Raw genomic sequence first — 230,686 nt, forward strand, 5'->3', positions numbered from 1 at the left:
TGATGTGCACCAGCTTGGATTCTGGTGAGGTCATGTCCTCGCTCCTCTTCGGTCAGCCGGCCAGTGCGCGGACAGCGGAGTCGGTGGCGCGCTGCCAGGCATCCTCGACGAACCTCTGCGACGGCTTCACGTACGCCATCGTCGAGGCGATATGCCGGTGCCCGAGCAGTTGCTGGACCGCGATCAGATCCATCCCTCGCTCGTATTGGTGCGTCGCGCACGCCCGGCGTAGCGCGTGCGGGGTGAACCGGGTCTCCCCAATCGCCTGCTCGAGGTCAAGGAGCCGGGCCAGCCGGTCCCGGACCGTTCCTGCCTTCAGTGCCCGGCCCTCGTCGTCGCAGAACAGCGCCGGGCCGGCGGGGAACAGCGGCCGGACATCGGCCATGTACCAGGCGACAATCCGGTCCAGGCCCTCCAGCATGGGTGCCCACCGCGGCCGCGGTCCCGAGGTGTTCGCCGCCTTCCCGAACCGCACATGCAGCTTCCCCGACGGCCCGAGCCCCGGATACACATCGGCCTGGTCCAGGCTCACCAACTCACTGACCCTGACCGCCGACAGGTAGGGGGTGCGCAGCATGGCGTAATCCCGGTCCATGGCCCGGTAATCGCATCCGACAGCCACCTGGGAGCGGACGAAGGAGAAGAACGTATCCAGCCGCTCCCTGCTGGGAGGCAGCCCCACCGCGGCGTCGTCACCGGCATGCCGCACCCGGTTGAACCGGTCCAGCCCGCCCCTGGAGAGCGATACCCCGAATACGGCGCGGACCTGGACCGCGTACCGCTCCGCGACGAAAGCGTGCAAGGTGCGCAGCATCTGCAGGTACTGCCGGCGCGTCCCCGCCGCCAAGTCGGCCACCGCCAGAGCGTGGAGCATCTCGTCCACGTCATCGGTTTCCACGGCCCACACCGGGTAGTCGAAACGACCCACGACACGGGCGAGGAGGGAGGTGTAGCCGCGCACCGTCGTCGGAGAAAAACCGCGCACCACCCACGTCCTGGCGAACGCCCTGGCGCACTCGGCCTGGAACGCCCACGGATCCGCCCCGGCATCCGCGCCGGGCAACCCGCCTTGGACCAGACGCAGACCGCCCCGCTCCCCCACATCCACCCTGCAGCACCCCGAAGAATTCGTCCGTTAAGGCAGCACCTGAACCATCACGCCACCACCAAAGAACTCAACGACCCACCGGAGAAAAGGCAACCCCCCGCCAGCGAAACAACCCGCTCATCCACACAGCGGCGGCGTCAGGCGCTGTGCCTCGTCCAGCACCAGCACCCGCGGCTGCCGCAGCGCCTCCACCAGAAGCAGATCCGCCTCCCCCGTGCCGTGCGGGAGGCGTTTGTCCATGTCGAGTGCGTCGGCCAGCCCCCGCCGCAGCTCCGGCACCGTCGGGTTCACCCCTACGTGCACCCTGCGGACCCGCGCCGGGTGCGGCAGCTGAGACAGTGCGTACTGCAGCGCGACCGTCTTCCCGTGACCGGCATCCCCGTACAAGCACACCACCGCACCAACTGCTGCAGCATGCCCGACCGTTCGCAGTACCGACTGGACCGTCGGCGTCTGGACCACTTGAGCACCGGGCACCAGGACCGAGACCTGTGCCAGATGCTTCTGCTCCCGCAAGAACACCTGCCTGCCAGCACCCCGGCCGGCCACGACGTTCAGGCCCAGCTCGCTCAACGGATCCGGCCTGCGCTCCCCAGCGACCTCGATCTCCCGCTCGATCACCAGCGTCCGACCCGCCCTGCGGTCCCGGCGGACCACGCGGTGCAACGTCGACAACGACGGGACCTCACCCCCATCACCTCCGTCGGCCAGCCGGCGCCGCAGCTCGGCGACATTCCCGCCCACCCGGCCCAGCAGCGCCCACGCCATATCCGACACCGCGTAGCCCTGGCGGACCCCGGCCTCCGCCTGGCCCGTCGTCTTGGCCCGCTCCAGCCAGCGCCACACCGTACGCACCGACACACCCGACACGTCAGCGACCGCCCGCACATGCTGGGACGTCAATTCCCCGGCCTGATGTCGCTCCAGAAGACGCCGCACCACCAACGCTCTGGGCAGCCCGGCCGGGCGCCTCAGTCCGGTTCCTGTGTCCCGCTTCATCCCCCGATCAAACCCGGCACACCACCACCGACCGCATCAGAACTCTCGAACCTGAGACAGCATCACCTTCCATGAGATAAAGCCACGACAGCGATCCCCCACCTAGATCTCTCGCCCTATGACAGTGACAACCCCACCACCGACATCCCACTGACCAGCGCTGAAAGACCACAGGCCCACACCAGCACTACTGACTCTCACTACCACCAACACCAAACCGAGAGATCGCACCCAAAGACAACACACCACTGCCGACTGTCTCTCACCACCACTGCCCCAAAACCGAGAGATCGCAGCCCGGTGCCAAGGGGTCACGGCAAAGAGATTGCGGTCGACGGCGAGACGGAGCCGGTGATCGTGAAACTGGGCGTCTGGGTCTCGAACACAAAATCGAGGCGCGACAAGCTCAGCGCGGAGCAGCTTGCCTCGCTGCGAGAGCTGGGCGTCGACTGGGCGTAGAGCTAGTGCTCTGACCCGGATCAGGCCTGTCCTACGGGAACTGGGGCGGGGGAGCGCCCGGCCAGCGGGCGATCGCGGCAGGCGCTGGGGCCCACCCCAGGTTCGCCGGGTTGGCGGGTCACTTGTGCGCAGCCGAGGACGTCAACCCGGCGAACCTCTGCGGTCACAGCGTCAGAAGCTGTTGTCGTTCCGGTCTTGAGGGTTGTGCGTCGAACGGGAGTCTCGATCGGGTGGTTGCCGCTGGCTTCGGGTATGAAGGCAGGGCCTCTTGGTAGCTCGGGGTTGCGAAGCCAACCGAGATCCAGGAGACCCTGTTGTCGCAGTTTTACGTGCTCGCGTCGGTGGAGTTCAACTCGGCTGCACCGACGTGTGATTGTGTCGCTCACCGGTTCGGGAATGCGGCCGATCACCCGGAACGTGTTCGGCGGTATCCCTCGGACATGACGGACGGGGAGTGGGCCGTGGTCCGGCCGCTGCTACCGGTGCCTGGCTGGCTGCGCGGCCGGGGCGGGCAGCCGGAGGCGTATTGCCACCGGGTGATACTGGACGCGGTCCGCTACCTGGTCGACAACGGCATCAAGTGGCGGGCCATGCCAGCCGACTTCCCGCCGTGGGACCGGGTATACGCGTTCTTCCGCCGCTGGCGCGACCACGTACTGGTCAAGGAATTTCACGACCGGCTGCGATCGAGGATCCGCGAGAGGGAGGGGAGGGACTCGGAGCCGACGGCCGGCGTGATCGACTCGCAGTCCGTCAAGGCGGACGCCGTCGTCGGATCAGACAGCCGCGGCTTCGACGGAGGCAAGCTGATCAATGGGCGCAAGCGGCACGTCGTGGTCGATACCCTCGGTCTGCTGCTGGGGGTGATGGTCACCGCCGCGGACACCGGCGACCGCGCCGCCGCCCAGGTCCTGCTTGAGCAGGTGGCCGACGCGCACCACCGCCTCGCCCTGGTCTGGGCTGATGGCGGCTACACCGGCAGCCTCGTCGAGTACTGCCTGGCCACAATTGCCCTGGTCCTCGCGATCGTCAAGCGCAGCGACGACATGCGTGGCTTCGTGGTGCTGCCCAAGCGGTGGATCGTCGAGCGCCTCTTCGCCCACCTGATGCGAACCCGTCGTCTGGTGCGCGACTTCGAGCGCCGCACCGCCAGTGCCGAGGCGATGGTCTACTGGTCGATGATCCTGCTCATGACGCGCCGCCTGGCCCGGCCACACCCGGTGAGAGTGTGAACCGGCCCGGTGCCGGCTCGGCCAGCCAGCCGCGCGCGACCAGGCGTTTCGCTTTCGACCGCAGGGCTTCCACCCGCGCCGGCACTACCTCCATGCCGAACATGGCAGCCATCTCCTGGCAGGTCAGCGGACCTTGCCCGAGGCGGAGACGGTCCGCGAGGGTCTGCAGGATGCGCTGGTAGTCCACCGACAGCACCGACCAGGAGAGGCCCTCACGCCACACCGGCACCTGCAACTTCGGCTTCGGCTTCGCCGCATCCCCCGGACCCGGGGCGTCCTTCGTGTCGGCGGTGCCGCCACCATCCGGAGCCAGCACCGTATCGACCCGCCTGCGAGCGATCGCCCACTCCTGCCATTCCTGCTCGGCCACGGCCAGCTCGGCCTGGATGCGGTCGGCCTCCTCACGCAGCCCGTCGACCCGACGGCGAGCGGCGAGCTCGTACTGTTTCAGCAGTCCAACAACCGACGGCATCCGCGATCTCCCAGAGAGCGACAACACGACAGGCCACGACTCCCACGGAATCACCACCCCTATGCCTGACCAGCGAAAACGCCGTCCTCAAGTCCGGAAAGACAACAGCTTCTCAGGTCCTGTCGTGAGAAATGCTGGTCGCAGCCCTGCGGGGACTGCGACCAGCAGGTTGTGCCGTATCGCCACCGATCAGTGGCGATCAGCGGTCATTTCAGCCAAAGGGCTTCCATCGGAAGCCCACGGCCGGTGGTCCCCAGCTCGGTGATCCCGAACCCGCCGCCGTACCCACCGTCGATCCAGCCGATGTTGCTGACGTGGGCGGCGCCGTCCACCATCCCTGTCGTGTGGTCCAGGTAGACCCTGACCGCCTCGATCGGAGCGTCCGTGTTGACGTCGCCGACCTGGATGGTCCGGTTGCTGGGAGAGGTGCAGGAGTAATAGGCATCCCAGCCGTAGTTGGAACGGTGTGCTCTGGCACAGAACTCGATCGTGCTGGCGGGGAAGTGGAACCGGATTGAGTCGATGCTGATGGCCTGCCCGGTGCTACCGGCCCATTCCCCGTCGCATCTCCAGTCCTGCCAGCCGACCCTCTTGAGGTGAGCCTGGTAGCAGACGGTGCCGGTAGGGTTGTCCCTGGCGCTGGCGGAGCCCGCTCCCATGAACACAGCTGTGGCAGTGACCGCCGCCGCGGCGACTACACGGATCGTACGCTTCAACATGTGTGCTTCCCCGATTCCAGGGCCTCGGATGGCCCGGCGGGCAACGTTAGCGATCACGGTCCGCCGTGTCGTGAATCTGACATCGGCAGTTGCCAAATCGGAGAGTTCGGCACGGAATTGTGAATTCCGCCCGGTCCAGGAGCTGGGCCGGGGCCCAGTATTAGCCGTCTGCCGAGGTCGGCGGCTGTGAGATGGGGCTTGTGCAGCGCATCGCTGTAGAGCCGCATCTCACGAGCCGCCCCGTCCAGGTGCTGCCAGAAGGGAAGCGGCAGCTCGAGATCGTGCGAATGCGGGGGATGCGCTTCGACCGTCAGCGGACGACGCTGGAGTCATGAGGACCGTCTGGTCCGGCATGATCCAGTTCGGGATGGTCGCGCTGCCTGTCCGGCTGTTCGGGGCCACCGCCGAGCATGACGTGCGACTCCACGAGATCCACGTCGCCGACGGCAGCCGGATCGAGCACCGGCGCTTCTGCCCCGTAGAGGGCCGGGAGATCTCGTATGAGGAGGTCGGACGGGGATTCGCCTTGCCCGACGGCCGCATGGTGCCGCTGACCGAGGAGGACCTGGCGCGCCTGCCGCTGCCGACGAAGCGCACGTGCGAGGTGCTCGGCTTTGTCCCTGGGGCGGACGTCGACCCGATCAGCTACGCCAAGCCGTATTCCGCTGGCCCCGGCAATCCCGGAGCCGACCGGCCCTACGCCCTGCTCGTGGAGGCCCTCGCCCGCACCGGAATGGTCGGCGTGGCCAAGATCGCCATCAGGAACCGGGAGCGCCTGGCGGTGCTGCGGCCACGCCGAGGCGTGCTGGTCGTTCAGACCCTGCTGTGGGAGGACGAGCTGCGGGAACCCGGCGATCTGGCTCCGGCGGCACCGGTCACGGACCGGGAGCTGGAGCTCGCCGAGGTGCTGATCCGGGAGCTGACCGGCATCGAGGAACGCGAGATCCATGACGAGTACGGACACGCCCGGGAGCAGCTGATCACCGCAAAGGCCAGCGGCGCCGAGCTGCCCGAGCCGCCGGAGGCGGCACCGGTGGTGGACCTGATGTCCGCGCTGGAGGCAAGCGTACGGGCAGCCCAGGCCGAGCATGGCAACTGAGAAGCCGCATCGCGGGCACCCATTGACCGTCCGGCAAACACGAGCGTGTGTTATCCGGTGAACGCGGAAGGCCGGAAACGGACACGGGGCGCTGAAATGCCGAGGGCAACACGCCCGCTCGGAGGGCCGGCCCAAGGGGCACGGTGCGGGCCAGCCCTCCCGGGTCAGTTCCTGCCGACGGGACGGGCGTCTAGTTCGCGTCGACGGGCAGCTCCCCGTTCGACTGCCAGATCACCCCGTCCAGCTGGATGGGCAGGCTCGGGAATCCGAAGAGGAAGCCCAGGCAGCGCTCCCGCAGAACCGCCGCGCTCTGCTCGGGACTCAGCGGGACGCCTTCCTCTTCGCCCCCGGGACCGGGGAGCGCAGTCCTGCAGTCGGCATCCGGGAAGATGTCGATCTCCCCGAGAACCACGTGCGCCGTCGCGCTCTCCCGATCCGGGTAGCTCCATGCCGACTTCGGCAGGAGGACGATCAGGTCGTAGGCGTCGAGGGCGTCGGCCACCGCCGCCGCGAGCGGACTGCGGTCGGTGCGGGGCCCGCTGCGGTCGCTCTCCCGTGAGGGGTGGCGGACCTCCCACATGCAGGTGTGCTACACCAGGACGCCGGGGCCGTCCGGCGAGGCCCACAGCGTGCTGGTCGTCGGCTCCGGCGGGGCGGCCGGCTCGGTCTCCTTCTTGCGGCGGCCCCGGCTGCGACGGTCGAACACGCCGCTCAAAGTCCAGCGCCAGTAGTCCTCGGCTTCCTCCAGGAGCAGGACCCGCTGTCCGCTGTGTGCCCAGGCCGCCGCGATCCCGCCGGCCAGGTGGTAGAGGTTCCCCGAGCGCTCAGCCAGGAACCGCAGGACATGTGGTGCGTGCGGCGCATCGGCCGCTTGTCGGTCACCGGCGTCTCCGGTGGCTACCCATCGTTGGTGCCCTCCGGATGGCGCTCGCGGTAGAGACTGACGAAACGTCTCGTCAGTCGGCCGAGTTCACGCGTGTACTCGAAGGCAACGAACTGCGGAGTCTCAGCCGTCGGCCGGGCGTTCAGCTCCGTCAGGCGGTAAGCGTCCCTGTACATCTGCCGAACGACCGGGTCCTCGTCGAAGCCCAGCTCTTCCGTCACGAACAGGTTCAGCGCTCCACGCAACTGGGTGGCTGTCAGGTCAATTTCCTGCCGATCAGGCATGGACAGCGTGATGGCCAAAGCCTTCATCACGACATCGCTGATGGCTTCGACGTCGATCGGCAGTGCCTCCGGATCGGCAGCGTCGACGCTCGGGGATCGGTCCTTGTCTGTCACGGCGGTCATCACGCGCTCCTCTCGTGTCCGCTTTTGGTTGCGGCGTGTGAAGAGCTAACTGCGGGATGTGCCCATCCGGGTACCGTAGGAGGGAGGCGTGACCGTGAAAGCCGTGAAACCTACGGGAGTTGGCAATGGCCAAAGCACCCCAGGACGACCGCAATACGGGACTCGAAACCCTGCTTGAGCAGGCGCAATGGTCGCGTACCCAGCTCGCCAATGCGGTGAACCGCACCGGTGTCCAGGTCGGTATGACCCTGAAGTACGACCACTCCGCCGTTTCGCACTGGCTGAGCGGGACGCAGCCAAGGGAGCAGGTCAGGCCGATCATCATCGAGGTACTCGAACGCAAGATCGGCCGCCCCGTGACCTATGCGGAAGCGGGTCTGCAGCCTCCGAAGGGCGGAGAGGACTCCGGCAGCGGAGACACTGTCGAGTCCCTCTTGGATCTGGGCAGGGCTGATATGGACCCCTCACGACGCGGCGTGCTCGCCGCCGGCTTGTACTCGGCTGCTCTCGTCGTGCCCCTCTTCGCAGGCGAGGCGCACGCAGAGGAACGCGAACGCGCCACGAAACCCACAGGCCGTATCGGGCCGGGCGAAGTCGCGACCGTACGGACCATGACCGACCGCATCGCAGACATCCTCGACGAGCTGGGCGGCGGCCACGCCCGCCCAATGGCCGCGGCATTCCTCGTCAACACCGTCGCGCCCTACCTGCGAGCCCAAGCAACCGAGCCGGTCAGAAACGACATGCTCTCCGCCGCCTCCGACCTGACCTACCTGACCGGGTGGATGGCGATGTACGAACGAGAGCACGGCCTCGGACAGCAGTACTACGTAAAGGCGTTGAACCTCGCCAAGGCTGCTGCTGACCACGTCACCTACTGCCGCACTCTGCGCGGCATGAGCCTTCAGGCATCACATCTGCGCCATGGGCAGATGGCCTTGAAGCTCGCGGACTCAGCTGCCGAAGCTGCACCCAAGGCCGGCCTGCGGCTGGTGGCGTTCCTTCGAGGTCAGCAGGCACACTCGGCAGCCATGGTCGGCGACCGGAAGCAGGCATTCACTCGCCTGCGTGAAGCCGAAGCAGCGCTCTCGAAGGCCGACTCACGCCGAGATGCTGTCGGCGGATACGACCAAGCGGCCTACCAGTTCCACGTCGCCCACGTCCTCTACGAGACGAAAGACCTGGCGGGCTCGATCGCGGCTCTGAAGAGCTCGGTCCGGGCACAACCCAAACAGGAACGGCAGGGCCGACTCCACGCCAACGGCGTTATGGCCCAACGCCAGTACGAACTGGGACACATCGAGGAGGCGTGCAGCACCTGGAATACGTTCCTCGACGACTACGTGGGCTTGTCAACCGCTCGCGGCGACGAGCACTTCGAGACGATGCGGAAGCGGCTCGCTCCCCACCGGAAGGTCCGGGCCGTAAGAGAACTCGGCGAACGCGCTCGCCAGGTCGCGACGCTGAAGGGGTAGTGACCCTGGAGAGGGCGATGAGGCGGGCGCCGCACCGCCCTCCCCGTCTGGGCGGCGCGCGGGTCAGGCAAGCAGGATCTGGCCGGCAGGGCGGTCAGGCTTCCAGTTACGGACCCGTCTCGTTTCCGCCGGCGCCCTGCTCTTCCAGCACTTGATTAACCGCGACAGCGGCTTCGTGTGCGTCTGCTGATTCACCGGCGTTGAGTGCCGCGAGGTAGAGCTCGCCGTGCTTTTCAGAGCGGCCCCGACGACGACGCGCCCAGTCGGCCAGGGGGCCGCTCTCCTGCGGCCTCGTCGGGGGCGAACGGTTGTCCGCCGAGAGGCGAGACACTGACCAGACGACCCCAACCGACAGGCTGGATCTCCCCCTCACCGAAGGAGCGTCGAAGCCTCGACGGCTTCCTCGCCGCTCACCGCGTTCGCGGCCCGTCGCCGTTCGAGGCGGCTGACTCCCGAAGCAGTCTGGAGGCAGCGGGTGTCGGAGGTCTTGGTGGCGATCGATGACGTCAGCGCTTGGACCATGGGCGACTTCAGCTACTCCGACCACTGAATCCACTGCTGCGCGCTGAGACCCTCACTGTTGTTTTGGTGGCGGCTTGCGCCTGCGCGTCGGTCAGACGGCGGCAGGGGCGCCGAGCATCGCGGAAGCCTGTTGGAACGGGTTGAGGACGCGCGTGGGCGCGGCGGTGTGGGGAAGGCCGGGGCAGATGAAGCCGAGTTGGGTCATGGCCCGGAGGATTTCGCCGGCGCTGAAATCGCGGCGGTCCTGGCGTGTGATGACCTGCCCGACCTGCTTGACGGGGTAGGTGCGGCGGCCGATGATCACGGACTCGCCGATGACCTGTTCGGGCTTGATGCCCTTCATGGATTCCAGGACGCCGCTCTTGGTGAGGTCGAACGGGAAGCGGGCGATGACACAGCGCATGATGCCTCACAGGGAGAAGAATGAAGGGGAATGGTTTCGCCGCGGTGAGGCGGTTCAGTGGGCAAGGGCGAGGACGCCCGGAGCGCTGCCCTGCTTGTCGACGACCGGCAGGGCACCGGGCCGGCGGCCGCGCATCGCGTGCTGGGCTTCGGCGATCGTGGTAGCGGGTGAGGTGAACGGCCCGCGGTTGTCGAGAATGTCGCGTAGCTGGACCCGGTCCGTGTACGCGGGGCTGTCACGGACCGCGGCGAGCTGGGCCTGGGTGACCAGTTGGGTGCACAGGCCGTCGTTGTCGCAGACGAGCAGGTGCTCGGTGCGGGCACTGGTCATGACGGCCAGGGCGACTTCGATGGTCATGTCGTCGCAGACCTGCGGTCCGGCCGTGTCCATGGTGTCGGCCACTGTCCTGTGCGCGGGGGTGGCGCTCGCCGGGCGGGGTTGCATCTGAACCAGTGCCAAGATGTGCCTCCTGCAGAGATGGGCCAGTTTCCTGATCAAGGGTTCTAGGCCGCCGCGTCGAAGGAGGACTGCCGCACGATCGTGCGCCGGGCAGTCGAAGCGGGGCTGCGTCGACCGCGGGAGGCCGCGCTGCGGCTGCGCTGACGTCGCTCGGCCACCGGCGTGGTGATCGTCACGGGAATGCCGGAGGGGGTCTGGGCGCCGGTGATCCGGCTGAGTGCCTCCTCGCCCGAGCGGACCTGAGTGGTCTGCGGCACGATGCCGGCGGCTGCCATGAGGCGGCTCATGTCGCGGCGCTGGTTGGGGGTGACCAGAGTGACGACGCTGCCGGACTCGCCGGCCCGCGCGGTACGGCCGCCGCGGTGGAGGTAGTCCTTGTGGTCGGTCGGCGGGTCGACGTTGACAACGAGGTCGAGATTGTCGACGTGAATACCGCGCGCCGCGACGTTCGTCGCGACGAGCACAGTGACATGCCCGGTCTTGAACTGGGCCAGGGTCCGGGTGCGCTGCGGCTGCGACTTCCCGCCGTGCAGGGCGACGGCCCGCACCCCGCTGCTCAGCAGATTCTGCGTCAGCCGGTCGACAGCGTGCTTGGTGTCCAGGAACATGATCACCCGGCCCTCGCGCGCCGCGATCTCCGTCGTCATCCGGTGCTTGTCGGCGCCGTGGACATGCAGTACGTGGTGCTCCATCGTGGTGACCGCCCCTGCGGACGGGTCGACGGAGTGGACGACCGGGTCGGTGAGGTAGCGGCGGACCAGGAGGTCGACGTTGCGGTCGAGTGTGGCGGAGAACAGCATCCGCTGGCCCTCAAGGCGGACCTGGTCCAGGAGCGCGGTGACCTGTGGCATGAAGCCCATGTCGGCCATCTGGTCGGCCTCGTCCAGGACGGTGATCGCGACCTGGTTCAGCCGGCAGTCACCCCGGTCGATGAGGTCCTTGAGGCGGCCCGGCGTCGCGACGACGACTTCGGCACCACGGCGCAGCGCGCTGACCTGCCTGCCGATCGGCATTCCGCCGACGACAGTGGCCAGGCGCAGCCTCACCGAGCGTGCGTGGGGGGTAAGAGCATCGGTCACCTGCTGTGCCAGTTCACGCGTCGGCACGAGGATCAGGGCCAGCGGCTGGCCGGGCTCGGCGCGCTGCCCGGCGGTGCGGGCCAGCAGGGCCAGGCCGAAGGCGAGGGTCTTGCCGGAGCCGGTGCGCCCGCGACCGAGGACGTCGCGGCCCGCGAGGGTATTGGGCAGGGTCGCGCCCTGGATCGGGAACGGGACGCTCATGCCTTGCGCGGTGAGCGAGGCCAGCAACTGCTCGGGCATGTCGAGGTCGGCGAACGCCTCGACGGCAGGCAGCGCGGGAGTGATCGTCTTGGGCAGGGCGAACTCGCCCGAGGCCGCCGCGGGCCGCCGGCCGCGGCCGCCTGGGCGGCTCGGCCCTCCGGAACGGCTCGGGGCGGGCGTGCCGAAGCGGTTGCCCCGGTGCGAACCGGCGCCGGAGCCGAAGGCGGGACCGCCGGTACGGTTGCGGGAGGAGCGGTTGTTCGTACGTGAGGGGTTCATTCAGAACCTTCCTTGATACGGCACGTATCAAGGAATTCTCGCAGCAGAAGAACAGCGCGGGGAATCACAAGAACGAGCCGAACGAAATGCGAAAGCAGATCTGGCCCGCGGTGAATCCGGTGCAAGTGCAGGCGATGAAATGAGTGACGTCATGCGGACGTGAGATCCCGGACGTCTACAGGGGCATCTTCAAAGAGGTCCGCATTCCTGGAGAGGGATCTGCGGGCGTCGTTGCCCCACAGGGAAGCCCCGGGGAATTCCCGTAGCTGGGGCCCGCACCCCGAGGGATGCGGGCCCCAGCTACGAAGTGCGCGTCAGCGTCAGGCAGGAACGATGTTCTCAGCCGTCGGGCCCTTCTGGCCCTGCGCGATGTCGAAGGTGACCTTCTGACCTTCGAGCAGCTCACGGAAGCCCTGAGCGGCGATGTTCGAGAAGTGGGCGAACACGTCAGCGCCGCCACCGTCCTGCTCGATGAAGCCGAAACCCTTGGCCGCGTTGAACCACTTCACAGTGCCAGACGCCATGTCATATCTCCTTGTGGGGCAGTACGCCGGAACCCGCAATCCACGGATACCGGGTCGCCGCGATGATGCCCCGCCCGGAGATGACCGGAAATACAAAACGCTCCCCGCGGCTAAAAATGCCGACGAAAGGCGTTGAGGTTTTTGGGAACCACGACTGCAACTGAGATCGACAGTAGCATGCGGTAGCGGCCTGCGTACGGTCAATAATTCCGCTCTGCCCGTTGCAGTAAATACACTGTCCGCGCGGCACATTAAACTCTCGTCTCGCGGTCATAGATATTGATCCACCCGGAACACAGCGCTCCAGGAAGAGCGGTCGTCGTTTACGGCGGCCCATCAGCCCGTATACGGGTCCCGACGCAGATCAGCGCAGCGCTGCTGCGCGGCGCTCTCACGAGTGCCCCAGATCCCACCACCATGGACTGAGACTGAAGGCGGCCGACGCCCACCGTTCGTGCGAACCAGTCGGACAGCAGGACCTGCCCGGGGCAGCAGTACGCTCCGCGCGCGGGCTGATCGCCGTACGGTGGGCGAACACGTCCGAGCCGCCACTGTCCGGGCGGTGAAGCCGCAGCCGTTCTGCGCGTCAAACCACTTCACAGTTCCCGCGGCCCTTGCCTCACACCTTCCTGCCGATGAAGCGTCCTACGACATGCGGCAGACGGAGGCGGTCACCCTGGCTCCTCCGCCGCAGCAGAACGCCTACGACGAAGATGTGGGCGAAGGGAACATCCTGGTCAAGGCAGTTGACCCAGAAGCCACGCGTCAGCCCGCGGTCGTCGGGTTCTCTAATTCGGCGACGTGGCGGTATTCGGCGTTGATGCGCTGGGCTTCTTCGAGCTGGTCCTCGAGGATGATGATGCGGCAGGCGGCCTCGATGGGGGTTCCCTGGTCGACGAGTTCGCGGGCGCGTGCGGCGATGCGCAGCTGGTAGCGGGAGTAGCGCCGGTGGCCGCCCTCGGAACGCAGCGGGGTGATCAGGCGGGCTTCTCCGATGGCGCGGAGGAAACCTTGTGTGGTACCGAGCATCTCGGCGGCCCGACCCATCGTGTAGGCAGGGTAGTCGTCGTCGTTGAGACGGCCGAACGAGTCGTCTGCTGTCATTTGCACCTCTCTGTGGAACGCGTGGAGGGGCTCGGGTGCCGTATGGCACCCGAGCCCCGAAGGAACTGCTACACCATCTGCCGACCCTGATACTGCGCCGGCCTTCTATTTCCGCTGACCCGACCTGGAAGTTGTCGGGGGTGCGGGGATCGCGGTTGCTTGACCGGAGACCACCTCGCTATCGATGTCCTGCGGTACCCGGGCTCAAAACTTCCACCCGGGCGATCCTGATGGCGCCTGGCTCCTCCGTTCTTCCCTCTGGGATCATCACTTACCTACTGCTGGTACTGCTCTCCTGCGTACTGCTCTGTGGCCTGTGCCAGCGCCACTTTTCGACAGCCAGCCCCGTCGCCCGTCCTGCATCTGCTCTGGCTTAGAACCCCACTGCCGAACCTCCCGGTGCGCGCGTCCGCAGCCGACGCCTTCACCGAGGTGCTGCTCACTGACTTCACTGCTGCGTACTGCACTTGCGGGTACTGCTCACGGCGGCCCCTGATCACTGCGGGCCACCCGGTCCGGTCGCCAGTCCCGTCGCCGTCCTGCAACAACCCTGGCTTCGGAACTCCACCACCGCACCGTCCTGCGAACTGCAACTGCGGTTACTGCTGCCCGGCAGTTCGTCTCTGCCGGGCCCTGCTGTCTCTCTGGGCTACGAGAGAAACCATAACCACACCACCACCCAATGTCTACTCTGGCCAACATAGATTTCCGTTACCCGGGCGGAGAGATAGTCGGCCTCGGTCACGGAAGGGGTGTGCGGCGGCCCCGCTCCAGCCAGGCTCGCCCGCTCCGACCAGCGCCGTTACGCGCAGCCTCGACGCCGCGAACACCGCAGTCGCCACGTCTGGCCATGCGGATGATCGCTCAGGACACGCGGGGGCTCGTGCGGTTGACACACCGCAGGCCGGGCACAAGCGCCGCCAGATAGGACCTGCGTGACGATCCAGAGACCAGGGTGGCCTGATGAACACAATGAGCGTCAACGTGGCAACTGCCCTCTCCACGGGATGCATTGCCAGCGCGCGCCGGAGCGCCCGGGATTTCCTCGCAGGGCGGCGCCGTGCGCGTCGCCCGCGACCTCTACAAGGCCACCCACCGGCACTACGACGCGCTCCTGGTCGCCTGTCCGCACCGCCGGGGCGAAGGTCCGGCCGGACACGAGCCGCTGGCAGGCCGAGGTCGAAGAACACATCCGGGCCCGCCGGTTCGACGCGGTCGTCGAATCCGCCCTCGCCGATCCCGACGAAACCCGCGCGTCGTCGGGCCGCCCCGTGATGACGACCGGTATGGCCTTACCGCGGCTGATGTCCCTGTCGAGCGCCCAGCGACGCGGCGCCCACTGCGTGTTCTGTAGCGCTGCCCTGTCGGCGCGCACTGCGGTCGATCTCGGAGCACGGCCGGTCGATGCACGCGGCTCGTCCGCGCTGTGGTTTCCCCGCCGGTGCGCCACCTGCCCGAAGGACCGATCGTGATCACGTTGGCCAAGAACCCCGCCCCTGCCGCCGAATACCGCACGCTCCTCGGCCACACCCTGGCCTGCGCGGCCTGCCGGGCGAAGGCGCCGTGCTTCACCAGAGCCCGGCTCACCCGCGCCTGGCGGGCAGCCCGCGTACCTTGGAAGGCCAGCCGATGAAGACTGAATCGACGGACCTCATCACCTGCTACGGGGGTCCGTGTGAGTCGGTTCCCAAACTGCCGGTACAGCCACGGAACCTTGTAGGGACCCAAAGGGCTCCGGTAACGCGTCTAAGTAGTGACGGCCGGATTCAACTGGGGGACGAGTGAAGCGAGACGAAGATTTCTCCGAGTATGCGAGCGCGCGGTGGCCCGCTCTCGTTCGTTCCGCTGTTCTCCTTGGACGCACCGTGCAGGATGCCGAAGACCTGGCCCAGACGGCACTCATGCGCTGCTACGTGTCGTGGGCCAAGGTCACAAAGGCGGATGATCGGGATGCTTACGTGTATCGAATCCTGGTGAACGCCTATCACGACAGTCGTCGAAGAAGGTGGTGGGGGGAGAAGCCCGCCGCTGTCGTGCCCGAACAGGTCGAGGCAGATGCCACCACGAGCGTGGACGCAGCGGACGCGGTGGGTCGTGCGCTCGCGTGCCTGAGCCAAGCCAACCGTGAGGTTGTCGTCCTCCGGTACTACGCACATCTCAACGATCAGCAGATCGCCGAAGCGCTCAACATCGCCCCCGGCACCGTGAAGAGCCGGTTGTCCCGCGCCCTGACACAACTGTCCACCGACGCCAACCTTTCCGACCTACGCGGAGGAAGCCACACATGAATGACGAGGAAGCCGGCCAGGTGCTCGAACGGCTCGCAGACCGTGTACCCGTCGGTCCCGCGCCCTTAGACGATCTGGTCCGCGCGGGCAAGTCCGCACAGCGCAGGAAGCGCCACGTGAGCGTCCTCAGTGCTGCCGCAGCGATGACCCTGGTGCTTGGCGGGGGGATTGTTGCCCAAGCGTTCATAGGCGGAGGCGCTCCCTCTGTGAACGACTCTGCTCAAGGGGCCTCCATGACACCTCCATCGCCAGCACCCGCGACGGACCTGGACAACCCGACAAGCGAACTGTCCGGGCCACTGCCGGATGCTGATGCAGCAAGCTGTGCGAATGCCTACACTGCAGAGGCCATTGCCAATCGAGCGTTCGCGTTCGACGGTGTCGTGGTCGACATCGGCCCCGCTCGCTCCAGCCGTTCCGGCGAGGGCCTGGGCGGCGTGGGAGTCACATTTGCAGTTCGCGAGTGGTTCTCCGACGGTACGGGACCAAACATCACGGTAGACATGGGTTCGCCCACGGCCGGGACGCAAGACGTCACTGCAGATTTCTTCCATTCGTATGCAATTGGATCACGGTTGCTTGTCAGTGGTGAGCCTCGTTGGGGAGGATCCCCTCTCGATGCCCCCATCGCCTGGGGTTGCGGCTTCACCCGCTACTACGACCAACAAACGGCTGAGTCCTGGCGGCAGGCCGCTACGACGGAGAAGTCATCGGAACCTACGTCCAGGCCGACTCGTAGCAGCGCGTTGTCGCGCTGAAGGCCACTCCCGGCAACAGCGTCTAGTACTGCAACGACACTCCGTGATGTCCTCGGCGTCTGTAGTGACTGATACGGGCTCGGGCCTGGCTTTCTCTTCGCCATAGGGACCAGGCGATTACGTGTTGGACGCTGTGGAGGACAGGAGGAGGAGATGCGGTTAAATAACCGTCTGGCCTCATTCATGGTTACAGGTATGAGGGATCGATTGCCATCGGTTTCGGGATCCTCTTTTTTGCCTCCACTCGCAGGATGGCGAGGAAGGCGAGCGCGGCCATCGAGAGAGTTATGTGCCGGTACCAGGCTGTATAGCCGCGAACTTGATAGTGATCAAGTCCGGTTTCGTTCTTCGAGGTCTGGAAACACTCCTCGACCATCCACCGGGATCCCGCAACCTGCACGAGTTCCTCCAGCGAAGTTCCGGTCGGGCAGAAGCAGATGTAGTAGGCAATGTCCGCGGGGTCGGTGACGCTGCGCCGTGCCATCAGCCAGTGGGCCCAGCCCTCGCGTCGCCAGGGCCGGATCGCTGCTGCGGCCCAGTCGTATTCGCGTGGACCGTGAGCGCCGTTGCCGCAGCTCACACGTGTCCACGCATCGTCGGGGAGCTCGCCGATCAGCTCGTGTGCGCGGGCCTGGCCCTTGGCCGGCACGATCACAGGACGGGGTGGCTCCGCGATGCGGAGTACGTCCGCACGAGGCGGCAACAACGCGTCTGGCCCGGGCACCCCGGGGTCCGACATTCCAGACCCCATTCAACCAAGATCAGCCGTTAAATTGACACACCCGAAGTATGCCTGCGTCCGGGTCGGCGGCATACGTCCATGGTGGCGGGGGGGTCAGTCGGTGGACGGGTGGTTGCCGCTTGTGGCGGAGACGAGGCCTGTTTCATAGGCGATGACGACCAACTGGGCCCGGTCATGGGCATGGAGTTTGGCCAGCAGCCGCCTCACATGCGTCTTGACGGTCGCGATGCTCAGCCCGAGATGTTCGGCGATCACACGGTTGGGCAGGCCGCGGGCCACCAGGCGGAGCACTTCCCGCTCTCTTGGGGTCACACCCGACAATTCCTGGGCGAGTCGGGGGCGTGGCTCGTGGAGTCCGGCGAACTCGCGGATGAGACGGCGGGTGACTGTGGGCGCGAGCAGGGCGTCGCCGGAGGCGACCACCCGGAGTGCGGTCAGCAGATCGGCGGGGAGGATGTCCTTCAGGAGGAATCCACTGGCCCCGCCGCGGAGCGCCGCGTACACGTACTCGTCCAGATCGAACGTGGTCAGCACCAGCACGCGGGTGCCAGCGGCGTCCGGGTCCGCGCAGATGCGCCGGGTGGCCTCCAAGCCGTCCGTGCCCGGCATCCGGATGTCCATCAGCACGACGTCGGGCCGCAGTCGTAGCGTGAGGTCGACGGCCTGGTCACCATTGACGGCTTCGCCCGCCACGGTGAGGTCCGGCACGCTCTCGATGAGCAGCCGGAAGCCCGTCCGCAACAGCGCCTGATCATCCGCGAGAAGGACCCGGACCGGCCGGTTCACCGCGCTGGCTCCGCTCCGCAGGACAGCCGCGCGTGCACCCGGAAGCCGCCCGACCTCAGGGGGCCGGCGGAGAAGACCCCGCCGCACATGGCCGCCCGCTCCCGCATCCCGATGAGCCCGTGCCCGCCGCCGGTCCGGCGTCCGGGGGGCCGGGGCGGCGCGTCGTTGACGATCTCGATCTCGATGGCTTCGGGGCCCGACCGGGACAGGGTCACCCGGCAGTCCGCCGATCCCGCGTGCTTGACCACATTGGTGAGGGCTTCCTGAACGATCCGGTAGACCGTCAGTTCCACACCCGGGGGGAGCGGCGGATCAGGGTCGACGGACAGTTCCACTCGCGGGCCCGCGTCGCCCGCGAGCGCGGCCAGGTCCGCCAGACCGGGAGAGGTTCCCAACTCGGCGCCGTCCCAGGGGGTTCGCAGGACGCCGAGCATGCGTCGCATCTCGGTGAGCGCTGTCCGCCCCGCGGCCCCGACCAGTGCGAGGGTCCGTTCGGCCTCCTGCGGGCTGGCGGAGGTCACCGCGCGGGCTATCTCCGCCCGTACCGTGATGACGGTCAGATGGTGGGCCACCACGTCGTGGAGTTCCCGGGCGATCCGCAGGCGCTCGTCCGCCACGGCCTGCCGGGCGGAGAATTCCGCGTGCGACCGCTGCTCTCTCAGCGCGGTGCCGACCAGCCACGGCAGGGTCATCAGCAGCGACGCGAAGGCGACGCCGGACGCGACCTCGGGCGCCGGGACCGGTCGTGGCAACAGGATCATGGCCGCCGCGACGGCGCCCAGGGAGCAGCCGAGTGCTGTCGCGGACCGGCGCTGCGGTTCCTGCGCCGCCACCGTGTACAGGGCGACCCCGATGGGGATCCATGATTCCTCCCAGCCGGTGAACGCCATGGCACAGACCGCTCCGGCCAGGACCGTGTACAGCACCGGGACGGGCCACCGGCGCCGCACCGCGACCGGCAGCCAGACGACCGCTGCCACGGCCGCCGCGTCCCAGCCGCCCCGCGTCTCGCTCGCGCCGAACGCCAGGCCGAGAAGCACGGCCGCGACGGTGTCCACGCCGTGCCACTGCCCCTTCCGCAGACGTCCGACCACCAGCTGCCGTGACTCCCCATAGTCCATGACAGTCACGCTACCCATGCCGGGATCCGGAGCCGCTCAGCCGGCAGGACGTCATCTCAGGGGCTGAGTCATCCGCGCGGCTGATGCCCGTCGTACCCTCCTGGGCTGACACCGGGTTCCTGCCCGGGGACGAAGCCGCCGGGTCCATCGGCCGGAACAGTGGAGTGCATGAACCGGAGAACACTTCTGACCTCGTGCGCCGGGCTCGTCACCGCCGCCACGATCCCGGGCCCGCTCGCTTCGGCGGCCGTCGCGCGACCACAGCGGGAGGAACCCGTGCGGTTCCAACTGCCCGCCCCGAGCGGCCCCTACCCGCTGGGCACAGTCGCGTTCCACCTGGCCGACACCACACGGCCGGACCCCTGGGTGCCCTCCCGCCCCTGCCGCCAGTTGATGATCAGCATCTGGTACCCCGCCCGCAGCGGGTCGGCCCCCTACCCCACCGTTCCCTGGATGCCGCCGGCGGCGGCCGACCGGTATCTGAGCTTCCTCGGCCTTCCTCCCGGCCGGGTGCGGCTGGGGTGCGCCCATGCGCACGTGGGCGCTCCCGTCGGCGGTCCGCCGGGCCCTCTGCCCGTCGTGCTCTATTCTCCCGGCGCGAACGCGTCACGCTCCTTCGGCACCGGCATCGTGGAAGACCTCGCCAGCCACGGCTATCTGGTGGTCACCGTCGACCACACCTACGACGCGGCGGTGGTCGAGTTCCCCGGCGGCCGGGTCGAAATGAACCCGGCGGGCGGGATCAGCGACTACGCCAAGGCGATCCCGGTCCGCACCGCCGACATCCGGTTCGTCCTCGACCGGGTCGCCGTGCTCCGGTCGGGCGGACACCCCGGTGTCTGCCGCACCCCGCTGCCCACGGGCCTGCCCAAAGCGCTCGACCTGCGACGCGTCGGGATGCTCGGCCACTCTTTGGGCGGAGCCACCACCGCTGCCACGATGCTCGCCGACGGGCGGATCGCGGCGGGAGCAAGCCTGGACGGAGGCGCGGCGGGCCCCGTGGTGGACGCCGGGCTCGACCGCCCGTTCCTGGTCGTGGACACCCCGGGGAAGGGCGGCATGGAGAACAATCCCGCCCTGCGCGCGTTCTGGTCGCACCTGCGCGGCTGGCGGCTCTGTCTCACCGTGCAGGGAGCCGCGCACCAGACGTTCGGCGACGACGCCCTGATCCTCCCGCTGGTCGCCCCTCTCCTGGGCATGTCCCCGCACGACCTGGAAGGAGAAGTCGGGACAATTCCCCGGCACCGGGCGCAGGCATTCCAATGCGCCTACCCGCGGGCCTTCTTCGACCTCCACCTTCGCGACCGGGGGCGACTGCTCGACGGCCCCTCCCCCGACTTCCCGGAAGTCGGCTACACCCGGTGAAAGGCGGACGACCGCACCGGAGGCATACCGCGCCGGACCCGGCGCGGCTTGAGGACCAGGAACGGGTTGTCGGTTTGCCGGGCAACTGGCCCTGGCTGCGGTGACCGGGACGACGTACAGCCTCCTCGTTCAGATCGCCGAACTGGTCCACGACTCCGACGCGCAACCAGCAGTCCAACACGTCGGCTGAAAACCCGCCACGGAAGTGTCCCCGTTCGCACCGGTGCGGCGGGACGCGGGCGGTGCCCGCGTCGGCTTTGAGGGCGGTGCGTCGGCTGGACGCCCTGGCGGCCGGGGGCAGGTGGTGCGGCCGCCAGGGCGTGACGTGGGCTCTCGTCCGGGTAGTTGGCCGGGGCCCACAGCTTTGCCAAGCTACGTCTTGCCGTCCAGCAGCTCACTGGTATGGCCACCGCAGACCGCCAGCACACCGCCCAGCTCCTCGACAGCTACTACGACACCGTCGTCGGCCTCCTCGAGAACGCCAGCTACGACCAGACGACCGGCATCCGCCTGCACACGCTGGCATCCTCCCTCGCCATGACGATCGGCTGGCACCGCTTCGATCACGAACACCACACCCGCCGGCCACTACTGGAACGCCGCCCTCCACGCCGCCCATCAGGCCGGCGACACCGACCGCGGCGCCGGCATCCTCTCCGACCTCGCCTACCAGAGCATCTGGCTCGGCCGCGCCGCCCCCGCGATCGACATCCTCGACCATGCCCTGCACCGCACCCAGGACCCCACCGCCCGCTCCCTGCTCCACCTCCGCAAAGCCCGGGCCCTGGCCATGAACGGCGAAGCCCGCGCCTGCCGCCGAGCCCTCGACGCGGCCGAGCACGCCCTCGATTCCGCCACCGCCGCACCCCAGGCATGGTGCTCCTGGATGAGCCACGCCGTTATGCAACCTGTCAAGTTGTTTCACCCGGGAATGTCTCAGGAAGGTGGCGGCCGAACAGACGGAGCCAGTCTCAAGCATCCCGGCCGGGAGATCGAACTGGATCACGGGACTGGGCGAGGTCGACGACGCCTACCGGCCGCCTTTCAAAGGCAGTTGACGAAGTCGCAGCGCACCCGGACCCGAGCCCGTGCCATCTCAAGCGGATTGTCATGGCGGCTATCGCCTTGCGGGATTCTCCCCGGCCAGAGTCAGGATCAGCACGTCATGTAGTGCGCCACCTGCCCAGGGGGGTTCTCGCCGACCGTCTAGGCCGTGTGTCGAAAGTGGATCTTGGGCTGTGAAGGGAAATCCGCGCCGACATCCACCAGGCCTTCCTCACCCTCGGCTGCGCAATCATCTGCTGGCGCCGCCTCAAAAAGCAGTGCTGATCGGAGCCGTCAGCCCGAACCGGCGACCAGTGCCTCGCCCAGCGGGGTGCGCCGGTAGAGCACCGACCGTCCGGACCGGGCGCGAACGAGCAGCCCCGCGCCGCGCAGGATGGCGAGGTGGTCTCCTACCGCGCCGGGTGCCATGGCGAGGCTTCGGGCGAGCTGGCTGGTACTGGCCGGGGCGTCCAGCGCCAACAGCAGCCGGGCTCGGGACCAGCCGACCAGGGCGGTCAGGGCGTCCGGTTGCGGGACGGTCTCCTGTTCGCCCCACAGGGCGGCGGTGCCGCGGGCGCGATAGATCAAGGTCCTGGGCCAGGGGTCTTCCGTGTGAGCGGCGACATTCCTGACGAAGACTGAAGGGATCAGCAGGAGCCCGTCGCCGGCGAGGCGGACTGTCCCGACTCGGGGGAAGTGGCCGATCTCGATGCCGCCGGCTTGCCAGGCGATGCTCCGGTGCAGGCTCTCGATGGTCGTGGCCCATCCGTGTTCGCCGATCACCCCCACCCGGTGCACGACGTCGCGCTCACAGATCGCGCGCAGTTGCGGCCAGTCCGTGGCGAGCAGCTCGTGCCACGCCCGGTCCATCGCCTCGGCGATCCTGGAGACGGCGTCCGTCGAGTCCAGCACTGCGCGTACGCGGGGATCACGGGCGGACGGGCCGGTCGCGTTGGAGGCGAATTCGTGGCGGGCCGCTTCCAGCGGTGTGGCCCGGATCATGGCCAGGTCGTCCGCCCAGGTCTGATTGAGGCCGCGCGGGGGCGGAGCGACGAAGTTCGGTCCGCCTTGCGGGGTGTACAGGGCGAGGACGGCGTTCAGTTCGCTCTCGCGGCGAAGCCGTTCAAAGGCCGGCAGGAGCCGGGTGGCCCAGGCTCGCGGCAGCGGCCTGTCTCGGCCGGCGAGCGAGCCCAGCAGGAAGCACAGGTCCATCGCGGGCGACAGTGCGAAGCGGCTGCGCAGCAGGTCCTCGACGGAGACTACGAAGCGCAGCACCGTGCCATGCTACCGCCGGACGTCTGTTCCGATTCGTCCAGCGACGAATCATTGGTGAGTGGCGTGAGCGCACGTCGAGGCTGCGCGTCATGACCCCAAACGCCGGACCCGCGCAGGGCAACCACCGTGCCACCTACCGGGAGGTGCTGGCCGAGCCGCGATTCCGGCTGCTCTTCTCAACCCGCACCGTCGCGATCACTGCGGACGCACTGCGGATCACCACGTTCTCGGTGCTGGTCTTCTCGGCTACCGGCTCCGCGCTGCTGAGCGCACTGGCCTTCGGTATCGGCTTCATCCCGCAGCTGTTCGGCTCGCTGCTGCTGGGCTCACTGGCCGACCGACTGCCGCCCCGCGCGCTCATTACCGGCGGCTACGCCTTGACGTGCGCCGCCGCCCTGCTGCTCGCCCTGGTGCGGATGCCGGTCGCGGCAAGCCTCGGTGTCGTGGCACTGGTCTCTCTCGCCACACCGGTGTTCCACGGCGCGTCGAGCCGGCTGGTCGCTCAGTCGCTGGAGGGCGACGCCTATGTACTGGGCCGGTCACTGAACAACATCGCCGGCGCCGGCGCGCAACTGTTCGGCCTGGCGCTGGGAGGTGCGGCCGTCGCGGCACTCGGCCCACGCCGGGCGCTCGCGGTCAGCGCCGTCCTTTACCTCGGCTGCGCGCTTGCTATCCGCATCCGACTCCCCCTGCTGCAGCCGGGGGAGTTCGGCGGCACACCCGGCAGCGCTGGGGGCGATAGCGGGGCCGTCCGTGCAAGCCTGCACGGGGCAGGCCTGCTGCTGCGCGGACGCACGGTACGACGACTGATGCTGGCCCAGTGGCTACCCGTCGCGCTCGTAGCGGGCGCGGAAGGCCTCATCGTCGCCTACGCGGGAGAACGCCAATTCGCGCCCGGCTGGTACGCGGTGCTGATGGGCTGTCTTCCGGTCGGCATGCTGGTCGGTGACCTGCTGGTGGGCCGACTCCTACGACCACCCACCCGAGAGCGACTGGTAGTCCCGTTGGCTGCGCTGGCGGGGCTGCCTCTGATCGGCTTTGCTGCCGAGCCCGGAGTGGGCGTCTCGTCCTGTCTGCTGCTGCTCAGCGGCCTCGGATACGCCTACAACCTCGGCCTGCAACGCCCGTTCCTGGACGCCCTGCCGCAGGACAGCCAAGGTCAGGCCTTCGGCTTGCTCGGCTCCGGCAGCATGACGCTACAGGGCGTCGGACCGGTTTGCTTGGGCGCTGTGGCCGCAGTCATCGGAACAGGCGGCGCAATCGCCCTGGCAGGCGGCGCGGTGGCGCTTACCGCCAGCTGGATTCTCACCTGGCACCCGCCCACCTCCACGGTCCCTGCGCGGTGCCGAAAGCATCGCTGCTGTTCCGCTTGTTGAGCTGGCGCAGGCTTTGGTCGATCTGGCTGCCGACACGCTTTCCCCAGCTCCACCCGAGCGCTATTGGTACTTCGGAAATCCAGCCCACGTGCCGTCCGCCTCCCAGCGGGCGAAACGCTCGTAGACGGTCTGCCACGGCCCGTACCGCTCGGGCAGGTCGCGCCACGGGGCCCCGGTCCGCAGCCGCCACAACACACCGTTGACCACCTGCCGGTGATCACGCCACGGACGGCCACGCCCGTCCACCTGCGGCAACAGGGGATCTATTCGCTCCCACGCCGCGTCCGTCAACTCACCTCGACCTGCCACAAGATCAATTATCAGACAAGCCTTAGCTTGATCTTTAACCTGTGCGGCGTGGACGCGGGGTTGTTGACTTCTTCGTCCGTCGTTTTGCGGGGCCCGGTTTGCCGACTGTGTGCACGTCGTAGCGTGGTGTGGGCCAGGTGTTCTTGCGACCGGATGGCCGTCCTGGGCCGGGGCGGGAGGATTTCGGTGCTCTGGCAGGACAGGCCGCCTTCGGGCGGAGGTGCCGGAAACCGCGGCGGACTCGGGCGGGAGTGAGCTTGTCGGGCGGGCTCGGTTTCTCCCACGGCCGTCGCAGGTCGGCCGCCAGCGGGCGGGCCAGACGTAGTTGGGTGAACACGGCGAGGATCAGCCAGGTCCACCGGTCGGCTGCTTCGGGGGTGCGGATCTTCGGGCAGCTCCAGCCCAGGGTCTGCTTGAACAGCCGGAAGGTGTGCTCGATGTCGAAGCGCCGCAGGAACGCCTGCCACAGACGGTCGACGTCGGCTGTGGTGGCGTCGGTGCCCGACCACCACAGCCACACCGGCTTCGGTGTCGCGCCGCTGGGCAGGTGCTCGACCTGCAGGCGGATCACGGTGCCTTCGATCACCGGCAGGGAGCCCAGCTGGGCAGTCCAGGCGGAGCGGTGGGTCAGTCTCGGGTGGAGCCGGTCCCAGGCCCGTGCGGTGGCGGTGCCGTAGAGGCGGGTCTCGGTCACCGTCTGCGCGTCGGGTGTGTTCCAGGTGGTGGGGTCGCCGAAGACGAACTCGCCGCCGTGGCGGGGTGGGCGGCCCCGGGTGCCGGGCGCGCGGGGCGGGACCGTGCGGCGCAGGACGCGGTCCGAGCGCATCCGGCCCAGCACCTGCACCGGCAGATCCTTCAGCAGGAAGGCGAGGCGGGGCACGTCGTATCCGGCGTCCACCACGATCAGAACGTCCGGATCGCCGTCTTTCCACTGTCCGGCCGCCATCAGCCGCTCGACGAGTTCACGCATCTGCCCGGCCGTGACGGTGGCGGCATCATCTCCCGGGGCCAGACGCAGCGCGTCCAGCGGGGCGGTCCATGAACTGCGGCCCGTCTCCAGCGCGCAGATCACCGAGTACGGCCAGCCGGGAACAGGAATGTGCTGGTCCTTGCCCCGGCCGCAGGTGTGACACAGGATCCGCTGCGGTGAGGTGTGCGCGCTGGGCCGCAGCCAGCAGGTGATGTCGGCGGCCAGCACCAGCCGGCCGTCCGCCGCCCGCGGTAAAGACACCGCGGCCAGGGCCCGCCGCAGCCTGCCGACATCGACCTGGCCCGCGGCCAGGGCGTCGTAGAGCCCACCGTGCCCGCGACGATGCTCGCCCACCAGCGACAGCTCCACCAGCGACCGGACCGGACCATCCGCACACAACACGGCGTCCGCAAGCTCGAACAACGCATCCGCACGCCGGGTCAGACAGGAGTAGAACTCACCCCGGAAGCATGACAGTTCCGCAAACGGATCCTGCCCGACAGCATGATGCAACAGACTCATTCCCACGGCCTTCGCGCTGAGCTTGTGTGTTTCTTGGTCGGAGCACATGCTCAGCCGAAGGCCGCCTGCACGCACGGCAGTTACCAGTCCGAGTGATCAAGTACGACGAGTCGTTCGACCTCCGAGGTTAAAGATCAAGCTAGGGCGTGTCTGGCAAAGGTTGAGCCTTCTGGCTGGAACTCTGGTCCCGTGTCGCGTTTTCAGTTGCTCTCGGATGCCCAGTGGTCGTTGATCGAGGGGATGCTCCCGAAACCGACGGGACGCCCGGGCCGGAAGTTCTCGGATGCGCGGTCGATGGTCGAGGGATCATCTACCGGTATCGGTGCGGGATCGCGTGGCGTGATCTTCCTGAGGTGTTCGGACCGTGGCAGACGGTGTGGACGTGGCATCACCGGATGGCTGTCGAGGGGACCTGGGACAAGGTGCTGGCGACGCTCACCGCACAGGCGGACGCGGAGGGGCTGATCGATTGGTCGCTGTCGGTGGACTCGACGATCGCTCGCGCGCATCAGCATGCGACGAACACGATCCGCCCCACAGGGGGATGGGTCGAACTACACGAATCCAGCGGTCGAGCCGCCTGATCACGGGATCGGCCGCTCCAGGGGTGGGTTGTCGACGAAGATCCATCAGCTCGTCGATGGCAACGGGCTGCCTCTGGTCACGCTGATCACGTCCGGTCAGGCCGGGGACTCCCCGATGCTGCTGCCGCTCCTGCAGCAGCTGCGGGTAGGCCGTAACGTCGGGCGACCGCGCACGAGACCGGATGCGGTTCGCGGAGGCAGCGGCTGGCCGTCGTCCCCCAGCCATAGGGCGAGAGGCTCATGGACGTCACCGGCGGCGTTTACGCGGTAGAGCGCACGGCGGGCCTCCACGCCGATCTTCGAGTAGGGCAGAGCTCGTGAGCTGTGCGCCACGACCAGCGCGTGTCGGCTCGCTCGTTGCACGGGTACGTAGTCCTTCACCGTCGCGTAGCGCCCGCGAGCGCGGGCACGCTCCACCAGCGCGTCCCGCTCGATGGCCACGTAGTGGTGCCACGACCGCAGGGTTCGCAGGTTCGAGTAGACCGTCCTGGCCTTGTGCCGCTTGGTCACCGCGGCCGACAGGTGCACGTCGCCCCGAATGCGGGCACTGCCCGCCACCGGAGGCAATTCCGTCACCAGCAGGCTCGACCCCTCGCCCAGCCGCATGCCGGTGTAGACGAGCGAATCCGAGAACAGCGAGTTGCGCTCACCGTGTCGTCCCCGCCACCTCGGGTCTGGTCGCCCGTCGGGCAGCTCACCGCGCAGCCCGACGTTGCGCCACAGCAGGTAGTCGACGAACTGGACGACGCGCAGCGGCTCCGCATCGTCGTCGACCTCTTGCTCGGCGTTAACCCGCACCCGTCTGGGCCCCTGCGGGGTCATGACGGTCTTGTCGACGTAGCGGAACGGCTCCTTCGTGAGCAGTCCCTCGTAAAGACCCCACTCGACCCGCTTGTCGAGAGCCGCGATCGACCGCTTCCAGGTCGAGGCGGCGATCGAATCCTCGCTGTCCGGCCGCATCCGGACCGCCTTGTACGCGCGCAGGTCGTCATTGTTGGTCTCCCAGATCGACTTCCCGCCCCGGGACTCATGCAGGAAGCGGCTGTAAAGCGTGAGGTCCCGCATGTAGCCCTCATGGCCGTTGTCCGATCTGACTCCCCAGCTGCCGAGTTCACGACCGAGCCGGTTCAGCTGCACGTCGTAGGAGCCGTCAGGACCGAGAACGAAGAACTTCGAGTCCGAAGCGCCGGCACGATCGAGGACCGCCAGAGCAGCCCTAGCCTCAATACCGGTAACTTAGGGGCATTCCGGTCGTTGTTGTTGGTATGCCAAGAGCGGGACAGCTGAAGTCATCTGGTGAGCGTCTGTCGGACCGGGTCGCGGTCGGGGTGTTGACACAGGCTTTTCCTCCGGAGCTTGTGGACGAGGTGTTGGCGGATACGGGCCGGATACAGCAGCGGAACCGGCTGTTGCCAGCCCGGCTGGTGGTCTACTTCGTGCTGGCGATGTGCCTGTTCTCGGGGCAGAGCTATGAGGAGGTCGCCCGGCTGCTGACCACGGGTTTGCGGGGTGCGCGGTGTTGGCGTGCATCGTGGGCGGTGCCGAGCACGGCTGCGATCTGGAAAGCCAGGTCCCGGTTGGGTGTGGCGCCGCTGCAGCAGCTGTTCGCGCGGGTGTGCCGTCCGGTCGCCACACCGGACACTCAGGGTGCTTTCTACCGCGACTGGCGGCTGACCGCGATCGACGGCACCACATTCGACCTGCCTGACACGAAGACGAACGTGGAGGTGTTCGGCCGTCCGCCGCGCTCCGGTCGGGGTGAACAGAACGTCGGCTGCCCGCAGTTGCGCATGGTCGGTCTGGTGGAGTGCGGCACCCATGCCGTCTTCGACGCTGCGATCGGTGCTCTGCGCACCGGAGAGCAGACTCTGGCCCGTGCGGTCCTGCCGTCCCTGCGGCCGGGGATGATGCTGCTGGCCGACCGTGGCTTCTACGGCGTGGACCTGTGGCGTACAGCCGCCGCCACTGGGGCGGACCTGCTGTGGCGAGTCCGCAAAGACCTGGTGCTGCCCGTGGTCGAGCAACTTCCGGACGGCTCCTACCTCACGGAGATCTTCGACCGGAGCGACATCCACCACACCCGTCGCGGGGTGCCGGTACGCGCGGTGGAGTACACCATCGCCGGCCACGAGGGTGTCTATCGCCTCCTCACCACGATCCTCGACCCGGGCAAGGCCCCAGCCGCGGAACTGGCCGCCCTCTACGCCCAGCGATGGGAGTTCGAGTCCACCCTCGACGAAATCAAGACCCACCTCGGAGGGCCACGCCTGGTGCTGCGTTCACAGCACCCTGATGGAGCCGAGCAGGAACTCTTCGGCTTCCTGCTCGTCCACCACGCCATCCGACACCTGATGCACCAGGCCGCACGACAAGGCGATCACGATCCCGACCGGATCTCCTTCACCCGCTCACTGCGCGTCGTGCGCCGCCAGGTCACCGACCAGGCGGCGTTTTCCCCCCGGCAGACTTACCCGCGCAATCAAAGCCACCCACGCTGAACTCCTCGAACGCCTCCTGCCACCACGACGCCGCCGATCCAACCCCCGCGTCATGAAACGCAAAATCGCCAGCTGGCCCCTCAAACGCGCAGCCCACCACGTTGCAGACCACCCACGCGCCCCAGTCATCACCATCGTTAATGCCACCAAACCCAAACGGGTCAAGCGGACAACAACGCCCTAAGTTACCGGTATTGGCCCTAGCCTCGATCTTTCGTGATTGGTCGTCAGCTTCGGCTGGCGGCCAATGCGTCGTTGTGGAGCGTGTGCGGGCATACGGGTGGCCCGATCGTCGCATCGGGTGGGCGCCGGATTCCACGGTTCCGGTCGGTGGCTCTTCTGCTCGTCGGGACGGGTTGTTGCTGGTCAGCGTGGGTTCGGGAGGGTGTCGAGCCGTCTGATCGCGTCTGTGATCACGTCGGTCCATGGCCAGTGGTGGGCGAATCGCAGGTGCCGTTGGCGGGCGGTGGTGATGAGTTGGGCAGCGGCGGAGAACAGCCGCAACCGCAGGCGGCGGGGCTCCCAGAGGCGGGGTTTGCCGGTCAGAGCGAGCATCGGCATCCAGGCGAGCAGGTCGAGGGCGAGCTGGACGATCTCCAGCCAGATCCGGTTCTGTGCGGTCTCGTGCAGGGGCAGGTTCCGCAGGCCGGTGGCCCGTGCGTTCCGAATGCGGTCCTCTGCCCTCGCCCGTCGGCGGTGCCTCAGTTCCAGGTCCGTGATCTTCCCGCCCGTCGTGTTGGTGGCGAAGCAGGTGAGCCGCAGGCCGTCGGCGTCGGTGAAGCGCAACTGGGCGCCGGGGTGGGGCCGTTCCTTGCGGACGATCAGCCGCATTCCCTTCGGCCAGCCCTTGAGTGTGTCGCCGCCGAGTTCGGCGGTCCAGGCGCCGTCGCGGATCTCGCCGCCCGGCTCGACCGCTGGGGTCCAGGCGGAGGCCGGGACCTTCAACACGGCCTGATGAATCTGCTCAGTGATGGTCATCCCGACCGAGTACGACAGCCACCGGCCCCGTTTCGTGAGCCAGGCGAGGAACTCATGGGTGCCGCCCGCGGAGTCGGTACGGATCAGTGTGGACCGGCCGCGCCGGTGACGCTTGGGGAGCTGGGCCAAAGCGAGTTGAGTGGCGGTGATGTGGTCGGCGGCGGTGTTGGATCCCGCGTTCCCCGGCCGCAACAGTGCTGCCACCGGCTCCCCGGTGCCACCGCTTCCGTGGTCGACGAAGCCCATCAGGGGGTGATGTCCAAACGACTTCTTCCAGGTCGCGGCCGCGTCCTGCTTGTCGGAGTGGGCCAGGACCAGCACTCCGTCCAGGTCCACAATCACCTGGCCGCCCCTATCCGGCGCCGCATCTTTGGCCAACGTCCAGACGTACTCGCGCACTTCGGCGCGCGCCGAGCGGATCGCGGTCAGGGCCTTGTCCCCGGCCGCGGCGAGGGTGTCGATCAGCCGGGAGACCGTTGGGTCGGAGGCCACCGGCCCGAACACGGCCGGCTCGGCCCGCAGCAGTCCCGCATCGGCCAGGCAGTCCCCGCCCAGCGCGACCGCGAGAGCCACATCCAGCAGGATCTTGCCCGGATCGTGCACCGCCCGAGGCCGCCGCCACGGCGTCAGCGCCGCCGATATCTCGGTATCCAGGCCGGTCTTACGGGCAGTCTCGACCAGCAGTACTCCGCCAGCCTGCGAGACCACCCCGCTCCCGCCGCCCTCGATGCGGACACGCGGATAGGACCCGATACGCTTCTTCACCTGAGGAGTGCTTCTTTCATGCGCCGACCTGGACCCTAGACAAGTCCCATCGTTGCAGGTCAGGAGCACTCTTCGCGTTTCCGATCACGCATCGGACACCCAGCCACGTGAAAGCCCGAGGCTAGAGGACAGCCCCGCAACCTCCCCTACTTTGGTGCACCGCGTGCGATGAAGCTGAACAACGGCCTCCAGCTTCTCAATCGCCCCCTCCCCGTCACGATCGTCTTCTCGCACGTGGAACGTCCGCATGTGCCACCCCTTGAGACATCATTCAACCCTGCATAACCGCGAGGTGCTGAGACACCACGAAGTGGCAACATAACGGCCGACCTCGCCGTCGACTCCGGCCGCTGCCTCATCGACCTCGGCGAAACCGGCCTCGCCCTTCACCAGATCGCCCAGGGCGTAGCCCTGTTGCCCACCTCCCGGGACAAGACGCGAGCGGTCTTCCTCGCCTACGAGGCCGAGAGCCTTCTACGCCGAGGCGAGATCGATCACAGCGCCGTCACCGCACACCAAGCGCTGCTCCTCGCTCAGCGAATCGGCGCCTCCCGCTGCATCCGCCAGATCAACGACCTCACTCCCAGCTTCCAACCACACCAGGCCGTCCAGGACGTCAAGCAGTTCCTCAACACCGTGCGATCGACGACCTGACAAGTGAGCAGAGTGCCCCTGGACGGAGCGCGGCCGGTAGGCGGCAAGCCGGCAGACGAGTGTCGGGGCAGGACGGGCACGGCGCTGCTGGGGCGGCGGTCGAGCTGCGTGAACGGGTGCTTGCTGGGGGCCGAGGCCTGGTGTGAGCCAGGGGCGGAAGCACGGCGGCGGGTGTGCCAGGAAATTGCGCAAGGTTATGTGTGACCTGCAGTGATGAACGAGCGGGAAAGGTACGTCACTTCGCGGCGGCACGGCGGCGCGCTGGATTCGCCGGTGGCCGCGCTGCCACCATCAGGGCACCACGGCAGCGGGCCCGTACCGCGCTGCCGGGCCGGAGCCTCGCCAGCACCAGGGCCCGAGCCGAAGAACCCGCCGCGGCCAGCTGACAGATCTGCGGACCCGCCTCCGTGACGGCTCGCCGCCCGTACGGGCGGCGAGCCGTCACCAGAAGGACAGCCGACCCGACACACGGTCTCCAGTTCTGGGCGAAGAACTTCAGTGCTCCCGGATTCCGAGTTGGTTCGCGGCGGCTTCCACGGTCTGCGCGAGCAGGACGGCGATCGTCATCGGTCCGACGCCGCCGGGCACAGGAGTAATCAGACGGGCGCGGGTGCGGGCGGTGTCGAAGTCCACGTCGCCGACGTTGCCCGGGTTGTAACCGGCGTCGATCACCACCGCACCGGGCTTGATGTCCTCACCTCGGATCAGCCGGGGCCGTCCCACGGCCGCTACCACGACGTCTGCTTCCCGGACGATCGCTGACAGGTCCGCCGTGCGCGAGTGGCAGTACGTCACCGTTGCATCCTTCGCGAGAAGGAGCATCCCAACCGGTTTGCCGAGAATCGCACTGCGGCCCACTACGACGGCGTGCTTGCCGGCGAGTTATGCATCGTGACCCCGTCAACATCCTTCTCCGGGGCAATGGCCTCCCCGTCTTCTGTCGCGCGCGGCCACCTGCCGGGCGCCGGCCGCGCCCGGCCGCAGAGGGCATCCGGCCCCCCAGACCCGATGATCTCCTCCTCCACGGACATCACACAGAAGTTCAGGAGGAGAGAAGAGGGTTGTGACAACGCGGCGCGCGGCCGTTTCTGTGTGGTGACCTGCGGTTTTTCCGTCCTGCTCGGTGCCGGGCACCAAAGTGGGTTCCACAGTGGCGTCCCAAGTGCGTACCGCAGGAGGCCGGGTCGGCTTGCCCGGTGCTGGTCGGGCTCGTGGTCGGGACAAGCGCGCCGGGCGCCGGCTGGTGGTCGGTGTGCCGTCATCGTTGTGGCTCCTTCGCTCGGACCGCCCCAGGGTGGGGCAGTGATCGAGGGAGCAGCGTGCACAAGCACCCCTTGGCCGCGGTCTAACAGTGGCCGACCGCAAGGCTGGTCAAGGGGGAACGTGGGCGCGCCACGATCTAAGCCCCGGGTGGCTGCGTAGGTGAGAGCGGAGAGCGAATGTCGGTGGTTCCTGGCATCGGTTCGCTGTCAAGAGGCCCAGGAATGTCGATGAGAAGTAGCAGCACTTGAGAGCGGTGAGTCCAGTCGGGGATCGCGTCCCGCCAAGCGGTGTAGGCCGTGAAGATCTGTGCCGCGGGGCTGGCATTGGCGGGCAGCGTGAGGTCGCCGCGCGGATGATTCGTCTCGCGGGGTTCATGGCCGCCGGCACCCCGGCCGTCGGCCAGCGGTCCGGGCTCAGGTTCCGGCCCGCAACCGGGGTGTCTGCCGTTTGTGGATCACGGGCGCCGATGCGTGTTGTTGCCGGCGCGTGCCTCTGTCCGTGGCTGCGGGTGAAGGGTGCACGGGTGTGGTGTCGCGGTCGGCCTGCAGGTGTTGCCCGGCCTTGGTTCCGGGCGGAGAGGCCGGGTAGCAGAAGGCCTCAGACTGCGACGGAGAGCAGGTCCACCACGAAGACGAGTGTCGAGCCCGCCGGGATCAACGGCGAGGGTGACTGGTTGCCGTAGCCGAGGCGCGGAGGAACGATGATCTCGCGCCGGCCGCCGACCTTCATCCCTCTGACCCCGCGGTCCCAGCCCTTGATGACCTTGCCACCGCCCACGGCGAACTTGAACGTCCGGCCCCGGTCCCAGGAGGTGTCGAATTCCTTTCCGGACTCGAAGGTGACCCCGACGTAGTGAACCTGGACAACCCTGCCCGGCTTCGCCTCAAGCCCGTCCCCGACGACGAGGTCACGGACTGTCAGCTCGGTGGGAGCGTCACCCTCCGGAAGGTCGATCTCGGGCTTCGTCAGTTCACTCATTGCAGCCTCATTCGCTCGCCGCCGGAAGCCCTCATACAGACCAGCCAGGCACATGGTCACTCCATACAGTAGATCATCATGCTCCCGTGAACGCTGATCTCCTGGAGTGCATCAAGCCCAACGGAGCACGACGCTCAGCGTGACTGGGCGTGCTACGTCATCGGTACGCTGCGCCCGTACTCGATGACGGCGAGGCCCTGCTCCCCGCGTCCGCGGGTATGGCCCCTGGGCGTCGCCTGGTGGCGCGTGGCCCGCTGCACGGAAGGTCCTTCAGCCTGCGCTGATAACGGTCGTGGGCTCGGTCCGAGAAGCGCCCGCGGCCCGGACACGCCGCCCGGGCCGCGCGGCCTCTCGCCACCACCTCGACCGTGCCGAACGCAGCCGTAACCGCCTCGACGTCCACATCGTCGATCCCCTCGAACACCAGCGAGTCCCAGAACGGTGCACCGGTCTGCATGACCAGCGCCATCACCGTCCACAGCCGACCACGGCATCGACCCACAAGCACCTGAGGGAGCGTCAATTCCGGATGTGAGGCGACAAGGCGTACGCCGTCTCACACGAGCCAGCCCCTCGCAATCGAACATCGAGGTGACGCACCGCGACGGCTCCCCAAGATCTGTGCCAGAACCCAGTAGTGACGTCACTTCTCGATGAGTTTGGGAGGCGCGAGGGCTCTTGCCAGGACAGCATCGGGATGCTCCTGGTGAAAGGTGCTGGTCATGCCCCAGATATCGAAGGTCGAGCTGTACGCGCGATCCGTCGTGACCATCGCGGCGGCATGTCGATGCGGGAGCTTGAGCGCAAGCACGGAGTGACGTGGCGGCCGCCGTCGGCACCGATGTGGTCGACGATGACGGACGGGCTCATGCCTCCACGGTTCCCCCGGCCCCGTGGCGACGCCACCGCCCACGGCAGGATCTCGGCCGCCCTCACCCGCACGGGCGCGGGCACCAAGGACCGGTGCGGATGTCAGTGCTCTGCGATAGAAACTCCGGCAGTAGCGTGAACGCGAGTACGAAAGAGAGGGACCCACCATGGCAGACAACGTGGCGGATCCGACGCGCGGGCTGACCGGCCGCACCGGCGTCGTCGGCGGTATCGAGTCGCTGGTCCTCGACGGCCGCCGCCTGTGGTTCGGCTTCGATTTCACCTCCGACCAGGTGCTCTCCCCCCTGATCGACGACGCAGGGGCCATGGCGCGGTACGCCGCGCGACACATGCGCCAGCGCACAGGTGCCCGCGACGAGTCCTACTGGGCCCAGCTCGTCCAGGCCGCCGCGGAGAACTCATATCTGGTGCGGTACGACGAGCAGCGCACCTTCACCACGCAATCACTCGAAACAGGGGACGTCGGCCCCGCACACGGGCACCTGCTCTACCTCCTCGACGCCGCAACGGAGGACCCTGTTGACAGCGACCCCGTCCACACCGGGACCGGATCCCATGAGCCGGCCACACAATCCGGTCTCCGGCCTGACGAAGTGACCCTCGAAGGCGAGGACGGGCAGCCGGGGACGGCAGTGACCCTGAACACGGTCGGCAACTGGTCGCTTCTGTTCGCGCCCTACGCCCGCAGCGCACCAACCGCCTGACCGTTGGCTCGGACCCGCCGCTGCGTCATGGCTCGCGAGTCTCCGTACCCGGCTCGCCCAGCTCGTCCTTCGGTAACTCCTTCCACCCGATCAGCAGCGAACGGCAGGTCCGCGAGAAGCGGCCGGCTGGGGTCGAACACATCCAGGGCCTTGATCTCTCGTCTCTCCAGACGGTCGTACGGGGCGATCCACCAGTGAGGCCGAGGCGTCGTACGGGACTCGGGCATGCCCAGCAGGCGCGTGCTCATCACCACGCTGCCAGCGCTCGGACCCAGCCGCCGACGACACCGGCCCCAAAGGGGGCCGAAGAGGGGGAACACCAGGGCGAAACGCCGTGGCAGAGCCTGGTCGCCCGCCATTTATCGAGCAATAGTGAGGTCGCCTGTCGATGGGTTGGGGGGCGCCTCAATCCACAGAGGGGTGCTGTCGATGAGTTCGGGAGGCACTGGATCTCTTGCCAGCTCGGCATCGGGATGCTGTTGAGGAAGGCCGCTGATCATGCCGCCACCCAGCTTGTCAGTGGGCTCAAGATTCGAGCACGGCGGCGACGGCCTCGATCTCGACGAGTTGGTCCTTGTAGCCGAGCACGGTGACGCCCATCAAGGTGCTTGGGACGTCATGGTCAGCGAACGAGTCCCGGACTACATCCCAGGCAGCCACCAGGTCCTCTCGCCGGGCCGACGCGACAAGAACCCTTGTACTGATGACGTCCTGGAGCGACGCGCCTGAGGCGGCGAGGGCGGCCTTCATATTCTCGGTGGCCTTCATGGCCTGACCCGCGTAGTCACCGATCGCTGCCGTGGAGCCGTCATCGTTCAGTGGACACGCCCCGGCGAGGAAGATCAGGCGTGACTCGGCGGGCGCCGTGGCCGCGTAGGCATACTCGGCGACGTCGGACAGGGAGGCAGAGCGGATCAACGTGATGGCACGAGCCATAGCTGTCGGGTCCTTTCCCATCGGGTGTTGAGATTCGACATCCTGCCAACGCCCCGTCGGTTCCCGCCTTCCCATTTCTTCCCCGCCCCCACGCACAGCGCCGTCACTTCTGCTCGATAGTCACGAGCCGAGTGATCAGCAACTGACTCCGGAACCCGTCGATAAAAGCTGTTCCCCAGAGACCGACGAAGCCACCTCGGCGAGCATCTCGCTGAGTTCGGTCTTGGTTAGCTCACCAAGCCCCGCGAGGGCGTCCAGGCCATCGGCCTCGCGGGCCTGCTTCCGAAGCAGCCTGACCACACCGCACCAAACCTCCCGGGCAGCCGGGACACTTCGTCATACCCGCGGTCAGGTCATTTTCCGGTTAGCGGCCAGGACAGCCACGTCTGCACCGAAGCCGACCGCGAGCCGGTCGTCCGAAGTCAGCGCCGCCGCGTTCACAGCAGCGGGAAGTCTCCGCACAATGACGGGATCGATCTGCAGGCCGCCATCCAACGGCCAGGCGCACACCGTACCGTCGGTGCTGCCGGTGACGGCGACCGGCCGGCCCCGCACCACACCGGTGCTAATCGTCGTGATGCTGTCGGTGTGGCCGGACAACGGCAGCCCGACCAGGTCTCCGCTGACCGGATCTGCCAGTCGCAGCCACCGATCCACCGCCGCGAGAACCAGCGTCCGGCCGTCCATCTCCACCATCGCCACCGCGCCGATGCTGGCGGGCAAGCGCGACACCGTGATTTCGCGCAGGGTCCAGGGAAAGAGGAAGTTGTCGGGGTCCGGGCTGGTCTTCAGCACATCTGGGAAGCCCCACACGCGCAGCGTCCCGTCGGAGGCACCTGCGATCACCACCTGCTCGCCGTCCAGGGCCGCGGTGGCGAGGGCGCGCGTCAGCAGGGTCTCGCCGCGACGCTGCGACACGTGGGCGCAGGCGATCTCCACGCCGCCGCCGTCCCAGACCTCGACCCGGCCGTCTCCGGCGGTCACCACAAACGACCTCCAGCCAGCCCTGCTTCGTGGTCGCCACCGCGGAGGGGAACCCTGAGCCGTACTCGCCGAGGCGGCTCACGTGCCCGCTCTCAGGATCCCAGCACGTCACGACATAGCTGCTGTTGGCGCTGATCAGCATCGGGCCGTCGTCCGGGCTCGCCATGAGGCCGAGCGCCTCGACGCCTCCACCCCACTCGCCGGTGATGAGAGTGCTCGTGACGGGCTCTCCGGTAAAGAGGTCGCGCACCCACGCGGTGCCGTCGTAGCCAGCGCTGACGACGCAGGGCCGGCCATGCACCGTGGCCGGCACCACTCCGGCCACAAGAGCGGAATCAGCGCGGGAACTGGTGGCCCACTGCACGTCCCAGCGATCGACCATGGCTGGCACAGTACCCAACGATCGCGCCCGCCCGTTGGCCTCAGCAGGGGCGTTCAGCGAACGGTAGTAACAAAATACGTATTTCGACGCAGTGCGTTGTGCGGAGACCCGCTACCCGACCCGACCTGCGCGCCTGGCGCAAGCAGCGTTTCGTTACCCGAATTGCGTGCAATCGCGTCGTAGGGGTCAGCGCACGTGCACGCGGACAAATCCCGGGCCGGCGCCCGGGAGAACGCAAAGCGGGCCGGTGTCTCCGCGCCGTCACGTGGCGCCAACGGCGCAGCCGGACCGTGCGGCAGCTGCGGCCGATCGCTGACCAGTGGGTGCAGGCAGCGTGAGACACGGGTACGCGATGACTTCTACCTCTACTAGAGCGCAGGGACTTCCCACCACGGTAGTGATGCGGACCCTCTGTCTGCTGGACCCCTGACGGAGCCGTGAGCCGCTGTACGACGATCTGCAGGCCGAACGCGAACCGCCCCGGACCCGTGACCCAGGGCGGCTGACGTGCGCTCAGATCGGTGTACAGGCGGATAGAACGCCTCGGTTCGGTACCGCGTGCCGATCCGTCATGAACGGGCCTAGCTGTCGTCGGCGTGGTGGTTTCGCCAGATGATGTAGCGGCGGATCATGCTGCCCTGTTCTTTGTGACTGGCGTGGTCCGTGCCGTCGAGGGTGAAGTAGCGCAGGGCGGTGAACTGGGCCTCGATACGGTTAGTAAGCCAGGAGCTGTTGGTCGGCGTGTAGGCGATCTCGACGTTGTTCGCCGCCGCCCAGGTCCCGACCCGCTGACACTTCTTCGTGGTCAGATGCGGGGAGAAGTTGTCGCAGACGACCGCGATACGGACCTCGGGCGGGTAGAGGGTACGCAGGTAGCGGCAGAACTCCAGGAACTGGGTGCGCCGCTTGACCGGCTTGATGTGGCCGTAGAGCTTGTCCTTGGCCAGGTCCAGGGCGGCGAACAGGTGTCACACCCCGCCGTAACGATTGTAGGTCGCCCGGCGCCGACGGCGGGGCTCGCGGTCGGAATCCTTGTGCTTACCTCCGCGCTCGGCCCACTGCCGCCCGGGGTGCGGCATCAGGTTGAGCGGCCCGAACTCATCCATGCAAAAGACGACTTCGGGCTCGCTGGCCTCGGCTATGACCTCACCGTCGGCGATCGCGTAGAGGTGCTCGACGCGAGCCTTCTTGGCCGCGTAGTCCGGATCGTGGGAGGTTTTCCAGGTCTTCAGGCGTTGAAAGGAGACGCCTTCCTCGCGGAGCAGGATGCGCAGGCCCTCGTGGCTGATGTCGTCGACCACCCCCTCGGCGACCAGGAAGTCCGCCAGCTTGGTCAGACTCCAGGTCGAGAACGGCAGGTCGTGCTCGGTCGGCTTGGACTTGGCGATCTTCTTGATCTCGCGCCGCTCGGGTAGCGTGAATGTCCTGGGCCGGCCGCCGGAGTACTTCGGGTAGAGCGAGTCGAAGCCGTCGGCGTTGAAGTTGTGGATCACATCCCGGACCCGGTCATCGCTGGTGAACGACACTTCGGCGATCTTCGCCACCGGCATGCCCTGCGCGGACAGCAAGACCATCTGCGCCCGCCGCCAGGTCACCACCGACCCGGTCCCCCTGCGGATGATCCGAAGCAGCCGCCTGCCCTCGTCATCGTCGATCTCGCGTACCCGTACCCGTTCTGCCATCCGGACAGGGTGACGGCCACACCCCGCCCGGCACAGCACCGGGACGGCGCGTCACGTCACAACAGGGGGAAACGTTGCCTGATCCGGAGTGCTATACGCCGGTGGTGCCATCGATGCGTTCCCGGACAAGGTCAGCATGGCCGTTGTGGCGGGCGTACTCCTCGATCATGTGGACGTAGATCCAGCGGAGGCTGACGTCCTGCTCCATGAAGCGGCCCGTGTCGGTCAGAGCACGGTCGGCGCAGTGCTCGCGGGCGCGGGAGATCTCCGCATGCCAGGTGGCCACAGCGTCGCGCAGGGTGGCGCCCTCGGCCAGGTCAAAACCGCCGTCGGGGCCTGACGGGTCCGCCTGCTGGTCATAGATGGGCGGGGCCTGCTCTCCGGCGAGCACTCGGCGGAACCAGTTCCGCTCCACCTCCGCCATGTGCTGGACAAGGCCGGTCAGTGTGAAGGCGGACGGCTGCACGGATGCGACGGCGGCCTTCTCATCGTCCAGGCCCTCGCACTTCATGGCGAGGGTGGTGCGATGAAAGTCGAGCCAGCTCTCCAGCGTGGTGCGCTCGTCGGCGTTCAGAGGCGGCATAGGGCGTTCGATGGTGGCCATCGGTCGATTATCACCAGCGGCGAAATCCATCGACAGGCGGGACCCCACTCACATCGGGGCGAACGTTACTAGTCCCAGCAGCGCAGCAGCTGCCCATCGCCGTTCATCCGTCCAGCCGCCACCGACAATGCGGGCTTGCCCAGGGCCACCTTGGGCTTGCCCACGCCGCCGTTTCGGGGCTTGCCCGGGTCAGGTGCGGAAGCGGGAGAGCCAGGATCCGCCAGCCTTCTGCTCGGGCACGCCCTGGTCCTGCACCTGGTGCCCGTGCTCCGTGTGCTCGGCTTGGCGTTCGGCGGTGATAGCTCGCTGCTTGCAGTCCTCGCACAAGGTGCGGCTGCTGATCGGCCTCGGCCTGCCGGAGTACGCGTTGGCCCGCGCCGAGGACGCCGGAGCCGGATGGGAGCTGTCGGCGCTGGCTGCCGTCGCCCAGGCCATGGCCGGACGCCGCCCGGAGGCCGAATACCTCCTTGCCACGGCCGCTGAACGGGCTGCCCACGCACGGGAGTCGGTACTGGTGATCGCGGCCCGGGCCACCGTCGCCGCCGAGGTGGGCGACGCGGCCGAGGCCGCCGGCCACGTACGCGTAGCGGATCAGCCCGCACTCGACGGCGCCCATCGCGCCGGTCTGCTGGTGGTGGCCGAGGCCCGCCAGGGATCGTGCCGATGAAGCTGCCGCCCTGCTCGTCGAGGCCGACGCGGCGGCACCGCTGCGGCTGCGGCTGGACCCCCTTCGCCCGGAACCTGGTCGCCGCGCTCACCGACCGAACCACCGACACCGCCCGGGCCTCGGCGGTGCGGGAACTGCTGCCGCCGGGCTCGCCGTGTGGTGGGTGCAGGGGCGCCACGGCATCTGGCGCCGTTGTCGTAGGGGTTGGGTGAGACCGAGGCAGCGTGCTCAGCGGCCGCGGTCTCACCGCCTACGCGTCGAATGGCTGGCGCATATCCAGGTAGAAGCGCAGCCGTACGCCGGGCTGGCCCACATCCCGTGTTGTGCGGCTTGCTGGCGCCGCCTCCCACTCGTCCCCGCCGTCAGCGGTTGAGGAAGGAGTAGCTGCGGCCGAGCTCGGTAAAGCCGCGGCAGGAGTACCACTCGCGCGGCCAGTCGGTCACGTCCGCGACGAGGAAGAGCTGCGGGATCCCGGCAGCCGCGGCCAACGCCAGACCTGTGGCGAGCAAGGTGTCTCCGTAGCCCTGTTTACGGTGCGGCCCGGCGGTGACGAGGTCCTCCAGCTGAGCCAATCCGGCGGTTCGGTCGAGGTAGAGGTCGGCCCAGGCCGCGATCTCCCCATCTGGTGTCCGGGCGGCCAGGAAGAACATCTCCTCGGCGCCGCGCAGGCGGGCGGTGCGGCGCTCGGTGAGCTCTCGTGCGAGATCCTCGTCCAAGCCCCAGTCCAGCTGCTGGCGGAACACCGCCGCTCGCAGCTCATCCAGCTCGACCGGGTGCGCGGCAGGTTCGGGCAGCGCGCAGCCAGCCGTCTCCCGGGCCAGTATCAGCTCGGTGTCCCGGCCGTAGCCGGCCGCCGCCAGCACCGGGGTGGCCCGCTCCCCGAACGCCTCGTCCAGCACCGTGATCCGGTACTGCTGCCGCGGTCCGAGGCCCTGTGCAGCCAGTTCGGGCAGCGCCGCCGGGTCGGCGTCCGAGGCGTGGACGATCAGTCGGTTGTGCTCCTGGGATCGGGAGAAGTCCGGGTCGCGGACGACGAAGGCCCCGGACAGCTCGACGGTCTCAGAGGCCTGGCGGCGGGCGAAGGCGGCACGGAAGGCGGTCACGCGCTCAAGCAGATCCGACATCTGCGTCATGATCGTCCCGCCCACTACCGCGGGCAACAACTTTTCCCTACCGGCGGACGCTCTAAGCCTTGATCCACCGATCTGATGGCTGTGGATGACTCTTCGAGAAACAAGGAAGTGCCTTGTGACCTGCGATGATGGGAGTTCTTGAGGCTTCCAGCACGCACGATCGGCAAGGCACTTCCGAGATGCAAGTTTCCCATACTCCAGCGGCGGTCTCCGCTGCGTTCGATGACCCGAATCTGGTCGCGCATGCCGGGCTGGTTCCGGTGATGCGGCTGGCCGAACGGTGCGGGCTGTCGGGCCTGGTGGCGCAGAAGGTGAAGCTGAGCGGGACGAGGAACGGCGCGGGTGCGTCGGCGGACGTCAAGGTCAGCAGCATCGTGGCCGGCATGGCGGCGGGCGCGGACAGTATCGACGACCTCCATATCCTGCGGCACGGCGCGATGCCGGCCCTGTTCCGGGGGCCCGTGCGCCGTCCACGCTGGGCACCTTCCTCCGTTCGTTCACCCACGGTCACGCACTCCAACTCCACGCTGTCCACCGCAGGTTCCTCGGTCAACTGGCCGCGCACGCCCCGCTGCTGCCCGGTGCCGGCGACAAGGCGTTCATTGATATCGACTCCACCCACAAGCGGGTCTACGGCCGGGCCAAGCAGGGTGCCGAGTACGGCCGGTTCAAGGGCATCCGCACCCTGCACCCCCTGCTCGCCACGATCTGCACCCCGCACGCGCGGCCGGTGATCGCCACAGTACGGATGCGCCGCGGCAAGGCAGCCGATTCCCGTGGGGCCCCGAAGTTCGTCAGTGAGGCGCTGTCCACCGCCGTCGAGGCGGGCTGCACCGGCACCCGGATCCTGCGAGCGGACTCGCAGTTCTACAACGCCGGGGTGATCTCGGCCTGCCGCCGGGCCGGAGCCCACTTCTCGATTACCTGCGGGTTGAACCCCTCCATCAAACGGGCCGTCCTCGGCATTCCCGACCAGGCCTGGCAGCAGATCACATACCCGACCGCGGTGCCCGATCCTGCAACCGGTGAGCTCGTCTCGGACGCCGAAGTCGCCGAGATACCCGCCTACACCGCCTTCGCCAGCCGCACGAAAGCGGAGCGGGTCACCGCGCGGCTGATCGTGCGCCGGGTCCGTGACCTGGCCAAACCCGCCATTGTGGGTGAGCAGGGCGAGTTGTTTCCCGTCTGGCGCTACCACCCGTTCTTCACCGACCAGCCTGCACAAACCCTCCAGGCCGAACGCGAACACCGCCACCACGCGGTCATCGAGCAGGTCATCGCCGACAGCAAAGCCTCCGCCCTGGCCCACCTGCCCTCCGCACACTTCCACGCCAACGCAGCATGGCTCACCCTGTGGGCGATGACCTACAACCTGCTGCGGGCCACCGGCGCACAAGCCTCCGCCTTCCACGCCAGGGCCACCACCGCCACGATCCGCACCCACCTGGTCCATGTTCCGGCCCGGATCGCCCACTCCGCCCGCCGCATCACACTGCACCTACCGCACAACTGGCCCTGGCAGCACGCCTGGACACACCTGTTCTCCACGGCCCACGGACCGGCCGGCTGATACGAACAGCCCCTGCCCACCCCGCCCGCAAGGGCCCGACCGGAACCGAACCGTGGAAATGCTGGGCAGACCAGCGGAAACAACCTGCCCTCACCCGACCACCCGACCCCAAGCCGATCAAAAGACCACTCTCAAACCACCTCGGTGGATCAAGGCTAAGCGGCAGAGCGGTGGTGGTTTCGGCCTGTGCCAGGACGGCCTTCGTTCGCCGCGCCGGCCTCCCGGATACCGAGACGCTGTCCAGTCAGCTGCTCCCGGCCCATGCTGACCAGTGGGGCGTGAGCGGGACTCCGAAGTCCGTCAGTTTCTCCAGGACGTAGTCCCTGGTCTCGTCGGTCATGAAGGGGTAGGCCGCGTCGAGCACGTCCAGGTCGTCGAGCAGAAGCTCCAGCACCTGGAACCAGAACGCGTCGTTCAGTGTCGTGTCCGTGCTGCGCAGGCCGAGAGCGACGCATGCGAAGCAGCGGCGCAGGAGATCCTCGTGCGCGGACGGACGCCGCAGCGCGGGCATCACCAGCGGGTCGGCGAAACCGTCCCTCAGGAGCGGGAAGAGAAGCACTTCCCCGTCCGCTTCCTCCTCCGCCAGGAGCCGGATGGGCGCCGCCATCTCGGGCACCATGTCCAGGAGAATCTCCTGCACGTTCGAACGCGTCATGGCGGACGCCGGCATCCATTCACCTTCTCGATAGAACTGGCGGTGTGAGAGCACAACGCGCGGCTGGCGGGCTCCGACTCCTTGCACCGCAGGCAGATCGTCGGTCGCGTGCGGAAGGTTCCTGCTGGCGGCGGGGTGCCTCCTTCGGGTGAGGTGCATGTTCGTTGGCGAACCGGGTCGCACCGGGGGGCGTCGGTCAAAGCATGACGGAGCCCTACTCGGGCCCCTCGCTGCTTGGTTGACGCCGGACGGCGGGCGCGTTGGGTGCTCGGCCCGTGGCAGGATGAGAGACGCCAGGCACGGCGGGCCCCAGCGCGCGCCCGAGCCGACAAGATCCTGACGAGCTCGGGCGGGGTGCCGGTGGAGCATCGCGGTTTTCGTCGAGCCAGAGAGTGAGCAGCGGCCCGTCGAGGGACTCCGCGTCTATGACGGCGTGGGCGCGGCGGAAGACCGCCTCCATGACGGGTGCTAGCCCGGGGTGGGGGCCGCCCGTCGCATCAAGCCGTTTCTGCACTGCGGTCCACCACGGGTGCGGCCCAGGCGGCTTGGTCGACGGGGCCCCGGGTTCGAGTTGTTCCGCGCATTGTCCGTGTCGCCAGTGCGCGAAGCGGTTCATGCCGTCCGCGCCCCGCAACATGCCGATGGTCTCCGTACCCTGGGACAGGGCGGAAAGAGTGCCCGCCCTCATGCCCACGATGCCGTACTCCTCGTGGCAGAACGACCAGTTGCCACACGTTCCAGCACGCAACACGGACCCTGCCGAAGAGTGGGACGTGAGCAGGCTCGCTGCTTGCTGCCTTGGTGAGCAACCGGGCGCCTCGGATATCAGCTCCGTAGCGGGCAAGAACGTCCTCCGGGGCCACTCTCTCGGTGGCCCTGCGGCCCTTCGACTTGGCGAGCTGGGCTCGCGCTCTGGACCGACTTTCCACAGGTCAGGACATCTGCTGGAGGGACGACGACCACAGTCCCGAGATCAGGATCCAGCCCTACAACGAAGAGCATGAGACGGTCGCTGTCCGTGTGGAGGACCTGGGCAGTTCGTGCGTTTCCGTGTTCATCCCGTTGTGCCTCGAAGAGGGCTGGATCGACGAACAGCGGAGGCTGCTCGCGCAGGTACGACAGGAGTGGCCAAGCGAGGTCCTCGAATCCTCATGGGGTGTCTACGAGTGGCGGCGCTGAGCTTCCGACAGCCGGCGCCAGCAGATAAGTGCGCATCCGAGGGTCAGGAAGGCTTCGTGGATGTCGTCGCGGACCTCCCAGCGGATCCGAAGGCGGCGGAACCAGTGGAGATGAGCGAAGGCGCGCTCGACGACCCAGCGTTGAGTTCCCAGGCCAGAGCCGTGCGCAGCGCCCCGGCGGGCGATCATTATCTGCGCGCGTCCACCGAGGGGTTGGGGATGGCCGTGCCCGAGCCCACGCCGCGCCGGCTCCGTGCCGTCGCCACCTCCATGAGGGAGCGGCCCGTCTGGGACGCGGAGATCCCGCTGGAGGCGATCCGGGGCGCCGCCCCGCCGGTCCTGGTGATCTGCGGGACCTGGGAGAGCGCGCCGGCCGCGTACCGCGAACACGTGGGGCTGCCCCTCATGGCCGTGGCCGAGTCCCTCACGGACTCCCTCGGGGGCCGCCTCCTGCGGGTGCCCGGGTACTACCCGCACACCCAGGAGCCCGCCGCCGTCAACGCCGCCCTGCGGGAGTTCTGGGGCTGACCAGGGTTCCACACACCGGCATCGGCGGTGGGCCGGGGCTTGGCGGTCGAGTTCCCAAGTCCTTCGGGCGTTGACTTCGGAGCCGATTGGAGCGCGTCCGCGGTGAGGTGGCGAGGCAGAGGCGACAACTCGGTTTACGGGCCGCGACTTGACCTCAACCATGATTGATGTTCGATGCTGCTGGACACACGGCGACAACAGGAGGTTCGTGTGACAACACCTCAGCTCCCGGATCTGGCCCGGCCTGACGCCGGGACCACGCTGATCAGCGAGTGGCTCGTGGACGGGCCGGACCTGCAGGACCGGGCGGGCCGCGCGCTGCTCGGGGAGTGGGACGAGCTGTCGGCCAGGTTTCGCCCCGGGGCTTTCCTGCGACTCAGCTGCTTCGCAAGTGCGGACGGGCGTGTGCTGCTCAGCGTCGCGCAGTGGGCGAGCGACGAGGCCCACCTCGCCTTCGTCCGTGAGCACAGGTCCGAGATGGTCGGCCGCATCGACCGCGAGATCCCGGGGATCCGGCGCCCCGGGCTGGTCCGCTACCGGTTGGCGCACACCGTCGTGGCGGACGGCGCCGACAGCACGACCGACGTGATCGTGGTCGCGCACGCCGAGACCGAGCCGACGTCCCCTGCCACGCGATGGGCCGAGGCCACCGCCGGGGGCTACGGTCGGCTCCGCCCCCGGGCATGGGCACCGCGCATGTGTTCGTGAGCGAGGACGGTACGCGTGGCCTGCTCTACGCACCGGTGACACAGGCGAACGACGTTGCCGGTGCGCGGCCCTACCGGCTGCTCGGAGCCGTCGCAGGGCCGGGTGCCGGTGCGGACGGCACGGGACTTCTTCACCGAGCACCGGACCTGTGACCGCTGCTCGCCTCCTCCTCCCCCCCGGGGGGGAGTGGGCGCGTGCGATTCACTCCCGCGTGAGGTGACTCAGTTCACATGCAATTCACATGCAATGAGGTTCCTGGGACCGCGTGAGCGCGACCGGCAGAGGCCCACGAGCGGCATGATCAAAGCATGACAGAGCGGGAGTTCGATGTAGAAGCCTTCCTCGCCCAGCCGCTCACCGCGCGGGTGGCGACCGCTGGGCCGACCGTGCGGCCGACGTGGTTCCTCTGGGAGGAAGGGGCCTTCTGGATTCTGACCGGCCCCTGGGCAAGGCTGCTGAGCCGCGTCCGGACCGACCCCGCGATCGCCCTCGTCGTTGATGTGTGTGATCTCGGAACGGGTCTGGTCAGGCAGGTAATCGCCCGTGGGCAGGCCGAGATCCTGCCGTTCGACGTGCCTCGGGGCCGACGCAAGCTCAACCGGTATCTCGGGGCGGACGACGCGAAGTGGGACAACCGCTTCCGGCACTATCTGCTCGACGACCCGGCCGAACGAGGAACCGTCTGGCTGCGGTTGCGACCGGACTCCCTGGTCGCGAAGGACCTCAGCTACTCCGTCTGAGGAAGCCCACAACACCTCCCACCGCACGGTCCGCGCCCGAGTCGAGCACGTCTCGGCCCGCATGAAGACCTGGAAGATCCTCCGCGGCTGTCGCCCGAAGGGCGACGGCGTCCACCGCGCAGTCCGCGGCATCACCCGCCTCCACGACCTCGCCCCGACCGGGGAGGGGAGCCATGCCCACAACTGATGAGGAGCGCGGCTGAGATCAATTGCGGGACAGGCATGAAGAGTTGACGGATTCGCGTGTGGCTCAAGCGGTGGACATGTCACTCAGTGTGTTTTCATGTGCAGCATGAAAACGAGGCGTCGATGAGTACCACTCGATTCTCCGCGTTCGTCGGGGTCGTCTGCGCGGCCGTTCTCTGTGTCGGCTGCGGCTCGCAGGCGGAGGAGCAGCCGAAGGCCGCCGCGCCGACCGCCGACAGCCCGTCGCCGTCGGCACCCGCGGCGCCGACCGCCGACCCGCACGTGGTGCCGGGTTCGGTCCTGAAGACCTATCTGCCGACCAACCGCACCCTGCCCGAGGGGTGGAAGGTTTCCACCGTGTTCGAGGAGCACGACAGCGGCCCGAAGCCGGTGCCGCCGTCCGCCGATCCCAGCCCGACGGTGAACTTCGGCTGCAACCAGCTGGTCCGGAGCGGTACGGAGGCGGCCCTCGGCGGCTGGGGCGCGTACGCCAACCTGGGGGTCACCGACCCGTCCGCCCATGAGGTCGGGATCATGGTGCGCGCCTACTCCACCGGCCAGGCGTCGGAGGTGTTCGGCCGGCTGAGGTCGCTGGAAGGTGTCTGCGGAACGACCTACGAGCCCAATTCGGCGGGGCTGTTGAACAACCCGGTCACGATCACCGTCAGCGCCGTCGACGGTGTCGGGGACGAGGGCGTGCGCGTCACGATCGACCGGAAGGCGTACGTCGGCCTGGATCTCGTCGTCATGCGAGTCGGTGACCGGCTGCTGTCCGTGACCTCCGACAACGACGGCGGGAAGTTCGCCGACGTCATGGCACTGACGAAGGCCATCGCACCCCGGGTGAAGTGAACCGCGTTCCAGCGCGTCTTCCAGGGCGGGGACGACGATGCCGCGCAGCGCCCGCAGTCCCCGGGTGCGCCCGGCACGCAGCTTCCGGACCCGCGCCACCCACTGCACGCTCTGCACCAGTTGGGGGGCCACGCTGATCGCGACGGTGACGGCGACACCCAGCTCGTACAGTGCGCCGGGCAGCACGCGCAGGGCCCGCTTCGGGCGGGTCGTGGGGGTCGACGGTGTCATCGAGGGCGGCGTCGGCCGCGTCGAGGCGGTCTGCCTCGGCCCGTAGGCCGGGATGGGTCGCCAGGGTGATGAACACGCTGGCCTGAATTGCGGCGCCCAGCGGCCCGAAGATCCGTTCCGTGACCAGCAGGGCGTCCAGGTCGGAGGGGCGCAGTGCGCCAGAAGGCAGGTGGCTGAGCCGGTCCGTGACCAACGGGGAGAGCAAGCCCAGTGGGCTGCCCACGACCCGCAGGCGCTGGACTGCCGCGCGCTGACGCTTGATGTCGGCCTCCTGGGCGGCCAGGGTCTCCTCCAGCCGGCCCAGGACGTCCTCAACGTCCCGGGCTTCGTCGAAGGCGGCCCGCATGTCGTCCAGGCTGATGCCGGCCTCGGACATCTTGCGGATCCACAGCAGGCGGATCATGTCGTCGTAGCCGTAGCGGCGGCGTCCGTCTCCGCCTCGCTCGGGCTCCGGCAGCAGACCGATCTGGTGGTAGTGACGAATGGCGCGCGGGGTGGTTCCGGCGAAGGCGGCGGCATCGCCGATCTTGACCTCGCGGGGAGGCGTGGCGGAGGGGTACATCGCAGACAGGGCCTTTCGTGCTGTGGTGCCCTCGACGACACCACATGCCGCTACGGCATGTGCAAACTACACACCACCCGGACCCTGACGGGCTATCGGGCAGTCCCTCGCCATTGGTGTCCCGTCCCAGGACAGGCCCGGAATGGGTGGGGAGACCCGTCGAGCAGGTCTGATGGCACCCCGAGCAGGGGTTGGGGATTTTCAAGGAGCCCCATCATCCGGCCGGTACCGGGCGGCCGGCAGCGCGAACGGCACTTCGCAGCCGTCTGACCGATCCGGACATCCTTCGTGCACACCCTTCCAGGGTGCTCCCACACCGCCAGTGTCCCGTCTCAACGGATCTGGTTTACGACGAGTGGCTCGACCAGCGGCGACCAGATCGGTTGAGATAGGGCGGGAGCCGGATTCTCGGCGGATCTGGTCAGATGCGCGTTGCTCGTGCTGCTCATCTCAGTTGATGTGGTTCGGTTCAGGTGTTGCGACCAATCTGGTCGGTGCAGCTCAGTAGGGCCCTTGGGACCTGCCCCTTGACCCCCGTCCACGATCAGGCGCCGCCCCCACCACCCCCTCTGATGGCCGCAGCGGAGGCACTGAGACCGGGCGGGGGTCCTACTTCGACGGGCGCGTCCAGGCACGGACGGCCAGCTTGCCGGTGGTGCCGAGATCGAGGTGGGGCGTCACGGTCACCGGATCGGCGCGCTGCTCGGCCCGCACCCTGACGTACGGGACGTTGACGGCGGCGCCGGACTCGGTGGTGTTGCGCCACATGAGGCCCGAAAGGGCGCTCTCGCCCGGCTTCAGGACCAGCGGGCGGGCCGGCTCGTCAAATCCGGTACCGGTGCTGATGCCACCGCTTCCATGTACGATCCGGACGCCTTGGACGGGTGACAGATCCTTGTCCAGCAGTTCCAGAAGCGGGTAACCGTCAAGTGAGTAGTCGCGCTTCCCGCAGTTCTCCAGGTGCAAGCCCACCACGCGCAGCCCCATCGCGGCGTCGCCGTCATCGGTGGTGAGGCGGATGCCGGAGGGTGGACACTCGCCGGACGCGAGCGGCGCCTCGGCGGCGGGCACCTTGGTCACCCGGGAGACCTTGACGCGGGTCACCCGGGACGCTCCGGGGGCCAGCACCCCCACCCGGACCGTGCCGCGCTCGGTCGCGCCGGGGCCGACCGAGCGCACGGTCTCGTGGCTGTTGCCCATGACTTCGCCGGTGTCCGTGGTGAAGTCGAACAGGATCGTGTACGTCAGCGCCTCGGTTCCGTTGTTGGTGACTTCGTAGGCGGCCGAGATCCCGGAGTCACCGGTGGGAAGGGGGTCGGCGTGGACGGAGAACCCGTCAGATTTGGGGGTGGGCGTGGCGGAGGGGATGGTCACCGAAGTGATCCGGACGCCGTCCACGGGCGGGTCGGTGACGGCGGTCCCTGACGCGGGGGCGACTGCGCCGGGGGTGCCTGCCTGTTCGGATCCGCACGCCGTGAGCAGCAGGAGTGCGGCGAGGGCCGGAAGAAGGGAAGTGACTTTGCGCATCAGGTCACTCCATCAGGGGCGCGAGCGCCGAGCCATGGTGTAAGCCAAAATTCCGGTCACAGGCGTGTCACGGGCCGCCTGCCGAGTGGGCTACTGCGACCTGCGGATACGCGGCTCCGGGCAAGATCAGGGGCACGGTGTTTACTACGGTTGCCTGTTCCGGCCGTGTTTGGCCCCCTCTGAAGGCGCATCGCCGTTCCCGGCCCGGGACGGTAGAGGCTCGACTTCGGTGAGATCGGGATCGCTCCAGGAGCGCGGCGGCATAGGCCTCGTTTTGCTTGGTTGGAGGAACGTCAGCCCCGTCCGCGTCGATGTACTTGTCGTACAGATCCGTGAAGCACTGGGCCGCAGCAGCGTCGCCTGCAGGACGCTCGCCTTCCCAGACAGCAAGGCCATAACTCATGGGCGAAGCCCACCATCCCGCACCGACAGCGGCATCGACGGACCAGACCGCCTGAGACGGAGAGCGAATCGGACCAGATCAACTGAGATCGGAGCCAGATCGCAGAAGACGGGACAGCCAGGAGCGCGTCGGCGCCGGTCTCGGATGGGTGACCTGTCTCAGCGAAGTTTGGTGAGTCTCATCGAAGTTTGACCATCAGGGTGGAACGGTTTGTCCTGGCCGAGTACAGACGTCATGATCGCGGGATGGCTGAGGAGACGGTTGTCGAGAAGACCTGGCGGCTCATGCTGGAGGGGCATCCCACGGCGCGACGGGGAGAGCCCGCAGTCATAGAGGCCGCCTACGCCGAACCTCGGCTGCGGGCCTTGTTCCCGTTTCCGAGCCACGGGGCGCTCACCTTTCACCGCAACACGCAGTTCCCATGGAGCAACAACCTGCCGTTCATCGTCGGCGACGCGCAATCGTGCATCGTGTACGCGCCACGGGGTGCGTCGCCGCGTGTCCTGGGCGAGTCACTCACACCGAATGAGGCGGCCGCGTTGGTGGTGGCCCACCTGCCGCACGACTGCGGACCGGCCTTCGAGGGGCCGTGGCCCCCAGCGGAGAGCTCCAACGACTGAACCAGCCGCAGAGCAGCAGCCGCCGTTCCGGTCAAACTTCGCGGAGACTGGTCAAGCTTCGATGAGACGGGTCAATGGGGACGGAGCGTGATCACCAGCTGGGCCGCCAGGCAGGGGTGTCACGCTGTCACACTGTCACGCCGGATCGGGCCTGGAACGGGGGTTCGCGGCCCTCCCGACACTCGAAAACCGTTCAATACAGACATTCGGCGGGTGCTGTTGCGTGGTGACCCGGCGGGCGCGACAGTCGGCGTGGCAGGGAGCGTGACACCACTGATGTGACGCACTGTGAGCGTGACTGTCCTCTGACAACGGACCTGGGCTATTTGTCAGTGGACCGGTGACGAAGGCGGCACGGGCACCATAACTGTCATGGACCTTTCCGGTGTTGCCGCGGCGCTTGCTCTGCTCAGCATCCCCGCAAGCGTGCTGATCGCTCGTTGGCAGATGCGCACTGCGCTGGCGCAGTCGGAGGCGAACCATCGAGCGGCACTGCAGGTGGCGGAGGCCAACCACCAGGCCGCGTTAGAGGTCGTTGACGCCAACCACCAGAAGGCCAACGAGGCCGCAGAGGCGAACCACACGAGGGCTCTGGAGCTCGCGATTGAGAGCCATCGCAGTGCCATCGAGGTTGCTGGTCAGCAAGCAAACGCTGAGCACCGACGGTGGATGGTGGAGACGAGGAGCGCTGAGTACAGGAACTTTGAGAACACCTTGGCAGAGTTCCGCCGAGCCTTCCTGGCCCGTCAAGCTGGTAGCGAGCACCTCGTGGACGTTCTTGCAGAGCTTCATCGAAGTCGGTACTACATTGGTCATCTGGGATCTGACGAGGTCATCAGCATCGTTGAACGCATCGACCTGCTGTGCCAAACACTCGCGGTGCATGTCGAACCGGTTGAGCGTGCCGAGTGGTGGCGAACGAGGATCAGGCCGCTGAGGACGGAACTGAGCGAGGCGGTCAAGAGATCACTCCTTGGTTCTTGAGAGCCCACTGGCTGCTTCAGAACCCGTGCGCCGAGCCGTGGCGGGCGTCGCTTCAACCGGTCACAGACCGGCGACGTCCCGGGCCCTTTTCAGCACGGAGCCGAGCGCGTCCACTGCGGCGCCGTGCCGCCTCGCGCGCGCCGCCCGGTCCGCCGGTACCAGCCGCGCGGCAGCCTGCACGGCATAGGCGTCCGGGTCGCCGAAAGCAGTCCGCGGGTGCTCTCCCGCATCCGCGCAGTGTGTCGTGACTCCCTTGACCGCCTGGAGCACCACTGCCCGGTCCGCTCCCGGCTGCATGGCCAGCCGTACCTGGAAACGAGCCATCCACTTCTCGCGGTCCTTCTCCCTCGCCGCGTCCGTTGTCCGGTCCTTCTTCGCCACGTGCCCTCCCGGGTAATCGGCAGCCGTCCGTCAAGGGGCCGGACGCCTGGGTATCGAAACGGGTTGCACAAGCAAGAAGCTGATGAGCCCCAGGTGACTACGTGAGCCACACTGGCCCTACCGGCCCGGTCCACCGTCACGGAACGTCACAAGGCACGGGTTCTGGCACAGCTCCCAGCCCCGCCCTGCCCGGAAGTCCTGGCGACAGACCTCCTGCCTCAGTGACAACTATCGTGCTTCGGCTCACTTTCTTGAGCCGAAGCACGATAGTTGTCACCGGCAAAGCCGCCTGAACCGGCGGACAGGACCGGTCGAGGCAGCCTAGGTGCCACCAATGAGGCATTCGGCTTGTCACAAGTGCTCATTCGGAGGCCGTTCTGTCACCAGCACCGAGGCGGACCGGGGGCGTTCGCTGCGGTCCGCCGAGGTTGCCCTCGCCTGCGGCAATCCTGCTCCCAGCCACCCGCACCACCCACGCAACGACTCCGCGAACTTTCAGCTATCAGTGAGGAGTTGGATGTGTTCCGGTGTCTCGCTGGCATGATGAGGGAACAGGGGCAGTTGCCTAGTGTCCGTGTGATTCGGGGGGTGCCATGGGAGCGGATGAACTCGCCGCGGCCGCTGTCGGGGTCCTGGCGGCTGTGATCACGGGAACAGCGACCAGAATGGGCGAGCAGGCCGGGGCCGCCGTCGCGCAGGTCGTACGAGACCGGCTGGGAGCGTCGGATCGCGGCCGGGCCGCACTGGCAGATCTTGAGGAGACCGGGGCGTCCCCGGAGACGCGGGCCGGGGCATCGGCGGTTCTCGCCGAGGAGATCGAGACCGATCCCCAGTTGCAGCACGCACTGACGGTTCACCTGAGCGCACCGCATGCTGCCGGCGGTGTGGTCATCGACCGCAGCCGGATGCGCGGCGACAACCCGATCCTGGTCGGCAGCGGGACGATCAACTTCAGGAAGCCGACGTCAGCGGCCGGCATGGTGGCGCTCGTACTGGCCGTGCTGGTGGTCCTCGCCGTGATCGTCCTCGCTGTGTACGGCGGGAGCCGGATCCTTAGTTCTGATGACTCTCCGGACAGCGGCCGCGGTTCCACATCCGCGACGGCTGGCAAGAGCGCCGGATCGGCGTCGGGCAGCGGCAGCGGCAGCGGCAGCGGCAGCGGCAGCGAGGAGAGGACCACTACACCTCGTGCGCTGACTGTGGCCGAGACGGAAAACGTGGTGCCTGGACTGGAGGACATGCCGTCGGGCTGGGCAGTCTTCAGTGCGCCCAACGGATTCCCCTCTGAAGGGGACAAGGGGTGTAACGCGGGAACTGCGAACTATCAGAACCCGGAAAAGAACTCGGGCAACCTCAATGTGCTCTACCGCGTGACCGCGTGCCGAGACGTCCAAACGGTGATCGACGGGTACGCGGAGTTTTTGAAGGGTGTCGAAACCAGCGATCCCAAAGAGACACGTATCGCGATGCCGAAGTGTGGTGATGAGAGCTTCGCGACCAGCTACACCATCACTGACGGCCAAAGCGACTGGAAAGGCGACCACGTCGAGATGCGGGCCCGGGTGGGGGCGGTCCTCATCGACATGAACTACGGCCCGATCGGCGACGGCCCCTACAGGCTCGACTTCGTGCAGCGGGCCCAAGAACTCATGCAACTCGTCTGCGACCGGGCCGCCGCTTCGCAGAGCACTCCCTGACCGCCTCCGCCCCTGAACGGCGCGGGCGTCACAGCGCCTCGAGTACGGCGTTGCAGATGGTCACCGCGTCGGCATGAGTAAGCGAAGACCACCGACGGAGGTGCTCTGTGACAACAGACCTGCCGATGTGACACCTATCGCGCTTCGGCTCATCAAGAAAGGTTTATCGCAGTCGTGAATTCCGTGCGGCTAAAACTCAATGTTGAGCCACTCCACGTCCGTGAATTTCACCTTCAGGCCCGCACGACCGCCACCGCCTTGACGGAAATAGGCGTCCGCGATGGCCTCTGCGACCGCCTCGTGCAGGTCGGTGTCCGTCGCACCCTCCTCCTGTGCCGCCAGGATGAGGGCCGCGTGGGAGGGCGACACGGCGATGCTGAGGTCCCGTACCCGGGCGTCGTCCGAGGACCCGTTCGCGGTGAAGCCGAGGGAGGCCCGGAACTTGATGACGAGCCCGCCCGAGGTGGTCGCGCGCTGCCTCACCCGCGCCCTGACCTGCGGTTGCCACTCCGATTCGGTCTCCTGTACCAGTGCCTCCTGGAGGCGCTTGTTCGGCTCGGTGGAGGTACCTGAGAGGTAGCACTGCACCGTCTTGCGGGAGACGCCCAGGCGCTCCGCCAGGCTCTTGGTGGAGCCCTTCTCCCGCTTGCGAAGGAATTCCATCTGGGCTCGCGCGGATTTCGGCGCGGGACGGGTGAACAGGGCGCGCTCCGCGCGGGCGAGGCCCTCCATGATCTTGGCGCGCGTCCGGGCCGCCTGCTGTGCCTTCTCCTCGTCAGTCATGTGATCAGCACAGCGGTACCGGCCTGTGGACAGAGGCTGACGCTGGACGGTGTTCCGCCGCCCGTCGAAGGGGTTGACGGCGCAGGTCAGCGGGTCTTGGGTTGAGGGCCACGTCCAGAGCAAGGGGGCTGGCCATGGAACTGCTCAAGTTCTCCGACCGACTGCCGCAGTGTTCACGCTGCCGAGGCGACCTCATCATGAGCGGAGTGGCACCGCAGAACGACGAACATGGACGGCCGATCCACCTGGAGTTGTGCCCGGCCTGCGACACCGGCGACGCCGACCGCCCGGCGGCCGGCCTGTTCGTCCAGTGGTTCGCCGACGGCGGCGGCCATGACGAAGGCCGCGTCCAGGAGGGCGCGCACCTGCTGATGGAGTGGACGAAGGAGTGCATGGCTGTCCACGGCTGGTACTTGCAGGACGCCCCGCCCGATCAGCTCTGAACACCGTCTGACGCCCCAGTGGTGGCAAGGTGCTGGCCGATCCCACTCCTTCGGGTGAGGGCGCTCTGGCGGGGCTGGAGCAGGGTCAGTACGTTCCCCTGGACTTGATGATCGAGGGGGAGGGCTAAGGGATGAACGAGCGCGGCGCGTTACGGGGACTGCGGGTCTTGATGTGGGTGGTCATCGCCATCGAGGTGCCGGTGTACCCGGTGTGGCTGGTCCAGGTCGGCCACCAGGCCGGGGCAGCAGCTGCCCCGCGGTGACGTCGCGCGGTGGGCGCCGCCCGTCCTGCTGCCGTCGGCGGCCGTGCTGTTCTGCGTGATGGCGGGCTGGACGTGGTGGATGAGCGTGGTGGCGCAGACCCGCTCCCCGCTGCGGGAGCGGTGGATCGTCGCGTCGCTGCTGTTCGTCGCCGTCGCGTCGGTGTTCTGCGGGGTGGCCTCGGTCGACGACCCATCGGTATCGGTGGGCTTGCTGAGCGCCACCGTGACCGGGCTCGGCATGATCGGGCTGTTCTTCATCCCGGCCGCCTGCTCCCGCCAGCTGCCCGACGTCATCCGCTGGTGTTCCACCCAAGCGCCTGGCGAGCCGTCCTGATGCCTCCGACCCGGCCTACGACGTGAGTCCCTCACCCACTCGGCCTGCAGTCGCTCTACCTGCTCCAGCACGAAAGGACTGCGCGGGGGAGGCCGGCCCGCCCTCGCCGCCTGATCATGTAACCGGCGCCTCACCCATCAGCGCATTAGAAGGAGAGCACCATGCTCTCCTCGGCGGCGATCACCTCGCCCGAAAAGCTGCTGCAGGCATCGGCGGTCGAACGCGTGCGGTCGCTGCCGGGCCAGAAGTGAGTGAGAAGCAGGCGCTTGGCCCCGGCACGGGTGGCCCAGGCCCCAGCATCCACGGCGCTCATCAGGTGGTGATCGCCGCTGTCGGCGGATGCGCCCTGAAGCGTGGCTCCCGCAATGAACAGATCTGCCCCTGCCGCCAGCCGGGCAAGGGCAGGGTCCGGTCCGGCATCGCCGCTGTACGCAAGGGTCAGGCCCGGCGCGGTCAACCGCACGCCCGCATGCGGAACGTGATGCGGCAGCAGCATGGCATCGAGCCGGAACGGTCCCACCTGGTGGCTCGAAGGGAGCGAGTGCACGTCGAAGACGTCGAGCAGGTCCTCGGTCGGTTCCATCGCCTGGACTCGGCCAATCACTCCAAGAGGGCAGTACAACGGCAGGCGGGCGCCCCGCTCCTCCGCGAAGTGGAGCGAGCGACACAGGGCGCTGAGGTCGGCGCAGTGGTCGGGGTGTTCGTGGGTGACCACCACGGCGTCCACCTGCCCGTCGGCACAGCATTCCAGCAACCGCGGGAAAGTCGCGTAGCCCAGGTCCAGCACCAGCCGGAACCCGTCGTACTCCAGCAGGAAGCCGCTGGCGCTCCGGCCAGCCTCAGGCCAGGCCCCACATGTCCCCAGCACCGTCAGTCTGCGCACCAGCCGATGCTCTCATGGGTAGTTCTGCAGGCCGAACTTGCACGGCCCGGGCGCAACGGCGGTTTTCACGCGGTGAAGCGGCAGACCCGGCCTAAGCCAGATGATCAAGAAACCCGGCAAATGCTACGGGTCAGAGCACCAGCTACATGCTGGATGGCCAGGGTCCTCGCCGGATGCGGCGGTTAGGCACCGGGGTTGGCCGCAGGCGCCACCCCTAATTGGTTGTGTGCGTGGGGTAGACCTCAACGTCGGTGTAGGCGCCCTTGATCTCCCCCGCGCCCGCGGGCCATTTCAGGCTCACGGTGTGGGTCTCGTTCGGGGGCGTCACCAGGATGTTGGTCGGGGACGCGAGGCTGTTGCCGGTGTTGTCGATGTCGTAGGCGAGGTTGAAGACGGCGGCGTCGCCGGGCTTCAGGGTGGTGATACGCGGCTGGGCGTGGCCGCGCTCGATGGGGTTCGAGGTGTTGTCGGTGTCCTTGATGTCGACGCCTGCGAAGCCCGTCGCCGAGCAGGTGGTCGAACCCCGGTTGATCATGGTGATGTCGATCCTGCCGGAGTCCTTGTCGGGCGCAGCGTCCCTGGCGTCGATGGCCAGGTCCTCCGTCTTGCAGAACGTGACCTTGGCGCCGGTCGTCGTCGCGCCGTTCGCGGCTGCCTCTGCCTTGGTGTCCTCACCGGAGCCCGACTTCGCGTTGCCGGCCTCCGAGACGCCGGAGCCTGAGCCGCCCTCCGACTTCGAGCCACCGTCCGAGGACGAAGAAGACGAGGACGAGGAGCCCTTGGAGGACGAGTCCTTCCCGGAGCTGTCGCTGCCACAGGCGGTGAGCGAGAGGGTGGCGGCGACGCCGATGGCGGCGAGAGCAGTGATACGGGTGTACTTCACGGTGTTCCCCCGGGAATAGCGCGGTGCATGCGGTCGGAAGTATTTGTATCTCGCACCGAGTCACAGGCCGTCCTCCGCGACGTCTTCGTTCTGTCACAGGCGCATTGACCTCACGGTCCGCCAAGGCGCCACACTCGTTCTGTCGCAGATGGCGACGTACACATCGACGATGCACGTGATCACCCGCGTTCGTGGTCCCGGCCAGAACGAGCACTTCACTCCTCGTCGGAATCTCGATTGCGCTGGGGCTGTAGGCCGCCAGGCAGGCCCGAGAGCTGGCTGGCCGAGCATGTTGATGTGACGGCGTGCAAACGGCGAGAGGCGGGCCACGTCCTCGTCCCGGACCGCGAACCCGTCTGCGCGGAGCTGGGTGACGGTCGCACTCGCACCTGCCAACGATCTCCGGCTCGCCCAGCGGCAAGGTCCGCTGGACGACGAGTTGGGTGTTCTGGCGCTCAGTCCAGGGTGAGTTGCAGGTTGACCGTTTTGCCAACCGTCAGGGGCTGAGTATCGCCGCGCGCGCCCGGGGCTATCCGGGGATGGTGCCGAGGTCGACGCCGGTCAGGTCGCGGCCGATCGACTAGACGCCAGGCCCCTTTCAGAAGCTCATCGACAGCCGCCCGTTCCTCCGGCGAGAGATGCCGCATGCAGGCAGGGACCCCATCAAGGGTCCCGTTACGACAGGGGTACCTTCCGCTCCCTCGGCAGCGGCCCCGGTACTTGCGTTCGACGAGCCGTTGGGCGGCAAGGACGCGTTGGACCAGCACAGGCGTCATGGGCGCAGCCATTGAGACGCCTGCCGACCCCGAGCCAATCGGTAAGCGCTGGTCCCATTGGCCAAGGCGAGGTGAGCGTCATGCCCGCACCGTAGTGCCCTATCTGCACCCACCAGCAAGTCCTGGCCACTGCACGAACAGCCCCCATGTGCTGCCTGGGAGCTGGCCGCGGACCGCATGCACCGCGCGCGCCGAGCAGCAGGCGAACATCCGTTTGCTGCACAGCGCTGCTGCGTTGCAGCACGAGCCCCGCTGCACAAGCAGCACCCGTGTGCCGCCCGGGGCGCCGGCCTCGGAATGTCATCGCTCTCTGGCACCCGTGCAGCACCGCCCACCACGTCCCTGCCGCACCCACAGCAGGGGGGCAGCAGACACAGCTGCGCCCCCGGGCCAGCCAGTGGTCCGGGGGCGCTGCACGGGTGCTCGGGAGGCTCCTACAACTCAACGTACGCGACGATTGTGATCTGTCGAAGGGCCGTGACGTAGTAGATGACGCGGACCCCGTCGACGTCGTCGACGTAGTCGCGCAGCAGGGTATCGGGCACTGGGGTGCCCAGCTCCGGGTTGACGCTGATCGCGACGATCGCGCGGTCCAGGCGGTGTGTCTCGGTGGTCTCGAACCTCTCAGGCCCCTTTGGACTGTCGCAGAGTTCACCTCTGCTGAGGGGAGGCTTCGAAGATCCCCTTCAGCTTTAACCTCGCCGTTTCGGTTGGGCTGAGGCGGCGTCGCTGATCGCCAACCGAAACGGCGAGGCTAGCAGCCGCAACAGTCGTTGCACGATCGCTGGTTCGGGTGATGCACCGAGACGTGAGCACTCGCGGTGGTGGAGGTGATCCTCTTCGGTGCGCCGGCCACAGCTTGACCTTCGAGTCGGGTGGAAGGTTTAGCGTCGATGGTATGTGACCTACCGCATCTCGCAGCTCGCCGAGCTGAACCTGCCTCCCCGACATCGACGGCCCGCCTCCCTCACAGACGGCGGGTCGTCCGCAGCATCGCTTCCTTCAAGATGCCGATTCATCCGAGTGCTCCGGTGACGTGCGGCCACGGGCCCGTCGCAAGAGGTGCCTCGCGAGCAACAGCACCCAGACCACGAGAAAGAGCGCCGCGACAACCCTCAACCAGGGAGCAGTGCCGTTACTGGCTGCTGTCCACCCGTAGAACACGATGCTCAAGCACATCCCGCCCGGGCCAGCGAAGAACTCGGCTCTCGGATTTCGTGACATCCCCACCCTCCTCTTGCTCTCCCAGTCTGCGCCCGCGCCACTCCTGGCCCTGTTCAGGATCCGTCCCATATCCCCAGACGCTTGAGTCGGCGCTGCCGGAGGCGCTCTGAGACAGCCGTGAGGGCGAAGACAAAGCCCAGAGCCAGCCCGAAGACCACAGCGAACATGGGGTCGTCGGGCTCCTCCTCACGCGACAGCATCAAGAAGAAGAGCGCGAAGGGAACGGCCACGCAGAGACCGGTGCCGAGTGGGTGTCGGGCCACCCACTTCTGGATCCGAGTCGGACGCCGCTGCCCACCCAGGGCCCGATCCAGGGTCCAGAGAGCATCGCCCAGAGGTCGCCGCCAGTTTGCCATGGCAGAAGAATATGGCAGCCGATCACCAGCCCTCCCCGGACGAGGGCTGGTGATCAAGCCGCGGTCTGTCAGCCACCGCGACCAGGAACTGACGTCATTTCTCGGGCTCTGGCTCACTTTCCGTGGAGGGCTGACTGAGTGTGATGTCAGTGGCACGTGGTGAGATGGCCGGACTATGTCGTCTGTCGTGAACGACTCCGATCGAGTGCAGTGGCACTACACCCCCTTCGAGAGCGTGGGACCGCTCCGATTCGGCATGAGTCACGAGGAAGCCAGCGCCGCGATGGAGCTGCAGGGGTTCACTGGAACCGTCTCCCCCATGCAGCGACACGGCGACCTTGTGCTCCAGGCCGTCTTTCGCGAGATGACCGCCCCGGCGTACATAAGGGCTGTCACCGTCTACTACAGGGAATCCGGCGGGCTGGCCTGCGTAGTCGTCGACGCACTGTGTGGACCACTGGTCTCGATGGACGGGATGCAGTTGGTTGGGCGGGTGCCTTCCGAGCTGACGGAACAGTTCCACGATTACCAGGAGGGGCGCGGCATGAGCCCCATGATCTCTGTCGAGGGTGATGCGGCGTCGGACGAGCTCGGGATCATGGTGCGTGCGCAACGAGCTGGCGACATCTTGCTGTCACGACCGGTCTTCGCGCGATTCGACGGCTGGGCTTACACCGTGCATGACTGCGTCCCTAGGGACGAGTGGACTGTCCGCTGATAATGGCGCGACATCAAGTGGCGCACCGGCAGGGCGCCAGGTCAGTGACGCCCTATATGCCCTGACTGCATGCTTCACGAGTAGAGCAGGACGCGTTTGCGGAGGAGGGCGAAGCCGGCTCGGCCGAACATCTGGCGTTTGAGCATCTTGATTCGGTTGACGTGGCCTTCGACGACGCCGGAGCTCCAGGGCAGTGTGAGGCCGGCGATGACGGCATCGCGGTCACGGTCGATGCCTGCGGCGAGGGTGTGGAGGCCGGGGAGGTCGTCTCGCCGGACGGCGTCGAGCCACTGCGGCAGCCGTTCGCCCCGGCGCTCTGTGAGCATCTGTCCGAAGGAGCGGACGTGGCCGGTGAGGGCGTCGAGTTCGGGGCAGTGGACCAGCACGGCTTTGAGCCGAAGGTGCTCGGTCTCGGTGAGGCTCTCCGGCCGGCGGAGGATCCATCCAGCGACGACCCGGGGTGACGGTGGGCGAGCTGTGACGGGGCCCGGTGAGAGGCGCTTCTCCCGGAAGTAGGCGCGAACCCGCTGGTAGCTGCCCTGATAGCCGAGCGGCACGATCTCCTCCCATGCCGTCCATGCGTTGGTGCAGCCTTGGGTCCAGCGGTCATCCAGGTAGGGCTTGAAGGCGTCGAGTTTGGATGGCCGGCCTTGCCACTGCCCGTGGAACAGTTCTTCCGGGGTCGTTGCGTCGGCGAGGAGCTTGACGGTGCGGGAGGTCATATGGAGTTGGCGGCCGATGGCCCTCCGGCTGAGCCCGGCTGCCAGTAGTTCGTGGACGGTCGCGTGCTTGTCGCGGGTGCGGTCAGCGAAGCGGTGTCCCCTTGGCCAGGGCGAGTCGGAGGGGGATTCGAGCTTCTTCGGCTCGGGGGCCAGCTGGGCTGGATTCGGCGCCAGGACCTGCAGGCATCTGCGGTGGTACGCACCCCGCCCGTCCCACCTGGCCGGACATCCTGCGCATGGACCGTGCTCGCGTACTGCCTCACCAGCGGCTGGCCACGCTGGACGAGCGCCTGGCCGGTGCGGCGGCCCGGCCGGTCGTCCTGCCCGAGACGATCGTCGTCGACCGGGGCAAGGTCTTCGTCTCCCGGGCATTCACCGCCGCCTGCGAAACCCTCGGCATCAGCGTCCAGCCTGCCCCGCCCCACGCCCCCACCGCCAAGGGCATCGTGGAGCGTGCTTTCGGCACCATCAACGCGCTGTTCTGCCAGCACCTGCCCTGAAGTTCCCCCCTGGTCTTGGACAGCGGTTGCTTACGCTGCGGGGGTGAAGTCGTGCTGCAGCCTGGCTCGGGTTTCGAGTGGGGTGAGGTACCCGAACTCGGGGTGCTTGCGGAGCCTGGTGCGGTTGTACTCGACCTCGATGAAGCGGAAGATGTCAGCGCGGGCCGCCTCGCGGCTCTCCCAGACGGCGGTGCCGATCTCCGCTTTCAGCAGTCCGAAGAAGCTCTCGGCTGCGGCGTTATCGTAGCATATGCCGGTTCTTCCCATGCTCTGCCTCAGGTTCAACTCCTGTAGTTCGCGGCGGAATTCGCCACTCGTGTACTCGCTTCCGCGATCGGTGTGCATGATGCAGCCACCCTGAAGGTCACCGCGGCCGGCGGCCATCCGCAGCGCGTCGGTGACCAGCTCGGCACGATGGTGTTCGGCCATCGCGTAACCGATCACCTCGCGCGTCGCCAGGTCGATGACGGTCGCGAGATACCACCAGCCGTCGATCGTCGGCAGATAGGTGATGTCACCGACGAGCTTCATGCCGGGCCGGTTAGCGGTGAAGTCGCGGCCGACCAGGTCCGGAGCCGGTGCGGCCTTGGTGTCCTGTTGCGTCAGGTGGCGGCGTCTGCGGCGGGTGATGCCGCGGATGTCGCGCTCGCGCATGATCCGCTCGACCTTCTTCCGGTTGATCGCATGTCCCTTGCGCCGCAGCGCGGCGTGCACGCGCGGGGCGCCGTAGGCACCCCGCGAGGAGGCGTGGATCTCACGGATCTCCTCGCTCAACTCGTCCTCGGCGCACTGTCGTTCGGCCGCTGTCGGCCGGGCCGCCAGCCAGGAGTAGAAGGTGGAGCGGTTGATCCCCGTGACACGGCACAGCAAAGCCACGCTGTAGCCGCCAGGGTTGGCCTCGGCGGCCTTCTCCGCGTCGATGAAACGGCACAGCGTGCCTACTTCATCGTCTCCTTCGCGAAGAAGGCCGCTGCTTTTTTCAAGATCTCGATCGTCTGCTGCTGTTCCCGGTTCTCCCTGCGCAGCCGCTGGAGCTCATCCTTCTCCGCCGTGGTCAGCGCGCCGGGCGCCCCCTCGCCGCAGTCGACCTTCGCCTGCTTCACCCAGCCGCGAAGCCCCTCCGCACTCACACCGAGTTCCCGGGCGACCTCGGTGACGTTCCGCCCTGACGACCGGACCAGTGCCACCGCGTCCCGCTTGAACTCCGACGTGTACCGCTTGCTCATGTTGCTCTTGCCACTCAACCTGGACTGCTTCCTCCGGGACTGATCCGTCCCAGTATCAGGCTGTCCACTTCAGAGGGGGAACTTCAGCCCGGCTACACCGGATCCGACGTCATCCGCCGCGGGCCCGACGCCGAGAAAGAGGCCTGCTGCAGCGTCGCCCACCTGCAGGACCTCCTCGACGAATGGCTGGTGCACTACCACCACCGCCCCCACGAAGGCCTGCGCCCCCCCGATGATGCCCCGCAAAGCCCTCACCCCGAACCAGATGTGGGCCGCCCTCGTCGCCGTCGCCGGACACGTCCCCGTCCCGCTGACCGGCCACGACTACCTCGAACTGCTGCCCGTGCGCTGGCAGACCATCACCGCCTCCGGAATCCGCATCCACCACCGCACCTACGACGCGGACCTCCTCGCCCCCTACCGCGGCCAGCCCTCCCCCAACCCCGGCCGTAACGGGAAATGGGAGATCCACTACAACCCCCACGACGTCCGCCAGATCTGGGTCCGCCTGCCCGACAGCCAGCTGACCGAGATCCCCTGGATCCACCGCGACCACGTCCACCAGCCGTTCAACGACCACACCTGGCAACACATCAGAACCCTCACCCTGCACAGCAACAGCGGCGACGCCGAGCAATACGAAGCCGACCTCGCCGATGCCCTCGACCAGCTCATGCGGCGCGTCCACAGCGGCCACGCCACCAAAGCCGAACAGGCCCTCATGGCCCGCGCCGCCACAGTCCCGCTCCCCACAGCCCGACATCCCGAACACGACATCCCACAGTCCGCCGACACCCCGGCGCCGCCCGCACCGTGGGACGAGGACGACAGCATCGACGACCTCGACGATCTCCCCGACGACGACGCCAGTCCCGTCGCAGCCACCGGGTTCAGGCTCTACGACGCACACGAGGAAGCCGACAAGTGGTGAACACCCGCCCACGCCCCGCGGCGCAGAACTCGAGCAGCGCACTGGCCGGCACAGTGACCGGCGCCGGTCACGGCAGCACGGCCGAGCCGTCCTGGCCTTTGACCACCTGGCAGGGCTGGCACCAATTCGCCACCACCGACCCCCTCACCCCGCCCCAGCCGGACGGCCCGCCCCGCAGCCTTGAGGAACGCCTCGCCTACCACTCCGCGTTCGTCACCATTCGCACACCCGCCATCAGCACCCTCGCCACCCAGGTCCGCACACTGATGATCCTTGGCCGTCATCAGCAGGCCACCGCACGGCCCTCCCTGATCGTCACCGGACCCGCCGCAGCCGGGAAGACGACCGCCCTCCTGAACGTCGGCCGTACCTGCCACCTCGCCCACACCCGCAAAAACCCGCCCCCGACCGGATCAGCGCACGCTGCGGTACCCGTCGCGTACGTCCTCGTCCCGCACGGCGCCACCGCGAAAACCCTCATCACCGAATTCGCCCGCTACCTCGGCATCCCCGTAACCACCCGCATGACCCAGACCCAGATCACCGACGCCGTCTGCCACACCTACACCGCCGCCGGCGTCCAACTCGTCCTCATCGACGAGATCCACCGCCTCAACCCCCGCACCACCACCGGCGCCCAAACCGCCGACCTGATCAAAGACCTCACCGAACGCCTGCCCGCCACGTTCGTCTACGCCGGCATCAACGTCACCGACACACCCCTGTTCACCGGAACCCGCGGCGCCCAACTCGCAGGACGCGCCACCCTGGTCAACTGCGGGCCCCTCCCCGCCCGCCACGGCACCCGCCACCCCTTCACCGACGTCATCACCGACATCGAAAACAACCTCGACCTCCAGCAGCACAAACCCGGCACACTCCCCCGCCACGCCCCCTACCTCCACCAGCGCACCGCCGGCCGCATCGGATCCCTCACCCGACTCATCCGCCAAGCAGCCATCACCGCCATCAGCGACGGCACCGAACGCATCACCAAAACCTCGCTCGAAGCCATCCGCCTCGACCACCTCGCCGAAACCCACCACCGCCCCCGCACCCGCTGACCCCACTCATCGGGCAGGCAGAACAGCCCTGACCAGCACAAACACCAACCAGGCCTTTTGGCGCTACCGATACCTACAACGAGCCCAACCCCTCTCCACGCAGAACACATAACCCCAGCTCACACACCCCGACCACCCCGCTTGAACCGTGCACCCCGCCCCTCAACAAACCCGCAACACACCAGGCCAGCCAGCACCCCACACACCAACAAGCCCCCCTTCCAGCGTCACGTGTGGAGCTCGGCGGCAAGATTTCGCATGGCCTCACCGGCCGCGTGCACGGTGGTGGTCTCGAAGTGCCACTCCTCGGACGGAGGCCGGTCGTGGATGCCCCACGTCAGGTGAACGTAGCCGCCCGGGCGGTGTTCCGCCGAGATGGTCAGGTCGCGTTCCAAAGAGCGCCAGGCGCGCGCTCCTTCCCCCGCCCGGCTTCGACCGCGAGTTGTACAAGCGCAGGCACAAGGTCGAGAACCGGATCTGCTTGCTGAAACAGCCCCGCGGCGTCGCGACGCGCTACGACAAACTCGCCGTTCGCTACGAAGCCACCGTCCAGCTCACCCTCATACGGCAATCGCTGTGACCGCACCTCATGCAGAACCCCCATCACACCACGAGCCGTCCGGCACCAGGGTGCCGAGCACAGTCAGCAACTGCGGCGGCTCAACCGGGTCCGGCAGTGAGCCCAGATCCGACCATGCGATCCAGGCATGCGTGTCCAAATTGGCCTGCTCGTCGGGGAGCAGGCCGGTTCGCACCAGGGATGGTTGCTCGTCCGCAAATTGAGCGACGAAGAAATGCTCCGTCCCGATGTGCCGCTTGCCGTTCCACTGCACATCACGGTCGACGAGCACCGACCGGTCAAGGACAGCAGCCGGGTCAAGGCCGGTTTCCTCGACCAGCTCACGTCGTGCCGCCACCAGCGGTGTCTCGCCGGGCTCGATGCCGCCACCGGGCGGCTCCCAGAGCCATGTCCCGTCGAACGGATCCCGCCAGTGCAGAAGGAGCAGGCGGTGGGCAGCGTCCAGGCAGATGACCCGGGCGGCGGGCCGGTGTGTTGTTTCCATCGTCCTGACGCTATGCGGTACCCGGCCCAGGTGCAGCGACGCAGACGCGCCTCAGCCCACCGGCGAGCACCGGGTCAACTGACCAAAACGGCCCCGAAGTGGATCGATTACAGAACTACGGACCACGTTCGACTCGATGCCATATACGCTCGAAAATCATCCCCCTGAAACCCGGAACCGCACTGTGGAGAGGACAGGTCGCAACATGGTGACCGAGACGAGCCGCCCTTCCCCCGACGGCTACAGCACGGTCAACCGGGGGCACGCCCTTCGTCTGGCCGACGTGACCAAGGTGTACGGCAAGAACGGCCGCGGCGTCCGCGCCCTGGACGGGGTCTCCGTGGGGATCGAGCGCGGCTCCTTCACCGCGGTAATGGGCCCGTCGGGCTCCGGCAAGTCGACGTTCCTGCACTGCGCGGCCGGCCTCGACAAGCCGACCACCGGCCAGTCCTACATCGGGGACACCCAGCTCAACGAGATGAACGAGACCCAGCTGACGAAGCTGCGCCGCCAGCGCATCGGCTTCGTCTTCCAGGCGTTCAACCTCATCCCGTCCCTGTCGGTCCGTCAGAACGTCGAGCTGCCAATGCGCCTCGCGGGCGAGAGCCTCGACACGAACTGGCTCGACGAGATCCTCGGCCGCGTCGGCCTGAGCGGCCGGGCCGGCCACCGGCCCGCCGAACTCTCCGGCGGCCAGCAACAACGCGTCGCCATCGCCCGCGCCCTCATCACCCGGCCCGACGTCATCTTCGGCGACGAGCCGACCGGCGCCCTCGACACCGTGACCGCCAAGGAGATCCTCTCCCTGCTGCGCGCCTGCGTGAACGAGACCGGCCAGACCGTCGTCATGGTCACCCACGACCCGGTGGCCGCCTCGTACGCCGACACCGTCCTCTTCCTGGCCGACGGCAAGATCGCCGGACAGGTGGACGCCCCGACCGCCGAACTCGTCGCCGAGCGCATGACACACCTGGGAGCGTGGGCCTGATGCTGCGCTACGCACTGCAGACGCTCAAGGCCAGGAAGGGCGGCTTCATCGGCGCCTTCCTCGCCCTGTTCTGCGCCGCCGCCCTGGTCACCGCCTGCGGCATCCTCCTGGAGACCGGTCTGCGCGGCACCATCGCCACCGAGCGCTACGCCGCCGCCCCGGTCATCGTCGGCGCCGACCAGAACGTCCACCAGACCACCATCAAGAAGAAGAAAGGCAAGGACAAGGAGAAGCACAAGGCGAAGCCGCTGGCCGAGCGGGTCTGGCTGCCCGCGGGGACCACCGAGACCCTCGCCGGCCTGCCCGGTGTACGCAAGGCGGTGCCCGAGACGAACTTCCCGGCGTACGCGGTCGGCCCACAGGGCCAGATCGTGCCGGGCATCGACGGCAAGCCGTCCTACGGCCACGCCTGGTCCTCCGCCGCGCTGACCCCGTTCGAGCTGACCGACGGCAAGGCACCCGTGGGCGCCGACGAGGTCGTCCTCGACCGGGAACTCACGGCCCGCACCGGCCTCAAGACCGGCAGCAGCCTCGTCGTCCAGTCGACCGGCGCCCCGACGACGTACAAGGTCAGCGGCATCGCGGCGGCCAAGGGCGGCGACCTGCACCAGCAGACCTCGCTGTTCTTCTCCGACGAGACCGCCCGCAACCTCTCCGGACGGGCCGGCCAGGTCGCGACCGTCGGCCTGCTGCCCAAGCCCGGAGTCTTGGCGAGCGAACTCGCGGACCAGGCCAAGAAGGCCCTCGCCGGCGACGGCCGCAAGTACGCCGTCGCCACCGGTGGCGAGCGCGGCCCCATCGAGTTCCTCGACGCGGGCAAGGCCCGGGTCAAGCTCGTCTCCATGGGCGGCGCCATGGGCGGTACGTCACTGCTCGTCGCGATCCTCGTCGTCGTCGGCACGTTCGCGCTCTCCATCCAGCAGCGCTACCGCGAGCTCGCCCTGCTGCGCGCCATCGCCGCGACCCCCAAGCAGGTCCGTCAGCTGATCGGCCGCGAGGCCCTGATCATCGGCGGTCTCGCGGGCGGACTCGGCTCGCTCGTGGGTCTGCCCATCGCGTACTGGCTGCACAGCAAGTTCATCGACTTCAAGGCCATCCCCGACACCCTCGAACTCACCTTCAGCTTCGTGCCGTTCACCGCCGCCGTCGGCGCGTCCCTGCTCGGGGCGTGGGTCGCGGCCCGCATCTCCGCACGCCGCACCGCCCGCATCCGCCCGGCCGAGGCCCTGTCCGAGGCGTCCATGGAACAGCGACACTTCGCGTGGGGACGGCTCGGCGTGGGCATGCTCGTCCTGGCCCTCGGCATCGGTGTGGTCGTCCTGCTGGGCTTCCTGCGCACCGAACCGGCCTCGCAGCCCGTCACGTTCCTGTCCGTCGTGGTCCTCGCCGTCGCGGTCTCGCTGCTCGGCCCGGTCATCGCCCGCATCGCCGTCGCGATCCTCGGGATCCCGCTGAAGTTCTCGCGCGTCGGCGGTCACCTTGCGACCGCCAACGCCCGGGCCAACGCCAAGCGGATGGCCGCTGCGGTCACCCCACTGGTCCTGCTCATCGGCATGGCCTGCACCGTCCTGTTCGTGCAGACCACCATGGGCGACGCCGCCTCGGCCCAGGCCAAGGCGGGTAACAAGGCGGACTGGGTGGTCTCCTCGAACGGCCCCGGCGTCCCCGCCGAGGCGACGGACGCGCTGCGCGCCCTACCGGGCGTCACCCAGGTCACCGAGATCGTCCGGACCCAGGTCCGCGTCGGCCTCGACAAGTACCCGACGCAGGGCATCTCCGTGCAGGGCCTCACCACGAACTGGGATCCAGGCGTCTCCCGGGGCAGCCTCAAGGGCTTCGGGGACAAGAGCATCGCGATGAGCGACGTCTGTGCCGACCACCTCGGCAAGAAGCCCGGCGACACGCTCAAGGTGACGCTCGGCGACGCCACCGTGGCCGAGCTGAAGGTCGCCGCCGTCTACGAACGGGGTCTGGGATTCGGCGACCTGACCATGTCGCACGACCTGGTCGCCCGGCACGTCGACAACCCGCTCGCCTCCTCCGTCCTCGTCAAGACGGCCGGTGACGGCAAGGCAAGCCGCGAGCAGCTGACCGACGCCCTCAAGCGCTTCCCGGGCATCGGCGTCCTCGACCGCACCCAGGTCGACGACCGCCAGGCCGACGTGCAGCAGTCCAACGCCGAGGTCAACTACCTCGCGATGGGCCTGATCATCGCGTTCACCGCGATCGCCGTGGTCAACACCCTGGCCATGTCGGTCTCGGACCGCACCCGCGAGTTCGCCCTGCTGCGGCTCGTCGGCACGACCCGCCGCCAGGTGATGTCGATGCTCAGGATCGAGTCCGCCCTGATCGTCCTGGTCGCCGCGGTGCTCGGCACAGCCATCTCGCTCGCGGTGCTCACCGCCTTCAGCGTCGGGATGACAGGCGCCGCCCAGCCGTCAGTCGACCTGCCGATGTTCCTCGGGGTCCTCGGCTTCGCCGCGGTGCTCACCGCGGCGGCGACGCTGATCCCCGGCCGCGTCGCACTCGGCGGACGCCCGGCGGACGTCATCAACGCCCGCCAGTAGGCCGACGCTCCACAAGTCGTAGGTGAAGTCGGTCGTGGAGTCGAGGTACGCCGCGCGGTTGTCGGCGTTCATCTTCTTCGCGACGTCCTGCGCCTTGTTGCCGTTGGCGTCGTAGGCGTAGGTGTGGGAGGCGACCAGCGTGGTGCCGTCCGCCTTCTTCTCCGAGTTCCTTCCCGGTGAGGCCGGCTCCTTACGCAGGTGCTGCAACCGCACAGCGAGCGCCTCACGGGCCCCCTGGGCGCTGGACGATGGAGAGGCGGTCGTCATGACGTGGCGGCCCTTGGGTGTGCGTCGGTCAGATGCGGTAATCCGCGTGCGGAACTGCCAGGTCCCACACCGAGCGGAACGCCTCGGCACACAGCTTGACCGCGCTGGGATCTTCGGTGTGCTCAGGCTCCAGGGCCTGGCCGTCACCGGAGAAGACGTTGAAGCGCACGATCCGGTCGTCGATGAGCCAGAAGTCGTTGCCGGGCAGCGCGAGCGTGGAGGCACGGCGGCGGGGCAGCCAGCGGACCTCCTCGCCGGCGCGGAGGTTGGCGTCGGTGATGGCGTGCTCGAAGCGGATGTTCTCGGTGACGGGCTCGGAGACGACCCGGGCGCGCAGGACCCTCACCCCGCGGGCAACGGTCCGCTCCACCAACGGCAGCCACCCGCCCCAGAACTCCGAGTCGTCCGCAGGAACGCTCCCGTCCCTCAGGAACGTCTCAAAGACCTCCCGCTCCTCCCCCACGGCGTAGACGTCCCGCAGTTCCAGGTGCAGGGCGTGCTGCCTGGCGGAGTCGAGCAGGCCCTCAAAGCTGGGTACCGGCGGCTTCTGCGGCATCACACGCCTTCCTGATCTGCGACACCATCCGGGCCGGGATACGGATGACCGTCTCGTCGTCCGCCGGCGGACTGTCCTGGCCACAGGCGGACCGCGTCGCCGCGTCGGCGGTCTTGCCCTGCAGGACCAGTTCCGGCCCCTCAGCGGTGTCGGTTCAACCCACACTGCGGGGCAGTTCCCTCCACCCGAGTTCGGGTCCGTGCCGAAGAAAAGTAACGCCGTGATCGCCTCCCGGGCGAGCCAGTTGCGTTCAGTTGCGCACCGACCGTCCCGCGCACCGACCCCCTCGGTCAAGGGCGCAGCCTCAACGCCTCGCTCACCACCCTTCCGGGGCCGGCTCCCTCACACGGGGCAGGCACGGCGGCGGCCAGGCCGGGTTCCAGCGCCAGGATGCCCACCGGTCGGCGTCCGCGAACGGCCCGGCCCGCTCATCGAGCATGGCGAGGACCTGGGCGCGGGCGAGCTCCACCGCCTGGTGCTCGGTGTCGGTGACAATGCCCAGGCGCCGGACGTGGGCGTACTCGTCTTCGTCCTTCCACGTGAGGGTGCTCAGGTCGGGGTCGATGACAAGGTCGACGGTCAGGTCCAAGGTGTCGAACCCGTCATCGGTGCGGCGGGTGGGGTGCTCGAAGTTGACGTACCAGTTCCTCAGCCCGGCCGTCGTGTAGAAGGCGTTGATGCTGAACCACACCGCCGGCGGCTTCCACAGCAGCAGCTCCGTCTCCTGCCACACCCCGGGCTCGAGCTCCCACTCCCCCCTCGCCATCGCGTCGAACGCCTCGGTGCGCACCGTGCGGTTACCGTCGGCGCGGGCCTTGGCGTACAGCGACGGCCACAGCGCCTGAGCCCCGGGCGCGCAGGCGGTCACCAACGCCTCGCCCGTATCGGCGATGACCCGCAGGGCCTTCGCGCTCCACACCCGCCCGGAACGGTGCACGTCGCGGCGTACGACCCTCTCTCCCGCCTCGAAGGTCTTCATCGGCTCCTCCTCCAGGCTTACCCCGGCCGGAACGTCCGGCAGCGGGGCACCACTTCAGCGCGCCCCGGCCAGGCTGGGCAAGCCGCCGTTCGGGGCAGCTTACCCAGCTCCCCTTGGGCTTGCCCGGCTCAGGCCCGGCGGCGGAACAGGCCGCGGCGGGGCTTGCCCGGGTCCTGGCCCTGGTCGTCCGCCGGCTCCGGCAGCGTGGCGGCCTGGAGGCGGGCGGCTTCAGCCGCGGCTTCCTTCCGGGCGATTCTGTCGGCGTCGCAGCTGGCGCGGAACGCTGCCGCAACCGCGGGTGCAGCCAGTCCCAGGCACGGGCTTCGGCCTTGCCGTAGCGGGGTGTGGACGACTACATGTGGGGCGTGCCCGCGTCTCCGCCGCCGACGAGGACGGGCACATTCACGGACGCCCAGCGGTCGAGTTGCAGGGGGCGCCCGCTGGCATGCAGAGGTGCCGTGCCTGCCGCGATCTCGGCTGAGCGCCGACGGCGACAGGCTGTGTGCACGAGGCGGAGGACCACGTTCGACTTGCCCTGCTCCGGAGAGATGGCGACGGGGGGTGTTCCCGCCCTCTCTCGCCGCCTCGGGTTCCGCCGCCCCCTGCCCGCCGCGCGGTCGGGGCTCTGGGCAGCCGGGGGCAGGCCCCGGCACGGTGCTCCGTTCAGCGCAGCAGCTGTAGCGGGAACGCCCGGGCCATCGCGGCCATGCCCGCGTCGTTGGGGTGCAGGCCGTCTCCGCCGTTGTACGCCGGCAGCAGTCGGCCGGGCCGGTCGGGGTCGCGGACCGCGGCGTCGAGGTCGGCGACGCCGTCGAAGGCGCCGCTAGTACGGATCCAGGCGTTGACGGCCTGGCGGACCGACTCCCGCTGCGGCGTGTAGTAGCCGAGGGTGTCGCCTTCGAAGGGCAGGATCGTCGCACCGAGGATCTTCAGGTCGTGCTCGTGGGCACGCTGGATCAACTTCCGGTATCCCTCGATGATTTCGGGGGCCGTCACCTCCTCGGAGGCGGGCGCGACGATGCCCGGCGAGCCCAGGTCGTTGACGCCGAGGAACACGGTGACCGCCCGTGCCCCGGGCTGGCCCAGCACGTCCCGGTCGAACCTCTTCAGACCGCTCTCGCCGAAGTAAGCGGCGAAGGACTCCGCGGGCGATCCCGGGACCGGGTTCGGGTCGCGCAGCAGCCGGTTGCCGCCGATGCCGGCGTTCACGACACCTGTAGGGGCCAACTGCTTGTCGCTGCGCAGCCGTTCGGCGAGCAGGTCGGGCCAGCGGCGGTTGGCGTCCATGGTGGTGTGCTCGCCGTCGGTGATGGAGTCGCCGAGCGTCACCAGCGCCGAATCCGCTGCCCCGTCGGCGCTGTTGACGGCCACGCCCGACAGGAAGTGCCACGAGGTGGTGGTCGAGGTCGGCGTGAGGTCGGGCTTGCCGGTGACGTCGCCGTCCGCGACAAAGTTGCTCTGGTACGCCGACGAGTGCGTGGTGTCGGCGGGGGTGGGCTGTGGCAGGTACAGGCTGATCACAAGGTCGCCGCCCGCAGTCGTGGGCAGCTCGACCGGGTCGCTCCAGCGCTGGGTGCCGGGCGCGAGGGTGGTCGACGTGCTGCCGTCGAAGCGCAGTTCCCGGTCGGTGCCGGCGTCGATGGCGGTCGCGGGGCCGTCCGCCGCCGGGTGGGCCGCGTGCGCCTCGCCGATCGCCAGCGGCGTCGTACCGAACTCGTTCGTGAACCGCACGCGCACGCTGGTCCCGGCGACCGACAGGTGCACGCGCTGCCTCAGCGTCTGCTCCTCGTACACCGTGGAGTCGGCGGCGGGCACGGCGGTGGGCGGGGCCGCCCATGTGCCGATGAACGTGTCTGTGGCGCCGGCGCCGGCGCCGTGTGCTGCGGGCGCCGGGGCGAGAGCGGCAATGAGAGCGGTGAGGGGCAAACTCAGCAGCGCGCGTATGTGTCTGCGCATGGGGCGTATACCTTTCCTGGGGTGGGTGGGGCGGCCGCGTGCGACCGTGTGGAGATAGCCGAGGCCGTCAGGTGTTCAGGTGTTCAGCCGCGCGGCCGTGGCAGTGAGACGTTCGCCGGGCAGGGTCAGCCGGACTCTCCGACCTCGCGCGCGAACTCCGCCCACATGCCCGCGTACTTCCGCGCCAGGTCGGCCACCAGGTCCGTGCAGTGCGAGGGCACCACTTCGGCCATCTTTTGCAGTTCCCGTGGCTCCAGGGCGCTGCGTTGCAGCAGGCGAAGCAATTGGCGGCCGCTTTCCTTGTGCCGTAGCGACGGGTCGCGCAGGAGCTTGTCCATCGGCGCGCCCTCGACCGGGCGGATCGGGCTGAGCGGGCGGGCCACGCTCGTGGTTTCCCCTGCCGCGCTGTGCTGCGGCTTTGCACAGTTCTGGGTGCCGGCGGCCGGCCGGTGCTCCGGCATGTCCCGTTCCGGTACGGGAGAGCGGCCGGAGGCGAGTCGTTTGCGGACGTCGCTGACCGTCGCCGGTGAGATGCCGGCCTGCCGGGCCACCTCGCGCAGAGAGGCCTGGGGGCGCTCCGTCAGTAGTTCGGCGGCCTTCCAGCGGCCCTCCGCGCCGTCCAGCGGCCGGACCTTGCCGTCCCTGCCCTGACGGGCCTGCGGGTGGGGCGTCGCACCTGCCGACGCGGACCGCAGGGCCGCCACGGTCTTGGCGCCGATGCCCGCGATGCGTGCCACGGCCCGGTCCGACAGGTGCGACCACTGGGCGAGGATGCGCTCCGCCGCCGCCCCGCGGTCCTCCCGGGACAGGGGAAGTCCGTGCGCCATGTTGGACCGTACCGCGAGGAGGAACGCCTCCTCGGCCGCGCCGTCGAAGAACTGCACCTCGATGGTCGTACGGCCCTTCGCGCAGGCGGCCATGAGGCGGTGCATGCCGTCGATCACCCGCATCGTGGACCGCTCCACGAGGATCGGCGGAAGCGGCTCGTCGAGCTCTGCCAGCCGGGCGACGTGCGCGCTGTCCTCCCCTTGCAGGCGGGGGGAGTAGCCGGGCAGGAGCGACGAGACCGGTACGGATGCGATGTCGTAGTCGAGGGTCCCTGCCAGAGCCGCCGTCATTGTCGGGGGCTCGGATTCCTCTCGCGCCGACTCGAAAAGAAGTGCACGGGAATCGGACATCTACCTCACTCAGCTCCCCACAATTTCGACTCCATGACCGCCAGTCCGAGTTCTGCACGGTACACAGATTCGTTCTTCGCCGGTAACGGATGCCCTTGAAATGCGAGCCAGAATTGGTGGAGAAACGCTGGAGAACGGCTAAGGATTACAGAGTGAGTTCGCTGCCGTCAGGCAGAACCTCGGCGCCTGCCTTTCGCACGGCTCCACCGGCGGGCGAGGAAGAGTCAAGGAGGGGATTGGTGTTGTTCAGGTGGGTGTAGATCCGGCGCAGGTGCGGATGGCGGGCGAGAGCGGCGAGGCTGCCGCCGGGGCCGCTGACGGGCAGATGGCCCATCAGCGCCTGCCCGGCGTCCCCAGAGCGCACGGCCGTGCCCAGCTCGTCGGCGCTGAAGAACGTTCCATCCAGCAGGACGCAGGAGGCCGACGCCAGCAGTTCGTCGAACCCGTCCGGCCAGGCCGCCAGGCACGGGGCGTAGACCAGCGCTCCGCCGGTCGCCGGGTCCTCGATGCGGTAGGCGACCACCCACGGGGCATCCGAGGCCGGCCTTCCCATGAACTTGGGGGCCTTGGAGCTGACGGGGTGCGCGGTGACGGTGAGCCCGCCGTCCAGTGCGAAGCCGCCGGGCGCAGTGCTGTCGTGCCAGCCCCACGGCGCGTAGCGGTCCAGCAGGCCGTGCAGGGGCAAGTCGGCGGTGAGCGCTTCGCGCACCGGGGGCGCGGCATGCACGGTCAGGTCCGTGCCGCCGCGCAGGATGATCAGCCCCAGGGTGTGGTCGAGCTCGGCGTCGGTAAGCAGTACACCGCGCACGGGGGTGTCCCGCGGGCCGGGTCCTGGCCGCAGGGCGGGCGCGGCCAGGAGTTGGGTGCGGATGTCGGGGGAGGCGTTGAGCAGCCACCAGTCGCGGCCGTTGCCGCTGACGGCGACGGACTCCTGGGAGCGCGCGGGCAGTTCGCCCCGGTGGCAGCGGGTGCACAGCGCGCAGGCGCAGTTCCACTGCGGGAAGCCGCCACCGGCTGCGGTGCCGAGCAGGATCACCTTCATGGGGCCACCGGCAGGCGGGGGACGAACGCCGGTGGTGCCCCGTCGGTGACCTCCGCGAGCGCCGCGTCGACCAGCGAGCGGTGCGGGGAGAGGCCGCAGGCCGGGTCCGTGGCCGCGGCGTCGCCGGTGAGCTGGAATGCCTGACAGCGGCAGCCGCCGTGGTCGGTGTGGCGCTCCGGGCAGGTCCGGCACGGTTCGCGCATCCAGCCGGTGCCCCGGTAGGCGTTGAAGGAGCGTGAGGCGTACCAGATCTCCGACAGCGAACGGCGCAGCACGTTCTCCGTCGGCAGGGTGGTGATGGCGGACGCCGCGGGGCACGGCAGCACGTCGCCGGTAGGGGTCACGGTCAGCTGGGTGCTGCCCCAGCCGTCCATGCACGGTTTGGGCCGGTCGTCGTAGTAGTCGGCCGCCACGTAGACCAGTTCCGGGCCGCCCGCGTGCTTGGCGCGGGCACGCTGCACGGCGTGGCGCGCGGCCGTGAGTTGGTCCGCGGTGGGCATCAGCGCGGCGCGGTTGCGCAGCCCCCAGCCGTAGTACTGGGTGTTGGCCAACTCGATGCGGTCGGCGCCCAGGTCGACGGCGAGGTCCACGATCCGCTCGACCCTGTCGATGTTCCTGCGGTGGAGGACGACGTTGACGGTGAGCGGGAGTCCGGTGGCGGTGACGGCCTTTGCGGCCTTGAGCTTGGCGCCGTGGACACGGGCTCCGGCAACCTGGTCGCCGAGCCGTGGATCGGCGTCCTGGAGGGAGAGCTGGACGTGGTCGACCCCTCGCTGCGCGAGGTCCCGTGCACGGTCGGCGGTCAGGCCGACGCCGCTGGTGACCAGGTTGACGTAGGCGCCGAGCTGCCGGGCGTGGCCGACCAGATCCGGCAGGTCGGGGCGGGCCAGCGGCTCGCCGCCGGAGAAGTGCATCTGCACGACGCCGAGTTCACGGGCCTGGGTGAGGATGTCCGTCCACTGCTCGCGGGTCAGTTCCTCGGAGCGGGCGGCGAGTTCGGGGGGGTTGGAGCAGTAGGGGCAGTGCAGGGGGCAGCGGTGGGTCAGCTCGATCAGCATGCCCAGCGGTGCGCGGACGGCCGGCTCAGACATCGAGGTCCACCACCCGGCGCTCCGCCAGCCGCAGGAGCAGCTCGCAGACGTCCTCGGTGTGCACGCCCTCGTAGTCCTGTGCGAGGTGCTCGACGATGCGGCCGACGGTGGCGGTGCCGTCGCAGTGGGTGAGCACCGCCGCCGCGGTGTCGTTGAGGACCACGACGCGTTCGGGCAGCAGGGCGAGTTCGCCGCGTACGGGATCGCTGGTCAGCCGGACTCCGGGCCGCAGGCGCGGCACGGTGGGCTCGGGCAGGCTGGTCATGACCGTGGGGCTCCGTTTCCCGTGTGGTAGTCGAGCGAGTCCAGAACCGCGTTCAGGACCTGGCACTTGAACGCCAGCGCCCGGACGCAGGCCTCCTGCTGTTCCCGGGTGACGGCGTGCCGTGCCACCAGGTCCAGCAGGGATTGCCCCTCGGGGCCGACCACCTCGATCCGTGCGGTGAAGTATTCGAACCCCTCCTCCGCGATCCATGGGTAGTGCTCCCGGAGGCGGCCGAGGCGGTGGGCGAGCAGGCCCGGGGAGAACAGCTCGGTCAGCCCTGACGCGGCCGCCTCCAGCCATGGGCGGCGTCGGGCGAAGTCCACGTAGGCGTCGACGGCGAAGCGCGTGCCCGGAAGGACGAGGTGCTCGTCGAGCACCTCGCCCTTGCGCAGGCCGACCGCTTCGCCCAGACGCAGCCATTTCTCCGCGCCGCCGGAGGAAGCGTCCGTGCCGTCGTGGTAGACGATCCTGGACAGCCACTGCCGCCGTACCTCGGGCAGCGGGCAGTTGGCCACGATCGCGGCGTCCTTCTGGGGCAGGCACCTCTGGTAGTACCAGCGGTTGGCCGCCCACAGCCGCAGCTCCTCCTTGCCCAGCAGACCTTCGTGCATCCGCTGGTGGAACGGGTGGCGGTCCCAGTACGACGACTCCAGCGCGTGGAGCGCCTGCCGGAAATCAGCCTCGCTCCAGGGAGCGTCTACCTCATGCGTCACGGACATCGAAATGCCTGCGTCCTTTCCTGCGGCAGTGGGTCAGTCTCGGCTGAAGTAGGCGGTGACTTCCATGCCGGTGTCGAAAGAAACGAAATCGGGACGGTGCCATGCCGTCTTGGTGCGGGGTTCCTTGTCGGCAGTTCGCATGCGACGCTCCTTTTCGCAGAATGGTGCTTTCCGAGTGATCGAGAGCGACACTAACGATGCACGTGAAGGGACGGCAATGTCAGTCGCTGGCGTTCTGCTCAAGAATTTGTCTTACGTCAGAAGAGTGTGTACGTCCTTGACCCCGGCGGCAGTTGGTCGTGACCCGATTCAACCGGCGGCGACTTCCCCTTCTGGTAGCGTGAAGCGCTGATGGTGTAGCCGAAGGAGAGGTAGCCGTGGTGATCGCGGGTGACGACGACATCACCGGGTGATACCCGGATGTCGACTGCCACCGCTGTGCACTGAGTGTGCGCGGCCGCGTGGCCCGGTCTCACGTGCTCTGACCACCCCACCCCTCTGGGCGTGCTTCGGTGCGCCCGCATCATCTGCGAGGCATGCGTATATGTCCGACGCCAGCATCGTCTGCTCGAATCTCTCCTTCTCCTGGCCCGACGGCACCCCCGTGTTCCAGGACCTGTCCTGGACCGTGGGCGAGGGCCGCACCGGCCTGGTCGCACCCAACGGCGCGGGCAAGTCCACCCTGCTCAAACTGGTCGCAGGTGAACTGAGCCCGAACCGCGGGTCCGTGACCGTCAAGGGCCTGCTCGGCTACCTCCCCCAGACCCTGCCCCTGACCGGCGATCTGACTGTGGCCGAGGTGCTCGGCATCGCACCGGTCATCGAGGCGCTCGACGCCATCGCGTCCGGGGACGTGGACGAGGAACACTTCGCCACGGTCGGCGACGACTGGGGCATCGAGGAACGCAGCCGTGCCCAGCTCGACCGCCTGGGGCTCGACGGCATCCCGCTGACCCAGCGGCTGCACGCCCTCAGCGGCGGCCAGGTCGTTTCCCTGGGACTCGCGACCCAGCTGATCAGACAGCCCGATGTGCTCCTGCTCGACGAACCGACCAACAACCTCGACCTGGACGCCCGCCACCGGCTCTACCAGGTGCTGGAGAGCTGGAACGGCTGTCTGCTGGTGGTCAGTCACGACCGTGAGCTGCTCGACCGCATGGACGGCATCGCCGAGCTCGACTCGGGCGGCATGCGGTTGTACGGCGGCAACTACACCGACTACGAAGAGGCCGTGCGCGCCGAGCAGGAGACCGCCGAGAAGAGCATCCGCACCGCCGAGCAGCAGGTCAAGCGGGAGAAGCGGGAGTTGCAGCAGGCCCGTGAACGGGCGGCGCGCCGGGCCGGTGTCGGAGCCCGGGCCGCCGCGAAGGGCAGCATCTCCAAGATGGCCGCGGGCACGCTCAAGCGGCGCGCCCAGGAGTCGGCGGCCAAGTCCAACGACACGCACGGCCAGCGCCTCGCCGACGCCAAGAACCGGTTGGACGAGGCGAGCCGGATGCTCCGCGACGACCGCAGGATCACCTTGGAGCTGCCCGACACCCGTGTGCCGGCGGGACGTACCGTCTTCCTCGGCGAGGGCATCAACGTCCGGTACGGAGAGCGAGACCTCTTCGCGGGCAAGGGGGTCGACCTCACCATCCGAGGGCCCGAGCGGATCGCGCTGACCGGCCGCAACGGCGTCGGCAAGTCCACCCTGCTGCGCGTCATCAGCGGTGAAATCGAAGCGCAGCACGGGAAGTTCAAGCGGGCGGAGGGGCGGATCGCCTATCTCTCCCAGCGCCTCGACACGCTGCCGCTGGACCGCACCGTCGCCCAGTGCCTGGCCGCCTACGCGCCGCACAAGCCCGAGGCGGAACGGTTGAACCTGCTGGCCCGCTTCCTCTTCCGCGGGGCCGCGGCGCATCTGCCGGTGGGGGCCCTGTCGGGGGGCGAGAGGCTGCGCGCCACCCTGGCGTGTGTCCTGGGTGCCGAACCGGCGCCGCAGCTGCTGCTGCTCGACGAGCCGACCAACAACCTCGACCTCGACAGTGTCGAGCAGTTGGAGGGGGCCCTCAACTCTTACGAGGGCGCGTTCATCGTGGTCAGCCACGACGAGCGGTTCGTCAAGGAGATCGGGGTGGACCGCTGCCTGCGGATGTCCGACGGCCGCCTGCAGGAGACGGGGGCGCCCGACCATGGCTGACGCGTCCTCACACCTGCCCGGTGGGCAGGACATCCTGTCCGCCGACCACCGCTCCGCGCACCTGCTCGCCGAGAACCTGCACTGCGTACTGGGCGACCGCGTGGTGCTGCACGACGTCTCGCTCAAGGTCTCCCACGGCGAGCGGGTGGGCCTGATCGGTGAGAACGGCCGGGGGAAGTCCACCCTGCTGCGCGCCTTGGCCGGTGAACTCGCCCCGCAGCGCGGCGAGGTGGTGCGCGCGGTGACCGGTCAGGTGGGGTTCCTGCCCCAACAGCCGGACTTCCCGGCCGGTTTTACCATCGAGGACGTACTGTCCCAGGCGACTGCACAGTTCGAGGAGATGTCCCGGCGGATGCGTGCCGCTGAGGAGCGGATGTCGTCGGACGAGGGCGATCTCGACGCGGTCATGGAGGAGTACGGCCGGCTCCAGGAGGAGTTCGAGCGGCGCGGCGGCTGGGAACTCGGCGCCCGCGTCGGCGAGGTCCTTGACGTCTTCGGCCTGGCCGGACTGGACCGGGCCCGTGACCTGCGGACCCTGTCGGGCGGTGAGCGGGCCCGTCTCGCCCTGGCCGCGCTGGTGCTCGACGAACCGGCCGGGCTGCTGCTCGACGAGCCCACCAACCACCTCGACGACCGGGCGCTGGACTGGCTCGTCCAGTGGCTCGCCGCGTACCGGGGGCCGTGTCTGATCGCCTCGCACGATCGGGCTCTGCTGGATGCGGCCGTCACCGCCATCGTCGACCTGGACGGCCCCCGCGGCTCCACCGTCCGCTACGGCGGCGGCTACCGCGACTACCTCGCCGAACGCGCCGCGGCGCGAGAGCGCTGGTGGCAGCGGTACTGCGAGTGGAGCAAGGAGCTGGCCGAGGCCCGGCGGCGTGTGCACCGGGCCACCACGAGCGGGCGCGTCTTCAGCGGCAGGGCCGACAACGACAAGTTGTCCTACGACGCCGCGGGCAGCGGCGCCGAACGGGCCGTCGCCCGGACCGGACGCGCCGCCCAGATGCATCTGCGACGGTTGCTCGACGAGGCGGTGCCGCGGCCGCCGGAGCCTCTCGACTTCGCTCCCCCGCAGGACGCGGAGACGGCCGATGAGGTCCTGGAGCCGGCCGACGGCGTACTGCTGCGGGGCACCGGCCTGCGAGTCGGACAGGTGTTGCGGGACGCGGACCTGGAACTGGCCGCCGGCAGCCGGTACGTGATCAGCGGTCCGAACGGCGCGGGCAAGTCGACGCTGCTGTCGGTGCTGGTGGGTGAGCGGGCCCCGGACGCCGGGGAGGTGGAGCGGGCGCCGGGGCTGCGCATCGGCTACCTGCCGCAGGACAGCGACTTCCGGGCGGAACGGCGTGGTCTCCTCGACGCGTTCGCCGCGCGGCGCGCGGCCCATGTCGAGGACGCCGCCGCCGAGTTGACCCGGTTCGGTCTGTTCAGCCCCGGGGACTTCGGTACTCCGGCGAACCGGCTCTCCATCGGCCAGTGGCGGCGCCTGGACCTCGCGCTGCTCTTCGCCGAGCGACCGCATCTGCTGCTGCTGGACGAGCCCACCAACCACCTCAGCCTGGTGCTGGTCGAGCAGTTGCTGGAGGCGGTGGAACGCTTCAGGGGCCCGGTCGTGACGGTCACCCACGACCGGGCCCTGCGCGAGCGCCACCGCGACCGGCTCCTAGAGCTGTCCGACGGGCGGCTGGCGCGGCCCTAGCGGATGTAGCGGCCGTCCAGGTACTTCTTGGCCAGGTCGAGGTAGCGGGTGTCCTCGGAGTTGCGGATCAGCTCGAAGAAGAACATCTCCCGCGTGATCAGGTGCACCCCGAGCCGGCGCAGGCGGTCCAGGCCCAGCTCGTGGTCCGCCTGGTTGCGGGCGGAGACGGTGTCGGCCAGCACGAACACCGTCTTGCCCTGCTCCAGCAGGCTCAGCGCCGACTGGAGGATGACCACGTGGGTCTCCGCACCGGCCAGCACGTACTGGTCCCGGTCGGAGGCCGCCACGTACTCGGCGATGGGCTGCTCGCGCAGCAGGTCGAAGTGCTCCTTCTCCAGCCGGGTCGCGCCCTCGGCCGCTTCGTGCAGCGACAGGGAGAGACCGCCCAGCTTCTTGTGCTCGGTGAGCAGCACCGGAAGGTCGAACTCCCGCGCCACCTCCGCCGTCCAGCAGGTGTTGTGCAGTAGTTGGGTGCCCTCCAGCAGCAGTGGGACGAGCTCCAACTGCATGTCGAAGAGGACGACCGAGGCCTTGTCCGCGCTTACCAGCATGTCCCGCAACCGATCCGTTTCGTGAGGAGTGGTGGAGTAGTGAAGTGATGGAGTGGTGGACTGGTGTTTCCGGTGTGCCGTACGGCGTCGCGTGTCAGGCGCGCTCGGCCCAGAACTCCGTCAGCGTCGTGTTGAAGTCCCGCGCCGCGGTGAGCGGCACGTAGTGCCCGTGGTCCGCGAACTCACGCACCCGCGCCCTGGGGACCTTGGCGTACTGCGCGACCGCTTCCTCGTCGAGGACGCAGTCGCCCAGTCCGCGGACCACCAGGCAGTCCGTGGTGAGGTCCGGGAGCCGGTCGACGACGTCGAAGTCCGTCAGCGCCGCGTAGTAGCAGCGCAGGATGTCCATCGAAGCGTTCGCGCCGAACCTCTCGGCCAGGTTGCCGCCCGCGCCGAACACCGCTTCCAGCAGGCCCCCGTGCACGCGCAGTTCCTCGCGCAGGTCGAGGGTCCGCTCGAAGGCGTCCTCGCCGTAGCGGGGCGCGCAGCTGACGAGGGTCAGCGAGGCGACGCGCTCCGGGTGCCGCAGGGCGGTCAGGGTCGAGACGCAGCCGCCCAGGGACCAGCCGACGAGGTCTGCCGGGCCGCCCGCGGTGTCCCGCAGGAAGTCGGCCACCTCGTCCGCGAGCGCCTCGAAGGAGAAGCGCTCCTCGTCGAAGGGGGTGTCCGCGTGCCCCGGATACGTGGGGACGTAGATCTTACGCCCTTCCCTGAGCAGCGCCGGGATCTGCTGGGTCCATGCCCGCTGGTCACAGTTGAGCGGCGGGAGCAGCAGGGTGGGCCGCCCCGTGTCGCCGTACTGGGCCCACTTGATCAGCGGTGCGGCTCGGCGGGCGGGGCGGGCCGGGTCCGCCGCCGCGTCGCCGGGGGCCCGTGCCTCCTTCTTCGGCCCGGCCGGAGTGCCGCCGATGGCGGCGGCGAGCTCGGCCACCGTCTCGTGGCGGAAGAGGTCGTGCGCCTTGATGGGGCTTCCGGCCTTCTGATAGGGGCTCAGCAGTTGGACGGCCGAGAGCGAGTCCAGGCCGAGCGTGACGATTCTGGTGCCGGGTACGACCTCGCCCGATCCCTCCTCGAAGCCCAGCAGGTCCGACAGTTGAGCGCACAGTTGGTCGACGAGGCCGTCGTCCACAGGTTCCGGCCCCCTTTCCGGTTCGGGTTCTGGTTCGGATTCTGGTGCGGGGGTGTCCTCGAGCACCCAGTGCCGCCGCTTCTCGAAGGGGTAGGCGGGCAGCGCGATCCGTGCCAGGTCGGCCGGTGCGTCCAGCCTGCGGCCGAGGGCGGAGGTGCTGTCCTGCGCCCGCCACAGGACGACGAGGTCGCGCAGGGCGGCCTCAAGACGGTCGATATCCGCGGCACGGGGCGCCCGGCCGCCCTGGCCGGTCCGTGCCAACGCGTCGAGGGCGGTGAGGAGTTCGCCCCGGGTACGGGCCACCACCACCTGCTCGTGCGGGTGGCGCGGGCGGCGCAGCAGCAGCTGGGAGAGGTCCCAGAGCCGGTCGTCCGGCAGCTCGGCGACCAGTGCCCGGGTGCGGCCGGCCAGCGTCGCGAGGCTGTCGCGTGACGCGGCCGACAGGCAGAAGGGGAGCGCCCGCCCGGGGCGGCGGTCCACCGCGTCCTGGCCCGTCGGCCCGTCGGGCAGCTTGCGCAGGATCACGTGCCCGTTGGAGCCGGTGAAGCCGAAGGCGCTGATGGCGCACAGCGGCTTGTCCCGCGGCCACGGCAGCGGTTCCCGGTTGACCCTGAACGGTGCGACGTCGAGGTAGGAGACCGCGTCGCCGGTGGCGGCCACCGGCGGGATCGTCTCGTGGTGGAAGGCGAGCAGTGCCTTGACGACGCTCGCGAGGCCGGAGGCCACCAGGGTGTGCCCGATGAGCGGTTTCACGGCGCCGAGGTGGCAGCCCTCGCCGCCGGCCTTGCGGAAGGCGGACCGCAGGCCCTCCAGCTCGATGGGGTCGCCCAGCGGCGTCCCGGTGCCGTGCGTCTCCAGATAGGCGATCCGCGAGACGTCGATCCGCTCGCGCTCGTAGAGCCCGGCGATCAGCCGGGACTGCAGCTGCGAACTCGGCGCCATCAGGCCGTTGGTGGTGCCGTTGTGGTTGGTGCCGGTCGCCTGGATCGCGCCGTAGATCCGCAGCCCCCGGGCGCGGGCCTCGTCGTACCGCATGACGACGAGCGACGCGGCGCCCTCGGCCGGGACGAATCCGTCGGCGGCGTCGGTGAAGGGCAGCGACGCGCCTTCGGGGGAGCTCATCCGGGAACGCTGTGCGAAGCGCAGCACCTCGGGGGTGCTGAAGACCGACACGGCGCCGACGACCGCAGCACGGCACTGTCCGGCCCGGATGTTGAGCACCGCCTCGTGCAGCGCCGCCAGCGACGAGGAGCACGCGCTGTCCAGCGTGATCGACGGGCCGGTGATGTCGTAGAAGTAGGAGATGCGGCCCGACAGCGTCGAGGGCGCGTTGCCCAGGAAGCTGTGGGTTCCGTGGACGAGGTCGCCGCGCTGCGCCATCAGCGAGCGGTAGTCGCCGGGCAGCCCGGCGACGAACACGCCGCAGTCCAGGTCGCGCAGGTCCGCGGGCGTCAGATAGCTGTCGTCGACGGCGTGCTGCACCGACTGCAGCAGGATCCGCTGCTGCGGGTCCATGCACTGCGCCTCGTTCGGCGATATCCGGAAGAACCGTGCGTCGAAGTCCTGGTGCCCGTCCAGGAAACCGCCGACGAAGGCGGCGCCGTCCTCCTCCCCCGCCCAGCGCCCGGTGGTGCCCACGGCGCTGCGGCCGAGCCGCAGGCGTTCCCAGTACTCCTCCAGGCCGTCGCTGCCGGCGAACCGGCAGGACATGCCGACCACGACCGGGGTCTCATCCTCAAGCAGCTCGTCCATGCCCACTCTCGATTCCGTGGCGCGCCGTTGCCGTTCCGGTGCCGGTCACTCGAACCAGAACCGGTTCTGTTCGAACGCGTAGCCGGGCAGGTGCAGCCGGCCGACCTGCCCGTCGCCGAACATCGTTTCCCATGCGAATTCCTCCCCCGCCACATAGCGGTCCCGTAGGTCCTCAAGCGCCGCGCGGTGACCGGGGTCCGCCGCCTCCGGCAGCGTCACCGGGTGCGTGGTCAGCCGCTGGAGCCGGCTCTTGGCCACGTCGTCGGGGCGCGCTTCCTGGAGCCGCCGGCGCAGCTGCGCGGTGTCGGTCACGATCCAGGCCATGCGGTACTCGAAGTGGTCACGGCCCGCCGTCAGGGTGTGGGCGATGTCCGCGAGGTCCGCGTGCTCGCCCTCGGGGCCTTGCAGCCACTCCAGCAGGCTGTCCCGCATCCTCGTGAGCGAGGCGCGGGAGCGGGCGCTGAGCGTGACGATCCAGTGCGGCCGCGACACCCCGCGGGCCGGTGGCGCGGCGGGCGCCTCGGCGAGGACCACGTGCGCGTTGGACCCGCCGAAACCGAAGGAGCTGACGCCGGCCACCAGCGGTGTGCTCCGCTCCCACGCCTCGTTCTCCAGCAGCAGCCGGAAGGGCGACCCGTCGAGTTCGATCAGCGGGTTGCGCTCCTTGAAGTTGATGTTCGCGGGCAGCCGCCGGTGGCGCAGGCACAGCAGCAGCTTGAGCAGCCCGGCCATTCCCGCGGCCGGCTCCAGGTGGCCCACGTTGGTCTTCACCGCGCCGAGTGTGATGCTGCCCGGTTCGCGGTCGGGGGCCAGCCCGTCGAACGCGGTCCGCAGCGCGCTGATCTCGATCGGGTCACCCAGGTTGGTGCCGGTGCCGTGCGCCTCGATGTGGGAGACGCGGGCGGCAAGGTCCGGTGTGTAAACCCTGTTCAGCAGGGCGACCTGCGCCTGGGGGTTGGGGGCGGTCAGCGAGTTGGAGCGGCCGTCGTGATTCTCGGCCACCGCCTCGATGACCGCGAGCACGGCGTCGCCGTCCCGCCGGGCGTCGTCGAGCCGCTTGACCACCACACATCCCACACCCTCGGCCCGTACGTAGCCGTTGGCGTCCTTGTCGAAGGTGGCGCAGCGGACGTCCGGGGAGAGGATGCCGAGTTTGCTCGCCGCGTCGGTGGCGGCCGGGTCGACGAGCACGCTGACGGCGCCCACGAGAGCGACGTCGCACTCCCCCGCCGCGAGCGAGAGCACGCCCCGGTTCAGCGCCACCAGACCGCTGGAGCAGGCGGTGTCGACCGTCTGGCTCGGGCCGGTGAAGTCGAGCAGGTGGGAGACGCGGTTGGCGAGCATGGCGTGCGCGTTGCCCGTGACGGTGTACGGATGGTCCCGGTCCTCGCTGTGCTGCAGCGCCGTCTGGTACTCGCTGAACTGCACGCCGGCGAAGACGCCCACGTCCCGTAGCGTCCCGGGCGCGTACCCGGCGTCGAGCAGGGCGTTATAGGCGCTCTGGAGGAAGATCCGGTGCTGGGGGTCCATGAGCGTCGCTTCGCGGGCGGAGATCCCGAAGAAGGAGTGGTCGAACGCGTCGAAGGCGTCGATGGTGCCCGCGAAGTACTGCTTGTCGCGGTCCTTCCAGCGGTCGACCGGGCGGATGGCGCTGCCGTTCTCGACGAGCAGCTGCCAGAAGTCCGCCAGATCCGCGCCGCCCGGCATGATGCCGCTCATCCCGACCACGGCGTACTTGCCGCGTCCGGTGCCCGGCGTCTCGGCAGGGGCCGGCGCCGGCTGCGGCACGGTGGCCGGCTTCTCCTGGGCCGGTGCGCCCCGGTCCCTCAGATAGGCGCTCAGCGAGGTGATGCTGCTGTACTTGAAGAGTGCGTTGGGCGGGGTCTCCACACCGAACTGCGGGCCCAGCTCCTGGGCCAGGCGCTGGACCATCACCGAGTCGTAGCTGAGATCGCCCCACGTACGGTCGACGGGGATGTCCTCCGGTCGCAGGCCGGTCTGTTCGCGCACCAGCTCCACGAGCCGTTCACCGATGTCCTCCAGTACCGCGCCGGGGTCGCCCGTGACCGGGCTCTGCACGGCCGGGGCGGCGGCGGGCAGCAGCCGCTGCCGCATCCGCTCCGCGTCGCCGACGCACGGCACGACCTGGTGGCAGGTCTGCGGCAGGCCGTCGAGCAGGTCGAGGAAGAGCTCCGCTCCGCGCCGCGAGGAGAGCGGCTCCATCCCGAACTGGCCACGCAGGAAGGCGGCGAGCGCCTGGTACTGCTCGCGCCGCTCGTCCTCGGCGTCCAGCCACAGGGGCCAGTTGACCGACAGGCTCAGTCCGCTGCGCTCGCCGGCCGCCACGCGCCGGGCGCGCTCGGCCGCGAACTCGTCGAGGAAGCGGTTGGCGGCGATGTAGTCGCTCTGCCCGGTATTGCCCATGACGCTGGAGATGGAGGAGAAGACACAGAAGAAGTCCAGGTTCAGCCCGGCGGTGTACCGGTCCAGGTTCAGCGTGCCCCGCACCTTCGGGGCGAGCACCGCCTCCGCGTCCTTCGCGGACTTGTTCTGCACCAGGGCGTCCTTGACGACGCCCGCGGAGTGGATGACGCCGTCGAGGCCGCCGAAGCGTTCGCGGATCGTCTCGATCAGTTCCCGGGTCCGGGCCGATGAGACGATGTCCGCCTGCTCGTAGTGGAGTCCGGGCCGCGAGTCGATCCACTGCCGCTGCGCGTCGTCCGGCGCGGAGCGGCCGACGGCGATCACCGTGGCGTCGTGCCGCTCGGTCAGGAGCTCGGCGATGGCCCGGCCGACCTTGCCCAGGCCCCCCGTGAGGAGGTACGTCCCCTTCGTGCGCAGCCGGGTGCCGTCGGCGAGGCCGAGTTCCGTCAGCTCGCGTGTCTGTCGCGCCCCGTCCGACCACCGGACCTCGGTGAGCGGCAGGCGGGCGGCACGCAACTCGTCGAGCAGAGGCGCCCAGCCGTCGGCGAGCGCGTCCCCGGGGCCGCAGCGGCGGACCTGGACGGTGCGGATGTGCGGGTTCTCCTCCGCAAGGCCGTGCAGGAACCCGGCCCTGGCCCGCACCTCGGCCGGGTCGTCCTCGTGCGTCACGCCGAGGATCGTGGAGGGGGTGCGGCATCCCTGGAGAGCCGTGGCGAAGGACAGTTCCGCCTCCACCGGCACCTCGCGCCTCAGGTCCACCCAGTACAGGTGGTCCAGGCCCGGTTCACCGGTGAGGTGCTCCAGCTCGTCGCCGGGGGCCACCTGAATCAGCCGGGTTCCCGCGGGGGGGTCGGGGAGCCGGTGCTCCCGGCCGCGGTCGGTGAGGACGAGGACGCAGGGCACCGGCTCCCGCGCGGGGCCGTCCGCCGGGTGCGGGCGCCATACGGGGGTGAGCAGCAGTTCGCCTGCGTCGGCGGCCGGGGCGCGGGAGACCGGTGCGGAGAGATCCGCGCGGGGGGTCCGGTTCGTGTGGTCGAGTGTGTCGGCCACGTGCCGCTCGTCGGCGAAGGGGTAGAGCGGGCCGTCCACCAGCATCCGGACCGGGAACAGCGCCGCGAAGTCGGGGGTCTCGCCGTCGAGGTACGCCGCTGCCGCCTCGGCCCAGGGGTCGCCGGCCGGTGGGGCCGCGGGCCTGGCCACGTCCGTGCTCCGGAGCACGGCGGCCAGCTCCCCTACGCTCGCGGCCCAGTAGCCGCGCCTGACCCTGTGGTGCTGGCGGGCGCGGCACAGGGTGTAGCTCAGCCCGTACAGGTACGACGCCGTGTCGGGCGCGTCCTCCAGCGCCGCGAGCAGGTCGTCCGCGCGTCGCCGCACGGCGGCCTCGTCCCGCCCGGAGAGCGGGATGAAGTAGCGCGGGAACACGGGGGCCGGGCGGGCGGGGTCCGGTGCCACGAACTCCTGGATGATCGCGTGCCCGTTGGAGCCGCCGGCGCCGAACGCGCTCAGTCCGGCGAAGCGGGTGGGTTCGCTGCCCTTGGTCCAGGGCAGTGCCTCCTTGACCAGGGCGAAGCGCGAGTCGTCGAGGTGCAGGTCGGGGTTTTCGATGGCGCAGTGGAGGGTGGGTGCCAGGGTCCGGTGGGTGAGCTGTTTGACGACCTTGACGAGCCCGGCCATCGCCGCGGCGGACTCCAGGTGTCCGATGTTGCTCTTCGCCGAGCCCAGGTGGGCGCGGCCGTGCTCGGGCCCGCCGTATGCCCGGCGCAGCGCGCGCACCTCGATCGGGTCGCCGAGCCGGGTGCCCGTGCCGTGCGCCTCGACGTAGGTCACCGCGGACGGCTCGATGTCCGCCTGGGCCAGGGCGGAGGCGATCACGCGGTGCTGGGCGCGTTCGGACGGCACGGTGAAGCCGGCCGTTCTGCCTCCGGCGTTCACGGCGGTCGCCCGGATGACGGCGTGCACCCGGTCGCCGTCGCGCACCGCGTCGGACAGCTGCTTGAGGACCACGGCGACGGTGCCCTCGCCGGGGACGTAGCCGTCCGCTTCCACTCCGAAGGCCTGGCAGTGGCCGGTGGGGCTGAGGAACTTGCCCTCGGACAGCAGGCGGTACTTGCCCGGGTGCGTCATGAGGTTCACGCCGCCGGCCACGGCCAGCGCGCAGTCCCCGGCGCGGATGCTGCGGACGGCCAGGTGCAGGGCGGTGAGCCCGCCGGAGCACATGGTGTCCAGGGCGATGCTGGGGCCGTGCAGGTCGAAGGCGTAGGAGACCCGGTTGGCCAGGGCCGCCAGCGAGCTGCCGATCACCCGGTCAGGAGCGGTGAGGTCCTGGTAGTGGCCGAACATGGCGGCGACGAAGACACCCACGTCGTCGGTCGGCCGGGCGAAGTGCCCGGAGTCCTCCAGGGCGTGGTAGACGGACTGCAGGAAGCGGCGCTCCTGCGGGTCCATGTACCGCGCCTCCAGGGGCGCGATGTTGAAGAAGACGGGGTCGAAGTCCAGGGCGTGGTCGAGGAATCCGCCGTGGCGGCCGTAGGACGTGCCTGGTTCGTCCGGCGCGAAGGAGTGGTCCTCGCGCCAGTCCCAGCGGTCGCCGGGTATGACGCGGACCGCGTCGTCGCCTCTCAGCAGCGCCTGCCAGAACGCCTCGGTGTCGGCGCCGCCGGGGAACTCCCCCGCCATCCCGATGATGGCGATGTCGTCGCTGCGGTAGGCGTCCGCCGGGGGGACGGCCTCGGGCTCGGGCTCGGCGGCCGGGTGCGTCAACTCCCTCGCCTCTGTTGTGGGTTGAGAGGACGTGGTGACTGCCGGGGCCGGGGCGGGCTCCGGGGGCTGCGGCTGCTCCCGGGCGACGAGGGTTTCCAGCTCGGTGCGGAAGTTCTCGACGAGGTACGCCCCGAGCGTCGCGACCGTCGGGTACTCGAAGAGGACCGCGCGGCTCAGCCGGGACGACCCGGTGATGCCCAGGCGGGTCTCGATGTCTCTGCTGATGCGGATGCTGCCGACACTGTCCAGCCCCTGGTCCAGCAGGTTGTCGTCGTCGCGCAGGTGCCGCAGGCCGCTGTGCCGCACGACGAGGCCCCGCAGCCACCGGACGGTGCGGGCGGGCAGGTCCGCGGCGGTCACGTCCGCGTCCGCGGCACCACCTGGTGAGGCAGCCGTCGGTTCGGTGGCGGGTTCGGTGGCGGGTTCGGCGGTGGGGAGTTCGGCCTCGGGGTGAGGGCCGGAGTTGAGGCTCATCTCCCCTTCGTAGACGGCAAGTTGACGTGTTCCGGTGGCGAGGGCCGACATCAGCGCGTCGCAGGACCGCTCGGGATTCATCGCCCGCAGCCCCGAGCCGTCGTCCGGCATCTGCATGCCGTCGGTCTCCCACAGGCCCCAGTTGACGCTGTACCAGTCGGGCCGGAGCGCGGTCAGCCGGTCGAGGAACGCGTTGGCCGCTCCGTAGGCCGTCTGGCCGACGTTTCCGGTGACGCTCGTCAGCGAGCTGAAGTGCACCACTGTGCCGGGCCGGTGCGGGCCAGTCAGGGCCGCCAGGTTGAGGGCGGTGGCCACCTTCGGCCGCAGGACGTTCTCCAGGCGGTCGGGCGTCAGGTTGTACAGCAGGCAGTCGTCCAGTACTCCGGCGAGGTTGAACACCGCCTTGACCGGCCCGAACTGCTCGTGGAGGTAGCGCAGCGCGCCGTCCAGCGCCTCGGGCTCGTGGGCCGGGGCGCTGAGATAGCTGCGCACACCCGCTTCCTTCAACGCCTCCCGCGCCTGCGGGCCGGGAGTGCCGCGGCCCAGGACGAACACCTCGGCACCGCAGTGCCGGCTCAGATACCGGCACAGATGGCGCCCGACGCCCCCGGAGCCGCCGATGACCACGACGCGGTCGCCCGCGCCGAACACCGTGTGCGGCCGCACGGGTTCCAGCGCCGCCGGCGCGTACTCGACGAGCGCGATCCGGTCGCCCTCGGCCCGCAGCCGGACCCCCGGGCGGCGGGTACCGGCCGCGATCCACGCTCGCAGCCGCTCCTCGGTGACGGCACCGTCGTACTCGACCGCCGTGTGGACGAGCGGGCATTCCAGCGCGGCCGTGCGGGCCATGCCGTCGAGCAGCGCGGGCAGCGCGTCGGCCGCACGGGAGAGCGTGACGAGGTGGATGCGGCGCCCCGACGCGCGTACGGCTTGCAGCAGAGCGAGCCCGGCGCGGGCGAACCGCACCGCCGGGCCGTACCCAGGTGTGCCGCCGGACGGCCCGTCGCCCCATGCCACCACCAGGGTGGTGGCATGGGCGGCGTGCCGTCGCAGTTCCTGCCCGATCCGGTCCTCGCCCTGGGTGGCGGGGTCGGCGTACCAACACTCGACGCCGAGGGAACGGGCCGCCGCCGCGATGTCCTCCCGGTCGGTGACCACCACAGTGGTGCCGGCCGGCTCGCCGGGTACGTCCGGGGCAGCGAGATCCGTGTACCGAGGGGCTAGCGATTCCATGGGTCATCCCCGTGAGAGAAAGTGAGGTCGGAACAGGCAGGCGGGCGTTGGCTCATACGCCCATGAATTCCTTGATGCCGCGGAACTGGCCGAGAGCCGGCGCGTCCTCCGGGAAGGGGTACGAGACGCCCAGCCGGTCGGCGATCACCATGCCGGAGACGATCGCTCCCTCGTGCCCGGTGACGCTGGTGTCGGTACCGCAGAACCAGAGGTTGTTGCGGCCCTGAATGCGGCTCAGCTCCTTCTTGCGGCCCACGTCCACCGGACGGAGCTGGGGCAGCTTCCACTTGCGCCGGACGATGACCTGCTCGGCGTCGACCTCCTCCTGCGGGTCGAAGGTGATCAGGATGGGCGACTCGACGTCGCGGTAGGGATGGAGCACGTTGCAGTTGCGGGTGAGGCTGCCCATCTGCTCCTCGGCGCTGGCGAGTTCGAAGTCGTCCGGCATCCGGAACTGGCAGTAGGCGTCACGGCCCACCGTGCTGAGCCAGCTCTCGTCCTGGTGCAGCACGCTCTCGACCGGCACGTACGCGAAGTCCCCGAGCAGCTCCCGGTACTGCGGGTCGGACGTGCGCAGCAGCGACAGCGTCACGTCCGCGTGCGTGGCGAACACGACCTGGTCGAACCGGTGCTCCTGCCCGCCGGCCACCACCGTCACGCCCGAGTCCGTCGGGACGACGGACTCGACGGGCGTGTTCAGCCGGATGCGCTCGCCCAGCTCGCTCTCGATCCTGGCCAGGTAGCTGTGGATGCCGCCCTGCGCCTTGCGCCAGTAGCCGGGGGCGAAGAAGGAGAGCAGGTTCATGCTGAACGACAGCGCGACGTACATGAGGTTGTAGTCGAGCGACGGCGCGTGACAGCCCGAGTAGATGCTCAGGATGGGGTTCATCGCCTGGTACTTGAAGCTCTTGGAGTACCCGTTCTTGTCCAGGTACTCGCCGATGCTCATGGTCTTGTACGAGTGGTCGCCCAAGGTGAGCAGCTGGTTCATCTCCAGGTGGAACCGGTCGAACTCCTCGTGCAGCTCCTCGCGCAGCGCGCCGAGGAAGTCGAGGTTGTTCCACGTCTGACCGTCACCGGGGAAGTCCACGTGCACCGAGGACGGGGCGACGTAGGTGCCGATGCCGAAGTCGGTCAGTATCCGGAACAGGTTGGGTGAGAGCTTCTCGTTGAAGTGCTCCACGCCCATGTCCACGTGGAGCGTGCCCTGGTCCGTCTCGACCGGGTGACTGTAGGCGTGCCCGCCCAGGTACTCGCCCGCCTCGAAGAGCGTCACGTCGTACTTCTGGGACAACTGCCAGGCCGCGACGGCGCCTGAGCCGCCGCCACCGATCACGGCGACCCTGCTGTTTGCTGATTCCACGGTCATCACTTCCTGGGCTCGGCCTGCGGCGCGGATTCGTCGCCGAGGATCTGTGCGCTCAATTTGGTCAGCACCGTGCCGGGACCGATCTCGTCGAAGGTCCTGTGTCCGGTACGGGCCAGATACGTCGCGGTCTGCCACCACCGCACCGGCTTCACCAGCTGGAAGACCATCTCCTCCAGCAGGTGTTCGGCGCCCAGCGTCCGGCCGCTCGTCGTGGAGACGACGGTCTTGGTGGGCGGCGCGAACTCCCGGTCCCGCAGGAACAGTGCGAACGCGCGCCGGGCCTGTTCCATGTGCCGGGAGTGGAAGGCCCCGCTGACCGGCAGCCACACACAGCGGTGGCCGATCTCTTCGAGGCGTGGCACCAGCTCGTCCAGGCACGGCTTCGCCGCGCTGAGGACGACCTGGTCCGGGCTGTTGTAGTTGGCCACGTCCACGTCGAAGACCTCCAGTTGGACGAGGTGTTCGTCGATGTCGTGCGCCTGCGGTCCCAGGACCGCGACCATCGCTCCGCCCCGCGCCTCCTGCATGAGGGCGCCGCGCTTCGAGACGATCTCGAGCCCCTCGAAGAGGTCGAAGACGCCGGCCGCGTACAGCGCCGGGTACAGCCCCAGGCTGTGGCCCGTCACGCACCGCACCGGTACGTCCCCGTGCTGCTCGGCGTGGGCCAGGTACATCAGGCAGCTGACGAAGTAGATCGCCTGCTGGGTGTACGAGGTCTCGTTGAGCAGCCCGCGGGGGTCCTCCAGGCACAGCTCGCGCAGGGAGTAGCCGACGAGGTCGTCGGCCCTCTCGCACAGCTGGGGGTAGGCGTCGAACACGTCCCTGCCCATGCCCAGGCGCTGTGAGCCCTGCCCGGGAAACATCAGGACATCGCTGGCCATCGTCGCCCCCCGTCAGTTCAGCTCGAAGACAGTGAACGGCGCGGCGGCGGGTGCGGGGGCCGGGGCCGCCTGCGCCGCCGCCGGGCCGCTGCCGTCGACGGCCACGGACACCACTTCCTCCAGGGCCACCAGGACGTCACCGTGCTCGTCAGTGAAGAAGAAGTCGTACGTACGGGTGCGCCGGGAGCCGCCGGGCCTGGCCACGCAGTGGCAGTACACCGCCTCGTCCCGCGGGGCCCGGACGACGGTCAGCCGTCCCAGGTGGTAGGGGACGAACACCGGGCCGCCCGGCGCCTCTTCGGCCGCCATCAGGATGGACAGCTGCATCCCGCAGTCGAGGAGCGCGGGCGACAGGCCGTAGCCCCAGTCGCGGTCCACGTGGAGGAAGGCCCGTACCGCCCCGGGCCCTACCTCGGCCCAGCGCACGCCGCGCAGCGGTTCGCCGTAGTCGTAGCCGAGCCGCCGGAAGGTGTCGTAGATCTCCCGCCTGTGGTACCTGCGGGCACCGGCGGGCGGGGCGGGCGGGCTGCCGACCGCGGCCGGCGCCGTCACCTCGGCCGTACAGTGCACGACGCCGGTGGCGCGGTCGACGAGGGACAGCTCGGCGCCGCGCTCCCGGACCTCGACGGCGTCGGGATCGGTGATCGGCTTCTGCCACAGCACGTTCCCCAGGGCGCGGCCCTCGGTCCGCTCGGCGAGGACCGCGAGCGCCCAGGCACCGGGGGCCATGGTCACGCCGTCGATCCGGTGGGCGGACACCAGCGAGTCCAGGGAGTGGAAGCCGGATTCCGCGGATTCGATCCAGTGGCGGTGGCGCAGGAACGGGTAGGCGGGCAGCTCGACGGGGCTGGTCCTCGGGTAGTAGCTCTCCCAGTCCGGGGAGCCGCCGGACTCGTACAGGGCCGCGATGTCCTGGGCGGTGCGGGCGGACAGCTCCTCCACCGCGCCCGTCGTGGTGGTCCGGGGGGCGGGGCGTCGGGCCAGGTCCTGTTCGAGGCCGCGCAGGAGCTCGTCCTGGTCACGGCAGACGATCGCCACGCGGTGCGTGAAGCTGTCGCGGCGGCACGCGAGCGTGTGGGCCAGCGCGTCCATGTCCACCCGGCGCCCGCGCAGCCACTGCGCCAGCTCGTCCATGGACAGCTGCAGCCCGGCGCCGGTGTGGTGGGAGAGCGGGATGACGTAGCTGTCGCGCTGCGGGCGGCCGGGGGCCGCCGTCTGCTCGGGCACCCCGCGCAGCACCACGTGGGCGTTGGCGCCGCCCGCGCCGAAGGAGCTGACGGCGGACACCAGGGGAAGGCCCGCGGGCCACCGCTCGCGCTGCGTGCTGAGCTTGAACGGGGTGTCCTCGAAGTCCAGGTGCGGGTTGGTGCGCTCCGCGTGCAGTGAGGGCACCAGGTAGCCGTGGCGCATCTGGAGCACCGCCTTGAGCAGGCCGCTCAGGCCGGCCGCGGACTCCAGGTGGCCGATGTTGGACTTCACCGAGCCGAGCCGGATCCGCTGGGTACCGGCCGCGGCGTACGCCTTGGTCAGGGCCCGCAGTTCGATGGGGTCGCCCAGGGCCGTGCCGGTGCCGTGGGCCTCGACGTAGCCGACGTCCTCGGGGGCGGTGCCGGCCGCCGCGAGGGCCTTGGTGACGAGGCCGTACTGGGCCTCGGGGTTCGGCGCGGTGTAACCGTTGGCCCGGCCGCCGGCGTTGACCGCGGAGCCGCTGATGACCGCGTAGACGCGGTCGCCGTCGCGCAGGGCGTCCTCGGCGGGCCTGAGCACCAGGCTGATGACGCCCTCGCCGTCCACGAAGCCGTCGGCGCCCGCCCCGAACGGCCGGCACTGACCGGTCCGCGACAGCATCTCCAGGCCGCACAGGAGCTGGTACTGGCGCGGGTGCGTGATGAGGTTGACGCCGTTGACGACAGCGCGGTCGCACTCCCCCGTGCGCAGGGACTGGCAGGCCAGGTGCAGTGCGGTCAGGGACGCCGAGCAGGCGGTGTCGACGGCCATGCTGGGACCGTGCCAGTCGAAGTGGTACGAGGCGCGGTTGGCCATCGACCAGAACGTCGAGGTGGGCGGCTCGGCACCGGGTTCGGTGGGCGTGTGCCAGGCGTATCCGCCGTTCATGACGCCGACGAACACGCCCGTGTCGCTGCCGGCGAGTTTGGCGCGGCTGTGTCCGGCGTCCAGGATCGCCAGATAGGTCTGTTCCAGGACGAGACGTTCCTGGGGGTCCATGCGCGCCGCTTCGCGGGGCGTGATGCTGAAGAAGGTGTGGTCGAACGCGTCGATGTCGTCGACGAAGGCGCCGCGTTCGGTGTACGAGACGGGCTCGGGGCCCTCCGCGAGGCGCGCGCTGAAGCGCTCCGGGGGCACGGTGGACGTGCAGTCCAGGCCCTCGAACAGGTTGTCCCAGAACTCCTGAGTGTTGGAGGCCCCTGGCAGCCGTGCGGAGACGCCGACGACGGCTATGTCGTCGGGGCGGGGCACGAACGCGCGGGTGGACGGGGCGACTTGCTCGGTCCGCTCGGTGCGGTCCGACTCCGGCCGCGCCTCAGGGGCTTCGGTGGTCGGGGCGGCCGGGGCGGGCTCGGCGGCCGGGGCGACGGGATCGGGGAACGCCTTCGCCGCCGTGTCCGCGTGCTCGGTGACCAGATACTCCACCAGCCGCGCCACCGTCGGATACTCGAACCACACCGTCGCAGGCACATACCCCACCCGCTCACGCAACGGCCGCAACAGCTCCATGGAGATCAGCGAATCGATCCCCATGTCCCGGAACGGACGATCCAGCTCGACCTCAGACACATCCAGCCGCATCGTCTCCGCGATCACCCCACGGACGAACAGCTCCACCTGCCCCCGCACGTCAGGGACATCAGCGGACTCGGCGGCCGGGGCGGCAGCGGCGGGGAACGCCTTCGCCACCGTGTCCGCGTGCTCGGTGACCAGATACTCCACCAGCCGCGCCACCGTCGGATACTCGAACCACACCGTCGCAGGCACATACCCCACCCGCTCACGCAACGGCCGCAACAGCTCCATGGAGATCAGCGAATCGATCCCCATGTCCCGGAACGGACGATCCAGCTCGACCTCAGACACATCCAGCCGCATCGTCTCCGCGATCACCCCACGGACGAACAGCTCCACCTGCCCCCGCACGTCAGGGACATCAGCGGACTCGGCGGTCTCGGTGGTCTCGGCGGCCGCACCGGCCAGCGCGACCAGGACCTGCTGCCCCTCGCCTCCATGGGTCCGCACGGCGCCGAAGCCGGCCTCGCCCATGAGCAGTTGCCACTGGTCACTGCTGAGCAGGGGGCTGTGCTCGATGCGGTACGGGTCGTTGCTGAGCCACCAGCCGTCGGTGAGGCCGAAGGTGAGCGTGGCGTAGTCCTGCCGGGTGGTGATCTCGTTCAGGACGAGGATTCCGCCCTCCCGCAGCACCTTGCGCACGTTGCGGAGCGTGCCGGGGACGTTCGACGTCGCGTGCAGGACGTTGGTGGCCACGACGATGTCGAAGGACCCGGTGTACTCCTCGGGCGGGTTCTCGATGTTGCAGATCTCGTAGGAGAGGTACGGGTAGTCGCCGCCGAAGGCGTCTCGGGCCTTGTGCAGGAACGCGTACGACAGGTCGGTGAAGTGGTAGCTCACGTCGCTCGGGTCGAGGAGCGGCAGCACGAACTTGGTGGTGCTGCCGGTCCCGGCCCCGATCTCCAGGACGCGCAGCGGGCGGCCCGCCGTGCGGCGCTGGTAGTTGGTCACCACCTGCGCGCAGATCCGGTTGAAGTAGTCGGCGATGGGATTGCTCTGGTAGACGGGCGCGACGAGGTCGAAGGAGCCGTCGGGGAAGAGCACCTCCACCGCGTCGGTGGCGCCGCTCAGGACGTCGGGCAGGTGGTCGAGGCACCGGTCGAGCAGCGTGATGTGACCCGTCAGCTCCGGGTAGTCCCGCAGGAGTTCGGCCCGCGGCAGGGACTGCGCTGACGGCATCGCGCCGATGGCGTCCGTCAGGAGCGCGTACTTGTCGATCGCCGTCGCGGGTAGCGGCACCTGCCGCAGCCGCCACCGGGTGTACGCCTCCAGTCGCTCGGAGAGGTCCCGGTTGCGGGCGACATCGGCGTCGTCGTCCCGCAGGACCGGCACCACGTCGTCGAGGACTCCCGGGGAGCCTGCGGGCGATGCCGCGGGGGCTGCGGATTCGTGCGGCGTGATTCCCATGCGCTTCAACGCCTCTTCCGTTCCTTTCACACAGGTGATCCGTCGGTCGTCGGCCGCGAGGAACCGCTCGATGACCGCCAGCCCTTCGGCCGGTTCGATCGAGCCGATTCCAAGGCCTTGCATCCGCTCCCGGTACTCCGGCTTCGCCACGACCCCGATCTCGCCCCAGTAGCCCCAGTTGATGACCTTGGCGTCGATCAGCAGGGCCTGGTGAAGGAGGTCCGCGTAGGCGTCCTTGGCCACGCACGCGGCGGCGTAGTTGCCCTGTCCGGCGCTGGCGATATGGGCCTGCACGGAAGAGAAGAAGAGGCAGAAGTCGAGGTCCCTGCCGCGCAGCGCGTCCACCAGGTGGTGGGTGCCGTGCAGCTTGGGGCGCAGTACGTCGGCGAGCACGCGCTCGCTCATGGTGGCGAGGGTGGCGTCCTGGAGCACGAGCGCCGAGTGCACGACGCCGTTGATGACGTCGTGGGTGTCGAGCGCGCGCTTGAGCTCCGGGCCGTCGGCCAGGTCCACCTGGTGGTAGTGGACCGCGCGGGCTCCCAGCTCCCGGATGCGGTCGGCGTTCCGGGCGAAGTCCTCGGGCGGGCGGCGGCCGATGACGACCACCTCGGCCCGGTACGTGGCGGCCAGGTACTCGGCGAGCAGGCCGCCGAGTCCGCCGGTGCCGCCGAGGATGACGTAGGTGCCTCCTGTCCTGAACGCCGAGCGGTCCGGCCACGGTGCGAGGGCCGCCGGTTCCATCGACGCGACGGCGTACTCGTCACCGCGGACACAGACGGGCGCGCCCGCGACGTACGGCAGGGGCAGGTCCAGGGCCGCGGCCAGCGACTGCGCGGTGAGGTCCGCGAGGCTGAAGCAGCGCACCAACCAGTCGGGCCGTTCCTTGGCGAGGGCCTGGGTCAGGCCGACGTACACGCCGTCGACGGGGTGGGTGGCGGCGGTGAACAGCGGGCTGTGCACCGCCTTGTCGGTGAACACGTCGAGGCGGACCCGCGGCCATCGGTCGAGGGCGTGGGCGAGGTCGAGGAAGGCCGTGAGGTCCGCGTCGCGGATGCCGTCGGCCCATGAGGTGCGGCTGACGAACACCAGATGTTCGTCAGCGGCAGGCGCGGCGGCGAGCCCGGCGACCGCCGTACCGTCGAGGAGCAGCACCCTGTTGTCCGTGTAGCGTTCCGTCAGTTCCTTGTGCAGGCCCACCTGTCCGGGCGGCACCAGAAAGGTCCGCGGGCCGTGCCCGGCGCCGCGCGGCGGGTCCAGCCGGCCGTGCGTCCACTGCGGCGCGAACACCATCGAGTCCACGGCGGCACGGCGGACCAGCGAGACATCGGGGCGCGCCGTTCCGGGCGCGGAATTCCCGCTTCGCCATTCGTTGCGACTCAACACAATCCCCTATGTCTAGGACGCCGGGTTCAAAGAGCGGGTTTCACACCGAGGTCGACCACCGAGAGAAGCGGTCCGTAATCCTCGTCGAATACCGTGAAGTTGGTCCTGAAGGGAGACAATTTCTCCGTCAGAACGAAAGCAGAGTCGGCGGGAAATCGCGCCGGAGCGTGAAAGATCATATGCCCCATGGAGAAAGGCATCAAGCTGTCACGGTGTTCTCCGATGGATATCGCCATGCCTGATTGGAAGGAACAGTCGAGGAGGTTCACCACCCCCATCAGCGTTCCGTCGTTGTGTGAGAGCCAGGCCAACGACCGCTGTCCGTACCGCTGGACATAAGTATTGCGGCGGAAGTACGGGCCGTAGTCGATGCCCATGTTCGAGAACTCTTCGTAGAGTTCCCGCCGGGTGAGGTGGGACGTGGTGTTCGCGCAGATCTCGTCGCGCACCTCCAGACCCACCGCGGGAGCCCGGTCCAGCTTCTCGGACAGGAGCGTGCCCATGCCGCAGAGCGCGCCGCGGTTGGTGACGGTGTAGTCCACCGCCGTCGCGCCGGGTGCCGAGCGGAAGGCCACGACGAGGTCGTCCAGCGGCTCTTCACCGGAGATGGGCCGCAGCCAGGCGGCGTCCCTGACGGCGTACGTCGTGGCGTCGGGGTGGAGTTGAGCGGCGCCGCGCAGCGCCATCTCCAGGCAGGCGACACCGGGCAGGACCCGGCGGCCGCCGACCAGGTGCTCTTTCAGGTAGGTGTGGCCGGGCTCGATGTGTGCCCGGAAGGTGCCCGGCCCGTCGGCGATCAGCCGGATCGGCTCCACCGTGGCGGGGCCGGCCGCCTTGTCGGTTTCGGTCGTCATGCGGTACGCCCCTCATCCGTGAACCAGAGATCCGTCTCGTCGAACGGGTAGCCGGGCAGCCGCAGCCGGCGCGGCCTGTGCGGCGCGAACAGGGCCTGCCAGTCGACCGGTCGGCCGGACAGGTACGCCTCGCGGGCCGAGTCGGGAGTCGGCTGTCCCTCGTCCCCTGCCTCGTCCCGCGCCTGCGTGTGGACCGGTTCGCCCGCCGTGCGCAGCGCCTGCAGCAGCTCGTCGCCGGAGGACGGGCACCATGCGAGGCGGTACGCCAGGTGCTCGCGCCGGCACAGGGTGTACGAGAGGTCGCGCAGGTCCTCGTCGGACAGCGGCCCCCGCCCCTCGACGTGGTCGAGCAGCCCGGCCGTCAGACGGCGCAGCGCACGCGGGGTGCGCGCCGACAGCGGTACGAGGCGGGCCTGTGCGGGGGTGGCGCGCCGGACGGGGGGCGCCGACGGCGCGGAGAGCACCACGTGCGCGTTGGTGCCGCCGAAGCCGAAGGAGCTGATACCGGCGACGAGTTCTCCCTCGTCGTCCCAGGGGCTCGTCTTGTGCACCACCTCGAAGGGGGTGCCCTCCAGGGTGATGCCGGGGTTGAGTTCCTGGAAGTGCAGGTTGCCCGGCAGGGTCCGGTGCTCGAACGCCTTGATCACCTTGGTCACGGAGGCGACTCCCGCGGCGGGCTCCAGGTGCCCGATGTGGGACTTGACCGCGCCGAGCCGAACGCGGCGCCCCGCGGGCCCCGGCACCAGCTGCTCCCAGGCCCGCTTCAGCGCGTCGATCTCGATCGCGTCGCCCAGCACGGTGCCCGTCCCGTGGGTCTCGATGTAGCCGGTGCGGGCGGCGAGTTCGGGCGTGTAGGCGTCCAGGAGGAGGCTGTACTGGGCGTTGGGGTTCGGGGCGGTGAGCGAGTTGGCGCGGCCGCCGTGGTTCTCCGCCACGCTCTCCACGACCGCGCGGATGTCGTCACCGTCGGCGAGCGCGTCATCCAATCGCTTGACCAGGAAGCTTCCGTAACCCTCCCCGCGGACATAGCCGTTGGCCGCGGCGTCGAAGGCCGCGCACCGGTGGTCCGGGGAGAGGAACCGCGCCGAGTGGAGTCCCTCGTTGATCTGGGAGTCGAGGATGAGGTTGACGCCGCCGACCACGGCCGCGTCACAGACACCGGCGCGCAGGTCGCGGCACGCCTTGACCAGCGCCACCAGGGACCCCGAGCAGGCGGTGTCGAGGACCGTGGAGGGGCCTCGCCAGTCGAACCAGGAGGAGATGCGATTCGCGATGAGGCTCATGGAGTGCCCCACCAGGGAGTACGGGATCTGCCGTGCGCCGGCCCTGGCCTGGAGCAGCGCGTAGTCGCTGCCGGTGGCCGCCATGTAGCAGCCGGTGCGTGAGCCGCTTAGCTCGGAGGGGGCGTACCCGGCGTCTTCGAGCGTGTGCCACACGGACTGCAGCAGCAGCCGCTGGCGCGGGTCCATCCAGCTCGCCTCCCGGGGCGATATGGAGAAGAACCTGGCGTCGAACCCCTTGATTCCGGGGAGGAATCCGGCGACCTCGCCGGGTAGTTCACGCTCGCTGCCGGCCGGCCGGACGCAGTCCCTGCCGTCGAGCAGGGTCTGCCAGAACGTCTCGGGGTCCGGGCCGCCGGGCAGCACCGCCGCGAGGCCGACGATGGCCAGTCGGCCCTCGTCGCCGGGCCGCTGCGCGGCGGCGGGGCGCGGCGCGGCCGCCTGCCGGGCGCCCTGCTGCTTCTGGGGCCCGCCGGTGCGGCCGACGCGCCCGTCTGAGAGCCGAGCGACGCTTTCGGCGACGATGCGCAGGGTGTTCATGCGGTAGAAATCGTGCGCGTGGACGACGACGCCGTACCGCTCGCTGATCCGTGCGGCAAGGATGTTGTAGCCGAGCGAGGTGACGCCCTGGTAGCCCAGGGGCCGGTCGATGTCCGGCTCCTGCAGGCCCAGTTCACCGGCGACGAGCTGCCGCAGCTCGGCGAGGAGGTCCTGCCCGCCTGCCTCGTCGGTGTCCGCCGCGGCCCGCTGCCCGTCGGGTGTCGGCGCGGGCACCTCGTCCTGCGGGTACAGGCCGAGCGCGGACAGGGGGGCCTCGCTGAGCTTCTTGACGTCGGTCTTGCCGTTGGGCGTCAGCGGCATCTCGGTCAGCCGGTGCACGGCCTGCGGCACCATGTAGTACGGCAGGGTGTCCCGGCACCTGTCGCGCACCGCGGCAGCGTCGAAGGGCTCGCTGGCGGGCAGCCGCACGAAGCAGCGCAGATGCGGCTCGTGTTCCGGTCGCACGACGGCGATCACGGTCGCGGACGGGGCCTGGGCGGCCACCGCGGCGGCCACCTCGCCCAGTTCGATCCGGTGGCCGTTGACCTTGCGCTGGCCGTCCTTGCGGGAGACGTAGGTGAGGTGCGGCGTCCCGTCGTAGCGGACCAGGTCGCCGGTCAGGTAGGAGGGCGTGCCGTCGGGCAGCGCGCCGAAAGCGGTTGCCGGGGCGTTCAGGTATCCCTGGGCCACGCAGTCACCGGCAATCATCAGCTCGCCCCGCATGCCCGGGGCCACGGACCGCCCGTCGGCGTCCACCACGTAGTACCGGGTCCCCAGGGCGGGCTCACCCAGATGGATGCGCCCGGCGTCGGTCACGCGCTGCCAGCTCGCCCAGATGGTGGCCTCGGTCGGGCCGTACATGTTGTAGACGGCGGCGCTCTGGCTCAGCAGGTACCGCGCGAGGTCGTGGTCCAGTGCCTCCCCGCCGCACAGCAGGGTCATGGGCCGCCGTGCCCGCCAGCCGACGGACTCCAGGATGCGCCAGGTGGACGGCGTGGCCTGGACGACGGTCGCCCCGCTGCCGTCGATGCGCTCGGCCAGCAGGGTCGCGCTGGCTCTGGCCTCCTCGGACAGCACCTGGACGGTCGCACCGCACAGCAGCGGCAGCAGGATCTCCAGGAGGGAGATGTCGAAGCCGATCGGAGTCAGGGCGACGATGCGGTCGTCCGGGCCCATCCCGGGGTCCTGGCGCACGGAGTGCAGGAAGTTGACGAGGTTGCCCTCGCTGACCGCGACGCCTTTGGGGGTGCCGGTCGATCCCGAGGTGAACAGCACGTACGCGGTGCGGTCGGCGTCGGCCGGGCCCGCCGGCCGGCTGCCGCGCGGCCGCGGGGAGGCCGACGGGGCGCCGTCCACCTCCCGCGTGGGTATGCCGGGGAACAGCTGGGCCGCCCGGTCCCGGGTCGCCGCGTCCACCAGGACGGCGCCAAGACCGGCGGTCTCGGCCATGTACCCGAGCCGGCTGTCCGGCAGCCCGGGGTCCAGCGGTACGAACGTGCGGCGCAGGGCCAGCGCGGTCAGGTACGCGACGGGGATCGCGGCCGACCGCTCCAGGAAGACGCCAACCGGCCGCGTGTCGTCAGGGGCCAGGGCGTCGCCGAGCCGGTGTGCGGCGCCCAGCAGTTCGCCGTAGGTGAGCGAGCGGTGGTCGTCCACGACGGCCACCCGGTCCGGGTCCGCTTCCGCGGCCTCTATCAGGGCCGCGCCCAGGCCCTGGCCGGACGGGGTGGTTCGCGCGGTCCCGGCGGCCCCCTCGGCCACCGGTTCCAGCGGGCGTGACAGGTCGCACCGCGTGGTCGGGCGGTGCGGCTCGGTGGTCACGAACCGGGCCAGGCGCAGGAAGTTGGTCGCCAGGGCCGACAGGGCCTCGGGGGACAGCACGCGCGTGGAGGAGTCGAAGGAGAGGTGGATGCCCTGCTCGTCGGAGCTGAAGTTGACGCTCAGCTCGCTCGAACTTCCGGTGTCGGGCTTGCGGATCCAGGAGACGTCCACCCCCGCGAGGTCCGGCAGCGCGGTGGGCAGCATCGCGGAGGAGGAGTTCACCACGAGGTTGAGCACGCTGCCGCCCCGGTCCGCGGCGCCGCCGTGTTCGGCCGCGGCCAGGGCGAGCAGGTCGAGGGTCGAGAAGCCCTGATGGTCGCGCAGCTCCTCGCGCTGCGTGCGCACCTGCTCGAACAACGACAGCGCGGACGGCTGTGCCGCGACGCCCAGCCACAGAGGCAGCAGATTGGTGTGGCAGCCGTACGGAGCTCCGTACGTCCGCGTGTCCACGGTGTGCGCGACCACGACGTCGCGGTCGTCGTCGCCGTAGGCGTGCACGAGGGCGCCGGTGACACCCACCACGAACTGGAGCAGGCTCAGCTCGTGGTGGCGCAGGAACCGGTGGATGTCCTCGGCCTGTTCGCCGGTGAGCGTCTCCTTGACCGCGATCCGGCGGCCGTCCCCGTGGGGCGCCGGGGCCGAGAAGGGCAGCGGCTGGTGCAGCCGGCGGCCCGCGAGCACCGATCGCCAGTAGGCCGAGTCCCGGGCGGCGTCGGACCGGGGCGCCGCGGCGAACGACCTTTCGAGGACCGGGGTTTCGCCCCGCCAGCAGGCGCCGAGGGCGGCAAGGAACGGGGCGTAGCAGCCGCCGTCGAACACCACATGGCTGAAGTCCAGGCGGAGCAGGAGCCGTGTGGCGGAAGCGCGCCAGTAGCGGAAGCGGAAGAGTTCCTGGCCGGTGGGGTCGATGCCGCCGGCGTCGAGGAGGTCGTCCTGCCGCTCGCAGCGCAGCAGCACCCGCCGGGGCACGGGGCGGCTCTTGGCCACCAGGTCCGCGCCGACTTCGGTGAAATAGCTGAGAAGCCGCGGGAATTCGGTGGAGACCACTTCCCGAAGTGCGCCGTCGAGACGGTCGGTGTCCACGTCTCCGGACAGCGCGTACACATAGCCGACGGTAAGTCCCGGGTCATCGGGATTCTGTTGATACCGATTCCACTGAAAGCGCTCGTAGTCGCTTGCCTGACGCTCCGTCATGCTAAAAGACCTTTCAACCGCCCAGGACACCGGAATAATTGGTACACGGCTCCGGCATACCTGCACTCGAATTGCGGTCGACCCCGCAGGACAGCCCGCCGGCGCACCCGTGGCCCCGTGCGGGAATCTCTTGTCACCAGCGTGTACGGGGCCCATTGTGCTGTCGGGTGTTCAACTGCTGCCGAACCGCAATTGGACACCGCCGCCTCAGGTCGACGCCCTCATCGGAGGTTCACACGTGCTGCTCTCGGAAGACGACGTGGCGCTGTTCGCGCGGGTCAGTGGCGACCGGAACGCGCTGCACTGCTCGCCCGACCATGCCCGCCGCACCCCCTTCGGCCGGACCGTCGCCCACGGCGTCCTCGCAGTCCTGGCGACGCTGGACGAACAGGCGGCGGACGACGGGGCGGGCGCCACGGCCGTCGAGGCCGACTTCGGCAACCCGGTGTTCCCCGGGGTGCGTTACCGCTCCGAGGCGCTGGACGAGGCCAGGAACGAGGCCAGGACCGGCCTCGGCTACCGCCTGCTCGACGGAGACCGCACCTGCCTGACCGTACGCGTGCGCCCCGGCACCCCGCCGGACCTGGATCCGCTGCCCGTGCCGCAGGACCGGTCGGCGCCACGGCACGGGATCGAGGACCTGCCGCCGGGCACCGCGGTGTCCGGCGGGTACGGCCCGGAGGGGACCGACGCGCTGCGCGGGCGGTTCCCGGCCGCGGCCCGGCTGCTCGGGCAAACGCCGCTGGCCTGCCTGTTGTGGTCGAGCTATGTGGCCGGGATGCGCCTGCCGGGAGAGAACTGCCTGCTCGGCCGGGTGGCGCTGCGTTTCCTCCCGGTCGCCGCGCGGGGGCCCGCGCGGCTGTCGTACAGCGCCCGCGTCGTCCACACCGACCGGCGCTTCGGACTGGTGTCGATCGTCGGGCAGATCACCGCGGACGGCGCGGTCGTCGCCGAGGCCGAGATCGAGGCCATGGTCCGCACGCCCGCGCCGCCGGCCACCTCGGCCGCACTGGGCGAGCACTTGAGTCCGTCCACCCGGCTGCGGGGCGCATCGGCCGTCGTCGTCGGCGGCAGCCGCGGGCTCGGTGCCGCCCTGTCGCTAGCTCTGGCTTCGCAAGGAGCCGAGGTCTTCGTCGGGCATCGGGACACGCTGCCACCGGCCCTGCGGGCCGAGGCCGAAGGGCTGCCGGGGCAACTGCACTCCGTGCCCGGCGACGCCGCGGACCCGCGCTGGAGCACCGAACTGCGCTCCAGCGTCGAGCGCGAGCACGGCCGGCTCGGCTTCCTGGTGTGCAGCGCGGCCCCACCCCTGCGCACGCTGGGCCTGGCCGCCACCGACCTGGAACGGATGGACGCGTTCCTGACCGGTTCGCTGCGGCTGGTCAGCGCGCCGATGAGCGGGCTGCTCCCGCTCCTGGAGCCGGGGCGGGGCCGATGCCTGGTGATCTCCTCGGCCGCTCTGGACGAACCGCCGCGCGACTGGCCGCACTACGTCGCGGCGAAGTCCGCCGTGGAGGGTCTGGTCCGCTGGGCCGCCCGGCACCGCCCCGGTGTGACGTTCCACCTCGCGCGGCCGGGAATGCTGCGGACCGAGCAGACGAACTCGCCCGGCGCCCGGGAGACGGCCGGGCCGGTGGAACCGGTGGCGGCGCGACTGGTGCGCCAGCTGCTGGAGCCCGCGCCCGCCGACGGAGTCCCGCACCTGATCGGCGAGGAGGAGCTCGTCGGCCCGGTTCCGGCCGGGCGGACGTGAAGAAGGGCCCGGTCTGACGAAGGGGCCCGGTGTGAGGAAGGCCCGGTGCCGAAGTCGGTCACCGGGCCCGGCAGTTGCTCGCGGTCAGCCGCTGTCCCCCAGGGGCGGCTCTCAGACCGCGGAGGTCCTGTCCACGCTCTCCCGTGGCTCCTCACGGGGGGTCGCGGTGCCCGGCCGCACCGCGGCAAACAGCAGGAATCCGAGGAGGACGAAGGCCGCGGCGGAGAAGATGGGCAGCGAGCTGGAGCCGTCGATGATTCCGAACACGACGCCCGACAGGCCCGCGGAGATGGCGGCGATGGCACCGGCCGTGCCCATGACGGAACCTTGGTGGCTGTCGTCCACGGCGGCGGACATCATGCCCACGAGACCGCTGTAGGAGATGCCGTAGGCGGCCGCGCCCACCAGGCACAGGCCGTAGAGCGCGACCCTCGAACCGGTCAGCGCGGTGCCGGCGACGCACACGGTCATCGCCGCCAGGGACCCGGCCACCGCGATCTGCGGCTTGAGGTACTTCATCGAGAGCGGCACCAGGGAAAGGAAGGACGCCGCGAGGCCGACACCGACCATCGAGATGAGGTTGGTGACCGCGCGTTGGTCGAAGCCTTCGTTGGCCGTCAGGTACAGGCCGATGAACTGGAAGAAGGCCGTCCAGCCCAGGGACATGAGCAGAAGCGCCGCGGAGAGCACCCTGACCCCGGCGAAGGTGAAGGACTCCATGAGGTGCTTGACCGGGTTCGGGAAGGTCATGCGTCCCGTCGGCCTGGGAGCCGGCTCCTCCCGGAAGGAGACCAGCAGCACCAGCAGGTTCAGCAGCGTGATGCCGGCCACGAAGATGAAGGGCGTCTTGAGGCTGAACCAGGAGACCAGGGTGGAGTCGCTGAGGTAGCCGCCGATGAGCGGGCCCACCACGTAACCGGTCGAGACGCAGAACATGATCAGGCCGATGGAGTTCACGCGGCGTTCCTTCGGCGTGACGTCCAAGATCGCCGCCTGGGCGACCGGCAGACTACCGGAGAACAGGCCGCCGACCACACGCCCGGCGACGAACAGGGCGACGTCCCGGCTCACCAGCCCCCAGATGGTCAGTGCGTAGCCGAGGGCAAGGCCCAGCAGGCACAGCGTCAGCGTCTTCTTGCGGCGGAAGTGGTCGGACAGCGAGCCGAGCAGCGGCGCGCCGAGGAACATCGCCAGTGAATAGCTGCCGATCGCGACTCCGTAGAACAAGTCGCGGGTGCTGGTTCCGCCACTGCTCAGGACGCCGATATCGGCGTCATAAGAGATGGGAATCAGCACCGGAATGATGAGGCTGACGCTCAAGTTGTCGATCAGGATGATGAAGTAAAGAGGGATGAGACCGGCCAACCCGCTTTTACGCATGGGTAATTCTCCCGTAGATCGGTGGGGGGTACAACGACCGCGGGCGGTATCGTAGCGCACAAACTTCCCTTGCAGCACCCGGACTTGAGCGTGGCTTGAGTGCCGCCTGACCGGCGGGGAGCACGCTGTCCGAAAGAACCTGAACAGGTACGCTGCCGAATCCATCGTTTTCCCCGCACGGTGAAATCCGCCCTGCCTGTTCGCCTTTTCAGCCAAATGCGTTGGCCGGTCACGGCCGAAACGAGGGTGTTCTCCAGATGGAAGCGAACGAACTGAAGGCCATATCCGTGGAAAGCACGGTGCTCGAGGTGTTCCGCGCGATCCTGGGCCTGGACGCGATCGACCCGGATGTCCCCTTCGCCGCGCTGGGCGGGGACTCTATGCGGGCCGTGCGCGTGCTGTCGCGGCTCTGGCGCGAACTGGACGTGGAGCTGCCCGTGCACGCGCTCGGCAACGACACGACCGCCGCCGAACTCGCGGCGGCCATCCGCGCGCACCGGGACGGCCGGGCCGCATGAGCGACGCGAGGAAACCGGGCATCGCCCTGGCCGCGACCTTCACCTCGGACGGGCTCGGGGACGCCATGGCGCGGCGGCTTCGGGATACCGGGCGCGAGGTGATGGCGGCGCCGTACGGGCAGGTCCTGGAGCCGCTGCTGGACCCCGGCAGTGTGCTGCTGGCCCATGCCGGGGTGAATGTCGTGCTGCTGCGGGCCGAGGACCTGTTCCGCGGCGGCGCGGACCCCTCGGCCGGTGACCGGCTCCTGGACGAGCTGCTCTCGGTGCTGTCCGCCGCCCCCAACCGCTCCGCGGCCACCTGGCTGGTGGCCCTGACGCCGCCGTCGCCGGGCGCCCTCGCCGACCCCGCCCGCGCCCGGTGGGTCGAGGCCGCCACGCGGCGGGTCACGGAGACCGTCGCCCCGCTGCCGGGCATGCACCTCGTGGCGCTTGACGACCTCACGGACCGCTACGAGGTGCCGCAGACGCACGACGAGTACGCCGACCGCATCGCTCATCTCCCCTACACCGACGAGTACTTCGACGCGCTGACCGACTGGCTGGTGCGTCTGGCCGGCACGACGTGGCGCAAGCCCCGCAAGGTCGTGGTGCTGGACTGCGACAACACCCTGTGGGCCGGGGTGTGCGGCGAGGACGGTCCGCTCGGGGTGGAGATCGGCCCGGGGCGGCGCGCGGTCCAGGAGTTCATGCGGGACCAGCGAGCGCAGGGAAAGCTGCTGTGCCTGTGCAGCCGCAACGAAGAGGCGGACGTGCGGGCGGTGTTCGCCGAGAACCCCGCCATGGTCCTCACGATGGAGGACGTCACCGCCCACCGGATCGGCTGGCAGCCCAAGGCCCAGTATCTGTACGAGCTGTCCCAGGAGCTGGGGCTCGCGCTCAACTCGTTCGTCTTCGTGGACGACGACGCCGTGGAATGCGCCTCGGTGCGGGCGGCGTTGCCCGAGGTCGCCGTGGTGGAGCTGACCCGGGACGCGGACGCGGCACCTCGGCAGCTGGCCCACGAGACCGCCTTCGACCAGCTCACGGTGACCGACGAGGACCGGCTGCGGGCCGACTGGTACCGGGCCGAACCGGAGCGCCGGGCCCTGGAGCAGTCGCTCGTGGACTACGAGGAGTTCCTGGCCCGCTGCGCCATCGAGGTCTCGATGGAGGCGCTGACGGACTCCGCCCTGGACCGGGCGGCCCAACTGACCACCCGCACCACGCAGTTCACCCTGGCGGGCACCGCCTTCACGGTGCCGGAGCTGCGGCGGCTGCTCGACGGCGGCGGCCGCGGCTGGACGGTGCGGGTCCGCGACGTCTTCGGCGACTACGGCACCGTCGGTCTCGTCCTCGCCCAGGCCGACGGTGACGTGCTGAACGTCCCGGTCTTCCTGCTCAGCTGCCGGGTCCTCAACCGCCGGGTGGAGAGCCGGATGCTGCGGATGCTCGGCGCCGAGGCCGCGGCGGCCGGCTGTCGCACCCTTCGGCTGCCGTACCGGCCCACCCCGCGCAACGCGCCCGCGCGCCATTTCCTCAAGGAGATCTCCGGCGGCGTCATCGGCGCCGATGACGACCCCGGCGTCATCGCCGTCCGGGTCGCCGACTGGGCCGACGCGCCCGCGGTGGCCGCGCCGTAGCCGCGCCCTACCGGTCGGACCACACCACACGCGGCCGGCGATCCAGCCGGCCCCACACAGGAACGAGGGAAACTCCATGAAACCCAGTACGGGACGACGGCCCATACATGGCCGAAGGCTGTGGGGGCGGCTGTCCGTCGCCGCGGCCGGCTGCGCCGCCCTCATGCTGGCCACCGTCGCGTCCGCCGACACCGGCGCCCCCGCAGCCGGCCACGCCAAGCCCGCCAAGGCCCCGAGCGTCCCCGTGAAGCCCGAGTGGGTCAGCGCGGGCCAGAACAACCACAACACCCGCCATGCCGCCACCGAGCGCACCATCGGCACGAAGAACGTGGGCAAGCTGGCGCCGAAGTGGACCTTCACCACCGACGGTGACGTCTCCGCCACCCCCACCGTCGTGGGCGGCACGGTCTACGTGCCGGACTGGGGCGGCAAGCTGTGGGCCATCAACGCCGACAGCGGCAAGAAGGTCTGGTCGCGCAGCATCACCAGTTACGACGGCGTCGAGGGGCACATGTCCCGCACCAGCCCCGCGTACTGGAAGGGCGACCTGTTCATCGGCACCGGCACGCTGACGACGACGTCGTTGAAGAGCGCGTACGTCATCTCCGTCGACGCCAAGACCGGCGACAAGAAGTGGATGACCAAGGTCGACGCCGACCCGACGACCGTCATCACCTCCTCCCCCACCGTGGACAACGGGGTCATCTACGTGGGGACGTCCTCCAAGGCGTCGACCCTGCACGACAAGCCGAAGTTCCGCGGCGCCGTCCTGGCGATCGACGCCCGCACCGGCAAGATCCTGTGGAAGACCCACACCATCCCCAAGGGCTACACCGGCGCCGCCGTGTGGGGCAGCCAGCCCGTGGTCGACCACAAGACCGGCCTGGTGTTCGTGGGCACGGGCAACAACTACACCTCGCCGGAAGGCGTCTGCCTCAACCCGAAGCAGACCGACTGCACCCCGCCGTCCAAGGACAACCACTTCGACAGCGTGATCGCCCTGGACCTGAAGACCGGCAAGATCAAGTGGGCCCATCACACACTGACGGCCGACACCTGGATGATGTACATGCAGAACCAGGCCCCGGACTTCGACTTCGGCTCCGCTCCCAACCTCTACACCACCAAGATCGACGGCAAGCCGAAGGATCTGCTCGGCATAGGCCAGAAGAGCGGCGTCTACTACGCCCTCGAACCGGCCACCGGCAAGGTCGTGTGGGAGACGCAGGTCGGCCCGGGCGGTGCGCTCGGCGGCATCCAGTGGGGCAGCGCCACCGACGGGAAGCGCATCTACGTCGGCATCGGCAACGGTGATCACCTGCCCTGGACCATCAAGGCGGCCGACGGCACCAAGTCCACGGTCGAGAGCGGGTTCTTCGCGGCGGTCGACGCCGCCACCGGCGAGATCGAGTGGCAGACCGCCGACCCGCAGGGCAAGGAGGGCAAGTGGCTTGACAGCTCCTTCATCACCAGCGCCAACGGCGTCATGTACGCGGGCTCATCGGCGCCCAGCGGTACCAACATGTACGCGCTGAACGGAGAGACCGGCAAGATCCTCTGGGACCACGCCAGCGGCGGTTCCGTCTGGGGCGGGGCGGCCGTGGTCGACGGCAGCGTCTACTGGGGCTCCGGCTACTACATCTCCAATGTGGGCGAAGGCCTGAGCGGCCACAACAACAAGCTCTACCGCTTCACCCTCGACGGCCGCTGACGCAGTCCGTCGCGACCGTCACCACCACGCGAAACGGCCCGGGCAGTTCTGCCCGGGCCGTTACGCGTCGTCGTCTCCTCAGGTCTCCTCAGGCCGCCGCCGACAGCTCCTGGCGCAGCGGCTTCCACCACTGCGGGTTGTCGCGGTACCAGTCGCCCGTCCGGGCCAGGCCGCCCGGGAAGGGGACGCGGGGGGCCCGGGTGGCCCGCGACGTCGGCGAGGTTGGCGGGGTTGCCCGCGTAGGTGAGTTTGTCCAGGGCCGTGATCCGCACGTCGCCGGGGTCGCCGTACGCTCCGGCGAGCGCGTGGCGCACATAGGTGGACCCGATGAATCCGGCGGCGCCGGTGACGAGCAATCACACGGGGCTTCCCTTTCTCAGGTGGCGGTCGCGTGGGCAGGGGCGGCGTGCGACGTACGTCGTCCCAGGTCCGTCATGACGGCCCGGGCCACCTCGGTGACGCGGTCCTGCAGATAGAAGTGACCCCCGGGGAAGACCCGCGAGCGACCGGGGACGACCGAAAGGCGCAGCCAGTCGGTCACGTCCCCGGGCGCGCACAGGGGATCCTCGGTGCCGGCCATCGCCGTGACCGGGCAGCGCAGGCCAGGCCCGTCCCGCCAGGTGTAGGACCGCAGGGCCTGGTAGTCGGCGCGCAGCGCGGGCAGCGCCAGGGTCTGCACCTCGGGGTCGTCGAGCGCGTCGCCGCCGAGCCTGCGTACCTCGGCCAACAGCGCGGCGTCGTCGGCCAGTTGATCAGTCGGCCCGGGCCCGGTCGTGGGCGCGCAGCGGGCGGACACGAAGAGCCGGTGCGGGGTGGCACCGGCGCGGTCCAGGCGCCGGGCCGTCTCGTAGGCGACGAGCGCCCCGAGGCTGTGGCCGAACAGGGCGTACGGTGCCCCGCCGGGTGAGGCGAGCAGTGCCTGGGCGGTCCGGTCGGCCAGCTCGCTCAGCCGCGGCAGCGGCGGTTCGTGCCGCCGGTCCTGCCGTCCCGGGTACTGCACCGCCAGTACCTCCACTTGCGGGCCCAGGGCACGGGCGAACGAGTGGAAGCTGCTCGCGCCACCGCCGGCGTGCGGGAAGCAGACGAGCCGCAGCGCCCCCTCGGTCGCCAGTCCGAACCGCCGCAGCCAGCTCTCCGCCAGGGGGCCATGGGAGGTCACGCGCCCAGCCTCACGGGGAGGCTGTCGATGCCGCGCAGGAAGGACCGGCGCCAGCTCACCTGCTCCGGCTCGATGGCCAGGGCAAGGTCGGGGAAGCGCCGCAGCAGGGCGCGCAGCGCGATCTCGCCCTCCAGGCGGGCCAGCGGGCCGCCCACGCAGAAGTGGATGCCGTGGCCGAAGGACAGGTGCCCGGTGGTGTCGCGTGAGACGTCGAACCGCTCGGGGTCGGGGAACTTGCGGGGGTCGCGGTTGGCGGCGGCGCCCGAGATGAGCACGGTGCTGTGCGCCGGGATGTGGACGCCGCCGATCTCGACGTCCTCCAGCGAGCCGCGCGTGGTGATCTCGGCGGGACCCAGGAAGCGCAGGGCCTCGTCCACGGCGTTCGGCAGGACGGCCGGGTCCCGGCGGACCTTGGCGAGCTCCCCGGGGTGGGTGAGGAGCAGGTAGGTGGCCATGGCGATGAGGCTGACCGAGGTCTCGAAGCCCGCGATGAGCAGGATCAGGACCACGGAGGCGAGTTCGTCGTTGCTCAGCCGGTCCTGGTCCTCCTCGTGGACGTTGATCAGCGCCGAGAGGAGGTCGGGGCCGGGGTCGGCACGCCGCCGGTCGATCAGGTCGAGGATGAAGCCGACCAGGGCGCGGGCCGCCTGCTCGCGCTGCTCGACGCGGTCGGCGTCGATGACCAGGAACTCGTTGCTCCAGCGGCCGAAGTCGCCCTGGTAGCGCTCCTCGACGCCCAGCAGCTCACTGATCACGGTGATCGGCAGCGGGTAGGCGAAGCGCTCGACGAGGTCGGCCTCGTCCTGGCCGGTGAGGCCGTCGAGCAGCTGCTCGGCGAGCTCCTCGATCCGGGTGCGCATCGACTCCACGCGGCGTGCCGTGAACTCCCGGGCGACGAGCCTGCGCAGGCGGGTGTGGGCCGGCGGGTCGTTGCTGCCCATGTTGTTGGCGAAGTAGGGCCGGACGTTCTCGGGTATGCCATGGTAGGTCGGCAGTTCCACCTCGGGCGGCTGCTTCTTCTGGTCGTTGCTCAGCCGCAGGTCGCCGAGGGCGGCCTTGGCCTCGGCGTGACGGGTGATCAGGTACGCTTCTCGGCCGATGAAGCTGACCTTGCTCACCGGCCCCTGCTCACGCAGCGCGGCGTAGGTCTCGTACTGGTCGATGTGGAAGAGGTCGCTGTCCAGACTGGGGACGGCGGTCGAGGTGTCGATCGGCACGGGGGCCCTTTCCCTCGGAGGTGTGTCCGGTGCCCGGTCAGGCAGTCACGGTGGTGAGCGTCGGCATGGGGAAGACGAGCGTGCCGCCGCTGTTCAGGTACGCCTGCTCGCGCTCGACGAAGCCGGCGCGGTGGATCCAGGGCAGGACGAGGAGCTGGTCGGGGCGCCGGGACCTGGCCTCCTCCTCGGAGACGATCGGGATCCCGCTGCCGGGGGTGAAGCGGCCGGCCTTCTCCTCGCTGACCTCGCCGATGCAGGGCAGGTCCTCGGGGCCGATGCCGCAGTACTGCAGGGTCACGTTGCCCTTGGTCGACGCGCCGTACCCGAAGGTGACCAGGCCGGCCGCGCGGGAGTCGTCGAGGAACCCCCGCAGATCGGCGCGCTGTTGGTGCACCCTGCGGGCGAACGCCTCGTAGGGTGCCATGGTGTCGAGGCCCGCGGCGGCCTCGCGTTCGCGCAGCGCGACCAGGGAGCCCTCGTCGCGCGGGTGGCGGCCGGGATTCTTGGCCAGGGTGACGTAGAGGCTGCCGCCGTAGACGTCGGTGACCTCGGCCTTCAGGACGGTGAAGCCCACCTTCTGGGCCATCCACTCGATCTGCTGGAAGCCGTAGTACTCCAGGTGCTCGTGGCACACGACGTCGTACGCGTTGGCGTCGAGCATGGCCGGCATGTAGCTCTGCTCGGTCATCCACACGCCGTCGTCGTCGAGGATCGCGTGGATGTCCTGCATGAACTGCAGGGGGTCCGGGATGTCGTAGAACATGCCGGTCGTCGTGACGACCTTGGCGCGCTGCTTGCCGTACCGCTCGGTGAACGCCTCGCGGGTGAAGAACTCGGCGACCAGTTCGGCGGGCGGGTAGTGCTCGCGGAACTTCTCGCCCGAGGGGTCGATGCCCACCAGGCGCAGCCCCTCGACGGGGTACTGGTGCAACAGCGTGCCGTCGTTGCTGCCGATGTCGACGACGATGTCGCCCGCCTTGAGGCCGGTCAGTTCGGCGGCCGCGACGGCCTTGCCGCGCAGGTGGTTCACCATGAAGGGCCGGATGCCCGGGCGGTAGCCGTAGCCCTCGCCGTACATTAGGCCGAGGTCCGGGGTGTGCCGCAGCTGCAGGAGGCCGCAGCCGGCGGGCGAGCACTTCACCAGCTCCAGCGGTACCGAGGGCACCTTCTCGTCGAGACTCTTGGGAAAGACGCAGGTCAAAGCCTGATCTCCCAGGTCGAGCACCGGAAGCAGTTCGTGATTGCCGCAGACACGGCACTGAGTGATGATCATCGTCTGCCCGTTTCAGTCCGTGGTGACCGTGGCGAGGAGGTAGCCGTAGGACTTGGGGACCCGCACGCCGTCCACCATCCGCTCGAACTCCTCGGGGCCGGTCATCTGGATGACGTCGTCCTTGCGCGCGAGCAGGGCGGCGGCGATGCTCTCCCGGACCGCCTGGGGGGCCAGGGTGTTGGCCGTGACGTCGGTGAACTCCTTGACGACGAGTCCGGCCTGTTCGATGACGGCCCGGTAGTCGTCCATCTCCGGGCTCGTGATGATGTCCTGGAACGTCAGCTCCGTGTCGGGCTGGCTGAACATGTCGGCGAGGACGAGGGTCGAGCCCGGGCGCAGCACGCGCTTGATCTCGCGCAGGACCTTCTCCTTGTCCGGCATGTGGATCAGCGACTCGAAGGCCCAGGCGCCGTCGAACGACGCGTCCGGGAAGGGGAGTTCGGCCGCGTCGGCGTGCTGGAAGGTCACCCGGTCGGCAAGGCCCCGCTCGCGCGCCCGCTCGCCGGCGCGGCCGATCTGGTACGAGCTGATGGAGATGCCGACGACCTCGACGTCGGCCGCGCCGGCGAGCCGGAAGGCCGGCTGTCCGACGCCGCAACCCACGTCCAGGATGCGCTGGCCCGGCCGCGGGGCCAGACGCGCGATCAGCTGGTCGGTGAGCTGGTCGGTGGCCTTCTCGATGGGGGCGTCGTCGGCGTCGTCGAGCCAGTAGCCGACGTGGAGGTTGTCGCCCCAGATGTCCCTGAACGTCTCGGTGAAGTTGTCGTAGAAGTCGACGACCTTGTCCTCGACCGTCTCCTCGTTCGCCTGCGCTCCAAAAGTCATACGATCCGTCCTTCGTGTGTGGTGGTCGTGTCGTGGTCGCGGTGGTGGAAGCCGGGCGGGCGGTCCTCAGCCGGCCCAGGCCTCGGGCCCCGGGCCGCCCCGGCCGACCGGCGGGAAGATCCGGTCGAGCTCCGCGAGTTGGTCGTCGTCGAGGCGCAGGCGGGTTGCGCGCAGCGCCGAGTCGATGTGCTCGACGGTGCGCGGTCCGATGACGGCGCCGGTGATGCCCGGCCGGGACAGCACCCAGGAGAGGCCTGCCTCCGCGGGGTGGTGGCCGATACGGCGGCAGAACTCCTCGTACTCCTCGATGGCGGGGCGCAGCGCGGGCAGGAGCGTCTGGGCCCGTCCCTGGGCGGACTTGACGGCGGTGCCGGAGTTCAGCTTGTCCAGTACGCCGCTGAGGAGGCCGCCGTGCAGCGGCGACCAGGCGAGGGTCGCCAGGCCGTGGTGGTGTGCGGCCGGCAGGACCTCCAGTTCGGCGTGGCGGGCCGCCAGGTTGTACAGGCACTGTTCGGAGGCCAGGCCCAGCGTGTTGCGGCGGCGGGCGCTCGCCTGCGCCTCGGAGATGTGCCACCCGGCGAAGTTGGAGGAGCCGACGTAGAGGACCTTTCCACTGCTCACCAGGTGGTCCATGGCCTGCCACACCTCGTCCCACGGTGCGGCGCGGTCGATGCGGTGCATCTGGTAGAGGTCGATGCGCTCCACGCCCAGACGCCGCAGGGACTGTTCGCAGGCGGTGACGATGTGACGGGCGGACAGGCCGCCGTCGTTGACCCGCTCGCTCATCTCGCCGCCGACCTTTGTCGCGAGAACGACGTTGTCCCGGCGGCCGCCTTTCTGGGCGAGCCAGCGCCCGACCAGTTCCTCGGTGTGCCCCTTGTGCACCCGCCAGCCGTAGATGTCGGCGGTGTCCACGCAGTTGATACCGCGGTCAAGCGCCTCGTCCATCAGCCTCAGGGCGTCGTCGTCCTCGACGCGGCCGCTGAAGTTGACGGTGCCGAGCCACAGCCGGCTCACCCGGGTGGCGAGGCGGCCGAGCCGTACGTACGGCTCCGGCTCCGGCTGCGGGGCTTCGTTCTCCGTCACGGCCTCTGTCACGGCCGCTTCCCCTCGGCGGGCCGGTCGGCCCGGACGCTCGCGCTGAGCGGGAGGTCGTCCGAGGAGGAGCCGATGAGGACGCGGCGCTGGCCACCGGCGAGCTTCCAGCCGTCGGCCGACGTGTCCCAGTACTGGACGGCGCGTTCGGCGACGTGGATGCGCACGCGGCGGGACTCCCCGGCCTTCAGCTCCACCTTCTGGTAACCGGCCAACGCCTTGTCCGCCTGGTCGAGTGAGAGCTTCGGGCTGGGGCCGAGGTAGACCTGGACCACGTCGCTGCCCGCCCTCTTGCCGGTGTTGCGCACCGTCACCTCGACGTCGAGGCCGTCGGCCGTGCGCTTCACCGCCTGCTTCTCGTAGGCGAACGACGTGTAGGACAGGCCGTGGCCGAACGGGAAGAGCGGCTCGACGCCCTCGTGGTCGTACCACCGGTACCCGGTGTAGATGCCTTCGGACTGCCGCACGACGCCGTCGACTCCGGGGTAGCGCTCGGGGTCGCCGCCGACCGGGGTCGCCTTCTCGGAGGCGGGGAAGGTCTGGCTGAGCCGGCCACCCGGTTCGGCGTCGCCGAACAGCAGGTCGGCGGTTGCCTCCGCCCCGGCCTGTCCGGGGTACCACATGTCGAGGACCGCCCGGGTCTTGTCGAGCCAGGGCATGGTGATGGACGACCCGGTGTTCAGCACGACGATCGTGCGGGGGTTGACGGCCGTGACGGCCTCGATCAGCTGGTCCTGACGGCCGGGCAGGGAAAGGGAGGTGCGGTCGCTGCCCTCGGCGCCGTCGTCGTAGGCGAAGACCACCGCGGTGGAGGCCTTGCGCGCGGTGGCGACGGCCTGGTCGATCGCGTCCTGGGCCTTGGCCGGGGTCACCCAGCGCAGGTCAAGGGTCATCGGCTTGCCGACGACCGCGCCGCCGCTGATCTTGATGGTGTGCGTGCCGGCGGTCAGCTTCAGCGGGACGCTGGTGAGCTTGCCGAACACCTCGCCGACGCTGATCGGTGCGCCGTCGTCGATCTGGATGGCGCCGTTGCCGCCGGTGACGCGGGCCGCGATGCGGTAGAGCCCGTCCTTCGCCACCGTCAGCTTGCCGTCGTAGATGACGCCGCTTTCGGCGGGATCCAGGACCTTGCCCGAGGTGAAGTCGGGCTCCAGGGCGGAGGCCGGGATCGGCTCGCCCTCCAGGGTCTCGCCCTCGGCGTAGGAGACGTGCGCGTCGGCGCCGAGCTTCTTGGTGATGGTGTCCAGCGGCGGGGTGGCCACGTCGGGGACGATGTAGGAGCTGCCGAGGCCCGTCACCTTGGGGTCCTTGGCCGACGGGCCGATCACCGCGACGTCGTCCGTCGTGGCCGGGTCGAGGGGCAGCGTCCGGTCCTCGTTGCGCAGCAGCACCGCGCCAGACTCTGCGACCTTCTCGGCCACCTTGGTGCCGCCCGCGACATCGCGCTCGGGCCGCGGCGCCGGGTTCTCGTCGAGGAGGCCGAAGCGCTCCATCTGTCCGACGATCCGGCTCACCGCGCGGTCGAGGACCGCCATGGGGACGGTGCCGTCCGTGACGGCCTTCTTGAGCGTGTCACCGAAGTACTTGCCGCCGGGGACCTCGCCGCCGGGCGGGATGGCGACGGTCGAGTCGATGCCCAGCTCCTGGTCGAGCCCCTTGGTGATGGCGTCCGTGCTCTGCGTGGCCATCCAGTCGGAGGTGACCCAGCCCTTGAAGTCCAGCTGCTCGCGGAGGATGTCGTTGAGCAAGTGCCCGTTGCCGCAGGCCGCTTCGCCGTTGACCTTGGGGTAGGCGCACATCACCGAGGCGGCACCGGCCTTGACCGCGGCCTCGAAGCCGGGGATCTCCGTCTCCTGCAGGGTGCGTTCGTCCACCTTGACGTCGACACCCATGCGGTTGTTCTCCTGGGTGTTGGAGGCGTAGTGCTTGACCGTCGCCATCAGGCCCTGGCTCTGGATGCCCCCGACCTCGGCGGCCGCCGTGCGTGCGGTGAGGAGCGGGTCCTCGCTGAACGTCTCGAAGTTCCGCCCTGCCTGCGGCACCCGGATGCTGTTCACCATCGGGGCGTAGATCACGTCAACGCCGAAGGCCCGGCCCTCGCGGCCCAGGACCTGTCCGTACTGCTTGGCGAGCCCGTCGTCGAAGGACGAGGCGAGGCTGACGGGGGCGGGCATCGCGATCGACGGCCGGTGGATCGTTGCCCCCGCGGGCCCGTCGGTGGCACGCACCTGCGGAATGCCAAGGCGGGGTACGCCCGGCAGATAGACCAGGGCCGTCGGGTCCGTGGTGGAGTAGTCCCAGTGCACGAACGAGAGTTTCTCGTCCAGCGTCATCTGCGCGACGAGTCGGTCGGTACCGCTTTCCATACGGCCGGGAGCCGCCGGCGCGGCCCCCAGGTTCAGCAGCGCCAGAACCGTCAGAAATACGGAGGGCACCCATATTCGTCTTTTCATTTCCCTCTCCCCGTCATGTGGTGTCTCCGTATCCATAAAGTTGCGACGGCGGCGACGCTAGCGAGATCGCCGTGCGCCCCACAAGAAGCCTCGTCCCCAACTCAAGTCCTGCACTAGCGAGTTACTAATCCGCGGTGAGGTCCGGGTATTTCGGGCGCGGCCTTTTGTGCCCGGCTCTTACGCCCTGCGCGCCGCGGTCATCCTCTCCAGCACACGGACGACTTCCGTCGGCGCGGGCTCGGACAGGATCTCGTCCCGTACTTTCGCGGCGCCCTCACGGAATGCGGGGTCCTCCAGGACGCGGATGACGCTTTCCCTGAATCGGTCGACCGTCAGTTCCCCGACAGGCAACGACACTGCCATGCCCGCTTCGGCGGCCATCCGGCCCCGTTCGTCCGTGTCCCATCCATGGGGCAGCAGCACCTGGGGCACGCCGTGCACCGCCGCGGTGTGCCAGGTGCCGGGACCGCCGTGGTGGGCGATCGCGTCGCAGGTGGGCAGCAGGGCGTGCATCGGCACGAAGTCGACGGTGCGGACGTTGTCCGGGACGCGCGCGACCGATTCCAGCTGGTGGGCGTCGAGCGTGGCGACGAACTCGGCGTCGATGTCGGCGACGGCCTCCAGCATCTCGTCGGTGGCGATGGCCTCCACCCCGCTGTCGCGGCCCCCGACGCCGAGCGTGAGGCACACCCGGCGCCTGGACGGCGGCTTCTGCAGCCAGTCCGGTACGACGGCGGGGCCGTTGTAGTCGACGTAGCGCATGCCCACGGTCGGCAGGCCCAGGTCGAGGCGCATGCTGGGCGGGACGGGGTCGATGGTCCACTGGCCGACGGCCATCTCCTCGTCGAAACCCGGCTCGGGCCGCACCCCGTGGCGGTCCAGGGTCCATTCGATCCACTCCGCGAAGGGGTCCTCGCGGTGCTCGGGCTCCTGCCGGCCGAGCAGGTCCAGAAAGGCGCGGCGGGATTTCGTGGTGATGTCCGGGCCCCACAGCAGCCGGGCGTGGGCCGCGCCGGTCACCTTGGCCGCGATCGGGGCGGCAAAGGTCAGCGGTTCCCATATCAGCAGGTCCGGCTGCCAGGTGCGGCAGAAGTCGACCATCCCGTCGATCAGTGAGTCGGGGGTCATCAGCGCGAAGAGGTTGGGCGTCAGGGCGGTCTGCATGCCCAGCAGGTGGTCCCAGCCCGCGTTCGCCAGAGTGCCGTCGGCGAAGTCCAGGGACCGCACGTACTTGATCATGTCTTCGCCGACCGCGCTCATGTGCCCGACGAGGTCCACGTCCTGGCCCACGGGCACCGCTGTCAGCCCGGCGGCGGTGGTGATCTCGGTCAGCCCCGGTGATCCGACGACCCGTACCTCGTGTCCGGCGGCGCGACAGGCCCAGGCGAGCGGAACGAGCGGGTAGAAGTGGGTCTTGCTCGTCATAGCGGAGAAGACGATTCTCATCGGAAGTCCTTAGATCTCGACCGGGCACCGGCTGATGCCCCGCAGTACGGGCGAACGGCGGCGGTGGACCACAGGGCCCGTCAGTGCCGTGCCGGGCAGCACATCGGCGAGGGCGCGCAGGGCCGCGGCCGCGTGCCGGGCGGCGAACTCGTCCAGTCCGTCGGGGTGGCCCAGGCCCGAGGTCAGGGCCGGGGGTGCGGCCGCGCGGTCCACGTCGAACCGGTCGGGGTCGGCGAACACCTGGGGGTCGCGGTTGGCCGCCGCGACAGCCACCACCACCTCATCGCCCTCCGCGACCGCCATCCCCCCGACCGTCTGTCCGGCGGTGGCGTGGCGGACTTCGAGATGGATGGGGGGCGCGGTGCGCAGCGTCTCGGCCACGATGCGGTCCGCCAGGTCCGGGTCGTCGGCGAGGCGGCCGGCCAGTCCCGGGGTGCGGAGGGTGGCGAGCACGGCGTTGGTCACCGTGTTGGCCGCCATCTCGCAGCCGGCGGCCGCCCAGACGCCCTCGGCGCCCGCCTGTTGACGCACGTCGGCCAGCGCGGCCACGGTCCGTTCGGTCACGGCCAGCGGCTGCGGGGTAAGCCGGGCGTCCAATGCCGGGGCGCTGGAGCGCAGCAGGGCGGCGACGCGCCGCGCGTCCTCGCCGGTCAGGCCGAGGCGCGCGGTGACGCCGCGGGCCGGTGTCTCGCGCGCCAGGTCCCGCAGCAGATCGAAGCGCGCCCCCGCCTCCGCCGCCACCTGCCGGTGCTCCAGGACCAGTTCGTCGACTGCCGCGGGCGGCGACCCCGCGGCCGGCCGCGCGTCCAGGAAGGGCCGCGCCCAGTCCGCGGCCGCCTCGCCCGCGGCCCGGGTGAACCCCGGGCCGCGCAGTACCTGAGCGGCGGCGGCGTACCGGGTGACGACCCAGGCCCCGCAGCGGCTGCGGAAAAGCCCGTCGGAGGCCGAACGGATCTGCTCGTACCAGCGGCCCGGTGTGTCGTCCTGCCCGCACAGGAGCATCGCGTACGGGTCGCCGTTCACGCCGAAGGCCCAGTACCAGCCGCGGGCCATCTGGAGCCGGCTGCCGAGCCGGCTTCGGTCTGTGGTTGTCATGCCAGGTTCCCTGTCCATGTGTGGATGCGGTCGGCGACGGCCCCGGCGTGCTCCTGCACCATCGAGAAGTGGTTGCCGGGCACGTCCGCGCAGTCGTGCGGGAACGGCCACGTGGACTGCCAGGTCTCGTCCTCGGGCCACTGCCCCAGCGCCTCGGTGGCGCGGACGAGCAGCGTCGGTACGCCGAGGTCCCGCGGCCGCCAGACGCGGGTGAAGCGGTGGTACGCACCCAGCGCGGTGAGCCGGGTGTCGTCCACCCGCACTCCTTCGCGGCCGAACATCGTGTCGGTCAGCTCGGTGAGCCAGCCGTGCACCGCCTGCTGGCGTCCGGGCGGATAGACGTCGATCAGGGCGATGCCCTGCGGCGGGCGGCCCCGGTCGGCGAGTTCGGCGCCCAGGGCGTACGCCATCAGAGCGCCCGCAGAGTGGCCGACGAGCACGAACGGGCCGTCCGCCGATTTCAGGACGGCGTCCGCCTGGACGCCGAGGACCGCCGCCATCGACGCGGGCAACTGCTCGCCCGGCTCGTAGCCCGGCTGCGGCAGCGCGCACACCGGCAGCCTGCCCTTGAGGGCGGCGGCGATCCGGAGGAATTCGTGCGGTCCCGCCACGGGTGCCGTACCGGCACAGCAGATCACCCGGAGCTGTCCCGGACCGGCCGCCAGGTCCACGAGGTCGACCGGGGCGGCCAGGTCCTCGGGAGCCTCGAACCGGTCCCGGTGGCCGGCCAGTTCACCGAGCAGCTCCAGGTAGGAGTCCAAGCGTCCTTCCTGTACGGACCGCTCGTAGAGGGTGCGCAGCATGCCGCCGTCGGCGGTGGCCGGGGCCTGCGGTGTTCCGGACGTGAGCAGGGGCCGCAGGTGGGCCGCGACGTCGGTGACGGAGGGGTGGTCGAACACCAGGGTGGTGGGCAGAGCCAGACCGGTGGCCTCCTGGAGCCGGTTACGCAGCCCCACCGCCGTCAGGGAGTCGAACCCCAGCTCGGTGAAGAGCTGGTGGGGTTCCACCGCCTCCGGGTCCGGGTGGCCGAGCACGGCCGCCACCTGTGCGCGGACCCACGTGGCGAGCGTCGCCTCGGCCTCGTCGGCGGGCAGGCCGGACAGCCGTTCTTTCCAGGTGGGGCCGTGTCCGGGCCCGTCCTCTGCGTACGCGGCGGGCGCCTGCCGGACGGCGTCGGGCAGGTCCTCGATGAGCGGGCGCGGGCGGGCGGCGGTGAAACCGACGGCGAACCGGTTCCAGTCGACGTCCGCGATCGATATGCAGATGTCCCGCTGGTCCAGGGCCTGTTGGAGGGCCCGGACCGCCTTGTCGGGCGCCATCGGGCGCAGCCCGCGGCGGATCAGCCCGGGCAGGTCGGCGTCGGCCATGCCGCCGTCCGCCCAGGCCCCCCAGGCGATGCTGGTGGCGGCCTTCCCCCGGGCCCGCCGCCGGTGCGCGAGGGCGTCGAGGTGGGCGTTGCCCGCGGCGTAGGCGCCGAGCAGGCCGCTGCCCCAGACCCCCGCGTTGGAGGAGAAGAGCACGAACGTCTCGGCGTCCGGGCAGAGTTCGTCCAGGAGCCGGGCGCCGACTGTCTTCGCCCGGGTCACGCGCGCCAACTCCTCCGGGTCGAGGTCGGCAACCGCCCGGCCGTCGGGGACGCCGGCCAGGTGCATCACCGTCCCGATCCGCTCCCCCTGGCGCTCCAGTCCCTCGATCAGTTCCGTCAGCCGGCCGCGGTCGGTGACGTCGCAGGCCGCGAAGGTCACCCGGGCGCCCAGGGCGGTCAGTTCCGCCTCGAGCTCCGCGCTGTGCGGTGCCTGTCCGCCCGACCTGCCGACCAGCACCAGGTGGTCGGTCCCGGTGCCGGCGAGGTGCCGGGCGACGTGCCCGCCGAGGGTGCCGGTGCCGCCCGTGACCAGCGCCGTGCCGGTGGCCCGCCACGGGGTCGCGCCGGGCGCGAGGGGGGCTCTGACGAGGCGCCGGACGTGGCAGCCGGTCTCGCGCAGCGCGATCTGGTCCTCGTCGCCCGCGTCCGCGAGGCAGGCGGTGAGCCGGTGCAGTACGGGCTCGGTGAGCTGCTCGGGCAGGTCGAGCAGGCCGCCCCAGCGCTCGGGGGCCTCCAGGCCCATCACCCGTCCGATCCCCCAGACCATGGCGTGCGCCGGGTCGGCCGGTTCGGCCTCGTCGACCGCCACGGCCCCGCGCGTCACCAGCCACAGGGGCGCGCCGACATCCGCGTCGCCGAGCGCCTGGTGGAGGGCGAGGGTGGCAGTGACGGCCCGCAGGTCGTCGTCCTCCTCCGCCTCCAGGGCGAGCAGCGAGATCACCGCTGTGATCTGCGGCGCCGACTCCCGCAACTCCTGTGTGAGTCCGGCCCGTTGGGCCGCCACGGCGTCGGTCGTGAGTCGCAGCACCGTGCCGCCGGCCTCCTCGACGGCCCGGACCACGGTGTCCTGCCGCGGGTCGGTGCCGGAGCCGACGACCAGGTACCGGCCGGTGAGCGGGGCCGCGGCCGGGGAGAAGGGCCGCCACTCGACGCGGTGGCGCCAGTCGGCCACCCGGTCGGGTATCTCGGGCGCCAGCCAGTAACGCTTGTGCTCGAAGGGGTAGTTGGGCAGCGGCACGGGTGCACGGTCCGGGAAGACAGCAGCCCAGTCGACGGGCACCCCGCCCGCGTGGGCGCGGCCGAGTTCGCGCACGAAGTGCCGGCTCCCCGCGTCCCGGTGGAGGCTGCCCAGGACCAGCGCCCCGCTCCCGGAGCGCTCGGCGGTCTCCTGGACGCTGGTGGTGAGCACCGGATGCGGGCTCACCTCGACGAAGGTGTCGTAGCCGTCGGCGAGGGCGGCGTCGATCGCCTCCTCGAAGCGGACCGGGGAGCGGAGGTTGTCGTACCAGTACGCGGCGTCCATGACGCCGGTGTCGCAGCGTGCGCCGCGCAGCGTGGAGTAGAGCGGCGTCCCGGACGGCCGCGCGGTCACGCCGGCCAGGTCGGTGAGGACGCGCTCGCGGACCCGCTCCATGTGGGGCGTGTGCGAGGCGTAGTCGACGGGGATGCGCCGGGCGCGGATGCCGTCGGCGGCGCAGCGCTCCTCGAACGCGGTCAGCGCTTCGGGGTCACCGGCCACCACGACCGAGGCCGGGGAGTTTACCGCGGCGACGCTGATGCGCTCGGGCCAGTCGGCGATCAGTTCCCGCGCTCGGTCCTCGGACAGCGAGACAAAGGTCATGGCGCCGTGGCCGCGCAGGTCGGCCAGAGCGCGGGCGCGCAGGGCCACCACCCGCGCCGCGTCCCGCAACGACAACGCCCCCGCGACACAGGCCGCCGCGATCTCCCCCTGGGAGTGCCCCACCACCGCATCCGGCTCCACACCACACGCCCGCCACAACCGCGCCAACGACACCATCACCGCGAACAACACCGGCTGCACCACATCGACCCGCTCCAAGGACGGCGCACCCTCGACACCACGGACCACATCCACCACCGAGAAACCCCCCACCTCCGCCAGCGCCGCGTCACACTCCCCCAACGCCTCGGCGAAGACCGGCACCTCCAACAGCCCACGCCCCATCCCCACCCACTGCGAACCCTGACCCGGAAACACCCACACCACACGACGCCCCCCACCACCCACACCGGTGAGGAGGTCGGGGGCCGGCAGCCCTTCCTGGAGTCGTTCCAGGAGGTCCTGTGCCCTCTCGTGGCCCTCGGCCAGGACGACGGCGCGCCGCTCGTGGTGAGTGCGGCCGGTGGCGAGGGAGCGGCCGACGTCCGCCAACTCGTCCGCGCCCGTCAACACGGTGGTCAGTCGGCCTGCTTGGGCGGCCAGGGCGGTGTCCGTACGCGCGGACAGCACCAGCGGCACCACACCCGCCGCCTCCAGCACACCCACCGAGCCCGCCTCGCGGCGAACCGGCGCCCGGGGCGGCTCCTCCACGATCACATGCGCGTTCGTCCCGCTCACACCGAACGCCGACACCCCCGCACGCCGCCGACGACCCGCCACCACCGGCCACGCCCGCGCCTGGCGCAACACCTCCACACCACCCGCAGACCACTCCACATGCGACGACGGCTCCTGCGCATGCAACGACGCCGGAAGCGCCCCATGCCGCAACGCCAGCACCATCTTGATCACACCGGCCACCCCCGCAGCCGCCTGCGCATGCCCAATGTTCGACTTCAACGACCCCAACCACAAAGGCCGTTGATGATCCCGATCCCTCCCATACGTGGCCAGCAGCGCCTGCGCCTCGATCGGATCCCCCAGCACCGTCCCCGTCCCATGCCCCTCCACCACATCCACATCCGCCGGGGACAACCCCGCACTCGTCAACGCCCCACGAATCACGCGCCGCTGGGCCGGACCACTGGGCGCGGACAGACCATTACTCGCCCCGTCCTGATTCACCGCACTCCCCCGCACCACCGCAAGCACCTGATGCCCGTTGCGCCGCGCGTCCGACAACCGCTCCAGCACCACCAGACCCACGCCCTCGGCGAAGCCGAAGCCGTCCGCCTGCTCGGAGTAGGCCTTGCAGCGTCCGTCGGCGGCCAGCGCGCCCTGTGTGGCGAACTCCGTGAACACCTCGGGGCCCGCCATCACCGACACCCCGCCGGCCACCGCCAGCGACGCCTCACCGTCCCGCAACGACCTCGCCGCCAGATGCAACGCCACCAACGACGACGAACACGCCGTGTCCACCGTCAACGCCGGGCCTTCGAGCCCCAGCACATACGCCACCCGCCCCGAAGTGACGGCGGGTGAGCCGCCGGTGAGGAGGTAGCCCTCGCTGCCTTCGGGGAGCTCGACCCCGTGGCCGTAGCCCTGGTAGGCGGCGCCCAGGAAGATGCCGGTGGCGCTGCCGCGCAGCGAGCGCGGGTCGATGCCGGAGTTCTCCATCGCCTCCCAGGTGACCTCGAGCACCTGGCGCTGCTGCGGGTCCATCGCCAGCGCCTCACGCGGCGAGATCCCGAAGAACGCCGGGTCGAAGTCCCCCGCGGCATCGAGAAAGCTGCCGTAGCGGGGGCCTGCCGTGCCGTCGGCGGCTGCGTCCGTGAGGCGGTCGAGGTCCCAGCCCCGGTCGGTGGGAAGCTCCGAGACGGCGTCGCCGCCTGCGGAGATGAACTCCCACAGGCCCTCAGGGGAGTTGACCCCGCCGGGGAACCGGCAGGCCATCCCCACGACGACCACCGGGTCGTCCTCGTCCCCCACGGAACCGGCAGCGGCACCGGCAGCGGGCCGCGGGTCCGGCTCGTCGGCCGGGAACTGCTCGGAGCCGAACAGCCGATCGAGCAGGTAGTCGGCGAGAGCGGTGGCGTTGGGCCGGTCGAAGACGAGGGTGGACGCCTCGCGCAGGCCGGTCGCCGCGGTCAGCCGGTTGCGCAGCTGCACCGCGGTCATCGAGTCGAACCCGGCGTCCCTGAAGGCCCGGTCCGGGTCGACGGCTTTGGCGTCCGTATGCCCGAGCACCGCGGCCGCCTCGCCCCGCACCAGGTGCAGCAGGTGGCCCCGGCGCTCCTTGGCCGACAGCGGCAGCAGCTTCTCGTGCAGCCGGGAGCGGCCCTGGCGCGCTTCCTCCGTCGGCTCCCCCGCCGAGGGCGCGGCGGGTGCGAGCTCGTCGAACAGCGGGCGGTGCCGTGCGGCGCCCATGAGGTCGAGGAACGCGGGCCGGTCGAGATCGGCGACGGAGACACAGACCTCGTCACGCTCCAGGCACGTGTCCAGTTCGGCGAGGGCCTGCTCGGGCGGCATCGGCCGTACGCCCTGGCGGTGCAGGAAGTCCTGGCCCGCCGCACCGGCCATGCCGGGTCCGTCCCACAGCCCCCACGCGACGGACACCGCGGGCAGCCCACGGTGACGACGCCGCTGCGCGAAGCCGTCCAGGAAGGCGTTGGCCGCCGCGTAGGCGCCCGCCCGGGCCGCGCCCCACACTCCGGCGTTCGACGAGAACAGGACGAACTCGGCTGCGTCCTGGCAGAGTTCGTCGAGGTGAGCCGTCCCGGCGGTCTTGGCGGCGGTGACGTGCGTGAACTCCTCCTCGGTGATGTCATCGAGCGGCGTGGACTGCGGGACGCCGGCCGCGTGGAAGACGGCGTCGACACTCCGGCCCGCCTCCCGCTCGGCGGCGAGCAGCGCGGCCAGTGCGGCCCGGTCCGTGACGTCGCAAGCGGCCAGGGTCACTCCGGAGCCCGATGCGCGTATGTCCGCGGCCAGTTCGTCGGCGCCCGGAACGTCGGGCCCGCCACGGCTGGTGAGGACGAGATGTGCGGCGCCCGCGCCCGCCAGGCGGCGTGCGACATGGGCGCCGACGCCGCCGGTGCCTCCGGTCACCAGGACCGTGCCGCGCGGCGACCGGCCGCGTGCCGCAGCGGGGGCGTCGGCTGCGGAGGGGGCGGAGGTGTCGGCCGGGGCGGGCACCAGCCGGGGGACCTGGGCGCCGGACGCGCGCAGTGCCACTTGGTCCTCGTCCCGTGGCCGCGCAATGACCGCCGCCAGCGGTGCCACGAGGTCCTCGTCCGGTGCGGGCAGGTCGATCAACCCACCCCAGCGCGTGGGGTGTTCCAGGCCGATGACCCGGCCAAGACCCCACACCGCCGTCTGCGCGGGGTCCGGCTCGCCGTCCTGTTCGCTCACGGTCACGGCGCGCCGGGTCAGCACCCACAGGGGCGCCTCGACGCCGGCGTCGCCCAGGGCCTGGGCGAGGGTCAAGGTCCGCCACGCAGGCAGCTGCGGTACGTCGGCGGTTCCGTCATCGGCGGCGTCCAGGGCGAGCAGCGAGACCACGGCCGTCGGTTCCCCGGCGGCCGAGCGCACGGCTGCCGCCGTCGCACCGCGTCCCTGTCCGCCGCAGTCGACGGAGTCGACCGTGGAACCGGCGCTCTTGAGGGCCGTGCGGACCGAGGCGTGCCAGGCGTCGGGGACATGAGGGCCCGTCACCAGGAGCACGTGGCCGGTGGGCGGTGCCGCCTGCCACGCGGCGTCCCTCCACTCCACCCGGTAGCGCCGCCCCTGGTCGGCGGGTTCGGCGCGGCGGCCGGGTGCCGTGTGCCAGTACGAGCGGTGCTGGAAGGGGTAGGAGGGGAGTTCGGCCACGGCGGCGTCCGGCAGCACGGGCCGCCAGTCGACCCGTATGCCGCACACATGGGCCTCGGCGAGCGCCGCCAGGAACCGGTCCGCGCCCCCCGCGTCCCGCCGCAGGGTGCTGAGGACAGCGGCGTCGGCGCCCAGCGCCTCCACGGTCGCCTCGATGCCGGCGGTGAGGACGGGCTGCGGGCTCACCTCGACGAAGGCGTCGAAGCCCGCCTCGGCCAGCAGGCGCGTCCCCGTCTCGAACCTCACCTGATCGCGCAGGTTCCGGTACCAGTAGTCGGCGCCCATGAGGGCGGTGTCGATCGGCTCGCCGGTCGTCGTGGAGTACAGGGGCACGGCTGCGGACCGGGCGACGACACCGGAGAGGGCAGCCGTCAGCTCCTCGCGCAGCGGCTCAACCATGGGCGAGTGGGAGGCGTAGTCCACCGGGATGTTCCGCGCCCGGACGCCGTCGGCCGCACAGGCGTCGAGCAGCGCGTCCAGGTCCGCGCGGGGGCCGGCCACCACGACCGAACCCGGGCCGTTGACCGAGGCGATCGACAGGGCGCCGCCGTAGTGGGCGAGCAGCGTCCGGGCCTGCGCCTCGGTGCGGGCCAGGAAGACCATGCCACCGGTGCCGGCGAGGGACCGCAGCGCCTTGGCGCGCACGGCGACCACCGCCGCGGCATCCTCCAGGGACAGGGCGCCGGCGACGCAGGCGGCCGCGATCTCACCCTGGGAGTGCCCGATCACCGCGGCCGGCTCGACACCGTACGAGCGCCACAGCGCGGCCAGCGACACCATCACCGCGAACAGCGCGGGCTGGACGACGTCCACCCGCTCCAGGGGCGCGCCCTCGGCGATCACTTCGGTCAGCGACCAGTCGACGTGGGGGGCGAGTGCCTGCTCGCACTCCCGCATGGAACGGGCGAACTCCGGCGAAGCGACGAGCAGTTCGGCGGCCATCCCCGCCCACTGCGAGCCCTGCCCGGGGAAGACCATCGCGACCTTGCGGCCGGGCCGGGCCGGGCCGGTGACAGCCTTCGCGTGCGGCTCTTCCCCGGCGACGGCGCGCAGGGCGGCCAGGGCGTCCGTGCGGTCACCGACGACGACGGCGCGGTGCGCGAACGCGGTGCGCCGGGTGGCGAGGGTGAGGGCGGCGTCGGGCAGCCGGGCGGCGTCGGGCCGCTCCAAGTGGGCGGCGAGGCGCCCTGCCTGGTCCCGCAGGGCGTCCTCGGTCCGGGCGGACAGGAGCAGCGGATACGGGCCCGTTTCCTGGCTCTCGGGGGCCGGGCCCTGGCTCTCGGGGGCCGAGGCGGTTTCCGGTGCCTCCTCGACGAGGAGGTGCGCGTTGGTCCCGCTGATGCCGAACGAGGAGACGCCCGCGCGCCGCGTGCGGGTGCTGCGCGGCCACGGTCTGCTCTCGGTGAGCGGGACGACGGCGCCCGTCTCCCAGTCGACACGCGAGGAGGGAGCGTCGAGGTGGAGGAGGCGGGGCAGCAGGCCGTGCCGGAGGGAGAGGACCGTCTTGATCAGGCCCGCGACACCGGCGGCGGCCTGGGTGTGGCCGATGTTGGACTTCACCGAGCCGATCCACAGCGGGGTGTCCGCGGGCCGCCCGGCGCCGTAGGTCTCCAGCAGGGCGTGTGCCTCGATCGGGTCGCCGAGGGTGGTTCCGGTGCCGTGCGCCTCGACATAGTCGACGTCGGTGGGGCCGAGCCGGGCATCGTCGAGCGCCTGGCGGATCACCCGCTGCTGCGCCGGGCCGTTGGGGGCGGTGAGGCCGTTGCTGGCACCGTCCTGGTTGACCGCCGAGCCGCGCAGCACGGCCAGCACCCGGCGGCCTTCGCGCTGGGCCGTGGACAGCCGCTGCAGTACGAGGAGGCCGACGCCCTCGGCGAGTCCGAAGCCGTCGGCGGCCTCGGCGAAGGGCTTGCACCGGCCGTCCGCGGCGAGCCCGCCCTGGCTGTGGAACTCGGTGAACGCGCCGGGGGTGCTCATGACGGTGGCACCGCCCGCGAGCGCGGTCGTGCACTCCCCGCGGCGCAGCGACTGCATGGCCAGGTGGGTCGCGGTGAGGGAGGAGGAGCAGGCGGTGTCCACGGTCAGCGCCGGGCCTTCGAGACCCAGCGCGTACGCCACCCGGCCGGAGGCCACACTGGTGGCCGTGCCGGTGCCCAGGTAGCCGAGGACGTCCGGTGACGCCTCGTCGGGGCGCGGCCCGTAGTCGACGGCGCCGACCCCGGCGAAGACCCCGGTGGCGGTGCCGGCCAGCGACGCGGGGTCGAAGCCGGCGCGCTCCAGGGCTTCCCAGGCGACCTCCAGGAGCAGCCGCTGCTGCGGGTCCATGGCCAACGCCTCGCGCGGCGAGATGCCGAAGAAGTCCGCGTCGAAGCCGGCGGCGTCGTGCAGGAACCCGCCGCTGCGTGCGTCGGCTTCGGCGGTGTCCCAGCCGCGGTCGGCGGGCGGGCCCGAGACGGCGTCGCCGTCCGCCGTGAGGAAGTCCCACAGGGCGGCGGGGCTGTCGACGCCGCCGGGGAACCGGCAGCCCATGCCGACGATCGCGATCGGCTCGCCCGCCCAGTATTCGGTCTCCCGCAGCCGTGCGCTGACGGCCTCCAGGTCCCCGACCGTGCGCCGCAGGTAGCGGCGCAGCTTGCCCTCGGTGGTCTCCTGCTCCCCGCTCATCGTTTCCCCTCACTGAACCGCTGATCGAGAAGTTCGAACAGTTCCTCGTCGTCGACGTCATCAATGACGTCGACGGCCGTACGGGACTCCCCGCCGCCGGTGGCACTCCACCTGCCGCGCAGGGCGGTCAACCGCGCCTCGATCAACCTGCGTCGACCTGCCCATTCCTCGGTGGCCTCGGCGGCCTCGCCGGACCCGGTGCCGTCGTGCCAGCCGTCCAGCGCCGCCTCCAGCGCGTTCAGGTGCTCGATGACCCGGCGGCTCGGATCCGTGGGCGAGGCGCCGGGCGCGTCCACGAACAGCCGTCCGTCCAGGTAGACGGCCACCGCCTCGGGGGTCGGGTGGTCGAAGACGAGCGTGCTCGGCAGCTTCAGGCCGACCGCGGTGCCCACGCGGTTGCGCAGCTCGACCGAGGCCAGCGAGTCGAAGCCAAGGTCCTTGAACTGCCGCCCCGGCGCCACCGATTCGGCCGTGTCGTATCCGGCGACGGCGGCGGCCTGAACCCGTACGGCCTCCGTCAGGGCGGTGAGCCGGTCGGGGCGCGGCAGCGGCGCGAGGCGCGCGGCGAGCCCGTCGCCGCCGGCCTGCTCGCGGGCGGCCCTGCGCAACGGCGTGTGCAGCAGCCCGCGCAACACCTCGGGCACACCGTCCGGGTCCTGCGGCCGGGAGGTGTCCAGGTGCAGGGGGAACAGGACCGGGTCGCCGCGCCGGACCGCGAGGTCGAACAGGGCCAGGGCGCGTGCGGTCGGCAGGGGCCGCATGCCCGCCCGGGCCATCCGCCGCGTGTCCCGCTCGTCGAGGGCGCCCGTCAGGCCGCTGGCCTCCTCCCACAGGCCCCAGCCGAGGGAGGTCGCGGGCAGCCCGCGCGCCTGCCGGTGGCGGGCCAGCGCGTCCAGCGTGGCATTGGCCGCAGCGTACGCGCCCTGGCCGGGACCGGCCAGGACGGAGGCACCGGAGCCGAACAGGACGAAGAAGCTCACTTCCCGTTGCGCGGTGAGGTCGTGCAGGTGCCAGGCGGCGTCAGCCTTCGGCGCGAGGACCTCGGCCAGCGTGTCCGGCTCCACGGAGGCGGCCAGGCCGTCCGCGAGGACCCCCGCGGTGTGGACGACGCCGGTCAGCGGGTGGTCGGCCGGGATGCCGTCGAGTACGGCCGCGAGCGCGGCGCGGTCGGAGACGTCGCAGGCGAGCGTGGTCACCGTCGCACCCAACTCGCCGAGTTCCGCAGCGAATTGCGCCGCTCCCGGTGCGGTGGGCCCCCGGCGGCCGAGCAGCAGCAGGTGGCGTACCCCGTGCTCGGTCACCAGGTGGCGGGCCAGGAGCCGTGCCAGGGTGCCCGTGCCGCCGGTGACCAGGACGGTGCCCTCGGGGTCGAGCGGGGCCGGCTGGACGAGCACCAGCTTTCCGGTGTGCCGCCCCGTGCTCATGTGCTGCAGCGCGGCCGAGGCCCGCTGCAGTGGCCACGCCGTGACCGGGAGGCGGCCGACCTTCCCGTCGGCGACGAGGGCGGCGACCTCGGCCAGGATCGCGCCGAGCCGGTCGGGACCTGCCTCGGCGAGGTCGAAGGGCAGGTAGCGCCCGGGGAAGTGCTCCGGGGCGCGCGGGTCGGTCTTGCCCATCTCGACGAACGCCCCGCCCTCCGCGAGGAGACGGGCCGACTCGTCGAGCAGTGCGCCGGTCAGCGAGTTGATCACGACGTCCATGCCACGGCCGTCCCGGACGGACCGGAACCGCTCGCCGAACCCCGTCTCCCGGGAGGAGGCGATGTGGTCGTCGTCGAGGCCGAGTCCGCGCAGGATGTCGTGCTTGGCGGGGCTGGCCGTGGCGAAGACCTCCGCCCCGGCGAGGCGGGCCAGGCGGACCGCGGCCATGCCGACGCCGGTGGCGGCGGCGTGCACCAGGACGCTCTGCCCGGGCCGCACACCGGCGAGGTCGTGCAGCGCGTAGTGGGCGGTGGTGAAGACGATGGGCAGGGCGGCGGCCTCGGTGGTGCTCCACCCCCGCGGGACGGGGACCACCAGGCGGTGGTCGGTGACCGCCACCGGTCCGAAGGCGCCTTCGAACAGGCCCATGACCCGGTCGCCCACCGCGATGCCGGTGACGTCCGGTCCGGTGGCGGTGACGACCCCGGCGCCCTCGGTGCCCATGACGGCGGCACCGGGGTACATGCCGAGGGCGATCAGGACGTCGCGAAAGTTGACGCCGGTGGCCCTCAGTTCGACCTGCACCTCGCCGGGGCCCGGTTGCCGCCCGGCGTCCGGCGCCGCCGCGAAGGAGAGGGCGTCCAGGGAGGTGCCGGCGGGCTCCAGGCGGGCGGGCGTCCGGGGCGCCAGCAGGGCCGCCGCGCCGCGGGTGGCGGACAGGCGCGGCACGAGCGCGAGGTCGCCGCGCAGCGCCACCTGCGGATGGTCGAGCACGGCGGGGAACCGGGCGAGGGCCGCCGGGTCCGTGTCGCTGTCGACGAGTACGAAGTTCCCCGGCGACTCGGCCTGTGCGGAGCGGACCAGGCCCCAGACCGCGGCCTGCGCGGGGTCCGCGTCCGTGTCGGCGGGGCCGGCGCCCACGGCGTGCCGGGTGAGGAAGACCAGGCGGCCGGAGCGCTCCGGTGCGTCGAGCCACTGACGGACGAGTCCGGCCGCGTGCAGCACGCTCTCACGTACGGAGGCGGCCGGGTCCGCGGCCCGCCACGGACGGCAGTGCACGAAGACGGCCTCGGGTTCCGGCTCGCCCGTCGCGACCGCCGCCGCCAGGGCCGCCAGGTCCGGGTGGTCCTTGCCGAGGCCGGGCAGGCCGCCGCCGACGGTCGCGCAGCGCACGACCGTGCCGCCGGTCTCCGGCAGGGGGCGCCAGGACAGCCGATAGAGGTCGTCGGCGCCCGCTTCCTCGCCGTCGCCGTGGCGCGGCGCGGCGCCGGCCGGGCGCACGGTCACGGCGCCGACCTGGGCCACCGGCGCTCCGGTGGGGTCGGTCACCGACAGGCTCATCGCGGCGCCGTCGGCCGGGGCCGCCATCACGCGCACGGCCGTGGCCCCGGACGCGTACAGGCTGGTCCCGCTCCAGGAGAAGGGGAGGAACGCCCCTTCCCGGTCGGCCAGGGAACTCAGGCCGAGGGTCTGCGCCGCGGCGTCGAGGAGGACGGGGTGCAGCGGGTAGCCGTCGTCGCCGGTCCCCTCGTCCCCTGCGGCAGCGGGGAGTTCGGCCTCGGCGAACACCTCGTCGCCGCGCTGCCACGCGGCGCGCAGCGCCCGGAAGGCGGGCCCGTAGGCGTAACCCCGCTCGGCCAGGCGCGTGTAGGCCGCGTCGAGGTCGATGGGGCGGGCGTCCGGCGGCGGCCAGGCCGCCGGGGCCGCCGGCGGTGACGCGGCCTCGCCGAGGACACCGGTCGCGTGCCGGGTCCAGGGCGCGTCGGGGGTGCGCGCGTCGCGGGCGTGCACGTCCACGGTGCGGGTGCCGTGCTCCTCGGGGGCGCCGACGGTGACGCGCACGGCGGTCGCCGCGCCGAGCACCAGCGGGGCGCAGAGCACCAGTTCCTCGACGGCGGGCGTGCCCGCGTGCCGGCCGGCCGTCAGGGCCAGGTCGACCAGCGCGCTGCCGGGGAAGAGCGTCTCGCCGCCGACGGCGTGGTCGGCCAGCCACGGCTGGTCGCCGAGCACGATCCGCCCGGTCAGGACGTGTCCGCCGTCGGGCGTCTCCAGCGCCGTGGACAGGACGGGGTGGGCCACGGGGTCCATGCCCAGTGCGGCGGCGTCGGCGAGGGTACGGCGCGGCCGCGGCCAGAAGGAGGTGTGCTCGAACGGGTAGGTCGGCAGCGGCGCCGCCGTGCCGCCGGGCCCCACAGCCGGTGCGAGGTCGACGGGCAGGCCGTCGGCGCGGGCCTCCAGCAGGTTGCGCAGGAAGGTGCGCGGCCCGGGGCGGCCCCGGCGCAGGGAGGCGAAGGTGACGACGTCCCGGCCGAGGTCGTCGGCGGTCTGCTCAATGCCCGGGAGCAGCACCGGGTGCGGGCTCACCTCGATGAAGGTGTCGAAGCCCTGGTCCATGAGGTGTCGTACGGCTTCGTCGAGGCGGACTGTCCCGCGCAGATTGCGGTACCAGTACGCCGCGTCGAGCCCGGCGGTGTCGAGCGGGCCGCCGGTGACGGTGGAGCAGAAGGGCACGGCGGCGGACCGGGAGTCGATCGTGCCCAGTTCGTCGGCTAGCCGCCGTTCGATCTGTTCCACCTGCGGGGAGTGGGAGCCGTAGCCCACGGCGATCCGCCGCGGGGACATTCCCTCGCCCCGCGGCGACCGGAGGAACTCGTCGAGGGCGGTGGCCTGTCCGGCGACGACGAGGGAGCGCGGCCCGTTCACCGCGGCCACGCTCAGCCGGCCGTCCCACGGTGCCAGGGCCGCCTCGAGCGCGTCGGGCGTGGCGGTGACCGAGGCCATGCCGCCCTGCCCGTTGAGCTCGCGCAGCACCTTGCTGCGCAGCGCCACGATCTTCGCGGCGGTGTCGAGGGTGAGGGCTCCGGCGACGCAGGCGGCGGCGATCTCACCCTGCGAGTGGCCGACCACGGCGGCCGGTTCCACCCCGTGGGCCCGCCACAGCCGCGCCAGCGACACCATCACCGCGAACAGCACGGGCTGGACGACATCGGGCCGCTCGAACGCGTCCTCGGGCCCGTCGCCGCGCAACGTGGCGAGCAGGTCCCAGTCGGTGTACGGGGCGAGCGCCGCCGCACACTCCGCCATCGACGCGGCGAAGACCTCCGAGTGTCCGAGCAGGTCGCGGGCCATGCCGGTCCATTGCGAGCCCTGGCCGGGGAAGACCAGCACGGCCCTGCGGTCGGCCGCCGCGCGCGGTGGCACCACGTCCGCCCCGGCCTCACCGTCGGCCAGGGCGTCGAGGGCCGCGCACACCGCCTCCCGGTCGTCGGCGAGTGCCCCGGCCCTGATCTCGAACCGGGCCCGGCCTGCCGCGAGCGTGCGTGCGGTGTCGGCCAGGGAGATCTCCGGTGAGGTGCGCAGCAGGTGGGCCAGCGCACGCGCCTGCGCGGCCAGCGCGGTCGGCGTCCGGGCCGAGAGCGGGAGCGCCACGGCGTCCGCGGCCAGGGCGCCGCCCGTGGGCAGTTGGGCCGGGTCGCCGGTGGGGGCCGGTTCTGCCGGGGCCTCTTCCAGGACGACGTGGGCGTTGGTGCCGCTGACGCCGAACGAGGAGACCCCGGCCCGGCGCACCCGCGGACCCCGCGGCCAGTCCTCGTTCTCCCGCTGGACCTCGATCGTCCCCGCCGACCAGTCGATCTCGGGGGAGAGTTCCTCCGCGTGCAGGCTACGCGGGAGCACGCCGTGCCGCATCGCGAGCACCGTCTTGATCACTCCGGCGACACCGGCGGCAGCCTGGGTGTGGCCGATGTTGGACTTTACCGAGCCCAGCGCGAGGGGCCGTTGCCGCTGTGCCCCGTAGGTCGCCTGCAGCGCTCCGGCCTCGATCGGGTCACCGAGCCGGGTGCCGGTGCCGTGTGCCTCCACCACGTCGATGTCGGCCGCCGACAGCCGGGCGTCGGCGAGCGCCTGCCGGATGACGGCCTCCTGAGCGGGACCGTTCGGCGCGGCCAGACCGTTGCTCGCGCCGTCCTGGTTGACCGCGCTGCCGCGCAGCACCGCGAGCACGGGGTGCCCCGACTCCAAAGCCTGGGAGAGGGGTTCGAGGAGCAGCGCGCCGGCGCCTTCGGCGAGGCCGAAGCCGTCCGCCTGCGCCGCGAACGGCTTGCACCGCCCGTCGGCGGCAAGGCCGCGCTGCCTGCTGAAGTCCACGAACGTGTACGGGTCGCAGATCACGGTGACCCCGCCCGCCAGGGCCATGGCGCACTCGCCGCTGCGCAGCGCCCGCATCGCCAGGTGGATGCCCACCAGGGACGACGAGCACGCCGTGTCCACCGTCATCGCCGGGCCCTGCCAGCCGAAGACGTAGGCGAGCCGGCCGGACAGCACGCTGGCCGAGTTGCCGAGCCCCTGGTAGCCCTCGGCCCGGGCGGCCTCGCTCTCCAGAAGGGGCATGTACGACTGGCCGTTGGATCCGACGAAGACGCCGACGCGGCTGCCGCGCAGCAGGTCGGGGTCGATGCCGCCCCGTTCCACGGCCTCCCAGGCGACCTCGAGCATCAGCCGCTGCTGCGGGTCCATCGCCAGGGCCTCGCGCGGGGTGATGCCGAAGAAGTCCGCGTCGAAGCCCGCCGCATCGGTGAGGAATCCGCCACGGTCGGCGTAGCTGGTGCCGGGGTGGTCGGGGTCGGGGTGGACGAGGGCGCCCAGGTCCCAGCCGCGATCTCGGGGCAGGCCGCCCGTGAGGTCCCGGCCGTCGGCGACGGCCCGCCACAGCTCGTCGGGCGAGCCGATGCCGCCGGGGAAGCGGCAGCCCATGCCGACGATGGCGATCGGCTCCTGCTCGCCGGCCCGCGGGGTGCCGGCCGCCTCGGCGGTGCTCTCCCGGCGGGCTCCGGTGACCAGCAGGGAGAGCAGATGGCGGGCGAGGCGGGTGATGGTCGGGTGGTCGAAGACCAGGGAGGCGGGCAGGCGCAGGCCGGTGGCGGCGGCGAGCCGCTTGCGCAGCTGCATGGTGCCCAGCGAGTCCAGGCCCAGTTCGGTGAACGCCCGCCGCCCGTCGACGTCGCGTGCGCTGTCGTGTCCGAGGACGGCCGCGGTGGCCTCGCCGACCACGCCGATCAGCAGATCCTCCTGTTCGGCGGGTGACAGGGCCGCCAGCCGGCCGGCCAGTTCGGTGGCCGGGCCGCCGCCCTGGCCGCCGGCCGCCGCGGGCTCCGGTATCTCGCGCGCCTCGGCGATCTCCCCGAACAGTGCGGTCGGCCGGATGGCGCGACGGCCCGCGGCGAAGTCGGGCCAGTCCACGTCGGACACCGCGACGGCGCTCTCCCCTGCGTCCAGCACAGACTCCAGTACGGTCAGGGCGCGCTCGGGCGTCAGGGCGCGCAGTCCGCGCTGCGCCGCCGGCCGTGCGGTGCCGTCCGGGGAGCCGGGCAGGGCCCAGGGGCTCCAGGCCACGGCGGTGCTCGGGTGGCCCCGGCCGCGCCGGTGCGCGGCGAACGCGTCGAGCCAGGCGCTGCCGGCCGCGTATCCGGACATGCCCGCGCCGCCCCAGACGCCGGCCACGGAGGAGCAGTGGATCTCCCGTTCCACCGGCTGTCCTTCGAGGACCCGCGCGAGGGTCAGGGCCAGGCCGGTCTTGGCGTGCACGGTGGCCGCGAAGTCTTCCGGGGCGGTCTCCAGGACCGGCCCGAACTCCAGGCGGGTCGCGGCGTGCAGGACGGTGGTGACATCGTGCGGGGCGGCTTCGACGGCAGCACGGACGGCGTCCTCGTCCGCCGCGCAGCGGGTGACCGTCGTCGTGCTGTCGTGCACCGCGCCGAACAGGTCCTCGTCCGCCTCGCCCACCAGGACGAGGTGGTCGGCGCCGCTGTCGGCCGCCCACCGGGCGAGCCGCTGCCCGATTGGGCTGTCCGCTCCGGTGACGAGCACGGTCCCGTGCGGGCGCACGGCCGGCCCGGCGGCGGCCGGCAGGTGAGCCCGCACCAAGCGCCGCCCGTACAACGCGTCGGCACGTACGGCGAGTTGGTCCTCGCCCCGTTGCCCGCCCGCCAGGATGCCGGGCAGCCGGGCGAGCAGGGCCTCGTCCACGGCGTCGTGCGGCAGGTCCAGGACGCCGCCCCAGCGCTGCCCGAGCTCAAGGGAGGCGACCCGGCCCAGGCCGTGCACGGCGCACTGCGCGAACGATCCGATGCCGTCGTCGCCGGGCGTCTGTACGGCGCCCTGGGTGAGGCACCACAGCGGCGCTTCGACGCCCGCGTCGCCGAGGGCCTGAAGGAGCGTCAGGGTGGCGACCGCCCCTGCGGGCACACCCGCGAGGCCGCGGTGGTCCGTCTCGTCGGCCGCGAGCAGCGACACCACACCCCGCAGCCCGGTGGTGCGAGCCGTGGCGGCGGTGACGGCCGCGGCGGCCTCGGCGCGGTCCAGGCCCGGGGCCAGGACGCATTCCAGCGGTGTACCGCCGGCTTCGCGCAGCGCGTCGACCAGCGGCGCGGCGGCCCAGGCGGGGACGGCAACCGGGGTGACGACCAGCCAGGTCCCGTGCGATGCGGCCGGTTGCGCGGTGGGCGGCGGCTGCGCCGGCAGGGGAGTCCATGCCTCGCGGTAGGTCACGTCACCGGCGCCGCGGGCAGGCGCGGCGGCGGACGTCCAGTAGTGCTTCCGCCGGAAGGGGTAGGTGGGCAGCGGCACGCGCCGCGCGTCGGGGAAGGCGGGCTGCCAGCGCACGTCCACGCCCGCGACGTGGGCACTGGCCACGGAAGTGAGGAACGACTCCGGGCCGGGGGCGGCCCGCCGCAGCGTGCCGACGGCCACGGCCTCGCCCGGCTCACGACCCTGCGCGTCGAGCGTCTCCTCGACCGTCGCGGCCAGCACCGGGTGCGGGCTGATCTCGACGAAGGCGTCGTGGTGCGCGTCACCGAGGAGCCCTACGACGTCGTGGAGGCGCACCGGCTCGCGCAGATTGCGGTACCAGTAGTCGGCGTCCAGCTCCTCGCCCTCCATCGGGCGGCCGGTCACCGTCGAGTAGAAGGGTACGCGCGCGCGGGCGGGGCTCATGTCCCCTATCGCGTCGGCGAGTTCCTCGCGCACCTGCTCCATCTGCGCGGAGTGCGAGGCGTAGTCGACGTCGATGACCCGGGCCCGCGCCCCCTGGTCGGTGCAGGTCGCCACGAGGGCGTGCACGGCCTCGTGTTCACCGGAGACGACGACGGAGGCGGGCCCGTTGACCGCGGCCACCTCGATGGCGCCCTCGTACGGTGCGAGCAGATCGCGTACGGCCGCCTCGCCGAGCGCCACGGCCGCCATCGCGCCCTGCCCGGCGAGGGACCGCAGCAAACGGCTGCGCAGGACGACGAGCCGGGCGGCGTCCTCGAGCGTGAGGATCCCGGCGACGTGCGCCGCGGCGATCTCGCCCTGCGAATGCCCCGCCACCGCCGCCGGTTCGACACCGTACGAGCGCCACAGCGCGGCCAGCGACACCATCACCGCGAACAGCGCGGGCTGCACCACGTCGACCCGGTCGAGCCCGGGGGCGCCGGGCTCCTGCCGGAGCACCGCGGCCACCGACCAGTCCTGCCACGGGGCCATCGCCTCGTCGCAGGCTCGGATCGTCTCGGCGAAGACCGGGGACCACTGTAGGAGGTCGGCGCCCATCCCGGCCCACTGCGAGCCCTGGCCGGGGAAGAGGAACACGGCGGAGCGCCCGCCCGATTCGACGGCTCCCCTGACGCGCGCACGGCCGGCCGCCACGTCACTCATTGCCCGCACGGCCGCTTCCCGGGAGCCGGCCAGGACCACCGCGCGGTGCTCGTGCCGGGCTCGGGTCGTGGCCAGCGAGAGGCCGAGATCGGGAAGGGGGACGGTCTCGTCCGCGACGACGGCGGACAGCTGTTGCGCCTGGGCGCGCAGCGCCTCCTCGGTCCGCGCGGAGACGACCAGCGGCACCGGGCAGCGCTCCGTCACCGACTGCGGCACCGTCGCACGTTCCTCGGTCTCCTGGGGCTCTGTGGCCTCCGCCAGGACGACGTGGGCGTTGGTGCCGCTGATGCCGAACGCCGACACGGCGGCGTACCGGGGCCGCTCGCCGCGCGGCCAGGCCCGCTCCTCGGCCAGCAGGGCGATCGCGCCCGACGACCAGTCGACGTGCGGCGAGGGCTCCTGCGCGTGCAGGGTTCTGGGCAGCCGCTCGTGCTGGAGGGCGAGCACCATCTTGAGGATGCCGACCGCGCCTGCGGCGCCCTGGGTGTGGCCGATGTTCGACTTCGCCGAGCCCAGCCACAACGGTCGCCGTCTGTCGCGGTTTCGGCCGTACGTGTCGAACAGGGCGTGGGCCTCGATGGGGTCGCCGAGGGTGGTGCCGGTGCCGTGCGCCTCGACCGCGTCGACGTCGCCGGGGGCGACGCCCGCGTTGGCCAGCGCCTGCTCGATCACCTTGCGCTGCGCAGCTCTGCTGGGTGCGGACAGGCCGTTGCTGGCACCGTCCTGGTTGATGCCGGTGCCGCGGACGACGGCGTGCACGGTGTGCCCGTTGCGCCGCGCGACCGACAGCCGCTCAAGGAGTAGCACCGCGACACCCTCGCCGAAGCCGAAACCGTCCGCGGTCACGCCGAACGCCTTGGAGCGGCCGTCGGACGCGAGGGCGCGCTGCCGGGCGAAGTCGATGAACACCTCGGGGCCGGCCATCACGGCGGCGCCGCCCACGATCGCCGCCTCGCACTCTCCGCGGCGCAGCGACGCCACCGCCAGGTGCAGGGCCACGAGGGAGGAGGAGCAGGCGGTGTCCAGCGTGATGGCAGGCCCTTCGAGCCCGAGGGTGTACGCGATCCGGCCGGACGCCACCGACGGCGCCACTCCCGTGACCGTGTATCCCTCGGCGTCCTCGGCAGAGCCCGCGGCATCGCCGTAGCCGTGCCGGGCGACGCCGAGGAACACACCGGTGTCCGTGCCGCGCAGGGCGTGCGGATCGAGGCCGGCGTTCTCCACCAGTTCCCAGCACGTCTCCAGCAGGAGGCGCTGCTGCGGATCCATGGCGGCGGCCTCGCGCGGGGATATGCCGAAGAAGGCGGCGTCGAACTCCCCTGCGCGCTCCAGGAACGCCCCCGTGCGCACGTAGGTCGTGCCGGGGTGGTCGGGGTCGGGGTGGTAGAGACCCGCCAGGTCCCAGCCGCGGTCGTCCGGGAAGCCGGACAGCCGCTCCTCGCCCGCCGCGAGCACCTTCCAGAAGTCCTCGGGTGTGTCGATCCCGCCGGGCAGGCGACAGGCCGTGCCGACGATCGCGATCGGGTCGGCCTCCAACTCGTGGATGCGCTGCCGGGCCGCGCGCAGGTCAAGGGTCGCGCGACGCAGGTATGAAGCGACCTTGTCGTTGTCGTTCGTCACCGTGTTGATTCCTTACCTGTTCGCCGTCGGCTGGCCGTTGTCACCGAGCTCGCGCCCGAGGGCCTCCAGCAGTTCGTCGAATCCGGCCTCGGCGAGGTCCGGCTCCGGGGAGGGCGGGGTGCCGCGGGACTCGCCGTGGTGGCCGGGGCCGGTCCGCAGGGCGGTCAGTACGCGGTCGAGGTGCCGGGCCAGTTCTGCACGTTGCGGCCCGGCCACGTGGCCGAGGTGCGCCTCCAGCCGGTCGAGGCCACCGAGCGTCGCCGTGACGACGTCCTCGTGGCCGGGGCCCGTGAACAGCTCGGACCGGAGGTGGTCCGCGAGAGCGGCCGCGTTGGGGTGGTCGAAGATCAGGGTCGAGGGCAGGGCGAGGCCGGTGGCCGCGCTCAGGCTCTTGCGCATCCGCCCGGCTCCCAGCGAGTCGAAGCCGAGTTCCCGGAAGGCCGTGTCCACCCCGACCGTGCGGGTGTCCTCCTGTCCCAGGACCGCGGCGGCGTGGGAGCGCACCAGGTGGGTCAGTTCGAGGTGCTGCTCGGCGGGTGGCCGCCCGCCGAGCCGCTCACGCAGGGCCGCTCCCGCCGCCGGTGCCTGCGGTGCGACGGACACGGCGGCGCGGGCTCCCGGGAGCGCGTCGAGCAACGGCCGTCGCCTCAGGGCCTCGTACGTCCCGGTGAACCGCGGCCAGTCGACGTCGGCGACGACCACGGCGCTCTCGCCGCCGGCCAGCACCGTTTCGAGGGCCTCCAGCGCCCGGTCGCCGGGCATGGGGCGCACGCCCTGATCCCGGAGCCGGGCGACGGCCTGCTCGTCGTCCGTCATGCCGCCTTCCGCCCACAGTCCCCAGGCCACGGAGGTCGCGGCCAGGCCCTGGGCGCGGCGGTGCTGGGCGAAGGCGTCGAGGAAGGCGTTGCCCGCGGCGTACGCGCCCTGCCCGGCGCTGCCCCACACGGCGGCGCCGGAGGAGAAGAGCAGGAAGAGACTCAGGTCGGGGCAGCTGTCCGCGAGGTTGCGCGCTCCGTGCACCTTGGCGGCCAGGACCTCCCGGTACTCCTCGCGGGTCATGTCCCGCAGGAGGGTCCGCTGGTTCAGCCCGGCCGCGTGCACGACCCCGGTGATCGTCGCGCCGTCCGCGCGCAACCTGTCGACCAGGAAGGTCACCGCCTCCGGAGTGCCGATGTCGCAGGCATGGACGGTGACCCGGGCGCCCAGGCCGGTGAGTTCGTCGACCAGCGGGGCCACGTCCGGTGCCGCCTCGCCGCGGCGGCTGACCAGGGCCAGGTGCTGGGCTCCCCGGGCCGCGAGACGGCGGGCGGTGAGCGCTCCGAGGCCTCCGGTGCCGCCGGTGACGAGGATCGTCCCCTGCGGCACGACCGCTTCGGCGGCGCCCGGCGCCCGGTCCGCAGCCAGCGGGGCGGGCAGCAGCCGGCGCGCGAGGACGGCGCCCGGCCGGACCGCGATCTGGTCCTCCACGCCGGTCAACGCGTCGGTAAACAGAGCGCGTTGGGCCTCGCCTGCCTCTTGCGGCAGATCCACGAGACCGGTGTGCCGCGCTCCGCGTTCGAGGGCGGCGGCCTGGCCGAGGCCCCACATCTGCGCTCCGGCCGGGCACGTCACGGGGTCGTCCGCGCCGGTGGTGACCGCGCCGCACGTCGCCAGCCAGACGGGTGCGTCGATGTCCGCCGCCTCCAGTTCGCGCAGGAGGTCCGGCGTGGCCTCGGCTCCGGCGTCCGCGTCCCCGAGGGCGAGGAGCGAGAGCACCCCTGCGTACGCCCCGGACTCGGCCTGGCCGGCGAGGGCGTCGCGTACGGCGGTGGTCAACGCATGCGGATCGTCGAGCGGGACGGTGACGGGGTGGGGCACGGCCCCGTGGTCGGCGAGGCCTTGTACCGCGGCGGCGCACCAGACATGCTCGGCGCTGCCGCCGGTCGCGGCGGGCAGCAGGAGCAGCCAGCGTCCGGCCGGGCCGCCGACGGTGGCGGGGGTGGTCTCCTGCCAGCCGACGCGGTAGCGCCATGCGTCGGCCGCGCGGGCGGGGCCGGTCACGTCGGGCAGCAACCAGAACCGTTCGTGGTCGAAGGGGTACGTCGGCAGGTCCACCGGGTCGGCCGGGCCGCCGTCGCCCTGCACGGCCCGCCAGTCCACCGCGACCCCGCCCGCGTGCGCCTCGGCGAGGGAGGCCAGGAAGCGTTCGGGTATGTCGTCGCCGCGCCGGACGGAGCCCACCACGGTGCTCGCGTCGCCGAGCGTGTCCTGGATGCTGCCGCACAGCACCGGATGAGTGCTCACCTCGACGAACGCGTCGTGGCCCGCCGCACCGAGCGCCTCGATCGCGGCCTCGAACTCCACGGTGCGGCGCAGGTTCTCGTACCAGTAGGCGGCGTCGAGATCGGGGCCGTCGGCGAACGCGCCCCGCAGCGTGGAGTAGAGGGGGATGTCGGGCGTACGGGGAGTGATGCCGGACAACGGTGCGGTGACCGCCTCCCGCAGGCGTTCCACGTGGGAGGTGTGGGAGGCGTAGTCCACGGGGAGCACCCGCGCGTCGATGCCCGCCCCGGCGCAGTGCTCCTTGAAGCGGTGCACCGCCTCGGGGTCACCGGCCACCACCACGGCGTCGGGGCCGTTGACCGCGGCCAGCTCCAGTGCGCCGGACGCGGCGACGCTCAGCAGCTTCTCCGCCTCCGCACGACCCAGGTGAAGCGACAACATGGCGCCGTGGCCGCGCAGTTCGGTCAGTGCCCGGGCGCGCAGGGCCACCACCCGGGCCGCGTCCCGCAACGACAACGCCCCCGCGACACAGGCCGCCGCGATCTCCCCCTGGGAGTGCCCCACCACCGCATCCGGCTCCACACCACACGCCCGCCACAACCGCGCCAACGACACCATCACCGCGAACAACACCGGCTGCACCACATCGACCCGCTCCAAGGACGGCGCACCCTCGACACCACGGACCACATCCACCACCGAGAAACCCCCCACCTCCGCCAGCGCCGCGTCACACTCCCACAACGCCTCGGCGAAGACCGGCACCTCCAACAGCCCACGCCCCATCCCCACCCACTGCGAACCCTGACCCGGAAACACCCACACCACACGACGCCCCCCACCACCCACACCGGTGACGGCGCGGGACACGGGGTGTCCCTCGGCGAGGGCGCGCAGGGTGTCGCCTGCGTCCTCCACGTCACGTACGAGGGCCACGGCCCGCCGGTCGAAGGTCTGCCGTGAAGCGGTGAGCGCGCGGGCCACATCCGGCAGACGCACGTCCTGATGGCGCGTCATATAGTCGCCGAGACGGCTTGCTTGGGCGGCCAGGGCGGTGTCCGTACGCGCGGACAGCACCAGCGGCACCACACCCGCCGCCTCCAGCACACCCACCGAGCCCGCCTCGCGGCGAACCGGCGCCCGGGGCGGCTCCTCCACGATCACATGCGCGTTCGTCCCGCTCACACCGAACGCCGACACCCCCGCACGCCGCCGACGACCCGCCACCACCGGCCACGCCCGCGCCTGACGCAACACCTCCACACCACCCGCAGACCACTCCACATGCGACGACGGCTCCCGCGCATGCAACGACGCCGGAAGCACCCCATGCCGCAACGCCAGCACCATCTTGATCACACCGGCCACCCCCGCAGCCGCCTGCGCATGCCCAATGTTCGACTTCAACGACCCCAACCACAAAGGCCGTTGATGATCCCGATCCCTCCCATACGTGGCCAGCAGCGCCTGCGCCTCGATCGGATCCCCCAGCACCGTCCCCGTCCCATGCCCCTCCACCACATCCACATCCGCCGGGGACAACCCCGCACTCGTCAACGCCCCACGAATCACGCGCCGCTGGGCCGGACCACTGGGCGCGGACAGACCATTACTCGCCCCGTCCTGATTCACCGCACTCCCCCGCACCACCGCAAGCACCTGATGCCCGTTGCGCCGCGCGTCCGACAACCGCTCCAGCACCACCAGACCCACGCCCTCGCCCATGCCGAAGCCGTCCGCCTGCTCGGAGTACGCCTTGCAGCGTCCGTCGGCGGCCAGCGCGCCCTGTGTGGCGAACTCCGTGAACACCTCGGGGCCCGCCATCACCGACACCCCGCCGGCCACCGCCAGCGACGCCTCACCGTCCCGCAACGACCTCGCCGCCAGATGCAACGCCACCAACGACGACGAACACGCCGTGTCCACCGTCAACGCCGGGCCTTCGAGCCCCAGCACATACGCCACCCGCCCCGAGGCGACGCTGGCGGTGTTGCCGGTGAGGAGGTAGCCCTCGACCTCGTCTCTTCCTTCGACCGGTCCGGCCGCGTACCCCTGGTGCGACATGCCGACGAAGACCCCGGTGTCGCTGCCGCGCAGGGTCTCCGGCCGGATGCCCGCTCGTTCGAACGCCTCCCAGGTGACCTCGAGCACCTGGCGCTGCTGCGGGTCCATCGCCAGCGCCTCACGCGGCGAGATCCCGAAGAACGCCGGGTCGAAGTCCCCCGCCGCGTCGAGAAAGTTGCCCATGGGGCGGTCCGCACCGGCGCCCGGCGCGCCGCGCCGTTCCCAGCCCCGGTCGTCCGGTGCCGCGGCCGACGCGTCGCCGTTAGCGGTGATGAACTCCCACAGATCCTCGGGGGAGTTGACCCCGCCGGGGAACCGGCAGGCCATCCCCACGACGACCACCGGGTCGTCCTCGTCCCCCACGGAACCGGCAGCGGCACCGGCAGCGGGCCGCGGGTCCGGCCGGGACTCCGCCCCGCCGAAGAGTTCGGCTTCCAGGAAGGCGGCGACGGCCCGGGCGTGCGGGTAGTCGTAGACGAGGGTCGCGGGCAGGCGCAGGCCGGTCGCGGCCGTGAGCCGGTTGCGCAGTTCCACCGAGGCCAGCGAGTCGAAGCGGAGCTCACGGAACGCCCGTTCCGGATCGATTCGTTCCGGGTCCCGGTGTCCGAGCACCGACGCGGCGTGCTGCCGCACCAGGTCCAGGAGCGCCCGCCCGCGCTCGGTGGCGGGCAGGTCCGCGACGCCGCCGAGCGGTGTGCCGGCCGCGCCGTGTTCACGGCGGACGGCCTCCCGCGCGTCCCGGGCCTCCGGCAGCGCGTCGAACAGCCGGGTGGGCCGCTGCGCGGTGTACGCGAGCAGGAAGTGCTCCCATTCGATACCGGTGATCACCGGGCAGACCTCCGCCCGGTCCAGCGCCGTCTGCAGGGCGTCGAGGGCCTCCTCGGGAGCCATCTCGACGACTCCGTGCCGGCGGAAGCGCTCCGCCACGGGGCCCTCCGCCATGCCGCTGCCGGCCCAGGTGCCCCAGGCCACCGACGTCGCGGGCAGCCCTTCGGCGCGCCGCTGCCGGGCCAGGCCGTCGAGGTAGGCGTTGCCCGGGGCGTAGCCGCCCAGGCCCGGCGCGCCGAACGCGGAGGCGAACGAGGAGAACAGGACGAACGCGGTCAGCGGCGCGTCCGCCGTGAGGTCGTGCAGGTTCTTGGCGCCGAGGGTCTTGGCGCGGCCGGCCCGTTCGATCCGCTCGCCGGTCAGGGCGTCGAGAGTGCCGTCGTCCAGCGTGGCCGCGGTATGGAACACCGACGTGAGCGGCTGGTCATCGGACAGGCTCCCGAGAAGCGAGCGCAGCGCGTCGCGGTCGGTGACGTCGCACGCCGCGAAGGTCACCTTCGATCCCAGAGCGCTTATTTCCGCGGCCAGTTCGTCGGCGCCCGGGGCGTCGGGCCCGCTGCGGCTGGTGAGGACGATGTGCGGGGCGCCGCGGCGGGCGAGCCACCGGGCGACGTGCCGGCCGATGCCTCCTGTGCCACCGGTGACCAGCGCCGTGCCGGTGGGCTCCCACGTGCTCGGCGCGGCCTTGGGCGCGGCCCGCTTCCAGCGGCGTACGAACACCTCCTGGTCCCGCAGCGCGACCTGGTCCTCGCCGCTTGCGCCCATCAGCACACCGGCGAGCGAGCGGACGATCCCGGCCGTGGATCCGGCGGGAACGTCGACCAACCCGCCCCACAGTGCGGGGTGTTCGAGGGCAATGACCCGCCCCAGGCCCCACAGGGCCTCTCGCGCGGGGTCGGCAGGCCGCTCGTCGGCGGAGGTGACCTGGACGTCCTCGGTGAGGCACCACAGCGAGCCGTCGAGACCGGAGTCGGTGAACGCCTGGGCGAGCACGACGGTGCCGCCGAGCGACGGCAGGCCCAGGGGTGTGCCGGCGCCCTCACCGGTCTTGCCGAGGGCCTCGTCCACGCTCTCGTCCACGGCGAGCAGTGACAGCACCCCGACCCGGTCCGCGCCCTCGGCGGCGCTCCGCAGGGCCGCTGCCAGGTCCGTCCGTGTCGGCGCGGCCGTGAGCACCAGGTCCGTCACCGTCGCACCGGCCGCTTCGAGGGAGGCGCGCGCGGCCTGTGCGACCGCGTCCGCGGCCCCGGCGCCGCGGACGACGAGCCAGGTGCGCGGGCCCGCCGCGGAGGGTTGTGGGGCGGGCACCCGCTGCCAGTCGATGCGGTAGCGCAACGCGTCGGCCGCCGCGCCGCGTCCCGTCCCGCCAGCAGTGGTGCCCGCATCCGGGGCGGGCTCCCACCAGAAGCGCTCCGGCTGGAACGTCGAGGTGGGCAGCGGCACCGGGCGCGCCGGGACGCCGAGGAACACCGAGTCCCACCGCACGGGGACGCCCGCGGCCCACGCCGTCGCCAGGGCGCCGGCGAAGTCCTCCGGTCCCCCGTGGCCGCGGCGTACGGTCCCGACCGCGGCCAGGTCGGCACCGGCGTCGTGCCCGGTCTCCTCGATGGCGGTGGTGAGCACCGGGTGGGCGCTGAGTTCGATGAAGGCCCGGTACCCCTGCTCCACGAGCGCCCGTACGGCGGGTTCGAACCGGACGGTCCGGCGGAGATTGCGGAACCAGTACGCGGAGTCCAGCGTCCCGGGCTCCGCCCAGTCGCCGGTCACCGTGGAGAAGAAGGGCACGGCGCCGGGCAGCGGCTCGATCCGCCCCAACTCCTCGTTCAGGTCGGCGCGGGCGTCCTCCATGTGCGCGGTGTGCGACGCGTAGCCGACGGGCAGGCGCGTGGCCCGTACGCCCTCCGCGTCGAGGGCGGCGACCAGGTGGTTCAGGTCGTCGTCGGGACCGGCCACCACCACGGAGCGCGGCCCGTTCAGCGCGGCGGTCTCCAACCGGCCGTCGTAGTCGCCGAGTCGGCGCGTCAGGTCGTCGGGGGTGGTGGCGACCGCGACCATGCCACCGTGTCCGCGCAGCCGGCCGATGACACGGCTGCGGACGGCCACCAGGCGGGCGGCGTCGTCCAGGGACAGGGCGCCTGCGACGCAGGCGGCCGCGATCTCACCCTGGGAGTGCCCGATCACCGCGGCCGGCTCGACACCGTGGGCCCGCCACAGCGAGGCCAACGACACCATGACCGCGAAGAGGACGGGCTGTACCACGTCGACGCGGTCGGTGGACAGACCGGCGTCGGGGCTGCCGTCCGCGGCAGCGGCCTCCGCGCGCAGGAACGGCAGGACGTGGAAGTCCAGGTGCGGCTCCAGTGCGGCGGCGCACTCGTCCAGAGCGCGCGCGAACACCGGTACGGAGTCGTAGAGATGGACCGCCATGCCCGCCCACTGCCATCCCTGGCCGGGGAAGACGAAGACGGGCGAGGCCTGCGGCCGGGCGACCCCCACGGCCGCGGCCTGGCTGTCGCCCTCGGCCAGCGCGTCGAGCGCGGCCAGTGCCTCGGTTCGCCCGTGCGCCACGAACGCGGCGCGGTGGCGCGCCGCCGCGCGGGTGGTGGCCAGCGAGAACGCCACATCGGTGGCGGTGAGTTCGGGGTGTTCGCGCACATGCGCGACGAGGCGGCGCGCCTGTGTCCGCAGCGCGGCCTCGCTGTGCGCCGATACGGCCCACGGCGCCACGACGCAGTCGCGCCGCCGGTCGCCTCCCGCAGCCTCGTCACCCACCGCACCGGCGGCGGGCTCCGGCCGGGGCGGCGCCTCGACGATGGCGTGCGCGTTGGTGCCGCTGATGCCGAAGGACGAGACACCCGCCCGTCGGGGCCCCGGCCCGTCGGGCCAGGCAACCGGTTCGGTCGCCAGCCGCACCGCGCCCCCGGACCAGTCGACTTCCGTGGAGGGGCGGTCGGCGTGCAGGGTCGGCGGCAGTGTGCCGTGACGCATCGCAAGCAGCATCTTGATGACGCCGGTCACGCCGGCGGCGGCCTGGGTGTGCCCGATGTTGGACTTCACCGAGCCCAGCCACAGCGGGCGGTCGGCGGGGCGGCCCGTCCCGTACGTCTCGATCACGGCCTGCGCCTCGATCGGGTCGCCGAGCCGGGTGCCGGTGCCGTGCGCCTCGACTGCGTCGACGTCGGCCGCGGACAGTCCGGCGTCGGCGAGTGCCCGCCGGATCACCCGGGACTGGGCCTGGCCGTTGGGCGCGGAAAGGCCGTTGCTCGCGCCGTCCTGGTTGACCGCCACCGCACGGATCACGCCCAGGACGGGGTGGCCGAGGCGCCGGGCGTCGGAGAGCCGCTCCAGGAGGAGCACCCCGGCACCCTCCGCCATCCCGAAGCCGTCGGCGTCGGCGGAGAACGCCTTGCACCGGCCGTCGGGAGCGAGCGCGCCGAGACGGCTGAAGTCGACGAGCATGCCGGGCGTCGGCATCACGGTCGCGCCACCGGCCAGCGCCAGGTCCGTCTCCCCGGCGCGCAGGGAGCGGCAGGCGAGCTGGAGGGCCACGAGCGAGGACGAGCAGGCCGTGTCCACGGTGACGGCCGGTCCCTCAAGGCCCAGGGTGTAGGCGATGCGCCCGGAGGCGACGCTGGTGGTGGTGCCGGTCACCAGATAGCCGCCGACGTCCGCGGCGCCGTCGGCGAGGCGCGGGCCGTACTCCTGGGCGATGACGCCGGTGAACACGCCGGTGGGCGTGGCGCGCACCGCCTCGGGGGAGATACCGGCCCGTTCGAGTGCTTCCCAGCTGACCTCCAGGAGGAGCCGCTGCTGCGGGTCCATGGCCAGCGCCTCGCGTGGCGAGATGCCGAAGAAGTCCGCGTCGAAGTCGGCGGCCTCGTGCAGGAACCCGCCGGAGCGCTGCCGCACCGTGCCCGGGCGCCTCTGGTCCGGGTGGAAGAGCGCCTCCAGGTCCCAGCCGCGGTTCGTGGGCAGGCCCGCCACGGCGTCGCGTCCGCCCGAGAGCAGCTCCCAGAACTGCTCGGGGGTGCGCACTCCGCCGGGCAGCCGCACCGCCATGGCGACGACCGCGATCGGCTCGTCCGCCGCGTGACCGGCTCCCGGCTCCCGCTGCTGCTGGGCCGGTTCTGCGCCCGGCCCGGTGTGCTGTACGCGCGGGCGCAGCAGGTCGTACAGCGCGTCGGTGAGGGCGCGTGGGGTGGGGTGGTCGAAGAGTGTGGCGATGCCGATGTCCTGACCGACGGCCGCCGCGAGGCGGTTGCGTAGCTGCACCGCGAGGACGGAGTCGAGTCCGAGCTCGGCGAAGGTGTGCGAGCCGCCCGCGGCCTGTGCCCCGGCGCCGGTCACCGCGGCGGTCTCCGCGTCGACCAGCCGGGCCAGCCGCTGACGTATCTCGTGCTCCGGTGCGTCCGCCGCGAAGAGCCCCGAGCGGGAGGGTCCGGCGGGCTGTGCGCCGAGGTCCGTCCCGGCGGGCGGAAGGTCCGGCAGCTCGGCACCCGGGGTCTGTTCGACGCCGGGGAAGGCGGCCGTCCAGTCGACCTCCACCCCGTGGACGTACGCCTCCGCCGCCGCGGTCAGAAAGCGCCGCAGCCCACCCTGGCCGCGAAGCAGCGTGGGCAGCACCGCGTGCCCGGCGCCCGCCGCGTCGAGGGTCTGCCGCACGGCGGACGCGAGGACGGGGTGCGGGCTCACTTCGATGAAGACGCCCTCGCGGTCGTCGGCGCAGGTCCGCACCGAGCGCTCGAACTGCACGCGGCTGCGGAAGTTCTCGCACCAGTAGTCCGCCGTCAGTTCGCGGGTGTCGAGGGTGCTGCCGGTGAGGCTGGAGTAGAAGGGGACGGTGCCCGCGCCGGGCGTGAACCAGTCGAGCGCCGAGCGCAGTCCGTCGGTGACGTCGTCCATCTGCGGGGTGTGCGCGGCCATCGAGACGCCGATCACCTGGGCGCGGACCCCTTCGGCTGTCAGCTCCGCCACGCAGCGCACGATCGGTTCCGTCGCCCCGGCGAGCAGCACCGAGCGGGGGCCGTTGACGCCGGCCAGGACGAGGTCCGGGCCCCAGGAGGCGAGGCGCGGCGCGATCTCGTCGGCGGGCAGGGCCACCGACGCCATGTCCCCGTTGCCGACGAGGGGCATGAGTTCCTTGCTCCAAAGCGCCACCGCGCGGGCGCCGTCTGGGAGGTCCACGCTTCCCGTGGCGTGGGCGGCAGCGAGGTCGCCCATGCTGTGTCCCACGACGGCGTCGGGCCGGACACCGAAGGAGCGCCACAGCTCGGTGAGGGCGGCGCTGACCGCGTAGAGGGCGGGCTGGACGATCTCGACCCGGGGCGTGGTGCCGGCGGCGGCCGCCGTGTCGAGGGCTTCGGTCAGCGACCAGCCCGACTCGGCGGCGAAGACGTCGGCGCACCGCGCGATCGCGTCCGCGAACACCGGTGACCCGCCGACGAGTTCGGTGGCCATGCCCGGCCACTGGGAACCCTGGCCCGGGTAGACGAAGGTGACGGGCGCCACGGCGTTTGCCGCTCCGCGCGCGACCGCCGGATGCGGGCTGCCGTCGGCGACGGCGGACAGGCCGTCGAGGAGTTCGGCGCGGGTGGATCCGACGATCACCGCGCGGTGGGGCAGGCACCGGTCCTGGCGGGCGAGCGCGGCGCCGAACGCGTCGGCGCCGAGGTCCGGTCGTGCGTCGAGGTGGGCGATGAGCCGGCGCGCCCAGGCGCGCAGCGCGCCGTCATCCGCTCCCGACAGGGCCCACGGCCGGGCCGCCCCTTCGGCGGATGCGGAAGTGTTCTCAACCTGACGGGAACTGCCGTTCACACCTGACTCCTAGTCGTCCGCGCATTACCAGGGAGCGGGCCTCTGCAAAACATGGCCCGCGGAAATGCCGGCCACACCGACTGCGACCTGACCGACGGGGAGCGTCACCACAGAAAAAGCCGATCGACCCGTACGTCATAAGTGGTCGACTACCTTTGATCAGTGGCCAGTTGAACGTACACCAGCCAGCCACACCGCCCAAGGTATCTACGGTCGACCAAATCGACTCGATTTCGAGACACCCCAGGTCACAGACGTTAGTTCAGCGACAGGGCACGCATATCCCAGCAATGGAATATTGATCCTCAAGCTTCCCTTTAGTTGGTCTCGACCGGCCTGCGCAATGATATGGCCGAAGCAATTTTGACCGGCCGTAAAAGGCGATGCCAACTCCTGGACAGCGGCAACCAATTGAAGGGCCGGTGAGCCTTGCTACCCGAGGAAAAATCCCACACACCATCCCCTGCCGATACGACCGACGACCGGGGAAGTCCGTCCGAACGGCTGCCGTCGCTGACCGGGTTGAGGTTCTTCGCCGCGTTCCTGGTGTTCGTCTGCCATGCGCTCAGCCAGTTCAACCCGCAGGCGGATCCCGCCTCGCACGACCTGGCCTACTTCCTGCTGCCGGCCGGACCGGTCGGCGTCTCCTTCTTCTTCGTCCTCAGCGGGTTCGTCCTGACGTACGCGGCACGGCCGGGCGACACGGTGCGGCGCTTCTGGCGGCGCCGGGTGGTGAAGATCTACCCGAGCCACGTCGCCACCTGGTCGGCCGGTCTCGTCCTGGCCTGGGTCACCGGCGCCGTCGTGACCACATCGACGACGGCCGCCGCCCTGCTGCTCGTTCAGGCCTGGGTGCCGGACATGATCCTCACCGCCACGGTCAACCCGATCTCGTGGACACTCGCCTGTGAGCTGTTCTTCTACCTGCTGTTCCCGTTTATGTACCGGGGACTGCGCCGGCTGCCGCGGCGCCGGCTGTGGCCGGCCGCGGCCATCCTGGTGGCCCTGGTCATGGCCGTTCCGCACCTGGCGCGGCTGCTGCCCGGGGAGGTCGTACCGCTCGCGGGCTGGACCCAGACCCAGTTCTGGCTGGTCTACACGGCACCCCCCGTGCGGCTGCTGGAGTTCGCGCTCGGCATCGTGCTCGCGCTGCTCGTACGCGAAGGGATGTGGCCCGTCCTCAGCGTCAAGCTCGCCGCCGCCCTGTGCGTGGCCGGCTATGCGGTGGCCGGGGTGACGACGATGGTCACCGAGATGCCCCACCTGTGGGCGATGACGAGTGCCACGGTCCTCCCCCTGGCCGTGCTCATCCCCACGGCCGCCGTCCTGGACCGCAAGAATCTGCCCTCCCTGGCGCGCCGTCCGCGCCTGGTGCGGCTCGGCGAACTCTCCTTCGCCTTCTACCTCGTGCACCACATGATCCTCACGGCCTTCTTCGCCGCGCTGCCGGACGACGTCCGGCCGGGCCTGCCCGCGCTGACCGGCCTGGCGGTCGTGCTGTTCTTCGTCTGCTGGGCCGCTGCCTGGCTCCTGCACACCGCGGTCGAGTTGCCCGCCATGCGCAGCTGGAGCCGCCCGTCGGCAACCCCCCACGGACCTCTCACGCCCCACCCGGCACCCGGGCACTCCGAGCCCCTCACCGGTGAAAGGACACCATGAACCAGCCGCAACTGCCCGAGGTCCTCGACCTGAGCGGCGAGCTCTTCCACACCGACCAGTACGCGACGTACCGGGACATCCTCGAGCACCGTCCGGTGACGAAGGTGCGCTTCTACGACGGCTCCTTCGTCTGGCTCGTGAACCGTTACGAGGACGTACGCGCCGCCCTGAGCGACCCCCGGCTGAGCAACGACCCCACCAAACAGTCGGACATCGACCTCTCCGCGGCCACCGGCATCCCGGCGGACCTGGTCGAGTACTTCCAGCGGAACATGTTCCGCAGCGACGAACCGGACCACGGCCGGCTGCGCAAGCTCGTCTCCCGGGAATTCACCATGCGGCGCATCAACGCGCTCCGGCCGCGGATCCAGGAGATCGCCGAGGACCTGGTGGAGAAGTTCGCCGCCACCGGCGGCGGGGACCTGGTGGGCGCGCTCGCCCGCCCGCTGCCGCTCACCGTCATGTGCGAACTGCTCGGCGTCCCCGAGGCGGACCGCGCGGACTTCCAGCTCTGGTCCCAGCACGTCGTGGAGAGCGACCCGGCGTTCGCGGAGCGCAACGCCGTCTCGTACCGCAGCCTCTTCGAGTGCATCCGCTCGCTGATCCGGCGCCGGCGCGACGCGCCGGGCGAGGACCTGCTGTCGGCCCTGGTCGAACTGCGCGACTCCGGAGACAGCCTCTCCGAGGACGAACTGATCTCGACGGCGTTCCTGCTGCTCGTCGCGGGGATCGAGACCACGGTCAACGTCCTCGGCACGGGGTCCTTCCTCCTGCTGACCCACCCCGACCAGCTCGCCCGCCTCCGTGCGGACGACGGTCTTTTGGGGTCCGCCGTGGAGGAGATCCTGCGCTACATGGCTCCCATCGAGATGACGAGCAGGCACACCCTGGAGCCCGTCGAGATCGGCGGGGAGTCCATCGACGCGCAGAGCACGGTCCTGATCAACCTGGCCGCCGCCAACCGCGACCCGGCACGGTTCACGGACCCGCAGTCCTTCCGGGCCGACCGCAACGACGGCAGCCACCTCACCTTCGGCCACGGCATCCATTACTGCCTCGGCGCCGCGCTGGCGCGGGCGGAGGCGGAAGTCTTCTTCGACGTGCTCCTGAAGCGCTTCCCGGCCATGGAGCTCTCCGTTCCCAGCGCCGAATTGACGTGGCGTCACGTCTTCATGCGCGGTCCGCTCGAGCTGCCCGTCTCCTGGCGGTGACCCCGTGAAGCGTGCCCTCACCGATCTCGCGCTCTTCGGCGGCCCTGAGGCCTTCCTGCGCCCCCTTCTGGTGGGCATGCCCACCGTCGGCGACCGGGCCCGGTTCCTCGCCCGTCTCGAATGGGCCCTGGACAACGACTGGCTGACCAACGGCGGCCCGCTGACCACCGAGCTGGAGGGCCGCATCGCCGACCTGGCCGGCGTGCGGTACTGCGTCGCCACGTGCAACGCCACCGCGGCGCTCCAGCTGGTCCTGAAGGCCTCGGGGGTCACCGGCCAGGTCATCATGCCGTCGCTGACCTTCGCGGCCACTCCCCACGCGGCGAGCTGGGTGGGGCTCGAGCCGGTCTTCTGCGATGTCGACCCGGTCACCGGATGCCTGGACCCCGCGCGGGTCGAGGAGCTCCTCACCCCCGCCACCGGCGCCATCCTGGGCGTCCACCTGTGGGGCCGGGCGGCACCGGTCACCGAGCTGGAGAAGCTCGCCGCGGAGCACGGGGTGAAACTGTTCTTCGACGCGGCCCACGCCTTCGGCTGCACCTCCGGTGACCGGCCGATCGGCAGCTTCGGGAACGCGGAGGTATTCAGCCTCCACGCCACCAAGACGGTCATGGCCTTCGAGGGCGGGGCGGTGACCACCGACGACGGCGAGCTCGCCGAACGGCTCGTGGCCCTGCGCAACTTCGGTATCGACCGGGACAAGTCGGTCACCGCCGTCGGCGTGAACGCCAAGATGAGCGAGTGCTCGGCCGCCATGGGCCTCACCTCCCTCGACGCCTTCGAGGAGACCCGCGTACGCAACCGTGAGAACCACGCCCTCTACCGGTCAGAACTGCGCGGGGTCCCCGGCATCGAGGTGCTGCCCTTCGACGAGAAGGAGCGCAACAACCACCAGTACCTGATGCTGCTCACCGACCGTGCCGTCACCGGTCTGCACCGCGACCGGCTGCGGACCCTCCTGCAGGCCGAGAAGGTCTTCCCCCAGCTGTACTTCTCGCCGCCCTGCCACCTGATGCCCGCCTACCGGACCGATCCCCCGCTCCGGCTCGAGCACACCGAGCGCCTGTCCGAGCGGGTACTCGCGCTGCCCACCGGGCCGTCGGTGTCCTTCGAGGACATCCGCCGGGTGTGCAGCATCATCCGGCTCGCCGCAGAGCGCGGCGAGCAGATCGAGGCGATGTGGGCGCAGGCAGTGCCCGCATGAGCGCCATCGGTCCGGAGCCCGACCCGGAGGTAACAGTTCTCGTGGACACCGCCCAAGCGATCACGCCCGCGCAGGCGATCGAAGACGTGGCACGTCCCGGCGGGGACCGTGCCGCCGCGATCCGCGTCCTGCGCACCCGCCTCGCCCTGCTCGGCGACACCGGCGAGGGGGCCCGGGACCGCGCCGGTCACCTCGTCGACCTGGCCGTGCGGTACGGCTCCCATCCCTTCACCACTCTGGAGCAGGCCCGTCATCAGCTGGACGTGGACCGCACCGCCTTCACGACGCTGCTCGGACTCTTCCGCCGCATACCCGAGCTCGGCACGGCCGTCCAGCGGGGCCCGGAGGGGAAGTACTGGTCCAACACCATCCTTCCGCTGGAACGGACGGGTGCGCTCGACGCAGTGGTGCACCGGCGCCCGGCCTTCCCCTACAGCGTCGGCCTCTACCCCGGTCCGACCTGCATGTTCCGCTGCCACTTCTGCGTACGCGTCACCGGTGCGCGCTACGACGCCTCCGCCATGGACGCGGGCAACGCCATGTTCGCCTCCGTCATCGACGAGGTGCCCGACACCCAGCCCTCCACGGTGTACTTCTCCGGCGGGCTCGAACCGCTCACCAACCCCGGACTCGGTGAACTGGCGGCGCGCGGCGGCGGACGCGGGCTCGACATGACGCTCTACACCAACGCCTTCGCCCTCACCGACCGGACGCTCGAACGCCAGCCGGGGCTGTGGTCGCTGCACGCGATCCGCACCTCGCTGTACGGCCTGAACGACACCGAGTACGAGGCCACCACGACCAAACCGCGCGCCTTCGGGCGGGTCAGCGCCAACCTGGCCTCGTTCATGGCGCAGCGGGCGCAGCGCGGCGCCCCGCTCCGGCTCGGCCTCAACTACATCATCCTGCCGGGGCGGGCCGACCGGCTCATGGACCTCGTGGACTTCGTGGCCGACCTGAACGAGCACTCCCCCGACCGTCCCCTGGACTTCGTGACGGTGCGCGAGGACTACAGCGGCCGCGAGGACGGCCTGCTCGCTCCTGGCGAGCGAGCCCAACTGCGCGATGCGCTGCGGGACTTCACCGCGTACGCGCGAGAGCGAACTCCCGCGCTGCACATCGATCTCGGTTACGCCCTGGAGAGTCTGCGCAGCGGGGTGGACACCAAGCTCCTGCGCATCAGCCCGCAGACCATGCGAGGCTCCGCGCACGCGCAGGTCGCGGTGCAGGTCGACCTGCTGGGCGATGTCTACCTCTACCGCGAGTCGGGATTCCCCGAACTCGTGGGCGCGCACCGCTACATCGCCGGGCGCGTCACCCCGGCCAAGAGCCTGCACGAGGTGGTCCACGAGTTCGTCGAGCGGCATCCGCACATCGAGCCGCGACCCGGCGACGAGTACTTCCTCGACGGTTTCGACCAGGCCGTGACCGCGCGCCTCAACCAGATGGAGCAGGACATCGCCGACGGGTGGGAGGAGCACCGGGGCCTGCTGGGCGCGGACACCGCGGGGTGAGCGCGCCGCGCCGGGCTCAGCGTGCGGCCACCCGTTCCTCCAAGGCGGACACCACGTCCTGGGGACTGTTCTCAGCACGAGCCTCGTCGCGCAGCACGCGGGCCCGGTCGAGGAACGAGGGGTCGGCGAGCACCCGGGCCACGCTGTCGCGGAGGTCCTCGGCGCTCACCTCGCCCTCCTTGAGGTGCAGGCCCGCGCCCGCGGCGGCCGTCTGCTGCGCGCGCAGGACGGTGTCCCACAGGTACGGCACCATGATCTGCGGCACCCCGTGGTAGAGGGCCGTCGACCAGGTGCCGTTGCCGCCGTGGTGGACGACGGCGGAGCAGCCCTCCAGCAGTACGTCCATCGGGGCGAAGTCGACGACCCGGACGTTGTCCGGGAGCGGGCCGACCTTGGCCAGAGCGGCGGCGTCGGCCGTGACGACGAGATCGGCGTCGACCTCCGCGAGAACCCGGAGGTAGGAGTGGAAGACGTCCGGGTCGGCGGTGAAGCTGCTCCCGGTCGACCCGGTCGTCACGCACACCCGGCGTCGCGGCGCGGCCTCCTTCAGCCAGTCCGGCACCACGGCCCGGCCGTTGTAGGGCAGGTACCGCATGCCCACCGTCGGCAGCGACAGGTCGAGCCGGAACCGCTCCGGGAGCATGTCGACCGACCACTGGCCGACCACCAACTCCTCGTCGTACGCCACCCCGTGGCGCTCGGCGGCCTCCGTCAGCCAGTCGCGCAGCGGGTCGGGACGCTGCCCGGCGGGCCGCTGCGCGAGCCGCTCCACGAACTCCCGGCGGAAGTGCGCGTTCAGGTCGCTCGCGCTCAGCACCCGTGCGTGGGCGGCGCCGCATGCCCGGGCGGCGATCGCCCCGGCGAACGTGTACGGCTCCCACAGCACCAGGTCCGGGCGCCACTGGCGGGCGTACCCGACGAGGTCCCGGACGAACGACTCGTCGTTGATGACCGAGTAGAAGTAGGGAACGGACAGGTCGTACAGGTTGAACAGGTAGTCCCAGTCGAACGCTTCGGGCCGGGACAGATCGATGTCCGCGGAGTACTTCTGAAGTTCCGCGCCCTTCTCCTGCATCGCTTCGAGCAGCCGGTGGTCGTCGCCCACCGGTACGGCGGTCAGCCCGGCCCCGGTGATCGCGTCCGCGAAACCGGGCTGGCTGGCCACACGCACGTCGTGCCCCGCGGCGCGCAAGGCCCCCGCGAGCGACACGAAGCCATGGAAATGCGAGGTGTGCGCGAAAGCCGCGATCAGCACACGCATGAACAACTCCCCCAGGGGGCCGGATCGATGGACGGGACGTCGCCGATTGTGCCGCGACGCCCGGGCTGTGAACACGCTGAGCCGTCCCCGCTGGACCCGGGGACGAGTACTCCTTGAGCGGGCGGGCGGCGTCCCGTCACGAAAAGCGGCAGCACGTCACGAAAAGAGGCAGCAGCAATGGCAGGTCCCCTTTCCTCCGACGCCGGGTGGGACGCGTCCCACCGCCCTCTGGTCGTCGTCCTAGGCGCCTCCGGGTACATCGGTTCCGCCGTGGTGCGGGAGCTGTCCCGCCGCCGGATACGGCTGCGCGCGGTGGCGCGCGGTCCGTTCGCCGTGCCGGCCGGCGGCCGGGCGGCGACCGAGGTGGTGCGCGCCGACCTCACCGAGGAGGGCGCCGTCGCCGACGCGGTCCGCGGCGCCGACGCGGTGATCCACCTGGTCGCGCACATGACAGGACGGGGCTCGTGGCGGTCAGCCTCGTCGGACCCCCGGGCGGAGCGGGTGAACGTGGGCCTGGTGCGTGACGTGATCGCGCAGTGCGCGGTGGCGCCCGGCGGGGGCCCTCCCCCGACCCTGCTCCTGGCCAGCACCAACCAGGTGGCGGACGGCGGCCCCCAACGCAGCGCCTACGCCCGGCAGAAGGCCGCCGCTGAGCGGCATCTGCTCGACGCCACGGCCCGGGGCGCTGTCCGTGGCGTCGCGCTGCGCCTGCCCACTGCTGTCGGCAGCGAGGCGGGGGTGGCGCCCGCGATGGCCGGCCGGGCCCTGTCCGGCGAGGCCCTCACCATGTGGCACGACGGCACTGTGCGGCGCGAGTTCCTCGATGTGAGCGACGCGGCCCGCGCCTTCGCCGTCGCGCTCGACCACGCGGCGGCCCTCGACGGCCGCGCCTGCGCGGTGGGCGGGCACGTCGTCGCGCTCGGCGATCTGTTCCGGGCCATCGCCGACAGAGCGGCCCTGCACACCGGACGGCCACCCGTCCCGGTACTGTCCGTGGAACCGCCCGACTACGCCGAGACCGGTGACTTTCGCGACCTCGACATCGACTCGTCGGTCTTCCGGGACGTGACGGGGTGGCGTCCCGAGGTGCCCTTGCACCGGGCCGTCGACGACGTCGTGTCGGCCGTCACACGGCGCCGGGCGGCGGCGGGCTGACCGGCCGGTCCGTCATTCCCCGCGCAGCGCGACGGCGCGGACCCTCTCGACCAGCCGGGCCTGTTCGACCAGTGCCCCGCCCGTGAGCGGGGACGGGGCGCCCGAGCGGATGCCCTCGACGAAGGCCGTCACCACGGAGCGGAACTGGTCGTGCGGGGGCACGAGCAACTCCGCGTGGGAGCCGTTCCGTTCGAGGTGGATCACCGCCGTGTGGTCCACGGGCGGCGTGTAGGCGCGGGGCACCATGATGCGGCCCTGCGAGCCCGTGAGCTCGTACCGGCCGCGGTAGGCGTGCTCCAGGCCGAACCCGAGCTGGGCCACCGCCCCGTCGGGCGCCGTGAGCAGCGCCGCCCCGCCGGTGTCGACACGCGTACGCGGGTCCGGTTTGAGGTGCGCGCCAGCCACTTCAAGGCCGGGCCCCAGGTGGCGCAGCGCGGTGCGCAGCGGATAGCCGCCGACGCCGGTGAGCGCGCCGCCATCCAGGTCGCGGCAGTGACGGATGTCGTCGGACGGTTTACCCGGGATGGTGAACTCGGCGGTCAGAGACCTGAGGTGGCCGATCCGCCCGGCGGCGAGCAGTTCGTCGACCACTTGGTGCTGGGGGTGGCACAGGAACATGTAGTTCTCGAACAGCGCGCGGCCGCGGGCGCGGGCGAGATCCCAGAGCTCTGACGCCTGCTGTGCGCTGCCCGTCAGCGGCTTCTCGCACAGGACGTGCTTGTCCGCCTGCAGCGCGCGCCGTGTCCAGTCGGCGTTGAGCGCGGGCGGCAGGGGTACGTAGACGGCGTCGACGTCGGAGCGGCCGAGCACGGCCTCGTACCCGGTCACCGGTTCACCGCCGAACCGCTGGGCGAACGCGGCCGCCTTGGCCCCGTCCCGGCTCCCGACGGCGACCACCTCCACCTCGGGGTCGGCGGCGAGCGCGGGCAGCATGCGCCGCCAGGCGATGTCCGCGCATCCCAGCACGCCCATCCGTACTCTGCCCATGGCCGCCCTCCCCCGTTCCCGAGCACGCGGCCGACGGCCCCGCAGGCGGGGCCACCGGCCGGTGCGACTGCTCGCCGGACTCAGCGCAGGGCGGCCTCGATGAGGTCGGCGGCCCGCCGGGTCCCGCCCTCGGCCAGCAACTCGGCGCGCAGCCCGTCGGAGCGCCGGCGGACCTCCGGGTCGCCGGTGAGCTCCAGCAGCGCCGTGCGCAGTGCCTCGGCTGTGGCGTCGGCGGTGTCCAGACGCCGGGCCACGCCGAGCGCGACGAGCTGGTCGGCGTTGCCGAACTGCTCGGCGCCCTGCGGCACGGCGATCATCGGCACGCCGGTGTAGAGCCCCTCGCTGCTTCCGCCCATGCCGGCGTGGGTGACGAAGGCGTCGGCCTGCTCCAGGATGGCCAGCTGCGGCACCCAGTTGTGCACCTCGACGTTGGACGGGATGTCCCCGAGCTCCTTGGCGTCGGTGTGCTTGCCGATCTGGAGGACGACGTGCCAGCCGTCCAGGTCGCCGAAGGCCGCCAGGCACTGGCGGTAGAACTCCACCTGATGGGTGTAGGCGGAGCCGAGGGAGACCAGCAGCACCTTCCCCACGCCGGCGGGGCGGGTCCAGCTCCCCTGGTCGGAGCGGTCCCCGAGGCAGGGGCCGACGAAGGTCACCACGTCGGTGTCCACCCGGTCGGCGTTGGGCTGCATGGCCTTGGTGATCAGCGCGACGGACCGGGCGGGCATGCCGCTGAACGCGTCGACGTCCAGGGTGGTCGCTCCGCACCCGGCCAGCCAGGAGGAGAACTTCTGCCGGTACGCGTCGGCGCCCGGCAGCCGCATCAGCTGGTCGCCGACCTCCTCCTGGTAGCCCTTCCAGGCCACGAAGGTCGGGGAGAGCTGGATGAGCGGGCGGCCCTGCGCCTCGGCGAGCGCACGGCCCGTGTAGGACCCGATGTCGTACAGGTAGAGGTCGGCGGGGTCCTCGTCGTAGTGGGCCCGCAGCTGCGGAAGCGCCTGCATCGCGTCGTCGAGGAAGAGGGTCATGGCCGAGATCGGGTCCTGCGGCCAGTTGTTGTCGACGACGGGGAGCGTGGTGGTGCAGGGGACGAACTCGGCACCGGTGGCGGTGATCTGGTCGGCGACGATCGGGTCGTCGGCGTACGTCACCCGGTGCCCGCGCGCGACGAGTTCACGGATGACCTCGATGCCGGGCAGGACGTGGCTGACGATGGGGCTGCCGATCATCGCGATGTGGCGACGGGACATAAGGAATAACTCTTTTCGGTGCTACGGCTTATCGACAGAAGAGGGGGGTGGGCGCCGCGGCCCGCGTCAGCCGTAGATCTGGGGAAAGTGCATGCCGCAGACACTAACCACACCCACCGATTCCGGAGAAGTGCCGGACGTCGCGGTCCGCCCGCGGGTGCGGCCGCCCGCGTCGCATACCGTCGCGCTCCGTGCCCCTGATCATTTGCGCAGGTGCTGAGCGCCCAACGGCCGATCGAGGACGGCCTCCCGGCGCGGACGCCGGGCCACGCACCGGTGACGGACACCTCGCCGACAACAGCCGAAAATCACCGGAACTTGGCCAATTGCCGCCCCGTGGGCACTTCCTCGCCGGGCGTCACAGGCACCGCGAGCGCCGCTTCTCCAGCGGCCCTCTTCCGCCGCTCAAGCGCCGCACTGCCCTTTCACGACAGTCTCTTGTCCTGTGCCATGCGGTCATGCCGCCTCGGTCGGCCTCTTCGGACTACGGATGAAACGGCGTGCGAATCCATGCATGACTCCTCTTTCACGAACTCCTCCATGAACTCTTCTACGGAGTCTTCTGCGGACAGCTTCCTCCCGCCGGTGCCGACCACGACGTCGGAGGGCGGTTTCCAGGTGGTCCTGGACGACGTCCAGCACTCCCGCGGCACCCGCCGCCTGCTGGGCGGGGTGCACCAGTCCGTGACCCTCGGCGAGCGCATCGGCGTCATCGGGGAGAACGGATCGGGCAAGACCACCCTGCTGCGTCTGCTCGCCGGGGTGGACAAGCCCGACGGGGGCCGGGTCCTGGTACGTGCGCCGGGCGGCATCGGCTACCTCCCGCAGATCCCCGAGCTGGCACCCGACGACACGGTGCGGGACGCCATCGACCACGCCCTGACCGAACTACGCACGCTGGAGCGCCAGTTGCGCCGCTGCGAGAGGGCCATGGCCGAGGCCGAAGGCGATGATCTGGCGGCCCTGCTGGCCAAGTACGGCGATCTCACGGAGGCGTTCGAGGCCCGGGACGGCTACGCGGCCGACTCCCGGGTGCAGGCCGCCCTGCACGGCCTGGGTCTGGCCTCCGTGGACGCCACCCGGCGCCTGGCCGGCCTGTCCGGCGGCGAGCAGGCTCGCCTCGGCCTGGCCTGTGTGCTCGCCGCCGCACCGCAGCTGATGCTGCTCGACGAGCCCACCAACCATCTGGACCGGGCCGCCCTGGAATGGCTCGAGGAACACCTGCGCTCCCATCGCGGCAGCATCCTCGTCGTCTCCCACGACCGCGTCTTCCTGGAGCGGGTGGCCACGGCCCTGTGGGACGTGGATGCCGAGCGGCACACGGTCCACCGCCACGGCGGCGGCTACGCCGGCTACCTCAAGGCCAAGGAGACCCTGCGGCTGCGCCGGGAGCAGCAGCACCAGGAGTGGAAGGACGATCTGGCCCGCCAGCGCGAACTGACGCGCGCCGCGGCGAACCACGTGGCCGCCGGGCCACGGGCCAACACCGACCGGACGAACGGCCGGCACCAGCGCAGTGTGGAGAAGCAGATCTCCGCCCGCGTGCGCAACGCCAAGGAGCGGCTGCGTCGGCTCGAGGAGAACCCGGTTCCCCGCCCGCCGCGGCCGATGCGCTTCGCACCCCGGATCCAGGGCGGTGACGCCGCAGGCGACCCGGTGATCGCCGGACTGCACCACGTCGTGGTGGAACAGCGGCTCCGCGCGCCGGACTTCGAGGTACGTGCGGGCGAGCGCGTCCTGATCACCGGCCCCAACGGCGCGGGCAAATCGACCCTGTTGCGGGTGCTGGTCGGCGATCTGGAACCGGACCGGGGCACGGGCACGCGTCCGGCGCGCACCGGCTGGCTGCCGCAGGAGACAGCTGTCACCGAGCCCGGGCTCAGTCTCCTGGACGGGTTCCGGGCGGGCTTGCCCGGCGATGTGGAGGCGCACCGCGGGGCGCTCCTTGGCCTCGGGCTGTTCAGGCCGTCGGATCTGGCGACGCCGGTGGCGGGGCTCTCCGTCGGGCAGCGCCGGCGCCTCGCCCTGGCCCGACTGCTGCACGACCCCGTCGATCTGCTGGTGCTTGACGAGCCGACGAACCATCTGTCACCGGCGCTGGTGGAGGACCTCGAAGAGGCCCTGTCGCACTACCGGGGAGCGCTGGTCGTCGTCTCCCACGACCGCATGCTCGAACGGCGGTTCAGCGGGCGCACAGTGCACCTGGAGAACGGCTCCATCCGCGGCTGATTCCGCTGTTGCGTCGTATCGCCCCGTGGGACGGTACGACCCACCAGCGAAAGGAAGAGCCCTCTCATGGCCAAGGACGGATTCACCGACCCGCGCATCGTCCCCCACGAGTCGGATCACGAGCGTGACGCGCGTGAGCGGCTCACGAAGCTCCTCGTCGACAGCCCCATACCGCCCCAGTATCTGATCGACAACCTGCCCATCTACCTGCGCCGCCACCAGCTCGCCGACCTGCTCTCCATGGACGCGCTCTACCGCATGCTGCCCGAAGTGCCGGGCGTCATCATGGAGTTCGGTGTGCTGCACGGCCGTCACCTGGCCACGCTGACGGCCCTGCGCAGCATCTACGAGCCGTACAACTCGCTGCGGCGCATCATCGGCTTCGACACGTTCACCGGCTTCCCGGACGACATCAAGGACGTGGACAAGGTCAGCACCAGTGCCGTCGCCGGGCGTTTCGCGGTGCCGGAGAACGAGGTCGACCATCTGCGCGAGGTTCTTGCGGCCCATGAGGCCTCCGAGCCGTTCGGGCACACGCAGCGTTCTTTCGTCGTGCAGGGCGACGTGCGCGAAACGGTGCCGCAGTACCTGGAGGAAAACCCGGAGACGGTCATCGCCATGGCCTACTTCGACCTGGATCTCCACCAGCCGACCAAGGAGCTCCTGGAGGCGATCCGGCCGCACCTGACCAAGGGCAGCATCCTCGCGTTCGACGAGCTGGCCCACCCGAAGTGGCCCGGTGAGACCACCGCGCTGCGGGAGGTCCTCGGCTTGGACTGCGCGCCTCTGCGCCAGCTTCCGGGCCGTGAGCCGCCGGTCGTCTACATGAAGTGGGGCGAGTGATCGGATCGCGGGCATCTGTGATGACGACTCGATCCATCGGCACGACCGCGCCCACGACCGTCCGGGAACTCGCCGTCGAGGGCGCCTATGAGTTCACCCCGAAGATCTTCCCCGACCGGCGCGGCCTGTTCGTGACCACGTATCAGCAGCAGCAGTTCACCGAGACGAGCGGGCACGCCTTCCCCGTCTTCCAGACCTGCCAGAGCCGGTCGAGCCGCGGTGTGGTGCGCGGTGTGCACTTCACGGCGACGCCGCCGGGCATGGCCAAGCACGTCACGTGCGGGCGCGGCCGGGCACTGGACTTCGTCGTCGACCTGCGGGTGGGGTCGCCCACCTTCGGCGAGTGGGACACGGTCGAGCTCGGCCAGGACACCTTCCGGTCGACGTATCTGCCGGTCGGCGTGGGCCACGTGTTCGTCGCACTCGAGGACGACACCACGATGGTGTACCTCATGTCCGGGCCGTACGTGGCGGAGCACGAACTCGCTGTCTCCCCGCTGGATCCGGAACTCGCCCTGCCTCTCACGCTCGAGGGCGTGGAGCCGGTCATGTCCGAGCGCGACGTCGCGGCCCCCACTCTGGCCCAAGCGCTGGAGGCGGGCATCCTGCCGGACTACGCGACCTGCCTGGAGCTGGAGGCGGCGCTGTAGAGGCCGCCGTCGCACGGAGGTGACCGCCGGGGCCGTGTGGCGCCCCGGCGGTCACGTGATCAGTAGCGGTAGTGGTCCGGCTTGTACGGGCCCTCTACCTCGACGCCGATGTACGCGGCCTGCTCGGGGCGCAGCGTCGTGAGCTTCACGCCGAGCGCGTCGAGGTGGAGGCGGGCGACCTTCTCGTCCAGGTGCTTGGGAAGCACGTAGACGTCGGTCGGGTACTCCTCCTGCTTGGTGAACAGCTCGATCTGGGCCAGGGTCTGGTCCGCGAACGAGTTGGACATCACGAACGACGGGTGGCCCGTCGCGTTGCCCAGGTTCAGCAGGCGGCCCTCGGACAGCACGATGAGGACCTTGCCGTCGGGGAACGTCCAGGTGTGGACCTGCGGCTTGACCTCGTCCTTGACGATCCCGGGGATCTTCGCGAGGCCGGCCATGTCGATCTCGTTGTCGAAGTGGCCGATGTTCCCCACGATCGCCTGGTGCTTCATCCTGGCCATGTCCGAGGCCATGATGATGTCCTTGTTGCCCGTCGTGGTGACGAAGATGTCGACCTGGTCGACGACCTCGTCCAGCGTCGTGACCTGGAAGCCGTCCATCGCCGCCTGCAGGGCGCAGATCGGGTCGATCTCGGTGACGATCACGCGGGCGCCCTGGCCGCGCAGGGACTCCGCGCAGCCCTTGCCCACGTCGCCGTAACCGAAGACGAGAGCGGTCTTGCCGCCGATGAGAACGTCCGTGGCGCGGTTGATGCCGTCGATCAGGGAGTGGCGGCAGCCGTACTTGTTGTCGAACTTCGACTTCGTCACGGCGTCGTTCACATTGATCGCCGGGAACAGCAGGGAGCCCTCGCGGTGCATCTCGTACAGGCGGTGGACACCGGTCGTGGTCTCCTCCGTCACACCGCGGATCTCCGAGGCGATGACGGACCAGTCGAGCGTGCTGTTCTCCAACAGGTTGCGGACGACAGCCATTTCCTCGTTGGAGGCCTCGGGCAGCTTGCCCGTCTTGTGCCGCTCGACTCCCAGGTGGACGAGGAGGGTGGCGTCGCCGCCGTCGTCGAGGATCATGTTCGGGCCCGCGTGCCCGGGCCAGGTCAGGGCCTGCTCGGTGCACCACCAGTACTCCTCCAGGGTCTCGCCCTTCCAGGCGAAGACCGGGATGCCGGCGGCGGCGATCGCGGCGGCGGCGTGGTCCTGGGTCGAGAAGATGTTGCAGGAGACCCAGCGGACCTCGGCGCCCAGGGCGACCAGGGTCTCGATGAGGACGGCCGTCTGGACCGTCATGTGCAGGGAACCGGTGATGCGTGCGCCCGCGAGGGGCTGCGCGTCCGCGTACTCCCTGCGGATCGACATCAGGCCGGGCATCTCGTGTTCGGCGAGGGTGATCTCCTTGCGGCCGAACTCGGCGAGGGAGAGATCGGCGACCTTGAAGTCGGTGAACTTAGATGACATGGAGGCTCCTTGAGCTGTTCAGTACGTTGCGGTGGATGTCCAAGGCCGCGGTGGACTTGTTGAGCGTGATGTAGTGCAGGCCGGGGGCGCCCTCGGCGAGCAGCCGGTCCGCCATGGCGGTGGCGTGGTCGACCCCGATCCGGTACGCGTCTTCGGGGCGCTCACGGGCGGCTTCGAGCCGGTGGGCCAGGTCCTCCGGGAAGGCGGCGTCGGAGAGCTCGGCGAAGCGCCGGATCTGGCGGGCGTCGGTGGCCGGCATGATCTCCGGGATGACCGGCGTCGTGCAGCCGGCGGCCGCGAGCCGGTCACGCAACCGCAGATAGTCCTCCACGTCGAAGAACATCTGGGTGATGGCGTAGTCCGCGCCGGCGCGGCACTTGGTCACGAAGTGCCGGATGTCGCTGTCCCAGTCGGGGGAACGCGGGTGCATCTCCGGGAAGGCCGCGACCCCAATGGTGAAGTCCCCCAGCGACCGCACCAGTTCCACGAGTTGGTACGCGTGGGTGAAACCGTCCGGGTGCGGGGTCCAAGGTCCCTTGGGGTCGCCCGGCGGGTCGCCGCGCAGCACGAGCACGTCGTGCACTGCGGCGTCCGCGTACTGGCCGATGATGCGGCGCAGTTCGGCCACCGAGTGCCCGACGGCCGTCAGGTGCGCCACCGGGCGCAGCGTCGTCTCGGCCACGATCCGTTTGGTGACCTCGATGGTGCGCTCCCGTGAGGAGCCTCCCGCGCCGTAGGTGACGGACACGAAGTCGGGCGCGAGCGGTTCGATGCGGCGGATGGCCTGCCACAGGGCCTGCTCGCCCTTGGCCGTCTTCGGCGGGAAGAACTCGAAGGAGAACGTCGTCATGCGCGGCCTCCCGCGTTGAAGTAGCTCGCCTCGGGGTGGTGGATGACGATCGCGTCCGTGGACTGCTCCGGGTGGAGCTGGAACTCCTCGGAGAGTTGCACGCCGATCCGCTCGGGTTCGAGCAGCTGCGCGATCTTGGCGCGGTCCTCCAGGTCCGGGCAGGCCGGGTAGCCGAGCGAGTAGCGGCAGCCCTGGTAATCGGTGCGGAACATGCCTTCCATCGCGGACGGATCACTGCCGGCGATGCCGAGTTCGGAGCGGACGCGGGCGTGCCAGTACTCGGCGAGTGCCTCGGCCAACTGCACGGACAGGCCATGCAGTTCGAGGTAGTCGCGGTAGGAGTCGGCGGCGAACAGCTCGGCGGTGGCCTCGCCGACCTTCGAACCCATCGTGACCACCTGGAGCCCGACCACGTCGGTCTCCCCCGATTCCTCCGGGCGGAAGAAGTCGGCCAGGCACAGGCGCCGGCCGCGGCGCTGGCGCGGGAAGGTGAACCGGGTCCGCTCGCCGCCCTGGTCGTCCAGAATGATCAGGTCGTCGCCCTTGGACACGCACGGGAAGTAGCCGTGGACCACGGCCGCCTCCAGGAGGTTCTCCGTGCGCAGCCGGTCGAGCCACATACGCAGCCGCGGCCGGCCCTCGCTCTCGATGGTGTCGCCCTTGAGCCCCCACTGGCCCTTGAACAGGGCGCTCTCGTCGAGCCAGGAGGCGTACTCCTTGAGCTGGACGCCCTTGACGACGCGGGTGCCCCAGAACGGCGGGGTGGGGACCGGGTTGTCGACGGCGACGTCCGAGCGGCCGACGTCCCGCGGCTCTTCGATGATCAGCTCCCGTTTCGGTACGCGGCGCTGCTTGAGCTCGGGCAGGGTGGCGCCGGGGACGCCGCGCTTGACCGCGATGAGGGCGTCCATCAGGCGCAGGCCCTCGAACGCGTCGCGGGCGTAGCGGACCTCGCCCTCGTAGATCTCGTGCAGGTCCTGCTCGACGTAGGCCCGGGTCAGCGCCGCGCCGCCGAGGATGACGGGGAAGTCGGCGGCCATCTTGCGCTGGTTGAGCTCCTCCAGGTTCTCCTTCATGATCACCGTCGACTTCACCAGGAGGCCGGACATGCCGATCACGTCCGCGCGGTGCTCGGCCGCGGCGTCCAGGATCGCCGCGACCGGCTGCTTGATGCCGAGGTTGATCACGTTGTAGCCATTGTTGGACAAGATGATGTCGACGAGGTTCTTGCCGATGTCGTGCACGTCGCCGCGGACGGTGGCCAGCACGATGGTGCCCTTGCCCTCGGAGTCCGACTTCTCCATGTGCGGCTCCAGATGGGCCACCGCGGTCTTCATCACCTCGGCGGACTGCAGCACGAACGGCAGCTGCATCTGCCCGGAACCGAACAGCTCACCGACGACCTTCATGCCCTCCAGCAGGGTGTCGTTGACGATGTCCAGGGCCGGGCGGGTCTGCAGGGCCTCGTCCAGATCGGCGTCCAGGCCGTTCTTCTCCCCGTCGATGATGCGCCGCTTAAGGCGCTCATCCAGCGGCAGCGCCAAGAGTTCCTCGGCCTTGCCCGCCTTCATCGACTTCATGTTGACGCCCTCGAAAAGCTCCATGAGCTTCTGCAAGGGGTCATAGCCCTCGGCGCGCCGGTCGTAGATCAGGTCGTGGGCGACCTTGACCTGCTCCTCCTCCAGACGCGCGATGGGCAGGATCTTCGAGGCGTGCGCGATCGCCGAGTCCAGACCCGCCTTGACACACTCATCCAGGAAGACCGAGTTGAGCACGACACGGGCGGCCGGGTTCAGGCCGAAGGAGATGTTCGACAGGCCCAGCGTGGTCTGCACGTCCGGGTGGCGCTTTTTCAGCTCACGGATCGCCTCGATGGTGGCGATGCCATCCCCCCGCGACTCCTCCTGACCGGTGCAGATGGTGAAGGTCAGACAGTCGATGAGGATGTCCGACTCATGGATGCCCCAGGTGCCGGTCAGATCCTCGATCAGCCGCTCGGCGATGGCCACCTTGTGCTCGACGGTGCGGGCCTGGCCCTCCTCATCGATGGTCAGCGCGATCAGCGCCGCCCCGTGCTCCCTGGCCAGCGCGGTCACCTTCGCAAAGCGCGACTCCGGCCCGTCGCCGTCCTCGTAGTTGACGGAGTTGATGACCGCCCGGCCGCCCAGCTTCTCCAACCCTGCCTGGATGACCGGCAGTTCGGTCGAGTCAAGGACGATGGGCAGCGTGGAGGCGGTGGCGAAACGGCCCGCCAGCTCCTCCATGTCCTTCACCCCGTCCCGGCCCACATAGTCGACACACAGGTCGAGCATGTGGGCGCCCTCGCGGATCTGGTCGCGGGCCATCTCCACACAGTCGTCCCAGCGGCCCTCCAGCATCGCCTCACGGAACTTCTTCGACCCATTGGCGTTCGTTCGCTCACCGATCGCCATATACGAAGTGTCCTGACGGAACGGCACCGTCTGGTAGAGCGAGGCCGCACCCGGCTCCGGGCGCGGCTCACGGCGGGAGACCTCCACCCCGCGCACCCGCTCCACGACCTTGCGCAGATGCTCCGGCGTCGTGCCGCAGCAGCCGCCGACCAGGGACAGGCCGTACTCCCGGACGAAGGTCTCCTGGGCATCGGCCAGCTCCGCCTCCGTCAGCGGGTAGTGCGCGCCGTCCTTGGTCAACACGGGAAGGCCCGCGTTCGGCATCGCCGAGATCGGGATCCGCGAGTGGCGGGAGAGGTAGCGCAGGTGCTCGCTCATCTCCGCCGGACCCGTCGCGCAGTTCAGGCCGATCACGTCGATGCCCAACGGCTCCAGCGCCGTCAGCGCCGCGCCGATCTCCGAACCCAGCAGCATCGTGCCGGTCGTCTCCACCGTCACCGAACAGATCAGCGACAGATTCGCGCCGGTGGCCTCCAGGGCACGGCGGGCGCCCAGGATCGCCGCCTTCGTCTGCAGCAGGTCCTGCGTGGTCTCCACCAGCAGCGCGTCCGCGCCGCCCGCGATCAGACCCTCCGCATTCTGCTGATAGGCATCCCGCAACGTCGTGTAGGGGGCGTGGCCCAGGGTCGGCAGTTTCGTGCCGGGGCCCATCGAACCGAGCACCCAACGCTGCTGCCCCGTCGACGCGGTGAACTCATCGGCCACCTCACGCGCCACCCGCGCACCGGACTCCGACAACTCGAAGACCCGCTCGGGGATGTCGTACTCCCCCAGCGCCGCATGATTGGCACCGAAGGTGTTCGTCTCGACGCAGTCGACACCGACCGCGAAATACTCCTCGTGCACCGACCGGACGATGTCCGGGCGCGTCACGTTCAGGACTTCGTTACAGCCTTCCAGCTGCTCGAAGTCGTCCAGACTCGGGTCCTGCTCCTGGAGCATCGTGCCCATCGCGCCGTCGGCCACCACCACGCGGGTGGCGAGGGCCTCCCTGAGGGTTTCCGGAGAAGCGGTCACGAGCTGTCGCCACCCTCGCGGGTGACGACCGCCAGGTAGGGCGCGATCTCCTCGGCGGCGTCCGTGCCGTACGCGGCCGTGAGGTTGGCGAGGAGGCGGTCGGCAGCGGCGTCGTACGACTGGGAGCCGACGGTGCGGATCACCTCGGCCGCGACCGAGCAGCCGAGCCGTACCGCGGCCTTCAGGGCCAGGCCCCGGGCGGTAGCGGCGAGGAAGCCGGCCCGGAACGCGTCGCCGACACCGGTCGGGTCGACGACCGGGACGTCGGGCACGGCGGGGACGCGGAGAGAGGTGCCGTCGGCGCATTCGGCGCGGGCGCCGTGAGAGCCGAGCGTGGTGATCCAGGTGCCGACCCGGTCGAGCACGTCGTCGCGCGTCCAGCCGGTGCGCTCGAGCAGCAGGGCGGCCTCGTACTCGTTGGTGAAGAGCCAGCGGGCGCCGTCCACCAGGTCCCGCACCTGAGTGCCGTCGAGGCGGGCGAGCTGTTGCGAGGGGTCCGCGGCGAACGGGATGCCGAGCTCCCGGCACTGCCGGGTGTGGCGGAGCATCGCCTCGGGGTCGTTGGGCGCGATCAGGACCAGGTCCGGCCGGGCATCGGGGGCGGCGTTCCCGATCAGGGTGGTCAGGTCGATGTCGCGCGCCTCGGCCATGGCGCCCGCGTAGAACGCGGCGATCTGGTTGGCGTCCTGGTCGGTGGTGCACATGAACCGGGCGGTCTGCCGTTCGCCGGAGACCAGGACGCCACTGGTGTCGACGCCCTGCTCCTTGAGCACCACCTCGTACGGTCCGAAGTCGGTGCCGACCGCGCCGATCAGGAGCGGTGCGAGGCCGAGGCCGCCGAGCCCGAAGGCGATGTTGGCGGCGACGCCGCCGCGTCGCACTTCGAGGTCGTCGACGAGGAACGACAAGGAGACATGGTGCAGTTGGCTGGGGACCAGCTGGTCCGCGAATCTGCCGGGAAACACCGTCAGATGGTCCGTGGCGATCGAGCCGGACACGGCGATACGCACGTGAGCACTCCCGTTGGGTGCGTGGGCCGGGGCTAGGGCCCTTCGGTCGGTCGGCCGGTCTGGGGCCGGCCGTCGGTGGGTGGAGGGCAGGTCAGAGTCCGGCCGCGGCCTTGAGTCGCTCGGCGCGGTCGGTCTTCTCCCAGGGGAAGTCGTCGAGTTCGCGGCCGAAGTGGCCGTAGGCGGCCGTCTGGGAGTAGATCGGGCGCAGCAGGTCGAGGTCGCGGATGATGGCGGCCGGGCGCAGGTCGAAGACCTCGGAGATGGCCCGCTCGATGTCGGCCTGGGGGACGGATGCGGTGCCGAAGGTCTCGACGAACAGGCCGACCGGCTCGGCCTTGCCGATCGCGTAGGCGACCTGGACCTCGCAGCGGTCCGCGAGCCCGGCGGCGACGACGTTCTTGGCGACCCAGCGCATCGCGTAGGCGGCGCTGCGGTCCACCTTGGACGGGTCCTTGCCGGAGAAGGCGCCGCCGCCGTGGCGGGCGTAGCCACCGTACGTGTCGATGATGATCTTGCGGCCGGTCAGGCCGGCGTCGCCCATCGGACCGCCGATCTCGAACCGCCCGGTGGGGTTGACCAGGAGCCGGTAGCCCTCGGTCTCCAGCTTGATGCCGTCCTCGGCGAGGCCGTCGAGGACGTACTCCACGACGTGCTCCTGGATGTCGGGCGTGAGCAGCGAGCCCAGGTCGATGTCGCTCGCGTGCTGCGAGGAGACCACGACCGTGTCGAGCCGGACCGGGCGGCTGCCCTGGTACTCGATGGTGACCTGGGTCTTGCCGTCCGGGCGCAGGTAGGGGACGGTGCCGTTCTTGCGGACCTCGGTCAGGCGGCGCGAGAGGCGGTGGGCCAGCTCGATCGGCAGCGGCATCAGGTTCGGGGTCTCGTTGCTGGCGTAGCCGAACATCAGGCCCTGGTCCCCCGCGCCCTGCTGGTCGAGCTCGTCCCCCTTGCCTCCGGCAGAGGCGCCTTCCACCCGGTTCTCGTACGCCGTGTCGACGCCCTGCGCGATGTCCGGGGACTGTGCGCCGATGGAGACCGATACGCCGCAGGAAGCGCCGTCGAAGCCCTTGCTCGAGGAGTCGTAGCCGATCTCGAGGATCTTGTCGCGCACGAGCTGCGCGATCGGCGCGTACGCCTTGGTCGTGACCTCGCCGGCCACATGCACCTGGCCGGTGGTGATGAGCGTCTCGACGGCGACGCGGGACGTGGGGTCCTCGCGCAGCAGCGCGTCGAGAATGGTGTCACTGATCTGGTCGGCGATCTTGTCGGGGTGGCCCTCGGTCACGGACTCCGAGGTGAACAGGCGACGGGACATGGTTCTCCAGATTTCTTGTAGGAGGGATGAGGCGCGACGGGAGAACGGGGCACGGCGTTGCCACTCTCCTCGGAGTGACTCGCCTGCCACTCGCGCCTCGTCGGAGTGCCCGTACGCGGGCGGTTATGCCTGACTGGGCTCGTGCACGCGCGACTTCACGCCGCCACCTCCGCGTTGGCATGGTCGCCGACGAGCAGTTGATGTCCGGCGGCGGAACGGCCGATCCGCGCCCAGCGGCCGATGATCGAGTGGTCGAGGGCGGGGACGCCGTCGACGGCGGCGCCCTCCAGGAGGATCGAGTCGGCGACGGAGGAGTGCCGCAGAACGCAGTCGCGGCCGACGGAGACGTACGGCCCGACGGTGCACTGGGTCACGGTGCTCCCGGCGGCGATCACCAGCGGGCCCACCAGGTGGCTGCCGCGCACCCGGGCTCCCGGTTCGATCACGACCGGGCCGCTCAGGGTGCTGGCCGCGTCGATGTCCCCGTGCATGACGGACCCGGTCAGCCGTCCGAGCAGTTCGCGGTTGCAGTCGAGCAGGTCCTCCGCCTTCCCGGTGTCCTTCCAATAGCCGTCGTAGCATTCGGCGCGCACCAGCGCGCCGTCGTCGGCGAAGCGCTGGATGGCATCGGTGATCTCCAGTTCGCCGCGGCCGCTGGGGCACAGCCCGGTGACCGCCCGGTGGATCCGGGAGGTGAAGAAGTAGACGCCGAGCACAGCGAGGTCACTGGCGGGCTCGGCCGGCTTCTCGACCAGGCGGTGCACCCGGCCGTCGGCACCGACCTCGGCCACCCCGTAGGCACGCGGGTCGGCCACCGGCTGCACGAGGAGCAACGCGTCGGCGCGGTCGGCGGCGAAGGCCTTCGCCGCTTGCGCTATACCGTCCGCGAACACGTTGTCGGCCAGGTACATGACGAAGTCGTCGTCGCCGAGGAAGTCGGCAGCGAGCTGCACGCAGTGGGCGAGCCCCCGCGGCTGGTCCTGGTGCAGATAGGTGAGGTCGAGGCCGAACGCGGAACCGTCGCCGATCACCCCGGAGATCTCCGCGGCGTGCGTGCCGACGATGACGGCCGCCTCGGTGATGCCCGCGTCGCGGATGTTCTCCAGACAGTGCGCGAGCACGGGCTTGTTGGCCACGGGCAGCAGTTGTTTGGCGGTCGAGTGGGTGAAGGGGCGTAGCCGGGACCCCGTCCCCCCTGACAGTATGAGCGCCTTCATATTCCGTGAGTGTGCTGGTGGCTCCTCAAGGAAAGCTTGACGCAGCCCGGAGCGCCGGGCGCCCGGGCTGCCCCGAGGTGCCGGGCTCGATGGGCTTCCAGGCCGTCGTCGACCGGGCCTCGAGCGCGGGCATGGAGCATGCCCGCATGACCTCAACGAAGACCGCACCGCCTCCCACCGAGCTGGGGGACGCCTCCTTCGACCGGTGGCTGGACGAGCAGCGCCGCGGGCATCACCATTCCGTGCGGCGCGCGCCGCTCGACACCCTGCCCAGCTGGCGCTTCTGCCGGGAAACCGGCGACCTGGTGCACGCATCCGGCCGCTTCTTCTCCGTCTCCGGGCTGCGCGCCACCACTGACTTCGACGCCGCCGGGCAACGGCCGCTCACCTGGTCCCAGCCCGTCATCGTGCAGCGCGAGGTCGGGCTGCTCGGCATGCTGCTCAAGGAATCCCGCGGCGAGGTGCACTGCCTGTTGCAGGCCAAGACGGAGCCGGGCAACCTCAACGGACTGCAGCTGTCGCCGACCGTGCAGGCCACCCGCAGCAACTTCACGGGCGTGCACCGGGGCCGTCCCGTGCCGTACACGGAGTACTTCACCGGGGACCGGCGCGGCGGGCGGGTGCTCGCCGACTCGCTCCAGTCCGAACAGGGCTGGTGGTTCCTGCACAAGCGGAACCGCAACGTGGTCGTCATGACGGACGAAGACGTGCCCGCTCGCGACGGGTTCCGCTGGCTGTCGCTGCGTCAGGTCGGCGCACTGTTGCTCCGCGACCACCTGGTGAACATGGACAGCCGCACGGTCCTGTCGACGCTGCCGCGGGAGCAGATCGCGCATCGCGGCGGGCCGCCGGGCCCGGTGGGCGAGGACGACGCGCTCCACTCGTTCTCCGAGGTGCTCTCGGTCCTTGCCGACGCCCGGTTCAGGTACGAACTGACCCAGGAGCAGGTTCCGTTGCGGAAGGTCCTGGAGGACGCCACGAGCCCGTGGGCACGGACCGGGGACGGCGTCATCAGGCGACCCGACGGCCGGCATTTCACGGTGCTCGGTGTGACCGTTCAGGCGCAGGCGCGCGAGGTGGCCAGCTGGTCCCAGCCGCTGCTCGCCCCGGTGGCGGGGCTCGCCGGGCTGCTCGTGCGGCGCATCGACGGACTGCCGCACGTGCTGCTGCGGGCCCGGGTCGAAGCGGGCAGCCTGAACGTGGCCGAGTTCGGGCCCACGGTGCAGTGCTCGACGCGTCATCTGCACGGACGGGGCGCGCGCCGCCCCAAGTTCCTGGACACGCTGCTCGCGCCGCGCGCCGGGCGGGTGCTGTTCGACACCGAGCAGTGCGAGGAGGGCGGGCGCTTCCACCACGCGGTGACCCGCAACCTGATCGTCGAGCTGGCCGGGGACGACGAGGTGGCCGGGGGCGACAGGGCGGCCTGGGCAGTCACTCGCGACCTGCCACCGGACTTCTGCTGGGTGTCGGTGCCGCAGGTGCAGGCGCTACTGCGGCACGGCAACCACCTGAACGTACAGGCCCGTTGCCTGATGACGGCCCTGACGCTGGCGACGCGTTGGCTTGAGTCCTGACTCGATCGGGACGGGGAACCTTCAGCGAGTCAGGTCAAGAGGTCGGCACCCGACCCGGGAAAATTACCTGACCGGCTGGCTCAGGAACTCGCCGGCCTGTCAGCAACCGCATCAATGCCCGACGCCCGCAGTTTGCGGGCCAGGAACTCCATCTCAGGCATCGTGCCTGAGTGGGCTCCCGCCACGACCTCGCTCAGCACGGACCTGATCTCGCTCAGGCCGAGGCCAAGCTCTGCCCGCAGAACGCGCATGATTGCCGCGTTCCTCGCCCATGGATCTACCCGCAGGCGGGCTGGTCCGTGCTCGGAGAGCAGCTGGCCCCGCAGTTCGGCGGGTAGTTCACCACCACATGCAGCCACCTCGAACCCGCAGGCCGGGCACCTGCATGCCGTGTCCCAGCGCAAGGACCCGTTCACCAGCGCTTGAACGCCCCTCGTTCGGCGCTCCGCGCCTCACATGGGCTCGACCAGAGCCGCTCGCCATTGCGGGCGCGGATCAGCCCCAAGACTCGTCCAGTACTCCCGGCCGCGCACGATCCGCCCCTGCTGGACGGTCCAGAACGAGGCCGCGCGGAACACGCCAAGCTCGTCATGTGGCACCTCGACCTCCGAGACCGCCTCGCTGCCGTCGGCCACGATGCGCAGGACCCGAATCGACCAGCCCCCCGGGTACGAGCTGTTCACCGCGACGAAGTTCTTGTTGCCGACGATGCGTTCCCCGCTGACCGGCCACTCGATCACGGCGTCTTCTGCGACCAGGCCGGCGACAGCCGCCCAATCGCGCGCCTGGATCCGATCCCACAATGCCTCGATCACTTCCGAAGACTCCATGCGGGCACCTTGGCATGAGCCACTGACACCCGGCCCTGAGGTCGGGCCCAGGACGACCTGCACCGCCGCCCCCTGGAGCCGTACCCTTACTGATGCCACAGGCAAGGTGCACCGCTTCTAAGATCGACCGGCCGCAGGACGACAACAGGTGGGGGGCTCCACCTGATGCACGAGGAACTCTTCGACGAGCTCGCGCTCAAGGGCTTCAAGGTCTCTGCAGGCCAGCTCGGTGAGAACATCACCACGCGCGGGGTAGACCTGATGGGCCTGCCCACCGGCGCTCTGCTCCACCTCGGAGAGCAGGCGGTGCTTGAGGTGACGGGACTGCGCAACCCGTGCTCGAAGATCAACGACTTCCGCAAGGGGCTGCTCGGCGAGGTCTTCGCCATGGACCCCGTGTCCGGCGAGTTCACGTTCAAGAGTGGCGTCATGGCTGTGGTCCGCCGCGGAGGGATCGTCCGCCCCGACGATGCCGTCCAGGTCGGACCCCCGCCCCTCCCCCACCGCCCGCTGGAACGGTTCTGGATTCTTGTTCCCTACGAGGAGAGAGCCAAGCTCAGGCCGCCGACGCGGCCCCCCGGCTGCCGACGCCCAGGCGGGCCAAGCGGTCCGCGAGGAGCCCACTCACGCGCTTGTTCTGGTCGACAAGGAAGAAGTGGCCTCCCGGGAACACCTGGAGCTCTGTCAGGCCGGTGGTGTGCTCTTCCCAGGCCGTCGCCTCGTCGATCGAAACCCGAGGATCGCTGTCCCCGGTCAGCACCGTCACCGGGCACGTCAGCTTCCGGCCCGGTGCGTGGCGGTAGTTCTCCACGGCGTGGTAGTCACCGCGGATCGCGGGCATGACCAGCTCCCGCATCTCCGGGTCGGCGAGCAGCTCCACGTTGGGGCCGCCCAGCCTGCGTACCTCGGCCAGGAGTTGCGCGTCCGTCCCCAGGTGGAGCCGTTCGTCGCGGTCACGGGACGGGGCCCGCCTGCCGGAGGCGAAGAACCGTACGGGCGCGGGAAGGCCGACGTCCTGAAGGCGCAGCGCGATCTCGTAGCCGAGGACGGCGCCCATGCTGTGCCCGAACAGGGCGAGGGGCCGGTCGTCGAGGTGGCGTACCGCCTCCAAGATCTGGTCGGCCAGCTCGGGGACGCTGCTGACGCTCGGCTCGTGGTAGCGGTCCTGCCGACCCGGGTACTGGACCGCCAGCACGTCCACCTCGGGCGCGAGCGCCTTGGACAGCGGTACGTAGAAGCTCGCGGACCCGCCGGCGTGCGGTAGGCACAGCAGGCGGGCACGCGCGTCCGACGCCGGATGGAATCGGCGGACCCATGTTCCGAATTGCACCGGTGCTTGAGGCACGGCCAGAAGTTCCTTTCGGGAAGCGTCCTTTGGCACGCGACCTTCATGGTCGTGCCACTGTGGTGCACCCAGCTTTAATTGCGCGCACTCGAGCTTCGCTGGAGTGGCGCGACTGGTCTCACCGGCGCGGCGGCATCGACCTCAGGCGTCCCTGCGCCCCGGCAGGTACTGATCGAGCACGATTGCCAGGAACTTCGTGTGGTCCGGGAGCCCCGACTCGGCCACGAGCCCGTCGATGACCGCGCGCTGCGCCCGAGTCGGCTTGTACTGGAGCTGTACGGGCCCCAGGCCGCGCAGGTCCGTGTTGTCGGGCGCCACGGCGAACAGCTTGGACTGGAACTTGGGCGCCCTGCGCGCGTCCTCGACGACCTGGGCGAGCCCCTTCTCGACCGCCGCCTCCACGGCGAGGAACACGATCTGCGTGTGTGTCAGATCGCTCTGCTTGCCCAGCTTCCGGAAGCGGTTGGCGACGTTCGTCGAGACGTAGAAGCCGGCCGGCTTGGCGGTGTCCGCGTCGTTGACCGCCGGCGGCGGCTCTTCGGCCAACTCGCGCGTCGGCGACGGCACGACGGCCACGGGCGCCACCGGAGCAGGGTGCGGCTGCACCGGAGCGGCGGCCGGCGCCGAGGTCTGCGGGGTGGCCCAGCCCGCGAGCGCGTTGGACGACGCCGCTCCCCCGCTGAACAGGTTGCCGACGCCCTCGTCGGACATGGTCTGCTCGTCGTCCTTGTCCACGTTGGCCTTCTTGTTCTTCGGCGGTGTCATGCCGCGGCTTCCTTCCTCAGTTCGAGCGCCCTGGCGAACATCTCTTCGGTGAATCCTTCGTAGTCTGCGGAAAGCCCCTCGGCGGTCTCGGGAATCGAGCGATCGCCGTTCGCCCGGCGCTCCGCCAGTTCCTGCACCAGGAGTCCGCGCTTGCGCACGAGCCGCGCCACCGACTCCGTGTGCCCGATCAGATGCTTGAACATGTGGGCCTCCTCGCCCAGCACCTTCTGCACCTGGCGCCGCACGTCGGCGTGGATACCGGTGTACGTGCGCCCGGTATCGAAGAGCAGTACCCCAAGAAGCGCGATGTGCGGGTTGATCCGGCTGACGAACTTGACGTACGAGAACTCGAGCCCGATCTGCGCGAGGCCGTCCTCCGCGCCGCCGTCGCTCTTCACAGGGATGACCAGCCAGCGCGAGGCGGAGAGTGCGAGGCGCTGCAGCGACGGGTTTTCCGGCGGGGTGTCGAGAATGATGATCTGGTACCTGTGCGCGATCGGCAGCAGGCACATCAGCAGCCGCAGATAAGCGTGCGGGCCTTCCTTTGCGAGCATCGTGTGAAAGAAGATCCCGAACTCGTCGCCGAGCGCGGGGCCACCCATCACGACGTCGAGGTTCTCCCGGACGTTCTCGCGCGGCGTGAGCGGCGCACCGGTCCGCAGCGATTCGAGCAGCCCCGCTCCCCCATCGTTCCACTCGGCCCGCTTGTACCCGAGTTCGCGCGCGATGTTGCCCTGCGCGTTGCAGTCGATGATGAGCGTCCGCAGACCGCTGCGCGCCGCCTTGCCCGCGGCGTTCGCGGAGACGGAGGACTTGCCGACGCCGCCCTTGCCGTTGCCGAACATGAAGATGTGCGACAGCGACCCCCAGGGGATGCCGGGCTGCTGCGCCTGCGCGTCAGGTGCTTCGAAGGGGCTGGCCATGGGTCCTCACTCTGCTTCAGGCCGGGACGAGATGTGTCCTATTTGAGGTGGTTCGGGTAGCGAAAAGTTCGCTCAGAACGATCCTGCGCTCCGCAGGGTCCCAAGAGAGGGTCTGGGTAGGGTCCGAGGGTGCCGATCAGGCCCTGGAATCGGCCCTCGAGCCTCTGTCCTGCAGGTCAACCGAGCATCTCGGGATGGGATACAAGCAGAGGCGAACACGATTGCGAACGTTGTGTCCCTGACCGCCTGGAACGCGTAGGCCTTCGTTTCCGTACGCGTCAACTGCCGCGCGAAGACACCACCTGACACCTCCATCAGGACAGTCACCTCCAAAGCAGTCGTGTCACAAGGGAGTGTGCAGACTACCAAGGAGATCAACGCTCCCGTCTACCGACACACCATCATACGGGCAAGCTGCCACGGAGTTGAACGGGCCAGGGTGCCTGTCGGCACGTGCCAGTGCGAGCCCGCAGCACTTCCTGTAGCCGCATCAGTGAGCAGTTCACCAGGCATGTCGGCTGTGGTTCCTACGAGCGCTCCAACCCGCTTGCAACTAGCCGGGCATCTGTCGCGGCACGCGAGCATGTCCGCCAGGAACTCGACTTGGGTACAGGCTCGTCTGCCTGCCCTGGCACCTGGTTACCTGCGGACAGCGAGGCAGGGTGGCAGGTCTGCCTCGCTGCTGGCCGACTCCCGTACCCAGTGGCAGGGCTACGGACCTGCCGCCAGTCAAGTCGGCAATTCGGCCGTGAGATTGACAGAGAGACTGACACCCGCATCGGTGCGTGAATCTATGCCAGTCCATGCACATAGGCCTGCGAACAGACCAACTCGGGACCCTGCCCCTCTTCAAGTCTCGCGCCCGGCAGAGCATCTTACTGGAGTGCCCACACGTCACCAATGAGCCAAGCCTGCCGAGTGCCCGGCAGAGAGACCGGCCTCCAGTTCCACCTACATACCGGTCTACGCCCGGACTGCGAGCCCTGTCACCACGCCGGTCGGCATATATGTGGGGATCCAGGCCGACCTGTGGGCACACACGCCTAGAGAGAGGCAATCCTGTGTCCGGATAGACATGCCTGCCGTTAGCCTGGCCTGTGAACGGGTGGCGAAGCAGGTGGCGACACAGATAGGCCGACGGGTCGGCGTCCCCGCCGCTAGGCAGGTCAGGGAACAAACCAGCAGCTCGGCGGACTACTCCACTCGCTGCCGGGTCACCCTGCCAGCACAGGTACTCGTCTACACCCTGACCCATCGACTGGCCTGCAAACAGACATAGGTACAGGCCTTGTCGAACACCTCGAAGCAGGCCTGCACCCCTGCGCACACAAAGGCCTTGTTCAGCACCTCGATCACTACCTAGCTCCACATCTGCAGGATGACCTTCAAGCAAGTCGACCTCCAGGCGAGGAGAAGGGGACGTGGACACACCTTTGTACCTAGTTGCACGCAAGCTTGGGGAGATGTTTGCAGAGATGTTTATTCTGCCTGGCCAGAGGCCAATTTCTACCCCAAGAAGCCAAGCAAAAGCATAGTTGATGACGGACTCTCTCGCCTCCCTCATGGGCCACGACTCGCTACTCCCATCGGCTCGCTTCGACCCCGTACTCCTCCGGCACCTCAAGTGAGTGTGCTCCGCAGACCCCATCCGCGATGCCCGCTTTACCGCAGAGCATTGAACGATCCGTTCCACGACGAAAGACACCAGGGTGCCATCACTACTCCTGCTGATGCCGATCACCGGCGGCGCCTGGTGCCGCCACCCTCACGCTCACGCGTCTTGCCGCATCATCTTCGCGATCAGCATGCTGCGCGGCACCAAAGGTGTCCGGTGCGTCTTGACTGCGTACCCGAGCATCACAGTTCACGCTGCAGCGGGGGCAGTCATGGTTCGGTCGCACGCCTCGCCCAGCACCACCTTCATAATTGCGGGGTACGGACAACGAGCAGCGTCACGAGTACAACCGCCGACGGCTGATCGATACCGACGTGCAGGCAGACAGAGCCTACGCAGCGCTCGTTCCCCTAGCGTGAAACCGGGGGAGTAGCCCGGGGTCGACCCTCACCACCCAGGACTCGTACTGCCTCATCATCCTTGCCGGCCGAGCTCCTCCAGCGATCCGGGAACGGTCACGTGCTCGCCACTCGGTCCATGCGGCTCACCAGCTCTCTCCACTGATCACGGTGGCCTCCAAAAGTCAACGCCGTATCCCTGATGCCGCATCGGCACGCCACTGCGCGAACCTGTTCCTGACACTAGTTCGACCTGTGACCACGGCCCTGGCTACAGGACCAGAGGGCAGGCACAAGCAGCCCACGTGGTGCATGGTTGAGCGAGCAGTCCGCGGTGTGGCGTAGTCGAGGAGTCAATGCTCCTGCTCAACTGCGGGGCAATGACGAGCCACGTGTCCTGTCCGGACTCGCCGGCCTCAACCGGCGTCGGCGCGCGGCACGGCCCACCTCTACGCCCTCGGTGCCGCCGCGTCTTGGGGTCAGCGCCCACGGGGACGAGAGGGTTGGCGGCGTGGGACGGATCACTCGCCCAGCACCTCTCGTCGCTCCGCGCGTGCCCTGGGGGAGTGGAAGGCTCCTCCGGCCAAGTGCTCGTCCAGTTCGTCTCGCCGGGCAGTCCGCCCCCCTCGTCCTCGGCGGCACACGCGACAGGGGGCTCGTTCTCCCCAGGGGCGCCATGCTTCACCACCCGGCGGCCGGGTGGGAGCGTCTACGCCGTGCCAGGTTGATGCGGCGGAACCTGTCTGTTCTCGCGTAAACCCGTCTGTCGGCGTGATGCGAGCTCCTGCCGTGAACTCAGCGAAAGGCCGGGCAGGCAGAGGCAGGCGCCTGCTCGGGGGAGGGCTATGAGAGGTCAGACCTTATGGAGATTGCTCTGCCCAGCGGTTTCACAGCACCTGGAGACTGCCCGCACACCGCGTCCCAACGGCCGGGGCTCAGAAGCCTCGACGCGCAGCCTCGGGGAGCGAGGGCGGGGGAGTGCCACCGGCAAGAAGGCGGCCTGCAGACCAGGGACGACCTCTGGCGATGCCTTTGACGACACGCACCAGGAGTCGCCAGAACCCGGATTTCGCCGGATCCGACGCGGCGGCTCAATCGCGCTGACAGAATTCGTTGAACGTTGCAGTACATGCTTCAGTCGTTCGAGGGTTGCTTGAGAGTCGCTTGAGCAGCTCCGCCGGTTCGTGAGTCGCTGCCGCCTGAGGACGCGTTGGGGCACAGCGACTGACGGCCAGCTGCTGAGCGCACTTCGATCGCTGTTCAGTAGCTGGGAGAAAACGCAGGTCAGAGACGCCTGCAGGACTGGTTAGCGACTGAAGCGACTCAACTGGTCCATATATGAAGCCGTCTAGGTGTACTCGTGTGCGTCATAGATAGAGACCTTCAGTCGCTTCAGTCGCTGTTTGGGTCTGCACATGTCTCTGACCAGCGGGTTTTCAGAGCTGGTCTGGAGCGACTGAAAGCCGCTCAGTAGCTGCGCCGTGTCCCGTCAGTCGCTGGCTGCTCATCAGGCTGTTCTTGTCGACACGGCCAACACGACTCTTTGACCGTGCCCACCGGCCCCGCCCGACACTTTCGCTAGTCTGTGTCTGTTGTTGAGTCGCTTCGGTCGCTGATAGGAGATGCTGTGCCCCCTGAGCTGCGCTTTCCCCCCAGCGACTCATGTCCTGCCCTCGAACCCTCGGCCGCTGCCTCCCCGTTGGCCACGGCTTTGTGGTGCGCCCGCCGGGGCTGGCCGGTGCACCCTCTGACACCGGGCCGTAAGACGCCTGCACGTAACTGCGACCACTGCCGCAACACCTCCCACACACCGGCCGATTGCCCCTGCTTGCCCGCAGGTCGCTGGTGCCACGGCTTCCACGCCGCCACCCTCGACCAGCGTCGTATCCAGAGATGGTGGACGACACAGCCGGACTTCGGCGTAGGCGTGGCCTGCGGGCCCGCAGGCCTGGTCGTCGTGGACGTCGACGCCCACAGCGCGCCTCCCCCCGGCCGCCACCGGATCCTTCCGGGCATCCCCATCGCCGAGCACATCGACCTCACCGGCCTCGCCACGGGCTACCACTCGCTGGCAGTCCTGGCCGCGCTGCGCGACCAGCCCAGCCCTGCCGAGGACGCCTCCACCTTGCGTGTGCGCACCCCCTCGGGCGGACTGCACGTCTGGTACCGGGCAGAGGACTCCTGCCGCTGGCAGTGCTCCACCGGCTCCGGCCAGGGCCGTGCCCTCGCGTGGCAGGTCGACATCAGGGCCCAGGGCGGCTACATCATCGCCCCCGGCACCACGACCGGCGTCGGCACCTACACTCCCGTCGGAGAGGTCCGGGAACCGGCAGCGCTGCCCCAATGGCTGGCCCAGGAACTGGAACGCACCGGACACCTGCCCGCACCCAACATCCCCGCTCCCCGCCCCGTCCCGCCGCGTGCCCAGCAGGCGGCGGTGGCCGCCGGGGGAGGACGTAACCGCGCCCTTCACACCCTCGCCGCGGTCCTGGCACCGGTCCAGGAGTGCGGCCGCGTGCCCGAAGGCGCGGGCTTCTCCGACGCCCTCAACCGGGCAGCCTTCACCCTCGGCGGCTTGATCGGCGCCGGCAGGCTGTCCCGCGAGTCGGCCGAGCACGCCTTGCGCGAGGCCGCCGCGGCCGCTCGCCCGGGGCAGGAGAGGCGTTCGGAACAGATCATCGTCAGCGGACTGACCGCAGGCCTCAAGCGGCCCCTCTACGCCGACGGAGGATGCCTGTGACCTCACCCATCCCCAGCGACGACACACTCTTCGGCTTCGACTCCGCCGCTGTGGCCGCCCAGATCCGTGAAGCCGGTGCCGTCCCCCTGCCCGCCCAGGCCGACGCCTCCTCGTCGGGCCTGCCGGTGTCGGTGGATGGGTTGTTGCCTGACACGTTGTCTGATCGGGGTAACGCGAAGCTGTTTGTGAAGTTGTATGCCAATGATTACCGGCATGTTCCGGGGATCGGCTGGTATCGGTGGGACACCACGCGGTGGCAGATTGATGAGGACGACACGGTGGTGTGGGCGGCCGGTGACCTCGCGGAGAACATCGCCTCGCATGACGCCAGGGGCCTGTTCACCACGACGGCTCTGCAGCAGCACCGCCGGCGCGCGCTGTCGACCACGGGGATGAACGCGATGCTCACGCAGGCGAAGTCCGCTCCGGGCATGGTCCTGAACGCGGCGCGCCTGGACGCCGATCCCTATGCGCTGTGCACCCCCCAGGGCATCGTCGACCTGCGCACCAGCCTCATCAAAACCCCTGACCCCAACAAGGACTTCCACTCCCGTTCGACCACCGTGGGCCCCCAGCATGTGAACACCCCGCGCTGGAACCGTTTCCTGTCCGACACCTTCGGCGACGACGCCGAGGGCCGGGAAATGATCGACTTCCTGCAGCTGCTGCTGGGCTACTCCATCACCGGCGACGTCGGCGGCCAGGTCCTGCCCTTCCTTTTCGGCGCGGGCAAGAACGGCAAGTCCGTCCTGCTCGACGTCCTGATGAAACTCCTGGGCGACTACGCGGACGCGGCCCCGCCCGGCTTCCTCATGGCCCGCCCCTACGAAGGCCACCCCACCGACCTCGCCGAACTCCACGGCCGCCGCGTGATCGTGTGCAGCGAGGTCAAACACGGCGACAAATTCGACGAGGCCCGCGTCAAACTCCTCACCGGCGGCGACCGGATCAAAGCCCGCCGCATGCGCCAGGACTTCTTCAGCTTCCAGCCCACCCACAAACTCTGGCTGCTGGGCAACCACCGCCCCGAAGTCGGCACCGGCGGCTTCGCCTTCTGGCGCCGCATGCGACTCATCCCCTTCGAACGAGTCGTCTCCGACGAACGCAAGATCGACAACCTCGCCGACATCCTCGTCACCGAAGAAGGCTCCGGAATCCTGGGCTGGCTCATCGACGGCGCCCGCCGCTACCTTGCGGGAGAACGCGACCTCACCGGCCCCGAACGCGTCCGCATCGCCACCACCGCCTACGCCGAGACCGAAGACCACACCGGACGCTTCTTCGAGGAGTGCTGCACCCTGGCCCCCGACCACCGCGCCGAACAGACCAGCCTCTACACCGCCTACAAAGCCTGGTGCCACAATGAGGGCGCACCCCCCATGTCCTCACGCGCTTTCGCGGCACGCGCCCGTGAGCTGGCTGGACTTGCCTCCCCCAAGGAGATGGTCTTGTCCAATCAGCGCAAGTACTACCCGGGCATCGGACTGATCACCGACGAGGAAGGGGAAGCAAGGCGATGAGCTCCCTAATCACCGAGGACGAGATCAGCCACGAGGCCGAACTCGTCTGGCTGGAAGACATCACCGACCTCGACTACGTACGCCAGAGCCTCGATCGGCTCCCGACCCGTCGCGGCAAACCCGCGTACCACCGTGACGGACGGATGGTCGGCTATGCCCTCCTTGGCCCTCAAGCCAAGGCGTCCCGTTCCTCAGGCACCTTCCGTCGCCGCGTTTTCTGGCTGCTGCCCCATGACCGCGACAGTGCCCCCGATGGCCTCTACGCCACCGGTGCGCCGGCCGAGGCCGTGGACCCGCGCACACTCGCCGCACGGGTCAAGGGCTACAAGACGGAGCGGTCCGAGGGCGGACCGCCGTCGAGGGCCATGCAGGAACTGGACATAACGCTGCCGTCACAGGCCTGAGCCGCCGGGCACTCAGATGGGGGCGCTCACGCCGCCATCCCGCCGGCGAGTTCGGTGATCAGTCCGATGCCCGGGTAGTACTTGCGCTGATTGGACAAGACCATCGCTTTCGACGACGTCAGTCCCACGGTCTCCCGGATCCTCGCCGCCAGCGCACGCGACGCGATCGGGGGGACATCTTCCCTCCGGCACCAGGCTTTGTAGGCGGTGTAGAGGCTGGTCTGTTCGGCGCGGTGGTCGGGGGCCAGGGTGCAGCACTCCTCGAAGAAGCGTCCGGTGTGGTCTTCGGTCTCGGCGTAGGCGGTGGTGGCGATGCGGACGCGTTCGGGGCCGGTGAGGTCGCGTTCTCCCGCAAGGTAGCGGCGGGCGCCGTCGATGAGCCAGCCCAGGATTCCGGAGCCTTCTTCGGTGACGAGGATGTCGGCGAGGTTGTCGATCTTGCGTTCGTCGGAGACGACTCGTTCGAAGGGGATGAGTCGCATGCGGCGCCAGAAGGCGAAGCCGCCGGTGCCGACTTCGGGGCGGTGGTTGCCCAGCAGCCAGAGTTTGTGGGTGGGCTGGAAGCTGAAGAAGTCCTGGCGCATGCGGCGGGCTTTGATCCGGTCGCCGCCGGTGAGGAGTTTGACGCGGGCCTCGTCGAATTTGTCGCCGTGTTTGACCTCGCTGCACACGATCACGCGGCGGCCGTGGAGTTCGGCGAGGTCGGTGGGGTGGCCTTCGTAGGGGCGGGCCATGAGGAAGCCGGGCGGGGCCGCGTCCGCGTAGTCGCCCAGGAGTTTCATCAGGACGTCGAGCAGGACGGACTTGCCGTTCTTGCCCGCGCCGAAAAGGAAGGGCAGGACCTGGCCGCCGACGTCGCCGGTGATGGAGTAGCCCAGCAGCAGCTGCAGGAAGTCGATCATTTCCCGGCCCTCGGCGTCGTCGCCGAAGGTGTCGGACAGGAAACGGTTCCAGCGCGGGGTGTTCACATGCTGGGGGCCCACGGTGGTCGAACGGGAGTGGAAGTCCTTGTTGGGGTCAGGGGTTTTGATGAGGCTGGTGCGCAGGTCGACGATGCCCTGGGGGGTGCACAGCGCATAGGGATCGGCGTCCAGGCGCGCCGCGTTCAGGACCATGCCCGGAGCGGACTTCGCCTGCGTGAGCATCGCGTTCATCCCCGTGGTCGACAGCGCGCGCCGGCGGTGCTGCTGCAGAGCCGTCGTGGTGAACAGGCCCCTGGCGTCATGCGAGGCGATGTTCTCCGCGAGGTCACCGGCCGCCCACACCACCGTGTCGTCCTCATCAATCTGCCACCGCGTGGTGTCCCACCGATACCAGCCGATCCCCGGAACATGCCGGTAATCATTGGCATACAACTTCACAAACAGCTTCGCGTTACCCCGATCAGACAACGTGTCAGGCAACAACCCATCCACCGACACCGCTCGGGTGTCGAGGTCGAGCAGGTGCCCTTCGTGCCATGAGTCGCTGGGTCTTCCCCACAGATCAGAAGCCATGTGCATCTCCAGCCGGCGATCCGAGCGACTCAAGCGACTCAAGCAACGAGCTCGGATCGCGGTAGGCAGCGACCGAAGCGACTCAACTCCCGTCAAGAGGTGGCGCGCACGGGGCGCGGGCGTCGCCGCACGTCTGAGGCCAGCGTCGCTTCAGTCGCTGATTCCCCCTCGCAGGCTTCCGACGCGACACACAAGATACATACCATCCGGTTTTCTTTTCAAGGGGTTACCCCGGGGCTGGTGCATGCGCTCTTTCCACACGGCCATCACAGAGAACCGCCCAACCGGTATATTTACCTCCGTCTGCAGCGGGCCGGTCACGCACACCAAGTGACCGGCCCGTCCGGGGGCCGAGGGGGAGGACATGGCAGTGGACGACAGCGAGTCACAGATCGTCATCGTGGGTGGCGGGCCGGTAGGCATGCTCCTGGCCTGTGAGTTGGCAGGTCTCGGAGTACGCACGGTGGTGCTGGAGGCCCGGACGGCGGTGTCCCGAAGACCGAAGGCCACCACACTGCACGCCCGCACGGTGCAGTGTCTTCAGCGTCGCGGCCATCTGCCCGCCCTTGTGGGCCTGTCGGCCGCCACGCACCGGGCCAGCCCGTTCCACTTCGCGGGGATACCCGGGTTGAGCATCTCGGCGCCGGCCACCGAGCCCGAGCCCCTCCTGAAGTGTCCGCAGGAAGACCTCGAACGACTCTTTGAGGAGCGGGCCCTGATCGCCGGTGCGCGCATCCTCCGGGACCACCGGGTGACCGAGATCCAGCAGACGCAGGACGCGGTGCGCGTCGTGGCGGAGGGGCCATCGGGGCAGACGTCCTTCACGGCGGACTACCTGGTGGGCGCGGACGGCGCACGCAGTACCGTCCGCACGCGGGCGGGCATCCCGTCCCGCTCGATCCCGGCCACGGTCTCCGCGATGGCCGGCGACGTCCGCCTGGTCGACGAGGACGCGTTGCGTCCGGGATGGCACCGGACGCCGCGAGGCTGGGTCATCGTGAAGAACGCCGGAGGGGGTGTCGTGCGCCTGCGCACCCTGAACTGTGCGGGGCCGCATCCCGCGCGCCATCTGCCGCTCACCCTGGCCGAGTTCCAGAACGAGGTCTCGTGGATCACCGACCGGGACATCGCGATGACCGAGCCCGAGTGGCTGAGCCGGTTCAGCGACTTCTCCCGCCTGGCTTCCGCCTATCGGGCAGGGCGGATCCTGCTGGCGGGGGACGCGGCACACGTGCACTTTCCGATCGGCGGGCAGGGGCTGAGCACCGGTTTGCTGGACGGCCTCAACCTCGGCTGGAAACTCGCGCTCGAGGTCCGGGGCGACGCGGGCACCGGGCTGCTCGACACCTATGACCGAGAGCGTCGTCCCGCAGCCCAGAAGATCACCGACAACGCGCGTGCCCAACTCGCCCTGATGCGTCCGGACGCTGAACTCGACCCCCTGCGTGACATGTTCGCCGGGATGCTGTCGGGAGGACCGTTCGGGGACGCCCTCGCGTCGATGGTCAGCGCGCAGGACACCGTACTCCCGTCGCTCACCCCGAGCCCTTCTCACTGGGAGGGCAGATTCCTCAACAACGCCGTCCTCGACACCGACGACGGGCGGACGGACGTGATCAGCCTTCTGCGCCAGGGGCGCCCGCTGCTGCTGCTGACGGGCGACAACGGCGAGACCCACCGGCAACAGGCGCGGGCGTGGCAGGACCTGCTCCACGTGGTACAGGCCGCGGCGACGCCGGAACTGCCGTGCGACGCGCTGCTGGTCAGGCCCGACGGATACGTCGCCTGGTCGCCCGGAGGCGACCCACTGTCGAGCACTCTGACCGTCTACTTCGGTGAGCGCGGGGGAACTCGGAGTCCCGGCCCGCGCGGCACGCCGGAATGCGGCTTGGCCGACGCTCTCAGCTGACCTCGGCCGGCTGCGGGGTTCCGTACTCGGCCACCATCCGGGCGACGGCCTCACCCCGGTCCGCGCCGAGTTCCACGGTGGTCAGGACGGACGGGTGTGCCACGCTGGGCAGCAGGTGGCGCAGCATCGCCGAGACCCGGACCAGCAGGTCGCGGTGTTCGCACACGGCCTGGGACATGGCCTGTACCCCGGCGAAGGCGCCCACCGTGACGTCCGCCGTCTCCGTGACCACGACCTGAGGGAGCAGCTCGCCCTGCTCTTGGGCTTCGGTGAGCAGTCTGCGGACAATCTGGGACCAGCGCACGAACGGCCCGCTCCGGTCGAGACCGTGGGCCCGCTGGTCGAGCGAGAGCCGGACGCCTGCCCGCACCATCGGATCGGTCTGCAACCGGTAGGCTTGCAACATCACGGTGTCGATGAGCTGTTGAACCTTGCAGGCCTGGTCCTGGACGAGGTTCTGCTGGTCCTGCTCGTACAGGATCCCCTGGGCCAGGTGCTCCTTGGAGGGGAAGTGGAAGTACAGGGCGCCCTTGGTGACGCCGGCCGTCTTGAGGATCTCGCTGATCGTCGCTGCCTGGAAGCCACGCTCCTCGAAGACCTTGGCCGCCGCGGAAAGAATCACCTTCCGTGTGCGGATGGCTCGGTCTTGCTTTGCCATGAAGGTCTCTTTCAGTCGATGGTCCTGGAGCCAATAAAAACCGTCCAGTATGTATCTTACTGCTTCGCGGCCTATATGGCCCGTGTGTGTCCGAGGGAAGAGACGCCATGTCAGGCGGCCGCGACCGGGGGAGGGACCTGATGATTCTGGTGACGGGAGCGACGGGGACAGTGGGGCGCGAGGTGGTCCGACGACTGCCCGAGGGACTGCGGGTCCGCCTGATGACCAGGGACCCCTCCAAGGTCATGGCGAGGGGGGAGACGACGGAGGTCGTGGCCGCCGATTTCGACGCTCCACGCTTGTTGGAGCGCGCGCTGCAGGGCGTGAGTACGGCGCTGGTCGTCACCAACCGGGTGGGCGGCGACGATGATCTGCGGCTCATCCGTGCGGCGGGGGCGGTCGGCGTACGACGGCTGGTGAAGTTGTCGGCGGCGGCCGTGCTCGACCCGGACGCCGACGATCTCATCACCCGATGGCAGCGCACGACCGAGGAGCTGCTGTGTGCCTCCGGCCTGGAATGGACCCTGTTGCGGCCGCGCGCCTTCATGAGCAACACCCTCTCCTGGGCAGCCTCCATTCGGTCCGAACGGGTCGTCCGGGCCCTGCACGGGACGTCGGCCAACGCATGCGTGGACCCGCGGGACATCGGCGAGGTCGCGGCGCGTGTTCTGACCGAGGAGGGGCATGCGGGGAAGGCGTACACACTGACCGGCCCCGAGCCGATCACTCCGGCCGAGCAGACCGAGCAGCTCGCGCGGGCGATCGGGGTGCCCTTGCGGTTCGAGGAGTTGACGCTCGAACAGGCCCGCGCGGGTCTGGCCGAACGGTATCCGGCGCCGATGGTCGAGGCACGGCTGGAATCTGCGCAGAGACAGCGGGCAGGGGCGAAATCCGCGGTGGACGGCACGGTGCGTTCTCTGACAGGCCGCCCCGCGCTCACTTTCCGGAGGTGGGCTCATGACCATCGGGACGCCTTTACTGCCTGAGGCGGTTTGTGACCGTGAATGTGAAGCGAGATGAAGTCGTTCGTCAGCATGCGTGACGTCGGCAAATGACGGGGCCCCCGAATCGTCCTTCTTGATCCCGGGGCCTCCGCCTTCCGTTCTCAGATGGGAAGAAGCTCCATCGTCACCAAGGACGAGAAGGCGAGTTCGTCGTTCTGGCTGGCGGTCACGAGGATGCGTGTACTGTCCCCGGAAATACGACGTGCCTCAATGAAACAGGGCTCGTCCAACTCGATGTAGCGCGTGAATTCGCTCGCGAAAGAGAGCGGCAGGGAGGCGGGGCCCACGGTGGCGATCGCCGCCTGCCGAGCGGCCTCCACGAGAGCCATCCCCGGTACGTGGTCGACGGGGTGCTCGAACAGTATCGGGTGGCGGGTGTCCACGCGCAGTTGCCAACGGTCCTCGCGCGGGGTCGCGGACAGGACGACGTCCATCGGGGACACCCGGCCGACGAGTTGCGGTGCTGTCGGAGCGGTGAGGGGCAAGGCGCGCACGTCATCGGCCAGACGGCCGCGGCGCACTCGGCGGTAGACCTTCGGGGGCATGCAGGTGAAGCCGCCGCTTCCGGTCGCGGCCACTTGGCCGTCGCGGTACATCACGACGTCGTAGTGCAAGCCCGTGAGTGCGTTGTTGCGTCGTTTGACGTCCCGGCAGGTGACGTCCATGTCCAGGGAGGCGGGAGCGCCACCGATCGCCAGGTTCGCGGGGTTGATCTCGAGCCTGAGATCCCACATCACGAACTGGAAGTCGAGTGGAACGTCGAATTCCGCGTGAGCCAGCAGCGACCCGATCTGGCGGATCGTCTCGGCGGCCATCAGCGGGTCGTGACAGCCGGCCACGGAGGTGAAGAAGGCGTGTCCTCGCGGCCATTGGGCCGCCACGGAGAAGTGCAGGTCATCCTTGCGAACCCAGTCCGTGAGCATCACCTCGGCCACGCCTGCGCGGTGGACGAATTCCTTGGGAACGGTGGTGGTCAGCGTGGAATAGCGCGGGGGAGCGGCGGAACCGGTGGACACCGTCAGGCCGTTCGCGCTGTGTGCCGTGCTGGGTATTGCGCGGGTCATACGGAAGGTCTCAGTGGACACGGATTCCCCCTGGCATCGCGGTTGTTTGGGCGGAAGTGGAGCCCGCGGCAAAGATACATACCACCCGGTTTAATTTCCAGACGCTTCCGCGTGATCACGCGGAAGGGGCCGGGCATTCAGGGGTGGGGGCTCGCGACGACCTGGGGTGGTGTCGGTTTCGATGCCGATGGGGCCGCCCGTGCGGTTCCGCTCGATCTCGAGCGGCCTCTTAGCGGCTCTCAAGCGCTCTGGCGCACCGTCGGGTGCAAAGTGGACCGAAGGGGGTGTCGAGGATGCGTGACGAAGAGTGCGCACTGCGGGTGGAGCGCGGCCAGGTGAGCCCGGACGAACTGGCCGCCGTTGCCGCGGTGCTGTTCGCCCACATCAGGGCGAAGCGGAGCGAGGTGGAGCCGGTGGCCGTGACGCGCCCACGGACATGGAGTCTCACGCGGCCTTATTCGGCCCCCGGAGGCTGGCGCTGACCGGACGATGCCGGATCGCATCCATCTGCCGCATCCATCCATAAACCGCGCGGACGGTTTGTTAAGGTCTTCCTGCGGCCCTGGGTGCGACCTCCTTGGCCCAGTCGCAGAAAGGGACGGAAGTGATATGGCGATGGTGACTGCCCCGCCACCGATACCGCAGCCCACCGACGCGCGTGGGCGCGTGGCCGAGCTGCACGCGATCCGCGCGGAGGCGTTGCGCGGCCCGAGCGAGAAGGCGACCAAGGCCCAGCACGCGAAGGGCAAGCTGACCGCACGCGAGCGGATCGAGCTGCTGTTGGATGCGGGGTCGTTCCAGGAGGTCGAGCAGTTGCGTCGGCACCGGGCGACCGGGTTCGGCCTGGAGGCGAAGAAGCCGTACACGGACGGCGTGATCACCGGCTGGGGCACGGTGGAGGGCCGCACGGTCTTCGTGTACGCCCATGACTTCCGTATCTTCGGCGGCGCGCTGGGTGAGGCGCACGCCACGAAGATCCACAAGATCATGGACATGGCCATCGCCGCCGGGGCGCCGCTGGTGTCCCTGAACGACGGTGCGGGGGCCCGTATCCAGGAGGGCGTCTCGGCGCTCGCCGGGTATGGCGGGATCTTCCAGCGCAACACCAAGGCGTCGGGTGTGATCCCGCAGATCTCGGTGATGCTGGGCCCGTGTGCGGGCGGCGCGGCCTACTCGCCCGCCCTGACGGACTTTGTGTTCATGGTGCGCGAGACCTCGCAGATGTTCATCACCGGACCCGATGTGGTGCGCGCGGTGACGGGCGAGGAGATCTCGCAGAACGGTCTGGGTGGCGCGGACGTGCACGCCGAAACCTCGGGTGTGTGCCACTTCGCGTACGACGACGAGGAGACCTGCCTCGCCGAAGTCCGCTATCTGCTGTCTATGCTGCCGCAGAATAACCGCGGGACCGCGCCCGTGGTGCATGGCGGGGACGTGGCCGACCGGCGGACCGACGCCCTGACCGAACTCGTCCCGGTCGAGGGCAACCGCCCCTACGACATGGCCGAGGTCATCGAGGAGCTCGTCGACGACGGCGACTACCTCGAAGTGCACGAGCGCTGGGCCCGCAACATCATCTGCGCCCTGGCCCGCCTGGACGGCCGGGTCGTCGGCATCGTCGCCAATCAACCCCATGTTCTGGCCGGGGTCCTGGACATCGAGGCGAGCGAAAAGGCGGCCCGCTTCGTCCAGATGTGCGACGCCTTCAACATCCCGATCGTGACCCTCCTCGACGTGCCCGGCTTCCTGCCCGGCGTGGACCAGGAGCACGGCGGGATCATCCGCCACGGCGCCAAGCTCCTGTACGCCTACTGCAACGCCACCGTGCCGCGCATCTCGCTGATCCTGCGCAAGGCGTACGGCGGCGCGTACATCGTCATGGACTCCCAGTCCATCGGCGCCGACCTCACCTACGCCTGGCCCACCAACGAGATCGCGGTGATGGGCGCCGAGGGCGCGGCCAACGTCATCTTCCGCCGGCAGATCGCCGGGGCCGAGGACCCCGAGGCCATGCGGCAGAAGATGGTCAAGGAGTACAAGGCCGAGCTGATGCACCCCTACTACGCCGCCGAGCGCGGCCTGGTCGACGACGTCATCGACCCCGCCGCCACCCGCGAGGTCCTCATCAACTCCCTCGCGATGCTCCGCAACAAGCACGCGGACCTGCCGTCCCGCAAGCACGGCAACCCCCCGCAGTGACCACGCCCCCCGCATCACCAGGACGGTCGTAGACACCTCGCCCGTCGGCGACCACAGGAGAAGTCGAATGGTCAAGCAGGAACGTGCGGTGCGCACGAGGAAGTCGTTGATCGATGCCGCAGCCGCGGTGTTCGCGGAAGAGGGGTACGTGCCCTCCTCACTCGCGACGATCAGCAAGCGGGCAGGTGTCAGCAACGGGGCGCTGCACTTCCACTTCGAGAACAAGAAGGCGCTCGCCCATGCGGTCGAGGAAGCAGCCACCGACGTGATCCACGAGCTCGTCAAGCTCTCCGGTCACGCCGGGGCGAGCGCACTGCAGGCCCTCGTCGACGCGACGCACGGCCTGGTGGGCTGCCTTTTGCACGACATCGTCGTCCGGGCCGGCTTCGATCTCAGCTTCGAGCGCCCCCTGGGCACCGAAGCCGGTCTGGTGCGGACCTGGCACGGGTGGGTCGAGGAGACGCTGCGCCGCGCCGAGTCGGAGGGCCACCTGGCTCCCGGCGTGTCGCCGGACGACGCCGCGGCAGCGATCGTGGCGGCGACCGTGGGCTTCGACGTGCTGGCCGGAGACGATCCGCAATGGCTCGCCGAACGGCGGATCATCGGGTTCTGGGAGTTGCTGCTGCCCGGAATCGCGACCGCGGACGTTCTGGTGTCCGCCCGCCCCCCAAAGCGGGTGAGGGACAAGCGCACGGGCCTCATCGGGCCCTGAGGGTGCACGGCCGGGCCGCATACGGAAGATGCGGCCCGGCCGTTCTCCTGTGCGCGCCGTTCGGCGTGATCAGAAGGGCGGCTGACCATCGAGCGTGAGTGCGGTCCAGTGGGACTCAGGTGTTCTTCGACAGCGCGCTGCCACTGTGGTGCATGGCGGCAACGCCGCCCACGGCCCGTCCCCCTTCGTTCCCCCGTCAGGGGGGCGGGCTACGTCTCGCCCAGTAATTTCCGGCCGGCCAAGGGCCGCCGACACTTCTCCTGCATCCGTGTTCGCCTGAGGGCCGGTGGGGGAGCGCTTCAGGGACGCTGGGGAAATCTGACGCGCCGAGCGAGCGCCGCTACCGTGCTGAGCAGGGCGAAAACGTTTCGCTGTGTGAAAGGGGGTAGGGGCCCCGCCCCGGATGCCGATGATCGACAGCCGTGCCACCGCCGAGCGCTTCGCCGATGGGTCGATGACCGTCGTCATCGACCCCGGGCAGACGCCCCCTCACGTGCCGCCCGTCCTGGAGATCCGGGGCCCGCTGGCCGTCGGCCGTGTCTCGGCGGCGCTCGACCACGTTGCCACGCGCGCGCCCGGCGGCGGCCCTTGGCGCCACAGGCTGCAAGAGCTCGGGCCCGACCACCACCTGCTGCACATCGAGCCGCAGACGGCCGCCGCGGCCCCCGGTGCCGCGCACGAGCGCCCCGGCATCTTCCCGGCCGGTCTCGTCGCCGACCTGCTCACCGCCCGCGGCGGACCCGCCGTTCCGCTCTCACCGGCCCAACTCGACCTGGTCCGGCGCGCCGAGGAGGCCCCCGGCCCCGGCCTCTTCAGGGTGCTGAACGCGGCCGAGCCGTTCGATCCGGCCGCGGTGAACGGCGCCCTGCGGGCCCTGGTCCGGGCGCACCCGCTGCTCGGTTCCCGTATCGACACGACGGAGGGCGGCGCCCTCCACACCGAGCCGCTCGAGTACGCGGCCGAGTGCGTGGTCCTCACCGACGTCGCGCGCGCCCGCGAGCACGAGGCCGTCACCGCGGCGGCCCGCCGCCTGGACCCCGCCACCGGCGTCACACTGTGTGCACTGCTGCTGCGCAAGCGGCGCAGGCTCGTGGTGGTGGCCCACGAACTCGTCGCCGACCAGCTCTCGCTGGACATCCTCATGGCCGATCTCCGCGCCTCGCTTGCCCGGCCCGGCGAGGAACCCCCGGCCGAACACGTGCGGTACACGGACTGGAGCGCCGCGCTGCCCGTGGTGGCCACCGACCCCCGGGAGACCGATCGCTGGCGCGCCGTCGCCGAGGGCCGTGCGGCCGCCCGCGCGCCCCGCCCGCGCGCCCCGCTGCCGGACAGCGACCCGCACCGCCACCCCGGCTTCGTCCTGGGCCGTGCGGCCACCGGGCGGCTGACCGGAGCCGTGCCCCGGCACTTTGGCCTCACAGCTGCCCAACTGCTCATCGGCGCCATGGGGTTGGCCCTGATCCGGTGGCGCGGTACCCAGCCCGCCTCCTTCGACGTGTGCCTCGACGGACGGCAGGGCGGCCCTGCTCTCGCCCGGACGGTCGGACCGCTCGTCGAGACCGAGCCGGTTCTGCTCGACGGCGGGGACGAGGAGAACGCGCGCCAGTTCATCGCCCGGCTCGCCTCGGGCCTCGGCGACCTGGGACGCGGCGCGTTCGGCGCGTGCCGTGAGCACGCCCCCGATCCGGCGCTGCGGCTCGCGCTGCGCGAACCCGTGCCGGTGCTGGTGCGTTTCACCCCGGCCGCGCACGTGCGCGCGACCCGACAGCCGCAGCGCGGCGCCGTCGCGTACGCGCTGGACGTCGACGCGCGGATCCGCGGCGGTCGCCTGTGCGTCGGGCTCGACCGGCTGCCCGCCGTCCGCGACGGCGTCACCGCGGAGTCCGCCGACCAGCTCCTGGCCGTACTGCGGGACGTCCTGGACGAGTTGGCGGGCGGTGCCGGCGTGCCGCACACCACGACGAGCACCGTCGCCCCCAGCCCGGTGCAGCGCGAACTGCTGGCCGACGCCGACGCGCACCCCGGGACCGGACGGCAGATCGAACAGCTCAGCTGGATCTGGCACGGGCCCCTGGACGTCGCCCGGTTCACCGCTGCGTGGCAGTCCGTCTTCGACCGCGAGGCCGTCCTGCGGTCCGCGTTCGACCACGGCCCTGACTCCATGATCACCATCCACGACCGGATCGTGCCGGAGGTGGTGCGGATGACGCACGCCGGCGTCCGGCCCGACGCCGTCGTGGACGACCGGCGGCGCGGGCTCGATCCGCGCTCCCCGGGGCCGTTGCGGATCACGCTGCTCGATGTCCCCGGGGACGACGGCACGGCCGAGCGGGCCACGCGGGTGCTGCTCACGTACCACCTGGCGTTGCTCGACACCTGGAGTGTGCGCCTGCTCGTGGCGGCGTTCTGCCGCGCCTATCTGGCGGACGGCCCGCTGCCGGGCGGAGACCGGCGTCCGGACGTACGCGACTACGCGCACTGGATCGAGGCTCAGGACCTCACCGCCGCGGGGGACTTCTGGCTGCGCTCCGCGCTCCGGCCCGCGGCCGCGGTGTCGCCCCACGTCACCGCGTCGCCCGTCGCCCGGGGGACCGGTTCCGGGCGGGCGCGGGTGCGGCTCACCGCCTCCGAGACCGCCCGCCTCGACGCGTGGGCCGCCCGGTGGGGCGCCACGGATAGCGGCGCGCTGCAGGCCGCCTGGGCGCTGCTGCTGTATCGGGCCGCCGGAGCGGACGGTTCGATGCCGGTGCGGTTCAGCGTGGCGGTCTCCGGGCGGGGCATCCCGCTGGAGGGCGTGGAGCTCCTGCCCGGGGCCCTGCGCAACTCGCTGCCCGTCTCGGTCGAGGTGGACCCCGCCGCCACCGTGCCCGACCTGTTGGCCGCCCTGCGTGACCAGGCCATCGACGTGTCGTCGTACGAGTGGGTCTCGTCCGGTCAGATCCACGGCTGGAGCGGTGTGGTGCCGGACGGGTCTCCCGGGCACGAGCGGACCACCGAGAGTCTGCTCGTCTTCGAGAGCGGCCTGGACCCGCTGCGGCGGTTCGAGCCCTCGTTCGCCGCGAACGGCATCCGCATGGAGTTCTCCGAGACCACGGTCGCCGCGAGCGCCTTCCCCGTCACCCTCGCCTCACGCCGCGACGGGGCCGGCGGCCTGGTGCTGTCCGTGATCCACGACGGTGCCCGGCTGGCGGACGGCACCGGTCTGCTGGCCGACTGCGCCGACATGCTGCGGGAATTGCCCTACGAGGCCGACGAGTCGACGCCCATTGCCGCGCTACTCGACAAGCTGACGGTCACGGGGGCGGCCCGGCCCCCGTTCCTGACGCTACGTCAGGGAGATGGCGGGATCATCTGTCTGGTGCCCTCGCCGGACGTTCCCCGGGCCTGGTACGCCCGGCTGGCCCGGCGGTACGCGGGGCCGGAGACGGTGATCCTGCTGCGGTTCTCGCCGGAGGGGCCCCGGGTCTGGCCCGGGGCGCTGCGCGCCCTGGGCGAAGCGGCGCCCCTGCTGCTCGTCGCCTTCTCGGGCGGCGGGGCGGACGCCTACGAGACGGCCCGCCGCCTCGCGGCGGACGGATGCCGCACCCGCACGGTCGTGCTGACGGCCGGTACCAGTACCGACGAGGCGGTGGGCGATCTGGCGCGCCTGCTGGGCGAGGCGGACCGGCAGCCCGGCGACACCTGAGCGAGATGGCCTCGTCGCTCGGCTGCTGCAGGCCCGGACACCCCCAAAAACAAACCAAGTGGACGCTTTATCTGCACCTTCTCGTGCGGAGGAGCAGCAACCTTCCCCGTTTTCTTCTCGCTTGAATGTCCATGTTCGTCAGCTTAAGCGCATGATTGCTTCCACCTGGACGGCCCTCGAGGGAGCGTGGGGAACGATTAAAACAGCACGGCTGGTCTAGTATTGACAAACCAGTCGTGCTGTTTTTAACTCAGCATACCGAGACAGGGTGTTGGACGGGCCTCGGGCGACTGATGACTCAGGCACGAAGAGGGGAAACGGCGTGGACATCGAGGTACTGGGCACGTTGGCCGTCAGGGAGAACGGGGTCTCGGTGACACCGCGGGCGCCGAAGCCGCGGCAGGTGCTGACTCTGCTGGCGCTGCACGCCGACCAGGTCGTGCCCGTCGACTCGCTCATAGAGGAGCTCTGGGGCGACCGCCCGCCGCGCAGCGCGCGGACCACCCTGCAGACATACATACTACAGCTGCGCGAGATGATCGCGAGGGCTCTGGAGAAGGACCCGGAGGGCGCCCCGACGCGTACGCCGAAGGACATCCTCTCCACCGCCCCGGGCGGCTATGTCCTCCACACCTCCGGCGGCTCCAGCGACATCCGGGAGTTCGACCGGCTCGCCGGGCTCGGCTACCGGGCCATGGACGCGGGCGACTTCCCTCGCGCGGCCCGCGAGTTGGGCGACGCCCTTGCGCTGTGGACCGGCTCGGCACTCGCCGATGTGCAGGCGGGGCCGCAGCTGGAGATGCAGACCAGGCGCCTGGAGGAGACCCGGCTGTGCGCGCTCGACCAGCGCATCGAGGCCGACCTGCGGCTCGGCCGCCACCGTGAACTCCTCGGCGAGCTGACCGTCTTGGTCAGCCGCTACCGCACGCACGAGAACCTGCACGCCCAGTTCATGCTCGCCCTGCACCGCTCGGGGCGCCGCAGCGAGGCGCTCGACGTGTACCAGCAGCTGCGAGCAACTCTCGTACGCGAGCTGGGACTTGAACCCTCATCCGGACTGCGCCGACTGCAGCGGTCGATCCTGATGGCCCACCCGGAGCACATCACGGAGACCGCCGGCGCCGATCGCGAGCGGCTGACCCGCGTGGGCTGACGGCCGCCGCACCCGGGGTCCTGGGCCATGCGCGGCGGGTGCTCACTGCGGTGGGCGATGGTGTGCGGGCTCACCTCGTCGCCGGACCTGCTCCTCACCATGCTCGTACCGCCGGACGAAGCCCAGCCACCGGGAGAACCTCACCACACCCAGGACCATTGGAGCCCCCCATGCCCCGTGAACCGCGGATCGTCCTCACGGCGGCACCCGCCGCCCACGATGCCGACGTGCTCGCCCAGATCGTGCGCATGCTCGCCGACGTACTGCGCATCAAGCCGGAGAAGATCGACCCGGAGCACACGTTCCGCACGTGCGAGGTCGACTCGCTGCTCGCCGTGGAGTACGTCGCCACCGTCAACGCGCACTACGGCACCGCGATCGAGCCCGCCGCCCTCATCGACCATCCCACGCCACAACGCTTCGCCCGGTACGTGGCGCGCGAGACGGCGCTGGCACCGGCCTGCGCGATGCCCGCGCAGTCGGCCACGGTGCCGATGCCGTCCGTGGCGGCGTCCGCCCCCGCACCCGTCTCCGGCTCCCTCATACCCGCACCGCCCGTCCTCGATATCCTGCGCGAGGAGATCGCCCGCATCCTGTGCTACGACCCGTGGGACGTCGACACCGACGAGCCCTTCTCCACTCTCGGCGTGGACACCGAGCTTGCCGGGGAGTTCGTCTCCGTCATCAACCTCGTGTACGGGCTGCGCGAGCGCTCCGGCGTGCTGTACGACCACCCGAACCTCCGGGCGCTGGCCGCCCACATCGTCGCGCAGCTGCCCGTGGACGGACCCGACCCGGCCGCCGTGGCGCAGGCCGGGGCCGCCGGGCCGATGCCGCTGGAGGAGTTGCTCGACGCGGTGCGCGAGGGGCGGGTCACCGTGGACCAGGCCCTCACCCTGCTGCCCCGTCAGGACTGAGACGGCGGAGAACATGGGCCACAGCGACATACTCATCCGATGCGAGACCGGCGTCACCGGCCGGGGGAGCGAGCCGGCCGCATGACGCCTCCCGCACCGGTGGACCGGACCGAGCGGGTGCCGCGGACCGTGGCGCCCGTCAAACTGTGGTTCTGCCCCAACGAGGCGCTCGGCCCGAACATCGCCGCCGTTCTCGCGACGAACTGGCTGGACGAGGAGGAACAGGAGACCGCCGGGCGCTTCCTGTTCGACCGTGACCGGCGCCAGTATCTGGTGGCGCACGCGCTCGTCCGCCGGGTCCTGGCTCTGGAGAGCGGCATTCCCGAGGCGGAGGCCGTACTCTGGCGCTCGTCGCGAGGTCGGCCGTTCCTGCGCAAGCCCGCGGAAGGGCTGCCGCGCGGCGGCCGGGAGCTGGACTTCAACCTGTCGCACGCGGGCGGGTACAACCTGCTCGGCGTGGTGCGCCGCCATCGCATCGGCGTCGACGTGGAACGGCTCGACCGCGGAGACCGGGGCTTCGACGCCATCGTGGAGAGCTTCGCGCCGGAGGAGATCGCCTGGGTGGCCGAGGCCGCCCCGGGCCGGGCGCGCGACCGCAGGGTCTTGCGGCTGTGGACGCTGAAAGAGGCGTACGCCAAGGCGCGCGGCCTCGGCCTCGGGCTTCCCTTCGACTCCTTCGTGTTCACGCTCGCCGAGGACCGGGGCGTGCTCGCCTTCCAGCCGCCCGACGACGAGCCCCCGGGACGGTGGCGCTTCGCGGAGCTGGAGCCCGAACCCGGTGTGCTCGTTGCCGTCACCGTCATGACCGGCCCCGACGAGGACCCCGTCCTCTACCTGCACCACGGCTTCCCCTGGAGCCGGGAGGCACCGCGCCAACTGCGCCTGCCGCAGCCGGTCGGACCCCCCGGCTAGAGCCCGCCCCCGCCGCACCCCACGCCCCGGCGTGGCGCTGTTCCCATGACCGCGGGCGGGCCGTCGTACGCCCGGTGTGCCTGCCCCTGCGGGCGGTGCGGCCGGCCTCTGTCTCCCGGCACTCCTCCTTTTCGCCGCGCGTGCGACTAGCCGCTTTGGAGCGGTGCTTGAGCTGCGGTGGAGATACCGGGGGTGGCCGGGCGAACACGGCTAGCGTGCGACACGCCGGTGGTTTCGAACCACCGCGGACTCGACCGGGTATGGGAGGAAGCCGTGCAGATTCAGGTTCTGGGCCCGTTGAGCGCCGACGTCAACGGGGTGTCCATCGTGCCGACCGCCAGCAAGCCGAGGCAGATCCTCGCGCTGTTGTCGTTCTATCCGGGCCGCGTCGTGCCCGTGTCCACGCTCATGGAGGAAATCTGGGTGAGCAACATGCCCCAGAGCGCGATGACCACGCTGCAGACGTACATCCTGCAGCTGCGCCGACGCCTCGGCACCGCGATGGGGCCCGACGCGCCCGACACTGCCAAGGAGGTCCTCGCCACCCGACACGGCGGATACCTGCTGCAGGTACCCCCCGAGTGCGTGGACGTGCACCGGTACGAGCAGCTGGTCACCGGGGGGCAGGCCTCGTTCGAGGCGGGCGACGACGAGCGGGCCGCCGCACAGTTCCGCGAGGCGCTGGGGCTGTGGGAGGGCACCGCCCTGGTGGATGTGAGCACGGGGCCGATCCTGGAGATCGAGGTGATGCGCCTTGAGGAGAGCCGCCTCGTCACCGTCGAGCGCCGTATAGACGCCGACCTGCGGCTCGGCCGGCACTCCGAGGTCATCGCCGAGCTCGCGGACCTGATCGCCCGTCACCCCCAGCACGAGGGGCTGCACTCGCAGGCGATGGTGGCCCTGTACCGGTCGGGGCGCCAGGCCACCGCCCTGGACGTCTACCGCAAGCTGCGCCTGCGGCTCGTCGAGGACCTCGGCGTCGAGCCCTCGCCCCAGCTGCAGCGCCTGCACCAGGCGATGCTCGCCGTCGACCCGGCCCTCGACGTCAGCTGCGGACCACGTCGCGGCTCCACCTTCAACCTGTACGCGGCCTGAGCCCGAACAACCCCGGACGAGGCCCAGTCACGCCCCCGAGGAGGACGCCGCATGTCCGACGAACGGTCCCTGCCGATCCACTGCTTCGCGCACGCCGGGGCCGGCGTCTCCTCCTTCGCCGGCTGGAGCCGCGACCTCGGTCCCGGCGCGCGGACCGTGCCGCATCTGCTGCCCGGCCGCGACACCCGGCGCCGCGAGCCGCGCGTCACCGGGCGCGAGGCCCTGCTCACCGACCTGCTGCGCCACTTCACCCAGGCCGACGACACCGGCACCCGGTCCGCCCCGTACCTGATCTACGGGCACAGCCTCGGCGCCCTGGTCGCCTACACGATCAACCGGGCCCTACGCGAAGCAGGACTGCCCGCCCCCGCCCTGCTCGTCCTCGGCGCCTGCCCGCCGCCCGACGCGGCCCTGGGCCTGTCGGACGCCTGCCGGGCCCCGGACGAGGAACTGCTGCGCCTGCTCGGCGGGTTCGCGAACCTCCCGGGAGGCACGGAGCCCGGTGGCCTCTGGCACCGGGTCGTGATGCCCGTGCTCCGTGACGACCTGCTGCTCGCCGACGCCCTGCGCGCCGCCGCCCGCCGGCCGTCGCCCGCCGGGCCGCTCGACGTGCCGGTGCTGGCCGTCGCGGGCCAAAGCGACCCGCTGGCTCCGGCCGAGACGGTGGCGGGGTGGCGGCGCTGGACCACCGGCCCCTTCGCCCTGCGCACGGTGCCGGGCGACCACTTCTTCGTACGAGGCCGCGAACTGCCGCGCCTGATCGGGCGCGCGAGCCGGGCTGTGCGGCGCCTGGCGCCCGTCGCGGTCGACTATTGAGCGCCCGAAAGGGCCCGCACAGGAACAGGAGCCGACTGACATGAGGGGCAACCGATGAGACGAGTCGTCATCACCGGGATCGGGGTGGTCGCGCCCGGCGGCGTGGGCACCGGAAAGTTCTGGTCACTGCTGACCGAGGGGCGCACCGCGACCCGGCGCATCACCCTGTTCGACGCCGCCACGTTCCGCTCGCAGATCGCCGCCGAGGCCGACTTCGATCCGGCCGACCACGGTTTCGCTCCCGCCGAGTCGCGCCGCCTGGACCGCGTCGCGCAGTTCGCCCTGGTCGCGGCCCGTGAGGCCGTCGCCGACAGCGGGCTCGCACTCGCCGCCGAGGGGGAGCGCACCGGCGTGACCCTGGGCACGGCGGTCGGCTGCAGCAGCGGCCTCGACGAGATGTACGCGCACGTCAGCGAGGCGGGCAGCCGGTGGCTCCTGGACCACACCCGGGCCGATGCCCGGCTCGGCGACTACCTCGCACCGAGCTCCGTCGCGGCCGAAATGGCCCGCGACACAGGCGCGTTGGGGCCGGTCGCCGTCGTCTCCACCGGCTGCACCTCGGGGCTCGACGCGCTCGGCCACGCGGTCGAGCTGATCCGCGAGGGCAGCGCCGACGTCATGGTGGCGGGCGCGTCGGAGGCACCCATCACCCCCATCACCCTGGCGTCGTTCGACGCGATCCGCGCCACCTCGGCACGCAACGACGAGCCCGGGACCGCCTCACGGCCCTTCGACCGGACCCGCAACGGGTTCGTGCTCGGCGAGGGCAGCGCGGTGCTCGTCCTGGAGGACCACGGCCACGCGGTACGCCGCGGCGCCCGTATCTACGCGGAGATCAGCGGATTCGCCACCCGCTCCAACGCGTACCACATGACCGGACTGCGCCTGGACGGCGGCGAGATGGCCGAGGCCATCCGGCTCGCCCTCGACGAGGCCCGCCTGAACGCCACCGACGTCGACTACGTCAACGCCCATGGTTCGGGCACCAAACAGAACGACAAGCACGAGACGACCGCGTTCAAGACGAGCCTGGGACAGCACGCGCACCGGGTGCCGGTCAGCTCCATCAAGTCGATGATCGGCCACTCGCTCGGCGCGATCGGTGCCCTGGAGATCGCCGCCAGCGCGCTGGCCATCGCGCACGACACGGTGCCACCCACCGCCAACCTGTACGAACCCGATCCGGACTGCGACCTCGACTACACACCGCTGACCGCTCGCGAGCAGCGCACCGACACCGTGCTCAGCGTGGGCAGCGGCTTCGGCGGGTTCCAGAGCGCGATGGTGCTCACCACCCGGCACCTGGGGGCGGCCGCATGACCGCCGTGGCCCCTGAGCACGCCGGCCTGAGCGGCGCGGCGTGACCGCGGCCGTCACCGGGCTCGGCGTTGTCGCTCCCGGCGGCATCGGCGTCCGGGCCTGGTGGGAAGCGGCGCTGCGCGGCGAGCCTGCCATCGCTCCCGTCACTCGCTTCGACGCCTCCGGGTATCCGGTGACGCTGGCCGCCGAGGTCGCGGGCTTCGTCGACGAGGACCACGTACCGGCGAGGCTGCTGCCGCAGACGGACCGGGTGACGCGGCTCTCGCTCGCCGCGGCAGCCGAGGCGCTGGACGACGCCGGCCTGGACCCGCGGAGCTTGCCCGACTACGCCATGGGCGTCGTCACCGCCAACGCCATGGGCGGTTTCGAGTTCGGCCAGCGCGAACTGCAGGCGCTGTGGAGCAAGGGACGCCGGCACGTCGGCGCCTACCAGTCCTTCGCCTGGTTCTACGCCGCCAACACCGGCCAGCTGTCCATCCGGCACCAACTGCGCGGGCCGAGCGGTGTCGTCGTCAGCGAACAGGCGGGCGGCCTGGACGCCGTGGCGCAGGCCCGCCGCCGGCTCCGTACGGGTGTGCGCGCCATGCTCACCGGAGGCTTCGACGCCGCCCTGTGCCCGTGGGGCTGGACCGCACAACTGGCCGCGGGCGGCATGAGCACCCGTAGCGACGCCCGCCGGGCCTATCTGCCGTTCGACGCCGACGCGTCGGGGCATGTGGCCGGCGAGGGCGGCGCCCTGCTCGTTCTGGAGGACGCCGACGCGGCCCGCGCCCGCGGCGCCGCCGTGCTGGGCACCGTCGAGGGCTGCGCCGCCACGTTCGACCCGGCACCCGGCACCGGCGCCCCACGGCTGCTCGCCGCGGCCCGACTGGCCCTCGCCGACGCCCGGATCGACCCCGCCGACGTGGACGTGGTGTTCGCCGACGCGGCGGGCGAGCGGGACGCCGACCGGGCCGAGGCCGCGGCACTCGCCGAGCTGTTCGGCCCGTACAAGGTCGCGGTCACCGCACCCAAGTCGCTGACCGGGCGCCTGGGTTCGGGCGGCTCCGCGCTCGACCTGGCGGCCGCCCTGTGCGCCCTGCGCGACCAGGTGATCCCGCCGACGGCCAGCGCCGTGCGGCCCGCCGACGACTGCCTCGTGGACCTGGTGACCGGTGCGCCGCGCCCGGCCCGGCTGCGCCACGCCCTGGTCCTGGCAAGGGGCCGCGGCGGCTTCAACGCGGCGACGATCGTGCGCGGCGCGCGCTGACCGACGGCTCACGACAGCCCCCGAAGGCCCGAGCAACCGAAGAAGGAGGAAGAACACGATGGAACGGCTGGAGCTGACCGAACTCGCCGTCCTGCTGCGCGAGGCCGCGGGCGGGGACGAGGGAGGCGTCTTGGACGAGAGCACCCTGGACACCTCGTTCATGGACCTGGACTACGACTCCCTGGCGCTGCTTCAGGTCACCGGCGTCGTCGAGCGCGACCACGACGTGGTGCTCGACGAGGAGGCGCTGGCCGAGGTGGAGACACCGCGCCAGTACCTCGACCTCGTCAACGGGGCGCCGGCCGCGCCCGCAGCGGCTTGACGGGCGCCGCAGTGGATTCGGCGGAAACCCTCACCGCGGGCCGGTTCAGCGAAGTCGCCGACGGCGTCCACGCCTATGTGCAGCCCGACGGCGGCTGGTGCCTGAACAACGCCGGGCTCCTGGTGGCGGACGGCGAGTGCCTCCTGATCGACACCGTGGCCACCGCAGCACGGGCCCGCAGACTCCGGGAGCACGTCCTGCGCGTGTCGGGGTGCCCGCCGCGGTTCGTCGTCAACACGCACTTCCACGGCGACCACACCTTCGGCAACTTCGTGTTCCCCGAGGCCACGGTCGTCGGCCACGAGCGGGCCCGTCAGGAGGCCGCCGCGGCCGGCACACACCTGACGGGCCTGTGGCCCGACGTGTGCTGGGGCGACCTGGAGATCGTCGTGCCCGCCGTCACCTACCGGGACCGGATGGACCTTCACGTGGGCGCGCGGCAGGCCCAATTGCTGCACCCGGGGCCCGCCCACACCACCGGCGACACCGTCGTCTGGCTGCCGGACCAACGGGTGCTGTTCGCCGGTGACCTGGTGATGGGGGGTGCCACGCCGTTCTGCCCGATGGGTTCCGTGTCGGGATCGCTGAAGGCCCTCACGCAACTGCGCTCCCTGGGCGCCGTGACCGTCGTACCCGGACACGGCCCGGTCGGCGGCCCCGAACTGATCGACACCGACGAAGGCTATCTGCGCCGGCTCCAGCGCCTTGCGGCCGACGGGATCGCGGCCGGCCTCACCCCGCTCGAGACCGCCCGGGAGGCCGGGCCGGGGCCGTACGCGGACCTGCTCGACGCCGAGCGCTTGGTGCCCAACCTGCACCGCGCCTACGCCGAGGCGCTCGGAGCGGCGCCCGGTGACCCGCTGGACATCCCCGCCCTGTTCCGCGAGATGGCCGAGCACCATGGCGGCCTGCCGGCTTGCCGGGCCTAGCAGGCGTATCAGCCCCCGGGTCCGGTCAGGCGGCGTTCACGGGGGCCGGGGCGAGGTCGTCACGGGTCACCAGGCGGGAGCGGGTGCGCCACTTGCCGCGTGAGCGGACCAGCACGTCCTCCATCACACACACCCGCGACACCTTCGACTCGCCGCCCCGGGGCGTCGCGTACACCAGGGCATAGGCCCGCGTGCGCAACGCCCCGTCGGCCTGCGGCTGTACGTCGAGCATGCCGATCCAGTGCCGCAGCTGATCGCCGTTGCGCTCCTGCTGCTCCTTGTTGCGGCGCACGTTCGCGGCGAGCGAGGCGCGTCCGCGCACCGGTGCGTCGAGGGTGGGCACGACGAAGACCGCGTCCTCCGTGAACGTACCCGCCCAGCGTTCGGCGTCGTGGTCGTCGAAGAGCTGCATCTGGTGCGCGTAGAACTGCTGGATCGTCGCGTACAGCGCGCCGAACCCCTCCTGCGAGGAGGCGGGTTCGGCAGGGATGAGTACCTCGATGGCCATGGCCCGTCCCTTCCTTTCGTCACCGGTGCGTTGCGTCGGATGCCGACACTGTCTGTGGTGCCGATCGAGCACTCTTCGAAGATTCCTCGAGCGCTCCGGCGGACGGTGGGTGCGTCCAGTGGCGTACGCCCGCAGCCGGAGCCGGAGCCGGAGGAGAACGAGCAATGCCGAACTTCGCCCATCCAGACCTCCCCGTCGACGGACTGCTGCGGCGCGCCGCGCGGCGCGACCCGGACGGCGTCGCGATCCGCACCGCGGCCCGCTCGGTCGGCTTCGCCGAACTCGACGCGTGGGCCGATAGGATCGCCGCCTTCCTGAGCCAGACGCTCCCCGGCGCGTCAGGCGCCCGCGTCGGCGTGGCAAGCGCACTCGACCCGGTCTTCGCCGCCGCCTACTACGGCACGGCCCGCAGCGGCGCCACCATCGTCCTGGTCAACCCGCTGATCAGCGAGGACGGCCTGCGTCACGTCGTCGTCACGGCCCAGGTGGAGATCGCCCTCGTGCCCGCGGCCACCGCGGAGCTGCTCGCCAAGATGCGGGCCGACCTGCCCGCGCTGCGCGCGATCGTCGTCACGGACGCCGCCGACCGCGTGGTGCCCAGCGGCACCGTGCCGCTGCACGAAGCCCTGGACGGTGTCCCGGCCCGGCACACCGGGCCCCCGGCCGACCCGGACGCCGTCGCCTGCGTGCAGTTCACGACCGGGACCACCGACCGCCCCAAGGGCGTTCTCCTGACCCACCGCAACCTGGTCGCCAACGCCAAGCAGACCGCCCTCGCGCACCACGTGGACGCCGACTCGGTCACCCTGAACCACCTGCCGCTCTATCACGTGATGCACCTCAACTCCGGCATGTACGCCGGTGCCTGCCAGGTGCTGTGCCAGGACCCCGACCCCGTCGCGTCCCTCGCCGCCGCCGCCGAGGCGGGTGCCACCCACTACTACGGCCTGCCCGCCCGGCTGCACGCCCTGGCCGGGGACGCACGCCTCGCCGGTGCGGTCCACCCCGGGCCGCGGCTGACCGCCGTGCTGTCCGGCGGCTCGGCGCTCGCCCCGCAGGCGGCACGCACGCTGCGCGAACGGCTCGGCGTTCCCGTCATCCAGGGCTACGGCATGGCCGAACTCTCACCGCTCACCCACTGCCAGCGGCCCGACCGCTACCGCCCCGGCACGGTCGGCGGCGTGGTGCCCGGCACCGAATGCCGGCTCGTCGACCTGACCACGGGCCTCCCCGTCGACGCCTCGTCGACCGGCGAAGTCCAGGTCAGAGGACCGCAGGTGATGGCCGGATACCTCGACGGCGGGCACGGGGCACGGATCGACCCGGAGGGCTGGTTCTCCACCGGCGACGTCGGCCACCTCGACGAGGAGGGCTCCCTGCGCCTGGTGGACCGACTCGCCGACGTCTTCAAGCACGACAACGAGATCGTCGCGCCGAGCCGGGTCGAGCAGGTCATCCGCGAGGACCCGCGCGTCGCCGACTGCATCGTGGCCGACTGGCCCGATGCCGAGCACGGCGCGGTCGTCTGGGCGGGCATCGTCCTGACCGACGACGCCGAGGCCGTATCCCACGCACCCGAGGACGCGCTGCCCGGCCTCGGCATCCTCGACGTCCTCGATTCGATCACCACGCGGACCAACGAACACCTCGCCCCTTTCGAGCGGATCCGGTTCGCCGAGGCCATCGACGCCGTGCCGCGCACCCCCACCGGAAAGCCCGAACGACGCTCGATCCGCGCGCAGTTGCTGCACCGGGCCGCCGCATGACCTCCCCCGCGACCCACCACCGACCCTGGAGCAGACCATGGTGAACCCCGTCGGGCGGCCGGCCGAGCCCACCCCTTCGATCCAGGTGCTGGTCGTCGGCGCGGGCCCCGTCGGACTGACCGCCGCCCACGAACTCGCCCGTCGCGGCCTTCGGGTGCGGCTGATCGACGCCGCACCGGGACCGGCCCGCACCAGCCGCGCGGTCGCCACCCACCCGCGCACCCTGGAGACGTACGACCAGATGGGCATCGTCGACGACGTGCTGCCCCGGGGACGGCGCAACCGGGCGTTCACCATGTACGCCGGAGGCCGGCGCCGGGTGCGCCTGCGGGCCGACTACGCGACGATGCCCACCCGCTACCCGTACACGCTGATCGTCGAGCAGACCGAGACCGAGGCCGCGCTGCGCTCGGCGGTGGCCCGGCTAGGGGTGCACGTCGAATGGGGTGTGCGCCTGGCGGACTTCGCGCAGGACGCCGACGCGGTGCGCGCGCACCTGGTGCACGCCGACGGCCGCGAGGAGGCCCACACGGCGTCCTGGCTGGTGGGCTGCGACGGCGGCCACAGCACCGTCCGCAAACGCCTCGGCCTCGAACTCGTCGGCGAGATCAGCGAGACGTGGATGCTCGCGGACGTCCCGGTCGACACCGAGGTGGAGCCCGACAGCATCTGCTGGACGCACACCGGCGGGCAGGCCCTGATGATGGTGCCCTACGCCCGTGACGGGTACTGGCGGGTCCTGGACACCGTGCCCACCCCGGGCGCGGACGAGCCCGGCCGCGCCGAGGAGCGGCTCTCCGCCAAGCTCAGCGCGGGCCTCGGCCACCGGGTGCGGGTCGGCGAGGCGTCCTGGACGTCCGTGTTCACCTTCCAGCAGCGGATGGTGGAGCGCATGCAGGACGGCCGCGTCCTCGTGGCCGGCGACGCCGCGCATGTGCACAGCCCCGCCTCGGGACAGGGCATGAACACCGGAATCCAGGAGGCGTACAACCTCGCCTGGAAGCTCGCCATGGTCGAACAGGGCCACGCGGGCCCGCAGTTGCTGGAGACGTACAGCGAGGAGCGGGTCCCCGTCGGCGCGGCCCTGCTGGGCTCCACGCGCACCGCCACCACCCTGGTCCAGCTGAAGAACGCGCTCGCGGGCGTGGTCCTGCCGATCGCCCTGCGCGTCGTGAACACGGTGCGGCCGCTGCGCCGGGCCGTGCAGCGCAAGGTGCTGGGCGGCATGTCGGGCCTGAAGATCGGTTACGGCGCGTCGTCGCTGACCACCGCGGACTCCGGCGCCCTCACCTACCTCGCGGACGCCGGATCGGTCCTGATGAGCGCGCGGGAGCCCGCTTTGCAGGCCCCCGGCCCGGGCGACCGGGCCGCCGCCGTCCGGACGCCGGATGCGCTCGACCCGGCTTTCCAGGCTTTCCAGGCCGAACTGCGCGACCCACGCTGGACGTTGTTGCTCGCCGCGGGCGGTCGCGGTCCGGGCGACATCCCCGTCGGCGTGGCCGTCACCGCGGCCGCCCAGTACGGCGAGTGGCTGTCGGTCCGGACCGTCGGTGACAGCGGACCCGACGGACCCGCGCCACTCGCCGACCCGGACCGGCAGCTGCGCACCGCGCTCGGCCTGCCGCCCGGCGCGTGGATCCTCGTACGGCCCGACGGCTACGTCGCGGCCCGCGGCTCCCTGCTGACCCGCCCGGCCCTGCGCCGGGCCCTGGCCCCGCTGGCGCCCCCCGTACCCCTGGCCGACGAGGCACGGCGCGAGCCGGGTCTCATCCTGCGCGCCGCCACCCACGACCTCGAGGAGCACTGACATGCCCGACCGCCACCCCGTCGCCCTGGTGACCGGAGCCACCAGCGGCATCGGCCTGGAATCGGCCCGGCAGCTGGGCCGCGCCGGGCACCGGGTCTTCCTGTGCGCCCGCACGGCACAGGACGTGAAGCAGACCGTGGAGGACCTGCGTGCGGAGGGCCTCGACGTCGCGGGGCAGGCCGCGGACGTGCGCTCCCGCGAGTCGGTGGCCGCGCTCGTGGCCGAGGCCGTCGCGACGTACGGGCCCCTTGGCGTGCTCGTCAACAACGCCGGGCGCAGCGGCGGCGGCGTAACCGCCGACCTCACCGACGACCTCTGGTACGACGTCATCGACACCAACCTCAACAGCGTGTTCCTGGTGACGCGCGAAGTGCTCAAGAACGGCGGCCTCAGCGACGCCGCGTACGGGCGCATCATCAACATCGCCTCCACCGCCGGCAAGCAGGGCGTCCTGCTCGGCGCCCCCTACAGCGCGTCGAAGCACGGCGTCGTCGGCTTCACCAAGGCGCTCGGCCGGGAGCTCGCCCCCCGCGGCATCACCGTCAACGCGGTCTGCCCCGGCTATGTGGAGACCCCGATGGCCCAGCGGGTGCGCCAGGGATACGCGACCGCCTGGGACACCACCGAGGAGGAGGTGCAGACGCGGTTCGAGGCGAAGATCCCGCTCGGCCGCTACAGCACGCCCCAGGAGGTGGCCGCTCTGGTCGCCTACCTGGCCTCCGGACCCGCCGCCTCGATCACCGCGCAGGCGCTCAACGTCTGCGGCGGTCTGGGCAATTACTGACCTCTGTCAAGGAAACGAGGAAGACGTGAACGTGGTGTCGAGCGAGCGAACGCACCGCACGGTGCACTCCGTCGAGGTGGACGCGGGGGCCGGCGTCGTCTACGGGCTGATCTCGGACGCGGTGCAGTGGCCGATGTACTTTCCGCCGAACGTGTACGTGGAGCGGCTGGAGTTCGACGGGACGCACGAACGGCTGCGGATGTGGGCCACGGCCAACGGCGAGGTCCGCTCGTGGATCTCGCAGCGGGTGCAGGACCCCCAGCAGCGGCGCATCGAGTTCCACCAGACCCGGCCGCAGGCTCCGGTCCGGACCATGCGGGGGAGCTGGATCGTCGAGGAACGGCCGGGCGGCACCAGCCTGCTGACGCTGCTGCACGACTTCACGGTCTGCGACGACCGCCCCGATGACGTCGCGTGGGTCAAGAGCGCCTGCGACAGCAACTCCGGTGCCGAACTGGACAACATCAAGCGCCTCGCCGAGCGCTGGACGCACCTGGACGAGCTCGTCCTGTCCTTCGAGGACTCCGTGCGGGTCAAGGGGCCGGCCGAGCTGGTCTACGACTTCCTGTACCGCGTGGCCGACTGGCCCGACCTGATCCCGCACGTCTCCCGCCTGGACCTGACCGAGGACAGCCCCGGCGTGCAGGTCATGTCCATGGACACGCTGACGGCCGACGGCAACACGCACACCACCGAGTCGGTGCGGATCTGCTTCCCGCACGCCGGGCGCATCGTCTACAAGCAGACGGCCACGCCCGCCCTGATGGAGGCACACACCGGCGAGTGGTCGGTCGTGCCCGACGAGACGGGCGTGACGGTCGTCTCGCAGCACAGCGTGGTGCTGCGCGAGGAGGCGGTGACGCGGGTACTCGGCCCGGCCGCCGACCTGACCACGGCCCGCCGGTACGTGCGCCAGGCGCTCGGCCGGAACTCCACCGCCACCCTCGAACTGGCCAGGCGGCACGCGGAGTCGGCGATCCGCGTGCTGTGACCGGCGCACTGCGCGCACACGTCACGGCCCATGCCCGGGACCGCGCCGTGCGGCCGGACGCCCTCGCCTTCTGCTTCTCCGGCCACGGCTCGCAGTGGCTCGGCATGGGACGCGACCTGCTCGGCGAACCCGCCTTCCGGGCCGCCTTCGAGGCATGCGACCGGGCCCTGCGGCCCTTCACCGGATGGTCGGTCACCGCGGAACTCCTCGCGGACCGGGCCACCTCGCGCCTGGAACGCACCGATGTCGTCCAGCCCGTCCTGTTCGCTCTCCAGACGGCCCTCGCCCGCACCCTGAGCGCGTGGGGCGTCGAGCCGGCCGTCGTCTTCGGGCAGGGCCCCGGTGACGTGGCCGCCGCGGTGTTCGCGGGCGCGCTGCCGCTCGCCGAGGGCGCCCGCCTGATCGCCGCCCGGTCCCGGCTCGACTCCGAACGCACCCATCCGGGAACATGGGCTCGCCGCCGGGTTTTTGCACGAACGGGCGCGACCACTCTTCGAGCGACGCTCGACCGACCGTCCAGCTCCGATCGTGACAGTGGTGCTGCCGTGCAACTTTGGCAGGGTGTTCCTACGGCAAGGAGAACCGTATGACTGAGACTCCGAAGAACAACCGCACCGACGACGAGGGTGCGGACGCGGTACGCGAGAAATTCAAGGCGGCGCTGGAGCGCAAGTCGCAGGCCTCGCGGGCCAAGCAGGCGCACGAAGAAGGCCGTGCGAAGGTCAAGAACATGGGCAGCCCCGCAGGCCAGAAGCGGAACTTCCGCCGCAAGACCGGCTGACCCAAGGCTTCCGGGCAACGCTGCGACACCCGATCACGGGGTGTCGCAGCGTTTTTTGTGGACCGCTCGAGAAACGATGGAGAAACTCTTCCGGCGCGCCGGAGCCTGGCCGCAGGAATGCCACAGCATCCGTCGAGAGGCCTTCCACCCGGACTCGAGGAGAGGCGTTCAGTGTCTGGATACGGGTGCGCACGCTGCGCCCCGTGCCGCGACGAGGGAGCTGACCACCGCCGCCATGACCATCACCGCCGAGATCATCCACCCCCCGGGCACGCCGTTCGGACGGACAGAGGCGGACGGCCTCGCGCGGGCCGCACGGCTCGAGGCGCTGCTGGGCGACCCGTACGACCCGACGAACCCCCACGGCCTGCGGGCGCTGTTCGCCGCCGACGAGCGGGCCGAGCCGCCCGCCGCGACCGAGGCACTGCTCGCCGAGGCAGGGCTCGGCGCCGAGTTCGTGCCTGCCGCCCACGGCGGCCAGCTCACTCGGGCCGACCTGCTGGCACGGGCTCTGCGCCCCGTCTTCCGACGCGACGTCGCGCTCGGCTTCGGCTACGGGATAACCTCCCTGTTCGCTGTCGGCGCCGTGTGGACGTCGGGCGACGCACGGCAGCGCCAGGAGGTCGCCGACCTGCTGCTGAGCGGCGGGCGGGCCACGATCCTGCACCACGAACTCGCGCACGCCAACGCGATCCTGCGCCACGAGTTCAGCGCGCGCGACGCCGAGGACGGCTACCGCCTCGACGGCCGCAAGGACGTGATCATCAACGCGGCGCGCGCCGATCTCCAGGTCGTCTACGCACGCACCGACGCCGCCCGCGGACCGCGCAGTCACTCCGTGTTCCTCCTCGACCCCGCCCAGGCCGGGACCGGGCACGTACGGCACCTGCCGCGCGTCTCGCTGCCCGGCATGCGCGGAGCCCTCTTCTCCGGCCTGGAGTTCACCGGCTGCCCCCTCCCCGCCGAGGCGCTGGTCGGCGCCGAAGGCGACGGGGTGGGCGTCGCCCTGCGGGTGTTCCAGGTCAACCGGAGCGTGATCTGCGGCGTCGTCACCGCGGCCGTCGGCACCGTGCTGCACTCGGCCGTTCGGGCCGCCACCGACGGTCGCACGGGGCCCGTGGCCAAGCGCTGGCACAAGCCGCTCGCCGGCGTCTTCGCCGACCTGCTGGCCTGCGACGCCATGGCCACCGTCGTCCTGCGGGCACTGTCCCTGCTGCCCGCCCAGGCCCATCTCTTCGCCGCCGCCGTCAAGTACGTGGTGCCCGACCTGCTGCGCGAGGACCTGGAAGAGCTCGCCACCGTCCTCGGCGCCCGCGGCTACGACCACGCCGACCCCGCGTACGGGGCGCTCGACAAGCTCGTGCGCGACCTGCCCGTGGCCGGACTCGGCCATGCGGGCAGCGCCTCGTGCCAGGCGGTGCTCGTGCCCCAGCTGCGGGGCCTGGCCGAACGGTCCTGGTTCGCGCAGGAAGAGCCACCGCCCGAGCTGTTCCGCTCCGGCAGCGAACTGCCCGACCTGGACTACCGGTTGCTCGGCATCGCCGGCGGCGGTGACTTCATGGCCGCCGCGCTCGTGGGCAGCGCCGCCCGGCTCGCCCCCGCGCGCGGCAACCGGGGCACCCTCGGGGCCCTCGCCGGCCTCGCCGAGGCGTTCGTCACCGAACTGCGTGCCCTGCGCGAGCAGTGCCGACGCCTGCCGGAGGCCGGCACCGGCCTCAGCGACCCCGCGGTGATCGTGCTCAGCGACCGCTACGCCGGCGTCGTCGGCGCCTCCGCCGTCCTCGGCGTCTGGGAGAGCCAGGACGGCACCGACCCGTTCCTCACCGACCCGGCCTGGGCCGTCCTCGCCCTGTCCCGGCTCGCCGGCCGGTTCGGCGTCCCGGTACCCGGCCTTACCGACGGCGTCCAGGAGCAGGTGCTCGACGAACTTGTCCGCCGCTACCAGGAGGGCCGCAGCTGCGACCTCGACGCGGTCACGTACGCGCCGTGACACCCGCCGCAACGCTCCAGGGAAGGAAGGCCCTTTGACGACCATCATCCCCACCGGCGCGGAGCACATCAGCACGCCGTTCCACGTCAGTGGGCCGGACGCCCCCTGGCACCGGATACGCGAGGCCATGGACCGCCACGGCAACGCCATCGTCCACACCACCTGGGGCGAATGGCTCACCGCCGCCGTCGCGCAACCCGCGCTGCGCCCGCTACTCGGCCGCGACTGGCAGCGCTACCGCCGCACCACCGACCCCGCCATCCGCTACCGCTTCGTCGCCTCCCGCCTCGTCACCAAGTACGCGGCCGCCGCCGCCCTGGACACCGACCCGGTGGAGCTCGACCTCTCGTACAAGATCGGCGGTCGTCCGTACCTGCGCGGCCTCGACCAGATCGACGTGAGCCTCACCCACACCGACGACCTGATCGCCGTCGGTGTCAGCCGCGACGGCCGCATCGGCGTCGATGCCGAACCGGCCGACCGCCGCATGTCGTACGACCTGCTGAGCGGCCACATACTCACCCCCGTCGAACGCGCCGCGCTCGAGCACCTCGGCGACGCCGCGCGCAGGGCCGCCATGCTGCGCCTGTGGACCCTGAAGGAGGCCTACACCAAAGCGCTGGGGCAGGGACTGCGGCTCGGCTTCACCGAGTTCGGCTTCGGCGTGGGCAGCGGCGATCTGCTCGCCCCGGACGGCAGGCCCGCCGCTCATGGCGAATGGGCCTTCGCCACGCACCGCGTCCTCGGCCGCTACCTGCTCAGTGTGGCCCGCCACGACGCGGGCCTGGACAGTTCCCGCGACACAGCGCCCAGCACCATGCTCGACGAGGGTTTCATGGGCGCCGTCACCGAATTCCTGGGCTGACGACGCGCCCCGGAAATCGAGCACATCCCGTGTGACGCTCAAGCCGGTGCTGCGACCGTCCACACCCGAGGGCGACCCCCCACAGGTCCCGAAGACAAGCGTCCTTGCACCAGTGCGTGACCAGGACGCAAGGCCACTGGTCCGCTCCCGCACGATCACACACGACCAGTGCCCTAGGAGTGCCATGCCGACCCGACAGAACACCCTCGAAAGACCCAGCACCACCCGTGCCGAAAAAGCCGACTTCCGCCCGGACATCCAGGCACTGCGTGCGCTGGCCGTGGGACTCGTCGTCTTCCACCACCTGTGGCCCACCGTGCTCACCGCCGGCTTCGTCGGAGTCGACGCCTTCTTCGTGATCTCCGGCTATCTCATCAGCGCACAGCTGGCCCACGAGATCAACGGCACCGGCCGCATCCGCATCGCGGACTTCTACGCCCGGCGTATACGCCGCCTGCTGCCCGCCGCCCTCCTGGTACTGGTCAGCATCGTCGTCGCTGTGCACACCCTCGTCCCACAGGACCGCTGGGCCGACAACGCCCGTCAAGTGCTGGCCAGCGCACTGTACGGCCAGAACTGGCTGCTCGGCGCCGAGCCCGTCGACCCCACCCGGGTCACCGCCATGGCGCACTATTGGTCGCTGTCGGTCGAGGAGCAGTTCTACCTCCTGTGGCCCCTGCTCCTGCTGCTGTTCAAACTGCGCGCACCCTTCGCGCGCCTCGCAGGCGTCGCAGGACTGGGACTCGTCTCGCTGGCCTGGTGCGTCTACCTCACCGAAGCCGATCCGGCCGCGGCGTACTTCATCACACCGGTCCGGGTGTGGGAGTTCGCGATCGGCGCGGTGATCGCACTGGCCGGTACGAGGCTCGTGCTGCCGAGAGCCGTGGCCAACGGAGTCTCCCTCCTCGGTTTCACCGCACTCGTGGGCTCGGCAGTCCACTACACCGGCCTCACGCCCTACCCCGGCGCCGCGGCACTGATCCCGACCGTGGGCACGGCTCTGGTCATCGCCGCAGGCACCGGTCGGCAACGGCAGTGGCACACCGCGGTGACCTCATCGAGGCCCGCACAACTCCTCGGCGACATCAGCTACTCGCTGTACCTCTGGCACTGGCCGCTACTCATCCTGGCGCCCCTGGCCGTGTCCGACGGAGTCCTGAACCTCCCCGTGCGGCTGGGCGTCCTGGCGGCGGCGCTGATCTTCGCGTACACGACCAAGCGTCTCGTCGAGGACCCCATCCGCGCCTGGCCCCTGCTGACAGCCAGCACGCGGCTGACCTTCGTCGCGATGGCGGCCGGCCTGGCCACGGTCTGCCTGGCGGCCGGCAGCCTGCTGTGGACCTGACACGGCCACCTCAGTTCCCGGTCCCAGGCAGGGCCGCGGTGTCGGCGGCCGGTGCCGTCTTGGGGGCGGGCATGGAGGCGGCGGCCGGAGCATTGCGCCACCGCCGGTAACAGCACCGCCCCAGGCGTCATTGGATAGCGTCCTCGCATGTATATGCAGATAGATCCGCTGAAAGCCTGGGAGAGGCTGAGAGCCAGCCGATCCAGCCGCCCGGGAAGAGCAAGCAGTGGGGCTCGCGGTTCACGCCCCCGACACGGCGGGCGCGGTCGTGGAAGGCGGCCTCCCTCGTTGCCAGGGCCGCGCGGCGCGGGGCGGGGGCGAAGACGAACAGCAGCGGCGGGAAAGGCCGGTCCAGGGACGGCCGTAGGTCTCCTGCCAGTGGCTGCGTGGGGCGCGGGCGGCGTTGCCGCGGCCGGACGCAGGTGCGTTGCGGTAGGCGTCGTAGCGCTCCAGCTTGGCGACCAGGCGGGCGTAGGACATCGTTCGGTCGATCTCCACGAACGCGCTGGAGCCGTCGGCCAGGAGCGCGGAGCCTCGCCGTCCAGCACCCGGCCCGCCCGCTGAGCTCAGGCCGGGCCGTGTGGCGCCACAGCTTGAACGTGGGGACGGGGGAGAGCAGCCAGCGGGTGAGCCGCACGCCCTCCATGTGCTTGTCGGCCGTGATGTCGGCGATCCGGCCCACGGCGTGCCGGGCGGCCTCGACGGAGACGACGAACAGCACCGGGATGACCGCGTGCATGCCGACGCCGAGCGGGTCGGGCCAGGCCGCGGCGCCGTTGAAGGCGATCGTCGCGGCGGTCAGCAGCCAGGCCGTCTGACGCAGCAGCGGGAACGGGATGCGCAGCCAGGTCAGCAGCAGGTCCAGGGCGAGCAGGACACAGATGCCCGCGTCGATGCCGATCGGGAAGACCAGCGAGAAGTTCCCGAAGCCCTTCTGCAGGGCGAGCTCGCGCACCGCAGCGTACGAACCCGCGAAACCGATCGCGGCGATGAGCACCGCACCGGCGACCACGAGCCCGATGAGTATCCGGTGCGTTCGGGTGAGCGCGACTGGTGAGTTGCTCTTGGTCATGCCCGCCCGTCCTGCATCTGCATCATCTTCTTCACACTCTCACGATGGGTCACCCGGGCTGCTCGTTCGACGAAGTACGTCGCAGATCGTCGGCGAATAGTGATCACCGGTGGGGTGGATCGGGTCAGCGGCGGGGCTGCAGGGCACCTTGGGGGGGCCGGTGCTCAAGAGCAATGGCGCTGTGCCTCGGCTGGGGGGCGAGTTTTACCGCGTAAAAGTCAGGGCTGCGCCACCTGCCTCTGAACAGCCCTGCGGCTTTTTACGCGGTAAAACTGCGAGGCCTTCAGAGGGTGTGGAGTAGGCCTTGGACAACCATGTGTACTGCGTCGGCTGGGCAACGCTCCAGGATGACAGCAATAACGGCATCGGGGTTCGTCCAATCGACCGGAGCATCAGGCCCGTCGGGGGCTGGCGACTCGACGCGCGGTTCCGGAACGCTCTGCTGCGTTGGCGCTGCGGTGCTCGGTGCCCTCTCAGTCTGGGGCAACGTCTCCGTGGAAGCCGCCGCAGCGGGGGAGTGCTGAGGCTGATCCTTCTTGATAGCAGCGGCGGCCCGGCCCCTGACTGGCTTCGGCTTCCGCGCCTGTTCAACTTTGCGCTCCGCCATCTTGGCTTCGACGAAGGCGGTCTGCTTCTCACGGGGGAGGGTGCCCGCCTTACGCGCGATCGCGATAGGCACCTCCTTGGCCGCGACGCGCTGTTGGATCGGTTCCGGCAACTTGAGGAGCGCGCGCCGGGTGGAGATCCAAGAGTCGTTGACCGTCCCTCCGAGGACCGTTACGACTGCGGCAGCACTTCCGTGGAATGCCACCAAGGCTTCGATGGCCTCGGCTTCCTCGATCGGCGTCAGATCCTTACGGAAGTGGTTCGCGCTGAGGGCCGCAGCGAGGAGGTCTTCCCGGGTGCCTGCCGACGAGTCGTCGACCGTGATGCGCAGGTCGATGCCAGCTTTGCGCGCTGCCCTGAGTCGGCAGTGGCCGTCGATGACGACGTACTCGTGGTCAGTGGGAACGGCCTCTTGGTGCTCAGGGTGAGCAACAAGAAAGGCCAGGCGCGTCATGACGGTAGCCGTCTGGATCTGCCCGACTTCCCGCATATTCCGAGCCAGGCTGTCCAGATACTCCTCGTCGAACTCCCGCCTGGGGTTCTCCGGGTTCTCCGCGACAAGGGCGGGTGAAACGGAAGCCGGGGGAGCGCTCTTACCTCGGTGCTGTTCTGGGAAGTTGACGCGCGGCTGTACGCCCCTCTGAGGGCCTGCGGTAGCTCCCGCCACCCCTTCATACCGGCCACCGCAAGATCGGCCGTTTGAACCCCTGCTCTGAGGGTCGCTTTTCGGCGACTTGCGAATCTTGTGGCTCTTCACGTACCTGGAGTGTTGTCGCGTCTCCGGGGACAGCGCCGACGCCGAAGCGGTCAAGGTCGTGACGCGTGCCCATAAGACCCTGATCCGGGAACGCACCCGCACCACGCAGCGGCTGCGGCACGCCCTGCTCGACTACTTCCCCGCCGCCCTGGAGGCGTTCGACGACCTGGACGTCCCAGACACCCTGGAACTACTGGCCAAGGCACCTGATCCGGTGGTCGCGGCGAAGCTGACGGCCACACAAATCGGCGCGGCCCTCAAGCGTGCCCGCCGACGCAACATCCTCGACAAGACCTCCAAGATCCAAGCCGTACTGCGCGCCAAGCACCTGAGTCAGCCCCCCGCTGTGACTGCGGCCTACGCTGTCTCCGTACGCGCGCTCGTCGCGATGCTGGTCACTCTGAACGAGCAGGTCGAGATCCTGCGCGGGCAGGTCGAGGCCTATTTTGGCCGGCATCCAGACGCTGAGATCATCCGCTCCCAGCCCGGACTGGGAGCGATACTCAGCGCCCGGGTACTCGCGGAATTCGGCGACGACCCTCACCGTTACGCCAACGCCGAAGCCCGCAAGAACTACGCGGGCACCAGCCCGATCACCCGCGCCTCCGGCAAGAAGAAGGTCGTGATCGCGCGCTTCGTTCGCAACGACCGGCTCATCGATGCCCTGATTGCCCAGGCCTTCTCCGCGCTGCGGGTCTCCTCCGGCGCCAGGGCCTACTACGAGCAGCAACGCGCCAAGACGGCGGGACCCGTTCCCGGACCGCCTGGTCCCGCCGGCCCCACGCACCTCGCTGTTTGACAGGCCAGCACATGGGATGTCTTTCAAGTTCTTCTGTTCAGAGCTGCTTGATGTCCGGGAACAGGCCGGGGCCGTCATGGTCGGCGAACAGGCCACCATCCGCGCCGTCGACGTCGAAACCGACAAGCACGGCCGGACCTCGTACACCCTGATCACTCCCGAAGGCACCGCACTGGTCCGCCTCCAGTCCATCGGCGACGTCCGGGGCCTCAGGTCTTGGGGGCTTTCCGGTAGGCAGCTCTGGTCACACGGGCCCGTGTCCCGAGGTGGAGTCGATGGCCGCCTGTACCGCTTCCAGCAGCGCGGCCAGGCCATGGGCCTGCTCCCATTCCACGGCCGTGTAGCTCCGGATTGTGCCCCCGCCCTGGATTTGGCCATGCCCGATCTCCACAGTCCGCTTCCCTTTCCGGTCGGGGCCGGTGACGCGTAGGTGCAGGTGCCGTATGTGGAAGCGGACAGGGAAAATGCCGAAGATCTCCAGTATCCGACCGTCGAACGAGTAGATATCTGTGCCGACCGTGGTCATGATCTCGTCGTTCATGGGGGAACCCTATGCACGGTGATCAGTCGGTGCCAGGCCCCTGTCGCGCAACACTTCCATCACCGCCCCCACCGCGCCCATGCGGCGTCTACGAAGGTCCGCGTCGGAGCGTCTCGGCAGCGGGACTCCCGGCCGTCCTGGGCGATGACCTTGGCCGTGGTGAGGTCCGCGAGGAGGCTGGTGCGGTGCCGGTCGACCACGTACGACCTGCCGTTCGGGCTGACTCACAGGACCACCTCCTTGGTGTGGTGCAGGACCGCCAGGTAGTTCATCGGCACCGTCAGCCGCCGGGCGGCGTCGAACGGGGGCGTGCCGTCCGCCGGCCGGATGCGGAGCACCGTGTCGAGCACCGGACCGTGGTCCTGGAAGATGGTTCTCCCACGCATCTCCAGGAACCGGGCACGCACCAGGCGGCCGCCACGACGCGACCAGCGTGGGCCGACACGCCGAACTCTGCTCGCTCGCACGGGAGTTGAGGTAGGCCGCGGCGTGCGGGGTGTCGGGGTGGACCAGGGCGACGGCGATCTGGTCGGTGCCGTGGTCCGGGGCGGGGTGCGCGCGCTCGACGAACGGGCCGACCCGCACGGCGACCTCCTGGGCGCGGCCGGGCGTCCAGGGCTCCGGGGAGCGCATGGCGGCGAGCATCGCGCGGAACGCGTCGACGGCGGCCTGGTCCTCGGGGGAGAGGGCGGCGCCGGGCGTGGTGCCGCAGCGGCGGAACATGCGACGGATCACCGGGCGGTCTCCTGCTCGGGGTTGGCGGTGCGGGTGCCGTCGGGCGTCTTGAGTTTGCGCGGCAGATGGACGTGAAGGTGCTCGACTTCGACCTCGCGGCCGCGGTCCCGAAGTGCTCGGGCAAGGAGTTCCGTGAGGCCACTTGCTCTTGTCCGGACTAAGGAAATGCGGGTCGGCGGTGGTGCTCCCAGGTGCCCCCTGAGGGGGTGATCGCGGAAGGGTAGGTTCTGGCCATGGTTGATGACTGGCGGATGGACCGGATCGGGAGTGCTCTGCGAGGCGAAAACCCCGCGGTGCTGAGGCGCTTGGACGCGGGGTTCGCGGTGATCGGCGATGTGCAGTTCCTGCCGGGTTACTCGGTCCTCCTGGTGGACGATCCCAAGGTGGAGAGGCTGTCGGACTTGCCCAAGGCCAAGCGGCTGGCCTTCCTGTCCGACATGGACCAGCTCGGAGAAGCAGTCGAGCGAGCATCCCGTCGCATGGATGCGGCATTCCGACGGGTGAATCTGGAGATCCTGGGCAACACTGACGGGTTCTTGCACGCGCACGTATGGCCACGCTTCGAGTGGGAGCCGACCGAGTTGGTGCGTATGCCGGTGTGGCTCTATCCCCGCGACAGCTGGTCCGACAAGGAGTCCGCACTCGGTCCGCAGCACGACCCGTTGCGTAAGGTGATCGGGGACGAGCTGGACCGTCTGCGCTCGGCAAACTGACGGCGAGCAGATCATGACGCGGCCCCCTTCAGCACACGGGGCAGGTGGACGTGAAGGTGCTCGACCTCGACCTCGTGGCCGCGTTCCCGAAGTGCTCGGGCAAGGATTTCAGTGAGGCCGCCGGCCCTTTCCGGACTAAGAAAGTGATCACGTGGGCTGCGGGCCCTCACTAGAGTCGCCCGCATGCCTGATCTCTCCTACCTCGCCGCCGTCCGGGAGTCGTACGACACTGTCGCCTCCGACTACTTCGAACAGGTCAAGCCTCCGGCGGAGCTGGATCCGCTGTCCCGAGGGATGCTGAACGTCTTTGCAGAGGTGGTGCGAACGGCCGGCCTCGGGCCCGTCGCCGACCTGGGATGCGGGCCCGGCAAAGTCACGGCCTACCTTGCCGAGCGGCAAGTGCCTGCGTTCGGCATAGACCTATCGCCCGCCATGGTCGAGCTGGCCCGTAGTGCCCACCCAGATCTACGTTTCAGCGTCGGCTCGATGACCTCGCTCCCGATCGAGGACGACCACCTCGGCGGCATCCTCGCGTACTACTCCACCCACCACACCCCACCGACGTTGCTGCCCGTGGTGTTCGGCGAGTTCCACCGCACTCTCGCACCAGGCGGCTGTTTGATGCTGGCCGGCCACGTAGGGGCCGACCAACATCTACGTCCCGCACAGGCATACGGCGGTCATCCGGTGTCTTACGAGTCCTATCTGCTGCCGCCTGATCGGATTGCCGAACTCCTGAAGCAGGCCGGGCTCGTCCTCACCGCACGTCTGGTGGAGGAACCCAGCGAAGGGGCTGAGAGGACTTTCGCTACCTTTCTTGCCCATAAGCCCGAACGGCCATGAGGTTCGAATCCGTCTGGGGTGGTGAAGCGGAGTCGGTGAAGACGGGCAAACCGAGGTCGACCAGCTGTGGCCGGCCGTCGGCGGGCGTCCGGCTGAGGCTGCTCAGCTTGGCGGTGGCGGCGTCGAGGCTGACCTGGAGCCCTTCGACTTCTCCGAGCCAGCCGTTGCCGCGGGCTTCGCGGATGCGTTCGCGGAGGTTCTGGATGATCTCGATGAGGCGGCCCCGTTGGCGGGGGTCGATCTGCAGGACAGGGCAGCGGATGCGTCGTGGGCCGCGGTGAACCTGGACCCAGCCGAAGACGGAGCACGAGCACAGCGAGGCTCGCGCGATACCGCGTCACCGATGCTGCGGACGCCATTCGAAGAGCAGGATGGTCACATCGTCCCGCAGTTGGTTGCACTGGTAATCGAGGATGGCGTGGATGAGCAGCCGCAGCACCTCGGCCGGGCGCTGTCCGGCCGAGGAGGAGCGGATGATGAAGTCAGTGAACCGGTCAAGGCCGAACTCCGCACCGTCCGCGTCGCGAGCCTCCACGACGCCGTCGGTGTAGAGCAGGACGCAATCGCCCGGTTCCAGGGTCGCCTCGTGGACTTGCCGGGCTGCCGGGGCGAGTGGACCAGCCAGGCCGATCGGCGGCTGTGGGGGGCTGTCCAGCGCCCGGGCGAGCACCCGCTCGCCACGGATCAGCAGCGGTGGGGGGTGACCGCAATTGACCCAGCGCAGCACCCCGGTCTCGGCGTCGAGCCGACACAACACACCGGTGCAGAAGTGGTCGGGCAGCCACTGGGCGAGCGCCTGGTCGACGAAGCCGACGACGTCGGCCAGGTCAGCACCGCCCCGGCGGGCGTTGCGCGCCGCCGCCATGGCGACCGAAGTGGTCAGGCCGGCGGTCAGATCGTGACCCATGGCATCGAGGATCATGGTGTGCAGGATGTTCTTGACCACCGAGTGGTCGAAGGCGTCGCCAGCGATGTCGTACGCCGGTTCCAGGACCGCGGTCGATACGCACCTGCTGCTGCCGATGGTGCAGGGTGGCAGGAAGGCCCGCAGCATCTCGGCGGGCAACCGCATGGTCGCAGTGCGGGTGCGGGCGGCGAGCCAGTCGCTGTAGGCCCGCTTGGAGGTGATCAGCATGGCGAACAGATGGGCCAGCATCCGGCTGCGGCGCATCCGCACCTTGTCGAGCGAGGCGGTCCGCACCGCCAGCACGCCCAGCCGCTCCGCACCATCGACCAGAGGCATCCAGAGGATCAAGCCGTCGTCGGCCTCGGCCACCCGCGGGGAGACCGTGCGGTACGCCCAGCCGGCCGGCGAGCGGTCCACCGGCAGCGGCTCCAAAGCCTCGTCGAGTGGGATGAGCAGCTGTTGTTGCAGGTCGACGAGGTAGATCAACGCGGTGTCCAGGCCCAAGGCGGAGGCGCACCGGTTCGCCAAGGCGGGCAGTTCGACTGGCAGGGCAGTCTGCGCCTTGATGATCAGCTCTTCCAGCCGATTCTCGTCGACGGCGGTGTCGGGACCGGAGGACACGTGCGGTGGGTCCGACACAGGGATCACCCCTTCCGTGCCCAGTTTCACACCGATCCCGTACTCTCTCACGTCAGCCCGTGGCGAGGGCGAGAGCGACGCCAGGGGCGGTCAGCTGAGCTCGGCCGGGCACATCTCATGCGCCAGCCACGTAAATCAGCCGGTCCGGTAAATCAAGATCACCGCTCTACCGCCAAAATCCAGTCCGATACTTCGCGAGG

Annotated in this window: 165 protein-coding genes and 19 pseudogenes (1 of these 184 running past the window's edge); 84 read left to right on the plus strand and 100 right to left on the minus strand. The window is 70.3% G+C overall.

Going from position 1 to position 230,686, the window contains the following annotated elements; genetic code table 11:
* The 3 genes from OG609_RS44640 to OG609_RS44650 all read right to left on the minus strand — a co-directional run.
* Positions 1-34 carry the start of a helix-turn-helix domain-containing protein gene (locus tag OG609_RS44640; RefSeq protein WP_327278463.1) on the minus strand. Its footprint begins 335 nt before the window's first position, so only the first 34 of its 369 coding nucleotides appear in the window; the start codon lies at positions 32-34; its stop codon lies beyond the left edge, outside the window.
* Between the two features lie 18 nt (positions 35-52).
* Positions 53-1,108, minus strand: a complete 1,056-nt coding sequence (locus OG609_RS44645; protein ID WP_327278464.1) for a tyrosine-type recombinase/integrase — start codon at positions 1,106-1,108, stop codon at positions 53-55.
* Positions 1,109-1,225: 117 nt separating this feature from the next.
* Positions 1,226-2,107: an AAA family ATPase gene (locus tag OG609_RS44650; RefSeq protein ID WP_327278465.1), complete on the minus strand. Its 882-nt coding sequence runs from the start codon at positions 2,105-2,107 to the stop codon at positions 1,226-1,228.
* Between the two features lie 300 nt (positions 2,108-2,407).
* On the opposite strand from OG609_RS44650, the gene OG609_RS44655 reads away from it, so the two are divergent.
* A complete protein-coding gene (locus OG609_RS44655) occupies positions 2,408-2,566 on the plus strand; it encodes a helicase associated domain-containing protein (RefSeq protein WP_327278466.1) in 159 nt (52 codons plus the stop codon).
* Between the two features lie 440 nt (positions 2,567-3,006).
* Entirely contained in the window at positions 3,007-3,798 is a 792-nt protein-coding gene (locus tag OG609_RS44660) for an IS5 family transposase (RefSeq protein ID WP_327277687.1), read from the plus strand.
* On the opposite strand, the gene OG609_RS44665 is transcribed toward OG609_RS44660, so the two are convergent.
* Positions 3,755-4,270: a hypothetical protein gene (locus OG609_RS44665; RefSeq protein ID WP_327277688.1), complete on the minus strand. Its 516-nt coding sequence runs from the start codon at positions 4,268-4,270 to the stop codon at positions 3,755-3,757. The genes OG609_RS44660 and OG609_RS44665 overlap by 44 nt on opposite strands.
* A gap of 206 nt (positions 4,271-4,476) precedes the next feature.
* Positions 4,477-4,989: a hypothetical protein gene (locus tag OG609_RS44670; protein ID WP_327278467.1), complete on the minus strand. Its 513-nt coding sequence runs from the start codon at positions 4,987-4,989 to the stop codon at positions 4,477-4,479.
* Positions 4,990-5,320: 331 nt separating this feature from the next.
* On the opposite strand from OG609_RS44670, the gene ku reads away from it, so the two are divergent.
* Positions 5,321-6,088 carry a non-homologous end joining protein Ku gene (ku, locus tag OG609_RS44675; RefSeq protein WP_327278468.1) on the plus strand — a complete coding sequence of 256 codons (768 nt, stop codon included), beginning with the start codon at positions 5,321-5,323 and terminating at the stop codon, positions 6,086-6,088.
* A 190-nt stretch (positions 6,089-6,278) separates the two neighbouring features.
* Here the strand turns inward: ku and OG609_RS44680 are convergent, their stop codons facing one another.
* Positions 6,279-6,668: a hypothetical protein gene (locus OG609_RS44680; RefSeq protein WP_327278469.1), complete on the minus strand. Its 390-nt coding sequence runs from the start codon at positions 6,666-6,668 to the stop codon at positions 6,279-6,281.
* 317 nt (positions 6,669-6,985) lie between these two features.
* Entirely contained in the window at positions 6,986-7,378 is a 393-nt protein-coding gene (locus OG609_RS44685; protein ID WP_327278470.1) for a hypothetical protein, read from the minus strand.
* A 125-nt stretch (positions 7,379-7,503) separates the two neighbouring features.
* Here OG609_RS44685 and OG609_RS44690 point away from each other — a divergent pair, with 125 nt between their 5' ends.
* Positions 7,504-8,853 (plus strand): hypothetical protein, encoded by a 1,350-nt coding sequence (locus OG609_RS44690; RefSeq protein WP_327278471.1) that lies wholly within the window; start codon positions 7,504-7,506, stop codon positions 8,851-8,853.
* A gap of 369 nt (positions 8,854-9,222) precedes the next feature.
* Here the strand turns inward: OG609_RS44690 and OG609_RS44695 are convergent, their stop codons facing one another.
* The 6 genes from OG609_RS44695 to OG609_RS44720 form a co-directional block, all read right to left on the minus strand.
* Positions 9,223-9,375, minus strand: coding sequence for a hypothetical protein (locus OG609_RS44695; RefSeq protein ID WP_327278472.1), 153 nt, complete (start codon positions 9,373-9,375; stop codon positions 9,223-9,225).
* Between the two features lie 91 nt (positions 9,376-9,466).
* Complete coding sequence (locus OG609_RS44700) at positions 9,467-9,778, minus strand: SCO5918 family protein (protein ID WP_327278473.1); 312 nt, start codon at positions 9,776-9,778, stop codon at positions 9,467-9,469.
* Between the two features lie 54 nt (positions 9,779-9,832).
* Positions 9,833-10,237, minus strand: coding sequence for a CBS domain-containing protein (locus OG609_RS44705; RefSeq protein ID WP_327278474.1), 405 nt, complete (start codon positions 10,235-10,237; stop codon positions 9,833-9,835).
* A gap of 44 nt (positions 10,238-10,281) precedes the next feature.
* A complete protein-coding gene (locus OG609_RS44710) occupies positions 10,282-11,796 on the minus strand; it encodes a DEAD/DEAH box helicase (protein ID WP_327278475.1) in 1,515 nt (504 codons plus the stop codon).
* Between the two features lie 320 nt (positions 11,797-12,116).
* Positions 12,117-12,320 (minus strand): cold-shock protein, encoded by a 204-nt coding sequence (locus tag OG609_RS44715; RefSeq protein WP_030304224.1) that lies wholly within the window; start codon positions 12,318-12,320, stop codon positions 12,117-12,119.
* A 765-nt stretch (positions 12,321-13,085) separates the two neighbouring features.
* Positions 13,086-13,424, minus strand: a complete 339-nt coding sequence (locus OG609_RS44720) for a helix-turn-helix domain-containing protein (RefSeq protein WP_327278476.1) — start codon at positions 13,422-13,424, stop codon at positions 13,086-13,088.
* Between the two features lie 1,007 nt (positions 13,425-14,431).
* Between OG609_RS44720 and OG609_RS44725 the strand changes: the two genes are divergently transcribed.
* The 4 genes from OG609_RS44725 to OG609_RS44740 all read left to right on the plus strand — a co-directional run bounded on the left by OG609_RS44725 (position 14,432) and on the right by OG609_RS44740 (position 16,470).
* A complete protein-coding gene (locus OG609_RS44725) occupies positions 14,432-14,896 on the plus strand; it encodes a zeta toxin family protein (protein WP_327278658.1) in 465 nt (154 codons plus the stop codon).
* Positions 14,893-15,057 carry a hypothetical protein gene (locus OG609_RS44730; RefSeq protein WP_327278477.1) on the plus strand — a complete coding sequence of 55 codons (165 nt, stop codon included), beginning with the start codon at positions 14,893-14,895 and terminating at the stop codon, positions 15,055-15,057. Before OG609_RS44725 ends, OG609_RS44730 begins: the two co-directional genes overlap by 4 nt.
* Positions 15,058-15,205: 148 nt before the next feature.
* Positions 15,206-15,712: a SigE family RNA polymerase sigma factor gene (locus OG609_RS44735; RefSeq protein ID WP_327278478.1), complete on the plus strand. Its 507-nt coding sequence runs from the start codon at positions 15,206-15,208 to the stop codon at positions 15,710-15,712.
* A complete protein-coding gene (locus OG609_RS44740) occupies positions 15,709-16,470 on the plus strand; it encodes a hypothetical protein (protein ID WP_327278479.1) in 762 nt (253 codons plus the stop codon). The genes OG609_RS44735 and OG609_RS44740 overlap by 4 nt, the downstream gene beginning before the upstream one ends.
* A 187-nt stretch (positions 16,471-16,657) precedes the next feature.
* Here OG609_RS44740 and OG609_RS44745 read toward each other — a convergent pair.
* From OG609_RS44745 to OG609_RS44755, 3 genes and pseudogenes are all read right to left on the minus strand, one after another.
* A pseudogene (locus OG609_RS44745) lies at positions 16,658-17,104 on the minus strand (IS701 family transposase); the annotation flags it as partial.
* A gap of 201 nt (positions 17,105-17,305) precedes the next feature.
* Positions 17,306-17,998, minus strand: a complete 693-nt coding sequence (locus tag OG609_RS44750; protein WP_327278480.1) for a response regulator transcription factor — start codon at positions 17,996-17,998, stop codon at positions 17,306-17,308.
* Positions 17,995-19,119 (minus strand): sensor histidine kinase, encoded by a 1,125-nt coding sequence (locus tag OG609_RS44755; RefSeq protein ID WP_327278481.1) that lies wholly within the window; start codon positions 19,117-19,119, stop codon positions 17,995-17,997. The genes OG609_RS44750 and OG609_RS44755 overlap by 4 nt, the downstream gene beginning before the upstream one ends.
* Before the next feature lie 168 nt (positions 19,120-19,287).
* Here OG609_RS44755 and OG609_RS44760 point away from each other — a divergent pair, with 168 nt between their 5' ends.
* Complete coding sequence (locus OG609_RS44760; protein WP_327278482.1) at positions 19,288-20,484, plus strand: alpha/beta hydrolase family protein; 1,197 nt, start codon at positions 19,288-19,290, stop codon at positions 20,482-20,484.
* Positions 20,485-20,856: 372 nt separating this feature from the next.
* On the opposite strand, the gene OG609_RS44765 is transcribed toward OG609_RS44760, so the two are convergent.
* Together OG609_RS44765 and OG609_RS44770 are read right to left on the minus strand one after the other, a co-directional pair.
* On the minus strand, positions 20,857-21,000 hold the full coding sequence (locus tag OG609_RS44765; protein WP_327278483.1) for a hypothetical protein: 144 nt from the start codon (positions 20,998-21,000) through the stop codon (positions 20,857-20,859).
* An 822-nt stretch (positions 21,001-21,822) separates the two neighbouring features.
* Complete coding sequence (locus tag OG609_RS44770) at positions 21,823-22,803, minus strand: winged helix-turn-helix domain-containing protein (RefSeq protein ID WP_327278484.1); 981 nt, start codon at positions 22,801-22,803, stop codon at positions 21,823-21,825.
* Between the two features lie 89 nt (positions 22,804-22,892).
* Here OG609_RS44770 and OG609_RS44775 point away from each other — a divergent pair, with 89 nt between their 5' ends.
* Positions 22,893-24,179, plus strand: a complete 1,287-nt coding sequence (locus tag OG609_RS44775; RefSeq protein WP_327278485.1) for an MFS transporter — start codon at positions 22,893-22,895, stop codon at positions 24,177-24,179.
* A gap of 81 nt (positions 24,180-24,260) precedes the next feature.
* On the opposite strand, the pseudogene OG609_RS44780 reads toward OG609_RS44775, so the two are convergent.
* A pseudogene (locus tag OG609_RS44780) lies at positions 24,261-24,488 on the minus strand (transposase); the annotation flags it as partial.
* 34 nt (positions 24,489-24,522) lie between these two features.
* A complete protein-coding gene (locus tag OG609_RS44785; RefSeq protein ID WP_327278486.1) occupies positions 24,523-25,980 on the minus strand; it encodes an NF041680 family putative transposase in 1,458 nt (485 codons plus the stop codon).
* Positions 25,981-26,169: 189 nt separating this feature from the next.
* On the opposite strand from OG609_RS44785, the pseudogene OG609_RS44790 reads away from it, so the two are divergent.
* Positions 26,170-26,802, plus strand: a pseudogene (locus OG609_RS44790) (IS5 family transposase); the annotation flags it as partial.
* A gap of 665 nt (positions 26,803-27,467) precedes the next feature.
* On the opposite strand, the pseudogene OG609_RS46650 reads toward OG609_RS44790, so the two are convergent.
* Positions 27,468-27,701, minus strand: a pseudogene (locus tag OG609_RS46650) (site-specific integrase); the annotation flags it as partial.
* A 128-nt stretch (positions 27,702-27,829) separates the two neighbouring features.
* Between OG609_RS46650 and OG609_RS44800 the strand changes: the two are divergent.
* The gene (locus OG609_RS44800) at positions 27,830-29,062 is read left to right on the plus strand and encodes an IS4 family transposase (RefSeq protein WP_327271085.1); all 1,233 of its coding nucleotides are present in this window, start codon (positions 27,830-27,832) and stop codon (positions 29,060-29,062) included.
* A gap of 366 nt (positions 29,063-29,428) precedes the next feature.
* On the opposite strand, the gene OG609_RS44805 is transcribed toward OG609_RS44800, so the two are convergent.
* Positions 29,429-30,805, minus strand: a complete 1,377-nt coding sequence (locus tag OG609_RS44805) for an IS1380 family transposase (protein WP_327278488.1) — start codon at positions 30,803-30,805, stop codon at positions 29,429-29,431.
* A 414-nt stretch (positions 30,806-31,219) separates the two neighbouring features.
* Between OG609_RS44805 and OG609_RS44810 the strand changes: the two genes are divergently transcribed.
* Positions 31,220-31,459 carry a hypothetical protein gene (locus OG609_RS44810; RefSeq protein WP_327278489.1) on the plus strand — a complete coding sequence of 80 codons (240 nt, stop codon included), beginning with the start codon at positions 31,220-31,222 and terminating at the stop codon, positions 31,457-31,459.
* 495 nt (positions 31,460-31,954) lie between these two features.
* On the opposite strand, the pseudogene OG609_RS44815 reads toward OG609_RS44810, so the two are convergent.
* From OG609_RS44815 to OG609_RS44825, 3 genes and pseudogenes are all read right to left on the minus strand, one after another.
* Positions 31,955-32,388 (minus strand): annotated as a pseudogene (locus OG609_RS44815) (bifunctional 5,10-methylene-tetrahydrofolate dehydrogenase/5,10-methylene-tetrahydrofolate cyclohydrolase); the annotation flags it as partial.
* A gap of 931 nt (positions 32,389-33,319) precedes the next feature.
* A complete protein-coding gene (locus tag OG609_RS44820; protein ID WP_327278490.1) occupies positions 33,320-33,700 on the minus strand; it encodes an FKBP-type peptidyl-prolyl cis-trans isomerase in 381 nt (126 codons plus the stop codon).
* Positions 33,701-34,343: 643 nt separating this feature from the next.
* Positions 34,344-34,511: a hypothetical protein gene (locus tag OG609_RS44825; protein ID WP_327278491.1), complete on the minus strand. Its 168-nt coding sequence runs from the start codon at positions 34,509-34,511 to the stop codon at positions 34,344-34,346.
* A 226-nt stretch (positions 34,512-34,737) separates the two neighbouring features.
* Here OG609_RS44825 and OG609_RS44830 point away from each other — a divergent pair, with 226 nt between their 5' ends.
* On the plus strand, positions 34,738-35,295 hold the full coding sequence (locus tag OG609_RS44830; RefSeq protein ID WP_327278492.1) for a hypothetical protein: 558 nt from the start codon (positions 34,738-34,740) through the stop codon (positions 35,293-35,295).
* Positions 35,296-35,820: 525 nt separating this feature from the next.
* Here OG609_RS44830 and OG609_RS44835 read toward each other — a convergent pair.
* From OG609_RS44835 to OG609_RS44850, 4 genes and pseudogenes are all read right to left on the minus strand, one after another.
* A complete protein-coding gene (locus tag OG609_RS44835) occupies positions 35,821-36,231 on the minus strand; it encodes a RidA family protein (RefSeq protein ID WP_327278493.1) in 411 nt (136 codons plus the stop codon).
* Between the two features lie 348 nt (positions 36,232-36,579).
* Positions 36,580-37,170, minus strand: coding sequence for a hypothetical protein (locus tag OG609_RS44840; protein WP_327278494.1), 591 nt, complete (start codon positions 37,168-37,170; stop codon positions 36,580-36,582).
* Between the two features lie 1,008 nt (positions 37,171-38,178).
* Positions 38,179-39,279, minus strand: a pseudogene (locus OG609_RS44845) (IS630 family transposase).
* Positions 39,280-39,370: 91 nt separating this feature from the next.
* Positions 39,371-39,883 (minus strand): DinB family protein, encoded by a 513-nt coding sequence (locus tag OG609_RS44850; RefSeq protein ID WP_189282439.1) that lies wholly within the window; start codon positions 39,881-39,883, stop codon positions 39,371-39,373.
* A 310-nt stretch (positions 39,884-40,193) separates the two neighbouring features.
* On the opposite strand from OG609_RS44850, the gene OG609_RS44855 reads away from it, so the two are divergent.
* Positions 40,194-40,550 (plus strand): hypothetical protein, encoded by a 357-nt coding sequence (locus OG609_RS44855; protein WP_327278495.1) that lies wholly within the window; start codon positions 40,194-40,196, stop codon positions 40,548-40,550.
* A gap of 250 nt (positions 40,551-40,800) precedes the next feature.
* Here the strand turns inward: OG609_RS44855 and OG609_RS44860 are convergent.
* Together OG609_RS44860 and OG609_RS44865 are read right to left on the minus strand one after the other, a co-directional pair.
* Positions 40,801-40,896 (minus strand): annotated as a pseudogene (locus tag OG609_RS44860) (DUF6207 family protein); the annotation flags it as partial.
* A 16-nt stretch (positions 40,897-40,912) separates the two neighbouring features.
* Positions 40,913-41,674, minus strand: a complete 762-nt coding sequence (locus OG609_RS44865) for a GNAT family N-acetyltransferase (protein ID WP_327278496.1) — start codon at positions 41,672-41,674, stop codon at positions 40,913-40,915.
* Between the two features lie 188 nt (positions 41,675-41,862).
* On the opposite strand from OG609_RS44865, the pseudogene OG609_RS44870 reads away from it, so the two are divergent.
* Positions 41,863-43,253 (plus strand): annotated as a pseudogene (locus tag OG609_RS44870) (IS1380 family transposase).
* A gap of 244 nt (positions 43,254-43,497) precedes the next feature.
* Here OG609_RS44870 and OG609_RS44875 read toward each other — a convergent pair.
* The gene (locus tag OG609_RS44875) at positions 43,498-43,908 is read right to left on the minus strand and encodes a hypothetical protein (RefSeq protein ID WP_327278497.1); all 411 of its coding nucleotides are present in this window, start codon (positions 43,906-43,908) and stop codon (positions 43,498-43,500) included.
* A 214-nt stretch (positions 43,909-44,122) separates the two neighbouring features.
* Positions 44,123-44,752: a DUF6461 domain-containing protein gene (locus tag OG609_RS46655; protein WP_442818106.1), complete on the minus strand. Its 630-nt coding sequence runs from the start codon at positions 44,750-44,752 to the stop codon at positions 44,123-44,125.
* Between the two features lie 26 nt (positions 44,753-44,778).
* Between OG609_RS46655 and OG609_RS44880 the strand changes: the two genes are divergently transcribed.
* Positions 44,779-45,087: a DUF5959 family protein gene (locus tag OG609_RS44880; RefSeq protein WP_327278498.1), complete on the plus strand. Its 309-nt coding sequence runs from the start codon at positions 44,779-44,781 to the stop codon at positions 45,085-45,087.
* Here the strand turns inward: OG609_RS44880 and OG609_RS44885 are convergent.
* Positions 45,069-45,275: pseudogene (locus tag OG609_RS44885) on the minus strand (transposase); the annotation flags it as partial. The gene OG609_RS44880 and the pseudogene OG609_RS44885 sit on opposite strands and share 19 nt — an antisense overlap.
* 30 nt (positions 45,276-45,305) lie before the next feature.
* Between OG609_RS44885 and OG609_RS44890 the strand changes: the two are divergent.
* The 6 genes and pseudogenes from OG609_RS44890 (at position 45,306) to OG609_RS44915 (ending at position 48,100) form a co-directional block, all read left to right on the plus strand.
* The gene (locus OG609_RS44890) at positions 45,306-45,614 is read left to right on the plus strand and encodes a hypothetical protein (protein WP_383082985.1); all 309 of its coding nucleotides are present in this window, start codon (positions 45,306-45,308) and stop codon (positions 45,612-45,614) included.
* Between the two features lie 210 nt (positions 45,615-45,824).
* Positions 45,825-46,322, plus strand: a complete 498-nt coding sequence (locus tag OG609_RS44895) for an antibiotic biosynthesis monooxygenase (protein ID WP_327278499.1) — start codon at positions 45,825-45,827, stop codon at positions 46,320-46,322.
* Positions 46,319-46,474, plus strand: coding sequence for a hypothetical protein (locus OG609_RS44900; RefSeq protein ID WP_327278500.1), 156 nt, complete (start codon positions 46,319-46,321; stop codon positions 46,472-46,474). Before OG609_RS44895 ends, OG609_RS44900 begins: the two co-directional genes overlap by 4 nt.
* A gap of 156 nt (positions 46,475-46,630) precedes the next feature.
* Complete coding sequence (locus tag OG609_RS44905; protein WP_327278501.1) at positions 46,631-47,062, plus strand: pyridoxamine 5'-phosphate oxidase family protein; 432 nt, start codon at positions 46,631-46,633, stop codon at positions 47,060-47,062.
* Positions 47,061-47,249 (plus strand): annotated as a pseudogene (locus OG609_RS44910) (hypothetical protein); the annotation flags it as partial. The gene OG609_RS44905 and the pseudogene OG609_RS44910, both read left to right, overlap by 2 nt.
* A 122-nt stretch (positions 47,250-47,371) precedes the next feature.
* Positions 47,372-48,100: a hypothetical protein gene (locus OG609_RS44915; protein ID WP_327278502.1), complete on the plus strand. Its 729-nt coding sequence runs from the start codon at positions 47,372-47,374 to the stop codon at positions 48,098-48,100.
* Here OG609_RS44915 and OG609_RS44920 read toward each other — a convergent pair.
* Complete coding sequence (locus OG609_RS44920) at positions 48,060-48,893, minus strand: MerR family transcriptional regulator (RefSeq protein ID WP_327278503.1); 834 nt, start codon at positions 48,891-48,893, stop codon at positions 48,060-48,062. The two genes, OG609_RS44915 and OG609_RS44920, sit on opposite strands and share 41 nt — an antisense overlap.
* 609 nt (positions 48,894-49,502) lie before the next feature.
* Entirely contained in the window at positions 49,503-50,420 is a 918-nt protein-coding gene (locus OG609_RS44925; protein ID WP_327277440.1) for a DUF4232 domain-containing protein, read from the minus strand.
* Between the two features lie 648 nt (positions 50,421-51,068).
* On the opposite strand from OG609_RS44925, the gene OG609_RS44930 reads away from it, so the two are divergent.
* A complete protein-coding gene (locus tag OG609_RS44930) occupies positions 51,069-51,443 on the plus strand; it encodes a DUF6193 family natural product biosynthesis protein (protein ID WP_327278504.1) in 375 nt (124 codons plus the stop codon).
* A 372-nt stretch (positions 51,444-51,815) separates the two neighbouring features.
* Positions 51,816-52,427, plus strand: coding sequence for a hypothetical protein (locus OG609_RS44935; protein WP_327278505.1), 612 nt, complete (start codon positions 51,816-51,818; stop codon positions 52,425-52,427).
* A 60-nt stretch (positions 52,428-52,487) separates the two neighbouring features.
* Here the strand turns inward: OG609_RS44935 and OG609_RS44940 are convergent, their stop codons facing one another.
* Complete coding sequence (locus tag OG609_RS44940; protein WP_327278506.1) at positions 52,488-52,808, minus strand: hypothetical protein; 321 nt, start codon at positions 52,806-52,808, stop codon at positions 52,488-52,490.
* 665 nt (positions 52,809-53,473) lie between these two features.
* Between OG609_RS44940 and OG609_RS44945 the strand changes: the two genes are divergently transcribed.
* Positions 53,474-54,505, plus strand: coding sequence for a hypothetical protein (locus OG609_RS44945; RefSeq protein ID WP_327278507.1), 1,032 nt, complete (start codon positions 53,474-53,476; stop codon positions 54,503-54,505).
* A gap of 189 nt (positions 54,506-54,694) precedes the next feature.
* On the opposite strand, the gene tpg is transcribed toward OG609_RS44945, so the two are convergent.
* The gene (tpg, locus tag OG609_RS44950) at positions 54,695-55,288 is read right to left on the minus strand and encodes a telomere-protecting terminal protein Tpg (RefSeq protein ID WP_327278508.1); all 594 of its coding nucleotides are present in this window, start codon (positions 55,286-55,288) and stop codon (positions 54,695-54,697) included.
* Positions 55,289-55,422: 134 nt separating this feature from the next.
* Here tpg and OG609_RS44955 point away from each other — a divergent pair, with 134 nt between their 5' ends.
* The 3 genes from OG609_RS44955 (at position 55,423) to OG609_RS44965 (ending at position 56,328) form a co-directional block, all read left to right on the plus strand.
* Entirely contained in the window at positions 55,423-55,731 is a 309-nt protein-coding gene (locus OG609_RS44955; RefSeq protein ID WP_327278509.1) for a DUF6300 family protein, read from the plus strand.
* A 131-nt stretch (positions 55,732-55,862) separates the two neighbouring features.
* The gene (locus OG609_RS44960; RefSeq protein WP_327278510.1) at positions 55,863-55,994 is read left to right on the plus strand and encodes a hypothetical protein; all 132 of its coding nucleotides are present in this window, start codon (positions 55,863-55,865) and stop codon (positions 55,992-55,994) included.
* A gap of 43 nt (positions 55,995-56,037) precedes the next feature.
* Positions 56,038-56,328 (plus strand): hypothetical protein, encoded by a 291-nt coding sequence (locus OG609_RS44965; RefSeq protein ID WP_327278511.1) that lies wholly within the window; start codon positions 56,038-56,040, stop codon positions 56,326-56,328.
* A 145-nt stretch (positions 56,329-56,473) separates the two neighbouring features.
* Here the strand turns inward: OG609_RS44965 and OG609_RS44970 are convergent, their stop codons facing one another.
* The 4 genes and pseudogenes from OG609_RS44970 to OG609_RS44980 all read right to left on the minus strand — a co-directional run bounded on the left by OG609_RS44970 (position 56,474) and on the right by OG609_RS44980 (position 60,324).
* Positions 56,474-57,211 carry an MBL fold metallo-hydrolase gene (locus OG609_RS44970; protein WP_327278512.1) on the minus strand — a complete coding sequence of 246 codons (738 nt, stop codon included), beginning with the start codon at positions 57,209-57,211 and terminating at the stop codon, positions 56,474-56,476.
* Between the two features lie 214 nt (positions 57,212-57,425).
* A complete protein-coding gene (locus OG609_RS44975; protein WP_327278513.1) occupies positions 57,426-58,094 on the minus strand; it encodes a DUF4232 domain-containing protein in 669 nt (222 codons plus the stop codon).
* A 215-nt stretch (positions 58,095-58,309) separates the two neighbouring features.
* Positions 58,310-58,475, minus strand: a pseudogene (locus OG609_RS46660) (Tn3 family transposase); the annotation flags it as partial.
* A 1,672-nt stretch (positions 58,476-60,147) separates the two neighbouring features.
* Positions 60,148-60,324 carry a hypothetical protein gene (locus OG609_RS44980; protein WP_327278514.1) on the minus strand — a complete coding sequence of 59 codons (177 nt, stop codon included), beginning with the start codon at positions 60,322-60,324 and terminating at the stop codon, positions 60,148-60,150.
* 313 nt (positions 60,325-60,637) lie between these two features.
* Between OG609_RS44980 and OG609_RS44985 the strand changes: the two genes are divergently transcribed.
* Complete coding sequence (locus OG609_RS44985) at positions 60,638-61,168, plus strand: hypothetical protein (protein ID WP_327278515.1); 531 nt, start codon at positions 60,638-60,640, stop codon at positions 61,166-61,168.
* Positions 61,169-61,242: 74 nt separating this feature from the next.
* Here the strand turns inward: OG609_RS44985 and OG609_RS44990 are convergent, their stop codons facing one another.
* A complete protein-coding gene (locus OG609_RS44990) occupies positions 61,243-61,890 on the minus strand; it encodes a transposase (protein ID WP_327278516.1) in 648 nt (215 codons plus the stop codon).
* Positions 61,891-62,090: 200 nt separating this feature from the next.
* Here OG609_RS44990 and OG609_RS44995 point away from each other — a divergent pair.
* Positions 62,091-62,387 (plus strand): annotated as a pseudogene (locus tag OG609_RS44995) (transposase); the annotation flags it as partial.
* Between the two features lie 33 nt (positions 62,388-62,420).
* Here the strand turns inward: OG609_RS44995 and OG609_RS45000 are convergent.
* Together OG609_RS45000 and OG609_RS45005 are read right to left on the minus strand one after the other, a co-directional pair.
* Positions 62,421-63,323, minus strand: a complete 903-nt coding sequence (locus tag OG609_RS45000) for an IS3 family transposase (protein ID WP_327277901.1) — start codon at positions 63,321-63,323, stop codon at positions 62,421-62,423.
* A gap of 5 nt (positions 63,324-63,328) precedes the next feature.
* A complete protein-coding gene (locus OG609_RS45005) occupies positions 63,329-63,616 on the minus strand; it encodes a transposase (protein ID WP_327270990.1) in 288 nt (95 codons plus the stop codon).
* A 232-nt stretch (positions 63,617-63,848) separates the two neighbouring features.
* On the opposite strand from OG609_RS45005, the gene OG609_RS45010 reads away from it, so the two are divergent.
* Together OG609_RS45010 and OG609_RS45015 are read left to right on the plus strand one after the other, a co-directional pair.
* A complete protein-coding gene (locus OG609_RS45010; protein WP_327278517.1) occupies positions 63,849-64,547 on the plus strand; it encodes a Mu transposase C-terminal domain-containing protein in 699 nt (232 codons plus the stop codon).
* Positions 64,548-64,645: 98 nt separating this feature from the next.
* Positions 64,646-65,611: an ATP-binding protein gene (locus OG609_RS45015; protein WP_327278659.1), complete on the plus strand. Its 966-nt coding sequence runs from the start codon at positions 64,646-64,648 to the stop codon at positions 65,609-65,611.
* 227 nt (positions 65,612-65,838) lie between these two features.
* Here OG609_RS45015 and OG609_RS45020 read toward each other — a convergent pair whose 3' ends face one another.
* Positions 65,839-66,006, minus strand: coding sequence for a DUF6228 family protein (locus OG609_RS45020; RefSeq protein ID WP_327278518.1), 168 nt, complete (start codon positions 66,004-66,006; stop codon positions 65,839-65,841).
* Between the two features lie 26 nt (positions 66,007-66,032).
* Between OG609_RS45020 and OG609_RS45025 the strand changes: the two are divergent.
* Positions 66,033-66,191, plus strand: a pseudogene (locus OG609_RS45025) (IS5 family transposase); the annotation flags it as partial.
* A gap of 7 nt (positions 66,192-66,198) precedes the next feature.
* On the opposite strand, the gene OG609_RS45030 reads toward OG609_RS45025, so the two are convergent.
* Entirely contained in the window at positions 66,199-66,675 is a 477-nt protein-coding gene (locus OG609_RS45030; RefSeq protein WP_327278519.1) for an NUDIX hydrolase, read from the minus strand.
* Positions 66,676-66,880: 205 nt separating this feature from the next.
* Between OG609_RS45030 and OG609_RS45035 the strand changes: the two genes are divergently transcribed.
* Positions 66,881-67,663, plus strand: a complete 783-nt coding sequence (locus tag OG609_RS45035; protein WP_327278520.1) for an ABC transporter ATP-binding protein — start codon at positions 66,881-66,883, stop codon at positions 67,661-67,663.
* The gene (locus tag OG609_RS45040) at positions 67,663-70,230 is read left to right on the plus strand and encodes an FtsX-like permease family protein (RefSeq protein WP_327278521.1); all 2,568 of its coding nucleotides are present in this window, start codon (positions 67,663-67,665) and stop codon (positions 70,228-70,230) included. The genes OG609_RS45035 and OG609_RS45040 overlap by 1 nt, the downstream gene beginning before the upstream one ends.
* A 295-nt stretch (positions 70,231-70,525) precedes the next feature.
* Here OG609_RS45040 and OG609_RS45045 read toward each other — a convergent pair whose 3' ends face one another.
* The 10 genes from OG609_RS45045 to OG609_RS45090 form a co-directional block, all read right to left on the minus strand.
* On the minus strand, positions 70,526-71,053 hold the full coding sequence (locus OG609_RS45045) for a DUF6879 family protein (protein WP_327278522.1): 528 nt from the start codon (positions 71,051-71,053) through the stop codon (positions 70,526-70,528).
* A 316-nt stretch (positions 71,054-71,369) separates the two neighbouring features.
* On the minus strand, positions 71,370-72,032 hold the full coding sequence (locus OG609_RS45050) for a DUF402 domain-containing protein (protein ID WP_327278523.1): 663 nt from the start codon (positions 72,030-72,032) through the stop codon (positions 71,370-71,372).
* A 663-nt stretch (positions 72,033-72,695) separates the two neighbouring features.
* Positions 72,696-73,988 (minus strand): SGNH/GDSL hydrolase family protein, encoded by a 1,293-nt coding sequence (locus tag OG609_RS45055; RefSeq protein WP_327278524.1) that lies wholly within the window; start codon positions 73,986-73,988, stop codon positions 72,696-72,698.
* Positions 73,989-74,113: 125 nt separating this feature from the next.
* Entirely contained in the window at positions 74,114-75,106 is a 993-nt protein-coding gene (locus OG609_RS45060; RefSeq protein WP_327278525.1) for a ParB/RepB/Spo0J family partition protein, read from the minus strand.
* Between the two features lie 205 nt (positions 75,107-75,311).
* Positions 75,312-76,208, minus strand: a complete 897-nt coding sequence (pqqB, locus tag OG609_RS45065) for a pyrroloquinoline quinone biosynthesis protein PqqB (RefSeq protein WP_327278526.1) — start codon at positions 76,206-76,208, stop codon at positions 75,312-75,314.
* Entirely contained in the window at positions 76,205-77,299 is a 1,095-nt protein-coding gene (pqqE, locus tag OG609_RS45070) for a pyrroloquinoline quinone biosynthesis protein PqqE (RefSeq protein ID WP_327278527.1), read from the minus strand. Before pqqE ends, pqqB begins: the two co-directional genes overlap by 4 nt.
* Positions 77,292-77,564 carry a pyrroloquinoline quinone biosynthesis peptide chaperone PqqD gene (pqqD, locus tag OG609_RS45075; protein ID WP_327278528.1) on the minus strand — a complete coding sequence of 91 codons (273 nt, stop codon included), beginning with the start codon at positions 77,562-77,564 and terminating at the stop codon, positions 77,292-77,294. Before pqqD ends, pqqE begins: the two co-directional genes overlap by 8 nt.
* Positions 77,561-78,283 (minus strand): pyrroloquinoline-quinone synthase PqqC, encoded by a 723-nt coding sequence (gene pqqC, locus OG609_RS45080; RefSeq protein ID WP_327278529.1) that lies wholly within the window; start codon positions 78,281-78,283, stop codon positions 77,561-77,563. The genes pqqD and pqqC overlap by 4 nt, the downstream gene beginning before the upstream one ends.
* 33 nt (positions 78,284-78,316) lie before the next feature.
* Positions 78,317-78,424, minus strand: coding sequence for a pyrroloquinoline quinone precursor peptide PqqA (pqqA, locus tag OG609_RS45085; RefSeq protein ID WP_327278530.1), 108 nt, complete (start codon positions 78,422-78,424; stop codon positions 78,317-78,319).
* Between the two features lie 116 nt (positions 78,425-78,540).
* Positions 78,541-78,717, minus strand: coding sequence for a hypothetical protein (locus OG609_RS45090; protein WP_327278531.1), 177 nt, complete (start codon positions 78,715-78,717; stop codon positions 78,541-78,543).
* 110 nt (positions 78,718-78,827) lie between these two features.
* Between OG609_RS45090 and abc-f (OG609_RS45095) the strand changes: the two genes are divergently transcribed.
* Positions 78,828-80,465, plus strand: coding sequence for a ribosomal protection-like ABC-F family protein (gene abc-f / locus OG609_RS45095; protein WP_327278532.1), 1,638 nt, complete (start codon positions 78,828-78,830; stop codon positions 80,463-80,465).
* Complete coding sequence (locus OG609_RS45100) at positions 80,458-82,164, plus strand: ABC-F family ATP-binding cassette domain-containing protein (RefSeq protein ID WP_327278533.1); 1,707 nt, start codon at positions 80,458-80,460, stop codon at positions 82,162-82,164. The genes abc-f (OG609_RS45095) and OG609_RS45100 overlap by 8 nt, the downstream gene beginning before the upstream one ends.
* On the opposite strand, the gene OG609_RS45105 is transcribed toward OG609_RS45100, so the two are convergent.
* The 8 genes from OG609_RS45105 to OG609_RS45140 all read right to left on the minus strand — a co-directional run bounded on the left by OG609_RS45105 (position 82,161) and on the right by OG609_RS45140 (position 106,018).
* Positions 82,161-82,715, minus strand: coding sequence for a hydrolase (locus OG609_RS45105; RefSeq protein ID WP_327278534.1), 555 nt, complete (start codon positions 82,713-82,715; stop codon positions 82,161-82,163). The two genes, OG609_RS45100 and OG609_RS45105, sit on opposite strands and share 4 nt — an antisense overlap.
* 94 nt (positions 82,716-82,809) lie before the next feature.
* Positions 82,810-85,596: an alpha/beta fold hydrolase gene (locus tag OG609_RS45110; RefSeq protein ID WP_327278535.1), complete on the minus strand. Its 2,787-nt coding sequence runs from the start codon at positions 85,594-85,596 to the stop codon at positions 82,810-82,812.
* Between the two features lie 45 nt (positions 85,597-85,641).
* Complete coding sequence (locus OG609_RS45115; RefSeq protein WP_327278536.1) at positions 85,642-92,487, minus strand: SDR family NAD(P)-dependent oxidoreductase; 6,846 nt, start codon at positions 92,485-92,487, stop codon at positions 85,642-85,644.
* A 52-nt stretch (positions 92,488-92,539) separates the two neighbouring features.
* Positions 92,540-93,850 carry an FAD-dependent oxidoreductase gene (locus tag OG609_RS45120; protein ID WP_327278537.1) on the minus strand — a complete coding sequence of 437 codons (1,311 nt, stop codon included), beginning with the start codon at positions 93,848-93,850 and terminating at the stop codon, positions 92,540-92,542.
* Positions 93,851-93,855: 5 nt separating this feature from the next.
* A complete protein-coding gene (locus OG609_RS45125) occupies positions 93,856-94,737 on the minus strand; it encodes an ACP S-malonyltransferase (RefSeq protein ID WP_327278538.1) in 882 nt (293 codons plus the stop codon).
* Between the two features lie 12 nt (positions 94,738-94,749).
* Positions 94,750-100,326: a beta-ketoacyl synthase N-terminal-like domain-containing protein gene (locus OG609_RS45130; protein ID WP_327278539.1), complete on the minus strand. Its 5,577-nt coding sequence runs from the start codon at positions 100,324-100,326 to the stop codon at positions 94,750-94,752.
* 29 nt (positions 100,327-100,355) lie between these two features.
* Entirely contained in the window at positions 100,356-101,183 is an 828-nt protein-coding gene (locus OG609_RS45135; protein WP_327278540.1) for a polyketide synthase dehydratase domain-containing protein, read from the minus strand.
* Positions 101,180-106,018, minus strand: a complete 4,839-nt coding sequence (locus OG609_RS45140; protein ID WP_327278541.1) for a beta-ketoacyl synthase N-terminal-like domain-containing protein — start codon at positions 106,016-106,018, stop codon at positions 101,180-101,182. Before OG609_RS45140 ends, OG609_RS45135 begins: the two co-directional genes overlap by 4 nt.
* 238 nt (positions 106,019-106,256) lie before the next feature.
* On the opposite strand from OG609_RS45140, the gene OG609_RS45145 reads away from it, so the two are divergent.
* The gene (locus OG609_RS45145; RefSeq protein ID WP_327278542.1) at positions 106,257-107,771 is read left to right on the plus strand and encodes an SDR family NAD(P)-dependent oxidoreductase; all 1,515 of its coding nucleotides are present in this window, start codon (positions 106,257-106,259) and stop codon (positions 107,769-107,771) included.
* Between the two features lie 111 nt (positions 107,772-107,882).
* On the opposite strand, the gene OG609_RS45150 is transcribed toward OG609_RS45145, so the two are convergent.
* Complete coding sequence (locus OG609_RS45150) at positions 107,883-109,151, minus strand: MFS transporter (RefSeq protein ID WP_327278543.1); 1,269 nt, start codon at positions 109,149-109,151, stop codon at positions 107,883-107,885.
* A gap of 257 nt (positions 109,152-109,408) precedes the next feature.
* Between OG609_RS45150 and OG609_RS45155 the strand changes: the two genes are divergently transcribed.
* The 3 genes from OG609_RS45155 (at position 109,409) to OG609_RS45165 (ending at position 112,999) form a co-directional block, all read left to right on the plus strand.
* Entirely contained in the window at positions 109,409-109,669 is a 261-nt protein-coding gene (locus tag OG609_RS45155; protein ID WP_327278544.1) for an acyl carrier protein, read from the plus strand.
* Positions 109,666-111,288 (plus strand): HAD-IIIC family phosphatase, encoded by a 1,623-nt coding sequence (locus OG609_RS45160; RefSeq protein WP_327278545.1) that lies wholly within the window; start codon positions 109,666-109,668, stop codon positions 111,286-111,288. Before OG609_RS45155 ends, OG609_RS45160 begins: the two co-directional genes overlap by 4 nt.
* Before the next feature lie 76 nt (positions 111,289-111,364).
* On the plus strand, positions 111,365-112,999 hold the full coding sequence (locus tag OG609_RS45165) for an outer membrane protein assembly factor BamB family protein (RefSeq protein ID WP_327278546.1): 1,635 nt from the start codon (positions 111,365-111,367) through the stop codon (positions 112,997-112,999).
* Between the two features lie 194 nt (positions 113,000-113,193).
* Here the strand turns inward: OG609_RS45165 and OG609_RS45170 are convergent.
* The 12 genes and pseudogenes from OG609_RS45170 to OG609_RS45225 form a co-directional block, all read right to left on the minus strand.
* Positions 113,194-113,355, minus strand: a pseudogene (locus OG609_RS45170) (NAD-dependent epimerase/dehydratase family protein); the annotation flags it as partial.
* A gap of 20 nt (positions 113,356-113,375) precedes the next feature.
* Positions 113,376-114,158 (minus strand): thioesterase II family protein, encoded by a 783-nt coding sequence (locus tag OG609_RS45175; RefSeq protein ID WP_327278547.1) that lies wholly within the window; start codon positions 114,156-114,158, stop codon positions 113,376-113,378.
* Complete coding sequence (locus tag OG609_RS45180) at positions 114,155-115,375, minus strand: cytochrome P450 family protein (protein WP_327278548.1); 1,221 nt, start codon at positions 115,373-115,375, stop codon at positions 114,155-114,157. Before OG609_RS45180 ends, OG609_RS45175 begins: the two co-directional genes overlap by 4 nt.
* A gap of 37 nt (positions 115,376-115,412) precedes the next feature.
* Positions 115,413-116,648, minus strand: a complete 1,236-nt coding sequence (locus tag OG609_RS45185) for a class I SAM-dependent methyltransferase (protein ID WP_327278549.1) — start codon at positions 116,646-116,648, stop codon at positions 115,413-115,415.
* Between the two features lie 12 nt (positions 116,649-116,660).
* Positions 116,661-117,473 (minus strand): SAM-dependent methyltransferase, encoded by an 813-nt coding sequence (locus OG609_RS45190; RefSeq protein WP_327278550.1) that lies wholly within the window; start codon positions 117,471-117,473, stop codon positions 116,661-116,663.
* Positions 117,474-117,539: 66 nt separating this feature from the next.
* Entirely contained in the window at positions 117,540-118,571 is a 1,032-nt protein-coding gene (locus OG609_RS45195) for an aldo/keto reductase (RefSeq protein ID WP_327278551.1), read from the minus strand.
* Entirely contained in the window at positions 118,568-121,021 is a 2,454-nt protein-coding gene (locus tag OG609_RS45200; RefSeq protein ID WP_327278552.1) for a glycoside hydrolase family 3 C-terminal domain-containing protein, read from the minus strand. The genes OG609_RS45195 and OG609_RS45200 overlap by 4 nt, the downstream gene beginning before the upstream one ends.
* Positions 121,022-121,198: 177 nt before the next feature.
* Positions 121,199-122,467 (minus strand): activator-dependent family glycosyltransferase, encoded by a 1,269-nt coding sequence (locus OG609_RS45205; protein ID WP_327278553.1) that lies wholly within the window; start codon positions 122,465-122,467, stop codon positions 121,199-121,201.
* A 9-nt stretch (positions 122,468-122,476) separates the two neighbouring features.
* Complete coding sequence (locus OG609_RS45210) at positions 122,477-123,562, minus strand: cytochrome P450 (RefSeq protein WP_327278554.1); 1,086 nt, start codon at positions 123,560-123,562, stop codon at positions 122,477-122,479.
* Positions 123,559-133,188 (minus strand): annotated as a pseudogene (locus OG609_RS45215) (SDR family NAD(P)-dependent oxidoreductase); the annotation flags it as partial. The gene OG609_RS45210 and the pseudogene OG609_RS45215, both read right to left, overlap by 4 nt.
* A 110-nt stretch (positions 133,189-133,298) precedes the next feature.
* Positions 133,299-144,209 (minus strand): annotated as a pseudogene (locus OG609_RS45220) (SDR family NAD(P)-dependent oxidoreductase); the annotation flags it as partial.
* A 57-nt stretch (positions 144,210-144,266) separates the two neighbouring features.
* Positions 144,267-155,222 (minus strand): SDR family NAD(P)-dependent oxidoreductase, encoded by a 10,956-nt coding sequence (locus OG609_RS45225; protein WP_327278557.1) that lies wholly within the window; start codon positions 155,220-155,222, stop codon positions 144,267-144,269.
* Between the two features lie 522 nt (positions 155,223-155,744).
* Here OG609_RS45225 and OG609_RS45230 point away from each other — a divergent pair.
* Genes OG609_RS45230 through desII form a run of 4 tightly spaced genes read left to right on the plus strand, consistent with a single transcriptional unit; the run spans position 155,745 to position 160,810 of the window.
* Positions 155,745-156,881 (plus strand): acyltransferase family protein, encoded by a 1,137-nt coding sequence (locus OG609_RS45230; protein ID WP_327278558.1) that lies wholly within the window; start codon positions 155,745-155,747, stop codon positions 156,879-156,881.
* On the plus strand, positions 156,878-158,092 hold the full coding sequence (locus OG609_RS45235; RefSeq protein WP_327278559.1) for a cytochrome P450 family protein: 1,215 nt from the start codon (positions 156,878-156,880) through the stop codon (positions 158,090-158,092). The genes OG609_RS45230 and OG609_RS45235 overlap by 4 nt, the downstream gene beginning before the upstream one ends.
* A 4-nt stretch (positions 158,093-158,096) precedes the next feature.
* Positions 158,097-159,296 carry a dTDP-4-dehydro-6-deoxyglucose aminotransferase gene (locus OG609_RS45240; protein ID WP_327278560.1) on the plus strand — a complete coding sequence of 400 codons (1,200 nt, stop codon included), beginning with the start codon at positions 158,097-158,099 and terminating at the stop codon, positions 159,294-159,296.
* Complete coding sequence (gene desII / locus OG609_RS45245; RefSeq protein ID WP_327278561.1) at positions 159,293-160,810, plus strand: dTDP-4-amino-4,6-dideoxy-D-glucose ammonia-lyase; 1,518 nt, start codon at positions 159,293-159,295, stop codon at positions 160,808-160,810. The genes OG609_RS45240 and desII overlap by 4 nt, the downstream gene beginning before the upstream one ends.
* A 16-nt stretch (positions 160,811-160,826) precedes the next feature.
* Here desII and OG609_RS45250 read toward each other — a convergent pair whose 3' ends face one another.
* On the minus strand, positions 160,827-162,071 hold the full coding sequence (locus OG609_RS45250; protein WP_327278562.1) for an activator-dependent family glycosyltransferase: 1,245 nt from the start codon (positions 162,069-162,071) through the stop codon (positions 160,827-160,829).
* 177 nt (positions 162,072-162,248) lie between these two features.
* On the opposite strand from OG609_RS45250, the gene OG609_RS45255 reads away from it, so the two are divergent.
* Positions 162,249-163,226 carry an NAD-dependent epimerase/dehydratase family protein gene (locus OG609_RS45255; RefSeq protein WP_327278563.1) on the plus strand — a complete coding sequence of 326 codons (978 nt, stop codon included), beginning with the start codon at positions 162,249-162,251 and terminating at the stop codon, positions 163,224-163,226.
* Between the two features lie 12 nt (positions 163,227-163,238).
* On the opposite strand, the gene OG609_RS45260 is transcribed toward OG609_RS45255, so the two are convergent.
* Both OG609_RS45260 and OG609_RS45265 read right to left on the minus strand, forming a co-directional pair.
* The gene (locus tag OG609_RS45260; protein ID WP_327278564.1) at positions 163,239-164,213 is read right to left on the minus strand and encodes a Gfo/Idh/MocA family protein; all 975 of its coding nucleotides are present in this window, start codon (positions 164,211-164,213) and stop codon (positions 163,239-163,241) included.
* 80 nt (positions 164,214-164,293) lie between these two features.
* Positions 164,294-165,463, minus strand: a complete 1,170-nt coding sequence (locus OG609_RS45265; RefSeq protein WP_327278565.1) for a macrolide family glycosyltransferase — start codon at positions 165,461-165,463, stop codon at positions 164,294-164,296.
* Positions 165,464-166,003: 540 nt separating this feature from the next.
* On the opposite strand from OG609_RS45265, the gene abc-f (OG609_RS45270) reads away from it, so the two are divergent.
* The 3 genes from abc-f (OG609_RS45270) to OG609_RS45280 all read left to right on the plus strand — a co-directional run bounded on the left by abc-f (OG609_RS45270) (position 166,004) and on the right by OG609_RS45280 (position 169,185).
* On the plus strand, positions 166,004-167,692 hold the full coding sequence (abc-f, locus tag OG609_RS45270; protein ID WP_327278566.1) for a ribosomal protection-like ABC-F family protein: 1,689 nt from the start codon (positions 166,004-166,006) through the stop codon (positions 167,690-167,692).
* A gap of 66 nt (positions 167,693-167,758) precedes the next feature.
* Positions 167,759-168,535, plus strand: a complete 777-nt coding sequence (locus tag OG609_RS45275) for a class I SAM-dependent methyltransferase (protein WP_327278567.1) — start codon at positions 167,759-167,761, stop codon at positions 168,533-168,535.
* A gap of 20 nt (positions 168,536-168,555) precedes the next feature.
* On the plus strand, positions 168,556-169,185 hold the full coding sequence (locus OG609_RS45280) for a dTDP-4-dehydrorhamnose 3,5-epimerase family protein (protein WP_327278568.1): 630 nt from the start codon (positions 168,556-168,558) through the stop codon (positions 169,183-169,185).
* 59 nt (positions 169,186-169,244) lie between these two features.
* Here OG609_RS45280 and ahcY read toward each other — a convergent pair whose 3' ends face one another.
* The 6 genes from ahcY to OG609_RS45310 all read right to left on the minus strand — a co-directional run bounded on the left by ahcY (position 169,245) and on the right by OG609_RS45310 (position 178,483).
* On the minus strand, positions 169,245-170,642 hold the full coding sequence (gene ahcY, locus OG609_RS45285) for an adenosylhomocysteinase (protein WP_327278569.1): 1,398 nt from the start codon (positions 170,640-170,642) through the stop codon (positions 169,245-169,247).
* Positions 170,632-171,492: a methylenetetrahydrofolate reductase [NAD(P)H] gene (gene metF, locus OG609_RS45290; RefSeq protein WP_327278570.1), complete on the minus strand. Its 861-nt coding sequence runs from the start codon at positions 171,490-171,492 to the stop codon at positions 170,632-170,634. The genes ahcY and metF overlap by 11 nt, the downstream gene beginning before the upstream one ends.
* Positions 171,489-174,941, minus strand: a complete 3,453-nt coding sequence (metH, locus tag OG609_RS45295; RefSeq protein WP_327278571.1) for a methionine synthase — start codon at positions 174,939-174,941, stop codon at positions 171,489-171,491. Before metH ends, metF begins: the two co-directional genes overlap by 4 nt.
* Positions 174,938-175,951 (minus strand): carbohydrate kinase family protein, encoded by a 1,014-nt coding sequence (locus tag OG609_RS45300; protein ID WP_327278572.1) that lies wholly within the window; start codon positions 175,949-175,951, stop codon positions 174,938-174,940. Before OG609_RS45300 ends, metH begins: the two co-directional genes overlap by 4 nt.
* Before the next feature lie 91 nt (positions 175,952-176,042).
* Positions 176,043-177,266, minus strand: a complete 1,224-nt coding sequence (gene metK, locus OG609_RS45305; RefSeq protein ID WP_327278573.1) for a methionine adenosyltransferase — start codon at positions 177,264-177,266, stop codon at positions 176,043-176,045.
* Positions 177,267-177,421: 155 nt separating this feature from the next.
* On the minus strand, positions 177,422-178,483 hold the full coding sequence (locus OG609_RS45310; RefSeq protein WP_327278574.1) for a glucose-1-phosphate thymidylyltransferase: 1,062 nt from the start codon (positions 178,481-178,483) through the stop codon (positions 177,422-177,424).
* A 146-nt stretch (positions 178,484-178,629) separates the two neighbouring features.
* On the opposite strand from OG609_RS45310, the gene OG609_RS45315 reads away from it, so the two are divergent.
* On the plus strand, positions 178,630-180,057 hold the full coding sequence (locus OG609_RS45315) for an NDP-hexose 2,3-dehydratase family protein (protein ID WP_327278575.1): 1,428 nt from the start codon (positions 178,630-178,632) through the stop codon (positions 180,055-180,057).
* A gap of 170 nt (positions 180,058-180,227) precedes the next feature.
* A complete protein-coding gene (locus OG609_RS45320) occupies positions 180,228-180,395 on the plus strand; it encodes a hypothetical protein (RefSeq protein ID WP_327278576.1) in 168 nt (55 codons plus the stop codon).
* A 114-nt stretch (positions 180,396-180,509) separates the two neighbouring features.
* On the opposite strand, the gene OG609_RS45325 is transcribed toward OG609_RS45320, so the two are convergent.
* On the minus strand, positions 180,510-180,887 hold the full coding sequence (locus OG609_RS45325; protein ID WP_327278577.1) for a nuclear transport factor 2 family protein: 378 nt from the start codon (positions 180,885-180,887) through the stop codon (positions 180,510-180,512).
* Between the two features lie 156 nt (positions 180,888-181,043).
* Between OG609_RS45325 and OG609_RS45330 the strand changes: the two are divergent.
* Positions 181,044-181,406: pseudogene (locus tag OG609_RS45330) on the plus strand (MOSC domain-containing protein); the annotation flags it as partial.
* Between the two features lie 37 nt (positions 181,407-181,443).
* Here the strand turns inward: OG609_RS45330 and OG609_RS45335 are convergent.
* The 3 genes from OG609_RS45335 to OG609_RS45345 form a co-directional block, all read right to left on the minus strand.
* Complete coding sequence (locus OG609_RS45335) at positions 181,444-182,232, minus strand: thioesterase II family protein (RefSeq protein ID WP_327278578.1); 789 nt, start codon at positions 182,230-182,232, stop codon at positions 181,444-181,446.
* A gap of 141 nt (positions 182,233-182,373) precedes the next feature.
* Positions 182,374-182,997: a hypothetical protein gene (locus OG609_RS45340; RefSeq protein ID WP_327278579.1), complete on the minus strand. Its 624-nt coding sequence runs from the start codon at positions 182,995-182,997 to the stop codon at positions 182,374-182,376.
* Positions 182,994-183,920, minus strand: a complete 927-nt coding sequence (locus OG609_RS45345; protein WP_327278580.1) for a ParA family protein — start codon at positions 183,918-183,920, stop codon at positions 182,994-182,996. Before OG609_RS45345 ends, OG609_RS45340 begins: the two co-directional genes overlap by 4 nt.
* 3,640 nt (positions 183,921-187,560) lie before the next feature.
* Between OG609_RS45345 and OG609_RS45350 the strand changes: the two genes are divergently transcribed.
* Genes OG609_RS45350 through OG609_RS45360 form a run of 3 tightly spaced genes read left to right on the plus strand, consistent with a single transcriptional unit; the run spans position 187,561 to position 190,597 of the window.
* The gene (locus OG609_RS45350) at positions 187,561-188,673 is read left to right on the plus strand and encodes a bifunctional DNA primase/polymerase (protein ID WP_382909504.1); all 1,113 of its coding nucleotides are present in this window, start codon (positions 187,561-187,563) and stop codon (positions 188,671-188,673) included.
* Positions 188,670-190,193, plus strand: coding sequence for a DNA primase family protein (locus tag OG609_RS45355; protein ID WP_327278581.1), 1,524 nt, complete (start codon positions 188,670-188,672; stop codon positions 190,191-190,193). Before OG609_RS45350 ends, OG609_RS45355 begins: the two co-directional genes overlap by 4 nt.
* The gene (locus OG609_RS45360; protein ID WP_327278582.1) at positions 190,190-190,597 is read left to right on the plus strand and encodes a DUF6009 family protein; all 408 of its coding nucleotides are present in this window, start codon (positions 190,190-190,192) and stop codon (positions 190,595-190,597) included. Before OG609_RS45355 ends, OG609_RS45360 begins: the two co-directional genes overlap by 4 nt.
* A gap of 26 nt (positions 190,598-190,623) precedes the next feature.
* Here OG609_RS45360 and OG609_RS45365 read toward each other — a convergent pair whose 3' ends face one another.
* Positions 190,624-192,099, minus strand: a complete 1,476-nt coding sequence (locus tag OG609_RS45365; protein WP_442818107.1) for a DNA primase family protein — start codon at positions 192,097-192,099, stop codon at positions 190,624-190,626.
* Between the two features lie 358 nt (positions 192,100-192,457).
* On the opposite strand from OG609_RS45365, the gene OG609_RS45370 reads away from it, so the two are divergent.
* Positions 192,458-194,002 (plus strand): FAD-dependent monooxygenase, encoded by a 1,545-nt coding sequence (locus tag OG609_RS45370; protein ID WP_327278583.1) that lies wholly within the window; start codon positions 192,458-192,460, stop codon positions 194,000-194,002.
* Here OG609_RS45370 and OG609_RS45375 read toward each other — a convergent pair.
* On the minus strand, positions 193,995-194,660 hold the full coding sequence (locus OG609_RS45375; protein ID WP_327278584.1) for a ScbR family autoregulator-binding transcription factor: 666 nt from the start codon (positions 194,658-194,660) through the stop codon (positions 193,995-193,997). The genes OG609_RS45370 and OG609_RS45375 overlap by 8 nt on opposite strands.
* Positions 194,661-194,800: 140 nt before the next feature.
* On the opposite strand from OG609_RS45375, the gene OG609_RS45380 reads away from it, so the two are divergent.
* Entirely contained in the window at positions 194,801-195,646 is an 846-nt protein-coding gene (locus OG609_RS45380; protein WP_327278585.1) for an NAD(P)H-binding protein, read from the plus strand.
* 119 nt (positions 195,647-195,765) lie between these two features.
* Here OG609_RS45380 and OG609_RS45385 read toward each other — a convergent pair whose 3' ends face one another.
* Positions 195,766-196,749, minus strand: coding sequence for a ScbA/BarX family gamma-butyrolactone biosynthesis protein (locus OG609_RS45385; protein ID WP_327278586.1), 984 nt, complete (start codon positions 196,747-196,749; stop codon positions 195,766-195,768).
* Between the two features lie 272 nt (positions 196,750-197,021).
* Here OG609_RS45385 and OG609_RS45390 point away from each other — a divergent pair, with 272 nt between their 5' ends.
* The 13 genes from OG609_RS45390 to OG609_RS45450 all read left to right on the plus strand — a co-directional run bounded on the left by OG609_RS45390 (position 197,022) and on the right by OG609_RS45450 (position 212,037).
* On the plus strand, positions 197,022-197,210 hold the full coding sequence (locus OG609_RS45390; RefSeq protein ID WP_327278587.1) for an acyl-CoA carboxylase epsilon subunit: 189 nt from the start codon (positions 197,022-197,024) through the stop codon (positions 197,208-197,210).
* Positions 197,211-197,337: 127 nt separating this feature from the next.
* Positions 197,338-198,927 (plus strand): acyl-CoA carboxylase subunit beta, encoded by a 1,590-nt coding sequence (locus OG609_RS45395; RefSeq protein ID WP_327278588.1) that lies wholly within the window; start codon positions 197,338-197,340, stop codon positions 198,925-198,927.
* 67 nt (positions 198,928-198,994) lie between these two features.
* Positions 198,995-199,639, plus strand: coding sequence for a ScbR family autoregulator-binding transcription factor (locus OG609_RS45400; protein WP_327278589.1), 645 nt, complete (start codon positions 198,995-198,997; stop codon positions 199,637-199,639).
* A 409-nt stretch (positions 199,640-200,048) separates the two neighbouring features.
* Positions 200,049-203,324, plus strand: a complete 3,276-nt coding sequence (locus OG609_RS45405; RefSeq protein ID WP_327278590.1) for a condensation domain-containing protein — start codon at positions 200,049-200,051, stop codon at positions 203,322-203,324.
* Between the two features lie 322 nt (positions 203,325-203,646).
* Positions 203,647-204,477, plus strand: a complete 831-nt coding sequence (locus OG609_RS45410) for an AfsR/SARP family transcriptional regulator (protein ID WP_327278591.1) — start codon at positions 203,647-203,649, stop codon at positions 204,475-204,477.
* A 170-nt stretch (positions 204,478-204,647) separates the two neighbouring features.
* The gene (locus OG609_RS45415; protein WP_327278592.1) at positions 204,648-205,394 is read left to right on the plus strand and encodes an acyl carrier protein; all 747 of its coding nucleotides are present in this window, start codon (positions 204,648-204,650) and stop codon (positions 205,392-205,394) included.
* Positions 205,395-205,475: 81 nt separating this feature from the next.
* Positions 205,476-206,306 (plus strand): 4'-phosphopantetheinyl transferase family protein, encoded by an 831-nt coding sequence (locus OG609_RS45420; RefSeq protein WP_327278593.1) that lies wholly within the window; start codon positions 205,476-205,478, stop codon positions 206,304-206,306.
* 273 nt (positions 206,307-206,579) lie between these two features.
* Positions 206,580-207,401, plus strand: coding sequence for an AfsR/SARP family transcriptional regulator (locus tag OG609_RS45425; protein ID WP_327278594.1), 822 nt, complete (start codon positions 206,580-206,582; stop codon positions 207,399-207,401).
* A gap of 51 nt (positions 207,402-207,452) precedes the next feature.
* Positions 207,453-208,217 carry a thioesterase II family protein gene (locus OG609_RS45430; RefSeq protein WP_327278595.1) on the plus strand — a complete coding sequence of 255 codons (765 nt, stop codon included), beginning with the start codon at positions 207,453-207,455 and terminating at the stop codon, positions 208,215-208,217.
* Positions 208,218-208,271: 54 nt separating this feature from the next.
* A complete protein-coding gene (locus OG609_RS45435) occupies positions 208,272-209,537 on the plus strand; it encodes a beta-ketoacyl-[acyl-carrier-protein] synthase family protein (RefSeq protein WP_327278596.1) in 1,266 nt (421 codons plus the stop codon).
* Between the two features lie 40 nt (positions 209,538-209,577).
* Positions 209,578-210,786: a beta-ketoacyl synthase N-terminal-like domain-containing protein gene (locus OG609_RS45440; protein ID WP_327278597.1), complete on the plus strand. Its 1,209-nt coding sequence runs from the start codon at positions 209,578-209,580 to the stop codon at positions 210,784-210,786.
* Positions 210,787-210,844: 58 nt separating this feature from the next.
* The gene (locus OG609_RS45445) at positions 210,845-211,108 is read left to right on the plus strand and encodes an acyl carrier protein (protein ID WP_327278598.1); all 264 of its coding nucleotides are present in this window, start codon (positions 210,845-210,847) and stop codon (positions 211,106-211,108) included.
* A gap of 11 nt (positions 211,109-211,119) precedes the next feature.
* Positions 211,120-212,037: an MBL fold metallo-hydrolase gene (locus OG609_RS45450; protein ID WP_327278599.1), complete on the plus strand. Its 918-nt coding sequence runs from the start codon at positions 211,120-211,122 to the stop codon at positions 212,035-212,037.
* Between the two features lie 25 nt (positions 212,038-212,062).
* On the opposite strand, the gene OG609_RS45455 is transcribed toward OG609_RS45450, so the two are convergent.
* On the minus strand, positions 212,063-212,545 hold the full coding sequence (locus OG609_RS45455; protein ID WP_327278600.1) for a nuclear transport factor 2 family protein: 483 nt from the start codon (positions 212,543-212,545) through the stop codon (positions 212,063-212,065).
* Between the two features lie 164 nt (positions 212,546-212,709).
* Here OG609_RS45455 and OG609_RS45460 point away from each other — a divergent pair, with 164 nt between their 5' ends.
* The 9 genes from OG609_RS45460 to OG609_RS45500 all read left to right on the plus strand — a co-directional run bounded on the left by OG609_RS45460 (position 212,710) and on the right by OG609_RS45500 (position 222,874).
* Positions 212,710-214,311 (plus strand): class I adenylate-forming enzyme family protein, encoded by a 1,602-nt coding sequence (locus OG609_RS45460; protein ID WP_327278601.1) that lies wholly within the window; start codon positions 212,710-212,712, stop codon positions 214,309-214,311.
* Between the two features lie 37 nt (positions 214,312-214,348).
* Positions 214,349-216,118 (plus strand): FAD-dependent oxidoreductase, encoded by a 1,770-nt coding sequence (locus OG609_RS45465; RefSeq protein ID WP_327278602.1) that lies wholly within the window; start codon positions 214,349-214,351, stop codon positions 216,116-216,118.
* Between the two features lies 1 nt (position 216,119).
* Positions 216,120-216,902, plus strand: a complete 783-nt coding sequence (locus OG609_RS45470) for an SDR family NAD(P)-dependent oxidoreductase (protein ID WP_327278603.1) — start codon at positions 216,120-216,122, stop codon at positions 216,900-216,902.
* A 34-nt stretch (positions 216,903-216,936) separates the two neighbouring features.
* The gene (locus OG609_RS45475; RefSeq protein WP_327278662.1) at positions 216,937-217,893 is read left to right on the plus strand and encodes an aromatase/cyclase; all 957 of its coding nucleotides are present in this window, start codon (positions 216,937-216,939) and stop codon (positions 217,891-217,893) included.
* On the plus strand, positions 217,890-218,483 hold the full coding sequence (locus OG609_RS45480; protein ID WP_327278604.1) for an acyltransferase domain-containing protein: 594 nt from the start codon (positions 217,890-217,892) through the stop codon (positions 218,481-218,483). The genes OG609_RS45475 and OG609_RS45480 overlap by 4 nt, the downstream gene beginning before the upstream one ends.
* Positions 218,480-218,674, plus strand: a complete 195-nt coding sequence (locus OG609_RS45485) for a DUF5302 domain-containing protein (protein WP_327278605.1) — start codon at positions 218,480-218,482, stop codon at positions 218,672-218,674. The genes OG609_RS45480 and OG609_RS45485 overlap by 4 nt, the downstream gene beginning before the upstream one ends.
* 235 nt (positions 218,675-218,909) lie before the next feature.
* Positions 218,910-220,664 (plus strand): acyl-CoA dehydrogenase, encoded by a 1,755-nt coding sequence (locus OG609_RS45490; protein ID WP_327278606.1) that lies wholly within the window; start codon positions 218,910-218,912, stop codon positions 220,662-220,664.
* Between the two features lie 34 nt (positions 220,665-220,698).
* Positions 220,699-221,529, plus strand: coding sequence for a 4'-phosphopantetheinyl transferase family protein (locus OG609_RS45495; RefSeq protein ID WP_327278607.1), 831 nt, complete (start codon positions 220,699-220,701; stop codon positions 221,527-221,529).
* A gap of 184 nt (positions 221,530-221,713) precedes the next feature.
* A complete protein-coding gene (locus OG609_RS45500) occupies positions 221,714-222,874 on the plus strand; it encodes an acyltransferase family protein (protein WP_327278608.1) in 1,161 nt (386 codons plus the stop codon).
* Between the two features lie 579 nt (positions 222,875-223,453).
* Here OG609_RS45500 and OG609_RS45505 read toward each other — a convergent pair.
* Both OG609_RS45505 and OG609_RS45510 read right to left on the minus strand, forming a co-directional pair.
* Positions 223,454-223,946, minus strand: a pseudogene (locus OG609_RS45505) (DUF2637 domain-containing protein); the annotation flags it as partial.
* 283 nt (positions 223,947-224,229) lie between these two features.
* On the minus strand, positions 224,230-225,309 hold the full coding sequence (locus tag OG609_RS45510; RefSeq protein ID WP_327278609.1) for a ParB/RepB/Spo0J family partition protein: 1,080 nt from the start codon (positions 225,307-225,309) through the stop codon (positions 224,230-224,232).
* A 19-nt stretch (positions 225,310-225,328) separates the two neighbouring features.
* On the opposite strand from OG609_RS45510, the pseudogene OG609_RS45515 reads away from it, so the two are divergent.
* Positions 225,329-226,054: pseudogene (locus tag OG609_RS45515) on the plus strand (transposase); the annotation flags it as partial.
* 298 nt (positions 226,055-226,352) lie between these two features.
* Here the strand turns inward: OG609_RS45515 and OG609_RS45520 are convergent.
* Positions 226,353-226,649 (minus strand): hypothetical protein, encoded by a 297-nt coding sequence (locus OG609_RS45520; RefSeq protein WP_327278667.1) that lies wholly within the window; start codon positions 226,647-226,649, stop codon positions 226,353-226,355.
* Positions 226,650-226,873: 224 nt separating this feature from the next.
* A complete protein-coding gene (locus OG609_RS45525) occupies positions 226,874-227,035 on the minus strand; it encodes a hypothetical protein (RefSeq protein WP_327278610.1) in 162 nt (53 codons plus the stop codon).
* Positions 227,036-227,138: 103 nt separating this feature from the next.
* On the opposite strand from OG609_RS45525, the gene OG609_RS45530 reads away from it, so the two are divergent.
* The 3 genes from OG609_RS45530 to OG609_RS45540 all read left to right on the plus strand — a co-directional run bounded on the left by OG609_RS45530 (position 227,139) and on the right by OG609_RS45540 (position 228,940).
* Complete coding sequence (locus tag OG609_RS45530) at positions 227,139-227,459, plus strand: hypothetical protein (RefSeq protein WP_327278611.1); 321 nt, start codon at positions 227,139-227,141, stop codon at positions 227,457-227,459.
* Positions 227,460-227,617: 158 nt separating this feature from the next.
* On the plus strand, positions 227,618-228,097 hold the full coding sequence (locus OG609_RS45535) for an HIT family protein (RefSeq protein ID WP_327278612.1): 480 nt from the start codon (positions 227,618-227,620) through the stop codon (positions 228,095-228,097).
* A 183-nt stretch (positions 228,098-228,280) separates the two neighbouring features.
* On the plus strand, positions 228,281-228,940 hold the full coding sequence (locus OG609_RS45540; RefSeq protein ID WP_327278613.1) for a class I SAM-dependent methyltransferase: 660 nt from the start codon (positions 228,281-228,283) through the stop codon (positions 228,938-228,940).
* Positions 228,941-229,277: 337 nt separating this feature from the next.
* Here OG609_RS45540 and OG609_RS45550 read toward each other — a convergent pair whose 3' ends face one another.
* The gene (locus tag OG609_RS45550; protein WP_327278614.1) at positions 229,278-230,468 is read right to left on the minus strand and encodes a PP2C family protein-serine/threonine phosphatase; all 1,191 of its coding nucleotides are present in this window, start codon (positions 230,466-230,468) and stop codon (positions 229,278-229,280) included.
* Positions 230,469-230,686 lie beyond the last annotated feature (218 nt).

The organism is Streptomyces sp. NBC_01224, assembly GCF_036002945.1.
Lineage (GTDB): Bacteria > Actinomycetota > Actinomycetes > Streptomycetales > Streptomycetaceae > Streptomyces.

Coding starts and splice junctions, on each gene's coding strand:
- OG609_RS44650 (WP_327278465.1), bottom strand. CDS start 2,107: ATGAAGCGGGACACAGGAACCGGACTGAGGCGCCCGGCCGGGCTGCCC.
- OG609_RS44660 (WP_327277687.1), top strand. CDS start 3,007: ATGACGGACGGGGAGTGGGCCGTGGTCCGGCCGCTGCTACCGGTGCCT.
- OG609_RS44665 (WP_327277688.1), bottom strand. CDS start 4,270: ATGCCGTCGGTTGTTGGACTGCTGAAACAGTACGAGCTCGCCGCTCGC.
- OG609_RS44670 (WP_327278467.1), bottom strand. CDS start 4,989: ATGTTGAAGCGTACGATCCGTGTAGTCGCCGCGGCGGCGGTCACTGCC.
- ku (WP_327278468.1), top strand. CDS start 5,321: ATGAGGACCGTCTGGTCCGGCATGATCCAGTTCGGGATGGTCGCGCTG.
- OG609_RS44680 (WP_327278469.1), bottom strand. CDS start 6,668: ATGTGGGAGGTCCGCCACCCCTCACGGGAGAGCGACCGCAGCGGGCCC.
- OG609_RS44685 (WP_327278470.1), bottom strand. CDS start 7,378: ATGACCGCCGTGACAGACAAGGACCGATCCCCGAGCGTCGACGCTGCC.
- OG609_RS44690 (WP_327278471.1), top strand. CDS start 7,504: ATGGCCAAAGCACCCCAGGACGACCGCAATACGGGACTCGAAACCCTG.
- OG609_RS44695 (WP_327278472.1), bottom strand. CDS start 9,375: ATGGTCCAAGCGCTGACGTCATCGATCGCCACCAAGACCTCCGACACC.
- OG609_RS44700 (WP_327278473.1), bottom strand. CDS start 9,778: ATGCGCTGTGTCATCGCCCGCTTCCCGTTCGACCTCACCAAGAGCGGC.
- OG609_RS44710 (WP_327278475.1), bottom strand. CDS start 11,796: ATGAACCCCTCACGTACGAACAACCGCTCCTCCCGCAACCGTACCGGC.
- OG609_RS44715 (WP_030304224.1), bottom strand. CDS start 12,320: ATGGCGTCTGGCACTGTGAAGTGGTTCAACGCGGCCAAGGGTTTCGGC.
- OG609_RS44720 (WP_327278476.1), bottom strand. CDS start 13,424: ATGACAGCAGACGACTCGTTCGGCCGTCTCAACGACGACGACTACCCT.
- OG609_RS44725 (WP_327278658.1), top strand. CDS start 14,432: ATGCATTGCCAGCGCGCGCCGGAGCGCCCGGGATTTCCTCGCAGGGCG.
- OG609_RS44740 (WP_327278479.1), top strand. CDS start 15,709: ATGAATGACGAGGAAGCCGGCCAGGTGCTCGAACGGCTCGCAGACCGT.
- OG609_RS44755 (WP_327278481.1), bottom strand. CDS start 19,119: ATGGACTATGGGGAGTCACGGCAGCTGGTGGTCGGACGTCTGCGGAAG.
- OG609_RS44760 (WP_327278482.1), top strand. CDS start 19,288: ATGAACCGGAGAACACTTCTGACCTCGTGCGCCGGGCTCGTCACCGCC.
- OG609_RS44775 (WP_327278485.1), top strand. CDS start 22,893: ATGACCCCAAACGCCGGACCCGCGCAGGGCAACCACCGTGCCACCTAC.
- OG609_RS44785 (WP_327278486.1), bottom strand. CDS start 25,980: ATGAGTCTGTTGCATCATGCTGTCGGGCAGGATCCGTTTGCGGAACTG.
- OG609_RS44800 (WP_327271085.1), top strand. CDS start 27,830: ATGCCAAGAGCGGGACAGCTGAAGTCATCTGGTGAGCGTCTGTCGGAC.
- OG609_RS44820 (WP_327278490.1), bottom strand. CDS start 33,700: ATGAGTGAACTGACGAAGCCCGAGATCGACCTTCCGGAGGGTGACGCT.
- OG609_RS44830 (WP_327278492.1), top strand. CDS start 34,738: ATGGCAGACAACGTGGCGGATCCGACGCGCGGGCTGACCGGCCGCACC.
- OG609_RS44835 (WP_327278493.1), bottom strand. CDS start 36,231: ATGGCTCGTGCCATCACGTTGATCCGCTCTGCCTCCCTGTCCGACGTC.
- OG609_RS44850 (WP_189282439.1), bottom strand. CDS start 39,883: ATGGCCACCATCGAACGCCCTATGCCGCCTCTGAACGCCGACGAGCGC.
- OG609_RS44865 (WP_327278496.1), bottom strand. CDS start 41,674: ATGTCGGATCTGCTTGAGCGCGTGACCGCCTTCCGTGCCGCCTTCGCC.
- OG609_RS44875 (WP_327278497.1), bottom strand. CDS start 43,908: ATGACGCGTTCGAACGTGCAGGAGATTCTCCTGGACATGGTGCCCGAG.
- OG609_RS44890 (WP_383082985.1), top strand. CDS start 45,306: ATGGCCGTGCCCGAGCCCACGCCGCGCCGGCTCCGTGCCGTCGCCACC.
- OG609_RS44905 (WP_327278501.1), top strand. CDS start 46,631: ATGACAGAGCGGGAGTTCGATGTAGAAGCCTTCCTCGCCCAGCCGCTC.
- OG609_RS44915 (WP_327278502.1), top strand. CDS start 47,372: ATGAGTACCACTCGATTCTCCGCGTTCGTCGGGGTCGTCTGCGCGGCC.
- OG609_RS44920 (WP_327278503.1), bottom strand. CDS start 48,893: ATGTACCCCTCCGCCACGCCTCCCCGCGAGGTCAAGATCGGCGATGCC.
- OG609_RS44925 (WP_327277440.1), bottom strand. CDS start 50,420: ATGCGCAAAGTCACTTCCCTTCTTCCGGCCCTCGCCGCACTCCTGCTG.
- OG609_RS44930 (WP_327278504.1), top strand. CDS start 51,069: ATGGCTGAGGAGACGGTTGTCGAGAAGACCTGGCGGCTCATGCTGGAG.
- OG609_RS44935 (WP_327278505.1), top strand. CDS start 51,816: ATGGACCTTTCCGGTGTTGCCGCGGCGCTTGCTCTGCTCAGCATCCCC.
- OG609_RS44945 (WP_327278507.1), top strand. CDS start 53,474: ATGGGCGAGCAGGCCGGGGCCGCCGTCGCGCAGGTCGTACGAGACCGG.
- tpg (WP_327278508.1), bottom strand. CDS start 55,288: ATGACTGACGAGGAGAAGGCACAGCAGGCGGCCCGGACGCGCGCCAAG.
- OG609_RS44955 (WP_327278509.1), top strand. CDS start 55,423: ATGGAACTGCTCAAGTTCTCCGACCGACTGCCGCAGTGTTCACGCTGC.
- OG609_RS44960 (WP_327278510.1), top strand. CDS start 55,863: ATGAACGAGCGCGGCGCGTTACGGGGACTGCGGGTCTTGATGTGGGTG.
- OG609_RS44990 (WP_327278516.1), bottom strand. CDS start 61,890: ATGACCTCCCGCACCGTCAAGCTCCTCGCCGACGCAACGACCCCGGAA.
- OG609_RS45005 (WP_327270990.1), bottom strand. CDS start 63,616: ATGAGCAAGCGGTACACGTCGGAGTTCAAGCGGGACGCGGTGGCACTG.
- OG609_RS45010 (WP_327278517.1), top strand. CDS start 63,849: ATGATGCCCCGCAAAGCCCTCACCCCGAACCAGATGTGGGCCGCCCTC.
- OG609_RS45030 (WP_327278519.1), bottom strand. CDS start 66,675: ATGGAAACAACACACCGGCCCGCCGCCCGGGTCATCTGCCTGGACGCT.
- OG609_RS45035 (WP_327278520.1), top strand. CDS start 66,881: ATGGTGACCGAGACGAGCCGCCCTTCCCCCGACGGCTACAGCACGGTC.
- OG609_RS45040 (WP_327278521.1), top strand. CDS start 67,663: ATGCTGCGCTACGCACTGCAGACGCTCAAGGCCAGGAAGGGCGGCTTC.
- OG609_RS45045 (WP_327278522.1), bottom strand. CDS start 71,053: ATGCCGCAGAAGCCGCCGGTACCCAGCTTTGAGGGCCTGCTCGACTCC.
- OG609_RS45050 (WP_327278523.1), bottom strand. CDS start 72,032: ATGAAGACCTTCGAGGCGGGAGAGAGGGTCGTACGCCGCGACGTGCAC.
- OG609_RS45055 (WP_327278524.1), bottom strand. CDS start 73,988: ATGCGCAGACACATACGCGCGCTGCTGAGTTTGCCCCTCACCGCTCTC.
- OG609_RS45060 (WP_327278525.1), bottom strand. CDS start 75,106: ATGACGGCGGCTCTGGCAGGGACCCTCGACTACGACATCGCATCCGTA.
- pqqB (WP_327278526.1), bottom strand. CDS start 76,208: ATGAAGGTGATCCTGCTCGGCACCGCAGCCGGTGGCGGCTTCCCGCAG.
- pqqE (WP_327278527.1), bottom strand. CDS start 77,299: ATGTCTGAGCCGGCCGTCCGCGCACCGCTGGGCATGCTGATCGAGCTG.
- pqqD (WP_327278528.1), bottom strand. CDS start 77,564: ATGACCAGCCTGCCCGAGCCCACCGTGCCGCGCCTGCGGCCCGGAGTC.
- pqqC (WP_327278529.1), bottom strand. CDS start 78,283: ATGTCCGTGACGCATGAGGTAGACGCTCCCTGGAGCGAGGCTGATTTC.
- pqqA (WP_327278530.1), bottom strand. CDS start 78,424: ATGCGAACTGCCGACAAGGAACCCCGCACCAAGACGGCATGGCACCGT.
- abc-f (WP_327278532.1), top strand. CDS start 78,828: ATGTCCGACGCCAGCATCGTCTGCTCGAATCTCTCCTTCTCCTGGCCC.
- OG609_RS45100 (WP_327278533.1), top strand. CDS start 80,458: ATGGCTGACGCGTCCTCACACCTGCCCGGTGGGCAGGACATCCTGTCC.
- OG609_RS45105 (WP_327278534.1), bottom strand. CDS start 82,715: ATGCTGGTAAGCGCGGACAAGGCCTCGGTCGTCCTCTTCGACATGCAG.
- OG609_RS45110 (WP_327278535.1), bottom strand. CDS start 85,596: ATGGACGAGCTGCTTGAGGATGAGACCCCGGTCGTGGTCGGCATGTCC.
- OG609_RS45115 (WP_327278536.1), bottom strand. CDS start 92,487: ATGGAATCGCTAGCCCCTCGGTACACGGATCTCGCTGCCCCGGACGTA.
- OG609_RS45125 (WP_327278538.1), bottom strand. CDS start 94,737: ATGGCCAGCGATGTCCTGATGTTTCCCGGGCAGGGCTCACAGCGCCTG.
- OG609_RS45135 (WP_327278540.1), bottom strand. CDS start 101,183: ATGACGACCGAAACCGACAAGGCGGCCGGCCCCGCCACGGTGGAGCCG.
- OG609_RS45140 (WP_327278541.1), bottom strand. CDS start 106,018: ATGACGGAGCGTCAGGCAAGCGACTACGAGCGCTTTCAGTGGAATCGG.
- OG609_RS45150 (WP_327278543.1), bottom strand. CDS start 109,151: ATGCGTAAAAGCGGGTTGGCCGGTCTCATCCCTCTTTACTTCATCATC.
- OG609_RS45155 (WP_327278544.1), top strand. CDS start 109,409: ATGGAAGCGAACGAACTGAAGGCCATATCCGTGGAAAGCACGGTGCTC.
- OG609_RS45160 (WP_327278545.1), top strand. CDS start 109,666: ATGAGCGACGCGAGGAAACCGGGCATCGCCCTGGCCGCGACCTTCACC.
- OG609_RS45165 (WP_327278546.1), top strand. CDS start 111,365: ATGAAACCCAGTACGGGACGACGGCCCATACATGGCCGAAGGCTGTGG.
- OG609_RS45185 (WP_327278549.1), bottom strand. CDS start 116,648: ATGATCATCACTCAGTGCCGTGTCTGCGGCAATCACGAACTGCTTCCG.
- OG609_RS45190 (WP_327278550.1), bottom strand. CDS start 117,473: ATGACTTTTGGAGCGCAGGCGAACGAGGAGACGGTCGAGGACAAGGTC.
- OG609_RS45200 (WP_327278552.1), bottom strand. CDS start 121,021: ATGAAAAGACGAATATGGGTGCCCTCCGTATTTCTGACGGTTCTGGCG.
- OG609_RS45205 (WP_327278553.1), bottom strand. CDS start 122,467: ATGAGAATCGTCTTCTCCGCTATGACGAGCAAGACCCACTTCTACCCG.
- OG609_RS45210 (WP_327278554.1), bottom strand. CDS start 123,562: ATGACAACCACAGACCGAAGCCGGCTCGGCAGCCGGCTCCAGATGGCC.
- OG609_RS45235 (WP_327278559.1), top strand. CDS start 156,878: ATGAACCAGCCGCAACTGCCCGAGGTCCTCGACCTGAGCGGCGAGCTC.
- desII (WP_327278561.1), top strand. CDS start 159,293: ATGAGCGCCATCGGTCCGGAGCCCGACCCGGAGGTAACAGTTCTCGTG.
- OG609_RS45250 (WP_327278562.1), bottom strand. CDS start 162,071: ATGCGTGTGCTGATCGCGGCTTTCGCGCACACCTCGCATTTCCATGGC.
- OG609_RS45255 (WP_327278563.1), top strand. CDS start 162,249: ATGGCAGGTCCCCTTTCCTCCGACGCCGGGTGGGACGCGTCCCACCGC.
- OG609_RS45260 (WP_327278564.1), bottom strand. CDS start 164,213: ATGGGCAGAGTACGGATGGGCGTGCTGGGATGCGCGGACATCGCCTGG.
- OG609_RS45265 (WP_327278565.1), bottom strand. CDS start 165,463: ATGTCCCGTCGCCACATCGCGATGATCGGCAGCCCCATCGTCAGCCAC.
- abc-f (WP_327278566.1), top strand. CDS start 166,004: ATGAACTCTTCTACGGAGTCTTCTGCGGACAGCTTCCTCCCGCCGGTG.
- OG609_RS45275 (WP_327278567.1), top strand. CDS start 167,759: ATGGCCAAGGACGGATTCACCGACCCGCGCATCGTCCCCCACGAGTCG.
- OG609_RS45280 (WP_327278568.1), top strand. CDS start 168,556: ATGACGACTCGATCCATCGGCACGACCGCGCCCACGACCGTCCGGGAA.
- ahcY (WP_327278569.1), bottom strand. CDS start 170,642: ATGTCATCTAAGTTCACCGACTTCAAGGTCGCCGATCTCTCCCTCGCC.
- metF (WP_327278570.1), bottom strand. CDS start 171,492: ATGACGACGTTCTCCTTCGAGTTCTTCCCGCCGAAGACGGCCAAGGGC.
- metK (WP_327278573.1), bottom strand. CDS start 177,266: ATGTCCCGTCGCCTGTTCACCTCGGAGTCCGTGACCGAGGGCCACCCC.
- OG609_RS45310 (WP_327278574.1), bottom strand. CDS start 178,483: ATGAAGGCGCTCATACTGTCAGGGGGGACGGGGTCCCGGCTACGCCCC.
- OG609_RS45315 (WP_327278575.1), top strand. CDS start 178,630: ATGACCTCAACGAAGACCGCACCGCCTCCCACCGAGCTGGGGGACGCC.
- OG609_RS45325 (WP_327278577.1), bottom strand. CDS start 180,887: ATGGAGTCTTCGGAAGTGATCGAGGCATTGTGGGATCGGATCCAGGCG.
- OG609_RS45340 (WP_327278579.1), bottom strand. CDS start 182,997: ATGACACCGCCGAAGAACAAGAAGGCCAACGTGGACAAGGACGACGAG.
- OG609_RS45345 (WP_327278580.1), bottom strand. CDS start 183,920: ATGGCCAGCCCCTTCGAAGCACCTGACGCGCAGGCGCAGCAGCCCGGC.
- OG609_RS45360 (WP_327278582.1), top strand. CDS start 190,190: ATGAGCTCCCTAATCACCGAGGACGAGATCAGCCACGAGGCCGAACTC.
- OG609_RS45365 (WP_442818107.1), bottom strand. CDS start 192,099: ATGCACATGGCTTCTGATCTGTGGGGAAGACCCAGCGACTCATGGCAC.
- OG609_RS45370 (WP_327278583.1), top strand. CDS start 192,458: ATGGCAGTGGACGACAGCGAGTCACAGATCGTCATCGTGGGTGGCGGG.
- OG609_RS45375 (WP_327278584.1), bottom strand. CDS start 194,660: ATGGCAAAGCAAGACCGAGCCATCCGCACACGGAAGGTGATTCTTTCC.
- OG609_RS45380 (WP_327278585.1), top strand. CDS start 194,801: ATGATTCTGGTGACGGGAGCGACGGGGACAGTGGGGCGCGAGGTGGTC.
- OG609_RS45390 (WP_327278587.1), top strand. CDS start 197,022: ATGCGTGACGAAGAGTGCGCACTGCGGGTGGAGCGCGGCCAGGTGAGC.
- OG609_RS45395 (WP_327278588.1), top strand. CDS start 197,338: ATGGCGATGGTGACTGCCCCGCCACCGATACCGCAGCCCACCGACGCG.
- OG609_RS45400 (WP_327278589.1), top strand. CDS start 198,995: ATGGTCAAGCAGGAACGTGCGGTGCGCACGAGGAAGTCGTTGATCGAT.
- OG609_RS45405 (WP_327278590.1), top strand. CDS start 200,049: ATGATCGACAGCCGTGCCACCGCCGAGCGCTTCGCCGATGGGTCGATG.
- OG609_RS45415 (WP_327278592.1), top strand. CDS start 204,648: ATGCCCCGTGAACCGCGGATCGTCCTCACGGCGGCACCCGCCGCCCAC.
- OG609_RS45420 (WP_327278593.1), top strand. CDS start 205,476: ATGACGCCTCCCGCACCGGTGGACCGGACCGAGCGGGTGCCGCGGACC.
- OG609_RS45430 (WP_327278595.1), top strand. CDS start 207,453: ATGTCCGACGAACGGTCCCTGCCGATCCACTGCTTCGCGCACGCCGGG.
- OG609_RS45435 (WP_327278596.1), top strand. CDS start 208,272: ATGAGACGAGTCGTCATCACCGGGATCGGGGTGGTCGCGCCCGGCGGC.
- OG609_RS45445 (WP_327278598.1), top strand. CDS start 210,845: ATGGAACGGCTGGAGCTGACCGAACTCGCCGTCCTGCTGCGCGAGGCC.
- OG609_RS45455 (WP_327278600.1), bottom strand. CDS start 212,545: ATGGCCATCGAGGTACTCATCCCTGCCGAACCCGCCTCCTCGCAGGAG.
- OG609_RS45460 (WP_327278601.1), top strand. CDS start 212,710: ATGCCGAACTTCGCCCATCCAGACCTCCCCGTCGACGGACTGCTGCGG.
- OG609_RS45465 (WP_327278602.1), top strand. CDS start 214,349: ATGGTGAACCCCGTCGGGCGGCCGGCCGAGCCCACCCCTTCGATCCAG.
- OG609_RS45470 (WP_327278603.1), top strand. CDS start 216,120: ATGCCCGACCGCCACCCCGTCGCCCTGGTGACCGGAGCCACCAGCGGC.
- OG609_RS45485 (WP_327278605.1), top strand. CDS start 218,480: ATGACTGAGACTCCGAAGAACAACCGCACCGACGACGAGGGTGCGGAC.
- OG609_RS45490 (WP_327278606.1), top strand. CDS start 218,910: ATGACCATCACCGCCGAGATCATCCACCCCCCGGGCACGCCGTTCGGA.
- OG609_RS45500 (WP_327278608.1), top strand. CDS start 221,714: ATGCCGACCCGACAGAACACCCTCGAAAGACCCAGCACCACCCGTGCC.
- OG609_RS45520 (WP_327278667.1), bottom strand. CDS start 226,649: ATGAACGACGAGATCATGACCACGGTCGGCACAGATATCTACTCGTTC.
- OG609_RS45525 (WP_327278610.1), bottom strand. CDS start 227,035: ATGCGTGGGAGAACCATCTTCCAGGACCACGGTCCGGTGCTCGACACG.
- OG609_RS45535 (WP_327278612.1), top strand. CDS start 227,618: ATGGTTGATGACTGGCGGATGGACCGGATCGGGAGTGCTCTGCGAGGC.
- OG609_RS45540 (WP_327278613.1), top strand. CDS start 228,281: ATGCCTGATCTCTCCTACCTCGCCGCCGTCCGGGAGTCGTACGACACT.